Raw genomic sequence first — 230,686 nt, forward strand, 5'->3', positions numbered from 1 at the left:
ACCGAAGAAGTGGCCTCTTTTAGGAAAACCCTAAAGATGCCAAGATTTGCCATGCTCGCCGATGGTGACAATGAGTTATTGGTGAATTTTGATAATCTGACCTCTGTTAGGATGTTCTTGGATACCGTAGAGAAAAGAACGGATTTTAAGCTCACGGAGTTTTTGTTTGCTGAAGAGGGAATCGTAAAGCATAAAAAAGAGTACTACACCAATCAGGTAATTGTATCATTCTTTAATGAGGAAAAACTAGGTTATGACATCAACAACGATAAAGCAAAAAAAGGTACAGCGGAATTACATATTGGGTGACAGTTGGTTGTACTATAAAATTTATACGGGCCACAAGACATCGGATGTAGTTCTTACTGAAATCATTAAACCTGTAGTTGAAAAGCTAAAGGAGGATGGCATTATCGATAAATGGTTTTTCATAAGATATGCAGATACAAGACACCATCTTAGAGTCCGTTTGCATTTTTCGGATACAGGGAGAGTAGGGGAGGTTATTAACGGACTTTATCCGTCCTTGAAGCAATTTATGGATCAAGACCTTATCTGGAAAATTCAACTGGACACCTATCAAAGGGAGATTGAACGCTATGGTGAACGTACTATGGAATTATCGGAAGTTTTTTTCTATTACGATAGCAAAATGATAGTTGACTTTTTGGATATGATCGAAGGCGAGGAAGGGGAGTTGCTTCGTTGGTTGTTCTCACTTCGTGCCATGGACTCGCACCTCAATGATTTTGGCTATTCGGACGATGACAAGCTGCGGCTCTTGGATAGGTTGAAAACCGGATTTGGAAATGAATTCGGAATGTCGCGACCACTAAAAAAACAGCTCGATTCAAAGTATCGGGAAGAACGAAAAAAAATTGAGGAATTCATGATTTTTGATGTGGCCGACAAACCGGATTATGCCCCAATTTTAGATGTTATCGACATCAAGGAAAAAGAGGTTGGGCCCATTGCCTCACAAATTCTAAATTACCTCAAACAGGGAACTATGGAAATACGGCTTGATGATTTAATGGCCAGCTATCTTCATATGCACATGAATCGTTTGTTTAAGTCCAAAAATCGTTTGCACGAGATGGTCTGTTACGACTTTTTACATCGCTATTACAAGTCTATGATTGCCCGTAAAAAATATCAAAAAAGTTGATTTGTCGTATATCGAAAACTTTTCTTTTTTGATAAAAAATACATTTCGAGGCAATTGAATCTTTGACAGTAATTCTTTTGCTCTAGGTATTTATTGTTCAAGACCCATACATCTTTTTTAATTGGTTTACGGCGGATTCTGCCAATTTCTCTCCGGCACCTATTTCGTAGATTGTAGTGCCAGGAGTGGTCTCATAGCCTGTTATCATGGGCAAAAATCCTTCAGGGCCTTGGCTAAAGGAAATTTCGGTAGGGAAATATCTGTAGTTCCCATTGGCCAAATTGACAACTATGGTGTTTTCATAAGGAGAATTTTTTTTGATGTAAATGCCAAACTCATTGAACATTTCGCCAGGTAACCCAACTATGGCTATATCACTTATTTGCATGGTCATAACCTCAAGTTTGTCAATCTCGTTTTGGACTTCGTACATTTCCATCCACCATTTGGCATATAGTTCATTAGGAATTCCATCCGGTTGTAATTCGGGCATGCCTTCTTTTTCTACCCGTTTCATTATCTTTTTTGCCCATTCATACTGCTCATCGGTAATGGTCATTTTTTTTATGGGAACCTGTTTTCTTGAGACTTTGATGTTACCGTTCCCCGAAACCGGTTTTGAATTTCTCATGGCTTCCATAGCGGCCACACCCAAGAGATACCCAATACGTTGACACTCCTGGTAGGTATCCAAAAACCCGACCTTATGATCTACTTGCGTAACATTACCATTTGGAGCATTCAAAAAAAGTACACCAAAGTCCTTGCCCATTATTTTTTGTATGGATTCTGTAAGATATCCGGGATAATCGGCGGAGTAGCTCCAATTGTTTCCGGTAAGTGTGGTAGGATGGCACCCAAAGTTGACAATACTATTTACGACCTTTCCTTCTTGTTCTATACTTATGGTAATGACTTCAGGGTCTTTTCCCCCCAAAGCTTTTTCAATATAGCCAGGTTCGAATTTCTCCCAAACCATATGGGTAGTGCCGTCTACCGCTTTTAATCTTCTGTTGTGGGAAATGCGTTCTTCTTTGGAGCGGCCTATTGAAAGTCCGGCGGGTGCCAAATTTTTGTTGGCCCTATGGATTGCATTCGCTGCTCTTTGAAGATATTCCTTGGCCTCGGGTGCATCCAGTTCCGATTCCGGCCCACTATGGGTATGCGTGGCATGGATCAAAATATTTTCAGCCTTAATATCGGAATCTGACGCTATATGGTCCCGCATCATGTCCACGGACTCCTTGGTAATATAACAAATGTCAACGGAGAGGATGGCAATTTTTTCCCCATTATTTCCTTTTGCGACCATGGCCTTGCCATAGAGTGAATCGTGAATGCCGCGTGAGGCATAATCATTGCCCCGATAGTTGCCCACCAGATTTAGGCCCACAGGGGGTGTATAGTTCACCTCTGCATAGCCAATTTGTAAACCGGAATGTTGAGAATCTTTAGTGTTAGTCATAGTTTCACAGGATAAAAGTAAAAATGTGCCCATAAGAAAGGCCATTGTGGCTTTCCGGAGTAATCCCGGACTGAATGTTCGTATTTTCATTTTAAGACAGTATTTAGTATTCGCAGCCAATTTTTATACATGATATTCTCAATATCTGTTGGGGTATATCCTCTTTTTAAAAGAATATCCTCAAATTTGGGAAGATCTGCTATGGAATTCATATCATAAGGAGTTTGTTCCAGTCCGAATAGACCATCAAGATCGGTTCCAAATCCAATATGTTCGCTATCTCCCGCTAGTTGGCATATATGGTCAAAGTGATCCACCAAACATTCCATGTTGATACCCAGTTGTTTGGGGTCATCCACGTTCATCCTGAAATTAGGATGTAGCATCCAAGTGTCCAAAGAACCTCCTATGATGCCATCCCTTTCGAGAACACATTTGATCTGGTCATTCGTGAACTGGCGCTCTCCGGGCACCAATACTCTACAATTTTGATGACTGGCAATGACCTGACCCTGAAAAATATCCAGGGTTTCATAAAAGCCCTGATCGGTCTGATGGGTGAGATCTAGCATTAGGTTAAGCGTGTTCATTTCTTTTAACAACTCTTTCCCAAGGGAGGTAAGCCCACTACCATCCGAATGCGTACCAGCGGCATATCTCCCCGGTCCAAAATGTGAGATGCCTATGGAGCGCAATCCCTGTTCATAATACCGATATAGATAATCAAGATTTACCATGGAATCCGCGCCTTCCAACGCCAAAATATAGCCAATCGGTTTTTTTATGATATCATGGTCTTCACTCTTCCAAACCTGCAAATGTTGCTTTAAGTCTTTTTGATTTCTGATTTGGGTCATTTCTCCCAATTCCTCCATCTCCCTATACCAGGCCAATTGGCATTGGGCATGGGCATAGGCCTGCTGAGGGGAGTGCCATCCGGGCAACGCCAAGGTATCCAAGGGGTCACCAACTTCTGAAAAACGGGAAATCATTGTAGTGATAACTATGCCGATGTTGCCCTGGCGAAGCTCGGGCAGGGCTACGGTACCTTTTCCCCGATCTTGAAAATCCGTCCACCCAAGATCCTTCTCCTTTTTTCGAATGGCCTCAACGTTTTGTGTAAGGTCCCGGTTCATGGACATGGCATTAGTGGCTAAATCCAAATGACCGTCTATGATAAAGGGGAATTTGGATTTGGAGCTCATTTCTTTGTTTTAAGGGATGAAATATCCTTTGTTTTATCCGCATACTTTAAGGAAAGTCGGTTAACATCGAATTTAAATTTTTCAAAAACTAACTCCCATTCCTTAGCTTCCCCTGAGCTATATTCATAAAACCCTTTTCCGTTAAAAATTCCATTACCGCCTTCTTTAGCTATATCATCTATTAACTTAGGCACTGTGGTTTGATTGCTCAGTTCCGGAAAAAGATCTTTAATTACGGCATGGTAGGCTTGCAGCCCTGTCAAATCCATATAACGAAAAAGCCCACAGAAGGTCATCCAATGACCGCCATCGTTCTTACAGGCACGGTCTACATCTTCTATAGTAGCATACCCATTTTCAACCAAATGGAACGCTTCGCGGTACATGGCGTACATGATACGGTTGGTAATAAATCCCCGAATGTCCTTACGTACCAAAGTAGGTTCCTTGCCCCATTTTTTAGCAATAACATACAATTGCCGGCCTATTTCCAAAGGACTTTTTTCGCCGCAAATAATTTCCAAAAATTGAGAAATATAAGCAGGCTCGGCCCAATGCATTCCAAAAAAGCGTTCCGGGACTTTTAAATAGTTTTGTAACAAACTGATCGGTATAGCCGAGGTGTTGGTGGCAATGATGGCTTCATCCGAAACATTGGATTCTATTTTCCCATACACGTCCTGTTTCACTTTTACGTCTTCCAGTACACATTCCATTACCAACCAACAGGATTTAAGATCGGCATAATTGGAGGTGAACTGTAAATTTTGGAACAGGTCTTTGGGCGGAGTCGAGCTAAGTCCTTCTCTATAACATTCTTCCAAGGCATGTAGTATACGATCTGGCGCAGTTTGATTTGTTTCGGAAAGTACCGGTGCCAGTGCAATAACCTTTTGACCATTTATTAGTAATGCGGTTGCTATACTGGTTCCCATTAGACCAAGGCCCACAACACCTACTTCAGAATTGGTATTTAACTCCATACTATTCTTAAATTTAACGAAAGGCGCCAACTTTTCCGACATGTCCGAATACTTTCGCTGAGTTATTTGAGTTCCATTAAAACTTCTTTTGCCACTTTTATGGCATGTTTAATATGTTCCTGTTTATGTACGGCCGATATATACCACAATCCTCTTCCTATGACCCGAAGACCCTTTTGCTGTAGGCCATGTATAAACATTTTGGACTTTGGCTGCTCGTATGCCCCAAGTTCCCTAAACTCTCTAATTTTATCCTCATTTGTAAAACCAGTATGGAACATAGGGCCCAACCCTTGGACCAATAAATTTTGTCCGGTTTCTTCAGCGGCATTCCTAAGCCCTTCCATCAACTGAAGACCAAGATCATACATACGTTTATGGGTGCCTTCTTCTTCTAAAACCTCTATTGTCCCCAATGCTGCGGCAATAAGCGGGCAAGCCGAGTTCATAGTGCCTGCGTGGATTACTTTTCCCTCCGCGACCAAGTGCATCCATTCTTTTTTGCCCACAATGGCTGAGATAGGATAACCACTGGCCAGGGCTTTGGCAAAAATGGAAAGGTCCGGGGTTACGCCAAAGTATTTTTGGGCACCGCCCAAACCTGTACGGAAACCTGTAATCACCTCATCAAAAATCAAGGCCGAACCGTAGTGGTCACAAAGCTCCCGAAGACCCTCTAAAAATCCTTCTTGCGGGAGTATACAGCCACTATTGCACATAATAGGTTCCGTGATTATGGCGGCAATAGAATCATGATGTATTTCTAGCGTCTTTTTTACCAATTCCAGGTCATTCCAAGGTAACAAAATAAATTCATCGGAGGCCCTTGCCGCCATACCCGAAGTCCAAGGCAATGGCGTAGGGTTTTCCCTGGAACCCATTTTTTTCTCATCCAGCGTAAGTCCCCACGAAACATTATCCAACCACCCGTGGTAATGCCCTTCAAAACGGATGAATTTGTTGCGTCCGGTCTTTGCACGGGCCACACGGAAAGCGGTTTGTATCGCTGTGGAACCATCGAGGCAAAAACGCATCATTTCGGCTGATGGAATATGTGCATTCAATTTTTCGGCCAACTCAATTTCCAACAAGTGCTGACCTGCATAAAGTTGCCCTTTTTCACTATACTCCCTAACGCGCTTAGCTATATGCGGATGGGAATGTCCCAAGATCATTGGGCCTTGGCTTAGGGTAAAATCAAGATACTTGTTTCCGTCCACGTCATATAGGTACACACCTTCTGCACGATCATAAAATAAAGCATGGGGATGGTTGAATTTCCGAAATTCCGAAGAAACACCACCTGCCAAAACCTTTTTAGATCGCTCCAGCAGTCTGGCGGACTTATCATGGTTTAATTTGATATCCGATGCTCTCATCCCTAAACTGTGATTTTCCTATTTCGCGCGGGTACCGTCCAGGTCTCAACAAGATTGCCTTCCCGTATTACTTCCATTGTTTCATACAAGTTGACGGTAGGACATATGTGATAGGGAATAGCAAAAAAAGGCTGGCCGACCCTATATTCCGATGTGTCCGGGACTTCCACCACCAAATGTTCCTCATACTGACCAACGATTTTCTGATTTTCCAAATCAAGGATTTCTACCCTAGGCTGCGGAGGATCTGCGGCAACGGCCTTACTACCTAGATCAAAACACAATAAGTTTTTATCTACTATCGATACAACTCGTGTTAATAGAACTGCAGCCGGAACAAATGGTAACTCCGGATAATTATATCGATAGCCGGCATCCCAAAAGAAAATGGTGCCTGGGCTACATTCTATTGCATCCTTTTTGGCATAATATGCAAATGAAGGGGAACCACCCATCACCACTTTGATTTTTCTTTCTAGATAGTTCTCCACCTCCTGCCTTAAGAGTTTCATTTGCTCAAATATTCGGTTCGATTCAGTTTCCCGGAGTTTTTGATCGGGCGAATGCACATGTCCGTCATAACCATGCAGTCCTACGATATTGAGTCCTTTCAAATTGGAACACGCCCTGACCAAATCCAAAGTTTGTTCAGGTTTTATTCCCGTACGGTCCATTCCTAAATTGATATCCACGTAAACATCCATAGGGCGTTCCTTGAATAGTTCTGACAAAAGTTTAGCAGAATTTGTATTATCGATGAGGGATGAAAAAACAGTCTTTGGATACATTTTTCGAAGTTCACCAAACCGCAAGGCTTTTACCTCGGAAAGCTGATAGCAAAGTAACACATCATGCACCCCCGACATGGCCAATAGTTCCGACTCTGAAATGGTACTGCTTTTAAAGCAAGCGATATCATGCTGCAGTGCCATTTTTATTACCTCAGAGCATTTTACCGTTTTTACATGGGGTCTTAAGATAGTGTTTTGGCCCTTTACGAGTTTGCAGGCACTCAGAATGTTTTGATGTACCAAATCAGGAAAGACCAAAAGAGCTGGGGAATCTACGGAGTGAACCGCCTGGGTATAATATGCATCACTACTAATCATTTTTAACCGTTCGGCAATTTGAAAACAATATCGATCTCAACCTTAATATTCTCTCCCAAAACGGATTGTACAGTAGTCCGGGCCGGTTTTATTCCCGTGAAATAAGTGGCATACACCGCATTGAATTTATCAAAATCGTTAATATCCTTTAAATGTACGGTACTCTTTAGAGCATCGTCCATTGTTCCACCGGCTGTTTCTACAATGGTTTTGATGTTATCCAAGGTTCGTTTGGTCTCCTCCTCAATACTTCCCAGTACAAACTTGGAAGTAGCAAAATCTACCGAGGCCTGGCCACTTAAAAATAACATCCCATTATAGACTACGCCATCCGAGTACGCTCCTGTTACAAAATTGGGATTTCTTTGGGGATGTGTGATTTTTATCTTGTCCATAGTTCTCTCATTTGTGATATTTTTTAAAATTTTCCGAAAAAGCCAAACAAAATTCAATAATCAAGGTTATTTTGTAAGATTTTATTTCAAATGTATCCGTAAGCCTTCAAATTTAATAATAGCAAAAACCGATAATCTAATACAAATAATTATATTTAGCTACTTGAACAAGGGCTTTTACGCTGAAATTGTGAAGAAGAGTATCGATCTAAATAGGGGTTAAGAATGGAAACAACCGAAATCAGACTGTTCAAAGAATCCAATCAATCTTTTATTTACCATATAGAAGAAAAGGCATTTAGCATCTATCACCATCATCCTGAGTACGAACTTGTCTATATTAAGAGGGGTAGCGGTGTGCGTATCGTTGGAGATAATATTAGTGAATTCAAGAAGGGAGATCTGGTCTTTTTGGGCTCTTATCTACCCCACGTTTGGCGATGTGATACGGCCTACAACAAAGCTGATGGAACATTTACCGGAAAAGGGTACGTAATTCAGTTTTTAGAAGAATTCATAGGAAAACATTTCTTTGATTTGCCGGAAAATAGAGGGCTTAAAGCATTCTTTTCACATGCTTCCAGGGGATGTAGATTCTTTGGAAAGACCAAAAAAAGACTTACTGACATTATTTTGGGGATGCAACACATGAATCCTACACAACGCTTTTATTCCTTGTTCACCATATTTGAGATACTGGCAACAACCGAGGAGTATGAATTTATTTGTAGTCCTGTATTTAGGGAAACAGATCATATGTCCGAAAGCGGACCTATGCGGGACGTTGTGGAGTTTATTTTGAAAAACTTTAAGAAAGATATCAAATTGCGTGACGTATTGGAAATCGCCAATATGTCCAATACTCAATTTTTTCTGGCTTTTAAAAAAATGTATCGTATGCCATTTAAGAGCTACCTATTGAAGTTACGTATTGGATATGCTTGTCGTCTATTAGCGGAACCCAACAATAATATTTCACAAGTAGCTTATGAGTCTGGTTTTGAAAACTTATCGAACTTTAATAGGCATTTTAAGGCCATAAAAGGTTGCACACCAACAGTCTATCGAAAGAAACTGGAGAAACCGATTGCATCCAGACTTTAGTTCCGTAACACGGATTACACAAGCAGAATTAAAATTTAATCAGGGCTTTGGAAATTTACGTATCCGCGAATATCTTTTGTACGTATCAAAAATCTCTTTTTCCGGACCCACCATTCTCGGATCTCTAGAGTTCAAAAGTTCCCCTTGTAGAGCTGCCCAAAGCTGTTCCCTTGTTTTCTTAAAATTTGGATTCTCGTATAGATTAGTCAAACACGAGGGATCGTTCGTTACATCATAGAGTTCAAACTCAGGTCTTTTGCCATGTGCTAATCGAAAATAGTGAGTTATACTATCATTTTTATAATTTTCAATCAGGTATGTTTTGGAAGGACAGTCATCAATGTCCGTAAAGGCGGCATCTGGAATATATTTTCCGCGAGAATCCATACCATATCTGGGAAGTAGTTGAGTGGTATCTTTCGGATGATATTTTTGAGGAGCCCCTGCCGGCCATCGCTCAGGTTTTAGATTCCAAACAAAAACAAAGTCCTTGGAAAATATAGCTCGTTGAGGATATCCCCAATTAGCATATCTAGAAGAAGAATGCCGTTCCCTTCCTACATAACTATATCTTCTATTACGCTCTGTGGGTTCATGTCTTTTTGATTCTAGAATTTCCAAAAAACTTTTCCCGGTCATTGCTAACATTTTCTTAGGTCGGACTTGCACGGCCTCTAAGATAGTAGGTGCAAAATCCTTAAATCCGATCAAGTCATGCACAGTTTCACCTGTTTTAAAATTTTTGGGATAACGTATAGCCAGCGGTACGTGTGCCCCATACTCATAACTATTCGCCTTGGCTCTAGGGAATGCCATTCCATTGTCTGAGGTAACGATGATTATTGTATTGTCCAGCTCTCCCGTAGCTTCCAAATAATTCAGCATTTTTACGAATTGTTTGTCGAACCACTCTATTTCCACAGCATAGTCCAATAGATCACTTCGTATCTCTTGGGTATCGGGCAAAAAGTCGGGCACTTCTACATCTGATAAGTTTTTGCCCATTTTTTTCCAAGAACCCTTTTCGAATACACGATGTGGTTCGTATCCGCCGAACCAAAAGAAAAAAGGCTTATCCTTTTTCACATCATTCATGAAGTATCTGAAATTTGCGAAATAATCTAGTTTAGAGATGCCGGTGGTCGGCGGAAGCTCTGATTCATGTCCGAATTGTATTTTGGAATGAGTGATTCCTGCCGCGTTGTTTTTTCTCCATAACGAATCCTTCTCGTTTCTTGCATACTGAAATGGTCCCACTCCTTTGCCGGTCCTACCTATTTGATAGCCGGAAGCTTTCAGTTCATCAATAAAGGGGACATGTTTTTTTAGCCATGAGGAAGCATGCTGCCCGGACTGTTCATTTTGCCAATGGTGTCTGCCGGTAATCAATGCGCTACGGGAAGGTGCACAGCCCGGGGATCCGGCATAACAATTTGTAAAATATATACCTTCCTTGGCAATACGGTCAAAGCCGGGAGTCTTTACAAATGCGCTTCCAGCGAAACTCGTGTGGAAGTAAGATTGATCATCGCTGATTGCGAATAAAATGTTCGGCGGTTTTGTTGGCGTGTCCGTACTGGTATCGCTATCCAAACAACCGTATTGAAGAGTTATTAAAAACAGCAAGTGGAGATATATACGCCGTGAAGCTTTGCTATTTACGCAATTATAAACCATCTTCTAATTTTATTGATCTTAAAAACTCAATTCCCAAGCATCAACTTCTATCCTAGGACGGCATATTAATATGTTTTGGCACTGTCCTAAACTTCAAAAATCAATTTCCTTTAAATGGAAAATCGGGATTGTCGGTTCTTGAGGTTTCCATTAAAGTTTGGATCTGGGCCACAATTTCAGGATTTTCAGAGGCCACATTATTCAATTCTTTTATATCCTTTGATAGGTCATACAGTTCTATTGGGGCTTCGGGGTCATCGTATACATTTAACCGAATTCCTTTCCAATCATCAAATCTTATAGCCTGTTTTCCATTTTGTTCATGGAATTCCCAATAGAGATGGTTGTGTTTCTGTTGCTCATTTATACCTTTTAAAGTAGGAACCATAGAAATGCCATCAATGTCTTTTGGAATCTCCGCACCCGCTAGTTCTGCCAATGTGGGTAAAATATCCCAAAAGGCCGATAAATGATCGGTCTTTCGGTCTGGCTCAATAGTGCCAGGCCAATGGGCTATCATGGGCACCCGGATACCGCCTTCATATAAATCCCTTTTCCGTCCTCGGACGATCCCTGAGCTATTGAAAAAATCCGGATCGGCACCACCTTCCATATGTGGCCCATTATCACTTGTAAAGATGACCAACGTGTTTTCAGAAATCCCAAGTTGTTCCAAGAGATGCACTATTTCACCTACTTGCGTATCTAGGCGAGAGACCATAGCCGCAAATGTGGCTCTTGGTTTTTCCTGGGACGCATAACCTTTGGGATGGTAATCCTCCGAACCATAATCATTTCCTTTCCACCTTGAGCCAGAGTTGTTCTCCGTTCCCCATGGGGCTTCTTCAAAAACATTTTCAAATGTGTTCCAAATGGAATCTTTGGGCACAATTAATTCTGCATGTGGAATTACCGAGGGTATATACAAAAAGAAAGGGCGCTCGGCATTACTTTTTATGAAGTCCAATGCTTTCTTATGGATCAAATCTGGGGCGTATACCACCGTATTCTTAGTGTCATTACCTTCAAGAACTACTTTTTGTTCATTGTCCCACAAGTGGGTAGGATAATAACGATGGGCCTGCCCTTGACAATTGTAACCGTAAAACTGATCAAAACCCTGTTTATTGGGATCTCCTTCAGTACCGATAAAACCTAGCCCCCATTTTCCAAAAGCACCGGTAGAATATCCGGCTTTTTTTAGTACTTCGGCCACGGTGAAGGCCTCGGCTCTTATGGGGAACTGACCTTCTTCCGTATTGCTCTTATTGCCTCGTATGGGTGTATGGCCCGTATGCATGCCCGTCATCAATGCAGACCTAGAAGGTGCACAGACCGTACTTCCGGAATAATGTTGTGTGAACAATAAACCTTGTTCCGCAAGTTTATCGATATTCGGGGTGCGGAATTTTTCCTGGCCGTATATGCTTAGATCACCATACCCCAAATCATCGGCCAAAATATAGACGATATTCGGTTTTGAGGTTTCTCGAGGTTTCGCTTCAGGGCTATTATGCTGTTTACATCCTAAAAAAAGAAGTGTATATATTAGAACCCATTTTAAATTACATTTCTCCATAATCCGTTGGATTCTAATCCAGTTTTTCTTTTTCGAAATCGGTGTCACTAACCCAACCCGTGTTCATTTTCTCATCATTCATAAATCTCTCGTAGAAATTACTTTCCTTACCTATATAGGGATAACTTTCAAAAACTTCACCATTTCCCAAAACACGTGGATCTTGTTGGGCTTCCAACGTTGTGGTTAAAAGTTTTGAAAGCTCTGTTTTTATGGATTTCATTTCATCCATATCAGCTAAATTATCCATACATAAAGGGTCTTTCCCTATTTGGTAAAGTTCCTCTTCAGGCCGTTTTCCAAAGTTCATTTGCCAGTATTCGGCGTTTTCTCCATTCCGCCTTAGATCGAGAATTACCGTTTTTGTAGGAGACCCATCCGTATTGAGATATCCTGTCTCCGGATTTCCTGCAGGCCATCGTGTCGGCTCAAAATTTTTGACATATAAATACTCGTTCTTTACGATTCCACGAATAGGATAACCTTGGTCCTTAGGTCTGCCCACATCATGGCGTTCCTTCCCAAAAACAACAAAATCCCTATCCGTAATACTTTTTGAATCGCTAAAAACATCGGTCAGGCTTTTTCCTGGGGTAGGGGCCATTTGAGTCTTCTCCCATGTCAAACCGGCGATGTCAATAAAGGTAGGCGCGAAATCAATGAAACTAACGTACTCTTGAACTATCCTGCCTGGATTTTTGATTCCTTTGGGCCACATAATAGCCAATGGCAAATGGTTGGAAAGCTCATATTCCTGACCTTTTATGCGAGGAAAGGGCATTCCGTTGTCCGCAGTGACCACAATAATCGTATTCTCCAATTGGCCATTAGCCTCCAAAATGGCAATTATTTTTTCCAGATGAAAATCGAAATATTCCACTTCATACGCATAATCCAGCATGTCGGTTCTAACCGTTTCGTTATCCGGCCAAAAACCGGGTACTTCCGTGATATCCGATAATTCCTTTTCCCCTTTTTCAATACCTGTCCCATATTCGTAGGCACGGTGGGGTTCATAACCCCCGTACCAAAAACACCATGGGGCATTGGTAGAGGCACTGTCCAAAAAGATCTTAAAATTTGCACTATAATCGTTTCCGGAAATTTTGGTTGTCGGTGGGTCGATTGTTTTGTCTTTATATGCCTTTCCCGTAAGCTCACGGGGTATTCCATTGGCGGATACCGCCTTACCCGGGCCCCAGCCTTTACCCGTAAACCCAGTGGTATATCCATTTTCTCCCAGAGCTTCCATATAACTTTTAAATTTCAATGGGAAGTTGTTCCAATGATTGGCCGCTTCCTCCAACTGCCAGGAATTACGACCGGTAAGAATCGCGGAACGTGAAGGGGCACATTTGGCGTTCGGTGTATAGGCGTTCATAAAGAGCAGGCCCTCTTTGGCTACCCTATCGAATGCTGGGGTCTTTATCCAACTTGTCCCGTAAGCACCCATATGGGGAAAGGAGGCATCATCGGCGATACAGAACAAAATATTAGGTCGCTGGTCAACTTCGATTTTTTTTTCGGAACAGGAAAATAGACTCAACAGAACAAAAATCGAAATCGTGGTCCTTTTCATTTTTTTAGGCTTCTTTGTTGATTACGGTAACTTTGTGGACGGACCTTTCAAAATCCTATCAAACGCTTCAAAAATTATGGCGATTGAAATAACCAAAGCCGATCCGATGAAGTTCAACCATAGGTAACCTAGTTTTTCCTCTCCGGACGGGTGGATATGTATTAGGTTATAATATAGGATAAAAATGATCAACTGTGTCAATAGGGCCGCAAAAAAGACGGCATTTCCCTTGACAAATTTTAAGAAAAAAGCCAATAAAAATATACCCAGTACATTACCATAAAAGATAGAACCGATAATATTGACCAATTGGATCAAGTTATCGAAAAGGTTGGCAATACTTGCGATGGCAATCGCTACAATTCCCCAAAGAAGTGTAAACAGTTTTGAAACGGTAACGTAATGCTTCTGGCTGAAATCACCATTTTTGTTCCGCTTGTATAGATCTAAAGCGGTAATGGTTCCCAAAGCATTGAGCTCCGAGGCGGTTGAGGACATTGCCGCGGAAAGAATGACGGCCAAGAGAAGACCGATTAAACCTGTGGGCAGATTGTTCAAAATAAAGTGAATAAAAACATAGTCCTTATCATTGGTCTCTACATCCTTGTTGGCCTGTTGTATCAGAGCCCGTGCCGTGGCTCTATTGGTACTGTCTTTTTTATTTATGTTCATGATCTGGCGTTCGGCTTCCTCTACCGCCGTATATTCCTTTATCTCCAACGCCACTGAGAATTTATTTTGGGCCATTCTTTTTTCATCCTCCAGTTTCTTCTGTCCCTCCTGAAGCAATTTATAATCTTCGGCATATTCCGATTCCATGACCGCTTGCGTGGCAGAGGGATTAAAGTTTAAGGGCGAAGGGTTATATTGATAAAAAACAAATACCATAACACCTACAAGAAGAATGAAGAATTGCATTGGAATCTTAAAAATACCATTAAAGACAAGCCCTAACTGACTTTCACGTAAAGATTTACCAGATAGATAGCGCTGAACTTGACTTTGATCTGTGCCAAAATAGGCCAATGCTAAAAACAGTCCACCGGTTATGCCACTCCAAAAAGTATATCTGCTTTTTGGATCAAGGCTAAAATCCAAAATTTCCAGTTTATTACTAGCACCAGCCACTTTCATGGCTTTATTAAAGGAAATATCGGCTGGGAGATATCCAAGAATGAAGAAGAAAGTAATGAACATGCCCAACATGATTACGAACATTTGCTGTTTTTGGGTGACACTAACAGCCTTTGTACCACCGGAAACGGTGTAAATGATAACCAATATGCCAATAATGATGTTGAGCGTACGCAAGTCCCATCCTAGAACGGCGGACAAAATTATGGATGGTGCAAAAATAGTAATGCCGGCGGCCAGACCTCGTTGCACTAAAAAAAGTACGGCCGCCAATGTTCTGGTCTTAAGGTCAAAACGATTTTCCAAAAACTCGTAAGCAGTATAAACCTTTAGTTTATGATAAATAGGCACAAAGACCAAACAAATAATGACCATCGCTATGGGCAGCCCGAAGTAAAATTGCACAAAACCCATCCCATCATGGAACGCTTGTCCAGGAGTGGACAAAAAAGTTATGGCACTTGCCTGAGTGGCCATTACAGAAAGACCTATAGTCCACCATTTGGCTTCATTGCCACCACGAATATAATCGTTTACATTGGCACTACCTCTGGTTTTCCATACCCCATAGGCGACAATGAACAATAAAGTTCCTGACAATATAATCCAATCTAAGGCTCCCATTTAGATAAAGGCTGTCATTATGTAGTAAAAGAAAAGAACATATACCAGATTCAGGATCAAGACCAGGGAGTATTCTTTTTTCCAAACTAATTTTTCCAGCATGGTCTATCCTTTTACTTGGGTATCCGTATCAATCTTTTCTTTTCCTAACGAAAGCATGTTCGAGAATAATTTATAGGCTCCGGGAACTCCTGCCGGTAACTCCCTGAAAAAGCTTAAACCGGTATAAATGTAGTGACCCTTGCCGTATGGAGCTACAATAAGGCTACCGTTAGTCTTTGGTTCACCCTGGTCGTTCATGGATAGGATCGGAGTAAACTCTCCAGACCATTTATTGGGAAAGTAAAGCCCACGTTCTTGCACCCATCCTTTAAAATCATCATTGGTAATGGTGTTGGGAAAATTTACCAAAGGATGGTTCTTTGCCAAAATCTCTACATTTGAATTTTCGTCGGTAACCCTATCACGGGATAATGTAATAGGGTAGGGGGCAATATTAGGGAATTGAGAGTCCCATCTACCTGAAGTATTATATTGAACAATAAGGTTTCCACCATTTTTAGCATAATCCAACAAGTATCGTTGTTTAAACTTTAATTCGTCCACAACATTATAAGCCCTGATCCCAACTACTAAAGCATCGAATTTTTTTAAGTTCTCAGGGGTAATATCCTTTGGATCTACAAGATGAACCGTATACCCGATCTGCTCCAGACTTTCCGGAACCTTGTCCCCAGCTCCCATGATGTAACCGATATTTTCCCCGGTTTTTTGAATGTTTAACCGAACTACTTTGGCTTCTGATGGCAGCAGTACGGATTGAGTAGGAATATGGTCATAGGAAATGGTAACCAATTCTTTGGAAATTTCACTTCCATCGATTTTGACCAAAGGTGTGATGTAACTTTCATCCTCATAAGAGGGCGGTATCATTGAAAAGACCAGCGTTTGTTCGTCACCTTTCTTTGCGATTTTGAAAGACTTGATTTCTTGTTCTACCGTCCATCCTTTGGAAAAGCAAAGCTGAACCTCTCCCTCAACATTATCGGCATGCGCCTTTATGGTAATTGGAATTTTCTTAGGTTCGGCATTGGCAAAGATCAAGACCTTATCATCTAAACGTGCCGTAGCTTTGGGCAAAATTTCAAAGGGGCGATAGAGTTCCCCTTTATCCCTTTCCGAATAGCGATGTACCACAGGCTTTTGAAAGGATATTGAATTTCCATTGAAATCGAGTATGAATTGGGCTTCAAAAGGCTTTGGGGTTTCTGGCTTTCCGATCCATTCTTGTTTTTCCACGGAATACATACCTAAGCTACCTTTTTTATTTAACCAGTAGGGACTTGTGTATGCTGTATTTTTAGGAACTTCAAGATCAAGCGTAAAATTAAATTTTTGATTTTCCTTTAGGACGATATCTTTTTTGTCCGCCATTTTACCGGATAACGAGACCGATTTGAGCACTACATCCACCTTACTTCGATTAATGGCCTCTATATCTATTTCAACCGACTCTCCGGGATTTGTATAAGATTCAGTGGCCGAAGCCTCAAGATAAAGTCCCGTTACGTCCAGAATAAGCTTCTTGATCTCTTTGGACTTAATTTCCCGCCAGTGATCGTCCTTAAGCTCTTGGATCAATTCATAAGCCTGTAAAAGCCCATCAATATGTTCCGCTGGGTCCATAAAATTAAAGGTCTTTTCTACTTGGGTTAGGATGGCACCAATAGCCGCTCCACCTTCTAGACGTGACCAACTTGTGTCTACTCCTTCAAAAATATTGGTCTTATCCTTGGGTAGCGTTCCCTTTATGAGTTCAAGGTATTCGTTTTCTGATCCTCGGACGGACAATGTTCCAAATCCTTGGGATCTATGTTGACTTCTAGATCGGGACGCTATTTCATTGTTAGAAACGCCCAAAACGGGATAATAGGTACCAATGTCCGCGGTCAGCATCTTGGATTTATCCGCTTTTTCAAAATTCTCCCTACTGCCATAAAACCACCAAAATGTATTGAAGAATAACCTTTTGGGTTGCCAGGTCTCCGTATAGGTAAGCTGTTCAGGATATTCTTTAGGGTCTCCCGTTAAATCAAATGCCTCTACACTTAATTGGGCAGATGAGGTATGGTGGCCGTGCGTGGTTCCCGGAGTTCTATGGTCAAAGCGATTGACAATAACATCGGGTTTAAAATTCCGAATGGCCCAGACCACATCCGCCAGGACCTCGTTTTCGTCCCATATTTTCAGCGTTTCCTTGGGATGCTTGGAATACCCAAAATCATTGGCACGCGAAAAGATTTGCTCCCCTCCATCAATTCGCCGGGCTGCCAAGAGTTCTTGTGTACGAAGCACGCCCAAAAGCTCCCTAAGCTCTGCGCCTATCATATTTTGTCCGCCGTCTCCCCGGGTAAGGGATAGATAAGCGGTTCTGGCCTTTTTCTCATTAGCAAAGTAAGATATAAGCCTTGTGTTTTCGTCATCAGGATGCGCCGCTACATATAGGACAGATCCCAAAAAATTTAATTTTTGAAGCGATTGAAAAATTTCGGAGGAGGAAGTATTTTTAGCGGTTTGGACATGGCCTTTAAAAGGACTTAGCAGAAGTACAGCAAAGAATACCAAAATATGGCGCATATCGAAGGGTTTTGTCGGCGACCAAATATAGAAAGATTAAAATGGGATGGAATTACATTTAGAACTTCTTTAACAAACTAACAAATTTCCTATTCCCCCTTAATTTCCTTAGTGGCATCGATAAGTGCTACTGCTTTTTGAAGGAGAAGATTGTTGGGATAGGTTATGAGTTCACCACTGTCTTTTCTTAAAAACATGTGGTAGGCTCTTATATCTTCAATAAGATATGTCTCATAATTTGCCTCTTTATCAGCTATATCCTTGTCCATTATTTTTATTCGGTCACCGATTTTATAGGGAAATGAAAAAAACAAAATGACCCCGGCGGTAATGTTACTTATGATTGACCATTGCGCAAAAAGGGCCACCCCTATTACGGCAAAAACCGAAGAAAATATAAGCCCGAGATCTTTTACGTTTACACCCCATATTAAGGTTAATGCTACCACACCAATAATAGTAATGGCAATGGATACGTATTTGATTATAAGCAAAGTACGAGCCCTGTTGAGATCACTGATCTTACCGACTTTTCGTATGGTCTTCTCAAAGATAAACCTCAGTACCAATAAGATAACCAAGGTGGCCACGGTTGCTACTAATTCCGTCTTGTAGTCTAAAAAGATATTTTCCATGGAGATTACAATCCTAGACTATCGCGCAAAGACACATGCTCATTTCCATTTCTTTGCCAGTAGGGCGATTTTATGGATTTGATTTTCGTGGCTCTAGAGGTCATGGTTTTAGCCCTTTCGCCATAACCGCTGATGAAGGTCTCCGTCCAACCCTCAATGGTATGCGGAAAGGCCGTTGAAAATTTGATTTTAAGTGTTCTTTGTAATTCTGGATAAACAATGAGGTATTCACTTTCTGCACCATTGTCGGTCAAACTAGCTTTGGCATTATAGGATTTTAGTTCTTTATGAGAGAGTCTAACATATTCCATGGAAGGTATAATTTTAAGATTCCCGATAGGTAAATCTTTTGGATCGATTCGAATTTTGTTCCATAATTCATTTTCCAAAGTTACCTTGTCCAAAGTCAAGTTTTGGTCGGCCTCAGATTCAAAATAGGAATGGGACATAACTTCAAATTGATCTCTATTGTTCAATTGGGCATAGACTTGTCCACACCATTCCTGTGCAGAAAATGTAATCTTTACCGAATGTCCGTTATCATGAACGGGATAAAAACTGCTGCTCATTATGGAATACGGATATACGCCGGTAAGGTATTTTTTTGTGCTATTTAGTTTTAACACAGGAATGTTATCCGATTTATGGGCATCTGCCTTTACCTGTTTATCAGCTGAAAAAGGCTCGGTGACAAAAACTAAGACGGCATGCCCGTCTCGCATTTGTCCATATCTAGGTTGCTCCAAAGCATATGAAGTTATCTCGGCTTGGCCAGCGTACCAATACTCCTTAAATTCTTTGGAAAGTTTCTTTTTGGGCTTTTCAATAGTAGTTTTCGTACCTTCATTCAGGGCAATGTCCTTATTTTCCTTAATTTCTTTTTCCTTGCATGACTCCATGGAGGTCATTACAATTGCAAATAACACCACGGCCAATTCAAACTTGATCCATTTTTTCATTATGCCAGTTTTTTCAAAATTACCTAAAAAGCATCAACCCACCATATCAGTTAACGTTTTGTAGACCATATGAGTGGGCAGGCCTACTACATTCGTATAAGACCCTTTAATTTTTTTGATAGCTATTAAACCTATCCAATCCTGTATGCCATAACCTCCAGCTTTATCAAAAGGTTTATAGGTATTCACATAAAACTGGATTTCCTCATCGGTGAGTTTTTTGAATTTAACTCTGGTAGTCTCCGTAACTATCTTTTGTTTGGAGGTGGTTGTAAAACATACCGAAGTAATCACCTCGTGCCAATCACCCGAGAGTGTTTTCAGCATCGCAAACGCATCAGTAGTATTAATCGGTTTGGCCAAGGATTTTTCATTATGCCAGACCACTGTATCCGAGGTTATTAATATTTCGTTTGGCTTCAGTTCACCAGTAAAGGCGGCCGCTTTTAATTGCGCCAAATAGTCGGAAATTTCTGGACCTTTTAGCTCTTGGGGGTATTTTTCTTCTATCGGCCTTAAACGAATCTCAAAATCCAGCCCTAGTTCTCTAAAAAACTGTTGTCGCCGTGGTGATCCCGAAGCCAAGATTAATGAATACCCTTTCAATTTTTCCTGTAACATCGGGTCTTAGACCTTTTGGGTTTCAACGGCACTATACCAATGTCCTTTCACTTTTAACACCTGTTCTACAACGTCCCTTACACAACCATTACCCCCATTTTTGTGTGAAACATATTTGCAAATGGCCTTCACCTCTTGTACAGCATTTTGTGGGCATGTGGGAAGGGCCACCTTTTGTAGGGGAGGGATATCCGGCAGGTCATCTCCCATATACAGTACATTATTCGGGCTTATGCCTTGTCCTCTTAAATACTCTTCCAAGGGTGCGGTTTTGTAATGGGCTCCCATGTAAATGTGGTTTACTCCCAATCCTTTTAATCGTTCCCTAACCCCTTCATTGCTACCCGCTGTAATGATGCATACATTATAGCCTTTATTGATGGCCGTCTTAAGGGCATACCCATCCCTAACATTCATTTGCCTCAGCATTTCGCCTGAAGTGGTAACTAAAAGTGTACCGTCCGTAAATACTCCGTCAACATCAAAGACAAACGTGGTAATATCCTTTAAAATTTCCTTATAGTTCTTTTCCATAGGTTTCTTGTATAGACCGACTCAATAATCGGTAAATCTCTTTGTGGTTTTCTTCTTTTAGTAAATCGATATGTTTTTGCATCGTACCCTTATCCGTTCTCCGTGCCGGTCCGGTCTGGGATTCATAAGGTGAAAGTGTTTCAATTTTTTGTACGGTATTGAAAATCAAGGGTTTCAAGATATCAAAAGAAAGTCCGCTCGTATTGCAAATTTCATGGGCAACATGGAACATATGATTGGAAAAATTATTTGCAAAAACGGCAGCTAAATGCAGCTTTTTGCGTTGTTCCGAATTAATAAAATGAACCCTATTGGAAATGAGTGAGGCCAATGTATACAATAGTCGCCCATCTGCTTCAACTTTGGTTTCCAGACAAATAGGGACTTCCTTAAAATCTATAGGTTGCCCTTTGGTAAAGGTTTGTAATGGATAAAAAACCCCCGTTCTTAAGTTTGACGATAATTCGTTCAATGGAGTGCCCCCCGAGGTATGGACCACCAATCCCTTTTTGCCCTTTAGAAACTGGGATACGCTGGAAATGGCATCATCGCTTACCGCTATTATGTAAATATCCGAATCCGCAATTGATTTGAAATCTGAGGAGGTTTTGGTTTTGTTCCTGTAGTAGGCAAGTGCATCCAGATTACGTCCTATTACTTGGTTCACTTTGATTTCTTTGTATTTTGAGAAAGTATCCCATAGATGTTTGGCGACGTTTCCTGTACCTAATATGGAGATTGAAATCATACGCAAATTTAGAGATATTATTACATCTTTAATTCATCTATCTTTAACAGTTTTGTTTAAGCTTTTAATTTGGTATTACCTGTTTAAAATCATAAAAAGACTGTATTTTTGCCTTCTTTAAATGTAAATTCTTCGGCCAAATGACAAAATTGCTAAAGGAAATTTTCTTTTCTACACGTCTAATGGCCGTTCTTTTCCTAGTTTTCGCAACGGCCATGGCCTTCGGTACGTTTATTGAAACTTGGTATAGCACGGAGACCGCTAGAATATGGATTTACAACGCATGGTGGTTTGAGGTCATTATGGCCTTCTTTGTTATTAATTTCATCGGTAATATATTCAAATACAATTTATTACAGTGGAAAAAGTGGCCGGTTCTCGTGCTTCATCTTTCATGGATACTTATAATAATTGGGGCATTTATTACGCGTTATATCAGTTATGAAGGTATGATGCCTATTCGGGAAGGGAGCACTGAAAAGGTTTTTTATTCGGACAAGACCTACCTTAAGGCTTATGTGGATGGGCAAATTGATGGGGAGCCCAAACGAAAGATTCTTGAGGACGATTTGATCGTTACCGCGGAAGCCCTTAAATCCAACCTTCCCTGGGAGATGGACTTTAATGGACAGCCCTTTACTATTTCATATGTGGATTTCATTGATGGGGCCAAAGAAGGGTTGGTAGAGGATGAAAATGGCAAGGAATATCTAAAGATTGTTGAAGCTGGAGATGGGCAGCGGCATGAACACTATTTGGAGAGTGGTAAGGTGTCCAGCGTTCATGGTGTACTTTTCGCTTTGAATAAGGACACCAGCGGAGCCATAAATATTTTCGTTACGGACAGTACCTATCAAATACGCTCCCCATTCGAAGGCAACTTTCTCCGAATGGCAGATCAGTTGCAAGGAACTCTGGTTAAGGATAGTTTGCAGGACTTCCAATTGCGCTCCCTTTACAATACCGCTGGAATGCAATTTGTAATTCCGGAACCTGTAGTAAAAGGTTCTTATGGCGTAGTTAAGGTTCCCGAATCCCAAATTACGGAAGCTACTTTGGATGCTCTAGTGGTTGAGGTTTCCGTAGGGGGAGAGACTGTCCAAAAAAAATTGTTGGGAGGAAAGGGTACTTCGAATCTTACGGAGAAATTTAATGTAGGTGGACTCGATTTTATGCTAGGTTATGGCTCCAAGGTACATGAACTTCCGTTTAGTATACAATTGAACGATTTTATCGCCGAGAAATACCCAGGTACAGAAAAAGGATATGCTTCCTTTATGAGCAAGATTACCGTTAAGGATGAACGTCCTTTCGACTATGATATTTTTATGAATCATGTATTGGACCATAAGGGATATCGATTTTTTCAGTCTAGTTTCCATCCGGATGAAAAAGGTACCGTACTATCCGTAAATCATGACCAATGGGGCACCTGGATTACCTATATAGGCTACTTTTTACTGTATTTTGGTTTATTGGCTATTATGTTTTTTGGAAAGACCCGTTTTAAGGATTTGGCCAAATCCCTGGAAAAAATCAGGGTAAAGAAGGCGGCAATGACCATTCTCGTCTTGTTGGGATTTGCAGTGCCTGTCTTAGGGCAGGAACATTCGGATAATGATGGGCATAACCATAACATTGGACCTGACCAAAAACAGATAGATTCTGTTCTAGAGGCGACTACCGTATCCAAGGAGCATGCCGAAAAATTTGGAAAATTGATCATCCAGGACGAGGGAGGAAGGATGAAACCCATCAATACCTTCTCCTCGGAACTGCTGCGAAAATTAAGCCTAATGGATACCTACAAGGATATGAATGCCGATCAGGTGTTCCTTTCCATGATGTTAAATCCAGTGGCTTGGTACAATACGGAATTCATTGCCTTGGACAAAAAATCTAAAAATGATAGTATACGTAAGGTTATAGGAGTGCCCGCAGGCCAGGAATATGTAAGTGCCACTGACTTTTTTGATGAAAAGGGACGTTACAAACTGGAACCATTTCTTATGCAGGCCACAGCTACCAATATTCCCGATAAATTTGAACAGGATTTTAAGGACGCACATATTCGTGTGAGTTTACTAAATCAGGCCTTAAGCGGACAGATTATCAAGATTTTTCCTTTATTGAACGATGAGAACAATAAGTGGATTTCTACAGTGGAATATCGAACAGGGCAATATCAGGTGGCTGATTCCTTATATGCAAATTTTATCCAGAATGCCCTTCCGTATTATTTGGGGACGCTACAAAAGGCAAAGCAAACTGGCGACTATACGGAAGCCGACAAGCTCTTATCGGCCTTTAAACAGAACCAAAAAAACCACGGTAGCGAGGTATTGCCCCCGGACAAAAAAATCAGTACTGAAATCATCTACAACAAGCTGGACATTTTTAACAGATTATGGTGGCTATATTTGACGGTAGGCCTTCTATTATTTTTTGTATTGATTTTTAGGATTTTTAAGGATCGGGAGATATGGAAAATAGGAACCTACTTTTTTATGGGCTCAATTATTCTTCTGTTTCTTTGGCACACAGCTGGATTGATTTTGCGCTGGTACGTTTCTGGCCATGCCCCATGGAGTGATGCTTATGAAAGTATTCTTTATGTGGCTTGGGCTACCGTTGCCATAGGATTGGCGTTCGGTAGAAAAAGTGATATGACCATAGCTGCCTCAACCTTTGTAGGAGGCATGTTGTTGATGATAGCCAATTGGAATTGGGTAGATCCGTCCATTGCCAATTTGGTGCCAGTGTTGGACAGTTATTGGCTAATGATTCATGTAGCTGTTATTGTTGGAAGCTATGGCCCATTGTTCATAGGTGCCATTTTGGGCTTGGTGAGCTTGTTTTTGATTATACTCACCACGAAGGAGAATAAGAAACGGATGGAAATCAACTTAAAGGAATTGACCATTATAAACGAGTTGGCCCTAACAGTTGGTTTGGTTATGCTTACCATTGGAAACTTTCTTGGAGGTCAATGGGCCAATGAGAGCTGGGGCCGTTATTGGGGCTGGGATCCTAAGGAGACCTGGGCACTTATATCCATTATGATCTATGCCTTTGTCATCCATACCCGTTTGGTACCTGGGCTCCGCAACAGGTGGTTGTTCAACTTTCTTAGCTTAATTGCCATTGGAAGCATAATGATGACCTATTTGGGCGTCAATTATTATCTGGTCGGTCTCCATAGCTATGGTCAAAGTGGGGCTGCTGCTATTACCCCGGACTATGTTTGGCACATGGTATTAGGTGCCTTGATTTTAGGGGGTATCAGCTACTGGCGATATAGGTTGAATTATAGCAAGTAATGAATATTTGGCTCCGAGCCCTTAATGTAACATTAGCTTCTGTAGTTTGTTTATTATATAATGTATTGAAAATCAAATAATTAAAAACTTTTCCTTTTTTTAATAGGCCAAATAAGAAAAATTACGATATTTGCACCATTATGAAGTTATAGAAATTATGTACACCATAGATGTCATAGGGTTTAAACCAAAAAAGTAATCGATTTTCCAATCGGTCTACTTGACATCTTTCTCTTCGTTCAACATAATTTCTTAACATAATGACACATAATAATACACTTACTTTTAAAAAGCTTTTTCAATATTTCATTACCGCTGTAACCGGTAAGGAGACCGAATTTACAACCGGAAGTATTCGCAAGGCCATATTTATGCTTTCCATCCCCATGATTTTGGAGATGATGATGGAGTCTATTTTTGCTATCGTGGACATCGCCTATGTTTCGCAGGTTAGTGTAAACGCAGTGGCAACGATAGGTCTAACTGAATCCGTCATTACCTTAGTTTATGCTGTGGCCATTGGCCTGAGTATGGCGGCAACCGCGGTAGTGGCCCGTAGGATAGGCGAAAAAGATATACAAGGTGCTAGGGAATCCGCAGTACAGGCCATCTTACTGGGGGTCTTGGTTGCCGTACTGGTTGGAATAATAGGATTTTTGTATGCAAGGGAAATCTTGGCACTTATGGGTGCGGAGCAAGATTTAATTGACGAAGGATACGGATACACCAAATGGCTTATAGGGGGCAATATTACCATCTTGTTACTCTTCCTGATCAATGCCATTTTCAGGGGTGCAGGAGACGCCTCTATCGCTATGTGGACATTGGTTTTATCCAATGGGCTGAATATCATTCTAGACCCCATATTCATCTTTGGATGGGGACCTATTCCAGAATTTGGGGTAATGGGAGCTGCCATTGCTACCAATATTGGCAGGGGAACCGCCGTATTGTTCCAATTGGGGATTCTATTTTTTGGCTGGGGGCGCATAAAACTTGCGGCCAAGGATGTTGTACTGAATCTCAAAGTCATGTTTAACCTGGTAAAGGTTTCTTTGGGAGGTATTGCACAATTCCTGATCGGAACCTCAAGTTGGGTGTTCCTTATGCGGATTATTTCTGAATTTGGAAGTGAAGTCTTGGCAGGTTACACCATAGCAATTCGCGTAATGCTCTTTACGCTGATGCCCTCATGGGGCATGAGCAATGCGGCGGCAACCTTGGTAGGTCAGAACCTTGGGGCAAAACAACCCGATCGTGCGGAAACCTCTGTTTGGAAGACCGGGAAGTACAATGCCTATTTTATGGCACTGGTTTCCATAATCTATTTGTTTTTCGCGAAGACTATTGTGGGGTGGTTTAATGACAATCCCGTCGTGATTGAAAATGGAGGGCTCTGCCTACAGATTATTGCGGCCGGATATATTTTCTATGCATATGGTATGGTAATTACCCAGGCATTTAATGGTGCCGGGGATACGGGAACGCCTACCAAGATAAATTTGGTGTCTTTTTGGTTGTTTCAACTACCTATTGCCTATTTAGGCGCCATAACCTTTAATTTGGGCGCAATGGGTGTTTTTATTGCCATTACGACTGCTGAGGTTTTGCTTGCTATTATCGCAATTATTTGGTTTAAAAAAGGGAATTGGAAGCGAGTTGAGGTCTAAAGTAATATGTATTCAATGAATCAGAGTGTAAATGTGTCAATGTGAAAATGAATCGATGAAGAAATTTGAACCCAACTTTGGAATTTGGTACTCGGAATTTGTGATTTGAAAATAGGTTAATTTGAAAATGCCTGAAGTTCGATGCCCAATGACCAAAGTACCGGCGGGGTTGAGTTTGTATTTGATTTTTGAATTTGAACTTGAATCGATTTCATTACCTTTGACAACTTCCAATTTAATCAGGAATGGATACTAAGGAAAAGGGACTCAATACTATTTGTACCCATGTGGGTGAGGTGAAGGATAATGAATACAAAGGAGCTACTTCTCCCTTGTATATGAGTACATCCTATGCCTTTGAGGATGTGGATGTAAAACGGTATCCAAGGTATTTCAATACGCCCAATCAGGAAGCTCTATGTAAAAAAATAGCTGCTTTGGAACATGCCGAAGCAGCTTTGATTTTTGGAAGTGGAATGGCCGCAATAAGTACGGCCTTGTTAACTTTTTTAAAGGCGGGTGATCATATTGTGCTCCAACAAATTCTATATGGGGGTACATATCATCTGATAACTGAGGAATTCAATAAGTGGGGTATTGAATATTCATTTACCCAAGGATGGCGGCCTGAAGATTTTGAAGATCTTATCAAAGAAAATACAAAAGTGATTTATATTGAAACTCCGTCCAATCCACTTTTGACGATCACTAGTTTATACGGGATTGCCGAAATTGCAAAAAAACATGGCCTCATTTCGATGATAGACAATACCTTTGCAAGTCCGGTAAATCAGAACCCCATAGATTTCGGAATCGACGTGGTCATCCATAGCGCTACCAAATATATGGGCGGACATTCCGATATTTGTGCAGGGGCAGTCGCATCTACAGATGAAAATATTGCTCGTATCTTTAGTTTGGCCAAAAATTTAGGTGGAAGTTTAAGTGACTATACCGTTTGGTTGTTGGAACGAAGTATGAAGACCATGGGCATTCGCGTAAAGGCACAGAACGAAAATGCGCAACGCATGGCCGAGTATCTGGATTCGCATAATGATATCCGGAAAGTCTATTATCCAGGACTCCCCGATCATCCTGATTATGATATTGCAAAATTACAGATGAAAGGTTTTGGAGGAATGCTCTCTTTTGAATTAAAGGAAAATTTGGATGCCCTACAATTTCAAAAGGCATTGGAATTGATCAAATCCTCAATGAGTTTGGCCGGAGTGGAAAGTACGGTTTTGTCACCAGCGCGCACATCGCATGCCCTTTTAGGGGCGGAAGAGCGAAAAAGGCAAGGAATTTCCGATGCACTCATACGCTTTTCGGTAGGGATAGAGGAGCCGGAAGATCTAATGGCCGATATAGAGCAGGCTTTGAAAAGGACAAAAAATGCTGGTTAGATGCTGAAACGGTAATTAAAATCGCAACGGACCAAATTTAACTAAACCACAAAAATGAAATTAGATATACTGGTATTCGGAGCTCATCCGGATGATGCAGAATTGGGAGCCGGAGCTACAATGGCAAAAGAGATTGCCAATGGCAAGAAAGTAGGTATTATAGATCTTACTAGAGGCGAACTGGGAACTCGGGGATCTGCCGAAATACGGGATAGGGAAGCCGCCAAGGCAGCAGAGATACTGGGGATAGAAGTACGGGAAAACCTGGAATTTGCTGATGGGTTCTTTGTAAATGATAAAACACATCAATTGGCCATTATCCGTATGGTTCGGAAATATAGACCGGAAATTGTGTTGTGCAATGCGGTTGATGACCGTCACATAGATCATGCAAAAGGAAGCAAATTGGTCAGTGATGCTTGTTTCCTAAGCGGCCTGATAAAAATTGACACCAAATTGGATGGGGACGATAGTTGGCAAGACCCTTGGCGTCCTAAGCAGATCTATCATTTCATTCAATGGAAAAATCTCAAACCCGATTTTGCCGTGGATGTTTCCGGGTTCATTGAAAAGAAGAATGAGGCAATTTTGGCCTATAGTTCCCAATTTCATGACCCAAACAGCGAAGAGCCGGAAACACCGATAAGCAGCAAGAATTTTCTGGATAGCGTTAATTACCGGGCCAGGGACTTGGGAAGGTTGGTAGGAGTTGAACATGCTGAGGGATTCACCGTTGAACGTCCTATAGCGGTCAAAAATCTGGACTCCCTGATCTAAACCGCTTTTTGGTATTCCTTACTGGCCTTGGGTACGGTAAAAAAGAAAGTTGACCCTTTCCGAAGGTAACTTTCTACCCAGATAGTTCCACCATTCTTTTCTACCATTTCTTTACACAAGGAAAGCCCAAGACCTGTCCCTTTTTCATTATCGGTGCCATAGGTAGTTATATTGGAATTGTCGTCAAAAATTTTTTCTTGGGTCTCCCGATCCATCCCGATTCCTGTATCACGTACCGAGATTTCCCAATGTTTGTTTTTTTCCACAGCCTTTAAAGTTATCATTCCGTCTTTTGGGGTAAACTTGAGTGCATTACTTATGAGGTTCCTGACCACAATATCTATCTGGTTTGCATCAGACCAAGCCATGGTGTTCGGCGTGAGTTGACTCGTTATTTTAATGGACTTGTTCGTAGCAATTTCGGAAAGGAGATTTATGTTTTCCTCAACAATGTTTTCCAAGGGGATTATCCTAGGTTTGGTAGTAGCACCGTTCATTTGGGATTGTCCCCATGAGAGAAGGTTGTTTAAGGTGAATGCTATATGATCTATATCCGTACGTAACTTAGGGATAAAGTTTAAAAATTCGGTTTGGTCTATTTCCTTTTCCTTAAAAAGTTTTAACAACCCCTGAAAAGCTCCTATGGGTCCTCTTAGATCATGGGCGATAATGGAGAAAAGCTTATCCTTGGTTTCATTGATTTCCCGCAGCTCCAAATCGTTTTGTTCCAGTTCCTCCGCTTTTATTTGTAGTTTCTTATTGAGTTTTTTCTGGATTTTTTCACCCCTATGCACGAGAAAGGTAACTACCACAAAAACCAAAAGAATAGCAAGTGCCGCATTTACATAGTTCTGTTGGGTAGCCAGCGCCATTTCATTTTCCCGGACCAAGACCATTTTTTGTTTTTCATGCTCAACCTTGGTCTTTAGCATAGTAAGACTTTTCTTGTTTTCATTACGGGAAAGCGTATCGGAAAGACTTTGGTAGACTTCATGGTATTTTAAGGCGGCGGCAAAATCCTGCTTGTTCTTATTGATTTTGTAAAGAGTTCTGGCACATTTTTGGGTACCTTCCTTAAAATTTATTTTTGTAGATATGCTATAGGCCCTAAGCGCATAATGTTGGGAGATACTGTCATTCCTAAGTCCTAAATGTGCTTCGGCCATTCCGTTGAGCAAATCGATTTCTCCTCGATCATCATCCAACTTTTTATGAAGCATTTCAGCTTGGTTGTACCAGTATAAAGCCCATTTATACTTTTTCTGCTTTAGGTAAGTCTTTCCTTTTATTTCATAGGCAAAAGCAAGCCAATCCCTAATTTCATGATTTTCAAATACGGTAATACTGCTATTAATGTTAAACATGGCATAATCCAGTTTTCCCATATCGGCGTACACCGAAGCCATATTGCTCATCGTTTCCGCGGAAGTTACTTCATTGCCAATTCCCTGGTTTATTTTTTTAACGATTTCGTAAAAATCCAAGGCCTGTTTGTAATCCTTTTGAGTGGCGTATAAATTGGCTATATTTTCATTTAAAATGGATAGCATAAGCTGATCATCCACACGTTTTGCGATCTCTATACTTTCGAGGTAGCCGCTAAGGGCTTTTGCATAATCTCCGAGATAACCGAATTCACCTGCTAAATTATTTTGTAACCGGAGTATAAGGTTAGGATTGTTTAGTTCCTTGGCCAATACCAATGCCTTTGTGTAGTAGGATATGCCCTCCGTATGATTTCCTCTATCGGAGTAATATTCTGCTATCCCCAACAGGGACATGCTTTTTCCTTTTTTGTATTTCGCAGACTCGCTATGCGCAAGAGCTTCTTTGGAGAGTATTAAAAGGCTGTCCAAATTATAAAATCGCAATTCTGACCCTAGGTTATTGAGCAAATTGATATAGGTGGTATCCTGGGGATTAAAATTGGACTGGGCCCTAATAGTTTTAATCTGATCTTCCAGATTATGACGTTTTGTAGATTGGGCAAAAGGAAAATGTATAGAAAGAATCCCGAAAATGCACAAAAGGATATTGTTTCTCCAATAGTTTGGAAAAGATTTAACGTAGGCATTTATTAGGGACATACTGTGGTGTCTTATAAATGCTTAAAATTAATTTCTCAATCGTAGTTGGTCTAATTAATGTTGTGAAACGGCATTTTTTGTGTGTTTTATCGGCATAGAAGCGTATTTCATCGATGTTTTTGATATAACAAGTGATTAAAAAAGCTGTTTGGTTTTTTAAATTAGCACTGTTAGATTTTGAAAGATCGATTAAAAAAAATTACCTTTGCCACCGCTTATAAATGGTGGTTGTAGCTCAGCTGGTTAGAGCGCTGGATTGTGGTTCCAGAGGTCGCCGGTTCGAACCCGGTCTTCCACCCAATTTTTGGTGAAGAAGTCCTGTCCTTACAGATAGGACTTTTTTATTTGCTCACCTTGTCCACAACTACTTTCTGATCCCTGTTGGCCACCTCCCAAGCGGTGTGGAAAATCAATTTGGTCCTGTTCATTAACAGGTCATAGTTGATTTTGTCCGGAGTGTCGCCGGGCCTATGGTAGTCGTTATGCGTACCATTGAAGTAAAAGATTATCGGAATATTGTTTTTGGCGAAATTGTAGTGGTCGCTTCTGTAATAAAAACGATTGGGGTCGTTCTCGTCATTATAGGTGTAATCCAACTCTAAATTGGTGTACTTTTTATTTACTTCTTCGGAAAGCTGATGAAGATCGGTACTTAGTTTATCTGAGCCTATGAGATAAACATAGTTTCTATCCCCTTCCCGTTTGGGATCTATCCTACCTATCATATCTATGTTCAGATTGGCCACGGTCTGGTTTAAGGGAAAAATAGGTTCAAAATCCGTGTAGTATAATGAGCCAAGTAGTCCTTTTTCCTCGCCAGTAACATGAAGGAAAACAATGGAACGTTTAGGGCCCTTGCCTGCGTCCGAAGCTTTCTTAAAAGCTTCGGCAATTTCCAACATAGCCACCGTACCGGAACCATCATCGTCCGCACCGTTGTTGACATCCCCATCCGGAGTAACCCCTATATGATCTAAATGGGACGAAATGATGATATATTCATCCGGTTTTTCGGAACCCTTAAGAATGGCAACCACATTTTCCGAATTCACCATTTCATTTTGGCCACTAACCTTAAACTCCAATTGTATGGGGATTGTTCTTGAAGTCGATTCACTTTCAATTTCTGGAAACACGGCCTTGGCGAAATCAGTGTCAATGAAAAACTTGTTAAATTTTTGATTTGCTTTAGAGCTTAGACCCATTTTTTCATTGTTGTTATTCTTCATATACCGGAACTGGCTTTTAAATCGGCTGTAGTTCGCCGCATCATAATAGAGTATTCCTTTGGCACCTTTTTCCGAGGCCAGTTTCATGCGTTTGCCCAAAGATTCCGAAAGATTGCTCCAAATTGACTTTTCCTGGGTACCGGAAATTTTATAGGTACCATCCATTTTCTTTGGTTCGCCAGATTTAACCAATACCATTTTTCCGGTTACATCCAATCCTTCATAATCGGAATATCCGTCTTCTTCAATTCCATATCCTGCATAGACGATCTCGGTACAAGAACCGTCGGCGGCATTAAAGGTAAGAATGTGTTCGCCTATGGGATATTCCAAGGTATTAAGAATAACACTTCCGGTAGGTAATTGGGTTACTTCCAAAGGTACATCCTGAAAATAAATACCGTTATCCTTAGCTGCAGGTATACCTAATTTTGTGTACTCTGCTTTTAAATATTCCACTGCTTTTTTTTGACCGGGCTTTCCGGTTTCCCTTCCCTCAAATTCATCCGAAGCGTAAGTATAGAGATGCTCCTTTAACTCAGTTTCCGTTATGGTCTCCGCAAAGGAAACCGAACCGGTTTCTTGTACTGAATCCTGCGTGGTTTCTACTACCGGTTTTTGGGAAGAGTTGCAGGCCATGGCCAAACCCACAATTGCAAAAACTATATTTTTCATCATATCGTGGTGTTATATTAAAAATTCATCAAAAATAGTGAAAAGATAATGAATAGAAGTTTGGCCGAACAACCCCTGCAAAAGCAAGGAACGAGTATAATCCATTAAAAAATAGCGGGTTTTCTATCCTTATTAAAATTGAATGAATAACCAAAAAAGAGCAAGCTTTAAGCTCGTTTTTGAAATTTTAGATCGAAAGACTCACCTTTTAAAAACCGGTATGCCGAACAACAAAAACAAAGTGGGCTCTACATCGCTATTGGCCCTTTTTCTTAATATGGCAAATGCCTTGGTCATATGATATTCTATGGTCTTTTTGGAAACATTGAGATATTCGGCAATTTCAATATTGCTAAGACCGTCCCGTTTGCTCATCAAAAAAATTTCCTTGCATTTAGGAGGTAAGTTTTGAATTTCTCGTTGGACCCTAAAAAGCAGCTTTTCAAAAAATGCATCGTCCCGTGATACAAATCTATCCAACTCCTCAATGTATTTTTTTTCCAGGGCCGTAACGGATTTTCGTTTTCTATATTGATCAATGAACTCATTGTGTGCCGATTTGTATAGAAAACTTTTAATAGTGTATTCGGTATTCAGATTTCTACGTCTTTCCCAAGTCCGTATAAATACATTTTGTACAATATCCTCGGCTTGATCCTTATCGTTCACCAAACTATGAACATACACACATAATCTATGATGGTACTTATCCACCAAAAAGGAATATGCCTTTTCGTTTCCATCCTTCAAACATTGTATCAAGCTTGCGTTATTGTTAAAATCAACCATCATCAATGAGAAATTGCCAATTTTTTTGGGTTATTTCGCTACAATGTATAAAAATTTTATGAAAAATTTAGGGTTTTAAAAAATCAGTTCGTAAATGAAGTATATGTCATGAGCAAATCTGAGATAAAGAACATTATCACAAACTACTTCACCCAATCTATCACTTCGGAGGACCTGGATTCCTTGACTTCGTGGTTGGAAAAAAAAGGGAATTCAAAGACCTTTAGATCTTTTGTTGAAATCAATTATACTATAAACTACGCCATGGGGCAATATAACTCTGATAGGACAAAAAAACGTCTGCTTGAAAAAATTAAAAAGGATAAAAGCACCTATCAAAAGCTCAGACTTAGAAAATTCTTCAAGTACGCTGCTGTTGCCTTGATTTTTTTGGGAATAGGAATGGTTTATAAACAGATTTCCACTCCCGATAAAATTGTAGATCCAGAAATAGATCCAGCCGATAAGATTACCTTACAGTTATCCGATGGAAGTACAAAAGTCCTTTCGGGAGAAGGGACTACTTCCGTATTGGATAAGGAAGGGTATCGTGTTGGCCTGCAAAATGGAAATCAACTGATCTATCACAAGTCCTCAGCGGGGAAAAAGTTTGTGTACAATACGCTTAAAGTACCCTATGGCAAAAGGTTTATGTTAATACTGTCAGATGGCACCAAGGTACATCTTAATGCGGGCACCACCTTGAGATATCCTGTTGAATTTATAAGGGGCAAAAACAGACAGGTGTTTTTACAGGGCGAAGCATATTTTGATGTTGCAAAGGATGAACGACATCCTTTTGTTATAAATGCAAACGAACTCAACATTCAGGTTTTGGGAACCCAATTTAATCTTTCGGCATATCCTGAAGATGCGAAGGTAAAAACTGTATTGGTCGAAGGTTCGGTCGGTTTTTTTGAAGAGGGACAGGATTTCGATTCGAAGGCCCAAGCAAGGTTACAACCTGGTTTCATGGCCACGTGGCAAAAGGAGGACAAATCCATGGCTTACAGCGAGGTCGACACTGATATCTATACAGGTTGGATGGATGGTAAAATTATCTTCAATCATATTCCTTTCAAGGATATCCTAAAAAAATTGGAACGCAACTATGACGTTAGGATAACAAACAACAATAAGACTCTGGACGACGTGCGTTTTACCGCCAGTTTTGATACGGAAACCATGGAACAGATACTCAACGCCTTTAAAAAGAGCCATCCCTTGCATTTTGAAATAAGGGAAGACAATCAGATTATTATAGAACAACCTTAAAAAATAGAATGCTTATGAAGTAAAACTCTTGACAACTGACTCAAAAAAAGAAAATCGGAAAATGCTGGCACATTTCCCGATTGGATTTAGAGTGATCTAAAACTTACGTTAACCATCTAAATTACAGCAAAGATATGAAAATCCCGATGAAGAGAATAGGGAGGCTAACTCCCTATCCATTGAAGCTCCATCTTAAAATGAAACTTGCCCTATACCTTTTTGTCATTTCCTTTTTTCAGGCCCAGGGCGGTATGTATGATGCCTTGGAAACTAAAATCACCTTGCAACTTCAAAATGTGAGTGTTGAAAAGGTATTGAAGGAAATAGAATCACTTACAGAATTCAAGGTATTGTACAGTGATGACCAGGTTGATTATGAAAGAAAGGTCTCCGTCCACTATGTTGAAGAACCTGTGACCTATGTTTTAAGTGATTTGTTTGAGGGAACCTTTACAAAGTTCGAGGTTTTTGAGACCCAGATCATATTGACCAAAAAGGAATTACTGGACCATATGGATACAAGTATTCCAATTCCTGCTCTGCAACAATCGGTTACAGGGACGGTAACGGATACAAATGGCTCACCGATTCCTGGAATCTCAGTGGTTGAAAAGAATACGACCAACGGGGTGGCCACAGATTTTGACGGAAATTATACCATTGAACTTTCCGGGGACAACGTGGTTTTGGTTTTTAGCGGTTTGGGCTACGGAACAAAGGAAATTCCCGTAGGCGGGTCCAGTACCATTGATGTTTCCCTCTCGGAGGATTCTGAAGAATTGGATGAAGTGGTAGTAACCGCCCTTGGTATCCGAAAAGATGCCCGAAAATTGGGCTATGCGGTTTCAAAGGTAGACGGCGAAGAATTGAATGTAAATAGGACCACCAATTTTATGAGCACCTTGCAGGGTAAGGTAGCTGGGGTCAATGTTTCCTCTCTAGGTACGGGCCCGGGTGGATCCACCAAGGTAAGATTGCGGGGCCAGTCATCCATTGGAGGAACAAATACACCTTTATTGGTAGTCAACGGCGTACCTGTTGATAACACTTCTTTTGGAACAAATCCAAGAAGTACAGGAGGCGAAAATAGTGCTACCAGTGGTGGAGGCATTACCTCTGACGGTGGAGACGGTTTTTCTAGTATCAACCCGGATGATATTGAAAGTATGACCGTCTTAAAAGGTGCCGCCGCCGCTGCGCTTTATGGGTCACGGGCCAAGGATGGCGTAATCATGATAACCACCAAGACTAGAGGCGAAGGCCAAGGTATTGGAGTAACCTATAATCTCAACATTGTAAATCAAACCCCGCTGGATTTTACGGATTACCAATATGAATACGGCCAAGGGGAAAACGGGGTACGGCCTACCAGTGCAAATCCCACTTCTGGACAATGGTCTTTTGGAGAGCGATTTCAACCTGGAATGACACAGATTTTATTCGATGGTATAGAAGTGCCATACGTCCCTCAATTTGATAGGGTAAAAAAATTCTACCGCGATGGTTTGGATGTTACCCATTCCATAGCAATGTCCGGGGGAAACGAAAAAGGTGGTTTTAACCTCTCGCTATCCAATTTGGCTAGCCAAGGTATAACCCCTAATAACGAATTTGAACGAAGAACTGTGAACTTAGGGCTAAGCTATGATTTGTCCGATGAATTGAACGTCACCGCTACCGTCAATTATTCCAATGAACAAAATACCAATCCTCCCAACGTAGCCCAACAGGACAATACCATTCCGGTGGCCTTGTATAACATGGCCAACTCCATGCCATTGGATTTGTTGGACGCAAACAAATTTAATGCAGAAGGAAATGAATTTGTCTATTCCCGTTTCCGGAATAGGACCAATCCCTATTTTACACTCTCCGAGCAGTTTAATAATATTGAGCGAGATCGTATTTTCGGTAATATTGCTTTGCGCTATAAAATACTGCCATGGCTTTCTTTGCAGGGAAGGGTCGGCCAGGATTACTGGTCACGGGATCAGGATTATAACAACTATCCTACGGGACAGGCCTCCAGACAACCTGCTCCGGAAGGTTTTGTAAACGGTCAGTATACCCAGGAATCGAGAAGATTTAGGGAAACCAATATTGACTTTCTCTTGACGGCGACAAGGCAATTTGGTGATTTTGGGGTAGATGTTAACGTGGGAGGTAACCTCATGGAACAAAAATCCCAAATCAATAGAGTAGTCGGCACAGATTTTGTTATTCGTGATTTATATACGGTACAAAATGCCCGTATAAAAGATCCCACATATGATCTTTTTACCAGAGGGGTCAATTCGTTATATGGTGCGGCAGAACTTTCCTACAAGGATACCTATTATTTGAATGCTACATTGCGCAATGACTGGTTTTCTACCTTATCCCCCGATAATAGAAGCATTTTGTATCCCTCCGTTACAGGGAGTTATATTTTCTCCAATAATTTAAATGTGGACTGGCTGACTTTTGGGAAAATACGTGCAGCCTATGCCGAAGTGGGCAGCGATACGGATGTACAACCTTTTTCCGATCAATTGTTCTATAATATCAATGCCAATTTGTTTCCCACTCCCAATGGCAACCTCAGTCCGGTTGCAGGGGCCGACGGAAATATATTGCCCAACCCGGATCTTAGGCCAATGCGTGTCAAAGAGACGGAGATTGGTCTAGATCTTAGATTTTTGGATAATAGACTACGTTTGGATTTGGCCGTTTACCGGAAGACGACCTTTGACCAAATCGTAACAGCCCAAATTTCGAATGCGTCAGGATTCGTAAATCAACTTATAAATAGTGGAGAGAGCAGAAATGACGGTGTGGAGGCCTTGTTAAATGTGGTACCTATTCAAACCGAGGATTTCCAATGGGATGCCACCTTTAATATAGCCTACAATAAAACCAAAGTAATTAGCCTTCTCACTGACGAACCTGGAGAACGAATATTGGTCGGTAGGCATGTATTCAATGGCTTTCTATACCAAGTTGTGGGAGAGGAAATTGGACAATTGGCCGGTTTTGGTTTTCAAAGAGATGATCAAGGCAGACAAGTATTTGCAGACGATGGCAGACCCTTAAGAACTGATGATATTGTATTCTTTGGAAGTGCCATTCCAAACTATATCGGCGGTATCACCAATAGTTTCAGGTACAAAGATTTTGATTTCTCCTTTCTTATAGATTTCAGATTGGGTAACGATATGATTTCTGGGACCAACTTTAACGCCACGCGACATGGCCTGCACAAGATGACCTTACCAGGTAGGGAGACCGGGGTTGTTGGGGATGGCGTAAACCAAGCGGGAGAGGTGAATACTGTCGCCACGGAATCACAACGCTATTGGGAAGTAGTACGTTCGCAACAGCTCATAGAACCGATAGTGTACAACGCGGGCTATTGGAAACTGCGGCAGATAACACTCGGTTATGATTTTAGAAAGCTTATTCCGGAAAAATTCTTTCTTAAAAGTGCCAAGCTCAGTCTTGTAGCCAATAATGTGCTCATACTAAAGAAGTGGGTACCCAACATTGATCCTGATTCGTTTGGATTTACTTCAGATAATGTATCCGGACTGGAATCAACAGGAGTACCTACCACCCGGGCTATAGGTTTTAACTTGAACTGTAAATTTTAAAGAAAATGACAATGGACAATTTATATAAATATACACTTGTTTTAATCCTGCTCTGTTCTACCCTGTCCTGTGAGGAGGATTTGGACGAACTGAACACCAATGTCGTAGACCCCACCAGCGTAGATGAGGTTTTCCTATTGAACAACGCCATCATAGGAACTTCATTTTCCAATGGACAATTGATTTACGATATGGCCATAGTACAACAAATGGTTTCACCAAATTCCGGGGTACTCACAGGAGGCAATTACAATCAGGATAATAGAAATTCCACGCAGCAGCACTGGAACGATTATTATACAACGGTAATTAAACATACCGGAGATATCCTTGCCCAGTTGGCGGACCAACCGGATAAAAGCAATTTGTTGCACATGACAACCTTGATTCAAGCTCATGCCTTTGCACTTCTTACCGATACGTATGGGGATGTCCCCTACTTTGAGGCCGGCGTTGGGATTTCCGAACAAATCGTATTTCCTAGGTATGACGCACAAGAAAGCATTTACCAGGATTTGATCAATGTGGTTAGTGCTTCCGCTGCGGCCTTAAACCCTGCTGGAGATACCTACCCCGGGGAGGTTTTATTTGGAGGGGACATTTCTCAGTGGAAAAAAATGGGGTACTCCCTTTTGTTAAGACTGGGAATGCGACTTACGGAAGTAGATGCTGCTTTAGCACAACAAACCGTTACAGCTGCCGTGGCAGGCGGGCTTATGGAATCCAATGATGACAATTACGTCATTCGGCACGATTTCAACTATGTTAATTCAGCGGGCAATACGCTTAATGGAAGTGAGGCCAATAATTATTATTTGGTAAAATCCTTTGTGGACTACTTGTCCGGCACATCAGATCCAAGACTTGGTGCTATTGCGGTAAGATATGTTGGTGCCGGTTCTGGACCGGAACAGGTTGCGGATATAGCCTCTACAAATCCAAGTGATCAAATAGGCATGCCCATGGGTTTTGATAATGGCTCCATTGTCGCGCAGGCTGAGGCCGATGGTTTGGCAAGTTTTTATGACTACAGCCAGGCCGATCGTACTCGAATCGCAAAAATAAACGGCCCCATGTTTATTATCACCTATGGACAAACACAACTATTACTGGCGGAGGCAGCTATCCGAGGTTGGGTCAGTGGTGCTGCGGCTGATTATTATGAGGCCGGTGTAAGGGCCCATATGGATCAAATGGCCCTTCATGATGCCAGTATGGAAATTCCCTCGGTAGATGTGGATGCTTATTTGGTTGCAAATCCATTTGATGCAGGTAACGCTTTGGAGCAAATTAATACACAATACTGGGTGGCATCCTTCTTAAACGGACCGGAGGCTTTTGCCAACTTCCGAAGATCTGGTTTTCCTGTGTTAGCACCAAACCCTTTCCCAGCACAGGACATTTCAGGAGACTTTATAAACAGGCATACCTACCCTAATGATGAAATAGCCGTTAACGGGGATAACTTGGCAGAGGCCGTTGCCCGTATGGGACCGGATAATCTGGACACCAAGGTTTGGTGGGATCAATAAAAACTAGAATCATAAATTAAAATAATAGTTGTTAGAGTTAGTTTGGTGATGGTTGACTCCTCCGAGCCAATAGTTTGGGGGAGTTCAACTTTTTTTCATTCTATATCATAATTTTAGCTTATTTTCGAAAAGTACCGTACTAACTTTCCAATTCATAATACGTAAAGAAATCATGACACATAAAAATTTTGCTTTTACCATTCTATTTTTCTGTTCTTTTTTGTTAGCATATCCTCAAGGTGTGGCCTCTACCTCGGAATATATTAAAGAATTGACTTCCAGTTGGACTGGACCTCGCTTTGATGACGGAAGACCCAAGGTTTCGGATGCACTTTTAAAAAGGTTAAAAGGAATTCAGATGGAAGAGGCCTGGGGCTATTTGAGAGGTCACGGCTTTCATAACCAGTACGAGGGCAATTGGCAGATTATTCATCCGGATAGTGTAATGACTGGCCGCGTGGTTACGGCACAATACATGCCGTTACGGCCAGATTTTAAGCAATTGATAAAAATTAAGGGGGCAAAGGAAAACCGCGACACGATAGGTGGGAGCAATTCATGGCCCATTGAAATTTTGCAGCCCGGCGATGTTTATGTGGCCGATGGTTATGGACGCGTAATAGACGGTACTCTAATAGGCTCAAATCTGGGGAATGCCATTTATGCCAATTCCCAGAACGGGGTAATCTTTGATGGTGGAGTGAGAGATTTAAAAGGCTTACGGGATATTAAGGGATTTAATGGTTGGATCCGTGGTGATGACCCTTCTTTTCTCAAAGAGCAAATGCTCACATCCATCAATGCACCTATACGGATAGGTAGGGCTATTGTATTACCGGGAGATGTCGTTCTCGCCAATAGATACGGCACAATTTTTATTCCCTCCCATTTAGTATCGAAATTGGTATTGGCCTCTGAAGTGGTTGGCTTACGTGATCAATTTGGTTTTCAGCGTCTAAGGGAAAAAACATACACCCCTGGTCAAATAGACACAAAATGGACCGATGCGATCAAAGCGGATTTTAGAAGTTGGCTAAACCAGTACCCGGACAGTAAATTACCCATGACACGGCAAGAATTGAATGAATATATGAAAACCCAGTAATACCTTTTTATACGAACAATTGTAACATTTGTTTTGGTATGGACTTGTTCAAAAAGGCTCACTTTTAAAACTTCCGGTAAGTTCATGAAGACAGCGATCATTTTCCTTGGTATTGCCCTTATATTCTTTAGGATAGAAACTGGTTTTGGACAAGAGGAAGTTGTTTTACCAGACCATAAACCACTTCTTGGTGAGATACACTATGGCAACAGAGTCGGGGGCATTCAGGCACAAGAGGGTAGATCGGTACAGATAATTGCCTTTGAACCTGATGATGTGCTAAAAAGTATCCAGGTGTATATAAGCAAAAATCCGCCCACTCCCGGTTTTGAGACCATTAGCGGTTTTCAATTTGAGGTAGAAAAGGCAGGAGAGATCAGAACGTTCTCTTTTGGAAGCGTAAAAGGTATAGCGCAGAAAAAGTATCTTGTTCCGGATGACCGGAAACTGGTTGGTATTAGTGGAGCTTCTGGATGGCTTATTGACAGTATGGCATTTGTTTTTGATGATGGGAGCACTACCCCAAAATATGGCGGTATTAGAGGAGATCTAAATTTTAGGCTGGTTCTTAATACAAAGCCTACAGGGGAGTATCTAGGACGTTTAATGGGGTTCTGGGGCTCTTCCATCCGCGGCCATTTGGAGACGATAGGGCTGGTTTTTTGGCCCATGGAATAGGGCTTTAAAGGTCAGTGAATATTAATTTGTAGATATTAGAACATATGATTTTATTTTTTGATGAAATGAGAGCACGTATATTTTGTTTGTCCTTTATTTTGGCACTCGCAGCTATTAGTTGTTCGGCTCAGAAAGACGCAATTAATAAGGATGAGGTCGCGATGGCAGTGGAAAGCTTAAATGAGGCCTTGGTAAATCCTGAAAGTGAAAAATTGAAAAACATTACTTCAGAGAATCTTACCTATGGGCATTCCAGTGGAACTTTAGAAAATCAAGGCGAGTTCATAGATGCGCTTATAAACGGGCCTTTTGATTTTTTATCCATAGATACATCCCAAGATCAAATTACGATTTATGGCAATACTGCCATAGCACGTCACATCATGACCGCCAAGGGAGCCAACAATGGGCAACCGGTGGATGTCCATATTGGAATTATGTTAGTTTTTCAAAAAAGGAAGGGGCAATTGCTTCTTTTGGCAAGACAAGCTTATAAGTTATAAACTTCCCCTGGCGTTTTAAATTTCAATACAAGAAAGAGAATTGTTAGTTTTAGCTATTTGTTCCGTTTTATAGATCATATCTTGTGTTGAGTTTTTTTGCAAATCGTAATTTTGATTTCTTGTTTAAATAGCTCAATTTTACGAGCGGCTAAAATCTATTGAATACATGAAGAAAGTAGTGACATTTGGCGAGATTATGCTTCGCCTTTCTCCACCTGGATTTTTAAGATTTTCACAGACCACAAGCTTTGATGTCGTTTATGGTGGAGGAGAATCCAACGTAGCAGTTTCCCTGGCCAATTATGGCGTACCTGTAGATTTTGTGACCCGCTTGCCAAAGAACGATATTGGCGAGTGTGCGCTAATGGAAATGAGGAAAAGAGGTGTTGGTACGGATAAAATCGTTTTCGGAGGTGACCGTTTGGGTATCTATTTCTTGGAAACCGGAGCGGTAAGCCGTGGTAGTAAGGTAGTTTATGATCGGGCACATTCCGCAATGGCGGAGATAAAGAAAGGCATGATAGATTGGGATGTCGCTTTCGAAGAAGTAGAATGGTTTCACTGGACGGGTATAACCCCGGCAATATCCCAAGGTGCTGCCGATGTTTGCCTAGAAGCCGTAAAGGCTGCAAAGAAACATGGCGTTACGGTATCCACGGATTTAAACTATCGTGCAAAGTTATGGAAATATGGTGTTGAACCCGAGGGTGTTATGACCGAACTAACTTCCTATTGCGATATTATTTTGGGCAATGAAGAAGATGCCGAAAAGCATTTTGGCATCAAGCCGGAAGGATTGGATATCACTACTCAGGGAGAACATGTTAAGGCAGAGGCATTTCTATCGGTTTGCCAGCAGATGATGAAAAAATTTCCCAATGCCAAAAAAGTAATAACCACCTTAAGGGGCTCCATTTCCGCCTCCCACAATACTTGGGCAGGAGTTTTATATGATGGAGAGACCATGTATAAATCACCGGAGTATCAAATTACCCATATTGTGGATAGAGTTGGAGGAGGTGACTCCTTCATGGGCGGCTTAATATATGGTTTGTTGCAATATCCTGATGACGACCAAAATGCATTAAATTTTGCCGTAGCAGCGTCCTGTTTAAAGCATACCATCAAAGGCGATGCTAATCTGGTTACCATAGATGAGGTGCAAAAACTAATGGGAGGCGACGCCTCGGGTAGGGTAGCTAGGTGATTATTGCGTATGGGGGTATTTTAAATTTTTGGATATAATGGTTTAGACCTAATCAACAACCGAGAAATATGGCGCAACATACAAGAATAGAAGTGGCTGGTGTAATGAAGGAAACCGGAATGGTTCCCTTGTTTTACCATCCTGATGTCGAATTGGGGAAAAAGGTGCTCAAGGCCTGTTACGATGGTGGTGCACGCTTGTTGGAGTTTACGGCAAGAGGTGATTTCGCTTTCGAAGTTTTTTTGGAACTAAACAAATATGCCGTGAAGGAACTACCGGGAATGATTATGGGTGTGGGTTCCATTACCGATGCAGCGGCGGCATCCCTATTTATGCAGATGGGGGCCAATTTCATCGTCACACCTTCATTGCGGGAAGATATCGCCTTGGTCTGCAACCGACGCAAAGTATTATGGTCTCCAGGTTGTGGTTCGCTTACGGAAATAAACAAAGCCGAAGAAATGGGCTGCGAGATCATCAAGCTTTTTCCGGGTTCCACCTACGGTCCGGGCTTTGTTAAGGCTATTAAGGGTCCTCAACCGTGGACCAGTATTATGCCTACGGGCGGGGTGAGTACGGAAGAATCAAATCTCAAGGCTTGGTTCGATGCGGGAGTGACCTGTGTAGGAATGGGTTCCAAACTCATTAGCAAAGAAATATTGGTGAACCAGAATTTTGAGGAACTACAGAATAGTGTTCGCGAAACGTTGGATTTGATTAAAAAGTTGAGAAGTTAATAGCATATGAAAACCTTTATTACCGATGATTTTTTGCTGAACAATGATTTTGCGAAGATTTTATATCACGACCATGCCAAAAAATTACCCATTCTAGATTACCACAATCACTTACCGCCCAATGAAATAGCCCAAAATCGGGTTTTTGAAAATATAAGTCAAGTTTGGCTTGCCGGAGACCACTATAAGTGGCGAGCTATGCGGACACTCGGAATCGACGAAAAATATATAACCGGTAATGCTTCGGACAGGGATAAATTCTTAAAGTGGGGGGAGACTACGCCCTACACGGTCCGAAATCCGTTGTATCACTGGACGCATTTGGAGCTGCAACGATATTTTGGAATAACGGAATTATTGACTGCAGAAAGTGCCGCATCCATATACGACCGGACGACTGCAATGTTGCAAGAGCCTTCGCATTATACTATTCCGCTGTTGGAGCAACAAAATGTGGAAGTAGTCTGTACAACGGACGAACCCATAGACTCCCTAGAACATCATCAAAGTATTTTAGAAAAAAAAGCAACAAGCATTAAGGTATTTCCCGCTTTTCGTCCGGATAATGCTTTTACCATAGAAGGTGGATCTGCTTTTTTTGCCTATTTGGAAAAGTTGGAGAATACCACAGGAAAACCGATCAATTCCTATTCTGATTTGTTGGATGCGTTACAGGATCGCATCGATTACTTCCACGAAAATGGATGTCGCCTGTCCGACCATGGACTGGAACAAATGTATTATTATGAGGAAGGCGTGCACGATTGCGAAAAACTATTTTCCAAAGCGAAGGAAGGCAAGACGCTTTTGACGGATGAAATACACTATTTTAAAAGCCGTACCCTGTTGTTTCTTTGTCGCTGCTATCATAAAAAAGGCTGGACCCAGCAGTTTCATTTAGGGGCCATTCGCGATAACAACCAACGTCTGTTGGCCCAATTGGGACCGAATTCGGGTTTTGATTCCATTGGGGATTTCTCCCAGGCCAGAACCCTTAGGGAGTTTTTGAACAATTTGGACAGTACGGACGAACTGGCCAAGACCGTGGCCTATAATCTAAATCCCGCGGATAATGAAGTATTGGCTACCATGGTGGGCAATTTTAACGATGGGTCTATGAAAGGGAAAATGCAATTTGGTTCAGGTTGGTGGTTTTTAGATCAAAAAGATGGTATGGAAAAGCAAATGAACGCACTTTCCAATATGGGTCTTTTAAGCTGCTTTGTAGGCATGCTGACGGATTCCAGAAGTTTTCTGTCCTTTCCAAGACATGAATATTTTAGACGAATTTTATGTAACCTCATCGGTCAGGACGTTACCAATGGAGAACTGCCCGCCGATGAAAAATGGTTAGGAAAAATAGTGACCGATATTTGCTATCAAAATGCGAAGGACTACTTTAATTTTGCGGATTAAGTTAATCCATCAGTTCTGGAATTGATTTTTTGATTCCCATTTCAAGGCCTCGAAGCTCGGCCAATCCCCTTAAGCGCCCTATGGCCGAATATCCTGGATTGGTTTTCTTATGTAAATCGTCCAGCATTTGATGGCCGTGATCGGGCCGCATGGGTATTTGATCGTCGGTCCTTCCAATCGATTTTCTTCTTTTTTCCTCGGTAAGTACACTTTTTACCATGCCATACATATCCACATTTCCCTCCAAATGGTTGGCTTCAAAGAAATTACCATTTTCATCTCGTTGGGTACTTCGTAAATGCAAAAAATGGACACGGTCTGCAAAACGTCCCATCATATGTACCAAATTGTTATCCGCCCTAGCTCCTAGGGAACCCGTGCAAAATGTAATTCCGTTGTGCACCGATGGCACGTTTTCAAAAATATGGGCGTAATCAGCTTCAGTCCCCATGATCCTAGGCAATCCTAAAATGGAAAACGGTGGGTCGTCCGGGTGGATGCACATTAATATCCCATGTTCCTCGGCAACCGGCACCACTTCCTGTAAAAAATACACTAAATGATTTCGCATTTCGGTCTCACCAATATCTTGGTAGGTATCCAAAATATCCTGAAACTTCTTCAAATCATATCCTTTTTCAGGGACAGGATAACCTTCCGAAGATCCCGGAAGTCCTGCTATAATGGTCTTTACCAGTTCCCAGATATCCGTTTCGGACATTTGTTCAAAATAGGCTTTGGCATTTCGTATTTGGACATCGGAATAGGTTTTTTCCGCATCGGGTCGTTTCAGAATAAATAGATCAAAAGCAGCAAGGGCATCATGCTCAAAGGCCAGCGCTTTGGAATCATCCGAAACTAAGTAGTCCAAGCTTGTTCGTGTCCAGTCCAGCACGGGCATAAAATTGTAGCAGACCACCTTAATTTGGTTTTGGGCCAAATTGACCAAGCTTTTTTTATAGTTTTCAATATGTAGTTTATAATTGCCTGTTTGGGTTTTGATACTTTCATGAATAGGCAGGGATTCTACTACCGACCATACCATACCAGACTTTTCGATTTCTTTTTTTCTACTCCCGATTTCCTCTACCGGCCATATCTCCCCATTGGGAATGTGATGCAATGCGGTAACTATGCCCTGTACCCCGGCTTGTTTTATATCCTGAAGGCTAACTGGGTCGCTAGGCCCGTACCATCGCCATGTTTGTAACATATGTATTCTATCGTAAGTTATTTTTAACCCTAAATTTTTGAGACTTTAACCTCAAACCTCAAACCTCAAACCTCAAACCTCAAACCTCAAACCTCAAACCTCAAACCTTTTTATACCCCACTAAAAGTGCTGAAACCACCATCTATGGGTAAAACCACTCCTGTGATAAACCGTGCCGCATCGCTACATAAAAAGTGCACGGCACCATTCAATTCTTCCGCTTCCCCAAAGCGTCCCATAGGGGTATTCTTGATAATGGCATTACCACGCTCCGTATAGGAACCGTCGGGATTGGTCAATAATGATTTGTTCTGATTTCCAATGAAAAATCCAGGTGCGATAGCATTGACGCGAATTTTGTCCCCAAATTTTGTAGCCATTTCAACCGCCAACCATCGTGTGAAATTTTCCATGGCGGCCTTGGAAGCTGAATATCCAGCTACCCGAGTTATGACCCTGTCCACGGCCATTGAGGAATAGTTAATGATTACCCCTTCCTGTTGTTCCGCCATTACTTTTCCGAAGGTCAGGGAGGGAAGCACCGTTCCATTGAGGTTTAGATCGGTTACTTTTTTAAAATCATCCATGGACATGTCAAAAATCGTCTTGTCCGGAGCAATGGTCGCTCCCGGAAGGTTGCCCCCTGCAATATTCAAGAGGATGTCGATTCTTCCAAAGTCCTTTAATATTTCTTTCTTAACGGATTGGAGGGATTTTTCGGAAAGTACATCTGCCTCATAACTTTGGGCAACCCCGCCATTAGTGCGAATTTCTTTTACCAGACTCCATAAAGCCTCATTTTTTCTAGTCAATAAGGCCAGTTTTACATCCGCTCTGGCAAGGCTGGTCGCAATACTTCCGGCCAAGGCGCCGCTGGCCCCGGTGATAACGGCCACCTTTTTTGCAATGTTGAACATCATGTTCCAATAGATTAAGCGCCCAAGATAAAACAATATGGTTTAAAAACTAAACAAAGACGTTGTTTGATATGGAAGTATCCAAAAAACGATTAAATTTAGAGGGAATACAACTAATCAATTTACATGCAAATTTACAGAACTAAGGAAGGGGCCACAATCAAAATTGAAGATTCATTTTATTTCAAGAAAATTGAAAACTGGGACACCTTTATAAACCGGAAAAACCTTCACAAGGTTTTGTTGGATGAAATCGAGGATTTTTCGTTAACTGATGAAGATGTTTTAAAGAACGCCATCACTCCAATAGGGACCCAAGAAATATGGGCATCGGGAGTTACCTATATGCGCAGTAAGGAAGCGCGTATGGAGGAATCCAAAAAGGCGGGTGGCGGAACTTTCTATGATCGTGTATATGATGCCGAACGACCGGAACTTTTTTTTAAGGCCACTCCCCAACGAACCGTTGGAGATGGAGGTACGGTACGCATTAGAAAGGATTCAGGTTGGGACGTACCGGAGCCGGAGCTTACCCTTTTCATCTCCTCGGAAGGAACAATCGAAGGATATACCATAGGCAACGATATGAGCTCTCGGAGCATTGAAGGCGAAAACCCATTATATCTTCCGCAGGCTAAAACTTATGAAGGTTGTGCCGGTATGGGGCCTTGCCTTTATGTTCCGAATAAACCGATAGATCCAAAGTCAAAAATAAGACTTGAGATTTTGCGAAAGAATTCAATGGCATTCTCTTCAGAAATTACGATTGATCAAATGAAACGAAAGCATTTGGAACTGGTCGATTTTTTGTTTCGGGAGTGCGATTTTCCCAAGGGTTGTTTTTTAATGACCGGTACGGGGATTATTCCACCGGATGAATTCACCTTATTGGTCGGCGATGAGATTCGAATCAGCATTGATCATATCGGAACCTTGGTCAACTTTGTAGGCCAATGACCCTTTAGAAACTCCTAAGTTATTCATTAATGTCTTGACCTATGGGATTAGGATGGAGATATTACCTAAATACTAATATTTATTATTTCATGAAACATTTCGGCGTTACGGCAAAGTTTTTGTTTTTTTCTTTTTTATTAATTGGGGCAGGATGTAAGGAAAATACATCGGTGTCCGGACCCTTGACCCAAAGGCCCAATGTAATACTCATTGTAACAGACGATCAAGGGTATGGTGATCTAGGGTATCATGGCAATCCCTACACAAAAACACCACATTTAGATCAATTTGCTTCCAAATCCTTGGAACTGACCAATTTTCATGTAGGTACCACATGTGCCCCGACCAGAGCTGGAATTATGACAGGTCGTAACGCGAATCGCAACAATGCCTGGCATACTATTGCCGGGTGTTCTATTTTATTGGAAACCGAAGAGACGATCGCCGAAGTTTTTACGGAAAACGGATATGACACCGCTATGTTCGGAAAATGGCATTTAGGGGATAACTATCCCTTTCGCCCACATGACAAGGGGTTCGGGCATGCCATTTATCATGGAGGCGGGGGAGTGGGGCAAACACCGGACTATTGGAAAAATGATTATTTTGACGATACCTATTTCCAAAATGGGGTGCCTCAAAAGTTTGAAGGGTATTGTACGGATGTATGGTTCAACAAGGCAATGGACTTTTTACAAGTGCGCGATGTCGAAAATCCCTTCTTTCTATATTTGGCCCCGAATGCGGCACACGGCCCTTTCAATGTCCCAGAAAAATATGCCAAGATGTATGAGAAGGCCGATTTGACCGAAAAGCAAAAACGCTTTTACGGGATGGTGTCCAATATCGATGAGAACTTTGGAAGATTGGTCGCCTATCTAAAAGAAAAGAAACTTTTCGACAATACTATCTTGATTTTTACCACGGACAACGGGACCGCCTTGGGCATATCCCGAACGGCCGATGACAAAATGTTGGGCTACAATTCTGGTCTCAGGGGAATTAAGGGTAGCCATTATGATGGGGGACATAAAGTACCTTTTTTTCTGAGCTGGCCCGATGGGAATATCCTAAAGGAAGCGAGTTCCAATGAATTGATATCCCATGTGGACTTGCTACCAACATTGACCGATTTGACAGACATCCCCTATACACCTAAAAATCCATTGGACGGTACCAGCATGGCAAAAATTATGACCGGTGAGGAACAAACCAAGGATCGGATGCTGGTAGTGGATACCCAACGTAACCAAAGGCCCCTAAAAGGTAGGAATCCTTGTGTTATGTCTACCAAATGGCGTTTGGTCAATGGCGTAGAACTTTATAATGCGGTGGATGATCCTGGTCAGCAAACCGATGTTGCCGAACAATACCCTGAAGTAGTATCCAAAATGCAGGCATTTTATGATGAATGGTGGTCAAGCGTGGAACCGGATATAAAATATGCCGAAATTCCCTTGGGGACTTCAGAAGCAAATCCGGTGCTGATTACCATACACGATATGCATACCGTTGATGGACTCCCATGGAACCAGGTTCAAATTCGTAAGGGCGAACTTTCCCCTAACGGATTCTACAACATAAAAGTGGTGGAAGACGGAGATTACCAGTTTCAATTGTATCGTTATCCATCCGAATCAGATCTGTCATTAAATGCAGCTGCGGAAGAAATTCCCGGGACGCCCTTTAGGGATGGATTACCAGAGGGGAAAAAAATATATCCGTCGAAAGCTGTAGTAGAGTTAGGGGACATGGTTCTACAAGCGGATGTGGATGATAATAAACCATTTGCAATTGTAAAGGGAAAATTGAAAAAGGGAAGTTATAAATTGAAAAGTAATTTTACCAATGCCCAAGGTAGTGTCATTCCGTCCTACTATACACAAATTGAAAAACTGTAATGTCCATGAAAAAACTGCTGATCTTAATTCTATGTATCCCGATTTTTTCCTGTAAAACCGAAAAAAAGGAAGAGCCGGCCAAACCTAATATTGTTTTCATCTTTGCCGATGATATGACATATTCCGCTATACATGCTTTGGGTAACGACGAGGTGGAAACACCGAACTTGGACCGTTTGGTAAAGAATGGCACCAGTTTTACCCATGCCTTTAACATGGGAGGATGGAACGGTGCCATTTGCGTGGCATCCCGATCCATGATTATTTCCGGCCGAAGTATTTGGGATGCACAAAAAATGGCGACAAATTGGTCCCAAGGCAGGGAAATGGAAAAGACTTGGGGACGTTTGATGGAAAAATCCGATTACGAAACTTATATGACGGGAAAATGGCATGTAAAAGCTCCGGCCGATAGTGTTTTTCATAATGTAGTACACGTTCGACCTGGGATGCCCCGTGATTCTTGGAGTCATCAGGGGACTATTCCTATCATAAATGAAATGCTCAGCAATGGAGCTTCTGAATCTGAAATTCGGTCAATAGGCTATAACAGACCTATGGACGAGAACGATACGTTATGGTCTCCCACCGATAAAAAATATGGTGGCTTTTGGCAAGGCGGAGAACATTGGAGCGAAGTTCTCAAAGATGATGCTCTGGACTTTTTGAATAGGGCTGGGAAGAATGAAAAGCCTTTTTTTATGTATCTCGCCTTTAATGCCCCTCACGACCCCAGACAGGCTCCCCAGGAATATTTGGACAAATATCCCTTGGAGAATATCAGCGTACCCAAAAGCTTTTTGCCCGAGTATCCCTTCAAGGATGGCATAGGCAATGGCCCTGATCTTCGGGACGAGGCCTTGGCACCTTTTCCCAGAACGGAATATGCCATAAAAAAGCACATCCAGGAGTATTATGCCCTTATAACCCATTTGGATGATCAAATAGGACAGATTTTGCAAGGTTTGGAGGCCACGGGAAAAGGAGATAATACCTACGTTATATTTACGGCCGATCATGGTTTATCCGTGGGCCGGCATGGTCTTTTGGGCAAACAATCCCAATTTGATCATAGCGTTCGGGCTCCTTTTATGATTATGGGACCCGATATTCCTAAAAATAAAAAAGTTGAAGCCGATATCTATCTGCAAGATGCCATGGCCACAAGTCTAGATTTGGCAGGGATCGAAAAACCGCCATACGTTTTCTTCAATAGTGTCTTGCCTCTGCTCCACGAAAAGAAAGGAAGCCAGTATCCATCCATCTATGGCAGCTATGTAGATACCCAAAGGATGATTCGGAAAGAGGGTTTCAAATTGATGGTATATCCGAAGCTGAACAAAGTTTTGCTTTTCGATTTACAGAACGATCCCGAGGAGATGAACGACATATCAGGGAACGAGGAACATAAAGAAAAAGTGAATGAATTGTTTCAAGAATTGTTGAAATTACAGAAGGAGATGAAGGATACTTTGGATCTATCCCATATTCAGGCATAAACCCATTTAATCTATGGGTTCAAAAGCAAATTCTTTTACGGTTTTTGTAGTATGATTTTTTACAAATACGTACCTTTAGTCTAAACAAACAACCTATACTAATACCCATGGAAAAATCGAATTCTTCCTCCAAAAAAAGTCAAAAATCCGACCATCAAATCTCCCGTAGAAAATTTATCTCAAGAACCGCTCTTGCCGCAGGAGCAGTTAGTATTATTCCACGTCACGTTCTAGGAAGAGGATTCATTGCACCAAGTGATAAAATAAACTTGGGATTCATAGGTTTGGGAAAACAGACTATGGGTCTTGCGCGCGTTTTTTTAGAAAAGACTAAAGATGCCCAAATAGTCGCCGGTTCTGATGTATGGACCACTAAAAACGATTGGTTCAAGGGTTATGTGGAACAAATGTATGCTGAGAAAAGACAACAGACAGGCTATAAAGGAGTCAGAACTACTGGGTATTATAAGGAAATTCTGGACAGGAAAGATGTAGATGCGGTTATCATTGCCACTCCGGATCATTGGCATGCCATTCAAGCGATTGACGCAATGAATGCGGGCAAGGATATTTTCTGTGAAAAACCAATGACCCAACGCATCAAGGAAGGAATTGATATGGTGGAAACGGCCCGTAGCACAGAAAGAATTGTACAGGTAGGTAGCATGCAACGTTCTTGGGAAAAATTCAGAAGGGCCTGTGAACTCGTCAGAAATGGTTACGTAGGGGAAATCTCAAAAGTCTTGGTGAATGTGGGCGACCCGGCCATTCCCTTTAATATGAAAACTGAACCTACACCTAAGGAGGTAGATTGGAACGCATGGTGCGGTCCCGCACCATTATTGCCCTATAATCATAGATTATCCCCACCAACCAGTGATCCTTTCTTCCCGGATTGGCGTAAATTCGAGGAAACGGGTGGCGGTATTTTGACCGATTGGGGTGCTCATATGTTTGATATTGCCCAATGGGGCTTGGGTATGGACCATACCGGTCCGGTACGCTATATTCCTCCAAAGGACCGATCTGCCGTTCGAGGAATGCGTATGTTCTATGAAAATGGGGTTGAAATGGTTCATGAGGATTTTGAAAAAGGATGGGGCGTTCGCTTTATAGGAAGTGAAGGAAACTTGGATGTGAGTAGAAGCTATTTGGAGACCAATCGCAAGAAGATTCTTACTGCGGAACTCAAAGATTCCGATACCCGACTCTATAATTCCAACGAGAATCACTATCAAGATTGGCTGGATGCCATTAAAAATCGCACTCAACCTATCTGTGACGTTGAGACCGGTCATCGTTCGGCGACCATAGGTAATATTTGCAATATTGCATATGATTTGGGGCGCACCTTGGAGTGGGATCCTGTAGAGCAACATTTTAAAGGTGATGCGGAAGCAAACGCCTTGATGAATCGTGTAAGCAGGGAGTTTTAATCTGCGATAAGGACTAGATCAAAGAACGTTCGCGACGGAATTCCGCAGGTGTTTTTCCAGTGGTTTTTTTAAAGATTCGCGTAAAATAGGGCGTATTGCCCCAACCTGTCTTTTCGGCGATTTCCTTGATGGAGTTTTTTGTCGTCAATAACAAGGTCTCGGCACGTTCAACCCTTTTGGTTTGTAGATATCGGCTCGGACGTATCCCATACCGTTGTTGAAATACCCTTGAAAAGTGGTCTGGACTCAAGTGGCAAAAAGTGGCCAGGTCTGCAACTCTGAGATCTTCATGTAGATGTTCCCCGATATAACTCAGAACATCGTTTAAATTGTTTTTTGCCGCGATTCTAGTACTGGTAGCATTGCGGATAAACCGCGAGAATAAAAGTAACAATAGGGCCTGTGTCTCGAGAAATGCGGGAGTAGATAGATTTTCATTCATTTTCTCAAAACGGGATAATGATTCCCGGTTGTCATAGACCTTGGGATTATCATCCTTCAATGAACGGTCCGGGTTAAGTTCCAACAGCCTTTTGAAATAATGGATGTCCATCTCGGTAGCCTTCGATTCGTAGATGAAATGTTTTAAGTTGTAAACGGATAGGCCATTGCCTACCTCTTCCAAAAAACTAATATAGTATTGTTCGTGATACGTATTGCAATGATAACGACTGTATGTAAAGCTGGGCACTAAATATAGGTAACCCGCCTTAAAATCGAATTCTTTATAACTGTGATAAATCTTTGCGGTACCCTTGGTTATTAAATATAGGCGCGAAAATGGACTGATGACATTGTCATAGTCCCAAGAGGAATCCAGTCGGGCATAACCGATATTGAGCAATGTCAACTTTAAGGATTGCAAGGTTTTCTGCATTTTTTGAACCATACAAATTATCGGATTTGATACATTACCAAGTTACTGTTTTTTAATGGTCCTTTGCTATAAAAGCCCGTTAAATATGTTAAAGAAGGAGATCGCACCGTAGGTCATGACAATTTCGTATAATACAAAAAGTCGGAAAAGTACAACCCATAGCCTGATTTGTACAAGAATAGATGGTCGTGAAGCACTAATTTTGATGTCGGTAAAACAAACGGATGGAATGGTAAGGATGCGGTATGCGATTTCGCTTTTGGGATGTACAATTCTCTTCTCCTGTGGCGGCCCCGCTTTGCCGGAATCAGTGCGACAGGAATATGAAAGGCTTCCCAGGGAAGTTGACTTTAACCAACATGTAAAACCAATCCTTTCGGACAAGTGTTTTATCTGTCATGGTCCGGATAAAGCAAAAGCCAAGGCCGGACTACAATTGCATCTTCCTGAATTAGCCCATGCCGAATCGACGAATACCCCTGGGATCTTTTCCATTAAACCTGGAAATCCAAGGAAAAGCGAGGTAGTAACCCGTATTCTTTCGAAGGACCCGGAACTGGTCATGCCACAACCGGAATCACACCTTACCTTGACTGATTATGAAAAGGCAATGTTGATTCGATGGATAGAAGAAGGTGCCGAATACAAGGATCATTGGGCCTTTATTCCTCCAGAAAAACCCGAAGTTCCGATTCTTCAAGAAGAAGAACATATTGAAAATCCCATTGACAATTTTGTACAATATAAATTGCAACAGGAAGGATTGCAACCTGCAAAGAAAGCGGACAAGGAAACCCTGTTGCGTAGGGTTACCTTTGACCTAACGGGATTACCGCCTTCTTTGGAACAAATGAATTCCTTTTTAGAGGATAGATCCCCCAAGGCCTATGAAAAGGTTATAGACCGGTTGTTGAATTCTCCCCATTATGGGGAACAGATGGCCTTGGATTGGATGGATCTGGCCCGGTATGCGGATACACATGGGTATACCGTGGATCGCTATCGCGATGTATCCGTTTGGCGGGATTGGGTAATCGAAGCCTTTTCGAAAAATATGCCCTATGACCAATTTCTGGAATGGCAATTGGGCGGAGATATGTTGCCCAATGCGACCAGGGAGCAGATTTTGGCCACTACATTTAACCGGTTGCATCCCCAAAATATGGAGGGCGGCATAGTCGATGAGGAGTTCCGTTCGGAGTATGTTTCGGATAGGGCCAACGTCTTGGGCGAAGGTCTTATGGGGCTTACTATGGCTTGTGCCAAGTGTCATGATCACAAGTATGATCCCATTACCCAAAAAGACTATTTTGAGATGTACAGTTTTTTCAACAATGTCAATGAGTCAGGTCAAATTTCTTGGGATTTGTCCATGCCCGTACCTACCTTGATGCTTCCAACCCAGGAGCAAGAGGAGTTTTTAGCCTATGTGGAAGACCTCATTAATGGGAAGAAGGAAGGCATTGAACACACCATAGCAAGTGAAAGTAGTACCTCGGAAAAGTGGATAAGATCCGAAGGCTACAAAAAAATCAATGTCCAAGGAACTCCAGATAATCTTAAGGCCAAAATTGACTTTTCCCAAGGGCAATTGCATAATAGGTTAAACCCGTCCCAGAAAGGAACCATGAAGCGGCAATACGCCCCAAAACAAGTGGCGCACATTGTTGAGGGTAAGTCAGGTAAAGGCTTGAAATTGGATGGGGATGCTTGGTTGGATTTAGGTAAAATCGGAATCTTTCAGCGATATCAACCTTTTAGCATCGGTATTGCCATCAATATTCCGGAGGAATTGGAAAATGGGGTTATCTTCCATAAGAATCACGGTACGCGATTGTATAATTACCGCGGGTATCATTTGGCCTTAAAAGAGAACAAATTGGAGGCAATGTTGGCTCACGTATGGCCAGATAATGCTATAGTAGAATTGAGTCTTGATGATATCCCGAAAAATACATGGGTACAATTAACCATGACCTATGATGGTTCCAGTACATCGGACGGACTTAAAATTTTTATGGATGGTCAGGAGCTTAGGACCGAAGTGGAGGTAGATAATTTATACAAGGATATCATCTTTGATACCCCTGATGATTTCACCAACGGGAAACCTGTCGAACCCGGCTTGCAGATTGGTGCCCGTTGGAGAGGAAAGGGAATAGGTGGGGGCATAGTCGATGATATTTTGGTGTTCGATAAGGAACTGACCTATGTTGAGGTATTGCAAATTTCCAATAGGGATGCACTGACGGGATTGCTTTCAAAATCATCCGATCAACTCTCCCAGAACGAAAAAATCCATTTGACCTGGTATCATCTTGCCAAGTATTCAAAGGCGTATCGAAACGCGTTGAAAGCCCTGGAAAAGACCCAAAAAATATACGTGGACAGCGTAGAACGCGTACAGGAAATTATGGTGATGAAGGAGATGGACCAACCCCGGGAAACCTTCGTTCTGGAACGTGGGCAGTATGATGCATATGGGGAACAGGTCTACCCCGGTGCACCTGAAAAGATATTTCCCTACCCGGATAGCCTTCCCAAAAACCGATTGGGACTGGCCAAATGGGTAACCCATGAAAAGAATCCCCTTACCGCCCGTGTTGCGGTAAACCGATATTGGCAAAATCTATTTGGTACGGGAATCGTAAAGACGGCCGAGGATTTTGGAAATCAAGGAGAATTGCCCAGTCATCCTGAATTGTTGGACTGGTTGGCCATACAATTTATGCAATCCGGTTGGGATGTAAAAGCCCTGCATAAATTGATGGTTATGTCCCATACCTATCAACAGTCCTCTTTGGCTGGCGAAGAATTGATGGATATGGATGGAGATAATCGTTTGTTGGCCAGGGGACCATCAAAACGGTTGACGGGTGAAATGTTGCGAAACAATGCCTTGGCCGCTTCCGGATTACTCAATAGAAAAATAGGTGGTAAAAGTGTTAAGCCCTATCAACCTGAGGGACTTTGGAAGATAAATGGGGCAAGTTATACCGAGGACAAAGGAGAGAAACTGTACCGAAAAAGCATGTACACGATTTGGAAGCGTTCAGTACCCCATCCAACATTGGCCACTTTTGATGCACCCGAACGTTCCATATGTACTGTTCGTAGACAAGAAACCAATACGCCATTACAGGCGCTGGTACTCCTCAATGACCCCACTTATGTGGAAGCCTCTCGGGTGCTAGGGAAAAATATAACGGAACACCAGACAGTCCAGGAGGGAATAGCTATTGTTTTTAGACAACTGACCGGAAGAAAAATACGGTCGGATGAATTGAAGTTATTGATGGACCTGCAAAAGGATGAACTTGAAAATTTCAAACATAATCCACCCAAAAAAGAGGGGTGGTTGAATACCGGGGAGTTTCGTATCAATTCCACGGATGATGCTGCCCTGATAGCGGCCAACGCCGTAGTGGCCAGTACGATTATGAACCTGGATGCTACCATTACAAAAAGATAAAAACAGACCAAAGTTATGTGTCACCATCACGACATTTTAAAATCCAACAATAAAGATCTGCAACAGGTAGAGCGGCAATGGGATAGAAGGAATTTTTTGACCAAGACCTCGCTGGGTCTGGGAGCCTTGGCCTTGGGTTCCCTTTTAAATACTGAAAAAACCTTTGGTGCAACAGAAGGAACCGGCCAGAAAGGTACCTTGGCATTTGATAGGAACGGTTTGGGGCTTCCTCATTATTTGCCCAAAGCCAAACGCATTGTTTACCTTTTTCAAAGTGGCGGACCTTCGCAACTGGATATGTTCGATTACAAACCCAAATTAAGGGATATGTTTGGGAAGGACTTGCCGGATTCCGTACGACAGGGACAACGTCTTACGGCGATGAGTGCCGAACAGACTACTTTTCCGATCGCACCATCGATCATGGATTTTAAACAGTATGGTGAATCACGGGCTTGGGTGAGTGAATTGATGCCATATACCGCTGAAGTAGTCGATGACCTATGTTTTATAAAGTCCATGCAAACGGATGCCATTAATCATGATCCTGCCATCACCTTTCTCCAAACGGGAAATCAGTTGCCTGGTAGGCCATCTATAGGGGCATGGTTGAGTTATGGGCTTGGATCGGACAATGATAATCTACCCACTTTTATTACTTTGATAACCAAAGGTATGGGGGGCCAACCTTTGTATTCACGTCTATGGGGCAATGGTTTTTTGCCTACGGAACATCAGGGAGTGCAATTTCGATCCGGTAAGGATCCAGTTTTGTACTTAAGTGACCCGAAAAACTATGATGGGAATGACCGGAGAAAAATGTTGGATTATTTGGGCAAACTCAACCAACTGCAACATGATGCCTACGGAGATCCCGAAATAATGGCCCGAATGACGCAATATGAAATGGCCTTTCGCATGCAAACATCAGTACCGGAGGTGACCGACATTTCCGATGAGCCGGATTATATCTTTGATATGTACGGGAAAGACAGTAGAGATCCAGGTACCTATGCGGCCAATTGTCTTATGGCACGAAAGTTATTGGAAAAAGATGTGAAGTTTGTGCAGTTATATCACCAAGGATGGGATCAGCATATAGGTTGCCCAGGAGGTGTCCGAAGCCAATGCAAGCTTACCGATCAGGCCAATGCCGCTTTGATAAAGGATTTGAAGCAACGGGGAATGTTAGAAGATACCCTGGTAATCTGGGGCGGGGAGTTTGGACGTACCGTATATTCCCAAGGACAGCTAACCGCGGAAGACTATGGGCGTGACCATCATCCAAAAGCATTTACCATGTGGATGGCAGGTGCTGGGGTAAAACCCGGATTCACCTATGGAGAAACGGACGATTTTAGTTACAACGTAGTGAAAGACCCGGTACATGTGCATGATTTTCATGCCACATTGCTGCACCTTTTTGGAATAGACCACGAAAGATTGACCTTTAAGCACCAGGGCAGGCGTTACCGCCTCACCGATGTACATGGCCATGTAGTAAAGGATCTATTGGCCTAAAGAAGAATAGAATCAAAGACCCCTACTTTTAATCACGGTCACGATGTGCGCATAGATGAGGACAAAAATGTATATGTATGCCAGTGGAACGCACACCATACACCTCCAATAAAATTGGAGCGGGTCTAATTTTTGATCATTTGTCATAGATTATTGTTCACTACTTTCGTGAAACTCTTTCGTATTCCCTATTTTTAAAGGGTAAAATATAGCCTAATGTCACTTTTTTTTAGAAGTCGGTCTTTCCCTATTTACATTCTTTTTTCAATCTTGATTTTGGCATGTAATACCGAAGAAACACCAGAAACTCAAAAGCAGCCCAATATAATTTTCATTATGTCAGATGACCATACCACACAAGCATTGGGGGTCTATGGTAGCCGATTGGCCAGTTTGGATCCTACGCCTAATCTGGACAGGATTGCGAAAGAAGGGATGATTTTTGATAACTGTTTTGTGAACAATTCCATTTGTGTACCCAGTAGAGCGGCTATTATTACAGGGCAAAGGGCACAGACCAATGGTGTAATCGACCTCGAAGGACATATAGATCCGAAAAGACAATATCTGCCCAAAGAGATGAAAGAATTGGGATATCATACAGCAATAGTAGGTAAATGGCATTTGAAAAAGGAACCTGAAGCCTTTGATTTTTATCAGGTATTGCCTTCGCAAGGAAAGTATTTCAACCCCGAATTTCGTGTCCGAGGCGATAAGCCTTGGCCGGAAAATATAGTCCAGACCAAAGGACATTCCTCGGATAAGATCATGGATATTACTTTGGATTATTTAAAGAACCTACGGGATCCCGACAAGCCGTTTTTTCTGATGCACCATTTTAAGGCACCTCATGACGATTTTGAATACGCCCCCAGATACGAGGATTATTTAACGGATACTTCTATTCCCGAACCTGAAAGCCTGTATGACAATGAAAATAACGGTTCCATAGCTACCAGGGGAGTGAGGGATTCCTTGACCCGCATCATAGGCTCTTCAGTTTCGCAAAGGAACCTGATTCGCAATCAGGCCATGAATATTTACTGGAACGATAGCACGATCTATACAAAATACAGGGATGCCAAGGATATTGAGCCCCATGAGTTCGTAAAGTGGGAGATGGATACAGCGGAAAAGGAATATACCGGTAAAGTATATCAGGATTACCTAAAGAAATACTTACGCTGTGTCAAAGGTGTTGATGACAACATAAAACGGCTAATGGATTATTTAAGGGAAGAAGATTTGCTGGAAAACACAATTATCGTCTATACCGGGGATCAAGGTTTTATGTTAGGTGAGCATGATTATATTGATAAACGATGGATGTATGAGGAATCCATGCGCATGCCCTTTTTTGTTCGTTATCCAAAATCCATTAAAAGTGGAACAAGAACCGATGCCATTATCAACAATACGGATTTTGCACCGACCCTCATAGAGTTGGCCGGTGGTGCAAAGCCCGACTATATGCAGGGGAAGAGTTTTAAATCCATTTTGGAAACAGGGGAGGAGCCGGAAGATTGGCAAAAGGCCACCTATTATCGGTATTGGATGCACTTGGCCCACAAACATCAGAATCCGGCCCATTTTGGTATACGTACGAAGAATTACAAATTGATTTTCTTTTATGGGAAGTATTGGGTGGACACGGACGACCCCGATGCCACTTGGAACAAAAAGAGTTGGGGAAACGATTTCGCAAACCACACACCTGTAGCTTGGGAGTTTTATGACCTAAAAAAGGATCCCAAAGAGATGAACAATGCATATAGCGATTCCGAATATGCCGAAGTCATTGCAGACCTTAAACTACAATTGACAAAAATACGGGAGGACTTAAACGAAACTGATAAGAACTATCCCCACATTCAAAAGGTAATCGATGCGCATTGGGAAGATTGAACACTTTAGAAGCCCTTTGGGCCTTATTTTTAGCATTGTCTTTTTCAATGCCATTGGGATATTGACTACATTCAGTCAAGAAAAGCCAAATTTTGTTTTTATACTAACTGATGACCAATCCTATGGCTATATGGGCTGTACGGGTAATCCAATTGTAAAAACATCCAATTTGGATACCCTCGCCCAAGAGGGAGTCCTATTTACCAATGCCCACATTACAAGTGCAATCTGTACGCCAAGCCGCGCCAGTATTTTAACGAGTCAATTTGAGCGAAAACACGGCATCAATTTCAATTCCGGTACCAGTATGGCTGAAGAAGCCTGGGAGCAAACCTATCCCATGGTTATGCGTAGGAATGGCTATTATACCGGTTGGATCGGAAAAAACCATGTACCCGTTGGAGAGGGTGGTTATGATAGTGGTATTATGGAAAGTAGTTTTGACTACTGGTATGCCGGGCATGGTCATTTAGGTTTCTATCCAAAGGAACGTCATAAGATTTTTGATGGGGCCAAGTCGGAAACACAAGTAGAGGTTGTTGGCGAAGGAGTTTATGATTTTTTGTCCAACGAAGAAAAACTTGAAGGTGCGTTGAGGTTTGTTGAAAAAAGACCGGCTAACCAACCTTTTATGCTATCGGTCTGTTTTAACCTTCCTCACAGCGCAGGTACTTCAACTATGGAAATGAGGGGGACAGACGATACCATGTACAAATCCTTATATCGCGATATAGAGATGCCACTACCGAATCATTATTTGGCCAAAAAAGATATAAAAATTCCAAAACTTCCTCCTTCCATTCACAGGGCCGAGGATCGGCAAACTTCATATGCATTTGTAAACACCCCTGCAGAGACCAAAGAGCGATACGTACGACAACTACAAGCCATGAAGGGAATCGACCGTCTTGTAGGACGGTTACGTAAAACGCTAATGGAGCAGAACTTGGACAAGAATACGATTATTGTGTTTACCTCGGATCATGGTCTTTTTATGGGACAATTCGGCTTGGGGGGTAAGGCCTTGTGTTATGAAGTGACCACGCATGTTCCCTTGATTATTTATGATCCGACCTCAAAAAAATCGGCAAGGGGGAAAAAATCGGACGCCTTGGTGCAGAGCATCGATATTGCACCGACACTACTTTCCATGGCCGGTATTTCCGTTCCATCTAGCTATCAAGGAAGAGATTTGACCAATATTTTATCGGAAAAGGAAGCTTCCGTTCGGAACTATCTGTATACAGAGAACCTTTGGTCCACGCACTTTGGCAATCCCAGATGTGAGTCTGTACAAAATAGGGAATGGAAATATATCCGTTATTATAAAAATGAGAACCTCTCCGCTTTAAAAAAAATAGAGATAGCCCAAAAAATGGGTATCCCGCCAACCAATATGCTTTATAAGGTACATGACTCGGATATAGCCGTTTATCGCAATTATGTGGAGGGACCATTGCAAGGGGAAGCTGCTGTATACGAAGAGCTATTCAACTTAAACACAGATCCCGATGAGACCATCAATTTGGTCAATGACACTTCGTATTCAGCAAAACTTGTTGAAATGCGCACTGTATGGAAAAGGGAAATTCAATATGCCAGGGGCGAAGGTTTCCCTAAGGTAGTACGATATACTGCTGATAGCGAAGCGGAAAGAGGTTTTGGCATTGAACCAAAGTGATTTACAGGCTATTTATATTAACCTGGGTTTGCTTAGCCTTCTTTTTGATGATAGATCTTATAGGTCCTATGGCCATAGACGGCTACAACTAAAAGGCATAGCAACGAAAGCACAAAAGAAAAACGCATTTCGGTTACCCCGAGAAAAGTAACATCTTCATAACCAAATCCTCCGAAGTCAAGCATATATCCTTGTAAATAGGGCAACAAGGCTCCACCAACAATGGCCATAACCAAAAATGCCGCTCCAAACTTGGCATCCTCACCTTGACCCTCAAGGGCAATCCCATAGATTGTAGGAAACATGATGGACATAAACAAGGAGGTGGCTACCAAGGAATAAATACCCAACATACCGGGCAGAAAAATGGCCCCGACCAAAGTGAGCATTCCACCTATACCGAACAACATCAACAATTTGCCGGAATCTATTTTACTCATTAAAGCCGTACCGATAGTCCTACCCGTCAGGAAAACCACATATCCGGCCAATCCGTACCAAACTGCGGATTTCGCATCTATACCTAGGGTTTCCGCATACTGGTAAACGAAGGTCCAGCACATGATCTGCGCACCTACGTAAAAAGCTTGGGCAATGACGCCAAAGGCAAATTTAGGTTGCTTCCATAATCGCCTTACGGAATCCATAAAGTTAACCTTGGTTTCCTGATGTTTGTTCTGCGGCATTTTAATCACACTGATCAGGACAAAGAAGAGAGCGACCACAATACCCAAAACAACATAGGGATTTCGAATAATTTCAAGGTCGGAGGTTCTAATGACTGCTTTGGCACTCTCCGACAAGGTGTCAAAAATCGGAGTTCCGTCGGCATTGGTATCATCGGACTGCAGGGCACCTAATACAAAATTTTGTGCGATTAGCAAACCTGTAATCGACCCCACAGGATTGAACATCTGAGCAAAGTTTAAACGTTGGGTCGCCGTTTCCTCGGCACCCATGGAAAGGATGTAAGGGTTTGATGTCGTTTCCAAAAATGCCAGCCCAAAAGTCAAGATATATAGGGCCGCTAGAAAGAAGCCATAGCTTTCCTTTGCCGCAGCGGGATAAAACAAAAGGGCACCAACGGCATATAGGACCAAGCCCAATAAAACTCCTTTTTTATAGGAAAAACGATTTACAAATAAGGCTGCGGGAATGGCCATGGTGAAATAACCACCATAAAATGCCAACTGTACCAAAGATGCCTGCGTATTACTCAGTTCCAATACCTTTTGAAATCCCCGGACCATAGGATTGGTCATGTCATTGGCCAAACCCCATAAGGCGAACAGGGAGGTAATTAAAATAAAGGGAACGAGTACCGATTTTGATACTACAGGTATTTTATGGGTCGTATTCATAAGGGGTAGTTTAGTGGTTTTTATATGATAATGTTCATTTGGCTTAAGGCCTTGTTCCTCTATTGTTCAGTCAACAATGCCCGATCCAAATGTACATATCCGCCATCTACGGTAATAAACTGTCCTGTGGTATGCGACGATTTTTTAGAGATGGTAAATAAACAGAGGTCCGCAATTTCCTGTGGGGTGGTCATCCGATTTCCCAAAGGAATTTTTTTAATTATGGATTTTAGTTTCTCTTCACCACTGTCCAACGTTTTTATCCAGGAATCATAGGACGGGGTCCAGCTTTCCGCAATGATTATGGCATTGGAGCGGATGCCTTCCTTGATCAAATCAACGGCCCACTCCCGGGTCAAACCCAAAACACCGCCTTTTGCCGCTGCATAGCCCGAAGTATTTCCTTGTCCGGTCAATGCTACCTTGGATCCGATATTTAAAATATTCCCTTTTGCCTTTTTGATATAGGGCAGGCAATATTTTGTCATGGTAAAGAAACTGACTAGGTTTAATTTCAAGGAATACATAAAGTCTTCAATAGAGGCATCCAAACCTGCCCCATCATTAACGCCGACATTATTAATCAAAGCATCGATTTGTCCATATTTATCTCCTATTGTCTTTGCTGCGCTTTCTACTTGAGCCGGATCGGATAAATCGGTTTTAACAAAAATGGAATCGATACCTCTTTCCTGCAAAGCCGACTCATAACCATAACCACGGTCGTTACGACAAACTATAACAGGTATAGCGCCTTCATTGGCCAAGGCCTGGACTATGGTTTCTCCTATACTACCTTTTAAACCGGCGGCACCGGTAACTACTACGACCTTGTTTGTTAAGCCTAAATCCATTGATTCTTACTTTAAATTATAAAACTGTATTGCGTTCAAACCCATTATGGCCTCCTGTTCGGTGGGGCTGAGTTTAGAAATAAAATCGGTCACTAATTTTTTTACCTGCCCATAAGTACCCGCAACCAAGCAGACCGGCCAATCCGAACCATACATAAGTTTTGAGGGCCCAAAGGCCTCTAGTACCAGATCCATATAAGGCGTTATCTGCTGCGGGGTCCATGATGTATAACCGGATTCTGTAACCATTCCCGATAGTTTACAATGGACATTTTCATATTTTGCCATCTCTGTCATAAGAACTGACCAACCTTCATAAAAGCCATCTTTAATATAGGGCTTGGCGATATGGTCTATTACGAACTTTTGATGTGGGAACCGTTTTACAAATTCCAAGGCGGCACCAAGCTGGTGCGGGAAAATAAGGATGTCATATACGTAATCGTATTTTTCCAAAAATGAAATACCTCGCAAAAAATCGGCCCTCAACAAAAAATTATGGTCCGGCTCTCCCTGGACGATATGCCGGAAGCCCTTGACCTTTTCATGTTCCTTATATTCTTCCAGGGTTTTGTCCACATCATCGGAACGTAGGTCCACCCATCCAACGATTCCTTTAATAAACGAATGCTCCTTGGCCAATCCCAAGAGGAAATTTGTCTCTTCCAAAGTTTGATCCGCTTGTACGGCCACACAGCCGTCCACGTCATTTTCGTCATATGTTTTTTTTAAATTGGAAGGCATGAAATCCCTTCGTATGGCGGACATATTTTCATCTATCCAAGAATGCTTTACGGGTTCGTACTTCCAAAAATGTTGATGGGAGTCAATAGTCATTTTATTGGGATATGGTTACTTTGATTACGGTTGCTAATTCGTCCAATGGTTCCGCAGGTGTTTTGAGCGTCAGCCCTTTTTCCTCGTCATAATTCCAAACGATTTTCTCATCACTCCCCAGAACGGAGACATTTTCTATAGTGGGTACATCCAAAATACGCTCTTTGGCAAAGGATGCCAGGATAAGTTCCTTAGCTGGCTCAATAGAGCCCAGGACAATGCCATATATGGTGTAATCCTTTGTCGTATAACGAATGTCCTTATTGGAATAGGTAAGCTTCATGAAGGCCTGATGGTTCTCAAAATGGCCTTCCGGCTCTTTGGTCGGTCCTTCTCCAAAAGTATACCATGCTTCGGTGTCGTAAATGGCCTCTCCATATCTTTTGAGCCAATCACCCATTTGTAATAAGCCATCTTTTTGATTATCGGGAATGGTACCATCCGATTTTGGGGAAACGTTCAAAAGCAGCACACCATTTTTACTTACAATATCAATAAGCATATGCAGTACATCCTTGGCCGGTTTTACGCCTAAATTTTCGGTATAGCACCAACTACCATTACTGATCGTGGCATCTGTCATCCATGTTTTTGTGCCTACTTCGTTTTTTCTGGCCTGTTCCAAATCTTCTACGCTCATACTCAAAGGGAGGTCGTGCTGCTTTCGAACAATGACCACCTCCTGGTCTTTCTCTTTGGCTTCATTTAAGTAATAGGCCGCAAAATCCTTTCGATATTCCTCTGGAATATTTCCCAAAACATAGTCGAACCACACAATGTCGGGATGATAGTTGTCCACGACCTCCTTAAGCTTGCCCAGCCAGACTTCCTTATACCATTTTTCATGTTCCATGTTTCCATACATCAATTGTAGGTCAGGATCATTGGAACTTGGTGGCATTCCTTCAAAATAGGGATAATGGCTCAACGGTTCCTCTTTTCCTAATTCACTGCTGCGCTGTAGGTTTTTGGCATGGTGAAAAGCGGTTATAAATTTCATATCCTTGCCTTTGATCGCTTTTTCCAACTCGCCGGTAATATCGCGTTTTGGTCCGGTGTCCATTACATCCCAAGGTGTGATTTTACTGTCCCACATGGCATATCCGTCGTGATGCTCAGCAACAGGTCCCGCGAATTTGGCACCGGCATCCTTAAAGAGTTGGGCCCAAGAATCGGCATCGAATTTTTCGGCCTTGAACATCGGTGCAAAATCATGATATCCGAATTCTGAAGGCTCACCGTATTTTTCTACATGATGTTTGTAGACTTCATTGTCCTTAAAGTGCATCCAGCGTGGGTACCATTCATTTTTGAATGCCGGGACCGAATAAAGGCCCCAATGGAAATAGATGCCCAATTTGGCATTTTTAAACCATTCGGGCGATTCGTTATGTTTCCCAAGGGAAGCCCAATCTTCAGCGTATTGCTCTTTTTCAACAGTCAAGGTATCTTTTAGAGCTGTAGAATCCGCCTCTTTTTTTTCAGCACAACCCAATACCCCGATTGCAACGAGAAAGGTGAAAATTTTGAATTTTGAACTTTTCATTTATTTGAATTTATTGTCTTTTGTAGTCTCAAGGTTATTTCATGACTACGATTTAAGGTGCGATGTCAACGCCGTTACCATTCCATGGGCAACGATATCTTGAACATTGTTTTCCACAGCTTCCAATAACCCTGTAAATTCAGTAAGATCTTTTCCCCAAAAGGAAGTATTCATCAAGGTGTTTTTGGTAATTGAGGAGATGTCTCCCGAAGCCCACTGGGATTTAAAAAAGTCCAGGACTTCTTTATCATCCTTTAGGGGAATGAATGCTTCATTTCTTTCCCCTTTGTAAAAGGTGATTAACGCTGCCAGTGAAAACAATAATTTTTTGGGAAGCTCATTTCGTCGCTTGATATATTCCAAAATGGATGGTAATACCCTGGTCTTGAATTTGGAAACCGAATTCAAAGAAATACTTAGCAAGGCATGCTCCAAATAGGGATTTCTAAACCTATCTAGGACATCATTGGCAAACTGGTCCAATTCTTCCTTGGGCAAATCCAAAGTGGGGCAAATTTCATTGAAAATGGCATCCTTTAGAAAGGCACCTACCGTAGGATCCTCTAAGGACTCCCGTACTTTGTCTATTCCATATAAATAGCCCACGGGCACCAATGAGGTGTGGGCACCGTTTAATATGCGTACCTTTCGGGTACGATAGGGTTCCATATTGTCCGTAAAAACAACGTTCAATCCGCATTCTTTGGCCGGAAATTCTTGTTGTATGGATGCCGGCCCTTCTATGACCCATAGGTGAAACTGTTCACCTTCCACGATTAGATTATCTTTGTACCTCAGTTCTTGGGTCAAAGTTTCTATTTTGTCCCTTGGGTAGCCAGGAACAATGCGGTCTACCAAGGTATTGCAAAAGATATTGGCTTCTTCTATCCAATCAATGAATCCGTTGCCTAAATCCCAATCGTTGGAGTGCTGCAAAACAATTCTTTTCAAATTATCTCCATTCCTATCAATTAGCTCACAGGGAATTAGGATAAGACCTTTATCCGGATTTCCTTCAAAGGTTTGAAACCTTCGGTATAAAAGAGCAGTCAGTTTACCGGGGAAACTCTTTTGTGGAGAATCCTCCAATCTATCTGTTTTGGAATATGCTATTCCCGCTTCGGTGGTGTTGGAAATGATAAATCGCAAATTGGGATTATCCGCGTTGGCTAGGTAATCGCTATAATTTTCATAAGGATTTATCCCTCTTTGGATACAATCTATTACCTGATGTTCACTAATCGCCTCTCCATCTTTAATACCGTTTAAATAAAGGGTGTACAGCCCGTCCTGATCGTTGAGCATTTGGACCATACCTTGTTCTATAGGCTGTACTACTACGACTCCGGAGTCAAAATCCGCTTTTCGGTTCATTTCATGGATCATCCAGTTGGCAAATGCCCTAAGAAAGTTGCCTTCTCCAAATTGTAATATTCTTTCCGTATAGGAGCTTCCGGAAAATGTGCTTCTGTTCAATGAGTTCATTTACCTGCGTATTATAGGGAAATCCCCCTTTTCCATGGGATGAAATCTTCTTGGCCTAATCGAACCGCCGCCGGAACAACCTCTCCACTGGCAACCTCGATAATATATTCCAGGAGTTCCTCGCCTATACTTTCAATGGTGGCTTCACCCGTGATGATGCTTCCCGTGTTAAAATCTATGATATCTTTCATACGTTCGCTCAGGGTATTGTTACTGGATATTTTGATTACCGGGGCCACAGGGTTTCCGGTGGGTGTCCCTAATCCTGTGGTAAAGCAGATAACATTGCAACCGGAACCTGCCAGACCTGTGGTACTTTCAACATCGTTCCCCGGAGTACACAATAGGTTAAGCCCTTTTTTTGTTACTTTTTCGGTATAGTCCAAAACATCCATTACCGGTGAAGTTCCTCCCTTTTTTGCAGCTCCAGCGGATTTCATGGCATCGGTTATCAATCCGTCCTTGATGTTTCCTGGTGAGGGATTGTTCTTAAAACCGGATCCCAAGGCAACCGCCTTGGCCGAATAAGAATCCATTAAGTCCGCAAACTTTTTGGCACTTTCCGGTGTTTCGCATCGGTTGATAAGTTCTTGTTCCACCCCATTGAGTTCTGGAAATTCGGACAAGACCGTGGTACCGTTCAGGGCGACCAACAAATCCGAGGCATATCCTAGGGCAGGGTTAGCCGATATTCCTGAAAAACCATCCGAACCGCCACATTCCAATCCTAGGACCAAGTGATGCAAAGGAGCGGGCTCACGTTCCGTGTTATTGGCTTCTATCAAACCCAAAAAAGTCTTTTTAACCGCTTCTTCGATAAAATGACGTTCGCTCTCGCTTTTTTGCTGCTCCAGGATATACAAAGGCTTTGAAAAGTTGGGGCTGTTTTTTTCTATAGCTTCCTCCAACAACTTTACTTCTGCGTTCTGGCAACCCAAGCTTAGGACCGTCGCACCTGCCACATTGGGATTTGTAATATATCCTGCCAATAGATTACAAAGGGTGTCGGAGTCCAAACGGAATCCACCGCATCCGCCTTCGTGGGTCAAAAACTTAACCCCGTCTACATTCGGAAAAGTACGCGTACGCTTTACCTCCTCAGGAGTTTTCATGATTTCCGTGGCCAGGAGATCATCTGTAGAGGCGCCTTTTTTATATTGATTTATTAGCGTTTCTGTATCCACTATGAAATCGGTCGTAGTATGATAACCAAGCGATTTGGAAAGAGAGGATTTTAACACCTCCACATTTCGGTTCTCACAAAAGACCATTGGGATAACCAGCCAATAATTGGCAGTGCCTACACTTCCATCGGCTCTATGGTAACCGTTAAATGTTCGGTCTTTCCACTTGGAGACATCTGGTGTGTTCCAACTCACCTTTTCCTTGCCCACTGCATATTCCGAAGAAGCGTGCACCACGTTTTCAGTGGTGATGGTCTCTCCTTGGGCAATGGGTTTTATGGCCTTGGCGACCAAAGTACCATACATAAAGATTTCATCACCCACTTGAAGGTCTTGGGTCGCAAACTTATGTTTTGCCTTGGTCTCACCTATCAGGTGAAACGGACTACCGTTGTGTTCAATTGCGGTACCTTTTGGTAAATCTGCCAAAGCCGCTAATATGTTGTCGTTGGGGTGTATTTGTATAAAGGTGTTTGACATAAACTCTAATTCAATAATCTGTTAGTTGTTACGATTGAAAATCGACTGTGGCCTTGATTACACCATTTTTAGGGTCAAGCCAGGTATCAAAATGGGCTATCATATCGCTATAGTCTACGTTATGGGTGATAAAGGAATCAATGGGGAATTCATCTTTTTCCAAAATGGAAATTACATATTCAAAATCTTCCAAAGTGGCATTTCTACTACATAATATCGTAGTTTCTTTAGCATGTATGGCCGGATGGGTAAAAGTCAGCTCTCCTTTGGAAAGCCCTACCAAAACATATTTCCCTCCATGGGCCATGTAATCCGTGCCGGATTCAAGGGCTCCCTTGTGGCCTGTTGCGTCAAAAACAACGGTAGCCATATCCCCATTTGTGATTTCAGAAACTTTTTGGACTGCATAGGGTCCGCCTGATAATGTATGATCAATTCCTATTTTCTCTTTGGCATAATCCAGTCGTTGTTGATTCATATCAATAGCGATTACACGAGCCCCCGCAATTTGGGCCAGTTTCATAATGCCTATGCCTATAGGCCCGCAACCTACAACGACAATGGTTTCGCCATGCTGTAATTGTGCCCTTCTAATGGCATGTGCACTTATCGCCAGCGGTTCCACCACGGCCATTTGGTTGTCGCTTAAATTTTGTGCGGGTATCAAAAGGTCTATCGGAACGGAAATGCGTTCCTGCATGCCACCATCCGTATGTATGCCAAGAACCTTAATGTTAGTACAACAATTGGGCTTTCCATTTCTACAGGCTATACATTTTTTACAGCTCACATACGGCATGATTACCACATTATCACCCGGTTTTATGCCCTGTGGATTTTCACCGATCTCGATAACCTGCGTTGCCAATTCATGACCTAAAATTCGAGGATACGTAAAAAATGCTTGATTGCCCATGTAGGCATGTAGATCAGTACCGCAGATACCCACTTTCTTGACTTTAAGAAGCGCCTCGCCAGCCTGCTTTTTGGGTTCGTCCTTTTTCTTCAGGACAAACTCACCCGGCTTTTCACACACAATATAATCCATTCTTGGGTCTAAAATTCAACATCGAAAAGAGCGCACCGAATGGTGCGCGCTCCGAAATTAAAAAAAACTAACTCAATTAACTACTTTATCCGCTTATATCCTAATTTCCAAAACATAGGTGAAGTTTTCGGTTTTCTATCCCATATTGGAAACCAAAAGTCCGTCCTTGGTTTGATTAAACTCCAACTTGGAGCTGCCTCCCAAAAGGTATACACTTTTAATATCCATCTCCTTGGTATATCCACTATCCGTACCGAAAGTTTTTATATTTATTTTTCTTTCCACGGACCAATACACATAAAGGCGTAGTCTACCTTCCTTTCGTGTAATGCGGATGTTACATGGTGTGCTATGGCCTTCCTTTTAAGATATAGATGAATCTCGGTGAATCCATAGCCCAAGTTTTTAGTTGGGCTAAAAAATGGCTATTTGTGCATATTTATAGCTGATGTATAACAGGTGTACTGGTTCTGGGCCTATTACCGGGTTGAGCCTGGGGAAAAGTTTTTCTGATACACCAAGGGTGAAGACCCCATTATTTTTTTGAATTGTCTATAAAAGAAAGGTAGACTTTCATAACCACATGCAAAACCGATTTGCGAAATGGAATGGTCCGTATCCAGCAACATGCGTGCCGCCATGTTAATACGGTACTCGTTGAGGAATGTAAAAAAGGGGCGCCCCATCATTTTACTGAAAAAACGGGAAAAGGATTGTTCGGACATATTTACCAGCCCTGCCAATTCCTTGAGATAGATTTTCCGATTGAAATGGGTGCTGACAAAATCATGGACTTTCGCCATACGACTACCGTACTCTGTGGGAATATCATCGGTAAAACTGGCCTCGGAAAGTGTTTCATATTTGCATTTTGATAGTGCTGCCAACAAAGTTAACAAGCGGATGTACAGCTCTTGCCCCTTTAACTGGGGCAGCTCCTGGAATGGAGCGATTAGCGGGGCGATTTCTTTTTTATCAAAGATGATTCCTTTGGAAGCTGTTCTTAACATTTTAAAAATCGGGTCCAATTCGGGTATTCTTGCAAAAATGCCTTTGTCCCATTGTGCCACTACCGATTTGGACTGTCCATTTTGTTGAACCTGATTTTTCCAACAATGCGGTAAATTGGAACGGATCAATACCAATTCACCGGGCTCGTAGGGGCCTACATAGTCACCAATAAATTTGGTCCCCACACTTTCTTCAATATAGGTAAGCTCATGTTGTGGATGAAAATGCCAGGGCGTCTCAAAATTTTTCTTTGCAAAGCAGAATCCCGTAATGGTCCTTTGTTGGTCTAGATGGATAGGTTCTAAAATGGGTTTCATTACTGGATTTTGAAATGATAAATGGATAACTTGATGCCCTTGGGTACTTAGCCGTATTAGTTCGCTAAAAACACTAATCTAATCCAATACTACTTTATTTTATCGCCAAAAAATAAAAAAATAAATAATATAAACAGAATAGTTTATTTATTGGTTAAAAAAAGAGAAGCATGGAGAGCTTTTTCTAGCTTTTTTTGCTTCAGAAGGACATTAAGGAATTTTTGGACGTAGGGCCCAATCGGTGAAATACTATTTTGTATGTTTAGAATAAAGTAATTTGAACTATATACAAAGCGGTTAATTTCATTAAATTTTCAAATAGCGACAAATGCCCATTTTTTCGAAAAGTGCAATTGCCACGGGAGATGGTAATTTTATGATAGATCATGTTACCCTGGCCAGTCCCAAGCCGGACGAAGTCCTGGTTAAGATAAAGGCGGCAGGCCTTTGCCATACAGACTATGATTCCCTAAATTGGGGAAAGCCCATAGTAATGGGTCACGAAGGCTCAGGGATTGTTGCGGAAATTGGTGCCCAGGTGGAACATGTGACGGTAGGTGATTCCGTGATTTTAAATTGGGCAACACCCTGTAGAAAGTGCTTTCAATGTAAGGAAGGGAATGAACATATATGTGAGAAGAACTCCCCTGTGGTGGCCGGGGCCAATGGATATACCGAAGGCCACGCCCAATTGGAGGGTACCATCTGGAAGAATACCCCCATAGAACGTTCCTTCAACCTCGGAACCTTATCCGAATATGCTCTGGTAAAGGCTTCCGCCGTGGTAAAAAACACTTCAAAGGAACTTTCCTTTCCTGCCGCCAGTATTATCAGTTGCGGGGTAATGACGGGATACGGTTCGGTTGTGAATTCGGCAAAAGTAAAGGAAAATAGTTCTGTTGTAGTCTTGGGCACGGGAGGGGTAGGACTTAATGTCATCCAAGGTGCAAAAATTAATAAGGCCTCCAAAATTATAGCCATTGACGTCAATGAGCAACGATTGCTAATGGCCCAGACCTTTGGAGCCACCCATTTGCTAAAGGCGGATAAAAGCGATAAGGGATTACTGGAAGCCGCTGAAAAGGTAAAACAAATGACCGATGGGCGAGGTGCCGACTATGCCTTTGAATGTACTGCCATACCTGAACTTGGTGCTGCTCCCTTGGCCATGATCCGAAATGCGGGTACCGCCGTTCAAGTAAGTGGAATAGAACAAGAAATTGTATTTGATATGAATCTATTCGAATGGGACAAAGTGTACATTAATCCTTTATACGGGGGATGTAATCCCGAACGTGATTTTCCAAGGATCATTTCCCACTACGAATCGGGAATCCTTAAGTTGGATGAAATAATCACCCAAACCTATCCCTTGGAAGACCTACAACAGGCTTTTGATGATATGTTGGCCGGAAAGAATGCCAAAGGTGTAATCCTTTTTAACTAGAAAAGAAAATAAATGTTCAGAACTACCGAATTATCCGATCCGCGTTTTGAGACTGGGAACCTAAGGTATATAACCGTTAAAACACCAAATTTAAAGGGCCGTGGGGATATTTGCGTATTCGTACCCCCATTGGATACTCTAGCCAATCTTCCCTTGGTCATACTCCTACACGGAGTTTATGGCGGTTCCTGGGTGTGGACGCAAAAAGCAGGCGTGCATCTGTCCGCTTGGCAAATGATGGAAGGTGGTGAAATTCCACCTATGGTCATAGCAATGCCCTCGGATGGATTATGGGGTGATGGTTCCGGTTACGTGCCTCATAATGGACATAACTTTGAAAAATGGATTATAGAAGATGTGCCTATGGCCGTAATGGCAAATATAACTTCGGTCGACAAAAAATCTCCTTTGTTTATTTCCGGATTATCCATGGGTGGTTTTGGTGCATTACGTCTTGGCGTGAAGTACCGGGAAAGGTTCAAGGCTATTTCGGCGCATTCTTCCATTACAGATCTTGACCAGATGGCACTGTTTGTTGAAGAGCCTTTGGAAGGATATCTGCAAGAGGATGAAAGGGAAAACTCGGTTTGGTCCTTAATTCAGGACAATCCGAATAGTTTACCAAAATTGAGGTTCGATTGTGGTACCGAAGATTTGCTTTTGGAATACAATCGAAAATTACATCAGCAATTACAGGATAAGCGGATAAGTCATGTTTACGAAGAATTTCCAGGGGGGCATCAGTGGGAATATTGGAGCGAACATGTTAAGGACACCCTTCGTTTTTTTGGAGGTACAATTGATCAATATATTATTTAAATAAATCAAAATCAAATAGTTAACATCATAAAATTAAAAATTATGGAATCGGTGAAGGATTTGGCAGAAGAGCATAGATTAATATCGGATCTTTTTAAGCTGCCGCAAACATTGGAAGAATGGGACCAATATAGATTAAGTGAGGAACAGGTTTCGCACTTTCATGAGTATGGATATTTGGCGAATATCAAAATGTTGGATGATCATCAAGTAGAAGTCTTGCGCCAGGAATTGGCAGAAGTAGTTGACCCCAACCATCCAGCCAATCATTTGTTTTACGAGTTTCAAAGCAATGAATCGGAAGACCCAAATTCAGTTCTGTTCCACTCCTTGGGTCATTGGCGTATTACTCCGGGATTTCACGATATCCTATGGAACCCCGCTTTTATTATGGCAGCCTATCAACTATTGGAAAACAAGCCCGTTCGCTTCTGGCATGATCAACTGTTCTGTAAGCCGGCAAAACATGGTGGAGTAGTGGCATGGCATCAAGATTATTCCTATTGGACGCGAACAGTGGCCATGCAACATTTAACCTGTTGGACAGGGCTGGATGATGCTTCCGTAGAAAATGGATGTCTGCACTATATTCCTAAAAGTCATAAATGGGGATTATTGGATGCCCCGGCCTTGGCGGGAGATATGGATGGACTGATGGAATACTTAAGTGAGGAGCAAAAAGAACAGTTTAAAAATCCCGTGGCCATTGAACTCAAAAAGGGTTATGCCACTTTTCATCATCCTTTGATGGTACACGGCTCCTACGAGAACAAGTCGGACATAAGCCGCAGAGCCTTTGTTTTGAACGTCTTTGCAGATGGTACAATCAGTAATACCAATGATGAACTTCTAGCAGGGGTGCCCCAAATACCAAAAGGACGTAAAATGGAAGGTAAATTTTTTCCTCTACTATTTGACGGAGATACCAAGTAGTGAAATTATTGCTATAGGTCTTTTGGAGCCGTATGGTCATTTTGTACTCTGAAAGCCATTTTGGCAACAGCAACAAATAAGATTTGTTCCATATTTAAAAAGGAATCTGTGATGCGCGATGGACTAATACCGTATATTGCAAAACATGGATTCAGTTTCCCATTTTATTAGTTGCGATTGGGGTACGACCAATTTCAGGTTGCGATTGGTTGAAGCCGCTACACTCCAAATAATCGGTGAGCATAAGACCAACTATGGGGTAAAAGAATGTCATGCGGCATTCATGGCGCAAACCTCGTTGGGGCGGCAGGAGTTTTACCTGAACTATTTGGAAGGGGAAATCGAAAAACTTCCTAAAGACTTTGGAAATTTACCGATAGTCACCTCCGGAATGGCCTCCTCCAATCTAGGCTTAAAAGAACTGCCTTACGCTGCACTTCCTTTTGGAAACAAAGGTGCCCGTCTTATTTGCGAGAAAATGCTCTTGAAAGATGGTCAAACCCTATTGTTGGTTTCCGGAGTACGGAGCAAGACGGGCATGATGCGCGGGGAAGAGGTACAGGCTATGGGCTTGGAAGACCATTTGAGTCCTTATAAAGAGGGAACACTGCTATTGCCCGGTACACACAGTAAACATATTTCGTATCGGAACGGAAACTTTTATGCCTTAAAGAACTTTATGACAGGAGAGCTTTTTGAGGTTTTGATGAACAAAAGCATTTTGACAAATTCCATAGAATTTGAAATGTTGGATTCCGACGGAAAAAATGCTTTTCTTGAAGGGTTCAATTGGGGCTTTAAAAATGGCTTGACCCCTAATTTATTGACCATACGTACCATGCATGTTGTTGAGGACATGGGTACAAAAGGTAATTATTTTAGACTGAGCGGACTCCTTATCGGAGATGAACTATCCTATTTAGGAGATGTCGGGAAATATGTTTTTTTAGCAGCCTCTAAGCACATTTTCGAATTATACAAAATGGGCCTTGAAACTTTTGTACCCTCTGATAAATTGATACTTTTGGAAGACACGATACTTGAACGAGCCTTATTGATCGGCCAAAGAAAAATGCTTCTGCTGCATGCAAAATAGCACACTTTTTTCGTGGGATGAATTTCAAAAAGTTCCAATTGTTGGGATTATAAGGGGTTGGGATATGGAGACCATTCTTTATGTGGCCAAAGTATATAAAGAGGCGGGACTTACTACGCTAGAGGTTACTATGAACACGCCTAGTGCCACAAAGATTATTTCAACGTTAGGAAAAGAATTTCCAAAACTTAATATTGGCGCAGGTACCGTTTGTTCCCGAAATGACTTGGAGACTGCATTGGAAGCTGGGTCGCAATTCATTGTTACCCCTGTTCTGGATGAAGAAGTGATAAAAGAATGTGTAGATAAAAATATTCCTATTTTCCCCGGAGCCTTTACCCCTACGGAGATATATAAGGCCTGGAATCTCGGGGCGTCGGCAGTAAAAATATTCCCCGCCACGCAACTTGGCCCACAATATATAAAGGATATTCTAGCTCCTTTGAATGAAATTAAGTTGATGCCCACGGGTGGGGTTTCCAAGGACAATATCCAGTCCTTTTTTCAAGTAGGGGCCTATGGTGTAGGTATGGGCAGTTCACTTTTCCCCAGGGAATTGATAAAAAATAGGGATTATGAAGGTCTAAAGGATCACTTTAACTTCCTTAAGTGTCAACTGGAGGACTTTTTCCATTGAGCTATTTCGTCCTATGCTTTTAAGTTCTTTGGGTTTTTAAAGGGTTTGTTCCTATTTTACCTAGTTCAATAGGACAATTTCAAGAGTGAGATTGCGTACATTTAGGAGGTCTATTTTGAATAAAGCCTCAATTTCAGGTAAGTGTAGAACTTTTTAATTCAGTATATCATGCATCCATTTAGATTCAGAAAACTATTTCTATTAGGTTTCGTGCTCCATTTTTGCATCGTATATGGTCAGGAGATACTGATAGAGGCCGAAAGTTTTGATGACCCGGGCGGATGGGTCATAGACCCCCAATTTGAGCAACAAATGGGCTCCCCATTTTTATTGGCCCATGGTATGGGCCGACCTGTAAAGAATGCGAAGACCAAGATAACTTTGGATACCGGAGGGGGCTATCATATCTGGGTCCGTACGAAGAACTGGGTGCCAGGTAACTGGGAGGCTCCGGGGAGATTTCAATTGAAAGTTGATGGCACGTTTATCGGAAAGACCTTAGGACTTCGTTCTGGTTGGGGTTGGGAATACGTGGATAGTGTTTCGGTCACTTCTAGGGAAATTGATTTGGAATTGGTGGATTTGACCGGTTTTAACGGACGGGTGGATGCCATTTATTTTTCTACGGTAAAGAAGGAACCCCCGGCCTCTTTGAAGAAATTGGCCGAGTGGAGAAAATCGATTAAAGCCGAACCCAATGCACCCCCTAGGACGGAGTCCTATGATCTTGTGGTGGTGGGAGGAGGAATTGCAGGTTGCGCCGCTTCCATAGCCGCTGCGGAACAGGGCTTGCGCGTTGCTTTGATCCATGATCGCCCATTCCTGGGCGGCAATGCTAGTGAGGAAATTCGGGTACATACATTGGGTATCTATGGGAATTTTGAACGGATTTTAAAAAAGCTGGATACGGAGCATTATCCCAATGGAAGTGTCGATGCCAAATTGGACCAGAAAAAGCGGGATGACAATGTAAAAAGTTATGAAAACATTGCATTGTTTCTCAATCATAGGGCCTATGAGGCCAAAGCCGAGGGTGATACCATTCAATATGTTGATGCCCGACATACATCCACAGGGGAACGTATCCGGTTTGTTGCCCCGCGATTTGTAGACTCCACTGGGGATGGCTGGATTGGCTATTGGGCAGGAGCCGAATTCTCGTATGGTCGAGAAAGTGTAGATACCTATGGGGAAGATTGGGCGGAACACGGTGAACTTTGGAGCCCAAAAGAACCGGACAATGCCGTTATGGGTTCATCGGTACTATGGGGTTCCAAAAAAACAGATCGGGAACATGTGTTCCCGGAAGTGCCATGGGCAATGCCGGTGGCCAAGCGGTATGCCAAGGTGGCAGGAGAGTGGCAATGGGAGTTCAGTAGACCGGATTTACACCAAATCCATGATGCCGAAGAGATACGAGATCACATGCTTCGCGCAATTTATGGTTCGTTTTATAATGCCAAACAGGATACGGCCAATGCCAATCGCAAGTTGGAATGGGTATCCTATTTGGTTGGGAAGAGAGAATCAAGACGACTGGTGGGAGACCATATTTTCACATTCAAGGATGCCAAGGAAGGTCGGAAATTTCCGGACGGGGTGGTCATAGAGACTAGGGATGTTGATATCCATTATCAAACGGTGCTGGAGGATGAGGAAAATCCTGATTTTATCTCCGAGGCCTTATTTTACAAAACTCCGGAATATTATATTCCCTACAGAAGTCTATATTCCCGGAACATTGCCAATCTCTTCATGGCAGGGAGAAATTTTAGTTGTTCGCATGCAGGACTGGGAGGTCCTCGGGTAATGCGTACTACCGGGCAAATGGGAGCCGCCGTGGGATTGGCGGCAGCCTTGTGTAAGAAATACAATGTGGGTCCCAGGGAAATCTATTCAGGTTATCTGAACGAATATTTGGCCCTAATAGAAGAACAGAAATTTGAAAAAATCCCAGAAACGAAGAGATGAAATTTTTTTTGACCTTCCTATTTGTTTTCACACTCTTTCTATCAAATGGGGGAAGTGAATTTCAAAAATCATTCCCAACTGAAACGTACAACGAGGTTTTGGATAGAGCTCCCGAATATTATCTGTTGGAATGGAAATCTGGCACAAGATTATTAAAAAAAAAAGCGGATTTGTTCATTGAGGTAGATTCCTTCGATGCACAGGAAGTTGCGGCCATGATTAACGAGAAAGAAGATCCTGTGCTCTACGCTTCGGATATCGCCACGCCGGTTTGTGCCGATGGGGAATGTAAATTGATGCATATTCGCCTATATTGGACCTTATTGGGTGAATATGCCGGTTTTGATACATATCCGGAACTTCCGCTGACCAAGCACGACCATGACGAATTCCAAAAGGCGGATTATGAGAAACTCCATAAACTATTGACCGATGACAAATCAGTATTAAAAAGGAGAAAGCTGGATCAGCTGGTAGAAAAGCCTATCATGCGGAATGTAAACGGGGTGGATGCACTTTCCGGTGCCACGGTGGCCGAAGTAAAGGAATCCGTGGTTTCCGGTGCACTCTATTCCTGTTATGTGGCCTGGCATTTGGCCCATGGGAATATTCGGGACAAAATAAGGGCATATACCCTTTCGATTTTGAATACTGATATGTTGATGGGCATGCTCTATAGCCAAAATACCAGTTATCAACTCTTTGCCTTGAAAGGAATGGATCCAAGCCAATTCATTGAACATCATTCGCAACTAGTGCAAATTTTTAAAACAGCGGTTCCACTTGTACGAAGTATTATTGCCAAAGAGCTGCCGGATAAATATCGGAACTCGCCAGACTTGCAAAAACCATTTTGGGAGGTGTTTTCGGAGATAGATATTGGTAGTCGCAGTTTGCTATTGCGACATTTGGAAAGTGCTCCGCCATTTGTGCCGGATATTGTTTCTACCAAACTTGGGGCATTAACAAAGAATCAAATGACAGTATTTCTGGAATTTCTTTCACCGAAAAAGCATACTCCGGAATTGCTCAAGAACTTACGCTCTTTTGCCGATTCGGAAAGTGAAGCGTATTCCTATTTGGTTAAAAATTATCTGGAGGAACAGGAACAATAGTATGAAAACCCAAAGCAATAAAATCATAAATATGGCTTATAAAAGACAAAAAAACCTCATTTCTATTTCTTTATTGATATGGGTTGGTATACTAGCTTGTAAGCAAGAAGAAAAAACGGAAAAAATAACAGAGAACGAAATTTTAAGACCGAATATTATTATCATATACGCGGATGATTTGGGTTATGGGGAAATGGGTGCTTATGGTGCAACCGAGTTAAAAACACCCAATTTGGATAAGTTGGCCAACGGTGGTATCCGATTTACCCATGGATATGCTTCTTCCGCGACTTGTACCCCTAGTAGGTATGCTTTGTTGACGGGGATTTACCCTTGGCGTAACAAAAGGGCAAAGATTCTTCCCGGAACTGCTCCGTTGATAATTGATACTACCCAAGCTACTATTCCAAGGATGTTGAAAAAACAGGGTTACCAAACGGGTATTGTCGGAAAATGGCATTTGGGACTGGGAAATGGAAATGTAGATTGGAATAAACGGATCGCCCCAGGTCCAAATGAAGTTGGTTTTGATTATAGCAATATCTTGGCGGCTACCCAGGACAGGGTACCCACGGTCTACATTGAAAATGGACACGTAGTAAATCTGGACCCCAATGACCCTATAGAAGTCGATTATGCCAAAAATTTCCCGGGGGAACCTACGGGACTAGAAAACCCTGAAATGCTAAAAATGAAATGGCACCATGGACATAACAACAGTATTGTGAACGGAATTCCCCGTATTGGTTTTATGAAAGGTGGGGAAACAGCCAAATGGATAGACGAGGATATGGCCGACTATTTTTTAGCAGAGGCCCAAAACTACGTTGAGCAAAACAAAAACACCCCTTTTTTCTTGTACTACGCCTTACAGCAACCACATGTACCGCGCACGCCGCATCCGAGATTTGTAGGCAAATCCGGAATGGGTCCAAGGGGAGATGTTATCGTTGAAGCGGATTGGGCAATCGGTGAGTTCATAAAAACATTGGAGACCGAAGGATTATTGGAAAATACCCTGATTATATTCTCCAGTGATAATGGTCCGGTGGTCAATGATGGATATTATGACGATTCAGTCGAAAAATTAGGAAGTCACAAACCGGCAGGTGACTTAAGAGGAGGGAAGTATAGTTTGTTCGAAGCGGGAACCCGTGTCCCATTCCTTACCTATTGGAAAGGGAAAATTAATCCTGGAGTTTCGGATGCCATGGTATCCCAACTGGATTTATTTTCGTCCTTGGCCGCTTTGGTAGGCAGCGATGAAAGCACCGAAGACAGTAAGAATTTATCGGATGTTTTATTGGGTAAAACCCAAACCGGTCGGGATGAACTCGTAATAGAAGCTACTTCCAGAACCGCTTTTCGTAAAGGCGATTGGGCAATGATTCCGCCCTATGAGGGGCCGGCAATCAATGCAAATGTAAATATTGAATTGGCCAATGCGGATGACTATCAACTTTACCATCTCAAGGAAGATATTGGACAGCAAAATAACCTGGCGAAAAAGGAGCCCGAAAAATTGCAGGAGATGATTACTGCTTTCGAAGCTGTTCGGGGTATGGGAGATACGGAAATCCAGCAACTGGAATTAAAGTAGGGATATCAAAATCCGGACTCATGATAACGTGTTTGATAAACAAGACTAGGACCTTTTAAATTTGTTTTACAAAACAATTTGAGACATAGTATTTTGTAGAGTATTTCATAAAAAGTATCGTAAATTTTGAATTTTAAAAAAATAAAATGAACAGACTATCATTACCCATTTTCGTTGTTTTGTTTATGTCTTTGTCATGGCTACATGCCCAGATAATTAAAGGAGAACTTAAAAAATGGCATAAGGTAACACTGGTCTTTGAAGGACCACAAACTTCCGAAAGCGCAGAGGAAAATCCCTTTTTGAGCTATCGTTTGAATGTTACGTTTACACATTCCGCGTCCCAGGAAAAGCTCGTAGTCCCTGGGTACTTTGCTTCTGACGGGAATGCCGCCGATACCGGTGCCGAAGCCGGAAACATTTGGAAAGTCCACTTTGCGCCTGATAAAGAAGGGGAGTGGACATACGAGGTGGATTTTAAAAAAGGAAAATGGGCCGCAGTACGTACATCGAAAAAGATCAAGAGTGCTGAATATATGGATGGCAAAACGGGGAGTATTAGTATACGTGAAACGGACAAGACCGGAATGGATTTTAGGGGAAAGGGAAGGTTGCAATACATCGGTGAACGCTATCTAAGGTTTCAAAATGGGGAGTATTTCTTAAAATGTGGGTCTGATGCTCCTGAAAACCTATTGGCCTATGATCAGTTTGATGGCACTTTTAAAAATGATGGTCATAAGGACGAATTGGTCAAGAAATGGGAGGCACATAAGCAAGACTGGAAAGAAGGAGACCCTACATGGAAAAATGGGAAAGGAAAAGAAGTCATAGGCGCAATTAATTATTTGGCCTCAAAGGGAATGAACGCTTTCTCATTTTTGACTATGAATATTGGGGGTGACGATCAAAACGTTTTCCCCTATGTAGACTATGACACTTGGGATCGGTTTGACACTTCAAAATTGGATCAATGGGAGATCCTTTTTGAACACGCCGACAAATTAGGTATGTTTTTACATTTTAAAACCTTGGAGTTTGAAAACCAAGGTTTGTTGGACAATGGTGGTACGGGACTGTACACCAAATTGTATTATCGTGAGCTCATTGCACGTTTTGGACATCATTTGGCCATGAATTGGAACTTGGCCGAGGAAACCGGGGATTGGACCGAGACCCCGCCAACTTTTCCCTTGGATGCAGTCGAAAGAATTCGATTGGCCGAATACGTGTCCTCCATGGATCCCTACAAACACCATTTGGTAATTCACAATGGGGCCTGGTATGATGAGATTTATGGGCCTAACACAAAGTTTACCGGGGCTTCCTTGCAGACCAATAAAGCTGATTTTAGCAATGTGCATAAATCTGTTTTAAGGATTCTGAACGAATCCGGGAAAGCAGGTAAAATTTGGGCCGTAGCCTGTGATGAACCCGGGGATCACAAGCATTCCTTGATTCCCGATACAGAAGATCCTGAACATGATAATGCCCGAAAAAATGGTCTTTGGGGCGCCATGATGGCCGGTGCATGGGGCACGGAATGGTATTTTGGTTATGAGCATCCACATTCAGACCTTACCTGTGAAGATTATCGTTCCCGAGATCTGTTCTGGGATCAGGGCAAAATATGTCTTGGTTTTTTCAAGGATAACAATATCCCTTTTTGGAACATGAAATCCAATGATTCCCTTATCTCCTCGGAAGGAGATTACGTTTTGTCACAAACTGGGGAAAACTATGTGGTGTATTTAAAAAATGGAGGTGAGTCCATTTTGGATTTAGGAGCTTCCAATGGCGATTACGAGGTTTCTTGGTACAATCCTCGTCTGGGTGGAACCTTACAGAAGGGAAAGGTGAAATTCATATCCGGTTCTGGAAAGCAATCACTTGGTAAACCTCCTGTAAAAAGGGAGCAAGACAAGGATTGGGTAGTTTGGGTTAAAAGAAAAGACACTTCTTTTACAAATGGGCAGTAGACATTGGTTCGTCCTCCAAAGGGTAATCCGAATCATAAACATGCGCCTCCTCCATATATGCTTTCAGTTTTTTGGCAACGGCTGGATGTTTTTTAATAAGGTTATTTTCCTCTCCCAAGTCCGTGGATAGGTCATAGAGTTCCCATGAGTCGGACTTGTAGATATAGATTAACTTCCATTTTCCGCTGCGTATGGCCTGAGCATCATGGTTACCTTCTGCAAATTCCCAGTATAGATAATTGTGTTTTTTTTGCGTATCGGATCGTCCTAAAAGAGTGGGGAGAAAGGAGATACCATCCGTTTTAATGTCTAAGGAATACCCAATTAGATCTGCATAGGTGGGTAACATATCCCAAAAAGCGCTCGGAAGGTCGGATACAGTATTCGGAGCTATTTTTCCAGGCCATTGGGCAATAAGTGGAACGCGGATACCTCCTTCGTACAGATCTCGTTTGGTGCCCTTTAGCGCGCCGTTGCTATCAAAAAACTCAGGATTTACACCCCCTTCCTTGTGGGGCCCGTTGTCACTGGTAAAAATGACCAAGGTATTTTTATCCAATTTTAAATCCTTTAATTTATCCAATATTCTACCCACATCGGCGTCCAGGAGACTTATCATGGCTGCTTTGGCTTTTTCGGCCTCTGGCCAGTCCCTTTCCTTGTAAATACCTAAATCCGGTACTTCCATACCATGATCGGCCGTTAATTCTCCTTCATTATTGGCGTGGGGAATGGTCAAGGGGAGATATAGAAAAAAAGGTCTTTGTCTTGGGGTAGCCAAAAACTGTAACGCCTCTTTGATGATAAGGGAATGCGAATATGCATTCTTTTCGGTCGCAGCACTGCCTATTCCCTTGGCATAGCCTTCCTGAGCGAAGATTACCTGGTTATTCAAAGGTATTTTTTTTCCGTCCTTTATCAGATGATCGGGATAATAATTGTGTGCATGTATCTGATTTAGATAACCAAAATAGGTATCGAATCCTTGTGCGGAAGGTTCTCCGGTGGAGCCTACTTCGCCTAGGCCCCATTTTCCCATTAGGGCCGTGGAATACCCTGATTTTTGGAACATTTCCGCCAAGGTAAAATCATTGAAAGTCAATATGTTATTATTGTTCCCCCGTACCGGTGCATTACCTTGATGCAGACCGGTCATCAGTGAAGCCCTTGATGGAGCACAAACCGTATTGCCCGCATAGTGGTCGGTAAATCGGATACCGTTCTGTGCCATTTGATCTAACCGGGGTGTCCTGATTTTTTCCTGTCCATAACTTCCCAAATCCCCATAGCCCAAATCGTCGGCTAGGATATAAATGATATTAGGGGTATCGATAGCCTTGGAAACTTCGGAGCTCTCCTTTTTAATCTTACCGCAGGCGCCTACTATCAATAGGATTAAACCAAATAGAACGCTTTTTTTCATCATATAAACATACATTAAATCAGCAGTAATTTATTCAATAAATTCAACTAGACAAAACGATGAGATCCGGTCATCAAATAGAATACAATACTAAAACCGACGAATACTTTCACACGTGGGCCAAAGGTATTTACCAATAGTTTCAATAACTTGGGCTATACGGATTCCTGGGCCATTTTAGAAATTGCCCTAGCTCTCTTTACTTCAATTTTCTTCAACATCCAATCAGGATAATCGGTCGGGTCTTCCGCCTCATAAATCCTTAGGAGCTGATCGTCTTGTGGCTTTTTTAGTTCATCTGCCTCACATCCCAAAATAATGGCAGCGGTATCTACTCCGGAATGGGATGCACCTGCTACACCATGGGACAGGATGCTTGCCCCGCATAAATACAAGTTTTCAATTTCACTTTTTGCCTTAAAAGCAAAAGGGCCAATGTGCCTCAGACTTTTTTCGGTTCCGTAGACATTGCCACGTGTAGTATTAATGTAATATTCGTTGGTGATTGGCGTTCCCAACTCCATTTGTACTATATGATCCTGCACTCCAGGGATGGCACGTGAAAGGCCGTTAAGCATCTTTTGGGAAAGTATTTCCTTGAACTTGATATAACCCTCGGATCTAGGTTCAGTCTCTTCCTTGTATTTTTCAAAAGTGCTATAGTCGATTAACGTTATGGCCTCAATAGTATGGTGTTTACCGTCATAACTTGCGGGATCTTTTAAGGAGGTGCAACTAATGAACATGGCTTCAAAGGCCTCTCCATTGGAAAGATCAGGGGTCATAAGGTCATCATAAAGATCGTCCGTATCCTTGTTGGGCATTAACCAAATATTGCCCGAGTCCAGACCCGCCTTTCGTAAATCCATATCCACGGTCAAAAAAAGCATTAAAGACGTGCAGGAGTATTTGGTTTTGGACAGTTTTTTTTGAAGTTTGGAACTTAGATTTTCCTTGCCGACCAGATTCAGGTAGGTAATTCCAGGGTCTGCATTGGAAACTATGGTATTGGCGTATAGGAGTTGACCGTTTTCCAATGCTACCCCAACTGCACGCTTTTTCTTTTCGCCCTGGGTCAAAATCCGATTTACGGCTGTGCTTGTCAGTAGGTGCCCCCCGTGTTTTTTCAACGCATTTGTCATGGCCTTGATCAAGGCACCGCCACCTCCCATGGGATAATAGGCCCCATTAAAGTAGTGGCTCATCAATGCACAATGCAGGGGGAAGGCCGCTTTTTTAGGTTGAAGGCCATGGTCCCCACATTGGATGTTCAAGATGTTTTTGAGTAACGGATTTTTGATATGCCAATTGATGACTTTTCTAAGACTAAAAAGTCCATATTTGCCCATATGCCTAGTTTTGTAGGGAATGGTCAACTTCTGCCAAAAGCCTTTGAAATAGGGTAGGGAATAGATTTGTACACTTACATTGCGCACTAGGTTTAGATAGGTGTGAATGGATTTTCTTTCTTCCGGAAAACGTTCCGAAAGGCGATCGATCAATTGTTCGAGATTTGAGGGATAGTCAAAACGTTCTTCCCCGATCCAGGCGTGCTCGTAGGCATCGGGATTCATCCTAAAGAACACTAGGTCATTGGCTATGCCCAGACCTCTATATAAATCATTGGTGGCCTCACCCTCTGCCAAAAGCCCTACATAATGTACTCCCGGAGTAAACCGATGGCCATCCAAATAAAAACTGTGGCACCATCCACCGGGAACATCGTGCTGCTCTAGTACCAATACCTTTTGTCCGGCTCTGGCCAAACAAATGGCCGTTGCGAGTCCACCGGCCCCAGAACCAATGATAATCGTATCCCACTTGTTATCTTCGGGCGAGTTAAGGTTCTTAACGGATACTGATTTATCGTTTTCAGCAGTTTCTCCCATTGGTTTTGTCTTGTTGGGCCTTGGCCCTTCTTTGCCAGATTCTCAATTGCGCATGGCCGCCTCAGGAAACATATCCTTCCAAATGATGGTTTTATGGGTCTCTGCGGAACGCTTTGCAGCTTCCAGTATTTGCATTACCCGTTCATTGTTTTCCAATGATGAGACATCGTATGTCGGTAGTTGATGGTTCTCCTGAACTACTTTTTGAAACAAAGCAAAAGGGTCATGGAAGCCTTGTGTAAGGGGTTCCGCTTCCAAAGTGCTGGACTCTTGTTTTCTCCCTGTCATGATTTCCATGTCACTTGAATTTTTGCAAATCACGTAGCCTGTAGTTCCATATATTTCCATATCCTTTACATGATGTGGCCAATTCCAAGAAGCTTGAATAATAACTTGATTTTCGGGATAGTCCAAAATTATTGTGGCATCATCATCCACTTTTGGATACAAATTAGGTTTCAATTGTTGGGTGATGCAAGTAACGGATTCCGGCTCTTGTCCTTTCATGAACCAAGTCGCCAGATTGGCGCCATAGCAACCAAAATCGGTAAGGGCACCTCCACCATTCAAAACGGGATCAGTAAGCCATTCCAAAAACTCTGGATTGCATCCTATTTCAATGGGACCAAAATGGCCTGTATGGAAAACCATCCGACGGATATTCCCAATTTTTCCTTCAGTATGGACAAGGTCATAGGCTTTATAATTACTGCCATACCAAGAAGTTTCATAATTGGTAAGTAAGTGGATTTTGTATTTTTTGGCCAAGGCAATCATTTCCTGGGCGTGCTCCCAACTAACAGCCAAGGGTTTTTCTACCATAACGTGTATGCCCAATGGAGCACAATACTTAACGGTCTCCAAATGGTCATAAATGGAATTGAATGCAGTTACCACTTCGGGCTGTACGGTTTTCACCATCTCATCCAAAGAATCAAAGACAATATCCATGGAATATCCATGCTGGTCGGCATATCTTTGGGCGAGCTCCCTATTAGGTTCCACAATTCCCACAATTTCGATATCGCCCAATTTTTCCCTTCCCAGAATCCAGTGTACATGGGTATGGACCAGTCCCACCACGCCAATTCGTAACGGTTTTTGGGCTTTCCCGATTTCTTTTAATTCCATATTGTTATCATGAGCCGATATCAAGGAGGTAATAGAAAATAACAGTATCAGACCCATCCACTTTTGCGATATGCTACTCATTCTCCTGAATTTAATGCTTGCGAAATAGCGGTTTCGACTAGGGGTTCCATTACCTTGTAGCCCTCTTCAGTAGGGTGTACGCCGTCATGCGCATATTTTTCAGGTAGCCCGTTACGCTCATCCGCCATAGCGGAAAAATAATCCAGATAAATGATATTGTTCAATTCCGCATAGGTCTTGATCATTTGGTTGAGTGCAACAATTTTCTTGGCCGGCTCCATTCCCGGTTTCCATGGATAATCATAGGCAGGTAGAGTGGAGGAGAGTACTACCTTAATACCATTGGCCTTTGCAAGCTCGGCCATAGAAATGATATTGTCGGAAATCATATCCAACGTAGATGGTCCCGTATTCCCTGCAATATCATTTGTCCCAGCCAAGATTACTACTACCTTGGGCTTTAATTCGATAACATCCTGCCGAAAACGTAACAGCATCTGTGGTGTGGTCTGACCGCTAATCCCCCTGTTGATATATGGTTTTCCTTCAAAAAAATCTGGGCGCGTCTTGAGCCATCCAATAGTTATGGAGTTGCCCATAAAAACTACCCGGTCCTCTTCTTCTGTAGGAGCAGCCAATTTTTCGTTTGCTTCATTAAAATGATTCAAATCTGGCCAATCTTGGGCGTTTACCGATGTCATAATTCCGAACAGAACCATCATTATAATCGTGTTTTTCATAGTTCCCAATTATTTATTTTAAGCCTTTGCGTTGATGTGCGATATCCGCAGCGATAATATTTCCTTTGGTCTTTCCAAATTCCGTTCGAATATAATTTAAAATATCCCGTATTTCGTTATCCTCTAAATTTTTATAGGCCGGCATTTCTCCCTGATAGGAAACACCATTCACTTGTATAGGTTGATTAAGACCTCCCAAAGTAACATCTATGAGTCTGGCCACGTTGCCGGATACCCACTCACTATTCACCAAAGGTGGAATCTGCCCAACATTTCCTTTACCATTTGGGGCATGACAGGCAGCACAATGCGTACCATAGAGTTTGGCGCCGTTGTCCAAATCTTCATTGGACGTACTAGATCTGTAAATTTCCGGGCTCAAACTAATGGCGATAAGTTCTTCTTTCAATACAACCGATTTTTCTAGAGTTGCCAACTGCCGTTGTATACCTTCATCGGCTATTTGTATCTTGACAATGCGATCACCATTGGCTTTGGGCAAAGAATCATATAACCAAGGCTGATGCCCCTGATGCCAATCCATGTTACTCGTGGCCAGATAAATCTCACCCTGACTACCAACCGCAACATCGCGCAATCTTCCCAAGAATTTTTGAAAAAAGAGATGCTCTTCATTGATTTTGTCACCTGAGCCATTTAGGGACAAAACCCGAAATGAACGGCCTTTTAGGGTGGTCAACAGCAAACTGTTTTGCCATTCAGGAATTTGATTGCTACCATAATATTCTAGTCCGGAAGTGGCAATGGTCGGTGTCCATGCCATTAGAGGCTCTTGGGTAACCGAGTCCTTGCTATACACCTTTTCGTTTTCCAAATCGATAAAACCATGGATGTCCGGCCAACCATAATTTGAACCTTTGTGTATAAGGTTAACCTCATCATCATTGTTCGGCCCATGTTCGGAAGCATATAGCTTGCCATTGCCGATGGTTATGCCCTGGATATTTCTATGGCCGGTACTCCAGGTAGGATTGTCGGGGTATGGATTGTCATCTGGAATACTTCCGTCAAGATTGAGACGCAAAACCTTTCCGTTTAAGGTTTCAATATGTTGAACGGTTCGGGTGTCCCCAGCATCTCCGGTTCCTATCCAAAGCTTGTCCTCGAAAATGAGCATACGGCTACCGTTGTGATACGTGTTTCCGGGGATATCCTTTAAAAGAACTTTTGGTTTTACCAGACTATCCCCTTCCAAGGAGAACCGCACAATTTTGGAGGAAATAAGATCCAGAAAATTATTGTCCTTATCTGCCACGGTATAGTGGATATAAAGAAACGGATCCGTTTCAAAATGCGGGTGTAGAGCCATACTGAACAATCCTGATGATTTTCTGTAAAATACATCATCCAAAACCGCTAAATTTTGAATTTGGCCGGTGGCGACATCAACTCTATTTATGGTGCCTTTTTGTTCGGTAAAATATAACCATCCATCCGGACCAGGCATCAAATCCCAGGGCACTTCGAGGTTTTTGGCCACTTCCGTTATCAGTAATATAGACGAATCCAATTGCACTTGGGCCAAATAATTTTTCCCATCCCAATTGGGTCTAGGGGGTGTTGAGCAGGCAACGATCAACAACATGCAACAGGTTACTCCCACAAATATTAAGCCTCTTCCCATAGTTGTTCTGCTTTTTTCAAATCTTTTTTCAGGGCGGTATATACAACTTCTGGAGAGACTGAAATCTCCGATTTTCCATGTGAGGCACCACCCAATGGATATTCTGCATGCAGAATAACGGGAACGTTGATCTTATATGCTTTTAAAAGGCTGAAATACTTTTTGAAATCTACCATTCCTTCACCTAAGGGAACATTTATGACCTTCCAGCGACCCCCGACATTTTCCCATTTATAATCTTTTAAAGCGATGGATTTAATGTGATCCTTGATAAGCCTTAAACCATTTTCCCATGAAAGACCGCCCTCCACCATCGCATGCCGTATGTCATATTGTGCTCCAAAGTATTCTTTGTCCGCTTGTTCCAGCAAGGCCTTGACTTCCCAAATGGAAGCTCCCACCCAGGTTCCCGAGTGATTCTGATAACAACCTTTTAAACTCAAAGATCGATTCAACTTACTAAGGGATTTGATGGTCTGTGTATGTTCCTTAAGGGTATCTGGCATAGGTTGGTTTTCATCATACCGGAACCAATTACAACGATAATGGGTAATGCCCTGCTGTGAAGCAACCTCCAAGACTTTGGCATCCACGGGATCATCGGCATTGTCAACCGCGGTCGTCATCAAATGGCATTGCGAACCTCCTTTTTTTATTTCTTCTATTGCCTTGGGTAAATCTTCGACCACATTTTCTGGAAGAACATGCCCTCCTGGTCTAACGGTAAGATCTAGTCCTGCAAAGCCCATTTCCGAAGCTTTTTCGCCAGCCGTGCGATAGTCTAAAAACTGAAGGTGTTTTGAAAATAGATATACCGGAAACGTATCGTCCAAATTATCCGGTATTTGCGATAGAGTTTGGAGGGGGTGTAAGAAAGGTAGGGCTCCCAAGGCCTGTGTAGTCGTTTTAATGAATTTTCTTCTTGTCGTATTCTCCAATGTTTACTTTTTATAGTATTCGCTTTGTTTCAATTGTTGCTCCTCGGCCTGCATTAAAGGTAATGCTTTTATCAATCTATCCATTTTTGGTCTTAGCGCAATCATATAGGCTAATAATGAAAGATCTATTACAAGGTATAATACATTTCCATTGGTATAGTAAATGACCAAAGCAAAGAGGGCCGGACCTTCCAAAAGTGCATACTGCAGAAGTAAAGCAATTTGGTAACGGGTTAATTTGGTGGTCAGAGTATCTTTTGGATGAATACTTTGAAGTTGTTTTTGGAACAAAAACTTGCTCAAAAAATAACCTAGAACAGCAATTGTAGGTACAATGTAAACGTATGGGTCTTTGGAATCCGCCCCTACGGTAAAGGAAGGGTTTTGAAAGTAGACAAACAGGGTGAAGGCTAGGAGCCCCATGGTTAGAGAACTATGAATAAGCGTAAGGGTACGCATATAGGATTTGATCTGCATAAAACGTTTTGATAACTGGCCTTCTTGCCGCTTCATATCTTGATATGCACTAAAATAGTTGTTTTAATCGAAAAGCAATTTCTTTAAGTGCCATTTATAAATTTTACACGAGATAGAATTATTTGGATGGTTTATTTATATTTTTAAGGCACAAGCAATTGAAACTCAAAAGACATGAATAGAAGAACTTTCAACACCAAATTATCCCAGGGCATAGTCGGAACGGCCCTGCTTAGTGGAATTCCTTTGGCATGTGCCATGGGTGGAGCACAGAATAAAAAGAAATTGGGTATCGCCCTTGTAGGGCTGGGTAGCTATAGTACCTACCAATTGGCCCCTGGGCTTCAGGATGCCGAACATTGTTATTTGGCGGGTATTGTTACAGGCACTCCTGAAAAGGAAAAAGTTTGGATGGAAAAATATGGGATACCTAAGGAAAACGTCTACAACTATGAGAACTTTGATTCAATTGCAAAAAATGATTCCATAGATATTGTATATGTGGTACTACCCAATAGTATGCATGCGGACTTTAGTATTCGAGCGGCCAGGGCAGGCAAACATGTTATTTGTGAAAAGCCCATGGCCATGAATGTGGAGGAATGCGATGCCATTATTGATGCCTGTAAGAAGTCTGGAGTTAAATTAAGTGTTGGGTATCGTATGCAATCGGATCCGTATACCAATGAGATTAAAAGACTGGTTAGCGAAAAACCATTTGGGAAGGTGATGTACGTATCTTCCGATGCCGGATATATTTCCAGGGGCAATCCAGAGCAATGGCGTTTAAATCGATCGCTATCTGGTGGAGGAGCATTAATGAATATGGGGGTCTATTCCATACAGAGCAATATATATGGTGTTGGCCATAACCCCATTTCGATTTCTGCCCAAGAATTCAGCACTCGTCCAGAATATTTTAAGGATACCGATGAATCGATTACCGCCCAAATGGAATTTCCGGATGGGACTGTCGGCCACATGTTTACATCGCACAATGCCAGTGCCAACCGTCTTTTTGTTTCCTTTGAAAAAGGATGGGTGGAACTTAATCCCTGTCATAGTTATGGACCAATATCAGGAAGGACATCGGAAGGAAATGAAATCAAGTATCCGCACCAAAGTCAACAAAAAGTACAAATGGATGATTTTGCCAAACACATTCTAATGGGCATCCCAAATGTAGCCCCAGGGGAAATGGGCAAACGGGATATGGTCATTGTAGAGGCCATTTACAAATCCATTGCAGGAGGAGGAAAGCGCATACCTTTGGATTTAGGTGATATGGGAATAGTGAAAAGGAATACTTAACCAAGCAAAGAACCACATACTTAAAATACTTGAGCTGATTTTCCATTCTTAGGAAATGAAGTACTCCGCTGTCGCAATAAATGCAGAGCGGTACACCTCTTCTTTTATTTCAATTCCCCAAGATTTCCTACATGTACAACGTCTCTTCCAGGTTTCCTAACCAGTGGGATACGCTTAATCATTCTTGGTAAAGAAATCTTTAATTAGACTTATCCTAAATAGTAACACTAAGTTAACCACTTTAACACAAGGTTAAAGTTATGCTAAAACAATGACCAATCTCAGTTAACATGTTTTGCGAACTCGACCGATACCTTTGAGACAGAATAATAACACTAAAAAACTTTAAAACAACATGAGAACACTTAAAAATTTATTGCTATGTACGGGAATCATTGCTTTGTCGTCTTGCGACAGATTGGATGATTTCATTGGAGATGGTGGTGGTGGCGATGACGAGCCTATGGGAACAATATTTGAAAACAAATCAAGTTTGGAACCCCTTGTCGCCTTAAAACCCCAATTCAATTTTGTCGATGCCTATTCTTTAATCAGTTCAACCGATATACTGGATGATGGTTTTCAATTTGTGGGAGCTGCGGATGGTGCCGGTTTTGTAGCAGATCCAAATAGTGATGGTTACCTGTATTTGGTAAATGCGGAGGATGATTATGCCGTTGCCAGAATTGAATTGGACAAATACTTGACACCAACAGGTGGGCAGTGGATGTTGAATTCCGGTGTTGCAGATTTTGCACGTCAGTGTTCGGGAACTATGTGGGAGGCCGATATTCACGGTGGAAGCATGGATTTATATCTTTCTGCATCTGAAAGCTTCAATTACGATGTTAAGGGTATAGATCCCTATCAAGCCGTGCCTACGCCAACGGCGGATTTTGGATTGGATGCTTTGGGCGAGTTTGCTTGGGAGAACGCCGTTCCATTACCTCAGGGAGCTTACATAGGCAAGACCGTTATTATAGGTGGAGATGATGACTCCAGTGGTTCGGAAGGACAAGTAACGTTATATTATTCCGAAAATGGCGATGCGGATTTAACAGGGGGAAAAGTATATGTACTTCGTTTGAAGCAAGTAGATTCCGGGGAGGTAGATGCTGATGGTAATCCTGTTGCTATGGATGTGGAACCCGGTGTAATTTATAATGAAGGCAACTTGGCATTTGGCGAAACCTATGATGTTGAGTTTGTAGAAATTGAAGATGGAGAAGCCTTAACAAAGGATGAAATGGAAGATGCTTGTGTAGCCGTACAAGCTACCGCCTTTATGCGTGTTGAGGATGTGGATTACCAAAAAGGCGATTCCGCTGCTAACAGGAACATATTCTTCGCTGTTACAGGAAGAGGCCCAGGAAGAGGTACCTATAACGATTGGGGTACGGTTTACAAGTTAGAATTGGATGTGGATTCACCGATGAGTGGTAAGTTGACCCAGATAATTTCCGGGAATACGGATACCAATAATATGGATGGCAACTTGGCTACTTTACAGAGTCCGGACAACATTACCGTAACCGAAAACTTTGTATATGTTCAAGAAGATCCAAACTCTTTCTCCAGAGGTCACTCGGCGTATATTTATCAGTCCGATTTAAGTGGTAACAATATCAAGGAAGTGTTGGAATTTGTAGTGCGTCAGGATTTGGATCCTACTGGAAGTACAGGCTTTAGTGGTGAATACGGTGCATTGGAGGACATTTCGGATAAAGTTGGGGAACCCAATACATTTTTACTGAATCTACAGCCTCATTACTGGCAAAGTGATGATTTCAAAAATGTAGATGGACACAATTTTGAAACACGTCCCGAATTTGAACCAGGTGGTTTCGCAAGGGAGGATAATCAAGGTGGGCAAATCGTTATTTTGCGAGGGTTACCTAGATAAGTGTAAACGATCAGAAATGAAGACCTCCATTGTACAATGGAGGTCTTTTCGTTATTCAAAAAATTGCTGAAATGGATAGATTAGTGCTTTCAATTTTTGTACTGGTGGTTTTCTTTGGGTGCAAACAAAACCCAAAATCAACAGTAGCTTACTTAGCTGAAGACGGGATTGACTGGAAACCCGTTCAAGATTATTATTTGGGTCACATTGTTACGGCACATTCCCTGCTGGACACGTTAGACAGTCTTCCCATGACCGGGGATAGAACACAGGAAGTCTTTACTGAAATCAGGAGAGAATTCAAACAGGCAGAACCCTATGCCTCCTATTTGAATCCCGAAGTTGGCCATAGGGCCAATGGACCGGCTTTGCCCATTGTGACCGATGACACACAACGCGTGCTACTACCGATAGGATTGCAGAAATTGGAGGAGAGTATATACGATGGTGAGGAGACCGAAGAACGTTATAGGGAGGAAATTTCAATTATGAAGGGGCTTTTGAAAAATCTTATGAATGGCGTAAAGAATCGAGATGTGACGCCACAACGTTTTTTTATTGCCACCCACCAACAATTGATGCGGATCATTAGTTTAAGTATTTCGGGATTTGATACTCCCGTAAGCTTATTGGGGCTTCAGGAAACGGTAGTTTCCTTGGAAAGTCTAAAGGAGACTTATGAGTTAAGTGTTCAACAACTCATTTTGAAAAACGACCCAAAATTGAATGCTAACTTCCTAGAAAACATAAAAAAAGCACAAGACTTCATAAGCGGAAACCTGGATTTCAATTCCTTTGATCGTTTCACTTTTATACGGGATTACATGAATCCTATTACTCGAAACTGGGTGGGGATCAGGGAAACCGCGGATATTTGGGAACCTGTGAACAACAAACCCTTTAACTTTGACGCTCCCACTTTTTTTGAGGACAATTCTTTTAACATCGCGTTTTTTACTCCTCCTATCAATAGAAACCCAACAGATAAAAGAATTGCGCTAGGCAAAAAGTTGTTTTTTGACCCCAACCTCTCCGAAAATGGTAAAATGGCCTGTGTTAGCTGTCATAACCCTGGTAAAGCCTGGGCAGATGGTTTGGTGGTAAATTATGATAAGGATGGAAATCCATTAGAACGAAATACACCGACATTAATTAATTCCGCCTTCCAAAAGAGCTTCTTTTGGGACGGGCGTTCTCCAAACCTTTTGGACCAGATTACATCGGTATTCACAAACGATAAAGAGTTTGACAGCTCCGTACATCAATTTTCTACTGAAATTTTGACGGACACCACCTATATATCTCTTTTTAAGCAAGCATATGGCGGTATTTCTGGGAGGAATACCGAAATTATTCGTGCTATTTCGTCCTATATTTCAACATTAAATGGTTTCAATTCCAAGTTTGATAGAAACATTAGGGGAGAGGAAGACACCTTTACAGAAGAGGAAAAGCTTGGGTTTAATCTTTATATGGGCAAGGCACTTTGTGCTACTTGCCACTTTATCCCTTTGACCAATGGCACCGTACCACCCTTTTTCAACGATCATGAAAAAGAGGTGATCGGGGTACCTGAAACGGCTGCGAACCAAAAATTGGATGATGATTTGGGATTTTATTGGCGGCATGAACAAAAGCTGGAAGTGCATCGCGGAATGTTTAAGACACCCACAGTCCGTAATGCCGAACTTACCGCCCCTTATATGCATAATGGAGTATACCGAACCTTGGAAGAAGTTATGGATTTTTATAACAAAGGTGGGGGAGGGGGAATGGGCTTCGATCTGGAATATCAGACGCTGCCGTTTGACGAGTTGAATCTGACGGTAAAGGAGCAAAAAGCAATCATTGCATTTATGAAGACATTGAGCGACACCAATATGCCTTATGACGAAGTCTATACCGAATCTGAAAACACCCTGTAACCTATTTTGAAAAACGCACCAAAACTTAAAGAATACCTAACACATCGTTAAAGCTTGATTGACATTAAAGGGTGAGTAAACCCTTAATTTCAAGGAAAATTTAAGAATACCGAAAAATGAAAAGAATCAATACAATTTCTAATCTCTGGCGCTTTGCAATTCCTCTGTTTGTATCCCTCCTGGTTTTTGCATGCAGCAAAAATGATGATGACCCAGTTGACTCGGATGGTAATGGGGATGCAATGAACGATGGGGATAATCAGGAAGAGACCTTGCCCAATCTTGTAGAGCTCGCTCAATCCGTGGATGTTTTGGAATATTTAGTGGAGGCTTTGGGGCAAGCTGATGCAGGTTTGGTAGAAGCACTTTCGGAAGAGGGCACAAACACAGTTTTTGCGCCGACCAATGATGCTTTTAAGGCACTGTTGGGCCAGTTGGAAGGATTTGAAAAATTGGAGGATTTTGATGAAGCTGCCGAAAAGGAACTGTTGGCCGAAATCTTAAAATACCATGTAGTCGGGGGTACTTCGGCATTTTCGGACGCTCTTTCGGACGGTACGGTCTTGGAAACCCTGCAAACAGAGGAACTAACTATCAAAGTTGATGCCACTGTACTTGTTCAGGACAAGACCGATGAGGATGCAGAAGTAGTAGGGGCCGATAATGAGGCTTCCAACGGTGTGGTGCATATTGTTGATAAAGTGCTTTTGCCACAAACTGTCCTAGATCAATTATATCCCAAACCTTCCCTAGTGGAATTGGTCAGCGAAACGGATGAGCTATCGTTGCTTCAAGATGCCGTTGTAAAAGCCAATTTGGTTGATGCCCTTAATGCAGAAGGGCCATTTACGGTATTTGCACCATCCAACACTGCAATAGAGGAGTTATTTGATCTCTTGGGCGACGATTACAACAGCTTTGATGATTTTGACAATATTATTGAACTTCAAATACTTGAGCAAATCCTACTATACCATGTAGTAATGGGGAATGTAGCTTCAAGCGAATTAGCTCCTGGAATGGTACCTACGTTGCTTACAGATAATAGTATTGAGGTAATTGCATCCGGCGATACTTTTGTAATCGGGGATGCCTCGGAGACTAACGCCAATATACTAGATGCGGATAAGGAGGCGTCCAATGGCACCGTCCATATTATAGACAAGATTCTCATTCCCCAAGAGGTCTATGATCTATTGGGCCTTTCGGGAGATCCGAGTGCCAAGACCATTGGCGAGTTGGTAGAGGAAACCGAAGGTTTTTCCTTTCTAAAAGAAGCTTTGGAGCTTACAGGGCTTTTGGATACTTTGGGAGAGGATGGGCCGTTCACGGTTTTTGCTCCTTCCGATGAAGCACTTTTTGGATTATTGGCCCTTTTAGGGGAGGGTTTGGGCAGTATAGAGGATTTTGATTCCGAATTTGAAATAAATCTGTTGCGCGATGTGCTATTGTATCATGTACTTCCCGGAATTGTCACTTCAGCCGATTTGGGGATCAGTACCACGGATACCTTGTCCGAAGGAAATTCCCTAGAAATCGTTTCTACTGATGAGGGATTCGGATTGGTCGATGCCACGGGTTTTCCAGCTAATTTTTTGACGACCGATATTCCGGCACAAAATGGTGTTATACATACCATAGACCGGGTTTTGGTACCACAGTCCGTTGTTGAAACAATTGCCACCGAGGCTACCAAGGCGGTAATGGCCTTTGTTGATTCACTGGATCTAGATCAAGACGATTTGGATTATGCCCAATGTTTATTGGTGCGTTATCACGAACTTTTCCAGGACGTTTTGCATGAGGAATTCACATTTTTCCTCCCTACCAATCAGGCCTTTTTGGATCTTTTTGCTTCCTTGGACGGATATGATTCCCTAGCGGATTTTGACACCCCTGAGGATATAGAGATTTTAGCCACCATTTTGTCCTATCATTTTATAGAAAACACAAAATTGACCTCGGGACAATTAAGTGATGGTCAGACGGCTACTACCTTACAAGGCGAGGAATTGATGGTCGGCATAAACGGTGGTGTATCCATTTTGGACAAGACCGGTGAGCCCGCCAACGTGACCTCTCCGGATGCGGAAGTATTGAATGGCGTTATCCACATCATAGATAAGGTATTATTGCCCCAAGAAATTTTGGAAGCCCTTTCGTCCTAAAACTTTTCAAAAACCCCTAGTCCAAACAGCGCGAAATCGTATTTCACAGGGTCTAGGGGGTCTAACCTACGTAGGGTTTTGTCCAATTCGGTTACGGCCTTGGCATCGTTTTGTTTTCGTTTCAATAGCTTTAACCTTCTGGCCACGTTACCGGAATGCACATCCAAAGGACAGGACAACTGTGATGGCTTTAAGGTCTTCCATAAACCAAAATCAACTCCTGTACTATTGTTTCTTACCATCCATCTTAGGAACATATTGATGCGTTTTGCCGCCGAACCTTTTTCCGGATTACTAATGTGTTTTGTGGTTCGGTTTAGATGGGGCAGCTCAAAAAAAACCTGTTTCAAAGCTGTGATGGCGGGTTGCAGTGAATCTGGTTCGGCATTTTTGACGAATACCCTTTCCAGCCCATCATGTTGCTTATAGATGTTTTGTAGGCTCTTTATGAAATAGATAAAATCGATTCCGTTAAAGGTCCTATGGACAAAACCGGATAGCTTTTCCAAATCACTTTCTTGGTGGTTCTTCACAAAGTCGGCCGGGGCATTGTCAAGAAGCTCCATCATCGTGGTTGCATTGTTGATAATACTTTTACGATTTCCCCAGGCTATTGTCGCCGTTAGGAACCCACAGATTTCAATATCCTCCTTCCGCGAGAACCTATGGGGGATTTGAAGGGGATCCGTTTCCAAAAATCGAGGGTGGTTATAGTAATCCACCTTGGCATCCAAAAACTCCTTTAATTCGGTTTTGTTCATTCTATTGGGATGTCTAGCGTTTTAAAAAGTAGTACTGGCATCACTAAGATCAGGTTATAGCAGGCATGCAATACTATCGCCCAAACAAGGCCAAATCGTATTCGAATATATCCCAAAATAGCACCTACCACCAATTGTGGTGCAACAAGAATAGGCGAAAGTAAAAGGTTGGTAAAGCGCATTTCAAAATTGGTAATATGATAAAACCCAAAAGTTAGGGTAAAGACATAGAAAATATAAGGAAACTGTCTTTTTTGCTTAAAAAAGCTCAAAGGTGCCCTGAAAACAAATTCTTCTAAAATTGGGGCCGCGATTACGGCTCCCAGCAGTACCAGAAAAAGAGAATGGCGTTCAAAGAAATCATCGACCGCATGTTTTCCAAAATCCAGATTAAAAATAACCTGAATTCCACCAATTAACCAACCCAGGATAAAACTCAAAGCCAAGGAAATCCATAACAACCTAAAAAAAACACCAACTCGATACTTAAAATCCCTGTTTTCATCGATTCGGTATGTGGGATACTTTAAAAAGATGAGAAGTTCACGGAGCATAGAAAATCAGTTGGGCCGAGCTTTTGGGTAATTGGCACGTATTTAGCTATTGTGAAGGCATAGCTTTTTGGGAATTGGTAATACGTCCATCCACCATAGTAAGCTTGCGATCGGCCATATCAGCAAGTTCCTTGTTATGGGTAACGATTACGAAGGTCTGGCCAAATTTATCCCGCAACTCAAAAAACAATTGATGCAGGTTGTCCGCGCTTTCGGAATCCAAATTTCCACTGGGTTCATCCGCAAAAATAATAGAGGGATCGTTGACAAGCGCTCGGGCTACGGCAACCCGCTGCTGCTCGCCTCCCGAAAGCTCATTAGGCTTATGGTGGTATCTATCGGAAAGCCCTAGGAAATCCAAAAGTTCCTTGGCCTTTTTCTCTGCTATCTTTTTAGGCGTGTCTTTGATAAATGCAGGGATACAGACGTTTTCGAGTGCAGTGAACTCCGGAAGGAGTTGGTGAAACTGAAAAATAAAACCAATATGTTCGTTCCTGAACTTGGCGAGTTCCTTGTCCGAAAGGCTTTTGGTATCCACGCCGTTGATCAAAAGTTCGCCATCCTTCTTGTTGGATTGCTCGTCTAAAGTCCCCAATATTTGCAATAAGGTAGTTTTACCGGCACCGGAGGCGCCCACTATGGAAACAATTTCACCTTTATCTATGCTAATATCAACTCCTTTTAAAACTTGGAGTTCCCCATACGACTTTTGAATTTGGACGGCTTTGATCATGGATAACATCTTAACACTGCTCGAAAGTAAACATTAACCCCAACAATGCAAAAGCAGGAGAAACTTAATAAAGAAGCTTTCGAACGAAGAAGAGAATAGTAGTTGGCAGAACTTTTTATTTTTAGTACGCTAATAATGCGTTAATTTGCGGTTTTAGAAGTTTAAAAAATAGTTTTGTTCACACTTTTAAAATAACATTGAACAAAAATAAACATAGGTATGGAGCCTTATCAAAATTTAGAGGAATACAACTTGGAAATCACAAATGATGTTAAGGAACGCTTTTCCAAGATTATTTCGGAAATCGGCGAGGATGTTGATCGGGAAGGTCTGGTAAAAACTCCGGAAAGGGCGGCCAAGGCCATGTTGTTCCTCACCCAGGGTTATAAACAGGATGCGGCTGCTATCCTTAAGAGTGCCATGTTCAAGGAGTCTTACAACGAAATGGTCATTGTAAAGGACATTGAAATCTATTCCTTGTGTGAGCATCACATGCTTCCCTTTTTTGGGAAGGCCCATATTGCCTATATCCCGAACGGGCATATTGTTGGATTGAGCAAACTACCTAGGATCGTGGATGTTTTTGCGCGTAGGCTGCAGGTCCAGGAGCGTCTCACCGAACAGGTTTTGGATTGTATAAATGATACCTTAAAACCTCAAGGAGTGGCCGTTGTAATTGAGGCAGCACACATGTGCATGATGATGCGGGGGGTCCAAAAACAAAACTCGGTTACCACTACTTCCGGATTTCGGGGATCTTTTAAGAACGAGGAAACCCGGAACGAGTTTTTAAAACTGATCAGTTCCAGTCTTTCCTGAAGGATGACCTTACCTTAAAGCAAAATGTTTTGGGAACTTCATTTTTCCTTGGCATCTTTATTGCTTTAGAGTAAGTAATGTTTACTTTTAAATCATGTCAAAAATCAAGGATAAAAAATACAAAACACTTCTCTTAGGATTACTGTTCGATGGTATAGGAATGCTTTCTTTTGCGATACCCTTAATTGGTGACTTCTCGGATATTATTTGGGCTCCGATTTCGGCCTGGCTTATGACCCGAATGTATAAAGGGAAAATTGGTCAGGCGGCTGCAGTTTTCAACTTTATCGAAGAAATAATTCCAGGAATGGATATTATTCCCTCATTTACCATCATGTGGTTTTACACTTATGTTTTTAAAGGAAAGGGGAAACGAAAGGTAATCGAAACCAAATAAGGGAAACAACGCACCACTAATCCCATACCGAATACCAATAGGCTTTTTTCATCGCATATTAACACTATGATGTAATCCAGGTTACTTTTCCCAAAAGTAAAAATCCTAACTTTAGACATTCCGAAATAAATGAATCCATGAATAGGAGAAAGTTTGTTAAAAAGACCACTTTGGCCGCAATGACTGGAATTGTAGGTAGTGATATTGTTTTCGGTTCGGTTGCGCCAGAAGGGTATCTACCACTTTTGTTTCAAGATCCGGATCCTTTTAAGCTATTCGATAAGGACAGTGAAATGGTCGTTTTGAACGACAGGCCTTGGAATATGGAAGCCCGGGCCCATTTACTGGATGATAAGATAACACCTTCCAAATACATGTTTATTCGCAACAATGGACTGATTCCGGAGGACATTGATTTAGAAAATTGGGTTTTGAAGATAGATGGAGAATCGGTCAAACAAATCAAAAGTTACTCCTTACAGGATTTGAAATCCAAATTCAAACACTATACCTATCAATTAACTTTGGAATGTGGAGGAAATGGGCGAAGTGAATTCAATCCTCCGGCAAAAGGGAATCAATGGACCATTGGTGCTGTTTCCTGTGCTGAATGGACGGGGGTAAGGCTTAAGGACGTGCTGGAAGATGTAGGTATTAAGGATGACGCGGTGTATTTGGGATATCATGCGGCCGATCTTCATTTAAGTAGAAATCCAGAAAAAGAACCTATTTCAAGAGGTGTGCCTATTCTCAAAGCAATGCAGGATGAGACCCTATTGGCCTTTGCCATGAACGGAAAGGATACTCCTTTAGTCCATGGCTACCCTTTGCGCCTTGTGGCGGGAGGTTGGCCGGCTTCCGCCTCAGGTAAATGGATAAACCGTTTAAGCATTAGAAATATAGTACACGACGGGCCCAAAATGGGCGGTAGCTCTTACCGAGTACCCTGCAGCCCGGTGGCACCTGGCACAAAAGTAGCCGATGAGGATATGTGTATCATTGAGTCCATGCCGGTAAAATCATTGATTACCTACCCAAAATCCGGAGCAATGATTTCCGAAGGAAAAAAATTGAATATCCGAGGCCATGCTTGGGCGGGGGAATTAGAGGTAGAAAAAATGGAATATTCCATTGATTTTGGATCTACATGGAAAACCTGTAATTTGGAAAGGCCGGTCAACCGGTTGGCATGGCAGCATTTCTCCACAAAAATCGATTTTCCAAAAAAAGGTTACTATGAGATATGGGCCCGGGCAACGGATTCCAAAGGTACTTCCCAGCCTATGCTGCTACCAGGGTGGAACCCAAAGGGTTATCTGAACAACGCTTGTCATAGGATTGCCATAAAAGTAGTTTGATGGGAAATGTACACAAAACATATAGAAAGCGTGCCCGAAGACTCTATCGTATACTAATTGTGATAAGCGTGTTGGTTCTTATTACTGCTATTGCCGCATTCTATCTTTACGGGGATGGGAATGCATCAAAAGGCAACCCTGAATATTCAGATCCCACCGATGCCAGAGAAGTGGGCCAATTGGAAAAAAGTATCGATTCGGTTTCAGGATTTATTAAAGCACCGGGTTTACGGGAGACCATTATAAATTGCACCCCTTGTCATTCGGCCCAATTGGTTACCCAAAATCGCATGACCAAAGAAGGGTGGCTCTCCACCATCCGTTGGATGCAAAAAACACAAAACTTGTGGGATTTGGGTGAGAATGAACCCATTATTTTAGAATATCTAGCTGCTAATTATGCTCCGGTGGAAAAAGGTAGGAGGGAAAATTTGGAGGTTGAGGAGTGGTACGTATTGGAAGAATAGCGAATAAAGAGACTAATTGAACCGTTGGATACGTGAATAATAATATGGAAAAGTATGTGGACGCTTTTTTGCATTCTTTTTTGGGTACCTTGGAATGGACCTGGAAATCCATAATCTTAGAAGTTCCTTGGTATACCAATTTCTTTTGGGGTATAATCGGTATATCCCTTTTGGTATGGCTACTTGAGATTCTATTTCCCTGGCGTAAAGAGCAATCCATTTTCAGAAAGGATTTTTGGCTGGATGCTTTTTATATCTTTTTCAACTTTTTTATTTTTTCTATTGCCATAAGTGGGTTTTATAAAGTATTGGAATTGATTTTTATAGACTTAGGAATTTCAATTAAAGATTTAACTGTATTTCATTTAAACACCTTGCCCTTATGGGCCCAATTGTTGATCTTTTTTGTGGTATTGGATTTTGTGCAGTGGTTTACCCATATCCTTTTGCATAAGTTTAGCTTCTTATGGCGGTTCCATAAAATACACCATAGCGTTAAGGAAATGGGTTTCGCCGCACATATGCGGTATCATTGGATGGAGAACATTCTATACAAGCCGTTAAAAACTTTTGGGATTATGCTTTTGGGCGGTTTTGAGCCGGAACAAGCATATATCGTCCATTTCGCTGCCATAAGTATTGGCCATTTGAACCATGCAAACTTAAAATTGACCTGGGGCCCCTTGAAGTATGTCTTAAACAATCCGGTTATGCATTTGTATCATCATGCCTATACCTTGCCTGAGGGTAAATACGGGGTGAATTTTGGGATTAGTCTGAGTATCTGGGATTACCTGTTTAAAAGCAACTATATTCCCGAAGATAGTGGATCGATACCCTTAGGCTTTAAGGGCGATGAAAATATCCCCAAGGGATTCTTAGGTCAGTTCCTGTATGGATTCCTTAAGCGCAAAAACCTTGAGAAGGAATAATCAATCCCAAGGTTTGCGCTATAAAAAAATCCAACTTCTATTCTATGACTACAGTAAATGTCTCTGTTATATCCGTTTCCCCAGCTGCATCTGCCAAAGTTCCATCGTTTGGTTTTTTGGGCTCGTGGCGCAGTGTAACGGCCAAGGTTCCAGTACTGGCATCTGTGGTTGTAAGCTCAAATAGTATTCCCACGGGATTTGTTGTTGTGAAATTCTCACCAGTTTCAGCGGATACATAATCAGATTCATCATCTGCATAGTCAACTGTGGCATTTAAGCCACCGCCCACAATAAAGAAATACTGGTGCTCGTTGGCCTCTCCCTCAATTTCTTCATTTACATTTTCAACAGGGGTTTCGGTCTCGTTCAATAGCACTATACTACCCACATAAGAAGTGTTGGCGGCGAGGTTTCCGGATACGCTGACCTCTGGTGGGTTGGGCCCATCGGCATCGATGTCCCGGGTTTGCAAGGCAACCGTAGTACCGCCACCTTCTGGGACCAAGGTAATGGTCATGGTGGTTATTACTTCTTGTTCGTTTATTTGTTCCGGGGCATCATCGTCATCGGAACAGGAAACCAGAAGCACAAAGATTAAAGTAAATAATGATATATAATTTGATATTTTCACGATCGTAGTATGTTTAGTATTAATAATTAAGTTTTAATTGTAAAATGAAATTTCGGCCCAAATCGTCTGCGAAAAAACGCTGACGATTTAAGTAATCCCTATAATTGGTATTCAATACATTGTTTACCGTAAGCCTAGTGGTAAGCTTGGTAGAACTTCCCAGGGGAAACTCCAATTTTGAATCGAAGACCAATACATGGTAAGCTTCCGGAGGGGTGTTGATTTCCAGTACCACATCCTGCTGTTGTTCTGGTGAAAAAACCGTGACATTCGGTGGAAACTCATTTTGTCTAAAGACATAATTACTTTCCAGGGAAGCCTCAAAATTTCGCCATTCCGGTCGGGCGAATTTTAGCTTGTTCCTAAAATTAGCAGCCGGAATATTGATTAGGGCCAGATTGTTTTCAATGTCATTACCCTTGACCAAGGAAAATTGATGTTCCGTTCTCCAATGATCCGTCCAATCCACATAAGCATTGGCATCGATACCCAATAATCGGGCATCGGTCTGGCGATAACCCCAAACCGGAAATGCACCTCGGATCGTGAATTCTACCCCGGTGGGTTCCAGTAGAATAAAATCCTTTATGAAATTGGCGTAGGGTTCCAAGGTAAAGCCCCAGCGGTCAAAATCCCGCTCCATGGATGCCGAAACCTTGTGTGATGTTTCGCTGTCAATTCTCAAATCGCCCAACTCAATTCTAGCTGCTGAATGATGAAGGCCATCGCTGAACAATTCCGATGGATTGGGTGCCCGTTGAGAAAGGGCATAGTTGAACCGAAAGATATTTTGATTTTCATCAAAATAGCGTAGACCCGCTGTAGCCGAGAAGTTATGGTAATCAAACACCGGATTGGTAAGTATTTGGTTTCCGGCATTTTCAACAATAAAATCCTGGAATTCCTGATCATATCCCCGTTCCGCCCAACGCGAGTTCAGATAGAATTTTTGAGCATCTATCCGAGTAAAGTCATAGCGGAAACCTGCGTCGATCAACAACTTGTCCGATAGCTGATATTCCCCGATAAGAAAACCACCCAAATCGTACTTTTCATAATCGGGTATCAAACGCCTGACCCCTGTATCCGGATTGGCAAAATTATCCTGATACCTACCCAAAACCCCAAAGTGCAATTGGGACTTCTGTTTTGCGTCCCATTTAAAATCCACCCCCAAGGTGTGGGTGGTCAATTCCAAATCAATAGAGGCCCTATCGTCCGAATCACCGCGGCGTATGTCATATTCGAACCTTCGGTTCACTTGGACATCATATTGAAAGTTTAATTTTCCCAATCCCTCAAAACGTTTGTAGAACTTTAATTTTCCTAAATGGTGGAAGACCTCTTGCCTCGGATTTTGAAGGTCGTAGGTAAAAGGTCTTATTACTTCGGGCTGGCCGCTATTGATACCGCGTATTAAATCGTCTACGTTCCCAATATGGGATGCACGCAGAATAGCAATTTCTGCGTTGTAATAAGAATAATTGGCGTCCCAACCCCAGGTGAACAATCGCTTTCCAAACCGAAGGGAGGCACCTACTTCCCGTATTCCAGTGTTGGACAAGACATAGTCTGGAGCTTCCTGGTCACCCAGACGCTTGTACGAACCCTGTCCCTTTAGAAACCAACCTTTATCAAAAACCTTGGTAAGTTCAGAAGTGATGTTACCACCCCTACCGTTGGACATTCCATTCAACAGTGTTTTCCCAAAAAGCGTATCCTTTGCCGGAATCCGAGCCTGTTCCATAAGAATAACCCCACCAATGGCATCGCCCCCATATTGCAGGGCGGCCGCACCCTTTATGACCGAAATAGAACCGGTAGAATTAATATCCACGTTCGGGGCGTGCTCATCGCCCCATTCCATGTCCTGCATGCGGACCTCGTTGTTCAAAATCAGCACGCGACTTCCATTAAGGCCATGTATGGCCGGCTTCACAATAGTGGCTCCGGTGTTCAAGGAGGAGACCCCGCTTAGCTCCCTAAGCGCATCCCCTAAACTTCCACTGCTAAACTGTTCCAAGGTCTGCTGCCTCAATACCACCTCCTGCGCGGAATTTGTTTTGAGAACTACGGCATCGCCCACCACCTTTACCTCGTCCAACTCTTCAAGATGATGTTCCAATTTAATGTCCAATTCGGTTTGGGTCTCAGCGATTTCCACTTTTATAAATTGGGTAATACAAGCCTCGTGGGATACTTCCAGCTCCAGAGACCCCATACAAATGGAATTCAACTCGAACTTTCCTTCGTCATTGGTATATACTATGTTAGTATCACCAGAAATTTGGACGGCCGCCCCTTCCAAGGGCATACCATCATGAAAATCAATTACCGTACCCGATAGCGTATTGGAGCAATCCTGTGCAATAACATTAGAGAAAGATACTACCAAGAGCAGTACCGCAAACAAACGTTTCATGAGTTATTCATATAGTTAGAAAATAGCTTCGACCAAAATAGAAAAGGACGGGAAGCTTTAGGGAGCCCAAACTATACTTGGAGGTGGCCTGCAATAATTCTTGGCTACAAAACTCTTGGAAATGGTTGAAATATAAGAGTTGTAATTAAGCTTCGTTTGAAAAAAGACCAAATTGGAAACATAAAGGACGCAGGGTAAAGGGGCGATATGCTCCACATTTTGATTCTCGATCGCCAATTCGCAATACTTGCAGTTCTCAATGTGATCACAACCATCGTCCGTGTGTGAATAGGCGTGGAAGGCGGATACCTTGATGAACAACAAAGTTGTGAAGAAGATGAATAAACCGATGTTACGATTCCCTGTCATAGCTTGCAAAACTAATCAAATTAAGCACTATAGCACAGTTATGCAAAATCTAATTATTTAAAAAGAAAACCAAGTCCAAGGCGCACTAACATTTTCTTTTCAAAATTCCAGAAGAATTTAAACTGTCCGAACAGCCATCCGAAAACTACCAACAAAACTTGATAAACAGGAAAAATCAGTAGAATGCGCAGCGTCCAATATATCCAAGGATTTGTTGTTTCTTGTTGAAAGCCAATAAAGCTCGTAAGAGGGTCTGCAAGTTTGGCGGCTGCAGAGCCTGTAATAGCAAATACAATAAAAATTATCAGCAATTGGAAATTGGAATCAATACCCCAGCGCTTTTTTAATTTCTCCATTTATCTCGGATATGAGGACAAATATAATCCTTAAATCCGAGGCAGCCAAGGTCCCAAACGCTGGTTGTATTTGCGTTGAAAATAGATGAAATAATTGTATAATTTAAAATTCACATCGTATCCATAATCTATGTTTGGGTCATAGTTTATCTGCAGTTCATACAAGTTGGGATTGAAACGCAAGGGTTCCAATACCCTTTGATTCCAGTTCATCACCATTATTTGATTACGGTTTTCCAAATAGGGCTGGGAGTAAAACCCCTTTGGCCTTGCAATACTATTAAGCCAAAAATTAAATCCAGGTTCTATGATAATGATTTCGTACTCCGTGGCATCGCTTTTTATTGTTATAGTATCACCCACCGTTTCGTTAAAAGCAATCTTTTCCTTATCCGTAATCTCAAGGACCTCCTTGGAGCTTTTACAACTATTAAAAGCCAAGCCAAAAAGAAATAGCAGTATTCCAATTTGGAAAATTATTTTTTTCATAGTAGAGCCTTCTCTTTCCAAATCAAAAAGATACAAAAAAGTCGCTCGTATGGAGGAGCGACTTTTGTTAAATAAGGTTAAGGTGATTGGAACTATTTTTTAAAGAGGCCTCCCAGTAACCCTCCAAGTCCACCACTTTTTTTATTGCTTCCCATAACCATACCGGCCACATCATCCAATACACTGCCATCACCATCGGCATCAATTAAGCTCATGATCAAACTTTGGTTTTGCTGCGGTTGACCTCCCAACATACTTCCCAATAAACTATTTATTCCATTGGCATCGTTCACATTACCATTGTTCCTTTCCCTACCTAAGTAGCCCATAACGATGGGAGCTGCAATTTTAAGGATATTGGCTATGGTACCTGCATCCAAACCGGATTTTTGGCTTAAGGCATTTTCTACCTGTGGTTGTTTGTTTCCGAGTACGTGGCCCAAAATCCCGGCACCGTCATCCATTACGGATTGGTCTACGCCTCCTCCAAAAAGACCTCCCAAATCATCCAGGATACTACCATTATGCTTATTGGACAGTGCATTCATTAGGCCTTCCGCTCCCTGAGGGGAAGACGCGTTTTTCTTCATCGCTCCCAATAGAAGGGGCATCGCCATGCTTAGTACATCGGCGGTCTTACTTTCTGCTTGTCCGGTTTGCCCGGCCACGCCATTAATTAATTGTTTGCCCATTGGGCTGTTTAGTAAATCTAATAATCCAGACATGTTATAGTTAATTTTAAAATGGAGGGGTAATGTACAAAAACTGTACTAATCTAACAGTCCTTCTGGAAAATAAACCTACTTCAACAACGAAATTATCTGTGAGGCCAATTCGGTTCCGATCCGGTCTTGGGCTTCTCCTGTTGCTGCTCCAATATGTGGGGTCAACGAAATTTTTGGGTGCATTAAAATCTTAATTTCCGGATTGGGCTCGGATTCGAAAACATCCAATCCGGCAAAGGAAATTTTCTCTTTTCCCAGAGCATCTACCAAGGCTACTTCATCCACCACACCACCGCGTGCCGCATTCACAATGCCAACGCCATCTTTCATGATGGCGATTTCCTTTTGGCCAATGACATACTCTTTTTGTGCCGGGACATGAAGGGTAATAAAATCCGAAGATTGCAATACTTCTTCCTTGGATAAGGAAGTGAAATCAAAAGAAACGGACTGATCATCGAAAAAAGAAACCTCCAGCGAAGCCTTTTCCAAAAAGGGGTCAAAATAAATGACTTTCATACCAACGCCCAATGCGATTTTTGCCGTGGCCCGACCAATTCGTCCAAAACCGATTACCCCTAAGGTCTTCCCCCTAAGTTCCGTTCCTCCAGCATAAGATTTTTTAAGCTGTTTAAATTTACTGTCCCCATCCAAGGGCATCTGCCTATTGGCATCATACAAGTAACGCACCCCTCCGAATAAATGGGCGAACACCAGTTCAGCCACGGATTCCGAAGAAGCTGCAGGGGTATTGATCACATGCAATCCCTTTTCCTTGGCATAGGCAACATCAATATTGTCCATACCTACACCACCACGACCGATTAGCTTTAGACTCGGGCAGGCGTCAATGAGGTTCTTTCGTACTTTGGTGGCACTTCGCACCAAAAGCCCAATGATTTCATTTTCATTGATATAGGGAATCAATTGTTCCTGGGCCACAGTAGTGGTCAATACCTCAAAGCCCTCGCTTTCCAAAGCTTGGATTCCTGATTGTGCTATTCCGTCGTTTGCTAATATTTTCATTTTGGTTGTCAGTTGTCAGTTGTCAGTTGTCGGTTGTCGGTGTATTGATTCAATTGTTCCTTGATTTTACGGTCAACGAACAACTAAAAACGCTCAACAATTATCCTTTTCGTTCCATTTCACTCATTACGTCTACAAGTATACCCACGCTTTCCAAGGACATAGCATTGTACATTGAGGCTCGGTAACCACCTACGGACCGGTGCCCGTTAAGCCCATTGATGCCCGCTTCCTTCCACATAGTATCAAAAGTTTCCTTTAACTTTTCATCGGCCAGGTTAAATGTTGCGTTCATATGGGAACGGTCCTCCATCTTGGCAAAGCCTTCAAAAACGGGGTTCAGGTCAATTTCCGAGTATAGCAATTGTGCCTTCTTTTCATTAATTTCCGCTATGGCTGGAATTCCCCCAAGATTTTTAAGCCATTCCAAGGTAAGCATACAGGTATATACAGCAAATACCGCAGGTGTATTGAACATACTATCCTTGGAAATATGAACCTTATAATCCAACATGGATGGAATTTTACGGGAGACCTTGCCCAAAACATCTTCTTTAACAACGACCAAGGTAGTACCTGCGGCTCCCATATTCTTTTGGGCGCCTGCATAGATTAAATCAAATTGTGAAAAATCCAATTGCCTGGAAAAAATGTCCGAACTCATATCACAGACCAACGGAACGGTAGTTTTCGGGAATTTTTTTACCTGAGTCCCGAAAATGGTATTATTGGAAGTTAGGTGCAGATAATCCAAATCATCAGGAACGGTATACCCCTTGGGAATGTAATTGAAATTTTCATCCTTTGAGGAACCCACTTCAACCACCTCACCAAAAATTTTAGCCTCCTTAACGGCCTTTTCACTCCATGCGCCAGTGTTTAAGTACCCCGCTTTCTTATCCAATAGATTATAGGCCACCATTAAAAACTCCAAACTGGCACCTCCTTGTAAAAACAAGGCTTGGTATCCTTTGCCCTCTAAGCCCAAAAGCTCTAGAGCCAAAGTTCTTGCCTTTTCCATGATTTCCACAAATTCCTTGCTTCGGTGGGATATTTCAATAAGTGATAATCCGGAACCATTATAGTCCATGACGGCTTCCGAAGCCTTTAAAAATACCTCTTGTGGAAGAATACAGGGTCCTGCGCTAAAATTATGTTTTTTCATGTGATGTTCAGTTTATGGGTTCCGAAAATCATTCGGTATTTCAATAGGTTTCTTAAATTGAGCCGTTAAAGGTCATAAAATTATAGGGAATCTTCCTCATGGAAAACAAATAATTCTGTTATGTTTTTAACAGGAAGTCAACAGTATCCACGCCGTCCGCATAATCCATTAAACTTGGGGTTTGTGTCTTCCCGAAAGGAACCTCATTTTTTATACTACCATGGGATACTACACATTGTATTTTTTGTTTGTCCCGTTCCAGCTTTGCTTTAATATCCTTCAAGGATTCATACCGTTCGTAAAACAGGGAAGCGATTGGCGACGCATAACTTTCATCCTCCTTTAGCATAAGAAATCCGTTGTCCAAGATCTTGAATTCGCTCATCAGATATACGGCCTTGTTATAATCATAGTTATTGGCATATTTTTGATGGTTTATAATGTCTTTATAAGGGTAAATTGCTGTAAAGAATACGTCAAAATCATAATCCATTGGAACAAAGATTTTGGATACACTTCGACACCCCAACCCGTAGTATCTAAAAATATCATCGCCAAAAGCTTTTAGCTGGTCTGGAGATTCGTTTCCTGTAAGTACGGCGACGGAATTTCTATTTTTTCGGATCAAGTTGGGCTTTTGGGCAAAATAGTATTCAAAATACCGGGCCGTATTATCGCTTCCCGTAGCAATTATGGCATCGAATCCCTCCAGTTTTTTCTCGGTGAAACAGATGGTATGTTTTAGTGTCGGCTCCATTTCGATAAGAAATTCGGCCAAAAATGGAAGCAGGATATTGTCGTTGGAAGAAAGCTTTGCCTGTACGGAATTCCCGGTCAACAGTACCGCCAAAAAATCATGGAAGCCTACTAGGGGAATGTTTCCGGCCATGATGAGGGCTACGTTCTTTTTTTTGTTTTCTTCCAGATCGTAGTAGGATAACCAATGTAGTAAACGGTCTTCTGTTAATAACTTACTCCAACTCTTAAGGGCAAATAACACATTCGCTTCTGTAAACCAACCGTTGGACTCACCGGCCAAACGAACCTTTTGTTCCAATTTATGAAACCATGGCTTGTTTGGATGCCCGTCATGAGCGGTTTTGTTGGAGTATTCGCAAAATTCCCCCATGAATTTTCCAAGTTTAACAAAAGCTTCTATTCTACGTTTGAGGTCTATCATTATATTTGTCTAGTAATTCTGTAGGGTTTACCTTTGCTTTTAAGGAATTGCAAAAATACACATACAAAACTAAAATTGCAGCTGATCGGATTTTGATGTAAAACGGATTCAGTATAAAAAAGAGAATTATGGCTATTATAATAACCGATGAATGTATAAACTGTGGGGCTTGTGAGCCCGAATGCCCAAATACCGCAATCTATGAAGGAGCGGATGAATGGCGCTACAGTGATGGGACTTCCCTAAAAGGTGATGTAGTATTACCGGATGGAAAAGCGGTTAATGCGGATGACGTACAGGAACCGATAAGCGACGAAATCTACTACATATCCCCAGATAAATGTACCGAATGTATGGGCTTTCATGAGGAGCCCCAATGCGCCGCGGTCTGTCCTGTAGACTGTTGTGTTCCGGATGAGGATAGGGTAGAGTCCGAAGAAACGTTGCTTACCAAACAACAATTTATGCATCCAGAGGATTAGGTGGATCTTTCAACTTATTAGGAAAAAAATTAAAACCCGATAGTGAATATCGGGTTTTTTGTTTCCTCTTTTTGGGTCTTAAAACCACTTTGAAAGCCTATCTTTGCACGCGAATTGGAAAATGGAAACCTTTTCCAAAACTGTAAACCTAACATTTTCCTCAAATGAAAGCAGGTATTGTTGGCTTACCCAATGTAGGCAAGTCCACCCTTTTTAACTGTCTGTCCAATGCCAAGGCACAAAGTGCCAATTTTCCATTTTGTACTATTGAGCCCAATATTGGGGTCGTAAACGTTCCCGATCCCAGATTGGAAAAACTGGAAGCGTTGGTAAGTCCGGAACGTGTAGTACCCGCCACGGTGGAAATTGTGGATATCGCCGGACTGGTAAAAGGAGCCAGTAAAGGAGAAGGTTTGGGCAACCAATTTCTGGGAAATATTAGGGAGACAGATGCCATCCTCCATGTTTTACGCTGTTTTGACAATGACAATGTGGTCCATGTTGACGGTTCCGTAGATCCCATTCGTGATAAGGAGACCATTGATATGGAATTACAGCTAAAGGACCTTGAAACCGTAGAGAAAAAGTTGGACAAGGTAAAACGTGCGGCAAAAACTGGTAATAAGGAGGCCCAGAAGGAAGAGGCTGTGCTACTGAAATTAAAGGAAGGTCTGGAGGCCGGCACCTCCGTACGCGCGATTGCCGTTGAAAAGGATGCCCGAAAGGAATATGTGAATCCCCTACAGTTCATAACGGACAAACCGGTAATGTACGTTTGCAATGTGGACGAAGAATCTGCCGTAAACGGGAATTCCTATGTGGAAAAAGTACGAAATGCCGTAGCCCAAGAAGAGGCGGCCATTCTGGTTTTGGCCGTAGGAACGGAAGCGGATATCACAGAGTTGGTGACTTATGAGGAACGGCAAATGTTCCTTGAAGATATGGGGCTAGATGAACCGGGTTCAGCTAAACTGATACGGGGTGCCTACAAATTATTGAACTTGGAAACCTACTTCACTGCCGGTGAAAAGGAAGTTCGTGCTTGGACCATTCCCATTGGGGCTACCGCTCCACAGGCTGCCGGAGTAATCCATACCGATTTTGAAAAGGGCTTTATCCGGGCCGAGGTCATCTCCTATGCGGACTATGTAAGTTATGGGAGTGAGCAAAAGGTTAAGGAAGCCGGTAAAATGCGGGTAGAAGGAAAGGACTATATTGTACAGGACGGGGATGTAATGCACTTCCGCTTCAACGTTTAAAAAGTTCTTCTGAAACCGAAGATTTCTTCAAAGAACGTCAGCTGGCCATCGTAATCCCGCAAAAAAGGATTCGGGCCCATAAACAATCCGCTTTACTTTTAGCGAATGTTTAAAAAGTATTCCGCTTCGGGTATTGGAATCCTACTGGCTATTTTTGGGGTAGTGCTCTTTTCCACAAAAGCAGTTATGGTAAAGCTGGCCTATGACTATGAAGTGGACCATGTTACCCTGCTTTTGTTCCGAATGGGTTTTGCCCTTCCTTTTTATATTTTCATTGCACTATGGAAGAAACCCTTGCACCCTAAGGAAATCCGAACCAAAGATTACGTTTGGATCGTATTTTTGGGATTTGTAGGATACTACCTGGCCAGCTTGTTCGATTTTATGGGGCTGCAGTACATAAAGGCCGGATTGGAACGGCTTATCCTTTTCATTTATCCCACTATAGTAGTATTGCTGTCCTGGCTTTTCTTTAGAAAAAGAATCACCAAGTCCCAGATATGGGCCATATTGCTTACCTATCTTGGAGTAGTCGTTACGTTTTGGAGTGAAATCCGGATTGAAGGTGACGCTGTTTTGTGGGGCGGATTTTTGATTTTACTTAGTGCAATTACCTATGCTTCTTATTTGGTAGGCAGCGGTTGGCTTATTCCAAAATTTGGCGTGCTCCAGTTTACATCCTATGCCATGATCGTATCTACGCTATGTGTAGGTTTACATTATGGTATTTCGGGAGATTTTGCACTTACCCATTATCCTTGGGAAGTATACGCATTGGGACTGGCCATGGCACTTTTTGCAACCTTGATTCCCTCCTTTTTGGTTTCCGCCGCCATTGAAAGGCTTGGAGCATCCACTTTTTCCATTTTTGGAAGTTTAGGACCAATTTCCACTATCGTCTTGGCCTATTTCCTGCTGGATGAGCGGATAACAGGTCTTCAGATGTTTGGAATGTTGATTGTAATAGCTGGTGTAAGCCTAGTTTCCACAAAGGGCAAGACCAGGGGTTAAAGTGTAAAGAATGGCTTGGTGTACACTCCTTATTTTAAAGGTGGCTTTAATACTCCAACGTGAATCCGGTGGCCTCGGCTATCAACAAATTCCGTACTTTCGTTGTTAATTACTTTCCTGGGCACCCATTTTGATTTTTGCCTCGAAATTTTATATTAGCAAGGATAAACCCACTTTAAATGGCTCAAACGCAATATACCGAAGATAATATTCGCTCGCTGGATTGGAAGGAACACATCCGTATGCGTCCCGGAATGTATATCGGTAAGTTGGGCGACGGCTCCTCAGCAGACGATGGGATCTATATTCTCCTTAAGGAGGTATTGGATAATTGCATCGATGAATTTGTTATGGGTGCGGGTAAGACCATCGATATTTCAATTCAGGGAGAACGGGTCATTGTTCGGGACTACGGTCGGGGCATTCCCTTGGGCAAGGTAGTGGACGTTGTGTCCAAAATGAACACCGGTGGCAAATACGATACACGGGCCTTTAAGAAGTCCGTTGGACTGAATGGAGTGGGTACCAAAGCGGTGAATGCCCTTTCTACCTTTTTTAAGGTGGAATCCACTAGGGATGGCAAATCCAAATCCGCGGAATTTGAGATAGGGGAACTCAAGAATGAAGAATTGTTGGAAGAGACGGCAAGAAGGCGCGGTACCAAGGTTACCTTTATCCCGGATGAATCTATCTTTAAAAAATACAAATACCGTAATGAGTATGTAGAACGCATGGTCAAAAACTATGTGTATCTCAATCCGGGCCTCACCATTGTATTCAACGGCGAAAAATTCCATTCCGAAAACGGATTAAAGGATTTATTGGAGGATAACAACAATGTGGAGGACATGTTGTATCCCATCATACATTTAAAAGGTAACGATATAGAGATCGCCATTACCCATAGCAAGACGCAGTACAGTGAGGAATATCATTCCTTTGTTAACGGACAGCATACCACGCAGGGAGGTACACATCAGTCCGCGTTTCGCGAGGCTGTTGTAAAGACCATTCGAGATTTCTATGGAAAGAACTATGATTCCTCGGATATTCGAAAATCAATCATCTCCGCAATTTCCATTAAGGTTATGGAACCGGTTTTCGAAAGTCAGACCAAGACCAAGTTGGGCTCTACCGATATGGGTGGAGGTCTCCCTACGGTACGTACGTATGTCAATGATTTTGTGGGAAGACAACTGGACAATTATTTGCATAAAAACCCGGATACGGCAGAGAAGCTGCAGCGTAAGATCATGCAGGCCGAAAAAGAACGGAAGGAACTTTCAGGTATTCGAAAATTGGCTCGGGAACGGGCAAAAAAAGCCAGTTTGCACAACAAAAAGCTGAGGGATTGTCGTGTACATCTAGATAATATGAAGAACGATAGGAGGCTGGACAGCACGTTGTTCATTACCGAAGGTGATTCCGCTTCCGGATCAATAACCAAGTCTAGGGATGTGAATACGCAGGCCGTGTTCAGTCTTCGTGGAAAGCCTTTGAATTCCTATGGCATGTCCAAAAAAATCGTTTATGAGAACGAGGAATTCAATCTTCTGCAGGCGGCATTGAACATAGAGGATTCCATGGAGGAACTTCGCTACAACAACATTGTAATCGCAACGGATGCGGATGTGGATGGAATGCATATCCGGTTGCTATTGATAACCTTTTTTCTCCAGTTTTTTCCGGAACTGATCAAGGAAGGGCACTTGTACATCCTGCAGACGCCTTTGTTCCGTGTTAGGAACAAGAAGGAAACCATTTACTGTTACAGCGATGAGGAGAAGAAGGAGGCTATGGCCAAGCTAACCGGAAAGCCCGAAATTACAAGATTCAAGGGTTTGGGGGAAATATCCCCTGACGAATTCAAGCATTTTATTGGCGATGACATCCGATTGGAACCCGTAATGTTGGATAAAGCGATGTCCATTGAACAGTTATTGAATTTTTATATGGGCAAGAATACCCCCGATCGTCAAAAATTCATAATTAACAATCTTAAAGTAGAAGTAGATCTAGTTGAAGATAACCAATTGTAAAACAAAATTATACGTATCTGTTCTGAATGGAAGAGAATGAAGAAGTGAACGAGAGTCCTGAACAAAACCCGGACAGTTCCCAAGATGCCCTCACCCGGGTTACGGGCATGTACAAGGATTGGTTTTTGGACTATGCTTCCTATGTTATTTTAGAACGGGCCGTACCTGCTATAGAGGACGGGTTTAAACCTGTGCAGCGCCGTATCATGCACGCATTGAAGGAACTGGATGACGGCCGCTACAATAAAGTGGCCAATGTTGTTGGCCATACCATGCAATACCACCCCCATGGAGATGCCAGTATTGCCGATGCCATGGTTCAAATAGGTCAAAAAGACTTGTTGATAGATACCCAGGGGAACTGGGGAAACATACTTACCGGGGATAGTGCTGCTGCCTCCAGATATATTGAGGCCCGGCTTTCCAAATTTGCCTTGGACGTTGTCTTTAGCCCTAAGATTACGGAATGGCAGCTTTCCTATGATGGTAGAAAAAAAGAACCGGTAAACCTGCCGGTAAAATTTCCGTTATTGTTGGCCCAAGGTGCAGAAGGTATCGCCGTAGGTCTTTCCACAAAGATACTTCCCCATAATTTCAACGAGCTAATAGATGCGTCCATAAAGCATCTGAAAGGACAACGTTTTAAGCTGTTCCCAGATTTTCCGACTGCCGGCATTATTGATGTAAGTAATTACAATGATGGCTTGAGGGGAGGCAAGATACGTGTCCGGGCCAAGATTTCCCAAAGGGATAAAAATACCTTGGTCATCAATGAGATTCCCTTTGGAACCAATACGTCCTCTTTGATCGATTCTATTCTTAAGGCCAATGACAAGGGAAAAATAAAAATCAAAAAAATAGAGGACAATACAGCGGCCGAGGTAGAAATTTTGGTTCATCTACCCAGTGGCATCTCTCCGGACAGGACCATTGATGCCCTATATGCGTTTACATCTTGTGAATCATCCATTTCTCCTTTGGCCTGTATCATCGAAGACAACAAACCTTTGTTCATTGGGGTCACGGAGATGTTAAGGCGTTCTACCGATGCCACTGTAGAATTATTGAGACAAGAGTTGGAAATCCAACTTTCCGAACTTCAGGAACAATGGCATTTTGCTTCATTGGAACGTATCTTCATTGAAAACCGAATCTATAGGGACATTGAGGAAGAAGAGACCTGGGAAGGGGTAATAACCGCAATAGACAAAGGATTGAAACCCCATACCCAACATCTAAAAAGAGCGGTAACCGAAGAGGATATTGTACGTTTGACGGAGATTCGTATAAAACGTATTTCCAAATTCGATTTGGACAAGGCGCAACAGCATTTGGAAAGTTTGGAAGAAAGAATTGCCCAAACCCAACACCATCTGGATAATTTGGTCGATTTTGCCATTGATTATTTCAAAGACTTGAAATCAAAATATGGAAAGGGACGTGAGCGCAAATCTGAAATTCGAATTTTTGATGATATTGAGGCGACCAAAGTAGTCATACGCAATACCAAACTCTATGTAAACCGGGAGGAAGGTTTCGTTGGTACATCGTTACGACGTGATGAATATGTAACGGATTGCAGTGATATTGATGACATTATCGTTTTTACAAAAGATGGAAAAATGATGGTGACCCGGGTAGATACCAAAACCTTTGTAGGCAAGAATATTATCCATGTCGCCGTATTCAAGAAAAAGGACAAGCGTACTATTTATAATATGATTTATAAAGATGGTAGGGGAGGTGCCACATACATAAAGCGTTTTGCAGTTACCAGTATTACTAGGGATAAGGCCTATGAGCTAACCAGTGGTAAGGCAGGTACCGATGTATCGTATTTTTCAGCTAATCCCAATGGCGAGGCCGAAGTGGTTACCGTAAACCTAAGGCAAGTAGGAAGTATCAAAAAATTGAAATGGGATATGGATTTTGCCGATGTATTGATCAAAGGAAGGGCCTCCAAAGGAAACATTGTTACCAAGTATTCGGTAAAACGTATAGAACTTAAGGAAAAAGGATTATCAACTTTAAAGCCCCGTAAGCTTTGGTTCGATGAAACCGTTCAGCGTTTGAACATGGATGAACGCGGAGAATTTCTGGGAGAATTTACAGGGGAAGACCGCCTACTTATCATCAATCAAAATGGTCTGGTAAAGACGGTTATCCCAGAGCTTACGCTCCGTTTTGATGATGATATGATCGTGTTGGAAAAATGGGATCCCAACAAACCACTCTCCGCAATTCATTGGGAGGGCGAGAAGGAGCTATTCTATGTAAAGCGATTTTTGATTGAAAACCCGGACAAGGAAGAAACTATTATAACAGACCATTCCAAGTCCTACTTGGAAAAAATGTTTACGGATTATCGTCCAAGGGCAGAAATAGTTTTCTCCAAAAAGAGAGGGCAGGACCGAAAGAACAATCTGGAAATCAATTTGGAAGAATTCATATCAGTGAAAGGGATTACCGCAATGGGCAATCAATTGACCAAGGAGAAAGTACTTGAAATCAATGCTTTGGATCCATTGCCCTATGAACCTCCCGAACCTAAGGATACCATGGATATTGAGGTGGTGGACGAGGAAAATGTAGCTTCCGAAACAAAAGGGGGCAAATCCGAGTCTAGCGGTGAGGACGAAGGAAAAAATGATAATGAGCAAACTACGCTTTTCTAATTGAAGTAGTGGAAAAACTTCAAGAAGATACCATAATTCCACCCATAATATTAAGTTAACACAAAAATAAGATTGGGATAACTACGGATATATGTTTAAGGAAAGTAGGAAATTATCGCCTAGAACCCTATAAAAGACGAACATTTTGCTTTTTTGAAACTAATAGCCTTATATTTAGCCCAAACTGATTGTTAGATGGATTTTACCAACCCCTTGGTATATGGTGTACCTTGTTTTATAGCTTTTATCTTATTGGAGTTAACCTATAGCAAAACCCACGGGGATGATGACCTTTACAATTGGAAAGATTTGTTCGCAAGCGGTTTTATGGGTGTTGGATCGGCAATCTTGGGTCCTTTGTTCAAGGTGATATTCGCTATTGTATTGTTTGAATATACCTATGAACTTTTTAATCCGGAAATAAATGGAGTTCGTACCAATATCATGGGGTATGCTTCCTTTGGTTATGCTTGGTATGTTTGGTTACTCTGTCAATTGGCGGATGATTTCACGTATTATTGGTTTCATAGGGCCAACCACGAAGTTAGGGTGCTTTGGGCCGCCCATATCGTGCATCACTCTTCAGATAATTTTAATCTGGGAACGGCGGTTAGAAATGGTTGGTTCACAATAGTTTATAAACCTTTGTTCTATATGTGGATGCCGGCTATTGGGTTCCCTCCGGAAATGGTAATGGTATGTTTGGGGATAGAGGCCCTATGGCAATTTCAGCTACATTCCGTATATGTTCCAAAAATGGGTTGGATAGAGAAGATTTTCAATACACATACCATGCATCAGGTACACCACGCACAGAATGTTGAATATTTGGATAAGAATCATGGTGGATTCCTTAATATATTTGACAAGCTATTTGGAACCTGGAAAGAACTGGATGATGATATCGATGTAAAATATGGGGTAATCCATTCACCTGAATCCTACAATCCAATGGTCATCCTTACCCATGAGTATAAAGATATCTGGAATGACCTTAAAAAATCAAAAAAGCTTTCCCATAAGTTAATGTATATTTTTGGACCTCCGGGCTGGAGCCATGATGGGAGTACCTTAACGGTGAAACAACAACAACGTCTTTTTGAGGAACAGAAAAAGATAAATCCCAAATTGGCCTATAGCCGGCCTAATTAGTCCGATACTCTGGAAGTTGAATCATTCGCTTCTGCTTTCCAAAGCGTCTTCTTTTTTTCGCAATTTCATATTCAAAAATTCTATCAGCAATGAAAAAGCGATAGCAAAGTATAGGTAGCCTTTTGGAATGGCGCCGATTTCCTGATCAAAAATTTTGGTATGGCTTAGATGTGCCGCTTCCGCAATTAACATAAAACCGATAAGAATCAAAAAAGAGAGTGCCAATAGCTGCATGGAAGGATGCTTGTTGATAAAGACCCGTATGGGATTGGCAAACACCATCATTATTATGATAGAAATGACAACGGCAATGATCATGACTATTAAGGCATCCATGGGACTATCGCCTATTCCATTGGTCATACCAACTGCCGTAAGAATAGAATCTATGGAAAATATAAAATCAATGAGCACTATTTGAACTATCGCGTTTGAAAAGCTTGTAATTTTCTTTGCATCCAATTCATCCTTATCGTGGGAGGGCAGCTCAACTTTTTCATGAATTTCCGAGGTGCTTTTGTAAAGGAGGAACAGTCCCCCAAAAAATAAAATTAAAGCTTGGCCACTTATCCCAGTAGTGAGCCAAGGGGAGTCAATATAGTAGAAAGGGTTTTTTAAGCCTATCAAAAAAGAGACGGCGAACAGTAGGATTATGCGCTGCACCATGGCCAAAAGCAATCCTATATTGGTGGCCCTCTTCCGTTGGTTTTGGGGCAATTTATTGGCTACTATGGAAATGAAAACTATATTATCTATTCCAAGTACGATTTCCAAAAAGGTCAAGGTCAACAAAGCGACCCACGCATCGGGGCTTGCAAAAAATTCAAACATATTCAGTTGGTTTTTATAGCGGTTCCTCTAGATTTTTGGCTTTGGCCAACTATATTGTACTCAAACGTATAGGAACTATCGGTAGTTGACAATATCTTCATGTGCACGGACTTCTCCTCAGATTTGTTCTTGGGGTTTATTTTCTTTACGATGTATTCACAATCGTTTATCCAACGAACGGACGAGGTATCCGCCTTTCCCTCAAAATAATCAATTTCAATAGTATCATTACGGTGAAAAGTGGTCATAACTTCCTCTCCATCAATTTGAGTTGTAAAGGAGAAGCTCCCTTGCTTAAATCGGGCGCAATCCCTTTGTGGCCCATAGCAGGATGCGATTATAAAAATTACATATAAGGTAGGGATTAGTTTTTTGAACATGACACAAAATAAACAAATTAATGGCTAGTCACCACCATAGATCTTGAAACTTCCGTCGGAATGAAGAATAATAATTTTGTCGACCGATTTATGTCGCTCACCTATATTTGGACTTTGAGCTTTTTTAAGAAGCGATGGGGTAGGGGTCATAGGCAGATCTGTGTCCGATGTTTTGGGAAATGTCCCCTTCCCTTTTAAAAACCAATATAAATCTACTTCGGGGAAGGTGTCATTGACCTTAAGTATAAAATCCAAACTTGGCTTGTTGCGACCCGTGAGCAAATGTGAAATACTAGATCGCTGCACACCAATCCTGTCCGCAAATGCGGAAGCGGAAAGATCATAGTAACGCAACAACTTCCGCAATCGTTTTGTAAAATCTTCCTGATTTACCATTGTAACTAATCTTCTCTCAATGTAACGCTTACTATAACTTAATGGAAGTAGAATCAACCACTTGCGTTTAAAAAACTAATTATTTGTATTTAAATAAAATAGCTTAAAATACTGATATACAAATGCTTAGTTAAATTTCATAATTAACGCCCCAAAGTTGTATACAAATGTACAAATAGATATATACAAAATGTATACATAAGTAACTTATATAGATACAATTGTAATTGCTAATGCTATTACTTTTGTATCATAGCTGTATGCCCAATGCCCTTTCAAGATTTAGATTACTCGAACATTAAGGAAAAAAGTATCCTCGGTCGCTATGTGTCCCACCGTCAACTGGCAAAGTATGTGAATACATTACGCGAACCATTTTCAGTTGAGACCATCGGATTGTCCGTTGAAAACCGTTCCATTGAAAGTATTACCGTGGGCTCGGGAAAGCAACGAATATTAATGTGGTCCCAAATGCACGGTAACGAGTCTACGACAACCAAGGCGGTTTTGGATCTTATGAATTTTTTGAACTCCGAAATGGGAGATTCCTTAGCTATTCTTCAAAAATGTACTCTACGTATAATACCCATGTTAAATCCTGATGGTGCTGAGGTCTATACCCGAGTCAATGCCAATAAAGTTGACCTTAATAGGGATGCCAAAAAGCTTACCCAACCTGAGAGCAAATTATTGCGAACGGCTTATGAGGGTTTTCAACCCCATTTTTGCCTGAATCTACACGATCAGCGTACAATTTTTAATGTAGGCCATACCCCAAAACCCGCTACGGCCTCTTTTCTGGCACCGGCCGGCGACGAGCAAAGAACTATAACCGAATCCCGAAGAAAAAGTATGAAGCTCATTGGGGCTATTGATCACGGATTAAATTCCTGTATTCCGGGACAGATAGGAAGGTATGACGATACCTACAACGCCAAATGCGTTGGAGATACCTTTCAAGCGCTGGGTACCCCTACAGTGTTATTCGAAGCAGGACATTTTGTCGATGACTATGAGCGCGAACAGACCAGAAAGTATATTTTTTATGCCCTGATTTTGGCCTTGAGGAATATCTCCGAGGATGGGTACGAGTGCTTTACTGAAACGGATTATTTTAATATACCAGAAAACAACAAACTGTTTTTTGACATATTGATTCGGAACGCTAGCGCAATAAACACCTCGTTTAATGGAAAAGATAGCCTTGGAATTTTGTATACAGAGGTGTTGAAAGATGAAAAAATACACTTTGTTCCGAAAATTGAAATGGTTGGCGAGTTGGAAGGTTATTTTGGGCACCAATCCTACAACTGTTTAAATGGCAATGATTTAAAACTTTTAAAACAACAGCCTTTTTGGGAAGACATTGCAGACTAGTTTTGTATTAATTTGTCAAAAAATATACATTTATTACGTTTTCGTTAAAAAAACGCAAGTTTTACTGCGTTTAATTTCTTAATTTTTTATTTTAGCCGTAAAATTTATAGAGATGGGTAAAGTAAAATTGGATGAAATAGATCACCAGATTTTGGATATGTTGATTGACAACACCAGAACACCATTTACAGATATCGCCAAAAAACTTTTGATTTCCGCCGGAACGGTCCATGTTAGGGTCAAAAAAATGGAAGAGGCTGGTATTATTAAAGGGTCTTCGCTTACTCTGGACTATGTACAATTGGGTTACGCCTTCATCGCTTATGTAGGAATATTTCTGGAAAAAACGCATCAGACCAAATTTGTAATCGAACGTTTGGAACAAATACCCAATGTTACTATTGCCCATATCACAACGGGTAAGTTCAACATTTTTTGCAAAATCCGGGCAAAGGATACTACGCATGCCAAGAACATTATATTTAGAATAGATGATATTGATGGCATAAGTAGAACCGAGACCATGATTTCCTTAGAGGAAAGCTTCAATGACAAAAAACGGTTAATGCATACTATATTTAACGAACTCTAAGGCATAAAGAGTTTTCTACTTTAATCAGTTTTCCTGCACTTTTAACAAATAAGTCCAGAATACATGAAAACATCAGAAATACAATTGCCGGACGGTAATGTATTCTATAAAACCTATATAGATGTACTAGGTGAGGTGGAACTAACGGATTTTCTGCAAAAACAGTTAGAGAACTTTCCCCAATTCATCAATAGTATTCCAGATAGCAAATGGCAGTATGCCTATGAAGAACAAAAATGGACCGTTGCCGAAGTTCTATTGCATGTAATAGATGCCGAACGTGTTTTTCAATATAGGGCCTTGCGCTTTGCACGCGGGGACAGGACGGCATTGCCAGGTTTTGATCAGGATGAATACGTTGAATTATCGGGAGCGAATAGAAGATCTAAGGAAAGTCTTATCGAAGAGTATCGAGCTGTAAGACGTGCATCAATAGCTCTTTTTACTAGTTTGGACAGGCAAAGGCTTACGGCTAGCGGTACTGCAAGCGACATGTCCTGGAGCGTTGCAGCTTTGGGATTTGTAATATGCGGACATCAAAAACACCACCGCAACATCCTAAGGGAACGTTACTTATAGGAATCAATCAAAATCTCCGTCGTCGTCCGGTTCACTGTCAGAGTTCATTTCCGTCTCCATTTCTTGAGCGTCGACTTCCTCTAAAACGGGCTCCGATTTTGAATCCAATTCCTTTTCTATAGTATCTTCAAAGTTGGAAATAAAATTGGAAAGTGATTTGCTGATTTTTACCAAATACAGAATGTCCTGGGTTCTTAGCTCAACAGCCTCTACAATTTCCCCATGGGCATTTTTAAAGGTAATGATATCATCGTCCCCATAACCATCCGGATAGGTTTCAATGAGCAACGCGGCCAAAGCGTGATCCAATTTTTTGTAATCAACCAATTTTCGTATCATAACTAGGTCAGATTAAATTTGGGTATTAAACTGAGCCTAAACTATATATTTTTTTTATTGGAAAATGCAAAGAGTTGTCAAACCCTATTTTTAGTATATGTATGACTTATTCTTTGAAGTATGAGAAAGCGGAATGGAAAAGGTCGTCCGGAATTTTAACATCTACCACCGGTTCACCAATATGCTGTAACAGCACAAAATTAATAGTCCCATAAGCGTTTTTCTTATCAAATTTTAACAAGGTCAAGATACTTTCTATATCCGTCTTCTGAAATTCCGGTTTAGGGTACTTGGAAAGAAAAACGGTCTTTATATCCTCCAGTTGATTTTTAGGGAGTCCGGTAATTTTAAATGAAAGATAGGCTTCCAGTATCATTCCAATGGCAATGGACTCACCATGTAAAAGGGTTTCATGTGCTTCACTTTCCAGAAAATACGATTCAATAGCATGACCAAGAGTATGGCCAAAATTCAATATTTTTCGTATGTTCTGCTCAGTGGGATCTTGGAGGACCACATTGTTTTTGATGATTACCGAAGTATGGATCAACGTATCCATTGCTTTAAAATCAGAAACGGATTTTAAGATATCCCAATATGAAGCATCCTGAATGAGTCCATGCTTTAGCATTTCGGCAAAGCCACTTTGCAATTGCCTTTCTTCCAAGGTTTTTAAAAAATCGGATAGTATTAAAACCTTTCTGGGCTGATTGATTACCCCAATCTGGTTTTTAAGGGATCCCAAATCCACGCCTGTCTTTCCACCAACGGAAGCATCTACCATAGATAGCAATGTAGTGGGTACATTTATAAAATCAATACCTCTTTTAAAAGTAGAAGCTACAAATCCACCCAAATCACAAAGTACGCCGCCACCTAAATTTATGAGCAAGCTTTTTCTGTCTCCATCGAGTTCGGACAATGCGTTCCAGACCTTCACACAGGTCTCGATGTTCTTATTTTCTTCCCCTGACTCTATTTCCAAGACCTCAAACGAAAATTCTGTTCGAAGCCCATTACGAAATGGAGTTAGACAATGCTTTCGCGTATTCTCGTCTACAAGGATAAAAATTTTGGAATACTTCTCGCCGGATAAGTGTTTATCAAGCGCATCATAGGCCTTCTGGTTAAAGTGCACGGAATATGAAGAGGTAATAATGGATTCCATCAAAAATTCAATAGTAGTTTTCGTGTGAACGAAAATTTTTTATGCTTTAAGGGATACAAAATAAAGGTTATTTTTTATCAATGGAATACAATTTCTGTCTTTATATTTGATTCCGTTTGAAATCTATGAAAATGGATCGAATTTTTGAGAATACTGCAACGGCCTTTGCCCTCAAGACAGACTCGGAACTGGAGCGGGCCTATTTCCTTTTTAAGCTGATCGCCAATGAACCACTGGTAAAAATGGGGACAGCGGTCACCAACTTTGCGATAAAGGCCCACTTGCCTGTGGAAGGATTGATTCGTGCCACGGTCTTTGACCATTTTTGTGGAGGCGTCAGTGAAGAGGATTGTATGCCCATAGTGGATAAAATGTGGGAAAAGGGCGTCTGTTCCGTTTTGGATTACTCCGTTGAAGGCAAAGATGAGGAAGACCCCCTAGATAATGCTTTGGCGAAGGTTTTGAAAGTCTTGGATTTTGTAAAGGAAAAGGACGCTATTCCTTTTGCTGTTTTTAAACCAACAGGGTTTGGACGTTTTGCACTTTTTCAAAAGATGAGTGAGGGAAAACCCCTTACCAAAACTGAAAAAGCAGAATGGGAGAGGGTAGTAGGTAGGTATGAGACCGTTTGCAAAAAAGCCCATGACCTTGAAGTTTCCCTTTTAATAGATGCCGAGGAAAGTTGGATGCAAGATGCGGCGGATAGTCTCGCCGAAGACATGATGCAAAAATTCAACAAGGAAAAACCTTTTATTTTCAATACGTTACAGATGTATCGCTGGGACCGGATGGACTATCTAAAAAGACTTCAAAAAAGGGCTGAAAAAGATAACTTCAAGATTGGTATAAAGGTAGTACGCGGGGCTTATATGGAAAAAGAGCATGAACGTGCCGAAAATCTGGGGTACCCCAGTCCCATTTGTGCTTCAAAAAAAGAAACCGATTTAAATTTTGATACTGCGGTCAATTATATGATGGAACATTTAGATACTATTTCCATATTTGCCGGCACCCATAATGAAGAAAGTAATTATAAACTATTGGAATTGATACAAAAGAAGGAGATCTCTAATTCCGATACCCGAATTTGGTTCGGGCAGTTGTTCGGGATGAGTGACCATATTACTTTTAATTTAGGCAATAACGATTATAATGTGGCCAAGTATTTGCCATTTGGCCCTGTAAGGGATGTAATGCCCTATTTAATACGTAGGGCGGAAGAAAATACCTCGGTAATAGGACAGACCAATAGGGAATTGGCATTGTTGAAGAAAGAACGGAAGCGTAGAAAGATCTAAAGGGTGTCTTAAAACAAGACGTTTTCCAGAATAGCTTTGTTGGTGCAGTTACGTACCTGCAGTACGGCAATTTTTCCTTTTGCCATTCCTTCAATAAAGTAAACCTTACAAGGCTTGGATTTTGTATCGCTTTTTGCAAAATCAACATCCCCCTCATTCAAAAAATAAGCAATGTCCGTGGAATCCAATGCTTGGGAAATCAGCAGTTCATTTATCGCATCGGAATAGGAAATAGATTTAGATCTAATATCCTTTAAGGTCCTGCAATTTGGGAAGTAACAAAACTCGGCTCCCGTGCCATCGGTCTTTTTCTTTAGGAAAAAGGTCAAAAAAACCAATCCCACGGATAGACCCAACAAATAGTATCCCAAACGCTTTAAAAAGGGCATATTAAAAAATAAGAAAATTGATATCGCTATATTGAAGATCAAACCATTCCCCAACGGATTTATTGGTTAGTATCCCATGATACAGATAGAGGCCGTTGCGCAACCCCTTATCAAATCTTAGTGAATTCTCCAATCCGCCATCTTCACCTAGTTTTAAAAGATAGGGCGTAAAAATATTACTGATAGAAATGGAGGCTGTTTTTGGATAACGGGAAGGTATATTGGGAACACCGTAATGTATAACACCATACTTTTCAATGGTCGGTTTGTTATGAGTGGTAATTTCACTGGTTTCAAAACATCCACCCATATCAATACTAACATCAATAATTACTGCACCCTTCTTCATATGTTCAACCATGGTATTGGTTACGACTACTGGGGAGCGATCTTTTCCCCGTGTGGCGCCTATGGCAACATCACATCGTTTTAGGGCTTTCAACAAATTTTTGGGCTGAATGGTAGAGGTGTAAACCGTTTGTTTTAGGTTGGTTTGTATGTTGCGCAATTTGGTAATGGAATTATCAAATACTTTTACGTTGGCCCCTAAGCCCAAGGCTGATCGTGAGGCAAATTCACCGACCGTTCCGGCACCTATTATGACAACTTCTACCGGGGGCACCCCGCTAATGTTCCCGAACATGAGGCCATTTCCCTTATTGGTGGCCGCCATAATTTCCGAAGCGATCAGCACCGACGAAATCCCTGCAATTTCACTGAGCGAACGTACGGCCGGATGTTTCCCGTCCTCGTCCCGTATATATTCAAAGGCAATGGCGGTAATCCGCTTTTTTGCCATTTCCTCAAAATAGCTCTTGGATTGCGTTTTGATCTGTAGTGCCGAAATTACGGTGGACTGCGGGTTTAGTAAAGCAATTTCCGAAAGGCTGGGAGGTTCTACCTTTAAGAGTAGGGGACAGGAGAATATTTTTTTGGTATCCCGGGTAATTTCCGCTCCGGCATTGGTATAATCCACGTCGGAAAAATGGGCTCCCTCTCCGGCACCGGATTCTATAAGAACACGATGGCCATGCGCAGTAATGGCATTTACCGCATCCGGGGTTAGGCAAATCCTTTTTTCTTGATATTGGTTCTCCTTGGGTATCCCTATAAACAACTCGCCTTTTTGCTTTAGGACCTCTAATTTTTCTTCCTGGGGAAGCAATTGCTGTTTACTAAAGGGAGAGGTTGGTTGATTCATATAATGACTTCCACCCAAGTCTTTTTGGATTGAAATTGAAGGTAAAATTACAATAATTTACTGAAATTCAGATAAACCCTGTTAGGTGCGGAACGCACTATAATTTTAAGTGAAGCCAATTTTTAAGGTTGTCCTGTAATTGCCTGAAGTGCGATTCCAAGTTTCGTGTAGATAGTACGCGGTCTATTTGTTCTGAAAAAGTTTCATTTTCCAACTCCACTAGGTCTTCTTTTTCGGAAACCTCAGAATTTCTTTCCAGGACCTCTGGTTCTTTCTCCGGAACCACACCTTTTTCGCGATAGGTCTGCAATTCCGCTTCCATAGCTTCCAGGTCTATCCCGTGAACATATTTGTCATACAACTTAATTCTAATGAAATAGACAAATGGTACAACTACCATACAAACAGGTAAGAGCCACCAAATGTTTTCAGTGTCAACATAGTCGTCACCGGAGAAAAAAGCTTCGAACAACTGAAATGCAAACATTGCAATGGGTATAAGAAGGATATGATACCACCAATCCCTTGATGTAAAAAACCATATTAACAAAAGTATGAAAGGAATAATTTTAACACTGAGAAACCATACATATGTTGAAACATCAGCAAAGCCATGGCTATCTATTGTGATTCCCAAAAAAGAAATGGTAGCCTCTGGATCCACAGGTAAATAGTCATACACTTTGTATAGGAATGGCGTAATGGCTATAAAAAAAACTGCCAAAGAATCAAGTATCATTTTTTTCTTGATTCTACTCTTTTTTATTTTGTCCGTCATTGAAAATAGATACTAAACTATAGTTTGCAAACGACGAAAACCTAAAAAAAGTATATGAAAAAAGGGCAATTTGAAATTGCCCTCTAATTCTTTCTGTGAGAAAATGTTCTACCTTTTGCCAGGTTTAGATTTTACTTTGTCCTTATGAATCCCTTGCTCTTGTGTTTGATCTCCATCCGCATTACTATATGCTTCTGCAGAAAAAGCCAACAAAGCCACAACAGCCAATAAGCCAAATACAATTCTTTTCATTTTCATGGTCCCGAGGTTTTTAGTTAGAAATTGGACAAATGCTCTAATGCAAATGTAGGAAAAATAGGGGTAACAAATCGGCGTAAAATGTTAAAATTGAGTATTTCACCGATAAAATCATCTATTTTATCGAAAATTATGCATTTCATCGAAAAAATGCAATAAAACTTTAGTTTAAGCGATAAGCTCAAGATTTCGTTAACATATCCGCATATTTTAAAGCTTGCCTAGTACCCGAAAACATCTGTCATAAGTGTTAAAAAAAAAGTTTTCGAGTGTGCTGATCAATAACTTCAATAGTAATTTTTGATACATTCTCCGGGAGAAAGGAATTAATTTTTTCCGGCCATTCCATAAAAATCCATACATCCTGGCTCAAATAGTCCTCCAAGCCCAAATCCAAAGCTTCGGTTTCTTCCTCCAACCGGTAAAAATCAAAATGATACCCCAAAACCTCCCCGGTTTTCAAATAATATTCGTTTACGATACCAAAAGTAGGACTAAAGGCGGATCCCTCACCACCTAATTCTTTGACCAAAGCTTTGATTAGGGTTGTTTTCCCCGCTCCCATTTCCCCATAAAAACAAAGTATTTTGGATTGGACTTTATGAAGAATTTGTTGTGCTATCTGGTCAATTTGATTTTGTGAATAGATTATCTTCTGCATTTTTAAGATAAAACACGGACAATTCCGAAGTAATTCGTAGTTTAGGCAATTGGATAAAGATACAAAAGATGGGGTCGTTTTGGCAACGAAAGTACATATTGGAAGTCTTACTGGCAATGTTAATAGTTTTGGTTCCCTTTTCAATATACATACATCTTTACTTTGATGATAATGCTCAATCTATTCATTTTTTTGGTTTTGAATATCATCATGATCTAGCAAATAATGCAATATTTCTTTGGTCCTTACTTACTAGACTTATCCCATTTTTGTTATGTGTTGTATGGTTTTTGACCAATCCCTATTGGTGGCGCTATTTCATTTTTGCACCACTAATTTATTGGACAGATTCTCTGGCTACAGAGGTTTTTATTTTCAATGAAGTAATAGAAAACAATCTAGTGTTTTTTTCAATTCTTATTAATATGGCCATTATTGGTCTGTTGGTATTTTTTCGGCAAAAATCTACTAGAAATAGTAATACTATTTCAAAGATATTCGGGTCAAAGCAAAATGGGTTTACCCAAAAGTATTCTAGACTTCACAAGGCTATTGATAAAGAGGCCCGGTCATTAACAAAGGCCAAGCGGGTTTTACCAAAAAATGAGTACCTCAGGAAATTAATGGTCATAAGAACCTTTATAAAGAATTCCCTGGATCATCCAACCTCACAAAGTAGTGGTCCAAGGCCAAAAGGCAAATGGGATTTTCTAATCGCGTCATTGTTGGTTTTCACTCCTTTTCTGATTCAATCCTATAAATTTATTCCAGAAAACGTTGAGGAATATAAGGTTTTATGGTTTACACTAGATAACCAGGGTTTTGTAGATGTAAACACATTTTATTGGTTTGTATGCCTTAAGTTGGGTTCATTACTTCCAATGGTCATATGGTTCTTTACTTCCAAAAACTGGTGGCGTTACGCAATTCTTTCCCCAATAGTTTTAATGTTCTATCAGTTGTTGGAGGGTATTGCGCCTCAAAAAATTACAGATGAAATTTCCTTTTTTCAGGCATTACCTTTAATAATTGGGGTTGTTTGCTTTCTCACGTGGATAGCCCATATGGTAAGACGGAAGACAAAAATTTTGGAACTGTATGATACCATTACCCACGAAATAGAGGACATGCTATCCAAAATAGGATCTCATAACGAAATGTTTTCGGAAAAAGAAGCGGAGTTCAAAGACCTAAAAGAAAATACAGAGGGAATACAAGAAAAGCAACGTATTGATTTGCTTATGGATCTGCGTGAAGAATTGTTGAAGGAATATGCATTGAAAAACAGGATGTAATTAATCCTTATCGCCCATCTTTTTTTGGGTCTGCTCAATTTCTTCCGTAATCTCTTTTAGAAGTCGCTTTAGCTCTTCTTCCTGGCGCAATCTGATCTTATGTTCGATGAGTTGTTCGATTTCCTGTTGTTTCTCCAGGGACAAATTGTCCATATTGGCCATAAGCTCTTCCCTATCCTTGAGCATTTTGCCTTCCCCGGTAATAAGCCATACCACATTGAGTTGCGGGTATACCTTAAGAATATTTTCAATCACATCACTGCCAATGGAGGCATGATTCTTTTTCATTCGAAGCGTATAGCCATTGCTAGCCCCGATGGAGATATCAAATTTCCGGGCACTCAGGCCTGCATATTTGATGAATTGCATTAAACGATCTATAGTCTTAAGCATAAGTGAGAAGGTGTTCTATATCTGTTTGTACAAATATAGGATATTCTTACAGCCTTCAAAATAGGTTTTTTTCTGCAAAAATAAAAATATTTACAATAAAATAGATTTTAAGTTCTATTTCATAGAAAAAAACCTATATTCTAAATATGATAAAAAAAATTAGGAAGTCAATCTTTCCCAAAGAATTCTTGAAAAGAAGAGAAAGGGATAGTGTGCCCAGCAAACCGCTACTGGTAAATTATCTTTTACAGGAAATCGGATTTAATGGAAAAAGTAACATTATGATTCGGAACTAGCCTTGAATATACTTAGGCCATTAATTGTAGAAGGTACGGCAATATTCCACCGAAACCCTAAACAATGGGTCTTGTAGATCCAATCCGCCCTAAATTTATCTCGGTTCTAAAACCACAAAAGGGATAATCATTTCTTCCAAGGAAACCCCGCCATGTTGGTAGGTGTTGCGATAATAACTTACATAATGGTTATAGTTATTGGGATACGCAAAGAACAGATCATTTTTGGCAAAGATGAAGGAGCTGCTCATATTAATACTGGGCAGATGTATTTTTGCCGGACTCTGAGACTCCAATACGTCCTTCCCGTCATAGGTAAGGCTACGCCCGGTCTTATACCTTAAATTGAGACTCGTTTCTTTGTCCCCGATAACCTTTGAAGGATGCTTTACGTTAATAGTACCATGATCCGTGGTAATGATCAATTTCAACCCCATGGCCTGCGCCTGCTGTATAATATCCAACAAAGGAGAATTCTTGAACCAACTTTGCGTCAAGGATCGGTAAGCCTTATCATTAGAGGCCAATTCCTTAATAACTTCCATTTCCGTTTTGGAATGTGAGAGCATGTCCACAAAATTGTAGACGATTACCGTAAGATCATTATCTTTTTGCGACCTAAAATTTTGAGAGAGTTGTTTGCCTTGCTTCAAGCTACTAATTTTATGGTACTCCCATTTTAGATTAAGTCCAAGTCGCTTGATCTGTTCATCCAAAAACTTGTCCTCAAAAAGATTTTTTCCACCTGCATCAGTATCGTTTTTCCACCAGTTAGGATATTTCCGCTCCATATCCAATGGGGTGAGGCCGGAAAAGATGGCGTTTCTCGCATATTGGGTGGCTGTGGGCAAAATGCTGAAATATGCAGATTCCGTGGACTTTTTATAGAAGGACGCCACAGAATCCTCGAAAGCATACCACTGATCATACCTAAGGTTGTCTATTACGATCAATAGGGTGGGGGATTCCTTGATTCTCGGTTGAACCCATTCTTTGAATAGGGTGTGGGACATTACTGGCCCATTGGAGGAGGCAAACCAATCCAAATAATGCTTATCCACAAATTTTCCGAATTGATTGTTGGCCTCCACTTTTTGCGATTCCAAAATCTCGAACATACCACTGTCCTCAATTTCCTCTAACTGAAGCTCCCAATAGATGAGTCTTTTGTAAAGATCTATCCATTCTTCCCAAGAATTTACCATGGACAGATCCATTGATATTTTCCGAAACTCTTGTTGATAGTTGGCCGTGGTTTTCTCGGATACCAAACGGGAATGGTCCAAGTTCTTCTTTAGTGATAATAAAATTTGGTTGGGGTTTACCGGTTTAATAAGGTAGTCCGCAATTTTGGAACCTATAGCTTCTTCCATAATGGATTCTTCCTCACTTTTGGTAATCATGACCACGGGTAGGGAAGATACCATCGATTTAATTTCATTCAATGTATCCAATCCCGAAATCCCGGGCATGTTTTCATCCAGAAACACGATATCCACTCGGGAACGGGTTAGTTCTTCCAGGGCTTCCTGCCCACTTTTACAAGTGATTACGCTATAATTTTTGTTTTCCAAGAAAAGGATATGGGGCTTCAACAAATCAATTTCGTCATCGACCCATAAGATGGTTATCTTACTCATTCCTGCTATTCGGTTTTGTATTTCGCTTGGCCGATTTTGGAAGTAGTATTCCGTGCATCGACCTATATTTTGAATTAGGTTTCAGCACAATTGTATAACTTTGGATTCTTATCAAATTATACACCTATTTTGCCTAAATCAAACAAGCTTAAAATCTTCAATGATCCAATTTACGGATTTATTAGAATCCCTAATACGCTTATTTTTGATCTTATAGCCGACCCTTATTTTCAGAGATTGCGTAGAATCTCACAAATGGGCCTTTCTTATTTGGTATATCCCGGGGCACATCACACCCGATTTCATCATGCCCTGGGGAGTATGCATCTGACACAGCAGGCCATTCAAGTACTTCGCTTTAAGGGAGTTGAGATTACAAAGGAAGAGGAAACTGGATTATTATGTGCCATTTTGTTACATGATATAGGTCACGGTCCCTTTTCACATGCTATGGAGCATAGCATTGTAAATGGAATTGGACATGAACATATTTCGCTTTTATTCATGGAGGAACTCAATCAAAGGTTTAACGGAAGTTTAACGATTGCCTTGGAAATATTTAGAGGAAAACACCCGAAAAAATTTTTGAACCAATTGGTTTCCAGTCAATTGGATATGGATAGAATGGATTATTTAAAGCGTGACAGTTTTTACACCGGAGTAGCCGAGGGTAATATTAACGCGGAACGTTTGATTACCATGCTAACCGTGGCCGGAAATGATTTGGTGGTAGAGGAGAAGGGAGTTTACTCCGTGGAGAAGTTTTTAATGGCCCGTCGTTTTATGTATTGGCAGGTATACCTGCATAAGACAGGTTTGGTAGCAGAACAATTATTGATACGAATCCTTAAAAGAGCCAAGGAACTTTTACGGGAAAATAAGAATTTGCAATGTAGTCCAACACTACTTTTCTTCTTGAAAAATAAAATCACTAAAAACAATTTTGACCCAAATGTTTTGGAAACCTTTTCAAGCTTGGATGATGTAGATATTCTAGCGGCCATAAAGCAATGGCAGGGAAATGAAGATTTTGTGCTTTCCGGATTATGTCGGATGTTGATCAATAGAAGGTTGTTTACCATTAAGTTGAAGAACAAACCCATAGATTCAAAAAAATTGACCAAGCACTTTAAGCGCTTCAAGGAAGCGTATAAACTTTCCGATACCGAGACCGCATATTTTGTTTTTTCCGGAGAAATTGAAAATAGGGCCTATGACGCCCAACAACAGAATATCAACATTTTAAGAAAGAACGGAAAATTACAGGATGTGGCAAGGGCATCCGATCACCTTAACCTTAGGACCCTTTCAAAAACGGTGACCAAGTATTATATCTGTTACCCCAAATATTCTGTTTAACAATTTTTCTTACTTTTGTGCTCATGGTATTTACAGCAGGTCAGATTGCCGGTATTTTGGAGGGTGAAGTAGAGGGAAATCCAGAGATAGCAGTCCATAAACTAGCTAAGATTGAAGAGGGAGAAAAAGGTTCCCTGACCTTTTTGGCCAACCCAAAATACACCTCCTTTATATATACCACAAAAGCATCCATTACCATAGTAAACAAGGATTTTACTCCTGAACAAAATGTAGAGACTACCCTAATAAAAGTGGAGGACGCCTACGAGTCTTTCTCCAAACTTTTGGAATATTACAATCAGGTAAAGAGCAACAAGACCGGAATTGAAGACCCGGTATACCAATCTGATACGGCCACCTATGGAGTAAATTTTTATTTAGGGGCCTTTTCATATCTGGGCAATAATGTAAAAATCGGCAATAACGTAAAAATCTACCCTAACGTCTACATTGGGGACAATGTTACCATTGCGGATAATGTAATCATATTTGCCGGTGCAAAGATTTATTCAGAATCAAGAATTGGAAATAATTGTGTTGTGCATAGTGGTGTTATTATTGGTGCCGATGGTTTTGGGTTCACTCCTGATAAAAATGGGGAATTCAAAAAAGTTCCCCAAACGGGAAACGTCATTTTGGAAGACAATGTAGATGTAGGAGCAGGAACCACTATTGACCGTGCCACTCTGGGATCTACCATTCTGCGACGTGGCGTAAAATTGGATAATCAGATACAAATTGCGCATAACGTAGAAATTGGGGAGCATACCGTTATTGCCGCACAGACCGGTATTGCAGGTTCGGCCAAAATTGGCAAGCGCTGTATGATCGGCGGACAGGTCGGCATTGTAGGGCATATCACCATTGGGGATAATGTAAAAATACAAGCGCAGTCCGGGATAGGGAGAAACGTAAAGGACAACGAAGTATTACAAGGTTCCCCCGCCTTAAATTATGGGGATTACAACAAATCCTACGTACACTTTAAAAATTTGCCTAGAATAGTAAATAGAATCGACCAATTGGAAAAAAGAGATTGACGGTGATCAAAACAGACCAAAAACAGCGGACCATTAAAAAGGAGGTAACCCTTACAGGCGTGGGGCTACATACCGGTGAGAATGTTACACTTAAGTTCTTGCCTGCCGCGGAAAATCATGGATATGCATTTAAACGCGTTGACCTTGAAGGCGAACCAATTATAGAGGCTGATGCAAATTATGTCGTAAATACCCAAAGGGGTACCAATCTAGAAAAACGAGGGGTCAAGATTCAGACCTCGGAACATGTCCTTGCGGCACTTGTGGGGATGGAGATCGATAATGTTTTGATCGAACTGGATTCTCCCGAACCTCCCATAATGGACGGCTCTTCAAAATTCTTTGTGGAAGCTTTGGAAAAGGCCGGAATTGTGGAACAGGAAGCTGACCGTGAAGAATATATAGTAAAGGATGTTATTTCCTATAAGGATGAGGCCACAGGAAGCGAAATTACCGTAATTCCTGCCGAGAGCTACAAAGTTACCGCCATGGTAGATTTTGGGACTAAAGTTTTAGGCACACAAAATGCCACCTTGGAGGATATCTCCGATTTCAAGACCGAGGTAGCGGATGCAAGAACCTTTAGTTTTCTTCATGAATTGGAGATGCTTTTGGAAAATGGTCTTATTAAGGGTGGCGATCTTAACAATGCCATTGTTTATGTGGACAAGGAAATTTCCGAAGAGACTATGAAACGCTTGGAAAAAGCCTTTAATAAGGAAAAGCTGTCCGTAAAGCCAAACGGTATTTTAGATAATCTTACGTTGCATCAGCCCAATGAGGCGGCACGGCATAAATTATTGGACGTAGTCGGTGATTTGGCATTGACAGGTACAAGAATACGTGGAAAAGTAATTGCCAACAAACCTGGGCATTATGTTAACACACAATTTGCCAAGAAACTGGCGAAACTTATAAAACTTGAAAAACGGAATAATGTTCCTCAATATGATTTGAATAAGCCTCCCTTAATGGACATTCATCAAATCATGGCCATGCTTCCCCATAGGCCACCATTTCTTTTGATAGATAGGATTTTGGAGCTATCGGACAAGCATGTTGTGGGCATGAAAAATGTGACCATGAACGAACCATTTTTTGTTGGGCATTTTCCTGGGGCACCGGTTATGCCAGGAGTCTTACAAGTAGAAGCCATGGCCCAAACCGGTGGAATTCTAGTACTCAGCACCGTTCCGGATCCTGAGAACTATCTGACCCTTTTTATGAAGATAGACAAGGTAAAGTTCAAACAACAGGTCGTTCCCGGAGATACCTTGATTTTTAAATGTGACCTCATTTCCCCCATACGTCGGGGAATCTGTCATATGCAAGCTTATGCCTACGCAAATAACAAACTGGTTTCCGAAGCTGAGATGATGGCTCAAATTGTTAAAAGAAAGGAAGAATGAACCAACCGCTGGCATATATTCATCCTGGCGCAAAGATTGCCAAGAACGTAGTTGTAGAGCCCTTTGCCACTATTCATAATAATGTCACTATTGGAGATGGGACCTGGATCGGGTCCAATGTAACCATTATGGAAGGTGCCAGGATAGGAAAGAATTGCAATATATTTCCAGGAGCGGTAATATCCGCTCCTCCCCAAGATTTGAAGTACGAGGGAGAAGAGACTACGGTGGTCGTAGGGAACAATACCACAATTAGGGAATGTGCTACCATCCATAAGGGGACCTCGGATAGGAACAAAACGGTCATTGGCAAAAACTGTCTTATAATGGCCTACTGCCATGTGGCCCATGATTGTTTGATAGGAAATAACTGTATTTTTTCCAATAATTCAACATTGGCCGGACATGTTACCATAGGCGATAATGTAACCTTGGCGGGTTTGGTAGCCGTAAATCAGTTTGTTGCCATTGGAAATCACGCTTTTGTAACAGGAGGCTCTCTGGTCCGTAAAGATGTACCACCCTATGTTAAGGCCGCAAGGGAACCGCTTTCCTATGTAGGTATAAATTCCATAGGTTTGAGACGTAGGGGATATCAAGCTGAAAAAATAAAGGAAATACAGAATATATATCGTATTCTTTATCAAAAGAATTACAATAACTCGCAGGCCGTTCAGATCATCGAAGCAGAAATGGAGGCAACCCCGGAAAGGGATGAAATACTTCAGTTTATCCGAGACTCTCAACGTGGCATCATGAAAGGCTACTTCAGCACAAATTAAATTACTATGGCATCAACGTCCGATATAAGAAAAGGATTATGTATCCGATACAATAACGATATTTACAAGATAATCGAATTTTTGCACGTAAAACCCGGTAAAGGACCTGCATTCGTTAGAACCAAACTAAAAAGCGTAACCACGGGAAAGGTAGTGGACAACACTTTTTCCGCAGGCCATAAAATAGAGGATGTACGTGTGGAAACACGGTCTTATCAGTATTTGTATTCGGAAGGGGAAACCTACCATTTTATGAATACAGATGATTACAATCAAATTACACTTCAGGAAAGCACCTTGGATGCTCCCGGACTGCTTAAAGAAGGGGAAGTGGTAACCATATTGTTCAATACCGAGGATAGCATGCCCTTGTCAGTAGATATGCCGGCCAGTGTTATCTTGGAGGTTACCCATGCAGAACCTGGGGTTAAGGGCAATACGGCTACCAATGCAACGAAACCTGCCACTGTGGAAACCGGAGCTCGAGTAAACGTTCCACTTTTTATCAACGAAGGGGATAAAATAAAGATTGATACTGAGAAAGGAAATTATATGGAGCGGGTAAAAGAATAGGATTTTCTCGGATGTTACCATAAGATTTAAAAATTAAACTTGAACATTTTTAGTTGAAATTCCCCACGACATATTCGCTCAAGCAGATTGCCGCCATTATTGGAAGCGCATATGTAGGGCCCGAAGATTTTCCGGTATTGGGCATGAATGAAATTCATGTTGTACAACCCGGTGACCTAGTTTTTGTAGACCATCCCAAGTACTATGATAAAGCCTTAAATTGTAAGGCTACCATCATACTGATCAACAAGGAAGTAGAATGCCCGGAAGGTAAGGCGCTTTTAATTTCAGATGATCCATTTCGAGATTTCAACGTACTTACTCAATTTTTTACAGCGTTTGAAAAATCTCTGAGCTCCATTTCACCGACCTCAAAGATTGGGGAGGACACCATTGTACAGCCCAACGTGTTCATTGGTAATAACGTTAAGATCGGTAAGGGATGTATTATCCATTCCAATGTTTCCATATATGACAATTGTGTTATTGGAGATAATGTTATAATACATGCAGGAGCGGTTTTAGGTTCGGATGCATTTTATTATAAGAAAAGACCTGAGCGTTTGGACAAGTTAATATCTTGCGGTAGGGTTGTTCTGGAAGATGACGTGGAAATTGGGGCACTTTGTTCCATTGACAAAGGGGTTACGGGAGATACAACGATAAGGAAAGGCACAAAGCTAGACAATCAAGTGCAGGTAGGCCACGATACGGTTATTGGTGAACGGTGTCAAATAGCTTCCCAAACCGGGATAGCGGGGTGCGTAATTATCGAAGATGAAGTTACCCTTTGGGGGCAGGTAGGTATAAGTAGTGCAGTTACCATTGGTAAAAAAGCCGTAATCATGGCGCAATCGGGAGTTAGTAAATCGCTACCCGGAGGGAAGAGCTACTTTGGTACTCCTGTTGATGAGTCCAGGGAAAAATTGAAGCAATTGGTCCACTTGAAACAAATCCCGGAAATTCTCAAGAAATTAGACGAATAATAAACCATTTAACCCTGCAAGTTTAGCTACAAACTTATATTTTTGTGCAGCCTAAATTAAATAAGACAATATGAGTGTTCTAGTCAACAAAGATTCCAAGATTATAGTTCAAGGCTTCACAGGAAGTGAAGGTACTTTCCATGCCGAACAAATGATAGCATATGGTACCAATGTAGTTGGAGGTGTAACTCCAGGCAAAGGTGGACAGGAGCATTTGGGGAAACCCGTTTTTAATACGGTAGAAGAGGCCGTTGAAAAAGTAGGTGCTGACACGACCATAATTTTTGTTCCGCCTGCTTTTGCAGCTGATGCCATAATGGAGGCAGCCAACGCTGGAATAAAAGTAATCATTACGATTACCGAAGGAATTCCTGTTGCGGATATGGTCAAGGCCAATAACTACTTAAAGAACAAGGATTGTCGATTGATAGGCCCCAATTGCCCTGGAGTGATAACTCCTGAAGAAGCCAAAGTGGGAATAATGCCTGGTTTTGTTTTTAAGAAAGGAAAAGTGGGAATTGTATCAAAATCAGGAACTCTTACTTATGAAGCTGCCGATCAAGTGGTTCGTCAAGGATTGGGGATTACCACGGCAATAGGAATAGGAGGCGACCCCATAATAGGCACAACTACAAAGGAAGCCGTAGAACTCTTAATAAATGACCCGGAAACAGAATGTGTGGTCATGATAGGTGAAATTGGGGGACAGTTGGAAGCTGACGCCGCCAAATGGTATCAGGAAAGTGGAAGCAAAAAACCTATCATCGGGTTTATTGCCGGTGAGACCGCTCCAGCGGGAAGGACCATGGGACATGCGGGTGCTATCGTAGGAGGAAGTGATGATACCGCCCAAGCAAAAAAACGTATTATGAAGGAGTGTGGTATCCATGTGGTCGATTCCCCAGCGGAAATAGGAAAAAAAGTAAAGCAAGTAATGGCTTAACCGCCTTTCCTAAAAAACCTATAAATCGGTGTTAAGATAAGTCCCGTCATTATGGTATGAGCGGGATTTTTTTCACCTTTATGTGAAACATGCCTTATATTTGAAGAACATCGCAACAAATAAGAGATCGGATGAAACTTTTAGAAGGAAAAAATGTAATTATTACAGGTGCAAGTAGGGGTATTGGCACGGGTATCGCAAGAGTGTTTGCGGATCATGGGGCCAATGTAGCATTTACCTTTAGTTCTAGTGAGGCGCCTGCCTTGGAGTTGGAAAAGGAATTAGCGGAAAAGGGAGTAAAAGCCAAGGCATATAAAAGCAATGCGGCCAGTTTTACGGAGTCCGAAGCTTTGGTTGCCCAAGTTTTGGAGGATTTTGGAGGAATAGATGTTTTAATAAACAATGCGGGAATTACTAAAGATAATCTCCTGATGCGTATGGGAGAGGCGGATTTTGATGACGTGATCCAAATCAACTTGAAGTCGGTTTTTAATATGACAAAAGCAGTGCAACGAACTCTTTTGAAACAGCGAAAGGGATCCATAATAAATATGAGTAGCGTAGTGGGCGTAAAGGGAAATGCCGGTCAGGCCAATTATGCGGCCTCAAAAGCAGGGATAATCGGCTTTACCAAATCCATTGCCCTGGAACTAGGTTCAAGAAATATTCGTTGCAATGCCATTGCTCCGGGGTTTATAGAAACGGAGATGACAGAAAAACTGGACGAAAAAGTAGTGCAAGGTTGGAGAGAGGGTATTCCATTAAAAAGAGGAGGGACTCCGGAAGATATTGCCAATGCTTGTCTTTTCCTGGCTTCGGATATGTCTTCTTACATCACCGGACATGTCCTTAACGTAAATGGCGGAATGATGACCTAAAGTGTAAAGGACCTTGCTTTTTACATTTCGCCCTTAATGCTTATCCTCAATTTTATGGATGCTCAAACAGTACTCTTACTAATAGCTGCCGCTATATTGGCATTGGGCGTAGTACTCTTTCAGTATCGCTATACATTTAGGGGAAGTAATGGCCTGGATCTTCTACTATCCTCACTAAGATTCATTGCTTTGTTTGGCCTCTTAATACTACTCATAAACCCAAAGTTTACCAAGGCGGAATATAGTATTGAAAAGACGGACCTCGTCCTATTGACCGACAATTCGATGTCCATCCAGGCTTCGGCCGATACTTTGGCATCCGTAGTGAAAACCATTACCCAAAATGAAGGGATTTTGAAAAGGTTTCAGGTAAAACCCTATAATTTTGGAAATTCATTGACAAGTTCGGATTCACTGACCTTTACCGAAACACAAACAGATATTGGTAAGGCCATTTCATCTTTAAAGGATATTTACAATGGTGCTGACCGAAATATGGCCATACTTTTGGCCACTGATGGTAACCAGACGAAAGGAGAGGATTATAGTTTTGTCCTCAAAAATGAAAAAGTACCCATTTACCCTATTGTTATTGGGGATACCACACGATATGAGGATTTAAGGATCGAACAAGTAAATGCAAATACCTTCGCTTTTTTTAAGAACAAATTTCCAATAGAGCTTTACTTGACGTATGAAGGTCACAAAAGTGTAGAATCAACTTTAAAAGTTACCGTAAATGGGAAAACAGTCCATAAGGAAAATGTCGCATTCAATCCATTGGACAACACAAAGACCATAACCGTTTTGCTTACCGCCGAGACCGTGGGGGCCAAAACAATAGAGATTGGAATAAATCCCCTGGAAAACGAAAAGAATAAAGTTAATAACATAAAGAGCCTCGGAATAGAGGTTATAGACGAAAAAACGAATGTAACCATTATTACTGCCAAGGCCCATCCGGATATGGGTACCTTAAAGAAAGCCATTGAAAGTAACGAGCAACGTTCCGTTTCCATTAAAAAACCTCAAGTAGCGATTAATGAATTGGAGAATACCGATGTATTTATCCTATATGAGCCCGACCGTTCCTTCCTTCCCATATACAGATATATACAACAACGAAAAGCAAATTATTTTACTGTTTGTGGCGCAAATACAGATTGGAACTTCCTAAACGAAATACAGAATAACTATTCAAAAGATGCCTATGGTGAAGTGGAGGAGATACTTCCAATTTTAAATAAGGGTTTTGGTCTTTTTGATATCTCAGGATTTGTAATAGACAATCTTCCTCCTTTGGAGGGCGAATTGGGAGAAATACTGATCAGTACTCCCCATGAAATTATATTGGGACAGAGCATTAAAGGAGTTGAGTTGAGTGAACCCTTATTGGCTGTAATATTTAAGGATCAAACAAAAGAAGTGGTCCTCTTTGGGGAGAATCTCTGGAAGTGGCGTATGCAGAGTTATCGGGACAATAAGGATTTCACAAACTTCGATGGAATCATTGGTAAAATCATCTTATATCTTTCATCGAATACTTCCAAAAATAGATTGAATGTCGATTATGAATTAATATACCAAGGGAGCGATGGTGCCAGTATATCGGCCAGGTATTTTGATGAGGGCTTTGAATTGGATCGGAATGCCAATTTAATCCTAAAAATTCAAGGGAAGGAAAACAACATCGTCAAGGAAATTCCAATGTTGCTAAAGGATAGTTTTTATCAGGCAGATTTAGGCGACCTTCCTTCCGGAGATTATACATTTACCGTATTGGTAACCGATGAGAACCTTTCTTCCTCGGGAACCTTTACCATTTTGGATTTCAATGTTGAACAGCAATTTCTTTCCAGTGACCATAAGAAATTGAATCGGTTGGCCATGGATAGCAAGGGTAGGCTGTTTTTTCCCTCCAATTCGGACTCTTTGGTTCAAGAACTTGTGGAAGATCCCCGTTTTTCCCCGGTTCAAAAGAGCAAGGAAAATGTTGTATCTTTAATCGATTTTAGGATACTCCTAATGATAATAGCTACTGCACTTTCTGTGGAATGGTTTATCAGAAAATATAACGGACTAATTTAACACAAATAACTATGGATAGATTACCAAAAATAGCGGTACCAGTAATTTTTGGGTTCATCGTACTCTTTTTACTATTTTCCAATGCTTTCGTTAATATTGGGGCTGGTGAGGCAGGGGTACTATGGAAACGGTTTGCGGGCGGTGTTGTTACGGACGAACCCCCGTTGGGTGAAGGATTTCACATTGTAGCACCTTGGAATAAGGTATATATTTATGAAGTAAGGAGGCAGGAAATTTTCGAAAAAATGAAAGTTCTTTCCTCGAACGGATTGGATATTCAACTGGATGCTTCCGCATGGTATATGCCAAAAGCGGAAGAATTAGGAAAGCTCCATCAAAAGATAGGGGATAGTTATTTGGATCGTATTCTTTTGCCCACTATCCGATCGGCCGCCAGGTCTGTAGTGGGAAGGTATACCCCGGAGCAATTGTACTCTAGTAAACGAGATGCCATTCAACAGGAGATTTTTGAGGAAACCAAGAAAATAGTTGACAATCAATATATCATCTTGGATGAAATTTTAGTAAGGGACGTAACACTTCCGCCAACGATCAAGGAAGCAATTGAGCGAAAGCTAAAGCAGGAACAAGAGTCTTTGGAATATGAGTTTCGGTTGGAAAAAGCCGAAAAGGAGGCACAGCGTCAACGCATAGAAGCACAAGGTAAGGCAGATGCCAACAGAATATTGAGTGCTTCCCTAACAGATAAAATACTTCAGGACAAGGGCATTGAGGCAACTTTGCAACTGTCCCAATCTCCAAATGCTAAAGTGGTAGTGGTCGGTTCTAGTGGCGATGGCCTTCCCTTAATATTGGGCAATAATTAATGTGTTGTATTGCGAATGAACCCGTAAATCGGATTTCCTTAAGAGCAGATCGGATATTGGTTTATCCTACGATTATGCGATTTAAATTTTTGTCGAATCAAAATAAGTTTTATTTTTACGCCTTGAAATGAGAAATACTGCTACACATCACCATTTTTATACTTGCTCTCAAGCGAGGTAGAAATGTATTGTAGTTATGTTACACAATATTTGAAACCCGTTTGAGAAATCAAGCGGGTTTTTTGATTAAATCAGTTATAGTTTTCATTTAAAGGAAACAACAATCCATTATACAAATGACAAATATTCGAATAGCCATACAAAAAAGCGGTCGTCTTAACGAGGATTCGCTAAAAATATTAAAGGACTGTGGTATTTCCATTAACAATGGAAAGGATCAACTAAAAGCATCGGCACGTAATTTTCCATTGGAGGTCTTTTATCTAAGAAATGGCGACATCCCCCAGTATCTAAGGGATGGTGTAGTGGATACCGCCATTATTGGCGAAAATGTGCTGGTGGAAAAAGGAAAGGATATCAGAAGGGCGGAAAAGCTTGGTTTTTCCAAGTGTAGGGTATCCTTGGCCGTTCCCAAAACTATGAAATACCATACGGTTAAGGATTTTGAAGGGAAACGTATAGCAACATCCTATCCTAATACGGTCAATGATTATTTAGAGAAAAAAGGAGTAAAAGCTGATTTACATATTATTAATGGTTCGGTCGAAATAGCTCCCAATATAGGTTTGGCCGACGGTATTTGCGATATTGTTTCCAGTGGTAGCACCCTTTTTAAAAATAATTTGGAAGAGGTAGAAGTAATTCTTAAGAGCGAAGCGGTTTTGGCCGTGTCACCCAAAATTTCAGAGGAACGTCGGGAGATTTTAAAGAAATTACAATTTAGGATTCAATCCGTTCTACAGGCCCGACAGTCCAAATACATATTATTGAACGCCCCTAACGATAAGTTGGATGCCATTATAGAACTACTACCTGGGATGAGAAGCCCCACGGTACTTCCTTTGGCGGAAGAAGGTTGGAGTTCTGTTCATACGGTACTTAATCAAGACACATTTTGGGAAGTAATCGATGAGTTGAAAGAAGCAGGTGCGGAAGGTATTTTGGTATGCCCTATAGAAAAAATGGTGCTTTAATGCAACAAACATGAATTTTTAGATAGCTTAATTACAGTTAGTTAAAAATTTTAGACAATGAAAAAGATATACAATCCAAAGCGCGAGAATTGGGAGGCCATTTTAAAAAGGCCTACCCAGACCATATCCGATATTGAAGATGTGGTGAGCGATATTTTTCAAATAGTTGAACAAGAGGGTGATGCGGCAATAAAACGCTACACCCGGAAATTCGACGGTGTCTCTTTGAATGGTATGAAGGTATCTTCCCAAGAAATAGAAGATGCCCAAAATTTGATTACAAAAGAACTAAAGGACGCTATTCAGCTTGCCAAAAACAATATTGAAAAGTTTCATAAAGCACAGAAAACAGACCGGGTCGCTGTAGAAACTATGCACGGAGTACAGTGTTGGCAAGAAAAACGCCCTATTCAAAAAGTAGGGTTGTATATCCCTGGAGGGACGGCACCATTGTTTTCTACCATATTGATGTTGGCAGTACCCGCGTCCATAGCCGGCTGTAATGAAATTGTACTCTGCTCTCCGCCCGATCAAGAAGGAAAAATACATCCTGCTATCTTGTATACGGCAAGTTTATGTGGTGTGAGGCAAATCTTTAAGGTAGGGGGCATCCAGGCCATTGCTGGAATGACTTTTGGCACCGAGACTATACCAAAAGTATACAAGGTATTTGGACCAGGTAACCAATATGTCACCGTGGCCAAACAAATAGCCACCAAATATGGCATTGCCATAGATATGCCTGCTGGCCCGAGCGAATTGTTGGTGGCCGCGGACGATACCGCTAATGCAGCTTTTGTGGCTTCGGATCTTTTAAGTCAGGCAGAACACGGGGTTGATAGTCAGGTGATTTTGGTTTCCACTTCAAAGGCGATGATCGATAAGGTGGAGAAGGAAATAGAAAAACAGTTGGAAGATCTACCAAGAAAGGAAATTGCAAGTAAGGCCATTGAAAATAGCAAATTAATAGGTTTGGAGAATGATGAGGCCGCCATAGAACTTATTAATGAATATGGTCCTGAACACTATATTATTTGTGTTGCGAATGAAGATTTCTATGTAAAGAATACGATGAATGCCGGATCGGTTTTTATTGGCAACTATACGCCTGAAAGTGCTGGAGACTATGCTTCGGGAACCAATCATACCTTACCTACCAATGGTTATGCCAAACAGTATAGTGGGGTAAATTTGGACAGTTTTATGAAGAGTATGACCTTTCAGAAAATAACCAAGGAAGGCATTAAAAATATTGGTAATGCGGTTGAGCTTATGTCGGAAGCCGAAGGCTTGGAAGCCCATAAAAAGGCAATGACATTGCGTTTAAGAAGTATAGACTAAAATGAGTCCGACTTTGAATAAGGAATAAAGTTAAAACTCCTATGTTTTATGTAGCCATAGGTTTGAACGAGAAATGAAGTTGCCAGAGGTTATTGGGCTGTTGAGTTATTAGGTTATGTGGGCAGAGCACAACAAATAACCTAACAACCAAGTAACTTAGTAACTTTTGAAATTCGAGATGTTCGTAGTAACTAAGAGTTTTGAACTAAAAGTACATCGCCTGCAAGAGGCAGGATTTCAACTAATGATAGTTACCCATGAAAAGGGAATTCAATATAAACGAATTGGTTCGGGAAAGTGTTAAGGAATTAAAACCGTATTCCTCGGCCCGGGACGAATATGTATCCGATGGCTCGGAAATGGTCTTTTTGGATGCCAACGAAAATCCTTTTAATAACGGGGTCAATCGGTATCCCGACCCACAACAAAGGAACCTAAAGGCAATTCTGGCCGAACAGCGGGGAGTGGCCTTGGAAAATTTGCTTTTGGGCAATGGTAGCGATGAGATTTTGGACTTGATTTTTAGGGCCTTTTGTGAGCCTAAAATTGATAACATCATTACCTCGCCTCCTACCTATGGCATGTATAAAGTATTGGCCGGTGTAAACGATGTAAAGAACAAAGAGGTCCTATTAACCTCGGATTTTGAACCCAATGTTGAAGGCATTTTGAAGGCCGTAGATCAAAATACGAAGTTATTGTTTCTTTGTTCTCCCAATAATCCTACTGGGAATTGCTTCTCGGAGAAGCGAATAAAACACCTTTTGGATAGTTTCAATGGTCTTGTGGTCATAGATGAAGCCTATATTGATTTTTCGGAGACAGAAAGCTGGCTGTCACAATTGCATAATTACCCCAATCTTATTGTAACACAAACCCTCTCCAAGGCCTATGGTCTGGCAGGAATCCGTTTGGGTATTTGTTGTGCGTCCTCTGGGATTATATCTGTTTTGAACAAGATAAAACCACCGTACAATGTAAATGAACTGACCCAACAAAGAGCTTTACGCCATGTGTTGAATACGAAAATGGTACATGAGGAAGTACGGACTATATTAAAAGAAAGGAACGAACTAACCAAGGAATTACTTCAATTCAACTTTGTTCTTAAGATCTATCCCACGGACGCCAATTTTGTTTTGGTAAAGGTGGACGATGCCGATAAAAGATACCAGCAGCTACTGGATAAAGGAATCGTAGTAAGAAACCGAAGTACCCAACCGCTTTGTGAAGACACCTTACGATTGACCGTTGGGACACAAGAAGAAAATAAGAAATTGATAACGGCCTTAAGAAGTCTAAATTAAATATTGAATAAAAGTGGACAATATAAATAATCCTTCTCCCGAAGATAAGACGCGTAAAGTACTTTTTATTGATCGTGACGGCACCATGATCAAGGAACCGGAAGATGAACAAATTGATAGCTTTGACAAATTGGAATTCTATCCAAAAGCCTTTAGCTACTTAAGAAAGATCGCCAAGGAATTGGATTATGAGTTGGTAATGATTACCAATCAAGATGGGTTGGGTACGGACATCTTTCCCGAAGACACCTTTTGGCCGGTGCATGATTTTGTGTTAAAATCCTTTGAAAGCGAAGGGGTGGTATTTAATGAAGTTTTTATTGATAAAACGTTCCCGGAGGACAACGCGGAAACACGAAAACCAAAAACAGGATTGTTGACCAAGTATTTTACGGACCAATACGATTTGGAAAATTCTTTTGTGATAGGAGATAGGCTTACGGATGTGGAATTAGCCAAAAATTTGGGTTCCCGAGGTATTTTCATTAACAATAATACACAGTTAGGAACTTCGGAGGTCAGTACGGATGCCAAGGAGCTGGAAAAGTATATCGCCCTGGAGACTAATGATTGGGAAGAGATTTATGGATTTCTGAAGCTAAGGGATAGAACGGCCGAAATCCACAGGAAAACCAATGAAACGGATATCCGTATTATCCTTAACCTTGATGGTACGGGACATGGAAAAATCTCAACGGGACTGGCATTCTTTGATCATATGCTGGATCAGTTGGCACGGCATGGACAAATGGATTTGGATATTGAGGTAAATGGGGATTTGGAAGTAGACGAGCATCATACCATAGAGGATACCGGCATTGCTTTGGGTGAGGTTTTTTATGAGGCTTTAGGGGATAAGCTGGGTATTGAGAGATATGGTTTTTGTCTGCCCATGGATGATTGCCTGGCCCAAGTGGCCATAGATTTCGGAGGTCGCAATTGGTTGGTTTGGGAAGCGAATTTCCAAAGGGAAAAAGTTGGGGACATGCCTACAGAAATGTTCCACCATTTTTTCAAATCCTTTACGGATGGCGCCAAGGCCAATGTAAATATAAAAGCAGAAGGTACTAACGAACACCATAAGATAGAGGCTATTTTTAAGGCGTTTGCCAAATCGATAAAAATGGCCATTAAAAGGGATGCGGAAAAAATGGTCCTTCCCTCTACGAAAGGAATGCTATGAAGATTATAATTATTGATTACGGTGCAGGAAATATTCAAAGTATCCGTTTCGCCATTCAAAGATTGGGATACGAGGCTAGTCTTAGCAATGATCCAGAAGACATCAAAACTGCGGATAAGGTGATATTTCCAGGTGTAGGCGAAGCCAGTAGTGCCATGAAAAAATTGAGAGCCAGCGGATTGGACCATTTAATACCAAACCTAAAACAACCTGTACTGGGCATTTGCCTGGGTATGCAACTTATGTGCAATTCATCGGAGGAAGGCAATACTAAAGGACTTGGAATATTTGATGTGGATGTAGTCAGGTTTTCCAATAGTGTTAAAGTACCTCAAATTGGATGGAATGAAATATCCGATTTAAAATCGGATTTATTTAAGGGTATTGGGGAGAAGGAATATATTTATTTGGTTCATAGTTACTATGCCCCAGTTTGTAAAGATACTATTGCAGTTTCGGAATATGAGTTGAATTATAGTGCCGCTTTGGGTAGAGCTAATTTTTATGGCACGCAATTCCATCCCGAAAAAAGTAGTGATGGTGGGGAAAGGATACTACAAAATTTTCTTAAAATGTAATGGGGGAGGACTTTTACATAGCAACGGAAAGGGGAAAAATGGATATTCCTTTTATTCATAACTATTTATCCGAGACTTCCTATTGGGCAAAAGGCAGAACCGTGGAATCGGTATTAAAATCAATGGAAAACTCCTTATGCTTTGGGGTTTTCAACAAGAAGGATCAACAAGTGGCCTTTGCACGTTTGGTGACGGACTATGTGGTTTTTGCTTGGTTAATGGATGTTTTTGTCAATCCAGACTACGAGGGGCAAGGGATAGGTAAAATGTTGGTTAGGCATATTGTTCAACTTCCAGAGTTACGGAATGTTAACGGAATCGGGCTGCGCACTAACGATGCCCATGGATTTTATGAAAAATTTGGTTTTGAAAAGATATCGGAACCACAAACATGGATGCTAAGAAAAAATAAATGAGAATTATTCCGGCCATAGATATTATCGAGGGGAAATGTGTTCGACTATCAAAAGGCGATTACAACACCAAAAAGATTTACAATGAAAATCCTCTTGAGGTTGCCAAGGAATTTGAAGCCCATGGCATTCAATATTTACATCTGGTAGACTTGGATGGGGCAAAATCCAAACATATTGTCAATCATAAGGTTTTATATCAAATCGCATCCCGAACGAATTTGAAAATTGATTTTGGGGGAGGGTTGAAAACAGATGAGGATTTAAAGATAGCCTTTGAAAATGGGGCCAAGCAGGTTACAGGAGGTAGTATTGCCGTAAAGGATCAATCGACCTTTTTGGGATGGTTGGAAAAGTACGGGGCGGAAAAGATCATTTTGGGTGCGGATGCCCAAAACGAAAAAATAGCGGTTTCCGGCTGGCAAGAGGAATCGGACATGGACTTGGTTCCTTTTATTAAATCCTATCAACAAAAGGGGATTACATATGTGATATGCACGGATATTGGCAAAGACGGTATGTTGGAAGGGCCTTCATTTAATTTGTACAAAAAGATTCTTTCGCATACCAAACGAACAGAGACGAGGATTACCATGAGTGGGGTAGAGGATTTGGAAATGCCTGGGATACATCTAATCGCCTCTGGAGGTGTTTCCCAGTTTGAGGAATTACCGAAACTTAAGGAAATAGGTTGTGAAGGCGTTATAATAGGTAAGGCCATTTATGAAAATAGAATTAGTCTTAAACAGTTGGAATCTTTTAACATACAGGTATGAAAGATATGGTATCTCAATTAGCGGAAGAGTTTTTGGCCCAATCCATATATAGAATGGATGAAAGTACTAGAATGATTCAAATTTGTATGGAACAGTTATCTGAAGAAGAAATTTGGACCAGGCATAATGAGTCATCCAATAGTATTGGTAATCAGATTTTGCATTTATGTGGAAATATAACCCAGTATGCCATATCGGCCTTGGGCCAAGAAACGGATTCTAGGGAGCGTGACAAAGAATTTGCAGCGCGCTCTGGCTATTCCAAATCCCAATTGCTACGAATGCTTGGAGATACTTTGGAAAAGGCAAAAAGAACCATAGACAAATCCGATGTAGAAAATCTGATGCGAAAGCGTGACGTTCAGGGTTTTTATTTTTCGGGAATGGGGATTATTATCCATGTGGTTGAGCATTATTCGTATCACGTGGGTCAAATTGCACAGTGGACCAAAATTTTGAAAAATAAAGATTTGGGCTTTTATGACGGAATAGACCTGAATACAAAGAACAAAGAATAATCTAGAGAAGTTAGAGATAAGAATTACGAAGTACAAAGTGCGAAATTGAAGATGGTCAGTCTAAACTATAGAACACAAAGGAAGCAAGACTTAAAGTCTTTGTATTTTATCCCTTTGACCTCATACTTAATCATATGTTGACAAAAAGAATCATCCCGTGTTTGGATATAAAGAATGGCCGTACGGTAAAGGGCATAAATTTTTTAGATCTACGTGATGCGGGAGATCCCGTGGAACTTGCCAAATTCTATGCCGAGGAAGGTGCAGATGAACTGGTGTTTTTGGATATTTCCGCTACGGAGGAAAAACGCAAGACCTTAGCGGAACTAGTTTATCACGTAGCTGAAAAAGTAAATATCCCTTTTACTGTTGGTGGAGGCATTTCATCTGTGGAAGATGTGGATGTCCTCTTACACAATGGAGCAGATAAAGTGTCGATCAATTCATCGGCGGTAAAAAATCCGCAATTGATCAATGACCTGGTGGCAAAATTTGGATCACAATGTATTGTTGTGGCCATTGATGCCAAACAGATTAATGGGGAATGGAAAGTACATCTGGTCGGCGGAAAGGTACCCACGGAAATTGAATTATTTGCATGGGCCAAGGAAGTAGAGGAGCGGGGCGCAGGGGAAATCTTATTTACTTCCATGGATCATGACGGTACTAAAAATGGATTTGCGAACAAGGCCTTGGCCAGAATGTCCAAAGAAAGAAACATCCCTGTTATTGCCTCCGGAGGCGCAGGAAAGATGCAACATTTTACGGATACCTTTGTAGACGGCAGGGCAGATGCCGCTTTGGCTGCCAGTGTCTTTCACTTTAAGGAAATGAAGATAAAGGATTTAAAAAAAGAGCTTAAGCGCTGTGGTATCCCAGTTAGGCTTTAAGGATAAAGATTAAGAAAGGAATACATGGAAGTAGATTTTAACAAAAATGGAGATGGATTAGTACCTGTGATCATTCAAGATGCCGTTACCAAAAACATCCTGATGTTGGGTTACATGAACCAAGAGTCACTGGATAGGACCCTGGAAACCAAAAAGGTGACTTTTTTTAGCAGGTCTAAACAACGACTATGGACTAAAGGTGAGGAAAGTGGCAATTTCTTGCATTTGGAGGATATCAAAAACGATTGTGACCAGGATACGCTGCTTATTCTGGCAAATCCTGTTGGACCAACCTGTCATACCGGAAGTGATACCTGCTGGGGTGAGAAGAATGTATCCAGTTTTGGGTTTCTTTCAAAATTGGAGCAGGTAATAGAACAGCGAAGGACTTCCGCTATAGGTGAAACGTCCTATGTAGCCTCGTTGTTTGAAAAGGGTATCAACAAGATTGCGCAGAAGGTAGGGGAAGAGGCGATAGAAACCGTTATTGAGGCCAAGGACAATAATGACGAACTCTTTTTAAACGAAAGTGCGGATCTATTATTCCATTATCTGATTTTACTTCAAGCCAAGGGTTTTACCTTAAAGGATATAGAAAAGGTATTAAAAGAAAGACATTAATTAAAAGTTTAAAACAGAATAAATATGGGCATCTTTTGATGCCCATATTCAACAACAACAACCAAAACGTCTAAAATCAGTCGGTTTTAACTATTTCCGATGCACCGGATAACCTTCTAAGATTTACGGTCGCATCCCCCCTGTATCTTAACGTACTTGCACCGGAAGCCTCAATATCAATGGATTCCGTCACCGTTAAATAGGCATCACTGGCACCGCTTAGATCTATATCCAATTCTTCCACCGTCAAATCATAATCCTTAAGATCACTACTGCCCGAAAGACGGGCCCTTAGCGATTCGGTATTTCCAAATAGATCAATGTTGGAAGCCCCTGATGCCTCTATATCCAAATCGGTAAGATCCATTTCACCAGAGAACGATGATGCCCCAGAGAGCTCTAGATCTACTTTACGCGTAATCAGCGGATTTTCCAGAGTAATATTGGAAGCTCCTGAAATGTCAAAATCGGAAATCTCCCTTGTGGTAATAAACACGTTCAAAGTTACATTTCCTCTTAGATTGGTATGTTTTTTTAGCCTTACCCTTAAAGTGTTCCCTTCCTTTTGCACAACAATACGGTCATGAATGTTCTCATTGGCCTCGACCTCTACGCTTTCCTCCACATCGGAGAAGGTTACATAAACATTAAAAGCATTGGATACTCTTAGACCAGAATAGTCCGAAAAACCATAACCGATCGTTGAAATTCCATCGGAGGCACGAATAGTCTCGTAATCACAAGAAACCATTTGAAGGCTCAAAGCGATCAGAACCGCAAATACTAGTACTCTGTTCATTTTTATAAATTTTCTGATTGATTTTCAAGGTTGTTTTTTAACTCCATGACCGGCATCCATTGAAAATTTACTGGAAACCATTGATCCTTGGTTTTTAATGTAATGGATGATGATGTTGTATTCCCCTTCTTTAGATATACTTGGTTATTTTCCGAAAAAACATGTTGGGTTTCAATTACCTCATGACATACCGGACAAAGACCGTTAAACATATTATTTTTCATACTAAATTTTCTTTTTATAGCGATTTCGGCCCATATTAAAAACACCTACTTTAACTCCTATTCCCGCTGAAAAACCGTTGATTCGGGATACCGGACTAAAATCAAGGTCTATTTTATTGGAAAAACGATATTTAACACCAGCTTCGAGTTGTAGATATCGAGAGACATTGAACAACATGCTTACCCCGGGTTCCAGTACAAAAATGGCATCTACATCATCCTCAGTGAGCTCATAATCTTCGTCATCGAAATTATCATCAACATATCCAACGGCACCTGCGCCTATCAATAAGGGAAAAGATAGGTTTACCACAGACTTGCTAAAAAATATAGGTTCCAAGTGCAAGCCGCCATAGGCCCCGATCAAGTCCTGGTCCCTAGCCAGGTCACTATTAAAAACATCCTGCACGGAATAGAAAAAAGTTCCCGAGAACCCTACCTCAAATTGTTGATTGGCCACATAGGCCACTTTGAGACCGCCCTGATAGGTCGGCTCACCATCAATTTCACCAAACTGGGCGTTCAGTCCCAAGTATACGCCGTGGACCACATTTTTTCGATCGTTGAATTCAAGGTAATCCTCGTCTTCCTGGACGCCTTCCTGAGCATAGGTAAGCCCTGTGAAAAGTAGAATAATAAGTAAGAAAAATGATTTTTGATGTATCATGCTTTATTGTTTTTTGATTGTCTTATTCAAAAGACAACGTAGTTGGGAAAAGGTTGCATATTTTCTATACTTTTTTTGTGAAAATTTTTGCAGATCGACTATACAGTCTTTTCAAGGTTAGTTCCAAACATATAGAAAATGTTACAGGGTTAGAATTCCTTTAAAAGTATAACTCCCTTTATGCCCGTAATGGAAATCTCGCCTGATAAACCCTTGCCGTAGGTAGCCGTTATTTCGCGAATCCTTTGTCCCTTGTTCAACATTTTGGTCTCTACGTTCTTAAAGGACTTGGGCAGTCGTAACAGACCTTCTTCCAAAGTAGCGTCGAACTTAAATGAGAAATCGGAAATGGTGAGGCTTACTTCTGATGATTCCTGATCTATTACGATTACGGCATCCGGATTCTGCACCTTGGAAACCCTGAAATCAGCAATTTTCATGGTAAGATTGATCTGTTCATCCACATTATTGAGTTGCATATTGGTAAATCTTAAATCTCCGTGTACGGCACCTACTTCTTCTATTGTTATTTCATCCTTACTGGAGTAAATCTCCAAGGAGGACACACGGTCTATTTCTATGTCGGTACCACTACTATTGATCCGTAAGTCTCTGGATTCCTCTACATCCAAACTTCCATTTTTTATGCGGATATTCCCATAGTTAACGGTTTTGGTTCGCAATTTTCCGTATTTTAAAACGACATCCGCATTGTTAATGTCCTTATTGATCCAAACATCACCATGTTCTACATTTGCCTTCAACTTCCCGGACCAATCACCGATGATTATATCACCAAATTTGTTGGTAATATCCAGTTCCGCATTTGAGGGCAGTTGGATCGTGTAGTCTATTTGAACATTACTTCTATCAAAATCAAAAGGGTTTGCCTTATTGAAATACTTGGCAAAAAAGCCTGTACTTTTTTCCGCAATTTCCGAGGTGACGGTAATAAAATTTTCAATTTCCCTTGTGTTGAGCGAAATACGGTCCAGAAGGTTTTTTGCGTTTTCCTTTTTTCGGTGTGTAACCGTGATGTCAACGGTAATCGAAACATTGTCCCTGTCCCATCCGGTAACGGTTACATCGCCATATTTGTTCTCCAAATATAACTCTCCGGAATTGGTCATCTCGTAGGATTCACTAAGCTGCTTCGATACTTTTTCTTGGGCCAATGCATGATGACCGCATATCATCAAGAGCATTAAAACAACCCGTATTTTATAAAATGTATCCATCATAATCTTCGTTTGTTATTTTGGAATCATTGATTTGATGCAATAGATTCTCAATAAGTTCAATTCTCTTTTTGTAGTTGGCAATAATAGCTTCCAGAACAAGCTCATTGTCCAGATTTTTTTCCATTTCCAATTTTAGAAGTTCATATTCCTTGTCCAACTCATCCATAAACAATAGAAACTCCTCTTTATCCGCATCGGATAGTTTGGGATGGTCTTTTACAAGCTGTACCTGATATGAGACCAAACTCTTGTAATGCATATCAATATCCAATAGTTCTTGGGAAACAATAGTATTTTGTGTGTTGTCACCTTTATTTATTAGGGAAACACCAATGATAGCGGCAATCCCAATTACCAAAACAAAACTGGCCGCGACGCGTAGTATCGGAGATCGCCATAAAGGCACAACTTTTGGCTTTGGCTCCTCCAACTCCGAGGCAATATTGGCCCAGAGTTTTGCCTTATCCGCTTTATGTTCATCGAACAACGCCTTATTTTCCCGAATGTGCTTTTCAAAATTGTCCATTATAAGGTGTTTATGATTTCAACTAATTTTTTCTTTGCCCTATGGTATTGTGATTTTGAAGTAGATGTTGAAATGTCCAATATTTCTCCTATCTCCAAATGATCGTAACCTTCAATCAGGTAAAGACTTATGATTTGTTTATATCCGGCCGGAAGCTTTTCCAAGCCCATTTTTACTTTTTTAATATCGATTGCTTCGACGTTTTCTTCTACATCTTCCTTTAAATAAAACTCATGGTCCTCAAGAGGGGTAATGGGAATTTTTTTTAGTTTTAGATGGTTTATACTTTTGTTTACCACGATTCTTTTTAACCAAGACCCGAACGTACTTTCGTATTTGAAGCTTCCAAGATTTTTAAAAGCATCTACAAAACTTTCCTGTACAATATCCTCGGCATCCTCTTTTATTCCCAACATACGCATGCCAATATTATACATGGCATCCACATAGAGCTCGTATAATCGGTACTGCGAGTTTCTATCACCAGACTTGCTACGTTCAACAAGCTCCTTATGTGTAAAGCGAATATGGGTTTCCAATTAAATTGAAATGGTTGTTTTACTCCTTAAAATTAGGCCTACTACATTGCTAAAGACAAATGGGAATCTCAAGGGTTGCATCGATTAGAATAATTTTACCAAATGTAAAGCATTTCCACAATGCGACTTAGCTTCTAAGTTAGATCAGTCGTTAATGACTGTAAAGACCCAAACTCATGTTGATGTCTCGCTCATTTTTACTGTCATCTTCTATCCTGCCCAAGGAAGTTTCTCCTTGAATGGAGATTTTATCCCAATTTAAAAATCGATACTTGATTGCATAGCATTCAATGTAAATAATTGAAAATCATAACTATATAAAATAATTAGACATAGACGACCACCTTAAAAATTTGTTAAATATTTCCAAGAATGCTAAACTTTCAAACCTATATGCAACCCTTTATTTTTTAAACTGTCAATAGAGCGTATAAAATTCAAAACCCAAAAAACAGTTGAATATGCTCATCAATTCAAAATCAAGAAATCACCCCAAAAAAAGTATCAAAATTGTCCTCACCTTCCTGGGCGTACTTATGGTCAATGCCTTTGTTTTGGGTCAGGACAGCTATACCATTAATGGGAAAATCACCGATAAGGATAACGGGGAAACCTTATTCGGCGCCTCCGTATTTTTAAAGAACACCAACATAGGGGTGGTCACCAATGAATATGGTTTTTACTCTATTACGGCCCCAAAAGGGAATTATGTTTTAGTTATATCCTACATGGGGTATTTGGACATTAATCAAGAAATACAATTGGACAAAGACCAAAAATTGGATTTCGAAGTTGAGGAATATACGACCCGCTTGGACGAGATTGTGGTCACCGCGGAGGAATCGGAACGTATAAGCCTCAAAAAACCTGAAATGAGCATTGCCAAACTGAATATTAAAACTGTGAAGCAAATGCCTGTGGTATTGGGGGAAGTGGATATCATAAAATCAATTCAATTGCTGCCTGGCGTCACTAATAATGGGGAAGGGTCCAGCGGATTTAATGTACGGGGTGGAGCCGTCGACCAAAATCTAGTGTTGTTGGATGAAGCTATTATTTATAATACCTCCCACTTATTGGGCTTCTTTTCGGTCTTCAATGCAGATGCCATAAAGGACATGAAGCTATATAAGGGAGGGATTCCTGCGCGTTTTGGGGGAAGGGCCTCCTCCGTCCTGGATATTCGACAGAAGGACGGGAACAGCAAAAACTTTTTCCTTACCGGAGGGATAGGGGCAATTTCAAGCAGACTTGCGGCGGAAGGCCCTATGTTCAAGGATAAAGGTTCCTTTCTGGTTGCCGGTAGAGGTTCTTATGCACATCTTTTATTAAAGGCGGCCGGTGAGAAGAACAGCGCCTATTTTTATGATTTGAACCTTAAGACCAACTATAACCTGAACGAGAACAATAGACTCTTTCTTTCCGGGTATTTTGGGAGGGATGCTTTCGATTTTGGAGATAGCTTTGATAGTAGCTATGGAAATTTATCCGGAAACCTGCGTTGGAACCATATTTTTAACGACCGTCTCTTTTCCAACCTTTCCCTTATCTATAGCAAATACGATTATGATCTTGGGATAAAAATTGAGGAATTTGAATGGATTTCCTCCATTAATAACTACAACCTAAAGTATGACCTCGCTTATTACGTAAACGACAGGTTTAAATTGGACTTTGGGGCAAGCGGCATATATTACGATTTTGACCCTGGTCAGGTACGGCCCACTTCGGAGACATCGGCCATAAACCCCTTATCATTAGATCGGAAGAAAGCCCTTGAAAGTGCTGCATACATCGATGCCGAACACAAGCTTACGGATAAGTTGACCGCACAATACGGATTGCGCTATAGTATCTTCAATCGTTTGGGCGGGCAGGCTATGGTAGATTATGCCAACGATCAGCCTGTAGTGTATAACAGCACCTTGGGCATTTACCAGCGTGGCACCGAAATCGGTGAAACGGACTTTGAAAAAGGCGAGACCATAAAAAGTTATGGCAATTTGGAGCCCCGAGTATCCCTCGCATACCAATTAAACGATGTTTCCTCCGTAAAAGCCGGATATTCCAGGGTTGCCCAATACATCCATTTGCTATCCAATACTACTTCCGTAACCCCATTGGACGTTTGGACACCTAGTGGACAATTCATTGAACCTCAATTGTCCGATCAATATGCTTTGGGATACTTTAGAAATTTCATGGACAAGACCTATTCTTTGGAAGTGGAGGCTTATTACAAAACAATTTCCAATCGGATCGATTATATAGATGGGTCAGATCTTATAGGGAACAATACCATAGAGACCGAAATCCTCAATGGGGAATCCCGTGCCTATGGTCTGGAATTTTTAGTGCGAAAGACCGAAGGTAGGTTAACCGGATGGCTTGCCTATACCTTATCAAAATCGGAACAAAGAACCCCGGGAGGTAATGCGGGAGGCCCAGGAATAAATGATGGTAAATGGTACAATACCCCTTTTGACCGTACGCATGACCTTTCCCTTACCGGTGCTTATCAGTTAAATGATAAATGGAGTTTTGGTACCAATCTGGTCTTCCAGACGGGGAGACCCGTAACCTATCCCAATGGTCAGTATGAGTATGAGGGTCTGTCCATTGCCAGTTATTCGGATAGGAATTCGGATAGATTGCCCGCATATCATAGACTGGATGTTTCTGCTACCTATGTTCCCAACAGAAAACCTAATAAACGATGGAAAGGGGAATGGGTATTTAGTATCTATAACTTATACAATCGTAAAAATGCCGCTTCAATTTCTTTTGGGCAGAATATAGAGACCGGGGCCAACCAAGCCACCCGAGTAGCAATTTTTGGAATGGTACCCTCCGTAACCTATAACTTTAAATTTTAATTAAAATGAAGACTCTTTTTAAAACCGCAATATTGTTTTTGACCCTAACCATTATGTCCTGTGAAGATGTAATCGATGTGGACGTACAAACCGCTCCTTCCAGATTAACCGTTGAGGCCTCTTTGGACTGGGAAAAGGGAACTGCTGGAAACGAGCAGACCATTAAGTTGAGCATGTCCACTCCTTTTTTTGATACCACTACAAACACTGCCGTAACAGGGGCTTCGGTAAAAGTCACCAATGATTCCAATGGAACCGAGTTTGTATTCACGGATCAAGGCAATGGAGAGTACAGTACAAGTTCCTTTGTTCCCATAGTTAATCAATCCTACACTCTGGAAATACAACATGATGGGGAAACCTATAACGCCACCGAGACCATGATGTCCGTAACGGACATCACCGAAATCAACCAATCCCGCGAGGATGGTTTTGACGATGAGGCATTGGAGGTTAATATATTCTTTACGGATCCTGAGGAAGAGGACAACTATTATCTCTTTAGGTTTCAGGAACAAGGGGATTTGCTACCGGATTTTGAGGATTTGGATGATGAGTTTGTGAATGGAAACGAAATCCCTTGGTATTATGAAAAAGACGATGACGACGACACTGAGGAATTTGTTCCTGGTGATATAATCGATATTGCCCTGTACGGAATTTCAGAGGATTACTATAACTATATCCGCATTCTGATCGAACAGTCGGGAGGTGTTGATCTTTTTGGTACAATTCCGGTAGCCCTCAAAGGAAACTGTATAAACCTTACCAATTCGGATAATTACGCCCATGGCTATTTTCGGTTAACGCAAGTGGTAAGGGCCAGTTATGAATTTGAATAACTGAAAACATTTGTTGCTGATTTGGGTTTTCCAAAGGCCGTCTAAAGAAATCATCTTCTTAGAAGTGATAGGTCAAATTTAGGCGGCTTTTTACCACCATACCACAAAGAACTTGTCAAGTTGGCCGTCTGGTTTTTTCATCCAGACCATGGGAGCATTTTCCTTGAGCATTCTAAGGTTAATTTCCATTAGGATTTCCAGATGGGATAACCACGGCACATTGTTATGTGGAGCGACGACCCATTCCGCTTTAAAAGGTATGTAATAGGTATTGGAACGGAATTCTTTTGCATTGAAATCGTCAAATTTAAGCCAATACCCCAAAACGCAATTAACGTTCAACGGTCTAATATGCACCCTTTTACTTTTAAATGGAACAAACAATTGAGCCTTAAAACAGGCTTGATGTTCAATCGTATGCGGGTTGATCCCCTTACTGGACAAAGCCATTATTCCTTCTGGGGAATGCAATAAAGGAAACTGTTCTTCCTTTATTTTTTCCATTTTGGTAAAGAACATATCCCTTTTATTGGGACCCATTAAACGATGTATAGGTTCTGATATTTCTGGGTCTATAATGTAGAATTTATAAGTGAGCTCTACATGGATCAATTTTTCGGTTTGCGCCTCCTTCAGGATAAAATCAATTTCACCAATAGTTCGGTTGCCTTCTTTAATCGGTAAACTGTGCAGTACAATTTCATAGATATCACAATACGCAATGAGTTGCTTAAAAACATACTCCATCTGATGGCCCAATCGAATGTTTTGAGGAATCGGCTGGGCTAGAAAGTGATCTAAACTGATTTCAGGAAAATTAAATTCCCGCAAACCAAATTGTTCACTTGTCCAAAGAGGTGGGGTATTTAGAAAACCATGTAACTGTTTTTGAATCATTCTAACCGGGAAGAACTGCCAATATTACACATTTGTAGGGATTATTTATTTGTGTTTGAACGTAAAATCCGTGTTTGGACCTTATAAAGTTAAGTTTTCTTTAAAACCGAAATTGATTCTTCCAAATGTGTTAATTTTATCTAATGGCTATGATGACAAGAAAAGGTTTTCGCTTCGTTCCTTATGAAGCCGCGGAACAAACTCCCTTTGAAAAACTCTTTGACATTTTTCAGGAACTTATTACGCATACCTCCGGAGATTTTGACGAGGCCATCGATTGGTTACGCGAATTGGATAAGGAATATGAACTTACCGATGAGAACTACACCATTGAAGATTTCATTGAAGACCTAAAGGCAAAGGGATATATTCGGGAAGAGTTTGAAGATGGCGACGGGCAGCCTAATGAAGGTGGAGATGGGGAAGAAGGCGAGGGTGGAAACGGTTCAATTTCCATCACTGCAAAAATGGAACGGATAATTCGCCAACGGGCCTTAGATCAGATCTTTGGCAAACTTAAAAGAAGAGGTACCGGTAATCATAAAACAGGTTCTTCCGGTAGAGGAGATGAGCATACCGGCGATTTTAGGGAATATCGTTATGGTGATGCCTTGGAACATATCTCTATGACCGAGAGCTTAAAAAACGCCCAGATAAATCATGGTGTCGGAAACTTTTCATTAAGCGAAGAAGACTTGGTAGTGGAGGATACCCACTACAAGGCCCAAATGAGTACGGTCTTGATGATCGATATTAGCCATAGTATGATCTTGTATGGCGAGGATCGAATCACGCCGGCGAAAAAGGTGGCCATGGCCCTGGCCGAACTGATAACCACTAGGTATCCAAAGGACACCTTGGACATTTTGGTCTTCGGCAACGATGCTTGGCCCATACCCATAAAAGATTTACCATACCTAAAGGTTGGCCCTTACCATACAAATACCGTTGCCGGTTTGCAGCTGGCCATGGATATGCTCCGTAGAAAGCGGAATACCAATAAACAGATTTTTATGATTACCGATGGCAAGCCTAGTTGTTTACGGTTGCCAGATGGAACGTATTACAAGAACAGTGTCGGTTTGGACGATTACATTGTTGAAAAATGCTACAACATGGCCCGGCAGGCCAGAAAACTACATATTCCCATAACCACATTTATGATTGCCCAAGACCCCTATCTCATGCGATTTATCCGTCATTTTACGGAAGCCAACAAGGGCAAGGCCTTTTTCACGGGATTAAAAGGATTGGGCGAAATGATTTTTGAGGATTATGAAACGAATCGGCGTAAACGATTAAAAGGATAAAAGCGGAAAAATCTATGGATTTGAATTATAAAAAACTTACGACACTCGGAGAGCTAAAAAAAGCAGGGTATCAAGGTAAAAGTATCAAAGACGAACTACGCGACAATTTGCGTGAAAAGATCAAAAAAGGGGAGGAGACCTTTACCGGGGTATGGGGCTATGAAAATTCCGTGATACCGGAATTGGAAAGGGCCATACTATCCCGACATAACATCAACTTGCTGGGATTACGGGGACAGGCCAAAACAAGGTTGGCCAGGCTTATGGTAAATCTTTTGGATGAATGGACCCCTATAGTGGAAGGTTCGGAAATCAATGATGATCCATTTAACCCAATATCGCGGTTTGCAAGACAACGGATTGAGGAACATGGCGATGCAACCCCTATTTCATGGTTGCATAGACAGGAGCGTTTTTATGAAAAATTGGCTACCCCGGATGTTACCGTGGCCGATTTGATTGGGGACGTAGATCCCATTAAGGCAGCCAATCTTAAGCTTTCCTATGCAGATGATCGCGTAATCCATTTTGGGATGATACCCCGTGCCAACCGGTCTATTTTTGTGATTAACGAACTGCCCGATCTGCAGGCCAGAATTCAGGTATCCTTGTTCAATATTCTTCAGGAAGGCGACATACAAATACGCGGATTTAAGCTACGCCTACCACTGGATATTCAGTTTGTTTTTACGGCAAATCCGGAGGACTACACCAATAGAGGTAGTATTGTTACCCCTTTAAAAGATCGGATCGGTTCCCAAATTTTAACGCATTATCCGGAAGATATAGAAACGGCACGGAAAATTACCGAACAAGAGTCCAATCTGGATGCCCGACAAACAAATCTGGTTTATGTTCCGGAAGTGGCCAAGGACTTATTGGAGCAAATCAGTTTTGAGGCCCGCAACAGTGAGTACGTGGATTTTAAAAGTGGGGTAAGTGCCAGAACCAGTATTACCGCTTTCGAAAACCTATTGAGTACGGCAGAACGCAGGGCATTGCTATCCGGTTCGGATAATACCAGTATAAGGCTGAGTGATTTCTTGGGAGTTATTCCCTCCATTACCGGAAAAATAGAATTGGTATACGAAGGTGAACAGGAAGGGGCGGACGCCGTTGCGGAAATACTTATTGATGATGCGGTGAAATCGGTATTCCCTAAATTCTTTCCAAAGATCAATAAATTGGAGCGAAAGGACGAAGAAACACCTTATGATGCCCTGGCACACTGGTTTTTTGAGGGCGAAGGTTTTGAGCTGTTGGACGATTTTACGGACGAAGAATACAAAAGGGCCCTGGACGGTATTCCCGAGCTAAACCAATTAATAAAGGAGTATCAACCGGATTTCCCTAAGGAAGATGTTTACTTTCTAAAAGAATTGTTGCTGTGGGGACTAGTGGCCCACAAAAAATTAAGCAAACACCGATTTACGGAAGGTTATCAATTTAGGGACCTGTACGGAAGTTTTATTAGTGGTCTGTAAATGTCCCTTCCTTTTACCATATCAGTTTTAATACTGGTTACGGTCTTTTAAAAAAAGAAAACGCCCTGATGGACAAAAATCCAATCAGGGCACCTCTTTTCATAGCAACAATTTCCCCGTCAAATTTGATAAGCCGGTAAATTAAAAATAAAGGAACTACCTTCCCTTGGTTTGCTCAATACGGTAATAGTAGTATCGTGCAAGTCCATAATTTTCTTTACAATGGCAAGCCCTAATCCATAACCTTGCTTTTTGGCATCTTTACCCACCACCTGTTTATATCGATCAAAAATAAAAGGCTGCTCGTTCATAGGTATCCCGTTTCCTGTATCCGTGATATTGATTTCAACGTTTTTGTCTTTTCGTTTTATGGAAAGGGTTACCTTACCATTGGGCTGGGTGTATTTTAAGGCATTCTCAATAAGATTTTGTAATGCCCTTTCAACCAAGCTCACATCGGCAAAGACCATACTATTCTCTTCCGGGTTCTCCAAATGAAGGTCTATTTTCTTTTGATCGGCCAGTACCTTGAATTTGGCAATAAGATCATGGGAAAGTTCGGTAATCGAAAAAGGTTCTTTTATAGGGGTTACTTGTTCCGCCTCTAGTTTTGAATACTCGAAAAGCTGATCAATGAGCTTGGAGAGCTTGTTTACATTACCATGGGTAATTTTAAGGTACTCCTGTTTGTCATTTTCAGAAAGGGAATCCCTTTTCATTTGAAGCGTCTCTATGTATCCCTTTAGAACGGCCAATGGGGTTCTTAAATCATGGGATACGTTGGCAATAAGTTCCCTGCGTAACAAATCCACGGATTTCATCTTGTCCATATTGCCGACGATAGTATCCGCCATAGTATTGAAGGATTTGGCAAAAACTTCGATATCCGATTTCTCAGGGTTTTCAATTCGCGCCTTAAGGTCACCCTCTTGGAACCTCCGGATAGTACCCGTTATAAGGCGTAGATTTTTGGTAAGGAACCAAATGCTTAACAATCCGAGTAGCGCCGTAAAAAAAGTAGTCAATAAAACGGCCCGTATTCCCAATTTTGCGAAATACTGCCCCAAAAGATTACTGCTTACCAATTGAAACTCCTTGCCTTCAAGAACAATATAGATGTATCCCTCACGACCATCAATATTAAATTGTGCCGCAGAGAATATCTTCTGTTCCCCGGGATTTCTAGGATCATCTCCCAACACAAAACTGTTTCCATCATTCTGTATAAAAGATTTTATAGGAGAAAGGGAAACACTTTGTTGTGGTGCATTATCTCCATGGTCAAGGACAACAGAATATAAAATCTCACCGTTTTTATTCAATAGATATACCTCTATTCCGCGATTTACGGCCATCATATCGTGCATCAAATCACCAAAAAGTGCTTTGTTGACTGTGCCGTCCTCAAGAAATGGTGAGGCATTTTGAAACTTTTCCTCTATTACATGATTGGCCAGTTCGGCATTAAGGTTCTGTGTAGTTTCCTGGTAGTATTTATTGGCAAAATACCCCGTAATAACGATGTAGGATATACCCATTAGGAGTATAAGAAAGACAAATACCAGCCAGAGTTTTTTTACCAATCGTGGTGTAAGGGTCTTTTGGGAATTGCTCATACGGCTATGTCTTCATTAAACTTGTAACCTACGCCCCAAGTAGTTAGAATATAATTGGGTTGGGCCATATCCGATTCAATTTTGGCACGTAAACGATTTATATGGGAATTTACCGTATGCTCATAGCCCTCAAAATTGTAGCCCCATATCATGTTCAATAATTCGGTGCGGGTATAATTGCGTCCTGGGTTGGAGGCCATTAAGGTAAGCAGCTCAAATTCTTTAGGGGACAATTCTACTTTTTTGTCCTTCAGCAGTACTTTTCGCTTATCAATGTCTATAAAAAGGCCTTCCGCAGAAATAGTGGAGGTATCTTTTTTATCCCCATGCACCATATCCGTTCTTCGCAGCACTGCTTTTATCCTGGCCAAAAGCTCTCGTATGCTAAAGGGCTTGGTAATATAGTCATCCGCTCCTATTTCAAGCCCAAGTACTCTGTCAATTTCCTCGGATTTGGCGGTCAACATAATTATGGGCGTACTTTTCTCCGCCCGTAATCTTTTACAAATTTCCGTACCGTTCATGGAAGGTAGGGTCAAGTCCAATAAAATTAGGTCATAATCGTTTTCCAATGCCATTTTATAACCTAATTTGCCATCGGTAGCCCTTGAAGTAGCGTAGTTAAGATCGGTGAGATGTATTTCAAGTAGCTTTACTATCTCAAGATCATCTTCAATAATCAGCAGTTGTTTCATAGTTAGTTGGATACGAAAGAAATTAAAAAATATCACATAAGTATCACGGGTAATTCAAAAATACCCTTCAAATTTTATTGATCCAATAATAGATACCCACGGATATCGCGAAAAAATTATTTTTCATATAGCCGTAATTTTTCCTTAAGCCTTACATTTCTAGGCAAAGGTTTTTGTTTTGGCGTATAAATGCATTTTTCAAAAACCGACCTGAAACAAAAAAACTCCAATATTTAAGGACCTTCCAAGGATTTGGAGAAAATACAAATCTTATTCCCAAGAATCGATTTGTCGGTTTATATCGTCAAATCGATAATCACCAATTAGGATTTTTCTATAATGAAATGCCAATAAGGTAAATCCCAACAACAAAAAATGTAAAAATAGGATCAAAGCCCCGATTGGAAGGAATGTTTTTGGAATGATATGGTTTTCATACATGGTATAGCTCATCAAAATATAAATGGATTCGATGAACTTGAACACATAAAGCAGAAAGATGATGTAAAGGGCGTATTCCAAATTTCGCATCTGGGGATCGGTAACTTCATCCTGGGTAATCTTAAACCAGAGTACATATAAAAATGTAAAATGGGCTACCGTAAGCAATGGAAAAATATAATTGTCCGGCTTAAGGAAATAGAATTTATTGGTATAAAGCCCATAAAAGTTAAGGACAATCAATGCTCCAAGCACGAACATGGAAACATATACACATCGCTTCCATGGCATCCATCGCAAAATCGAATTCATGTCAAAATATTTTTAGGTTTCGGGGAACCCAAAGGTTCAAGATCTAAAACGGGACTGTATTACGGTTTATTTCAAATTTTCGATGAAGAGCAATTAATGTTGCCAAATGCTAAAAAAGTGTGGTGTCCTTTCCCTCATCGGAAAAATTTGGGATAAATTAACCTGTGTCAAATCCATTTCAAGAAACATGAAGTGAATTTTGCCGACTTTTTCCCGTTTTCCTTCAAGCTTATAACTATACCTTTTTCATTTGAAACATAAAATTCGGCAAAAAAGTTTTAAGTCCGCTATCCAAGCCAAAGTTTCCTTGCGGAAATCCGTGCAAAAATTACTAATCCTACGCCAATCAGAAGAATAAGTATGGGCATACTGATTTCCCCGGGTCCATACACCTCTAGATTATTGCTTATAAAAAAGGAATGGATCATTTGTACCAGTATCCCGATTAGGGAGATGACAAGCACAGGTCTTGCCCATTTTTTCCGGAGCAGTAGGGCTATACAGCCCAACAGACCGCCCCAAACCGCTAGGGCAAATGCTGCCGTGGCCCAGGCCGGGCGTGTTTCCAAAAGCAATCTCTCCGGTTCCGACAGGGCGGCTAGGGCTTCTTCAGTCATAAATGCCTGTTGTAGATAGGCCAATACGCCCATAAGGTTCCAAAGCAATGCTACGATACTGACTATCCAAAACCATACGGGTGGTTTTTCAATCGATTTTGCGGTCATAATTCAAAAGGTTGATGGTTAAATACCTTACAAAATACAAAAAAGCAGTAGTTTGTGGAGGATATTCGATTACCTATATCAGTTGATTATGAAAGAGAACTACAGTTATATCCTAAGAGTGCAATATTTAGGCTTTAGGTACAGCGGCTGGCAAAAACAACCCAATCAAAAAACCGTGGAAGGTATGCTTGCCAAAACACTGAAGTTTATAATCTCTGATGTGCAGTTCAAAATTTTGGGAGCGGGTAGGACGGATGCCAAGGTATCCGCATTGGCCGCAGCGTTTACTTTAACCCTTAGGGAATCCCCATTGAAGGATATGAATGGTTTTGTGGCGCTCTTCAATGAGAATCTGCCACCGGACATCAGGATAGTATCGATGCAGAAAGTAAAATCGGACTTCAACGTAATCCAAGATGCTAAAATCAAGGAATATGTGTATTTGTTTTCTTTTGGACAAAAGAACCATCCTTTTTGTGCCCCTTTTATGGCTAATTTTTTGGAGGATTTGGATGTTAAGTTGATGAAGCGGGCGGCCAAGCTATTTGTAGGTACCCACGATTTTTCATCATATACATCCCGTCTGCAACAAAATACAAAAACCGTCCGTACCATTGCGTCTTGTGAACTAAAAACAAACACCCTGCTCAAGGCCAATTTCTTTCCGAAACACAGTTACGCATTACATGTTAATGGAGCGGGCTTTATGCGATACCAAATCCGAATGATGATGGGCGCATTGGTGCAATTGGGCAAGGGGGAGATCGGCATGGAAAAAATAAGTGCTTCCCTGATATCAGGTTCGGAGACACGATTCACCTATGTAGCTCCAGGATCCGGTCTTCTATTGAATGGATTGGAATTTATAAAAGACATGCCCTAGATCTCCTTTAGTGAGACATTCAAAAATGCACCGAGGAGGCTACCCATAAAACCCTATAAACAGACCTGTTCAATATTGAAATAGAAATTTAGGGAAACGGCCGTAGCACACGTTTTTAAAGGGTTTGGAAAATGGGTTTATATCATTTTTTGTACATTGTTGAAAAACGCATTGCATGCCATCCTGGTTCTATATTGTATTTTTAGTCCTTGGTATATACTTGATCATTAGCGTACTGCTCTATTTCCTGCAGGATTATTTAATGTTCAAGCCGGAAAAGCTTCCTAAGGATTTTCAGTTCTATTATGAAAATCAGGAGACTGAGGAATACAATATTGAGACCAGGGACGGGGCTATTATCAACGGGCTCCGGTTTAAGGCCAAAAACCCCAAGGGATTGGTATTTTACTTAAAAGGCAATTCAAAAAGTATTCGGGGTTGGGGTAAATTTGCCGTTGATTTTACCCGCCATGGATATGATGTACTCATGGTGGATTATCGCGGATTTGGCAAAAGTACGGGCAGGCGCACCCAAAAGGCCATAAAAAGGGACTTGCAGGTTATCTATAATAAGGTCAAGGAAAACGTTAACGAAAAATACATTATTCTCTATGGGCGCTCTTTAGGCTCAGGTTTTGCTACCAAATTGGCTTCCATGAACAATCCAAGAATGCTCATTTTGGATGCGCCATACTACAGTCTAAGCAAAGTGGCCAAACGCTATCTTCCCTTTATGCCGTTGTCCTTGCTGATCAAATTTCCCATGCCTACCCATAAATGGTTGAAGTATGTTAAATGCCCCATCCATATTATTCATGGTACGGATGATAAGCTGATACCCTATAAAACCAGTGTTAAACTTTCCAAAATACAACCAAAATTAACCACATTGCATACAATTATAGGAGGCGGCCATAAAAACTTGAATACCTTTGAATCGTATCATAAGATATTAACGGATATCATTACTACAAGACCGAAGGAAGTTAATTTAGAGGGCTCCAGCATAAATGTGAGACATTCAACTAAAAAGATCAATGCGCAGACTTAAGAAGGTTGGTATAGCCCTTGGCGTCCTCTATTTGGGACTTGTATTTTTGGCCTATTTTTTTCAAGAACGCTTGATTTTTTTCCCCGCAAAGATGCCTGTGGATCATACCTACGATTTTTGTCAACCCTTCGAGGAGTTTTTTTTGAACACGGAGGACGGTGCAAGATTAAATGCAGTGCATATCAAAAACGATAGTGAAAATGGGGTGGTCCTTTATTTTCATGGCAACTCCGGAAATGTATCGCATTTGTACCATGTCGCCAATCGAATTTCCAATAAAGGGTATGATGCCATTTTTGTAGACTACAGAACGTATGGTAAGAGTACCGGAGCCTTAAGCGAAGAAGCCCTAAACAAGGATGCCCAACTGTTTTACGATTACGCTCTAGGGCAGTATAAGGAAAATGAGATTATCGTGTACGGACGGTCCTTTGGTACCGGTATTGCCTCCCGATTGGCGGCAAAGAACGCGCCCTGCCGTTTAGTTTTGGAATCTCCTTTTTATAGTGCCGTGGACTTGGGAAAACATCGCTTTCCTTTTTTGCCCGTATCCCTACTTTCCAGATACCGGTTCCCGTCCCACGAATACCTAAAGGAGGTCAATTGTCCGATCTATATTTTTCACGGCACCGAAGACTCGGTAATACCCTATGATGCGGCAAAAAGATTGTACGAATCCATTCCCGGTAAAGCAAAAGAAATGTTCACCATTGAAGGGGGAGGGCATAATTACTTGCAAGCTTCCACCGTATTCCGTAAGGGGATCGAGGAAGCCTTGCGCTAACCTATTCAAACAAATCCGAAGAGAGATAGCGATCACCCCGATCACAGACAATGGAAACCAGAGTACCGCTTTCCAAGGTTTCCGCCAAACGTAAAGCTACTGTGGCCGCACCGCCACTGCTCATCCCTGAAAAAATACCTTCTTCCTTGGCCAGGCGTTTGGCCATTTCCTTGGCTTCATCCTGACTCACCTCCATAATCCGATCCACTTTGGAGGCATCAAAAATCTTGGGGAGGTATTCCTTGGGCCATTTCCGAATACCGGGAATACTGGAATTATCCGTAGGTTGCACCCCAACAATTTGTATAGCCTTGTTCTGCTCCTTTAAATAGGTAGAAGTTCCCATAATGGTGCCTGTAGTTCCCATGGCCGATACAAAATGGGTAATTTGGCCCTCGGTATCCCGCCAAATCTCCGGTCCGGTCGTTTTCAGATGCGCCTTCCAATTATCGTCATTGGCAAATTGGTTGACCATGGTAAAACCTTCAGTTGCAACCTTGGCTTCGGCATAGTCTCGGGCACCTTCGATCCCCCTTTCAGAGGACGTTAAAGTAACTTTGGCCCCATAGGCCCGCATGGTCTGTACTCTCTCCTTGGTAGCGTTTTCCGGCATTACAAGTTCAATATCCAATCCATAGACTCCTGCGATCATGGCCAGTGCAATCCCCGTGTTGCCGCTGGTCGCTTCGATCAATTTGGACTCCTTTGAGATATCGCCCCGCTCCAGACCACTTTTTAGCATATTGTATGCCGCACGGTCCTTGACACTTCCGCCCGGATTATGCCCCTCCAGTTTAAAGTAAAGTTTCACATTAGGATTTTGGTTCAGCACCCGGGATTCCACAAGGGGGGTATTCCCGATCAAATCCAGGATATTCTTAGACATTGGAAGAGGTTTTGATCTTAATTTCAGGGGTGTGAAAAACGGTGGAATGGGGAGGAATGGAATCGGTCAACCAGGCGTTACCACCAATAACGCTATGTGCCCCAATAACGGTCTCCCCACCTAAAATGGTGGCATTGGCATAAATGGTAACATTGTTTTCAATGGTGGGGTGACGTTTCGTTTTTTGCAAATCCTTGGCAACATACAAGGCGCCAAGAGTCACCCCTTGGTAGATTTTAACGTTGTCCTTGATCAGGGCCGTTTCGCCTATGACCACCCCCGTAGCGTGGTCTATAAAGAAAGACTTGCCAATTTGTGCCCCGGGATTGATATCCACCCCCGTCTGTCTATGCGCATATTCCGTCATCAATCTAGGAACCAAAGGAAAACCTGCCTTATAGAGTTCATGTGCCAAGCGATAGATGGCAATGGCATAAAACCCTGGGTAGGCCATATATACTTCCTCAATGGATAATGACGCTGGATCGCAGTTAACAATGGCCTCGGCATCAAGATTCAGACTTTCCAATATTTCGGGCAGTTGAACCACATAGTTGTCCCAAAGCATTTTACAAGGTTCGTCCACTTCCCAACAGGCGAGATTTACCAAGGCGTCAAACTCCTTTTCCAGATATTCCAGATTCTCCGCCACCGGGGTATCGCTGTCAAAAAGGGTGTAAAAAAGGCGATTGGTAAAGCCCTCTACCTTTTCCTTCAATACAAACCTAAGATTGGGTTGTTTTTTATGAAGATTTATTTTTTCAATGATTGATTGATGGTCCATGGGAAAATTCTTATACGCTCAAAATTAACCAATATTTCAAAAGCGGTAACCCCTAAATGGTTAACTTTAGCTTAAAATAACAACTGCTAGGTCGTATGTTACAGCCATCAATTTCCAAGAAGTCCTTGGGTTTTTTAAAAAAACTGGAAAAAAATAACAATCGGGAATGGTTTAATGAACACAAACCGGAGTTTAAGCAGCATGAGGCCGATGCGAAGACTTTTTTTTCGGGAGTCATGGAAAATCTTAAGTTGCATGACGATATAGACAGGATGAAAGTGTTCCGAATTTATCGGGATGTCCGTTTTTCCAAGGACAAGAGTCCGTACAAGTCCCACTTTGCCTGTTCCTTTTCCCGTGCCGGTGCACGTTTACGTGGGGGGTATTATGTACAACTAAAACCGGGTGGGAGTTTTTTGGCCACCGGTTTTTGGGATCCCAACAAGGAAGATCTGTTCAGGATACGTAAGGAATTTGAACTCGATGCTTCGGAATTCAGAAACATCATCAACGATGAGAATTTTAAGCAAGTCTGGGGAGATTTGGTTGGGGATGGCGTAAAAACCGCACCCAAAGGTTTCGATAAGGAACACCCGGATATTGACCTGATAAAAAAGAAGCAGTTTATATTTGTCCGGAATTTTTCGGACGATGAAGTAACATCGGATGGTTTTTCAAAGACCGTTGATGATTCGTTCCAGGCCATACGACCTTATTTTGATTTGATGAGCGATATCTTGACCACCAATCTCAACGGTGAATCGCTTTTAGACTAGGACAGGCTCCTCAAAAAATTGTATTTGATCCTTTAACCGATCAATGACCATGCCCATCATGCGCTTGTTCAATGCCGAGGAGTTTTGGATGTAGTTTTGGTATTCCTCTATAGTAAATTGACCGATGATCATCCCTTTTAGGGAATTCCTGAATTTAATGTCCTTTTGAATGGCATTTTCGATGTATTCCAAACGTTTGTCCGGCGTTAAATCGTAGAAACCATTTTTATGTTTCCTAATATAATTCCCAAAAGCCGCCAGCAGCAAAGGGTTCTGAAACTTGATAATGGGCCGTAAGGTTTCGTTCTGGAAACGCGCTTCATCGGTCATTTCAAGGGTGGTTTTAGCTTTTGGAATGTCAAGACGGATTTTTAAAAGAGAATGGGACCTATCGCTCATGTCGAGAAGTTTCTATAAAGTTAGCGGTTATTGCGTATCCCAATTTTGGAAAATGGTGAAGTTTTCAACGGGTTTATGAACAGATGGAAAGGGTTTTAAGTGTTAAGTGTTAAGTGTTGAATTTTGAGTTTTGGAATTTGGGTTTTGCGTTCAGCGAATAGCGTTTAGCGTTTCAAGTTTCTAGTTTCAGATTTTGCCTTTTGAATTTTGAGTTCTCCTTTTTGAAGTAATTTTTAATTAGTTCCATTAGATTTATGAAATCATAGTCGATAGACGTAATGTAACTAGTTCTGAAAAAAAGGGGCCAAAACAGTCCTTAAGATTTATTGGCATTTACACAAAATTACGTTTGGATTGAACCAATTTGTAAAAATATTTTATTTTACGCTTATCTATAAAATGCACATAACATTTTGAGTAATTTCATTAATCTTAAACTACTGAACGAAATGCTCAAAAATTTACTGCTCTTATTTTTTATTTTTTTTTATTTTAATATTCACTGTCAAATTGATACTATTAATTTGGTTTCATGGAATATTCGAGATTTTGGGAAAACAAAAAATAGTGCTGAACTTGAAAAGATTGCCGAAATAGTACGAGATACTGATATACTGGCGATTCAAGAAGTCGTAGCTGGTTATGGTGGTGCTCAAGCGGTAGCTAAACTATCGGATATTCTTAACAGAAAGGGAGCCCAATGGGATTATGTAATCAGCAACCCTACCAATAGTCCTAAATATGCCACCGAACGTTACGCTTTCATTTGGAAGACAAAGAATATCAAAATAAAGAATAGAGGTTGGCTACTTGATGAATTGAATCCGACCATAGACAGAGAACCCTTTTTGCTGAATTTCTATTTGAACAAGCAAAAATTCACTGTAATTAATTTTCACTCTAGACCATACAATAAAAATCCTGAAAGTGAAATAAAAGCTTTGAGTTTTTTTGTCGTGGATTCACTAAAAACCCCTTTAATAATTGCCGGTGATTTTAACGTGGATGAAAAAGAACCCGTTTTTGGCCTTTTGAAAAGCAAAGGATATAAAGCAACTATTACCAATCAAAAAACAACATTGAAAAAGACTTGTAAGCGGGGAGACTACTTAAATTACACTATAGATAATATTTTTTATTCAAGCGATATTAAAAGGGTTGATGGAGGAGTGATAGATTTTGTTCAATTTTGTGATAACCTTGAGCTGGCTAGAAAATTATCAGACCATTTGCCTGTCTTCTTTGAATTCATTTTGGAATAAGTTTCGTCTCTTTTATGTTATCAATTAACTCTAAAAGAGTTGCAATTGAAAAATCTTATTGAATTTTCTTTATTTCGAGAATCGTATTCTCAATTAAAGTTGGAATATTGCCACTACGAATAGCCTCATAATTGACTTCTAACCCATTATAAACATCAACAGCGGTGCAGAAAGCAGGATTTACATAATACTCATCTGAGAAGTTTTGTTTTAAATATCTATATGCTATATCGGCAAACATTCCCAGTTCACTTTTTTTATATCCGTTAAGTTTTGAAATAAACCAAATAGCGCCAATTTCATTACTTCCATTTTCAGAGAATGAGAAAACATGATTTGGTTTTGCTTCAACAGGAAAACCTTTAATATCCAGAATGGACTTATTCTTCGGTTGTACATGAAAAACTAAATTGGTTGCGGGTTTCAAATTTTGAAGATTAAAATCCTTAAAATTGTTTAAAATGTCAATATTTCTCTGAAATTGATTCTTTATTCTTTTGATTTCGGAGTGTTTAATTTTCTCTGCTAATTGTTGGATTTTTTCATCAAGTAAAGAGGTATTTCCATTTCTGAAAGCATTGCTAATTGCACTTAAACAGCTAATCCAATAATCTCCCCCACCAGAGTTATCCTCTGCACCTTTTTCCTTCTTAAGGTTATTGACAAAAGTCTTTTTTGTTCTCTCCGTTTTCCGGCGAAAATCAATTAAATTCTTAACCGTTACTTTTTTCATGCCTATTAGTTTTTGCTGTATTGCCCCTAAAATTTGAGAGGGGAAAAGCCCTACATTTTATAGATTAAATTTTTAAAACACTTCTAAACTTCTTCATTTGTCCAGCGGTTAGTACTTAAATAAAAGTAGCTGTCACTACATATACAGATACCATTGATATAAAAAATATAATGCTTAATAGGCATCCACCTTTTTTAGATTTAGAAAATGTCTTCCGATAAGTCAAACCAGGGATACCTGTTCTTAAAGAGTAACCTTTAGAACTTAAACTTCCTCTTTTGTTTCTATAACTCGGGGTAATACCTGATTTACTCACATTTATTCCCAGCCCCTTCCCTAACTTGATACGCTTGTTAAATCTAAATGCCATGTTACTCGCTCAAAATAAATTCTCTTATTATCTTCTCCATATTGGAAGGTAAATCTGCTTGTTTGATTTCAAAATTTTTGACTCCCATTTCTTCAAGCCACTTATTCCAGTAAGCTCTAATAACATCTTCTTCATGAGGGTTTTTATCGCTCGGATTTATCCCTAGAACCAAAACTTCCAAATTTGACAGCTCCTCATTTGCTTTAAGAAATCCAAAATCTTGTTGGTAAAATTTTTCTTTCCAACCAGTATTGTTAAATCCAAAATGCTCTATATCCTGAGGTGTTAAATATGTGGTTCTATTACCTTCTTTGATTCTTGTATTCTTATGAAATATGTAGCCATCAGTTAGAACTACCAAAATATTCCGAGACCCACCTTCAATACAATAGTCACTTACTTTGTTCTTGAAAAACCTCCAAGTGTCCGAACCAACATAATGATCATCCTTTATTGCAGCTTCATAAATCAGCTTGGAAATACTGTCATATTTTTTACAAGTACTCAAGATTTTCTCCTTCGTAACATTGTCTTTATTAAAAGATATTTTTAAGATGCTTAGTTTCTTGTTGAGAGTATTATCAGAAGGTTCAGGATCTATAAAAACTTGGATTTGATCATTTATCCTTATCATTTTCTTGTTCATCACATGAGCTTCAAAACTTTTTGCAATTGATTTTAAATACCCTACATCTCTCAAATAGAATTCCATTGCGGGAGATGGATATTTTTGGGGATTTATGCGATCCGACAGGTCTAAAAGCACACTAATATTCAAGTTTTCTCGATTGGGCGATAACTTTGTGATTTCATGGTCATGAATGGATTTCTCCGAATTGGAATCTTCTTTACATGAGCTATGGAAAGCTGATGTCAGAATAGACAACAGTATGGCACAGAAATACTTTTTCATTAGACTAGTTTATCAGTTTATACAATCGTCCTTCGTAGCTTTCATCTGCAATATCATGCTCTTCTAAGTGCCTTTTTTCTTCTGTAGCACATTGCGATAATAGCTGATCACGCCTTTTCAGGGAATCAAAATTATCAGCGATAGCCAAAAACCAACCTTTGACATATTCAGCATGGTAGGTGAGGTAATGCTTGTTGGAAAAAACAAAACCGTCAATAGTTCTTTGTAGATCATTTATCTTTCCTTCAATCCCGGAAATTTCTTCTTTGATAGGATTCATTTTTTCTACCTGATTGGCTATCTCTTGTTCGCAATTAAGAATATCTTCTCTTTTGGATTTGATAAATGTTTTGATTTTATCAAAATTGTCATACTCCTTCATAATGAAATCAAACACCAATCCCCAGATAATGTAGACTACAAAGCCGGCAAATATTATTCCCCAAAACTCTGCTTTGGTGAAAGCAATTTGAACATTGAAATCAGGTGAGTTTAATGTTTTCTCAATATCATATATCTTTTTCTCTATTTGGTACGCGAGGATCGCATCAAAAATGAAAGTGACAATAAAAAGCGTTCCTATCTTGATATAGGAAATCCAGTTTTTATGTTTTTGGAACATATGGATAAGATATCCTAGCCCCATAAAAGCGAAGGGTATGGTAGAAACAAAAATACCTTCAAGCCACCCATCTTCAATGGCCTTGGTCAAGGCATTGGCATCAAAAATTGCATTGGTCAACTGATCGGTATCAAATACTTTGAAAAAAGCGGAATACGATGCCGATATGTAGAAAACCAGTAGATAGAATGTAATCGGAATCAATACAATTAAACCTAAGTAAAATTGAGCTTTGGGTTTTTTATCTGCATCCTCAACATACTTTTCAGGATTTTGTTTTACATCGGCTATTTCATTTCTATAATTCGAGATTTTCTGTTCCAAAGCTGAAATAGATTCTTCTACTATAGCCTTGACGGTTTTCCTCTTTTTTAATTCAATCTCATACTTACTTTTTTCCTGTACATAGGGTTCTTTCAATTCTTTCTGCAATTTCTCATTTTCCCTACATTTTCCTTTATAATCCATATATACATCTTGCAAGCAGGCTTTGAAAATCATATGATTTCCTTCTGCTTGTTTTGAAGAACCATAACCGCTTTCAAAAAATGTGAGTTTTATTTTTTCTTCTTCTTGCTCTTTTTCCTCTACTTCTTGAGGGGCTGTTTTCTTAATCGAAAATATTTTTTTTAGGGAATTCATATTATTCTTCCATTTTGGATATCAATTCTTTTAGCGGAATATTGGACTTTGCGTTTTCTAATAGAAATTCACAGATATCATTAACATTCTCTTCTTCGAAATCAAATTTTAGGCAGTACTTTCTTAAAGTATTTACCTCATCATCTGTTGCGAGGCCATCGGCCCAAATCATTAAGGCCAAATCATATAGGTATTCAATTTTTCCCTCTAGCGATGTTGGGATTTTGGAATCTTGTGAAGGATGCAATAAAATATCGTTTAATTGATCTTTACTTATTCCTCTTTCCTCAGCGAATTTGTAGAGCATCTGTAATTCCAGAACATCAAAATTGTCATCAGTAAAAGCTATCTGATAAAGTCTCAAAAAATGACTTCTCAATTCAGTGGAAATATTCATCATCACAACATGTTAGTTATTATTGTTTTCGCAGGCTATTCCATCATTGTCTCTATCTAAATTGGAATAGCAACTTCTATTACTTTCAAAAGCGGACTGGGCTGCAGTTTGAGATGAAAAATCGGAGCAATTGCTATCGCAATCTGAATCGTTTTCACATGATATGGCTATTAAGATTATTAGCATAAGCATAGCGAAGCCAAAGCAACCCTTTTTCGTTTTCCTTCCTTTGGATTTTTTAAGTGATTTGGTCACAAAATGGCCTTGAACGTATGTGCCATCTTTCTTGTAATATCCTCTGCGATATTTCATTTAATATTTTATTTAGGAGGTTTTCTTTTATGCGGTTTTACAGGTACGTTTTTAGGGCCTGTTTTAGGACCATTAGGATTTTTTCTTGGCACTGGAGAAGGTTTTGATCTTCTGTGTGGTTTTACTGGAACTGTTTTCTTTGCCATTTCGAAATGCATTAATTGGTCAAATCTTCTACCTGCGCAACGGGCGCATCTCTTTTTACCGCTTCGATTCCGTTTTTGCAAGATTGTTTTGCATTGTACATCTCGCTTGTAGCGATGATTTCACCATTGCCTTTGGAGCGAAGGTTAAAATAGAATTTGCCGTTGCTACTCTTTTTGATTTCAAATTTTGGAAATGCCATGATTTTTTTGGTTTTTATTTTGTTTCCCCAAACCTAAAGGCATTCAAAAAGAATTCCTTACAGATATCTGTAAAGCAAAGAAGTAATGTCAAAAAGTTTTTTAAATGTGTAGTATTGTTGTTGAAATGAGAACTAATCTTCCCATCCGCAAAGCGTTCTGCCCATATTTTTCGCCTCTTTCAAAGTGACCTCATAGATTTTGGTAGAGCAACGGGAAAGCCCCCGGCAATGCTTGTTATAATGATATCGCTTACTTCCCTTGCCCTTGCAGACATAGACTTTGTTTTTCTCAATAGTTGAAAAATTTAAACCAACAAAAAGTATGCAGAGATATATGGTAAATGATTTCATAACAAGCAGTAATAATTCAAATTAATAGTCGTCTATTCCAATATTTTGTTTTCATTTTTTAGTCTAAGGCTTTAATTGGGTTGGGAGTACCACGATGAGTCGTTTAATAGTGTTAGACAAAGAGCTGCTATTTCGGAAATTTCAGATTGGTCTACTACATCATGATCTTTCACTGCTCCATCGATGCAGATTTTCAAGTCGGTCGCACCACTCTTCACTTCACTTCACTTAGTGATAAATCCTTATTTGTCAAATAGACGAAGTCAGCACAAGTTGCCAGTTTATTTCTTTCTGTAGCTGATTTCCAATCGATTATTTTGGCTTTATGTAGAGTCCCTCCTTTAAACCATTCGTTGGATTCTACAATTGGACCTGATAAATTACTATTATTAGAACAACCACATTTCCAAATGAATAAAACAACCGCAATAACAATGATGACTTTTTTCATGACTTATTGCTTATTTGCTTATCTGAGTTTTCGATTAGTTTTTGTAGCAGATTATTTGTTTCATTCATAATGCTTAAACGCTCATCAATTTTATAATACCATGGACAACCCAACGAAAGACGAAAAACAATACTGAAAGCAAGCATAGCAATAAAATGAATATTAGGGCTGGTAAGCTAGATTCATTCATCATTAAATCAATGGTAAATAATATTAGCATCTAATTTTTACACCCATTTCTATCACAGGTTATCCTCTCATTGGAGCCTACCCAGTGACTTGCGGAAGTATCTAAACCGCATCCGGTCTCTCCTCCTTTATATCCTTTGTGTACTTCTCCTGTTTCTGTGTTTTTTACAGCCATAATTTCTTTACTTTAAGTTTTACCAAACAAACCTAAACCCATTAAACAACAATCCCTTACAGGTTTCTGTAAGGGACTTAAATTTGTTTTTAATAATAGGGGTTCAGGAAAAATTAGATATCAAATTTTACCTTTCTTTGCGAGTTTAAATAGTAGACTTGTGGTATTCTTGGCTTCATATTCATCATATAGCCTGCTTATTCTTTTGTCGATGGTGCTTTCACTATTGGGAGTTCTATTTTCTTTTTTAAACTTATCAGAAACTTCTTTCTTGGTAAGGCCGTTAGCGAGTTCTTTTAATATAGCCCGGTCAAAAGCATCCAGTTCAACAGCATTGTTCGTAGCAGTCAAATTTAGTTGTGGCGATACATAGGTTCTGTTATGAAACACTTCATTAATGGCATTGACCAACTCAACCATTCCGTTACGGCCCTTGCACACATACCCGTTAATTTTATGTTCTTTAAAAAGGGCATTAATATGTATGGGATTGTTTTCCATAGAGAGGACAATAATTTTTAAACCAGGCTGTTGCGCTCTTGCGGCTTTAATGAGTTCCTTACCAGAAGTGAGCTTTCGGTTTACATGGTCTTTTTCGAAAAACAAATCGGTGACCATTAACTCATACGGCTCATTGTTTTTTAGGGCCACTTTTAAGCGGGTAAATGCCTTATCGCAATAGAACTCATTTTGCAATTCCTCAATGGCTAATTTTTCATGCAAGGTTTCAGCGATACCTTGGTTTTCTCCCTGAAAATCTTCGGCTAATACTACTTTTTTGAACATAGTACATTATATTACTTAGGGATTCGAATTTCAGCCCGAAAGCCTTTTCCTTCTTCTGAATCAAAAGTAATGCTTCCACCTATGGCTTGAATACGCTTTTCTGTATTTCGAAGTCCATTTTTTCGCAACAATGATTCTTTTGATGCTCCGACCCCATCATCTTCATAGTAAATAGAGAGTTCTTTCTTTTGGTCTCTGAATAAAATCACGGTTTGGTCGGCTTTACTGTGCCGCGCCATATTAATAACTAGTTCATGTAGCACCTTAAAAAGTATCGTTTTAGTTTGATGGCCTACCAAGGACCAATCCAGTTCTTTGCCACCATCAAAAGTAATTTCAACTTCAGCTGGTTTAGCATATTCCAGAGTTGCTTTCAGGCTATTCCAGAAATCGGGACCAGTATCTACAGCATTGATTTCACGCGAGAAACCTCTAATCTGATTATAGACTGATTCCAATTTATCTAAAATGACCGATTTGTCCGTATTCCTTTGCAACATTAGCATGGCCTGATTGATTTTACCACCATAATCATCATGCAATTTTCGGGAAAGTTGTGCCTCGGTTTCATGAATAGCCTCCAACTTTTCGACTTTACTTTCTTGTGCTAACCGTTTGGTGCGCTGTCTAAAACCGTATAGTGAAAGTCCTAAAACGCAAGTAATGAAAAGGAGACCTCCCAAGTATATAATCTTCTGATTCCGTTGTCGACTGGCTTCCAGTTCTTTTTCCGCATTCTCTTTTTCCAAACGTAGAATCGATTCCTGCTTGAGTTTGTCATCATATTTATACTTGGCAAATTGTGTTTTTACCTTAAGTTCTTGGGTATATATACTATCCTGTAGAAATACATAACGGTCACGTATGGTAGCATTCTTGGGTTCCAAGTTCATTAAAAAGCCAAGGGCATCTTTTTCGGCTCTCGGTATTTTGAGGGTCTTTGAAAGTTGAATAACTGTATCAAAATAAGATTTAGCCTTTGCGAGGGCTTGTCCGGAATAAAACTCTCCCAAGTGAGTGTAGCTGGCGATTTGACCGCGTTTATCGTTATTCTGTTTTCGTAGATTCAAAGGATGTAAAAAAGATGCTGCATCCAACTTTTTGCCGGATAGCCATTCGGCATAGGCCAAATTGTCCAAGACACGGGCGTATTCCTTTTTATCTATGACCAACAAGGAATCCTTTTGAATACTATTCAGCAATGAAATAGCATCACTATAATTTTCTTTGTCTATATAAGTTGTCGCCAAATTATTTTTATAAAGAAGTTTGTCCTTTTCAGAATCTGTGGCCTCTATTGACTTAAAATAATACTCAATGGCATCCGCATAATTCAAGAGCTTTCTATGATTTGTTGCCAAGGCGTTATAACAGTATATTACATATCTCTTTTCTTGGTCATAATTCAAATATTTTAAGGCCTCTACCAAAGTTTCTTTACTTCCAAAAAAGTCGTTTTGATCTTTTTGAATTGTCCCAATATTCAAAAGATTTCTTCCTATCTCACTACTGTCCCTTACTCGTTCAAAATGCTCTTTTGAGAGCGTGTAATTTTCAACTGCCCTGCCATAGTTATCGGCTACTTCGTCAAAATAATACCCCATTAAATAGTATTGTTTGCCCAACATAAAAGCATTCTTTTCCCCTGAAGTGCCACTTACAAATCGGTTATGATATACAAGTAAGCTGTCATATTCTCCAGCAGAAAAGTGAAGCAAGTTTTTTTGATAAAGGACCTTGGGATAGATAGGATCTTTTTCATTGTTATTTAGCAAGCAGTAAGATTTACTTATCGCTTGATATCGAGATGATAAAGAATGACTATCATCCCTAGAAAGGTTGTAGTAAAGTAAAACACTGTCTTGAAAAACCTCATTTTCTGAGGTGGATCCATCATTCCCTAGTTTGCATGTGTTCAATAAACAAACAAAAAATAAAAGCAGAAACCTTTTCAAAGCAAGAAGTCTTAGGTTTTAAACTAAAAAGAGCTATGCGGTAAAGCATAGCTCAAAGTAGTAAAAATTATTCTGATTGCTCCTTATTACTTTTTTGGAGGTGGAGGTGGAGGATTACTATCATCTCCTTCAGTAGCCTGGGTATTGTAAAGGCTATCTGTTTCAGCAATAGAATCACTTGTACATGAAAATAAAAACGTATTAAAAACCAGTGCCATCATGGCTATAAAGATTCGCTTCATAATATTTGTTATTAAAAATTTGACATAGGAGTGGCCGCCTGGGATTCTCCCAGATTCATTTGTACCAATCCCGTTTGAGTTTGGAGTACTCCTTGTTTTGTGGAAAGTGAAATCAACAAGCGGTAGTTTTCGACTACTTTCCGATTGGCCAAAACCGACCGCTTTACAGATTTGCGTACAAATGATTTTTCTAGAAAAGCTATGTTAGCAATGCATAGCGGCAATCATTCTTGAGGACAAAGTAAATTGAAGCTTTTGAATGAGTTGCAGACAGGAAATGGACTTGTTTTAGACATTTTTTCGACACTAATAAATCAATGATTTCCAAAGTATTGTGTCTAAAATTTGTCTAATGAAAATTTGTATTTTTAGGATAATGGATGAAAAAAGAATTGAAGAAATTGTTCGGAAGGTGTTTCAGAAGGCTAAGGAAGAGCATGCTTCTCACTCTAGATTCGCACTATCTAATCATATAAGTGGCCAAAGTGATTTGAGCTCAAAAACTTTGGAAAGAGCTTATGACAGGTATATTGATAAAAAGGAAAAACATGGCCCACCAAATGCCGAGAGTATAGACTTGCTTTGCAGGTATTTGATGTATGAAGATTACAGAGACTATGTAGAAAAAAATCCAATAAAAGGTACAGGTAGGGAATGGGAATTAATCGTTATAATGGGTATTGCCTTCGGTACTATTTTAACGACAATTTTGACTTTAAGAAATCAAGTATTTCCTAGCTATGATGATTCTTCCTCAAATATTGAGGATAAAGATGGTTTTATAAAAAAGAATATCGATGAACAATTAATTGATACAAACTGCATGACATGGTCCGATTCCTTATACGTAAGGATTTCCTGTGACACTGGGCCGTTCTCCAAGTATGGAACTGATGTAAAGCCCCTAAACCAAATGGAGTTGAAAAATATGCGAAAAGTGGAGGTTGATGCGGCCTACCCATTTTTTTCTGAAGATGGTAAACCGTTAATTTGGTATTACCGAAATAAGGACAATGAGCATGAGTTTTTTACAGCTCCCGGTCTACATCCTGTAAATGGAGAGACATTACGAAAAATCACGCCGTATATTATTCAAACCTATGTGCCGGTACATTCCAAAAAGGAGAACTCTTTTATAAAGCAGTAAAACAATTATTGTTTTGAAATTCCACTCCTTACAAGTCGAACCTTTGCAAAGAGTTCAACTTCATTTGGAAAGCCTATCGATTAAGTCACTCACTTTTTTGGCCAAAGGACTGGCACCACGATCATAATTGGATAGGACCACCACAATATAGCCCTGATCTAGAAATATATCCAGATTGGAATTAAGCCCTGGAAATCCGCCGCTATGTCCCACCACTTGGCCACTCGGGGATTGCCGGATCGCAAAACCATAGCCATATCCAGCATGGGAATAATCCGTCCAAAGTAGGTCCAGGGATCCTTTTGAGACCAGCTTTTCGTTCACCAAAGCCATCGCAAATTTATGGAGATCCCCTACCGTTGAAAAACCTCCCCCGGCCGGCCCTCCTTTTATGACATGCTTATATAGGTTGTTGGTCCATCCATAGGTATTGTCCGATCGTTCATAGCCCATGGCCAGATTTTCTACGGGCTGGTCCATTTCATAAGCATCGGTATGCAACATCTGTGCGGGTTGAAATAGGTTATGCTTCACATACTCAAAATAATCCTGTTGCGTTACTTGTTGGATGATCACGCCCAACAATAACATGCCCGTATTACTATAACTATAGTCTTCTCCGGGTTCAAATGCTAAGGATTCCCTTTGTACAAGGGGCTTAAAATCATCAATACTCCGATATAAGGCCCTGGACGAATTCCAAAAGGTTTCATTAAAGTAACTCCCCAAACCACTGGTATGGGATAACAGCTGATGTATAGTAACTTTGGAAGTTATGCTTGATGGCAGCCAGGTTTCGTCTATATACTTGTTTATCGGATCTTTTAAGTTGATAAGACCTTTTTCCACCAACTGTAAAATGGCAACGGAGGTAAACATTTTGTTCATGGAACCCAAATTAAATTTGGTGTCCAGATTGTTTTTGATATGAAAACGCTTCGAAGCTTCCCCCAGGGCATCCTCATACAAGATATCCTTTCCTTGGGCCACCAATATAGCCCCTGAAAAAAGGTCGAGTTGGGACATTCTTTCCACGGCTTTTTTGGTTTCTGCTACAAGCTCATCGGGTGTAATTTTAGATTGGGGACTGCAAAGCATAGGAAAACATAGGCATAAGAGATACATGGACGAATAAAATTTCATAAGCGTTGTTTCTTAAGGTGTATCGTAAGTCAAAATGACCAACCGATTATATTCAAACTAAAGACGGTACAAAAGAAGAGAAGTTACAAAGGTTTAAGGGATTAAGTTGAACTATTAGGATGGCATACGCCTTTTTGATGCCGGTCAAGGCGAAATTTTCCAGCATAGCCTTCACTATGGCGTAAAATTTAAGGGATAAGGTTGCGATACAACTGCAACGGGCATTCCTAAATAAAGTTGAAAATAATGTAACTTACAGGTCGGTTTAGGATTCAAAAAGATCCTTGATTAATTCAAAGCACAACTAACACCAATATCAATATGCGTATCGTAAAGCCGTTTACCTTGCCTGTCTCCGTATGCTGTATTTTGTCCCTTCTAGTTTTAGGCTGCACTGAAAAAAAGAACGCCATAGCAGTAGAAAAATCAGTGAATCTGGTAAATCCTAAAGATTGGCCCAACATCAAACCGCTACCCTTAGATCCTGCAATAGAAGCCCAAATAGATGCCCTTTTGCCAAAACTGACGCTGGAACAAAAAGTAGGTCAGGTTATCCAGGCAGACAATGGATCGGTCACACCAGAGGAAGTAAAGCAATACCGCTTGGGCGCTGTGCTGAGTGGTGGGAATTCAGCGCCTGGACCCTTACCTTATGCGGATACCAAAACTTGGTTGGAAATGGCGGATAAATACTACAACGCGTCCATTGATGACGAAGGTGTAGAGGTTGCCATTCCCTGTATATGGGGCATAGATGCGGTACATGGTCATGCCAACCTTACCGGGGCTATTGTCTTTCCGCATAATATTGGACTCGGTGCAATGCACAATCCGGATCTGATCGAGCAAATTGCAACGGTGACCGCCCATGAACTCACGGTATCCGGTCATGATTGGACCTTTGCCCCAACTTTGGCGGTACCACAGGACGTACGTTGGGGGAGAAGTTATGAAGGATTTTCCGAGGACCCGGAGATAGTTCGGTCATATGCAGATCGCATTGTCTATGGGCTACAGGGCCGTTTTGGCGAAGAGGGTTTTATGGGCCCCGGTCGTGTTATATCCAGCGCCAAGCACTTTCTCGCCGACGGGGCCACGGAAAAAGGTGTCGATCAGGGTGATGCCCTCATTAGTGAGGAAGAATTACGTAAGATACACGCGGCAGGGTATTACAGTGCCATTCCCGCAGGCGTACAGACTGTGATGGCTTCTTTCTCCAGCTGGCAAGGCAGAAAACTCCATGGCGACAAGGATTTGTTGACCGATGTCTTAAAGGGGCAACTCGGTTTCAACGGCTTCGTGGTGGGCGACTGGAACGGTCATGGCCAGGTTGCCGGCTGTACCAATACCGATTGTCCACAGTCGCTGAATGCAGGTCTAGATATGTTTATGGCCCCCGACAGTTGGAAGGGTTTATATGAAAGCACCTTACAGCATGTAAAGGACGGGACTGTTCCCATGGAACGGTTGGATGATGCCGTGCGCCGTATCCTACGCGTAAAAATGGCATCCGGTATATTTACCAAAGGTGCGCCGAGCACACGGAAAAATGCGGGAGATGAAAGTCTTTTGGGGCTACCGGAAAACAGGGCCGTTGCGCGCCAAGCGGTTCGGGAGTCAATGGTTTTGCTTAAAAACAACGGTGGCTTGTTACCCTTGGATGCTACAAAGACGATTCTGGTAGTCGGTGATGGAGCGGAAAGTATATCCAAGGCTTGCGGGGGTTGGACGCGCTCCTGGCAAGGGGTAGGGCATACCAACGATGAGTTCCCTAATAGCGAATCGATACTGGAGGGTATCCGGGAAGCGGTCCATAAAGCAGGTGGTAAAGTCGTTTATTCTGCTAATGGAGATACCCGTGTAGCTGCTGATGTGGTGGTCGCCATTTATGGAGAGGATCCGTACGCTGAGTTCCAGGGAGATCGTGAAAATCTTGACTTTGTTCCAACTGGTTTTGATGTAAATGCGTTGGCGAAATTTAAAAGTCAGGGCATTCCTATCGTGTCCGTCTTTCTATCGGGCCGGCCGTTATGGAGCAATCCTGAAATCAACTTGTCGGACGCATTTGTAGCCGCATGGTTGCCGGGTACCGAAGGAGGAGGTATCTCGGACCTGTTATTTCAAAGGGATCCGTCCTTTGATTTTACAGGTCGTCTCTCTTTCTCATGGCCTGCCAGTGCCGTCGTATCAAAAGATGCGGAACCCTTGTTTAAGTTAGGGTATGGTCTTAGCTACAAGAACTCTACAACAGTGGATCAGCTTTCGGAAAACTCAGGCTTGGAAAATAGCGGTATAGCATCTACGGGGGAGTTTTTTAGTAAGGGAGCTGCTGTTGCACCTTGGGGACTATGGCTGCGTTCGGGTGATTTGAATAAACAAATTGCCAGCTTTCCAACCTCGGTTGGAGGGTTGATCATTAGTAAGACCGACCATGAGGCACAAGAAGATGCCTTGAGGATAAAATGGACCAGATCGGACCATGATCAAATGCGGATCAGTACGGCTTCTCCAAGTGATATGTCCCGTCAGGCGAATGGTGCCATGGAGCTTACGTTCTCCGCAAAATCATTTAAAGCGAGCGAGGCAGTGGTCCAAATAGGGATGTGCGGTGAAAATGCCTCTTGCGACCAATTCCTGGATATCAACATTGCAGCGGATGACTGGCGCGAATATCGAATAAGCCTAAGTTGCTTTGCCGATCTTGGGGTGGACATGACCAAGGTTAGCTCCGCACTGGTGATTACAGCCGGGGAAGGTGTGGATATTGGATTGAGCCATATTCGCCTGGAATCGGATATCGATGCCAAACCTGGTTGTGATGGTAAATAGCGAGATCGTGTAGTCTTCGACAGGCGAGACATTTACTCAGCCGTTCCCGAAGTTTAAGAAAACCGTTAGTGTATCTGCCGACCAGCTCTATTTTTGCTAAGACCCGTTAGAATAAAAACTAGAACACTTAGGGCTAAAAGTATGGATGCAGTCGCGATGTAGAATATAACTGGATTCATAGGTTACTTGTCTTTAGTTAAAGGGCCCTTCTTAGGGCGGGGGCGTTATTTTTTATTTTCATGTGAATCTAGTAACTGATCATGGATTTTAGGTATGTAATTGTATAAAGTGCAGTTCTTTTTGTATGAAATGCAAGAAAGTCAATGTTTTCTTGGATACACCAATTCATCTAACATTGAGGTATTCCAAGAAAGCAAAGTTCAAATAAACAATGGTTGTGTAAGGGTATCGGTGTACTAAGGATTAAGCTATACGTTTTAATAGAGGATTGCTACGGTACGTTTAAGATTGATTTTGCCAGGGATGATGTAACAAAGACGGGAAATGCGTACTCATCTATAGAATCAATCAAAAACAAGAAAATGAAACGTTACATACCGAGTTTGTTGCTTATCCCACTATTTACCGCCATTTCGGCCTATGCACAGAATCTACCCAGTTTACTGACCGAAAAAAACATTAACGCTACTTTTTCAATCTTGGCATATGATGAAAGTGCCAAGGAATGGGGAGTTGCAGTTGCCACCAACAATATTTGTGTGGGTAATTCTACGGTTTATATTACGCCTGGGCTCGGGGCCTTTTCCGTAATCGCGGAAACCGAACCAAGATATGCACTTGAAGGATTTAAAAAACTAAAAGAAGGAAAATCGATCGAACAGTGCATTACCGAGGTAAAATACAGTGATAAAGAAGCTAATTACCGTCAAGTTTCCGGGATAGATGCAGGTGGAAGCGTTTTCGCCTTTACTGGGAAATCCTTAAAATATTGGAACGGGCATGCATCACATTTTTTAGGAAAGAACTATGTAGTGATGGGCAATCAACTTGCGGATGAAGTAGTATCAAGTATGTCAAAGACCTTTGAGAACTCTGAGGGAACCCTTGCCGAACGACTTTTGAGAAGCCTCGTGGCGGGGCAAAGTGCCGGTGGTCAGATTTCAGGAAAACAATCCGCGGCACTTGTGGTAAAGGGCACTGAAAACGAATGGTACAATCAGATCGACCTGCGTGTGGACAATTCTAAAAACCCGATCGGAGAACTTCAAACCTTAATGGACTACCATTATGGTAGAATACGATTAAACCAAGCTTTATACGCACAAAAGGAAGGCAACTATAAAAGGGCGAACCAAAAGTTGGCAGAAGCGGAATCCATGTTGGAAGGTTGGAACGGGATGTACGCTAGAATTGCCGTTGCGAACATTGTCCTTGGAAATAAAAATGCCGCGGTAAAGTGGATAAAGAAAGGACTTGCGGAAAATCCCAATTGGGTCGTAAATGTCCCGGCGTTCTATGTTTTAAGGGATCATGCTGGAATGGAGGGCATTGTACAATCGGAGTCGTTTACAACCAAAGATTGGGAAAATGCTTTGGGGATGCTAAGCAATCTTGGAAGAGAAAGGGAGGTCATAGCATTGGCGCTTGAACTCATTGACAAAAAAGTGGATTCCTCATATTTGAATTTTTTGGTAGGAAGGAGCTATTTTTATGAAAAGGAGCAGGGTAAAGCGATTACATATTTGGAACGGGCCATTGAAATGGATGACGAAAATATAGAGGCCCAAGATTTGCTGGATAAACTAAAATCTTAATGGATTGGAATCCTAAGTGTGCAAATAGTGGACGTATACAGTTCAGATAAAAGATGAAAAATAGCGTATTTGCCTTATTGTATGTTTTGGTGATACTAGGATGTAATTCTCAGCCTAAGGAGAATAATATCCAAACCAATAATTTAGAATCACTTGTTGCCAAATTTGAAGATCAACTCAAAAATGAACTGGAAAATGGAAGAAGTGTATCCGGAGCTATTATCGTGGACAACAAAATTATTTGGTCCAAGGCCTTTGGTATTTCTGATGTAGATAGAGGAATTCAGGCCGATACTACCACAATTTATCGTACAGGTTCCATTTCAAAATCATTTACCGCATTTTTAATGATGGAGCTGGTGCATGAAGGGGTGATTGCGCTAAGTGACCCTATAGAGCTTTATCTTCCTGAAATTAAAAACCTGGATGGCTATTCCGATTCAACCAGAATCACTTTTCGAAATTTGGCGGCCCATACCTCTGGCCTTATCAGAGAGCCAAATCTAAAAGATGCCGCAACCGGACCCATATCCGGGTGGGAAGCCAAAGTATTGGAGTCCATTCTGAACACAAGTTTCCAGTATGGTCTAGAAGAAAGGTTTAGTTATTCAAACATTGGTTATGGTATTTTGGGCTTGGCCTTATCCAGGGCTGCTGACAAACCCTTTATGGAATTGGTCAAGGAGAAAATATTTGAACCCTTGCAAATGGACAATAGTTATTTTGTTGTGCCAGAAGATAAAATTTTCAGCCTCTCGAAAGGTTTGGAAATAGGCCCCCATGGCAAAATAAATCGGGAAAAGCCGGAAAGAGAGCATATGGGGCGTGGATATAAAGTTCCCAATGGCGGCATATATTCAACTCCGAATGATTTGGCCAAATTCATCCTCTGTAATATGGGCTTTTCAGTAAAGTTGTTATCGAAAGATAACATGGCCCGTATGCAGACAATCCAAACCCCAAAGGGTAATTGGCGATCATACGGTTTAGGATTTGGAATACAGCAAGATTCCCTATTAACGGCAATCGGTCATTCGGGAGGAGTGGCAGGATACCGGGCCAACTTGGTTTTTGACAAAGACCGTGGTAATGGAGTAGTTCTTATGAAAAACTATTCAGCTGGTGACCCTAATATCAACAAGCTGTCCTATGATTTATTAAGGGAACTAGCGATACTTGATAAATAAAATCGCCTAGATAGCCATTTATAAATCTCCCATATTCAAGGTTATTCATCCAATTAGACTTATTTACTATGGGAAATTCATAATTTTAAATAGACCAAGGACTGTCTGTTTTATCGAGGCGGATTTCTGTACAATGTAAAATCAGTAAGACACGTATGAAAACATCCATAAATCCATTCAACGGCCAAAAATTATATGAGTTTGAAGAATTGAATGCCGTACAATTGGAAGAAAGAATAGTACAGGCACAGAATGCCTTTAAGACATGGAAAACAACATCCTTTACGGAACGTAGCAAATTGGTACGGGCCGTGGGCAGGGATTTAATGGAAAACACTGGAGAATATGCCGAAATCATTACCTTGGAAATGGGAAAACCCATTGTACAATCCCTAGCCGAAATTGAAAAATGTGCCTGGGTATGCGAATACTACGCCACTCATGCCGAGGATCAATTAAAGGATGAGATCATTACAACCGATGCAGCGAAAAGCTATGTCCGTTACGAACCTTTAGGCCCGGTTTTGGCCATTATGCCCTGGAACTTTCCGTTTTGGCAAGTATTTCGTTTCGCCGTACCCAATTTAATGGCCGGTAATGTTGGGGTTTTAAAGCATGCCTCCAATGTGATGAAATCTGCGGAAACAATCCAACAAATTTTTGAAAAAGCAGGATTTCCAAAAGGGTGTTTTCAAAATCTGATCATACATAATGATAAAGTAAAGTCGGTTATTGAAAATGATTTTATAAAAGCGGTAACACTCACCGGGAGTACGCCGGTCGGGGCATCTGTAGCAGCCATTGCCGGATACGCTATAAAGAAGACCGTCTTGGAACTTGGAGGCAATAATGCGCTTGTTGTTTTTGATGATGCCCAACTGGAACGGACAGTGGATAGCTGCCTGCAAGCTCGATTTCAAAATACAGGCCAAAGTTGCATTGCCGGGAAACGCCTCTTGGTACAAAGCGGTATCGCTACGCGGTTTATTCATGATTTTAGAAATAGGGTAGCCAATCTTAAGAGTGGAGACCCAATGGCCAAGGACACTTTCATTGGGGTTTTAGCCCGGGAAGATTTGGCCTTGGAACTTGAAAAACAAGTGAGGAAATCCATTAAAATGGGGGCAAAGATAATTTTAGGGGGAAAACGTAAAGGAACCTATTTTGAACCTACAATTTTGGTGGACGCCACAAAGGACATGCCTATTTTTAAGGAAGAGACCTTTGGTCCGGTCCTTGGAATAACTATTTTTGATTCCGAGGAGGAGGCCATGGATTTGGTCAACGATTCGGATTTTGGTTTGGGCGTATCTTTGTTTACCTCAAACCGGGAAAGGATGGAAAGGTTGATTCCCCAGTGCAATGAGGGGGCTGTTTTTGTAAACGAATTGGTAAAAAGTGATCCCCGATTGCCCTTTGGCGGGATAAAAACTTCTGGGTACGGCAGGGAACTATCGGCACATGGTATTAGGGAGTTCATGAATAGGAAAACAGTTTATATAAAAAGCTGATCTTTAGATTTAGAATTTAGTCCTTTAAAATACAATAGGGTACACTATGAAATTTGGAAAAGTAGAACAACCGGAGCTTATAGATTTTAGTATTCCAAAAGACCATCCGGACACGGAGGTTCTATTGGCAAAATATAAGGAGGAAGACGAACCCTTAAAGGTTAATGTAGGCTGCGCCAAATGGAACCGGCAGGATCTGAAGAATTTCTATCCCAGAGGCACAAAGGATGAATTGGCCTATTATTCCACCCAATTTAACTGTATAGAGCTTAATGCTACCTTTTACCGCATCTTTCCAGCGAAGACCTATGAAGGCTGGTATGAAAAGACTCCGGAGAATTTTAAGTTCTTTCCCAAAATCGTACAAAATGTAAGCCATTTAAGGAGGCTTAATGAGCAAGCGTACCCTATTTTGGAGGAGTACCTGAATGTAACGGCCAACCTCAAGGAGAAATTAGGAACTATGTTCCTGCAAATGCACAATAATTTTAGTCCAAAAGATTGGGATAGGGTAGTGCGGTTTGTGGAAAATTGGCCTAAGGAGTTTTCCTTGGCCATGGAATTTCGGCATACGGACTGGTTCAATGACGAAAAAGTGGCACAGGAATTATATCATTTATTGGAAGAGAATGACATTGCCAATATTTTGGTCGATACTGCCGGGAGAAGAGACATTATGCATATGAGACTTACCAATAATGAGGCTTTTATACGGTATGTGGGGGCCAATCATAAAAGTGATTATTCCAGATTGGATGATTGGGTGGAGAAGTTGTATGATTGGAAACAAAAGGGTCTAAAAAACATCCACTTTTTTGTACATCAAAATTTGGAATTGGAGTCCCCTTTGCTTTCGGTCTATTTCATTCAAAAGCTAAATGAAAGGTTGACTTTGGATCTAAAGATTCCTGAGACACTTGTAAAACCGAACACCCTTTTTTAATAGGTTGCCCCAACTTCTACAAAAGTGTTCTTTGAATGCCATTTTGGGGTTTCTGGGGAAGCCATACAACAGGTAGAGCCCAAATAGAACAAGGCGATTTCTTCCATTTTCTGTATGGATTGACCCACTTTTACATTTTTAGCCAATTCTATGGTGCGTACGGCAGGTCCACCGACGATGGACAAGTACCAGGTGCGACCTTTGTTATCTTTAATATCCACATTGTAACGTTCGTTCCGAAAAGCCGGTAAGGAAGGATTTTGTTTATAGATCCACGGTCGAAGGACGATCAAATCACCGGGAATATGCTGTATTCTGGATATAGTACCATTTATTGGGGCATGAATCCGATGATAGTTTTTGTTATGTAGGAAGACATTGGTAAATGTATATTCTTTAGGAATTGTGCTATCCGGTGTTCCAAAAATTGTGGTTATGGTTCGGTCGTCACTTTTTACTCTTGACGTTTCTATATCGGATATCTTCCCTTTATCACACAAAAGTCCCTCGCAGGGCCATACAAAAGGAACATTATTCTTAGGCAGTTCCTTAAACTCTCGGATGAAAAAGTCCTGAAAGCTTTCAAAGTCGCTTTTTCCAAAGGGAGGTTTAAATTTATCCAGATAGTTTTTGTCCGAATAATTGAGTCGAATATAGGTTTTGATAAATCTCTTTGAAAAAGGTTTATCGTATACCGAAGCATACTTGGAGGATACTTTGCGCTGTATAGGGCTAGGGATATTGCCCCAAACGTTCACTGAAAGAAAAGTATATAATTTGGCCCGCCATTCGGGAACCTTGAATACCGTAAAATGTGGATCGGAGTAGTAATTGTTCTCAAGATATGTGCTGACTTCCATTTGCTGCTTTACTTCGCCCTTCTATTATCACGTAAAACATTGACTATTTTCCATTGGTCATTAACCTTGGCCAAGTGCAAGTAATCATAAAGCTCACAGGAATCGGTACCGACTTTTATACTGGCCATGTTTCCGTTAATATCCAATATTTCTACGTTTAGCTTTAAGGGTTCGTCGGATGCTTTGAGCCATTTTTTAACTGGTGGTTTTGTTAGGGAAACCAATTCCAAATGCTTCATTTCTTTTGTAAGATGTAAGCCATCCTTAATTTCATTTTGTCCTCTGGTAATTCCCCGGTGAATTGCCCTTTCCATTTGCGCGTGATTACCTATGTAGCGACTTTCCATATAGTCCGTGACCACTTGTTCAATGGCACGTTCTTCCGAAACATTCGCGAATCCCATAAATGAAAAGAAGGAGAGGAGAAGGAGGAGCAGGAACTTTACAATTGTTGTCATTTGAAGGCGGATTAGGTTTGGATTAAATGTATTTCATTACGGTCCAAACCAAAAACCAATTAAGAAAAGTTTATTCTAAGCTTAACAAATTTTATAAGTTAACTCCAACTTCTGTTAAAATTTGAGCTGCTTTCATGAAAAAAGATCTTGCCCTAGTGATCCTTTTAATGCGATATGTACATTTTACGATGATGCTTACTATCAAAAAATCCATAAAACCAGCCCTAGATTTGCAAATCAAAAAAACAAAGGGATGATACCCATTTTAAGGATTTAGCTTCAATTTCTTCCTTAATTTTACAACTTGTAAAATGGCTTAATTATGAGATTCCACACCAGAAAATGGGTAAAACCTGAGGATTTAAATGCCAATCAAACCTTGTTCGGTGGCCGTGTACTCGCCTGGATAGATGAGGAGGCCGCCCTATACAGCATTATTCAGCTAGAGAATAAGCGGGTCGTGACCAAGTATATTTCCGAAATCAATTTTATGAGCACTGCGGAACAGGGGGATATTGTTGAAATAGGAATAGAAGTCATAAAATTTGGGCATTCTTCCTTAACACTTAATTGTGAGGTCCGTAACAAAATGACAAGGGAGACCATTGTTACCGTTGATAATATCATCATGGTGAATTTGGACGAAAATGGAAAACCGGTTCCCCACGGGAAAACCAAAATAGAATTTGTAAAAGATAGATTGGAAGAGAAAGATTAGCCTTCCGACAATTTTTTGGCAGTTTTCTGAACTTCATCCAAAACCCGAAGTAGAATACCGCCCCACAATTGGGCAATTTCATCTTCGGTTTCGCATCATTTCGGGTTAGGGACGGTCTGATCTTTTTAGGGACACTTTTCTCGTATAATCCATATAGAATAACATCTTCGTCATGGCATTTGCCTTCGCGCCGGGATGACCGTCGGGATACCGGTTTAATCCATTCCTTCAAACTTTCTATTGCTTTTTCTTCCCCCCTTTGCAGGTGAATAAAGTGACGAGGCTGAAAAGACAAATAGCATTATTTATGTAACAAAAATTTTAGACCTACAAATAAAGCTATTTGACAACATAATAGGAGGCCTAGGTAACATTTAATTGTATACGATATCTTAATTGGTGAGTTTTAACCTAATTAAAATCAGAGTGTTAATAACAATTGGGAAGATATAATCAAAATCAAGGACAACTCTTGATCGTTTTCCCCGATAACCAAATCAAAACCATTGAATCCTAGAAACCTACTTTCTTCCTTAGAGAACATGGAATCCATGCTCAATAATTTTTCGTTTGAAGAGTTGAGCAGCTCGGAAGCCACTCATCTTAAAAAGTCTTTCAAAGCCTTTAAGGAAGATCTGGAAAAAAAAGTGTTCGGAGAACCGGGTACTGTGGCGGTAGAGGTTAAAAAGGAACCAAAGGACGGGGATTTGAAAAGAAATTTGAGCACGTCCCCAAATATGCTTATTGCCAAGGTAAGCCATGAAATACGGACTCCATTGAATGGAATAGTTGGGTTTACCGACCTTTTGAAGGAAGATGGGCTTACTAACAGCCAATTGGAAAAGGTAAATGCCATACAATCCGCATCCTATTCGCTGTTGGAGATTATAAATGAACTTCTGGAGTACTCCAAGCTGTCCGCTGGCCTTGAAGATTTTGATACCATAGGCTTTAACTTCCATAATGTAATCAAGGATGTGACTTATTTGTGTAAAACCCTTATCACGGATAAAAAGGTAACCTTAGAGACGGATATTGATTCAAGTATACCAAGAATCTTAGTTGGTGACCCCTCCAAACTTTCCCAAATTCTTCTAAATCTTTTAGGTAATGCCATAAAATTTGTGGAGGAGGGCAGCATTCGATTGACCATCGCAAAGAAACAAAAAATAAAGAATCAACTACTTCTCGAATTTTCCATTGCGGATACGGGCATTGGTATTCCTGAAAGTAAGTTGGCCAACATTTTTGATGCCTTTAAGCAAGTTGACGATAGTACGTTTTTTAAATATGGTGGTTCAGGACTAGGTTTGAGCATAGTGAAACAACTTATTGAAAATCTGGGCGGTAAAATTTCAGTTTCCAGCACACTGGGTATCGGTACAACCTTCAAATTTGATGTTCCCTATACATTGGGGGATAATGAAATGCTTGAACAAAAGCAGAAACCTGCAACTAAAAAAGACAAAGTACAGCAATCCATTAAGGGAATGCGGATTCTCGTTTTTGAGGATAATTTGCTCAATCAAAGATTAATAGAGGAGCGTTTAAAATCATGGGGATGTATAACGGTTATTACCGAAAATGCCGAATACGGCCTTGACGTTCTTGAAAAAACAAGAGTGGATGCCGTTTTGATGGACTTGCGGATGCCCAAAATGAACGGATTTGAAGTTACCCAGCAAATTCGCCAAAACAAAAATGCCGCCATACGGGAAATCCCCGTTATAGCCCTTACCGCTGATTTTTCTTTGGGAGACAAGGATAAATGTAGAAAATACGGTATCAAGGATTGTATCCTGAAGCCCTATGATCCTGATGAACTTATGCTAACTCTACTTAAAAACAAAAAAGACGGAAAAATGACGCTTGCAAAAGAAACCGAAAAAAAATTGGACAATACTCAAAATATAAAGAAGAGTTCCAAAAGAATAGACCTTACCCCAATCCTTAAAGATTGTATGAACGATGTAAACCTTTTACAGGAGTTGATCGAGCTGTACAAGTACAACGCTTTGGAATTCATAGGTTCCGCAAAAACCCATATTAGGTATGGCGATTTTGAAGAGTTGGGGCTTGCCGCCCACAAGATAAAGGCCGGACTTGTTATGATGCAGTCCCATGAACTACACGCAATAGTCGTACAGATTCAGGAGGCCTGTAAGACAGAAGGGGATATAAAACAGCTGAAATCTCTCTATAACTGTTTTTTGGATGAATATCCAAAAGTGGAATTGACCATTGACCAGGCCTTTGCGGAAATAAAACGAACCCGGAAATGATCATAGGAAAAAAATTGTTATTGGCGGAAGATGATAATCTCTTGGCTTCTTTACTTAGGTTTCGTTTGGAAAAGGGTGGGTACCAGGTAACTTTAAGTAAAGACGGGAAAGAAGTAAAGGAATATCTGGCCGAAGAAGTACCCGATATAATTGTAAGTGACATTATGATGCCTTACTTCTCGGGAATAGAACTTATAGACTTTGTGCGTAACGAATTAGGTTCCAAAACCCCGATTATTATTATTTCCTCAGCTGGAAATGAGGAAAATGTATTGACCGCATTTGAATTGGGAGCAAATGATTTTATTTCCAAACCCGTAAGCCCTTCGGAATTGATAGTGCGGGTCAAAAGAGAGTTGAATAATGCAAAAATTTGATTAGCAAGGAGTTAACATATCAAAATGTATTCTTGATAAGCGCGCCAAAGATCCATACGGATCTTTTGTGGGATTTAACCTTTTTATTTGTTGGGTTGGCCATGCTCTATTTCACGGGCATATTCTTTTTACGGAACAGTATTTCAAATAAGGGGGCTAAGATAAGACAGCGCAAAAAAGAACTCTCTCCTATGGTAAATGAATTTTTATTCCATGAAGAAGATTCAGATACCAAGGAGAAGACAAATTATTTGAACCTTAGAATTGAAATAAGGGAATTGCTCAGGGTAGATTTGAACAGGGTCGTCCTATCGGAAATACTATTGGATTTGAGTAGGGATGTTTCCGGGGATACCAAAAAAAGACTGTTCAAACTATACCAAGACCTAGACCTGGATAAAGACGCTTTTTACAAACTGAAAAGTTGGCGGTGGGAGATTGTTTCAAAAGGCATCTTGGAACTTACCCAAATGCAGGTCACGGAATCCTATAGCTTCATTACCAAGTTCATCAATGATAAAAGAAGCACCATTCGCAAACAGGCAGAGATAGCCACAGTAACCTTAAAACATGAAGGAATCAATTATTTTTTGGATACTACAAAATATAGAATATCCGAATGGCAACAGTTAAAATTGTTGAATGTCATTCGTAATTTGGAGGATTATTGCCCACCCCGTTTTAAGGCATGGCTTACTTCCAAAAATAAGGATGTGGTCCTCTTTGCAATGCGCCTGATCAAATTTTACAATCAGAACGATGCCAGTGCCTCACTAATAGAATTACTAAAACATCGTAATAACCAAATAAAACAGGAAGCGATCCAGTGCATCAAGGAGTTTCATATAGTGGAGGCGCTGGACACCCTTAAGTTGGTTTTCCAAAAAGGGAATGTGGATGTTAAGATTTCGATCTTGGACGCCATAGCTGTTTTAGGAAGTACCGAAGAAATAGAGTTCCTAAAACATGTTGAAGCAGAATATGCCGATTTTGCCATTAAGAGCAAGGCCATAAGTGTCATAAATAGGATTGTGCCCGAAAGTATTATGCCCACCGAAAACATTGATAATGGGTTACAGCACGATTGGCATAAAAAAACTGTTTCCAGTGATATAGATGACAAAAAAGAGACGGATATAAACAAAGTTGAGGAATTTCCGGAAGGGGAAAAGAACAGTTCAACCGAATCTCCGGATAAAGAAACCGCCCCAATCTCCTTGAACAAAGAACTAAAAGAAGAAACCACGGAACTCCATTCGGACGACCGGATAATCAAAAAAAGCGAAACTATCATGGATGATATTCGTATTCCGGAAGAGGAGGAGTTATTGGTCAATTTGGATTTCCTACCCATTGTGGTTGCTCAAAAAATGGGAAAAAGGGATATATCCTTGGGGCAGGAAAACTTCAGATACCGCTATATGGGTAACGAAAAAATTGAAATGGAATACATTTTACAAATAGCGGTAAATTTTGAAGAAATAAGGGCCAATGGAACCAATACCAACCAAAATGATTCGAAAATGACAGAGCTTGATATTTGGGAAGATTTGGATATATCCGAATTGCATTTTTTACCTATCGTCACAAATAATGAAGATAATCGGGACAAGGCTCAAAAAAGCATTGATTCTGATCTGAAGTCAGATATTAGAGAATGCGTTGTCCGCTACGAACAGGTTTTGCCTCCACAAAAAATCAAGCAAAAAACAAAGGAGGAAATTCAGCTGGGCATCAAGGATAAAGAAACTCCTTCACAAATAAACAAAGGACAAGATTCCAAAAGGCCAAATTCAATAAGCGAAATAAATGGGGAATACATCAGAAGTTTGAAAGTGGAACACGACATCTTGGATGTGGTATCGCGGGATAATATGAAGCATGAGCTCCAGCAGGAGTATTTTGAGTGGCCATTGGATGAACTGGATAACTCAAATGCAGATCAAACCGATGATCCGGAAAATGAATCCTTTATGGAATTGGAAGACTTCCTAAAGCACCTTCCCAAACCCAAATACTACAACAATGAAATTCTAGCTGTACTTCAATTGTTTGATTTAATCGAAGCATTGGGGGACCAACGTGAAATACCTTTATTACATGACATCATGGAACAATCAAAAATGGACTTTATCAAAGAACGCGCCAAGGAACTGATCAATAGATTTTCCCGTAAGGATGACTTATATGAAGTGGCTTGGGAATTGGATGCATTCCAAGACAACATTGTGGAATACAACATTTTTGAGGAATTATTTACGACCTGTGATACGGATTCCAAAATCATACTAATGAAGGAGATGTTGGTCGTTGGAGATCAAAAAGAAGTTAGGTTCCTTAAAAAACTGCTTCGCGAAGAACCTGAACAGAAAATACGGAATATGGCAATAAAAGTATTGAAGCAGTTAGAAGAACGTTTAGTAAAGGAAGAAAAGGATTTCTTGGAACAAGCTAAAAATGAAATGGAAACCAAGACGGATACCCTACCTCTGGAGCAAGCCTTTTTAAATGAAGCTCGGCAACGGGATTATGATAATTCTGAACTACCCTGAAAAATTATTGAAAAGTATTGAATAAGCTGCATGGATAGTGGACTACTACATATAATCCTAGAATATATAAATATTGTTTTTCTAACGTTTACAGTGGTATTGTTCTCCATGTTCACTGCAATGGGATACTTATCTACACGAAGTTCCATTCACTATAGAAATAAAAATAGTTTTGGTGACATTTCAAAGATTATGGCATCTCCTTTGGCCCCAAGTATAACCATCATTGCACCGGCATACAATGAGGGCATGACCATCGTTGAAAATATCCGTTCCCTGTTATCCTTGCGCTATGTAAATTATGAGGTGATGGTGGTCAATGATGGTAGCAAGGATGATACCTTGGAGAAAATGATAAAGGCCTACGACCTTGAAAAGATAGAACAGGACATAGATCCCAATTGGCGTTCCAAACCCATCCGTGGCATATACAAATCCAAACACCGTTCTTTTTCCAAACTCACGGTCATAGATAAGGAAAATGGTGGCAAGTCCGATGCTTTAAATACGGGTATGGCACTTTCAAACAATAAGTATGTAGGTTGCATAGATGTGGATTGCCTATTATTACCAGATGCACTTTTACATGTTGTAAAATCCTTCTACCAACGCTCCCAGAAACGTGTAATAGCCGTTGGCGGAGTCATCCGTATTGCGAATTCCTGCATAATCCAAGGCGGTCAATTGGAGGAAATTCGGCTGCCAAAAAACTGGCTGGCCAAATTCCAATTGTTGGAGTATACCCGTTCTTTTATTTTAGGACGCATGGCATGGGGACGTATAGATAGTCTACTTATTATTTCAGGAGCTTTTGGGTTTTTTGATCGGGAAATTGCCTTGGCCGTTGGAGGATATGATACCAATACCGTTGGTGAGGATATGGAAATAGTATTTAAAATGCGACGCTATATGCATGAGCGTAAGCAACCCTACACCGTGGAATATATACCCGACCCTTTATGTTGGACCGAGGTACCGGAGGATACCAAAATATTGATCAACCAAAGGGACCGATGGGCCAGGGGCAACCTGGAAACCTTGTATAAACACAAGGACATGTTCTTCAACCCGAAGTTTGGGCGGCTGGGGATGTTGAGCTATCCGTATTGGTTCTTTTATGAATGGCTCGCTCCAATTTTGGAATTTTTTGGTTTTTTCTCTATCATTTTGTTCTACTATTTGGGCATTCTCAACTGGGAGTTTTTCCTGGCCATAACGGCTACGGTGTACATGTTTTCTATCATGTTTTCCTTTTACGCCATTCTATGGGATGTGTACTCCTATAATGAATACAAAAAGACAAAGGATATTCTAACGTTGATGTTTTGTGCCTTAATAGAGCCCTTTGTTTTTCACCCCATAGTGGTCTGGTCCGCCATACGGGGCAACTATAAGAAATTGTTTAAGATAAAATCGGGCTGGGGTTCCCAGGTCAGAAAAGGATTCGCAAAAGCCTCTTAAGATGCAGGACGGTTCAAACATATCCTCCATTTCCGAAAAAGGGAAGACACTAAAGGATTTTATCCCTTTGGTCTTCGCATTTTTTGGTTGTTTGGTAGTTTGGGCCCTGTACCAAAACATACGACTATACTTTTCCGGGGCGTTGGATGGTTTCCTCAATAAGAGCTTTTTTTTACTTGTGATGCATCATATCGGCTTTTCCGCAGTCTTGGCCTTATGTTCCGCATTCCTGTTCAATTTTTTGGAGCAAAAGAAATTCGGCCTGGGACTTAAAACCACTAGAATTATTTTTCTGGCCTTTCTGATACTTGAGGGATTTCTTATCGAATACTATGTTCAGAACTATGAAATTCTGGGGTTTGGAATTCTCTCTACCTTACAATCGAATAGCTCCGGCTTTTCACTTTTTCCCATGCTGCTGACACTTCCTTTGGTAGCGGCCTTGTTTTACCATTTGTGCAAGCGTTTCGTATCCGTGTATAGACTCATTAGCAGAATGTACCCTTTTACCATTATTCTTTTTAGCATTTTTTTGGCTACACTCAATTCGGATAAAAAACCGATAAATGAAAATAAGGCTCAACACTTGATCGTTAGTTGGGCCAAAAACACCTTCGATTTCAACACCTATGAAGGCACAAAGGATTATCCTCTTTTAGCATCCTATGTTCAAAAAGATGATTTGGCACCCTATTTCAATTTAAAAAAGGAGAAACCTCATATCGTATTTCTAATTGTAGAAGGCCTGGGGTCGGATTTTATTGGCCAAAATCCCCGATACCCCGGATTTACCCCATTTCTGGATTCATTGCAAAACCAGGCTTTGGTCTGGGATAATTTCATAAGTAATACCGGAGAAAGTGCCGCGGCCCTTCCGTCCATAATCGGTTCTTTACCATTTGGAGATACCGGGTTTACCAATGAAGACGGTTTTATCCATAGGCATACCCTCTTTGGGATTCTTAAGGACAATGGATATAACACTTCTTTCAATTATGGCGGGAATAGTGCCTTGAACCGTTTTGATCGTTTTTTGGACGAAGAACGCGTAGATCGAATATTGGACAAGAATAATTTTGGGGATGCATATCAACTTCAGGACGAAGATGCTGCAGGGATTTCTTTGGGGTATCCGGATAAAGATCTTTTTAAGCGAGGCGTATCCTTGCAAGAATCCTTTAGCGGCCCAAGGATGGATGTGTTTCTCACGTTAAGTACCAAATCTCCATACCTTGTTCCAAATCGGGAGCATTATGGGAATAAGGTCGACCATATAATAAAAGAGTTATCCCTGGGAAACCGAGAACGCAAATTGGTCAGAAACCACAACGAAATTTTTGCCAGTCTCATATATACGGATGAGGCAATAAAGACTTTTATCAAGGGCTACAAGCAAAATCCCCAGTATGCAAATACCATTTTTATCATCACGGGAACCCACAACCTTACCGACTTACCTCAAAAGGATGAGTTAAGCAGATACAAAGTGCCTTTAATGATTTACAGTCCTTTGATCAACTCCCCAAAAAGGATCAAATCTTTGGCTTCCCATGTGGACATAATGCCTTCCCTGGTTTCCCTTTTGGATAATGAATACGGGCTTAGGGTGCCGCAACAAGTCGGATGGTTGGGAGAAGGCCTCTTAAGCCCGGAGACTTTTGACGTACTAAAACAGATTCCTCTCTTGAGAAGTAAAAACAATGTCCAAGATTTTATTACGGGACCCTATTACTTGACTGATAATTCCATGTATGAAATGGACGAAAATTTGAACCTAAACGAGTTGGATAACGATGAAGTGGAAGAACAGATTAGAAACAACTTTATATACTTTAAATCGGTAAATACGTATGTAACGAGCGCTAACAAGATCATACCGGGAGAAGCGGCCATTTTCGCATCCATAAAGGCAGATTTCAGCAAACAGGATATGGTCTGGATACAGAGCGTTTTTAACGGTAATGATTTTGATAGGGCCTACGAAACGGCACGCAATTTAGCCCATGGCCAAGAATGGAAGCGGGCGCTGTTGTTATGCAGCTATATCTTAAATGAAATACCACGTCATGCGGATACGGAAATTTTAATGGGTAGAATTTATGCTTGGCAAAAGGAGTACACCCGATCCATAGCAGTTTTGGAAGAAGCTATACGCAAATACCCAACGTATGCGGATGGGTATGCTGCACTATTGGACACTTTTTTTTGGTCGGACCAGCATGATAGGGCATTGGATTTGTCCAAAAGGATAAAACAAAATGGTATTACTTCCAAGGAAGTTGAGAACAAAATCCTACGCGCCAAGAAAAAGTTGAAACCCGAAAAAGAGACCAAGGATTTTAACCTTATTCAAAACACTATGGCAGAAACAACATTTACGGAAAATTGAAGAATCTCAAAGACATATCTTTTATTCTCATTTGCCTATATAACTTGGCATGTTGGGGCCAGGACTTGGCCTACAACGGTAATCCGGACACCTCCTTTTTTGCGGCAAGGGATTTGGCTTTTGAGGGCAACAGACCGGTGGCCCGCGACACTTTGAAAAGTATTCTTACCAAGTATCCAGACTATGTAGACGTTAGAAACCTCTTGGCTAAAACATATAGCTGGGACAAAAAATATGATGAGGCCCGGAAGGAGTTCAACAAGATTACCTCGGTAGAGCCTAAAAATAAGGAAGTATGGGTGGCGGCCATAAAAAATGAACTTTATGCCGAGGAACACTACATTGCCCTTGGTTTGGCCAACAAAGCCTTGAATCATCTTCCCACGGATTCTGACTTGCAATCACTACGTGAGCAGGCCTTAAAAGGTCTGTCCGAATTGGAATCAAAAGAAACGGAAACCTTGGCGGAAGCTTCGGAAGAAACAACCTTGAACAATAGCATCGGGATTTCCAACGCATTCGAGATTTTCGATATTGCCTATGAACCTATGATGTATACCAGTTTGGAATACCAAAGAGAAACAAAAGCGGGAAAAATAATTCCACGTTTAAACTATGGTAACCGTTTTGAAATCCAGGGACTTCAATACGAGTTGGACTTTTATCCCAAGTTCTCAAAAAAGTTTTACGGCTACCTGAATTACGGAATTTCAAAATCTGCTATTTTCCCCAATCATAGGGTAGGGGCGGAAGTGTTTGCCAACTGGCCAAAAAACATGGAGATTTCCATGGGAATGCGATATTTGGATTTTGATACCCTAAAGGCCAATATCATTACCGCTAGTGTGGCCATTTACCATGGTGATTATTATTTTTCGATCCGACCTTACTTTTTACCTAATATAAATAATAGCGTTGGTTTTTCCGGGAACCTTCTGGCCCGGAGATATTTAAAGGACGGATCAAATTATCTAGGAATCAATATCGGAATGGGCTACTCCCCGGAATTAAGACAATTACTGGACGGGGAAGAACTCTTGGCGGAAACGGTACTGTACATAGAATCGCAGCAGGCCATATTGGAGTATCAGTTTTCCGGAAAGAAGAACCCTAACCTGTACCGGGCCAATCTTGGTTTGGGACGCCAAGAATTGATTTTTGAATCCGGGCGATTTTTTTGGGTGGTATCCGCTGGAATTACCTATCAGGTTAAGTTTTAGAATGAATAACATCGGTGAAATACCAATTAATTCGATGAAATACAAAGCTTGAATTGCCCTAAAAACCAGAAGTCAGCAGCTTTAACAAGTTTTACAACTAAAATTATCGAATACACCACAATTAATTGATTTTAGCCTACGTTAATAGTAAGTTTATATCATATTATAAAGACAAACCCAAATCAATACCGATAGTTTTCGGCAATAACTTAACCTTAGACATCATGCTTTACGACACCTACGGGGAGGAATACCTAACCTTCTTACAAGAGTTAAATGAAATTTTAAGTTTAAATGAGTTGACCGAACTAGACTATATGTAGTAGAACGGTATAGTTCGTTTTAAAACCAAATCTTATGGCAAATCAAAATCCAGACAACGCAGCATATTTGAATTTCATTGAAGATTTAAATGAAATTCTGGTAGATTTTAATATCAACAAACTAAGTTATTCTTAAGTGTTTAGTGTATTAGTTGTAGAAAACCCCATAGGTTAAAACCTATGGGGTTTGTTCTTTTATAGCTATTTGACGTTAGCCCAAATAGGCTTTCAAAAGCTTACTTCTAGAATTATGACGAAGTTTGCGAATGGCCTTTTCCCTTATCTGCCGGACTCTTTCCCTAGTGAGGTCAAAAGTCTGTCCTATTTCTGCCAGGGTCATGGACTGCTGGTCTCCGATACCATAATACAGCTTTACCACATCCGCCTCCCTAGGTGATAAGGTGTCCAAGGCTCTATTGATTTCCGTATTCAAGGACTGTTGCATCAAAATTTTATCTGGCCGTGGAGATTCGCCAGAACGTAATACATCGTACAAATTGGAATCCTCTCCCTCCCGTAATGGGGCATCCATGGAGACATGCCTACCCGAATTTTTCATGGATTGTTTTACCTCGGTAACCGTCATTTCCAATTCCTTGGCTATTTCCTCGGCAGAGGGTGGCCGTTCATGGGCCTGTTCCAGATAAGAAAATGTTTTTTTGATTTTATTGATGGAACCTATTTTATTCAGTGGAAGCCTAACGACCCGGGATTGCTCGGCCAAGGCCTGCAAAATAGACTGTCTGATCCACCAAACCGCATAAGAAATGAACTTGAAACCACGGGTTTCATCAAATCGCTTGGCCGCTTTTACAAGGCCTAGATTGCCTTCGTTTATGAGGTCGGGCAACTTCAACCCCTGATTTTGATATTGTTTGGCAACGGAAACCACAAATCGTAAATTGGCATTGGTTAATTTTTCCAATGCTGCTTGGTCCCCGGCCCGGATACGCTGTGCTAATTCTACTTCTTCATTTGCATTGATCAGATCAATTTTACTGATATCCTGCAGGTATTTGTCCAATGATTTTGATTCTCTATTGGTAACCTGCTTGATAATCTTTAACTGCCTCATATATATATTTTGGATTTTGATGTTCTACAAGTTCTCATTATACATTTTTATTGCGTCTTTTCCAAAGACATAAGAGAATTCTTATACAGAATTTATGACAAGTTTATGATTTGTTTTGGGAATCTTAGCTAAATCTATCCAGTTCTTCTATTTTTGGGCTTAAATCCCGATTTTATGGGCAAAAGAGCCCTTGTAAAATACCTGTCCGATCTTCCAAAAAAGGAACTTGAAGAACAGCTGCTGGACCTTTATATGCGTTTTCCAGTGGTTAAGGAATACTACGATTTTGTATTCAATCCCAAAGAGGAAAAGCTCATACAGCAGGCCAAGACCAAAATCTCCAACGAATATTTCCCGGTAAAACGAAAACGACCTAAGGCTCGCAGATCCGTGGCCCAAAAGTCTATCAAGCATTTTATAAAACTAGGAGTGGAGCCTTATCTTGTTGCTGATGTAATGCTCTATAATTTGGAGGTGGCCCAAACTTTTGAATCGGAAAAAAATGTTCCGGATGCTTTTTACAAAAGTATGTTGAACTCCTTCAAGGAAGTGACTCATTTTTTGGTGCTAAATGGAGCGGTAGAGGATTTTAAAGAAAGAATACTAAAAATTTACCAAAACGTTCAGGACAACCGTTGGCCCTATGCCGAGGATTTTTCACGAGCATTGGATATATTGGAAAACTAATGGCAATCGTAATTATAAGACAGGACGGGAAAATCCCAGAATGGAAGGAAGCATTATCCGCTGCTTCTCCAAGTACACCGATTTACAGTTATTTGGAAGAACATCCCAAGGAAGCCATTGAAATGGCCTTGGTCTGGAAACATCCGCCAGGGGCATTGCGGCCATATAAAAATTTAAAATGCATTTCCGGATCCGGCGCAGGAGTTGATTTCATCTTTAACGATAAGGAAGCGCCATTACATTTGCCCATAACCCGGGTTGTAGATCAAGTACTTGCCAAGGATATGTCCGAACACGTAATTGGCGTTATTTTGGCTTATTTAAAAAACCTATATACCTACAAGGTGGATCAGGCCAATAGGGTATGGAAACCTTTGCAGTACAAGCGTATGGGAGACTATAGAATTGGTATCCTTGGAATGGGAGCTTTAGGTGTTGTCCTCGCAAAAGATTTGCTTCACTTTGGCTTTCCGGTTCAAGGTTGGTCCAATTCCAAAAAGAACATCGAAGCAGTTAGGTCTTTTGTTGGGCAAGATGAACTATCGGATTTTTTGGATACCACACAAGTTCTGGTATGCCTTCTACCATTGACCGAGAATACCACCGGGATTTTAAACAAAACCCTTTTCCAACAACTGCCCAAAGGTGCATTCGTAATTAATGTGGCAAGAGGAGGACATTTGGTGGATGAAGATTTGTTGGAAATGTTGGATAACGGGCATCTGTCCGGAGCCGGATTGGACGTGTATCAAGAAGAACCTTTGCCTGTTTCCCATCCTTTTTGGGCACATCCCAAAATACATATGACCCCGCACTATGCCAGTGTTTCCGATACCCGATCCGTAGTGCCTCAAATTTTGGAAAACTACAGAAGGCTTCAAGCAGGGGAGCCCCTCTTGAACTTGGTCTCCAAGGAACGTGGGTACTAATTTTTTGATTTCACGGAATAAATTTCTTCTAAGGACAAAATTCTATTAATTTTGTAAAATTGGGCCGATGGCAATCGACCCAGTCTGAATAAGTAATCAAGATCCCTAAGATTTTACCCCATTGGAAAACCAAACTACGGAGAAAACACTTTATGATTACCAAAGAGAAGACCTGAATACAATTTTCAAGTATTTAGGCGAAATGCCAGAAGGCTCCAATTTGCTATACCAACTACCCACGGGAGGCGGTAAAACCGTTGTTTTCTCGGAAATTGCCAAAAGGTATATCAGCCAGTCCCGAAAAAAAGTAGTGGTGCTTACCCACCGAATAGAACTGAGCATTCAAACCTCAAAAATGCTGACCGGATTTGGGGTTAAAAATAAGATTATCAATAGTGAGGTAAAGGAATTTAGCGATCAGGATGAGTACATGTGCTTTGTTGCCATGGTGGAAACGCTTAATAATAGATTGCAGGAAGAAAAGGTAGAGATTAAGAATATCGGCTTGGTCATTATTGACGAAGCCCACTATAATTCCTTTCGCAAGTTGTTCAAATATTTTGAACACTCCACTATCTTGGGAGTTACGGCCACGCCCTTGAGCTCCAACATAAAACTTCCCATGAAGGATCACTATCAAAAATTGATCGTAGGGGAGTCCATTACATCCTTGATTCAAAAGAAGTTCCTGGCCAAGGCTAATCTGTATCATTACGATGTAGGCCTACAAAGTCTTAAACTGGGCATTAGTGGTGACTATACCGTAAAATCCTCGGATGAACTCTACGGTAATCAAAGTATGTTGGGAAAGTTGCTGACAGCTTATCAGGAAATTGCTTTGGGTACCAAGACCTTGATTTTTAACAATGGTATCAATACTTCCCGGTATGTATATGAAACGTTTAAGAAGGCGGGATATGACGTTCGCCATTTGGATAATAAAAATAGTGCCTCGGAAAGGCGTGAAATATTAGATTGGTTTTCCAATACCTCGGATGCCATATTGACCTCCGTAAGTATCTTGACTACCGGTTTTGATGAACCTACTGTAGATACCATTATTCTAAACCGAGCAACGCGATCCCTGACCCTATACTTTCAGATGATTGGCCGGGGCTCCCGAGTCTTGCCCAATAAAAATGAGTTTACCGTAGTGGATCTGGGAAACAATATAGCTCGTTTTGGCCCATGGGATGCACCTATTGATTGGCAGGAGATTTTCCATTTCCCGGATTTTTACCTGGAGAATATAAAGAATGATGAGGAAATAGAGCGGGAATTTGTCTATGAAATGCCTCCGGAACTACGGGCCAAGTTTGCTAAATCGGATGAAATAGAGTTTGATATAAAGGAAGAGTATAAAAAAGTATTTGCCCAGGGCCTCAAATCCAAGACCGTTCTAGAACGCAGTATAGAACAGCACGCACAAATCTGTGTAGAAAATGCCGAGGATGTCTTTGATGCCCGTATTTTGGCCAAAGAACTCAAGGAAGAGATTGCGTATCGCGTTCGCCAGTATTCCTACTGCATCATGAACAATACCAAGAACTACAAGGAATGGTTGGAAGAGGATTATGAGAGAAAGCTCCGTTCCAGTATCTCCAGGAGATTTGCGGCCAAAATGTAATTCTTGAAAATACGAAATTGAAAATGGCATGTACTTGAGCTTGAACTTGAGTTTGATACTTAAACTTTGCCTTTGAAAAAACTTCTCATAATAGGTTTCACATGGCCAGAGCCGGCCACTACCGCTGCAGGGAATCGTATGCTACGGCTTATCCGTTTTTTTCTGGCGCAGGGGTATCATGTTTCATTCGGAAGCACCGCCAAGGAAACGGAATATTCCATGGATTTGGAATCTTTAGGTATTAATAAGGTCCCGTTGTTATTGAACGATTCCGGTTTTGATGTTTTTGCAAAAGAATTGGCCCCTAACATGGTTCTCTTTGATCGTTTCTTGACAGAGGAACAGTTTGGATGGCGCGTAGCGGAATTTGCACCAAATGCCCTTCGCATTTTGGATACGGAAGATCTTCACTCTCTTCGGCATGTACGGGAGAAATGTCAAAAAACTGCAAAGGAATTCACACTTTCCTTATGGAAGCAGGAAAACATTACCAAAAGGGAAGTGGCCAGTATCTATCGTTGCGACCTGTCCTTGATCATCTCCCATTATGAAATGAGATTATTGGAAGAGGTTCTAAATATCGATTCGACTTTGTTGTGTTATTTGCCCTTTATGTTGGAATCTAAAGATGTCCCAGAAGTAAGGGAATGGCCAAAGTTTGACGATAGAAACGATATTATCTGTATCGGAAATGGGAAACATGCGCCAAACGTAGATGCCCTTCAGTGGTTAATCGATTGCATATGGCCTATAATCCGAAAGGAACTTCCAAAAGTACACCTTAAAATCTATGGAGCCTACCTTCCACAAAAGCTGAAGCAATTGCACAATCCCGAAAAAGGGCTTTGGGTAGAAGGTTGGGTAGAGGATATAGATACCATAGTTCAGAAAGCAAGGCTGGTTATCGCACCGTTACGCTTTGGTGCGGGGGCTAAGGGAAAACTGATTACCGCCATGCAAAATGGAACTCCCAGTATAACCACTTCCATTGGGGCAGAAGGTATGCAAGGAGAGAATACATGGCCCGGTAAAATAGCAGATGATGTTAATAATCTGGCCCAGGCCGCCATTGCACTTTATCAAAGTAAGACCGAGTGGAAATTGGCCCAACAAAAAGCAATAGAATTAATCAATACGTTCTATAGTGCAAAAAGGCATTCCCAATATTTAAGTATGCGTTTAGAGGAAGTCCAAAAAAATCTGGAAAAGCATCGCGACAAAAATTTTGTGGGCAGTATGTTAATGCAGCATACGCTTAGTAGTACGAAATATCTTGGAAAATGGATAGAAGCAAAGAATAAGAAAGCCTAGCCCAAAGTGACTTCAGCTTTTCGAAGTTCGGCCACAGATTCTACGCCCAACTGTACCATATTGTTCTTTAGGTCATCTATTAAAATATGAGCTATATGGTCTCCTCCAAATTTCCCTAAGGCAGCCACGCCCCAAATGAAAGGCCTTCCGGCCAATACAAAATCAGCTCCAAGATAAAGGGCACGCATGGCATCCAGACCGGTACGGATACCACTATCAAACAGTATAGGTGCCCTGCCCTTTACTTCCTTTACAATATGGGGTAGGGCATCCAAGGCCGTAACAGCCCCGTTGAATTGCCGACCCCCGTGGTTGGATACATAGATACCATCCAAACCGATTTCCACAGCCTTCGCCGCATCCTCGGGGTGGAGAATTCCCTTTAAGACCACGGGGCCTTGCCATAAAGTCTTCAATTCCTGGCAATAGTCCCAGTCCAAGGTTCCGCCCAATCGGTTGCCTACAAAACCACTCACAAACTTCATATCATTATTGTTCGTGTAATGTTCCACGGTCCGTAATCGGGGCAAGCCATGTAATAGGGTATGATACGTCCAGCTAGGGTGGGTCAAACCCTGCCATAACATTTTAGGTGTAATCTTGGGTGGCATGGAAAGTCCGGCCCGTTTACTACGTTCGCGCCTACTTGCCATGGGCACATCTGCCGTAACGACCAAAGTGTGAAAACCGGCATCTTGGGCCCGTTCCAAAAGTGAATGCAGCAAAGGTTTGTCCTTGGGCGGATACAATTGAAACCAGCCCATATCCCCTATGAAATTCCCAACGGTCTCCGGGGTTTCGGTAGCCACGGTGCTTAAACAAAAAGGAATCTGGAGACGTTTCGCAGTGGCGGCCAAAAAACGTTCTGCCTTGGGCCACATCAACCCTGTTAGTCCAACTGGGGCCATGCCGATGGGAGCAGCATAGGTCTTGCCAAATAGCTTGGTTTCCATGTTCACTTTCAAGGGCCCCTTGCAGAACCGTGGGATAAAGTTAATCCTTTGAAAAGCAGTGAGATTCCGACGTAGCAAAGCCTCATCGCCTGTGCCCCCATCCAAATAGGCCAAAGCTACTTGGGGCATTCTTTTTTTGGCCTTTTCGGCCAACTCCATTACAGCAGGGTAACGGTTGGAAAATTGTTCCCGTTTCTTTTCGTAACTCATGGAATGAAAATACGGGAATTTGGTCAAAACCTAGTTTCAAAGAGGGCAAAAAATTAGAAGGCTATTGTTTTCATTGGTCCAGATTTGTTATTTCTTCCTCTATCTTTTGCTTTACCTCCTGGGCCTGTATTTTAATATCTTGCCATCGTGATATTTGCTCCTGATTGCTACCAAACTTTAAAAGTACCATTTTCCAGAAATCCCTATTGGTTTTGAGGGCTTCCAAATCGGTACTTTGTAAGTCGGAAATGTTATGGACATTAAGCCCCAAGGATGAAAAACCCTCACGATTCATAAAAAGAGTCTCTATAAAAAGAGGGGTGATGGATTCATCTGTTATTTGTCGGGTAGTGCCGTCAGTATCGCTTTCCCTGGCGTTGCGGTAATAGTCGAAAATGTTTTGCCGTAAGGTTTCATTTTGTACATAGCTCATTTTACCCGAGGAGACGGCTTCATCAAAAATACCGCTATTACTTTTAAAGTATTGGTCAATAACAAACTCGAAAGATTGTTGGATAAAGCTAGACTTATCGATGCTATCCGTTTGGTGCAATAATTGTAAAAGACTATCTAACCTGCTTAGACGTTCCTGGGATAGTTGGGTATTATTATCGATTTGCAGGATGTCCAATCCTATTTCGTCGGAAAGGTTTGCCAAAAGTGCTATTTCTTTTTCACGTTCTTTTTTATATTCACTGTAGTTGTTTAATTGCAAGGCGATCAATATACCAATGACTACCAATACAATTTCACCAATGGCGTAAAGCAGGTATTGACTGAGTTTGTTTTCAGTAAGTAGTTGTTTTCTGATGTGCCTAAAGAACTTGAACATATCTGATTTATTTACAACTCCAACGCTACGGGCTGGCCCCTTCACTAAAAATGTCTACCCGCCGTTTAACTTCGTTCAATTTCGGGCAAGCCGGACATTTTCTAAACGTTCGGTCCTGAAAGAATTTTAGCATCACGGGCTGTTTATCACAAAGACCAACATCTAATATAAAGTTTGTTTTTATACTTCCCTAAACCGATAGTTTTTAATTGTTCAGACCGATAACTAAATTTAATGAAATTAGGGGTGTCATTTGCAGTAGCTAGATAAAGCATGCAAATTATCCCGCACCTTACTATTCCAAAAAGTCAAGAAAAAGAATCCAGATATTTCTTTGGCAAATGGAGACCCACCAGGCTCATACTATGCATAAATTCCCGTATTTTGTGGTAATAAAAAGTTATAACGATGAAAATACCCCAATGGAAAACGGTCAAGGCATTTGAGGATATCACCTATAAAAAATCGGATGGCGTGGCACGCATCGCCTTCAATCGTCCCAATGTCCGTAATGCGTTTCGGCCTAAGACCACAAGTGAGCTCTATGAAGCCTTTTATGATGCCCAGGAAGATACTTCCATCGGCGTTGTACTGCTTTCCGCGGAAGGCCCCTCTACCAAGGATGGAGTCTATTCCTTTTGTAGTGGGGGAGACCAAAAGGCAAGGGGTCATAAAGGCTATGTGGGCGAGGACGGGATGCATCGCCTAAATATCTTGGAGGTACAGCGATTGATCCGCTTTATGCCAAAAGTGGTGATTGCCGTTGTACCGGGTTGGGCCGTTGGTGGTGGCCATAGCCTTCATGTGGTATGTGACCTTACTCTAGCCAGTAAGGAACATGCCCTTTTCAAACAAACGGATGCGGATGTCACTAGTTTTGATGGAGGTTACGGGTCGGCGTACCTGGCCAAAATGGTTGGACAAAAGAAGGCTAGGGAGATATTCTTTTTGGGCCGCAGCTATACGGCACAGGCAGCCTATGAAATGGGGATGGTAAATGCCGTAGTACCTCATGAGGAATTGGAGGATACGGCCTATGAATGGGCTCAGGAAATCTTGGAAAAATCGCCTACCTCCATAAAAATGTTGAAATTCGCCATGAACCTTACGGATGATGGTATGGTAGGACAGCAGGTTTTTGCCGGTGAGGCAACAAGATTGGCATATATGACGGACGAAGCTAAAGAGGGTAGGGATGCCTTTTTGGAAAAGCGAAAACCCAGCTTTGGTAAGAACAATTGGATTCCCTAGAAGTTTCAGGTTTAAGGTTTCAAGTTCAAGGTTCTGAGAATGGATTGATGTTCATTGCTTTGGAAAAGGGGTAAACTAAAAAGAGCCCCGTCTTTACGATCAAGGCTCTTTTACGAGAACACTATATGAAAATGAAAAAATTAACTCCTTGTTTTTAATTACAGTGTAAACATACGACCAACATCCATCCACGGGAAATTATTGTTGTGTGCTAGCGGAGATTTGTGGTGTAGGTAGTACTTTTTGATATATAGCCCATAAAAACATACTTGTATCTAAATAGCAATATGAACAAAAAAGATATATCTAACTTCATTTCCGGGTTTTATAGGGAATTCCCTCGGGTTGCAAAGCATGAAACCCCTTGGAATATAATTGCACAACTAGAAAATATAATACTGGATGGACTTGCCGAACTTTCCGAAACTGAATATGATATCGAAAATGGAGTGGCCATTCATAAATCCGCGCATATTGAAAATGGTGTAACCTTTAAGAAACCTGCTATTATCGGTAAGGATTGTCTGGTAAAGGCAGGTGCCTATTTTAGAAGCGGAGTATATTTGTGCAGTGATGTGGGTATTGGGGCGAATTGTGAAATTAAACAGAGTATTATTTTTCCCAAATCGCGAATAGCCCATTTAAACTATGTTGGGAATTCCATTATCGGAAACGATGTTAATCTGGAGGCAGGTTCTGTTTTGGCCAATCATTTTAATGAGTATAAAAATAGGACCGTACCGGTTGTTTTGGACAATACCCTTGTGGATACCGGGGTGACCAAATTTGGTTCGTTGATCGGGGACCGCTGTAGGGTAGGGGCCAATGCCGTATTAAACCCGGGAACTATTTTGAGCAAAGGCTCAATAGTAGGAAGGTTGGAACATGTGGATCAATTAAAGGAGTCTCCCTAAGGGATTGCCCGGAGGATATCCTTTAAAAATCCATTAAAATCAAAGTCCGGGGCTTCGGCCAGCCCCGTTCGTACAATGACCAGATCTTTGGAGGGAATGATGAAGACGCGCTGTCCTTGGTAACCATTTGCGGAATACAGATCTCTGGGGACATCAGGATATTTACCATGGGCATTCAGCCAAAAATGTCCACCGTACGTGCCGTCGGATAGATTTGTAGGTTCGGTAACGTAATTCACCCAAGTTTCATTAAACAATTGTTCCCCGTTCCAGTTACCCTTGTTCAGGTAGAGCAATCCAAATTTGGCCCAATCTCGGGTATTGGCCCAGGCATAAGAGGATCCGACAAAGTTTCCCATCATATCGGTTTCGATCAACATGGAATGCATTCCAATCCTATCGATGAGAGCGGAATAGGGAAAGTTTATATAATCTTGATGGGTATCGAATTGATTTCTAAGGATTCCGGAAAGTAGATTGGAAGTTCCCGAGGAATAGTTCCAGATTTCAGTAGGTTTCGCCAAGGCTTTCTTTTCGGCCTGTATCTGGGTCATATCCGAAGCCAGAAAGAGCATTTTGGTGACGTCCGAGATTCCCGAATAGTCTTCGTCCCATTCCAGTCCGCTTTGCATTCGCAACAAATGGTTGAGGGTAATATCATTACGTTCATCATTTTTCCATGAATCTACCATCCCGGTCATACCCAAATCAATTTTATCTTCAAATTCAAGGATACCGAACAAAGTGGCCAAAACGCTTTTGGTCATGGACCATCCCAAAATAGGTGTGTCCTTTGTGAATCCGTCAATATACCGTTCGGCAACAATATGGTTTTTGTACACCACAAGTACGGAGCGTGTCCTTTGTATATCGGGATCGGCAAATGCGTTATATACGGCATGTTCCAAGACTTGGTAATCTACTTCCTGAAATATGGTATCTTTTGCGGCACCATCTCCAAAAGGGAAAGGGATATTATTTTTAATGAAGGAGCGTTGTGGTTCCGGTAAATCAAAATCGTCATCGTACTCAGCATTCACCAATGTACATCCCAAACCGGATCGGCATATGGTTTTTCTTGGCATAAGACCGAAAACCGTGGCCGTGGCCGAATTGTTATTCACGTCAACATCCGCAAGTTTTATTAGGGGTACATTGTTGTCTTGAAGAATTACGGAAGCCTCACTCCGTTTGGCAATGGATAGGGTAGAGGCCATGTTCTTAGAGGCGTAGCCCGAAATGATATTTAGCTTGGGGTAGTTGAGCCATACTACCATGACGAGAATGACAAGCACTAATAATAATGAGCGTTTAATCCATTTCATTTCTTACACTATTTAATGAATCGAATATAGCGATTAGTTCTATCATATTTTATAAATTGTGAAGAGGAAATTTGATTACAATTATGAAGGTTCTGGTTTGTCTAAATATCCCCGATGCGGGTGTACACATAATGAAAGAAGCTGGTTTGGAGGTAGTAAAATGGACAAGGGATCTTCCCATGGCTCCTGAAATATTGAATGCGGAAGCCAAAAAATATGATGCGCTTTTGACCACGAGCAATTACAAAATTGATTCCGACTTTTTGAGGGACAATAAGCATCTAAAAATAATCTCCCAATATGCCGTAGGATATGACAATATTGATCTGGAGATGGCGGCCCACTTGGGTATTCCTATCGCCAACTCACCCAATGCCATGACAGATGCTACCGCGGATATCGCATTTGGGCTACTATTGGCGGTTTCCAGAAAAATGTTCTTTATGCACAAAACTATTGCCAGAGGTGAATGGCAGCATTTTAGACCTCAGGCCAATTTGGGAATAGAACTTAAAAACAAGACTTTGGGCGTATTCGGTTTGGGAACTATCGGATTGGAATTTGCGAAGCGCTGCCAAGGTGCTTATCAAATGAAGATTCTGTATTGCAACCGGGGCAAAAATAGACAAGCAGAAAAAGAATTGAATGCCAAAAAAGTAAGCTTTGAGGAATTGCTTATGGAAAGTGATGTGGTCTCGGCACATTGTGCCCTTACCAAGGAAACCAGAAACACCTTCAATAGAAAAGCATTTGAGCGCATGAAAACCACTGCCATATTTCTGAATACGGCACGTGGCGCCGTTCATAATGAAACTGATTTGATACAGGCCCTGAAGAATGCAGAAATCTGGGGAGCCGGCTTGGATGTTACCGATCCAGAGCCCATGGATCCGGATAATCCTTTGTTGGATATGGAAAATGTAGCGGTTCTCCCTCATATAGGATCCGCCACGGTTACGGCCAGAAATCGAATGTCGGTTTATGCCGCTGAAAATATTGTCGCCTGCTATACCGGAGAAAAGATTCCATATCGGGTTGCCTAAACACAGTTATAATTATGTCGAATATTGGGTTGATTATTGCAGAACGAAGTCGTGATATCGGGGATTTTCTGGTAGGTCGATTGATTCCCTTCCGTAAAAAGCGGATGATAGGACCTTTCATTTTTATAGACCATATGGGGCCTACCCAACTAGGGCCGCAGAATTATATGGATGTAGATCAACATCCGCATATTGGGCTTGCGACTTTGACTTATTTATTGGAAGGTGAGGTTATGCACGAGGATAGTTTGGGTACCCAACAGCGTATTAAACCGGGATCTGTAAATTGGATGGTAGCCGGTAAGGGGGTATCCCATTCGGAAAGGACCCCAGCCGATATGCGAAATGGGGTGACCTTTACGGCCCACGGGTATCAAATTTGGGTGGCCCTGCCCAAGGAATTGGAAGAAACTGATCCGGAATTTCATCATATCGGTATTGATGAAATCCCAAAATGGGAAGAGGGTAGTGCATCCTTTAAATTGGTGGCAGGCGAAGGGTATGGTCAAAAATCCCCTGTTCCGGTCCATTCCCCACTTTTTATGATTGAAGTTACCAATACGGACGCGTTTTTTTTAGACATCAAGGATAAGGTAAGGGGCGAAGTAGGTATCTGTATTGTTGATGGAAGTATAGAAGCCTGTGGTGAAACTATTGATAAAGGCAATATTTTGGTCTCTAAAGTAGAGGATACCTGTAAAATAAACCTTAGGCCCAATACCCATCTATTGTTATTCGGTGGTGAACCTTTTCCGGAAGAACGCCATATTTACTGGAACTTTGTTTCTTCAAGTAAAGAAAGAATTGAAAAGGCAAAAACCGATTGGGTTCAAAAAACCTTTCCTATGATGCAAGATGACATGACTTATGTTCCCCTACCGGGATTATAGTTTTTCCCACATCTTATCCGGCCCCAAGCGAAAACTGCCCAGATGATTAAAACTACATTCATCTGGGGATATTAGGGACAAAAATGTACTTTCATCCTTTGATTTATAGAGATAATAGGTTTCTCCGGTTACCGGTTCAAAACTGAATTTTGCGTTGTATACCAAGTTATTGTATTCATATTGCTCCATCAGTTTTTGATAGGCCTCTTTAATGGAATCGTACCTCGATTTAAATTGATGATTGGCCGTAACAATATTGGTGTTTTTCCAAGTGGTGACGTCTGGAGGTGTAATTCTGGGAGCACCTACCCCGCTGGCATAGGGTAATAGCTTGGAATGATACTCTTGGGTTTCATCATCAAAAACGACAGCGTCCGGTTTTTTCTTTTTTTTCATAGCTATCAAAATTACGAAAAGCAGAAAATAATTTTGGCATAAGTTTCGGTATGGCTATATTTCATTCAAATTCTTGAAAAGGTATAATACATTGAGGAGATGAACAATCCAACTCAAATTAGCTGGTTTTGGATCTTCACCATAACTTTGAATTCCTGCAATGGGCCGGTGGAAGAGGAAAAGTACGAATGGATACCTTTGGAAGTTACGGCAACGGCATATAATTCCCTTCCCGCCCAAACATTGGGCGACCCGACCATTACGGCATGGGGAGATACCTTGGTGCCCGGAATAAAGGCCATTGCCGTATCAAGGGATTTATTGGATATGGGTTTAAAATACAATACGCTTGTCCAAATTCAAGGTTTTTCGGATACATTTTACGTTAAAGACAAAATGCATAGGAGATGGAAAAAACGTATTGATATTTATATGGGAAAGGATTTTAAAAAGGCCAAAGAATGGGGCAGGAAAAAACTGCAGATCGCCTACGCTGTGCAAAAGGAAGATAGCCTAAAAACAGATTAAATTTATTGGAAATGAAACCAATTTCAATCATACTTATTTTAATTTTTCTAGTTTCCTGTTCGGTTTCAAGGGAAATTTTGGATAAGCCCATTGTCTTTAATGATGAACGCAAAACATTGACTTTGGAATACCTATCCTCTCGCTATGGTTTGGAACAGCAAGAACCCACAATAAATCCAAAAATGATCGTATTGCATTGGACGGTCATCCCTACTTTTGAAAAATCCTTTGAAGCATTCAACAACGCTACACTTCCCGATTGGCGGCCAGATATCACCAGTGTCAGCGGACTTAACGTATCCTCTCAGTTTATGGTAGATAGGGATGGAACCATATATCGCTTAATGCCCGAAACCACTATGGCCAGACATGTTATAGGGCTAAATCATTGCGCCATTGGTGTGGAAAATATAGGGGGATCGGAAGATTTACCCTTGACCAAGGCCCAGTTAAAATCCAATATATGGCTAGTTAGATATTTGAAAGGGAAATACGATATCGATTATGTGATTGGGCATTACGAATACAGGCTTTTTGAGGGACATCCCCTTTGGTTGGAGAAAGATGATGGATACCGTACCCAAAAGACCGATCCTGGTGAAGATTTTATGGAAAAAGTCCGAAATGGAATCAAAGACCTTAATTTCAAACCCATCCCTACAAAACCCAATATCGATGCAAATTAAATCGTTTTTACTTTTTTTTGTCTTTTTTATCACACTTTCCTTATGCGCCCAGGAAAAGGAAATCACTTCCAAACTCTATGAGACCTATGAGACTTACAAAGAGCCAAGCTTGGACAAAAGGAGGGTAAAGTACCGCGAAATCCAGCCTTTTATTGTGGAGTATCGAAAGAACCCAAAATTTACGGTCAAGACCGTTGGGAAATCCATAGAGGGCCGGGATCTTAATCTGATCAGCATAGGTAGGGGAGAAGTGAGTGTCTTTCTTTGGTCCCAAATGCATGGAAACGAACCTACCGCCACTCTGGCCATTTTCGATATTCTTAATTTTTTGGATAGCAATGATTTTCAAGCCAAAAAAAAAGAGATTTTGGATAATCTTACGCTTCATTTTTTACCCATGTTAAATCCTGATGGGGCGGAAGTCTACCAACGGAGAAATCGTTTGGGCATAGACATTAATCGGGATGCCTTGCGCTTACAATCACCTGAGGGGCGAACACTGAAAAGAGTCAGGGACAGCTTGGAGGCCGATTTCGGTTTTAACCTCCATGATCAAAGTACCTATTACAATGCGGAGCGTACCGAAAAACCAGCAACCATTTCCTATCTGGCCCCTGCCTATAATTATGAAAAGGAGATCAATGAGGTAAGAAGCAATGCCATGAAGGTTATTGCCTTTATGAACGGTATCATTCAAAAGTATGCTCCGGGACAAGTAGGTAAGTACAACGATGCTTTTGAACCAAGGGCCTTTGGGGATAACATACAAAAATGGGGCACCAGTGCCATTTTAATAGAATCCGGTGGATATCCCAATGATATCGAAAAACAGGAAATACGAAAATTGAACTACGTTTCCATTCTTTCCGCAATTTATACCATTGCCAAAGGTAGCTATGTAGATATTGCGCTGGAGGATTATGAAAAAATACCTGAAAACGACCGTAAGCTGTTTGACCTAAAAATAGAGAATGCCACCTACCCATTATTGGGGGATGACTATATCCTGGACATTGGTATCAATCAGTTGGAAGTCGACAAGGAAGGGAACACTGATTTCTGGTATAGCAGTCGAATCCTTGATTTGGGAGATTTATCCACCTACTATGGCTATGAAACTTTAAACGCTTCAGGTTACACGCTGAAAACTGGAAAGGTTTACCCGGAAGTTTTTGGGAACTTACAACAACTGAAAAGTTTAAATACCGTTGAAGTCTTAAAAAATGGGTATACCTATGTTCGGGTGAAAAATATTTCCTTGGAGCAATTGGAATCCCCATATCCCATTCATATTGTAGGTGAAAACTATGTAGTGCCCGAACTTAATTTGGAAGTGGGCATCAATCCGACCTTTATTTTGGAAAAGGACGGAAAGATTGTTTATACGGTCGTGAACGGATTTCTAATTGAACTGGACAAAATTGAACAATCAATGCATTCTTATTTTGACGGCAAGAATGCGATGATCTATAGATAACCTTCTTTTTTAGTACCCAAACTGAATATTGATATAGGGTCCATACTTGAGTAAGAGTACCATCATAACAAATAGGGTAGTTACAATAGAGGAAAATAATAATAGCACTAAGCTTTTATACCATTTGGACAATGGTCCTATGGCACTGTTTTGAATAATTTCGTTGATTACATCCATGACTTTCATTCTTTATGCCTAGCTGTCTCCAGGCTGGATTAAACATCTTCATAGTTTTTAGGATGTAGGTGGTCTATATAAAATTTGAGTCGTTAGTTGTATAAGTAACAATATTCGGGCCAAAAACCCTAAAACGTTTGTTCAGTTCTCGATAAACCGCATAAAAAAAGGGAGAACCGTTTGATTCTCCCTAGTATATAATTCGCTATTGATTATCATTCACACCCTCCGGTAAATCCTTTGGCATTAAACTTGGTCTGTACCGCACCTTGCCTGCTGCCATCCTTTACCTGTATGGCCAAGTTACTCTCACCACTACCATCCCGTTTTGGGGTGCAATATTCAAAAAGGTAAAAGCTATTGGCGCGCTGTGACACCCTAAAGGAGATATCATTAAAGGTAGTTTCCAATTCTTCCTTGTTCCCGGCAAAAACACTAAAAGTCTTTCCAATATCGGTCAATACCTGAGTGTCGATTTCACCTCCAAGTCCAATGGTGAAAAACGAGATATTAGAATCGGCTTCGTCGACTTTTTTTAAGGCGGCCTCTTCCGTAAAACGGGAGGCTTGATCTGTACCATCGGTAAAAATAACGACGGAGGCGGCACCAATTTTTCCATCAGAAGTACTTTCGTTCAAAAGTCCGGTAGCGATATCGGTCGATTTTATAACAGCACCATAGAGATCAGTAGAAGGATCGTTGCTAATATCCTCCGTAATTCCCTCTATGGCTACTGTCAGCTCTTGCTTGGAAGAAGTAGGAGCGTTCAATAGATGAAGTTCGTTTTCACCATCAAACCAATATATGGCCATCTTAAAGGAATCCTCGGGAGTTGCTGGCATCACATTATCGATAAAGCTAATACTGGCTGATTTCAGTTCCTCCAAACTGCTACTGAGCACGCTATTGCTCAAATCCAGTACAAGAAGGGTATTATTGCTAAAAATCTGGGAGTTGGGAGATATTCGGGCCTGGGATTCGGAAGTGGAGATAGTATTAAAACAATCGTCGTTCCGCCCCTGCTCATAAATGGTGAATTGGTCTGCAGTAAGTCCGGGTACCGGATTATTATCGGTGTCGGATACTCTAAAAAAAATGGAAACTTTTCCAGGAAGTGTCGTAAACTGTTCTTGAATGGACAATACCAAATCGTTTTCACCAAGGTCCAGACATTCGTCCACAGGTTTTCCCTTTCCAAGCCCATCACCAAGGTTAAGGTCAAGATTTACATCATCATCGGCATTTCCACAGGAGAATAAAAAAAGAGCAATGGAAAAAAGGGTTGGGAGTCTGAAGTCTAATTTCATTTTCATATATATTGGGTTCAACACACAGAACGGGGGAAATGGATGAAAAGTATAACATCTTAAAAAAAATATGTTAAACATTGTTAAAGATGGGAGCTTGGAATTTTGTAGCTTTCGTGATTGTTTTTTGTTTTTACAAACTCACGATTTATGCACTTGCGCATTATTATTTTTTTCGCATGGGCTTTCCAAGGATTTTCGCTTTTGGGACAGGAGAAAACCGTTGCGGAAAGACTGGGATACCCGCCAGACACCAAATTATTGATTATCCATGCGGACGATCTAGGGGTGGCCCATTCAGAAAATAGGGCCAGTATATATGCCTTGGAAAAGAGTCCGGTAAACTCGGCCAGCATTATGGTTCCCTGCCCGTGGTTTCCCGAAATTGTTGTATATGCGCAAGAAAATCCTAAAATAGATTTAGGCCTACACTTAACGTTGACCAGTGAATGGAAGTATTATAAATGGGGCCCCGTAACCTCAAAAGATTCCGTTTCCAGCTTAATAGATAAAGATGGCTATTTTTATCCTTTGGTACCTGATTTTGTTGCCCATGCCAAACCGGAGGAGGTTGCACTGGAATTACGAAATCAGATAAAAAGAGCCTATACATCTGGTATTGACCTAACGCATTTGGATGCCCACATGGGCGCCGCTGCAAGTACTCCCGAGCACATTGCAACGTATATACAGTTAGGAAAGGAGTTTCGCCTTCCCGTATTATTGGATTCCAGGATACATGAAGTGGATGATGTCAAAATAAAGTCACTTATAGATGAAAGTACCGTGGTTATGGACTATATCCATAGTATTTTACCAACGGATTTTGAAAAAGGTAGTACCCAATATTACACTCAACTATTGAAAACCCTTAAACCTGGAATCACTTGCCTATTGATTCATTTGGCCTATGATGACGACGAGATGCAAGGTATTGCTGTGGATCATCCGGAGTGGGGTGCCGCTTGGAGACAGGCAGATCTTGATTTCTTTACTAGCAAGGAATGTGTCCGACTCTTAAAAGAAAATGATATTGTGCTGGTGACATGGCGGGAAATCAGGGATAAAATTACTAGGGCAAAATAACTACCGGACCAAATCAATGATACATAAGTTCCTTAGCTGTTTTGCAATACTTTGTATTGCATTTACTTCAAACGCACAAAAAAAGAATGCGTCATATCGATATTACATCAAAGAAACGACGCTACCCATAACTATTGATGGTATCGGTGATGATGCCGCTTGGGAAACTGCTGATGTAGCCAAGGATTTCTTCATGGTGTTGCCCATGGATACGGACAAGGCCAATGAAAAATCTGAAATCCGTATGACCTATGACGATAGGAACATTTACTTATTGGCCACTTTTTACAATAGCACCAAAGGAACCAATTTTGTGGAATCCTTACGTCGCGACTTTTCCTTTGGCAAGAACGATAATTTTTTACTTTTTATAGACCCTTTCAATAATCAAACGACCGGATTTTCATTCGGTTCCAATGCGGCGGGTGCGCAATGGGATGGTACCATGTTCGCTGGAGGAAGTGTAGATTTAAATTGGGACACCAAATGGGTGTCCGAAGTTACTAGGGACGAAGAAAAATGGGTTTTTGAAATGGCTTTGCCCTTTAAGTCCATTCGCTATAAGGATGGGGTGACCGAATGGGGTATCAATTTTAGTCGATTGGATTTGAAGTCCAGTGAAAAATCAAGTTGGACACCCATCCCCAGACAGTTTCCGACAGCTTCATTGGCTTATACAGGAACCTTGGTATGGGACAAACCACCACCGGCTCCTAGAACGAATTTTTCCATAATTCCCTATGTATTGGGGACAGTGGAACGCGACCTTGAAGCTGATGGCAACACTGAAACTGATGCCAAAATCGGTGGGGATGTCAAATTTAGTCTAACATCCTCCCTAAATCTAGATCTTACCGTAAATCCAGATTTTTCACAGGTTGAAGTGGATAGACAGGTTACCAATTTAGATCGTTTTGAGTTGTTCTTCCCGGAACGCCGTCAATTCTTTTTGGAGAACAGTGACTTGTTTGCGGATTTTGGTTACCCCACCATTAGACCTTTTTTTTCCAGACGTATCGGGTTGGGGGTGCCCATACGGGCAGGCGCACGGGTAAGTGGCAACCTAGACAATAATTGGCGACTTGGAATTATGGATATGCAGACGGCGAGTGTTGATGCCACGGGCCTCCCAAGTCAGAACTTTGGTCTGGTAACCTTGCAGCGAAAGGTTTTTAGCAGGTCCAGTATCGGGCTAATGTTTGTAAACAAACAGTCTTTCAATTACCTTAATAATTCCGATTCCTTAAGAACACAGTTCCCCAAATTCAATAGAAACTTGGGGGTAGAGTACAATTTGGCCTCTTCCAACAACTTGTGGAACGGCAAGGCCTTTTTTCTACAATCTTTTGCCCCTTCACAAGTGGGTAACGGGGTTACCCAAGCTGCCCATTTGGAGTATAAAAGCCGAAAATGGAACTGGCGTATTCAGGAAGAATGGGTAGGCGAGGAATATACGGCCGAAGTAGGTTTTGTACCTAGGACAGGATATGTAAAGTTCAATTCATATTTGGGCTATCTTTTCTTT

203 protein-coding genes and 1 tRNA gene (2 of these 204 only partly in view) are annotated in these 230,686 nt (G+C 41.2%); 109 read left to right on the forward strand and 95 right to left on the reverse strand.

Features of this window, described 5'->3' with window-relative positions; genetic code table 11:
- Positions 1 to 309, forward strand: partial view of a lantibiotic dehydratase family protein gene (locus ACP2AF_RS14290; protein ID WP_425236828.1) — the 3' portion only. It extends 1,977 nt beyond the left edge of the window; the window shows 309 of its 2,286 coding nt (coding positions 1,978–2,286); its start codon lies beyond the left edge, outside the window; its stop codon occupies positions 307 to 309.
- Complete coding sequence (locus ACP2AF_RS14295) at positions 254 to 1,168, forward strand: thiopeptide-type bacteriocin biosynthesis protein (RefSeq protein WP_425236829.1); 915 nt, start codon at positions 254 to 256, stop codon at positions 1,166 to 1,168. The genes ACP2AF_RS14290 and ACP2AF_RS14295 overlap by 56 nt, the downstream gene beginning before the upstream one ends.
- A gap of 97 nt (positions 1,169 to 1,265) precedes the next feature.
- Here the strand turns inward: ACP2AF_RS14295 and ACP2AF_RS14300 are convergent, their stop codons facing one another.
- From ACP2AF_RS14300 to ACP2AF_RS14325, 6 genes are read right to left on the reverse strand one after another with little or no spacing between them, the layout of a single operon-like run.
- Positions 1,266 to 2,723, reverse strand: a complete 1,458-nt coding sequence (locus ACP2AF_RS14300; protein WP_425236830.1) for a neutral/alkaline non-lysosomal ceramidase N-terminal domain-containing protein — start codon at positions 2,721 to 2,723, stop codon at positions 1,266 to 1,268.
- The gene (locus ACP2AF_RS14305; protein ID WP_425236831.1) at positions 2,720 to 3,838 is read right to left on the reverse strand and encodes a dipeptidase; all 1,119 of its coding nucleotides are present in this window, start codon (positions 3,836 to 3,838) and stop codon (positions 2,720 to 2,722) included. Before ACP2AF_RS14305 ends, ACP2AF_RS14300 begins: the two co-directional genes overlap by 4 nt.
- On the reverse strand, positions 3,835 to 4,863 hold the full coding sequence (locus ACP2AF_RS14310; RefSeq protein WP_425236832.1) for a 3-hydroxyacyl-CoA dehydrogenase family protein: 1,029 nt from the start codon (positions 4,861 to 4,863) through the stop codon (positions 3,835 to 3,837). Before ACP2AF_RS14310 ends, ACP2AF_RS14305 begins: the two co-directional genes overlap by 4 nt.
- A gap of 20 nt (positions 4,864 to 4,883) precedes the next feature.
- The gene (locus tag ACP2AF_RS14315; protein ID WP_425236833.1) at positions 4,884 to 6,200 is read right to left on the reverse strand and encodes an aspartate aminotransferase family protein; all 1,317 of its coding nucleotides are present in this window, start codon (positions 6,198 to 6,200) and stop codon (positions 4,884 to 4,886) included.
- A gap of 2 nt (positions 6,201 to 6,202) precedes the next feature.
- Positions 6,203 to 7,309, reverse strand: coding sequence for an alanine racemase (locus tag ACP2AF_RS14320; RefSeq protein WP_425236834.1), 1,107 nt, complete (start codon positions 7,307 to 7,309; stop codon positions 6,203 to 6,205).
- A gap of 2 nt (positions 7,310 to 7,311) precedes the next feature.
- The gene (locus tag ACP2AF_RS14325) at positions 7,312 to 7,704 is read right to left on the reverse strand and encodes a RidA family protein (RefSeq protein WP_425236835.1); all 393 of its coding nucleotides are present in this window, start codon (positions 7,702 to 7,704) and stop codon (positions 7,312 to 7,314) included.
- A gap of 225 nt (positions 7,705 to 7,929) precedes the next feature.
- Between ACP2AF_RS14325 and ACP2AF_RS14330 the strand changes: the two genes are divergently transcribed.
- The gene (locus ACP2AF_RS14330; RefSeq protein WP_425236836.1) at positions 7,930 to 8,808 is read left to right on the forward strand and encodes an AraC family transcriptional regulator; all 879 of its coding nucleotides are present in this window, start codon (positions 7,930 to 7,932) and stop codon (positions 8,806 to 8,808) included.
- 39 nt (positions 8,809 to 8,847) lie between these two features.
- On the opposite strand, the gene ACP2AF_RS14335 is transcribed toward ACP2AF_RS14330, so the two are convergent.
- The 10 genes from ACP2AF_RS14335 to ACP2AF_RS14380 form a co-directional block, all read right to left on the reverse strand.
- Positions 8,848 to 10,401, reverse strand: a complete 1,554-nt coding sequence (locus tag ACP2AF_RS14335) for a sulfatase family protein (protein WP_425236837.1) — start codon at positions 10,399 to 10,401, stop codon at positions 8,848 to 8,850.
- A gap of 184 nt (positions 10,402 to 10,585) precedes the next feature.
- Positions 10,586 to 12,064 carry an arylsulfatase gene (locus ACP2AF_RS14340; protein WP_425236838.1) on the reverse strand — a complete coding sequence of 493 codons (1,479 nt, stop codon included), beginning with the start codon at positions 12,062 to 12,064 and terminating at the stop codon, positions 10,586 to 10,588.
- 13 nt (positions 12,065 to 12,077) lie between these two features.
- Complete coding sequence (locus tag ACP2AF_RS14345; RefSeq protein ID WP_425236839.1) at positions 12,078 to 13,643, reverse strand: sulfatase family protein; 1,566 nt, start codon at positions 13,641 to 13,643, stop codon at positions 12,078 to 12,080.
- Positions 13,644 to 13,664: 21 nt separating this feature from the next.
- The gene (locus tag ACP2AF_RS14350; protein WP_425236840.1) at positions 13,665 to 15,401 is read right to left on the reverse strand and encodes a sodium:solute symporter; all 1,737 of its coding nucleotides are present in this window, start codon (positions 15,399 to 15,401) and stop codon (positions 13,665 to 13,667) included.
- A 105-nt stretch (positions 15,402 to 15,506) separates the two neighbouring features.
- Positions 15,507 to 18,038: a PIG-L family deacetylase gene (locus ACP2AF_RS14355; protein WP_425236841.1), complete on the reverse strand. Its 2,532-nt coding sequence runs from the start codon at positions 18,036 to 18,038 to the stop codon at positions 15,507 to 15,509.
- An 89-nt stretch (positions 18,039 to 18,127) separates the two neighbouring features.
- Positions 18,128 to 18,673 (reverse strand): mechanosensitive ion channel domain-containing protein, encoded by a 546-nt coding sequence (locus ACP2AF_RS14360; protein ID WP_425236842.1) that lies wholly within the window; start codon positions 18,671 to 18,673, stop codon positions 18,128 to 18,130.
- A 5-nt stretch (positions 18,674 to 18,678) separates the two neighbouring features.
- Positions 18,679 to 19,632 carry a septum formation inhibitor Maf gene (locus ACP2AF_RS14365; RefSeq protein WP_425236843.1) on the reverse strand — a complete coding sequence of 318 codons (954 nt, stop codon included), beginning with the start codon at positions 19,630 to 19,632 and terminating at the stop codon, positions 18,679 to 18,681.
- 33 nt (positions 19,633 to 19,665) lie between these two features.
- Positions 19,666 to 20,253, reverse strand: coding sequence for a Maf-like protein (locus ACP2AF_RS14370; RefSeq protein WP_425236844.1), 588 nt, complete (start codon positions 20,251 to 20,253; stop codon positions 19,666 to 19,668).
- 6 nt (positions 20,254 to 20,259) lie between these two features.
- Positions 20,260 to 20,787 (reverse strand): KdsC family phosphatase, encoded by a 528-nt coding sequence (locus tag ACP2AF_RS14375; protein ID WP_425236845.1) that lies wholly within the window; start codon positions 20,785 to 20,787, stop codon positions 20,260 to 20,262.
- Positions 20,771 to 21,535, reverse strand: coding sequence for a Rossmann-like and DUF2520 domain-containing protein (locus tag ACP2AF_RS14380; RefSeq protein WP_425236846.1), 765 nt, complete (start codon positions 21,533 to 21,535; stop codon positions 20,771 to 20,773). Before ACP2AF_RS14380 ends, ACP2AF_RS14375 begins: the two co-directional genes overlap by 17 nt.
- A 140-nt stretch (positions 21,536 to 21,675) precedes the next feature.
- On the opposite strand from ACP2AF_RS14380, the gene ccsA reads away from it, so the two are divergent.
- The 4 genes from ccsA to bshB1 all read left to right on the forward strand — a co-directional run bounded on the left by ccsA (position 21,676) and on the right by bshB1 (position 28,708).
- Positions 21,676 to 24,855, forward strand: coding sequence for a cytochrome c biogenesis protein CcsA (ccsA, locus tag ACP2AF_RS14385; RefSeq protein ID WP_425236847.1), 3,180 nt, complete (start codon positions 21,676 to 21,678; stop codon positions 24,853 to 24,855).
- 260 nt (positions 24,856 to 25,115) lie between these two features.
- Positions 25,116 to 26,525, forward strand: a complete 1,410-nt coding sequence (locus ACP2AF_RS14390) for an MATE family efflux transporter (protein WP_425236848.1) — start codon at positions 25,116 to 25,118, stop codon at positions 26,523 to 26,525.
- A gap of 245 nt (positions 26,526 to 26,770) precedes the next feature.
- On the forward strand, positions 26,771 to 27,931 hold the full coding sequence (locus ACP2AF_RS14395) for a trans-sulfuration enzyme family protein (RefSeq protein WP_425236849.1): 1,161 nt from the start codon (positions 26,771 to 26,773) through the stop codon (positions 27,929 to 27,931).
- A gap of 54 nt (positions 27,932 to 27,985) precedes the next feature.
- Entirely contained in the window at positions 27,986 to 28,708 is a 723-nt protein-coding gene (bshB1, locus tag ACP2AF_RS14400; RefSeq protein WP_425236850.1) for a bacillithiol biosynthesis deacetylase BshB1, read from the forward strand.
- On the opposite strand, the gene ACP2AF_RS14405 is transcribed toward bshB1, so the two are convergent.
- A complete protein-coding gene (locus ACP2AF_RS14405; RefSeq protein WP_425236851.1) occupies positions 28,705 to 30,795 on the reverse strand; it encodes a tetratricopeptide repeat-containing sensor histidine kinase in 2,091 nt (696 codons plus the stop codon). The two genes, bshB1 and ACP2AF_RS14405, sit on opposite strands and share 4 nt — an antisense overlap.
- A gap of 223 nt (positions 30,796 to 31,018) precedes the next feature.
- Between ACP2AF_RS14405 and ACP2AF_RS14410 the strand changes: the two genes are divergently transcribed.
- Positions 31,019 to 31,094, forward strand: a tRNA-His gene (locus tag ACP2AF_RS14410).
- A 42-nt stretch (positions 31,095 to 31,136) separates the two neighbouring features.
- Here ACP2AF_RS14410 and ACP2AF_RS14415 read toward each other — a convergent pair.
- Both ACP2AF_RS14415 and ACP2AF_RS14420 read right to left on the reverse strand, forming a co-directional pair.
- Complete coding sequence (locus ACP2AF_RS14415; protein ID WP_425238034.1) at positions 31,137 to 32,699, reverse strand: M28 family metallopeptidase; 1,563 nt, start codon at positions 32,697 to 32,699, stop codon at positions 31,137 to 31,139.
- A gap of 201 nt (positions 32,700 to 32,900) precedes the next feature.
- A complete protein-coding gene (locus tag ACP2AF_RS14420) occupies positions 32,901 to 33,491 on the reverse strand; it encodes an RNA polymerase sigma factor (RefSeq protein ID WP_425236852.1) in 591 nt (196 codons plus the stop codon).
- Positions 33,492 to 33,596: 105 nt separating this feature from the next.
- Here ACP2AF_RS14420 and ACP2AF_RS14425 point away from each other — a divergent pair, with 105 nt between their 5' ends.
- The 9 genes from ACP2AF_RS14425 to uxaC all read left to right on the forward strand — a co-directional run bounded on the left by ACP2AF_RS14425 (position 33,597) and on the right by uxaC (position 45,570).
- Positions 33,597 to 34,763: a FecR family protein gene (locus ACP2AF_RS14425; RefSeq protein ID WP_425236853.1), complete on the forward strand. Its 1,167-nt coding sequence runs from the start codon at positions 33,597 to 33,599 to the stop codon at positions 34,761 to 34,763.
- Between the two features lie 134 nt (positions 34,764 to 34,897).
- Positions 34,898 to 38,392 (forward strand): SusC/RagA family TonB-linked outer membrane protein, encoded by a 3,495-nt coding sequence (locus tag ACP2AF_RS14430; RefSeq protein ID WP_425236854.1) that lies wholly within the window; start codon positions 34,898 to 34,900, stop codon positions 38,390 to 38,392.
- Between the two features lie 11 nt (positions 38,393 to 38,403).
- On the forward strand, positions 38,404 to 39,924 hold the full coding sequence (locus tag ACP2AF_RS14435) for a SusD/RagB family nutrient-binding outer membrane lipoprotein (RefSeq protein ID WP_425236855.1): 1,521 nt from the start codon (positions 38,404 to 38,406) through the stop codon (positions 39,922 to 39,924).
- 172 nt (positions 39,925 to 40,096) lie between these two features.
- Complete coding sequence (locus ACP2AF_RS14440) at positions 40,097 to 41,029, forward strand: RraA family protein (protein WP_425236856.1); 933 nt, start codon at positions 40,097 to 40,099, stop codon at positions 41,027 to 41,029.
- Positions 41,030 to 41,113: 84 nt separating this feature from the next.
- The gene (locus ACP2AF_RS14445) at positions 41,114 to 41,707 is read left to right on the forward strand and encodes a jacalin-like lectin (RefSeq protein WP_425236857.1); all 594 of its coding nucleotides are present in this window, start codon (positions 41,114 to 41,116) and stop codon (positions 41,705 to 41,707) included.
- Positions 41,708 to 41,772: 65 nt separating this feature from the next.
- Entirely contained in the window at positions 41,773 to 42,210 is a 438-nt protein-coding gene (locus ACP2AF_RS14450) for a nuclear transport factor 2 family protein (RefSeq protein ID WP_425236858.1), read from the forward strand.
- 166 nt (positions 42,211 to 42,376) lie between these two features.
- Positions 42,377 to 43,417: a PfkB family carbohydrate kinase gene (locus tag ACP2AF_RS14455; RefSeq protein ID WP_425236859.1), complete on the forward strand. Its 1,041-nt coding sequence runs from the start codon at positions 42,377 to 42,379 to the stop codon at positions 43,415 to 43,417.
- 68 nt (positions 43,418 to 43,485) lie between these two features.
- Positions 43,486 to 44,154 (forward strand): bifunctional 4-hydroxy-2-oxoglutarate aldolase/2-dehydro-3-deoxy-phosphogluconate aldolase, encoded by a 669-nt coding sequence (locus tag ACP2AF_RS14460; protein WP_425236860.1) that lies wholly within the window; start codon positions 43,486 to 43,488, stop codon positions 44,152 to 44,154.
- A 6-nt stretch (positions 44,155 to 44,160) separates the two neighbouring features.
- Entirely contained in the window at positions 44,161 to 45,570 is a 1,410-nt protein-coding gene (gene uxaC / locus ACP2AF_RS14465) for a glucuronate isomerase (RefSeq protein ID WP_425236861.1), read from the forward strand.
- A 1-nt stretch (position 45,571) separates the two neighbouring features.
- Here uxaC and uxuA read toward each other — a convergent pair whose 3' ends face one another.
- Together uxuA and ACP2AF_RS14475 are read right to left on the reverse strand one after the other, a co-directional pair.
- Positions 45,572 to 46,783 (reverse strand): mannonate dehydratase, encoded by a 1,212-nt coding sequence (gene uxuA / locus ACP2AF_RS14470; RefSeq protein ID WP_425236862.1) that lies wholly within the window; start codon positions 46,781 to 46,783, stop codon positions 45,572 to 45,574.
- A 110-nt stretch (positions 46,784 to 46,893) separates the two neighbouring features.
- Complete coding sequence (locus ACP2AF_RS14475; protein ID WP_425236863.1) at positions 46,894 to 47,703, reverse strand: SDR family oxidoreductase; 810 nt, start codon at positions 47,701 to 47,703, stop codon at positions 46,894 to 46,896.
- 123 nt (positions 47,704 to 47,826) lie between these two features.
- On the opposite strand from ACP2AF_RS14475, the gene ACP2AF_RS14480 reads away from it, so the two are divergent.
- The 4 genes from ACP2AF_RS14480 to ACP2AF_RS14495 all read left to right on the forward strand — a co-directional run bounded on the left by ACP2AF_RS14480 (position 47,827) and on the right by ACP2AF_RS14495 (position 53,493).
- Entirely contained in the window at positions 47,827 to 48,657 is an 831-nt protein-coding gene (locus ACP2AF_RS14480; RefSeq protein WP_425236864.1) for a fumarylacetoacetate hydrolase family protein, read from the forward strand.
- 89 nt (positions 48,658 to 48,746) lie between these two features.
- Positions 48,747 to 50,558: an arylsulfatase gene (locus tag ACP2AF_RS14485; protein ID WP_425236865.1), complete on the forward strand. Its 1,812-nt coding sequence runs from the start codon at positions 48,747 to 48,749 to the stop codon at positions 50,556 to 50,558.
- Positions 50,559 to 50,563: 5 nt separating this feature from the next.
- Entirely contained in the window at positions 50,564 to 52,057 is a 1,494-nt protein-coding gene (locus tag ACP2AF_RS14490) for a sulfatase-like hydrolase/transferase (RefSeq protein ID WP_425236866.1), read from the forward strand.
- 107 nt (positions 52,058 to 52,164) lie between these two features.
- The gene (locus ACP2AF_RS14495) at positions 52,165 to 53,493 is read left to right on the forward strand and encodes a Gfo/Idh/MocA family protein (protein ID WP_425236867.1); all 1,329 of its coding nucleotides are present in this window, start codon (positions 52,165 to 52,167) and stop codon (positions 53,491 to 53,493) included.
- Between the two features lie 13 nt (positions 53,494 to 53,506).
- Here the strand turns inward: ACP2AF_RS14495 and ACP2AF_RS14500 are convergent, their stop codons facing one another.
- The gene (locus tag ACP2AF_RS14500; protein WP_425236868.1) at positions 53,507 to 54,370 is read right to left on the reverse strand and encodes an AraC family transcriptional regulator; all 864 of its coding nucleotides are present in this window, start codon (positions 54,368 to 54,370) and stop codon (positions 53,507 to 53,509) included.
- A 205-nt stretch (positions 54,371 to 54,575) separates the two neighbouring features.
- Between ACP2AF_RS14500 and ACP2AF_RS14505 the strand changes: the two genes are divergently transcribed.
- The 4 genes from ACP2AF_RS14505 to ACP2AF_RS14520 all read left to right on the forward strand — a co-directional run bounded on the left by ACP2AF_RS14505 (position 54,576) and on the right by ACP2AF_RS14520 (position 62,949).
- Positions 54,576 to 57,842, forward strand: a complete 3,267-nt coding sequence (locus tag ACP2AF_RS14505; protein ID WP_425236869.1) for a DUF1553 domain-containing protein — start codon at positions 54,576 to 54,578, stop codon at positions 57,840 to 57,842.
- A 15-nt stretch (positions 57,843 to 57,857) separates the two neighbouring features.
- Entirely contained in the window at positions 57,858 to 59,363 is a 1,506-nt protein-coding gene (locus tag ACP2AF_RS14510) for a DUF1501 domain-containing protein (protein ID WP_425236870.1), read from the forward strand.
- 336 nt (positions 59,364 to 59,699) lie between these two features.
- Complete coding sequence (locus ACP2AF_RS14515) at positions 59,700 to 61,268, forward strand: sulfatase family protein (RefSeq protein ID WP_425236871.1); 1,569 nt, start codon at positions 59,700 to 59,702, stop codon at positions 61,266 to 61,268.
- A complete protein-coding gene (locus ACP2AF_RS14520) occupies positions 61,249 to 62,949 on the forward strand; it encodes a sulfatase-like hydrolase/transferase (RefSeq protein WP_425236872.1) in 1,701 nt (566 codons plus the stop codon). Before ACP2AF_RS14515 ends, ACP2AF_RS14520 begins: the two co-directional genes overlap by 20 nt.
- Positions 62,950 to 62,981: 32 nt before the next feature.
- Here ACP2AF_RS14520 and fucP read toward each other — a convergent pair whose 3' ends face one another.
- The 9 genes from fucP to ACP2AF_RS14565 all read right to left on the reverse strand — a co-directional run bounded on the left by fucP (position 62,982) and on the right by ACP2AF_RS14565 (position 73,072).
- Positions 62,982 to 64,310: an L-fucose:H+ symporter permease gene (fucP, locus tag ACP2AF_RS14525; protein ID WP_425236873.1), complete on the reverse strand. Its 1,329-nt coding sequence runs from the start codon at positions 64,308 to 64,310 to the stop codon at positions 62,982 to 62,984.
- A 59-nt stretch (positions 64,311 to 64,369) separates the two neighbouring features.
- Complete coding sequence (locus ACP2AF_RS14530) at positions 64,370 to 65,164, reverse strand: SDR family oxidoreductase (RefSeq protein WP_425236874.1); 795 nt, start codon at positions 65,162 to 65,164, stop codon at positions 64,370 to 64,372.
- 6 nt (positions 65,165 to 65,170) lie between these two features.
- On the reverse strand, positions 65,171 to 66,001 hold the full coding sequence (locus ACP2AF_RS14535; RefSeq protein ID WP_425236875.1) for an amidohydrolase family protein: 831 nt from the start codon (positions 65,999 to 66,001) through the stop codon (positions 65,171 to 65,173).
- A gap of 1 nt (position 66,002) precedes the next feature.
- The gene (locus ACP2AF_RS14540; RefSeq protein ID WP_425236876.1) at positions 66,003 to 67,547 is read right to left on the reverse strand and encodes an alpha-L-fucosidase; all 1,545 of its coding nucleotides are present in this window, start codon (positions 67,545 to 67,547) and stop codon (positions 66,003 to 66,005) included.
- Between the two features lie 45 nt (positions 67,548 to 67,592).
- Entirely contained in the window at positions 67,593 to 69,032 is a 1,440-nt protein-coding gene (locus ACP2AF_RS14545) for a tagaturonate reductase (RefSeq protein WP_425236877.1), read from the reverse strand.
- Positions 69,033 to 69,043: 11 nt separating this feature from the next.
- Positions 69,044 to 70,696, reverse strand: a complete 1,653-nt coding sequence (locus ACP2AF_RS14550; RefSeq protein ID WP_425236878.1) for a UxaA family hydrolase — start codon at positions 70,694 to 70,696, stop codon at positions 69,044 to 69,046.
- Between the two features lie 28 nt (positions 70,697 to 70,724).
- Entirely contained in the window at positions 70,725 to 71,744 is a 1,020-nt protein-coding gene (locus tag ACP2AF_RS14555) for a zinc-binding alcohol dehydrogenase family protein (RefSeq protein WP_425236879.1), read from the reverse strand.
- A 135-nt stretch (positions 71,745 to 71,879) separates the two neighbouring features.
- Complete coding sequence (locus tag ACP2AF_RS14560; RefSeq protein WP_425236880.1) at positions 71,880 to 72,029, reverse strand: hypothetical protein; 150 nt, start codon at positions 72,027 to 72,029, stop codon at positions 71,880 to 71,882.
- 194 nt (positions 72,030 to 72,223) lie between these two features.
- Positions 72,224 to 73,072, reverse strand: coding sequence for an AraC family transcriptional regulator (locus tag ACP2AF_RS14565; RefSeq protein ID WP_425236881.1), 849 nt, complete (start codon positions 73,070 to 73,072; stop codon positions 72,224 to 72,226).
- A 328-nt stretch (positions 73,073 to 73,400) separates the two neighbouring features.
- Between ACP2AF_RS14565 and ACP2AF_RS14570 the strand changes: the two genes are divergently transcribed.
- The 9 genes from ACP2AF_RS14570 (at position 73,401) to ACP2AF_RS14610 (ending at position 84,669) form a co-directional block, all read left to right on the forward strand.
- A complete protein-coding gene (locus ACP2AF_RS14570; protein WP_425236882.1) occupies positions 73,401 to 74,519 on the forward strand; it encodes an alcohol dehydrogenase catalytic domain-containing protein in 1,119 nt (372 codons plus the stop codon).
- Between the two features lie 12 nt (positions 74,520 to 74,531).
- A complete protein-coding gene (locus ACP2AF_RS14575; protein WP_425236883.1) occupies positions 74,532 to 75,338 on the forward strand; it encodes an alpha/beta hydrolase in 807 nt (268 codons plus the stop codon).
- 42 nt (positions 75,339 to 75,380) lie between these two features.
- The gene (locus ACP2AF_RS14580; protein WP_425236884.1) at positions 75,381 to 76,271 is read left to right on the forward strand and encodes a phytanoyl-CoA dioxygenase family protein; all 891 of its coding nucleotides are present in this window, start codon (positions 75,381 to 75,383) and stop codon (positions 76,269 to 76,271) included.
- A 145-nt stretch (positions 76,272 to 76,416) separates the two neighbouring features.
- Positions 76,417 to 77,367: a 2-dehydro-3-deoxygalactonokinase gene (locus tag ACP2AF_RS14585; RefSeq protein WP_425236885.1), complete on the forward strand. Its 951-nt coding sequence runs from the start codon at positions 76,417 to 76,419 to the stop codon at positions 77,365 to 77,367.
- On the forward strand, positions 77,357 to 78,004 hold the full coding sequence (locus tag ACP2AF_RS14590; protein ID WP_425236886.1) for a bifunctional 4-hydroxy-2-oxoglutarate aldolase/2-dehydro-3-deoxy-phosphogluconate aldolase: 648 nt from the start codon (positions 77,357 to 77,359) through the stop codon (positions 78,002 to 78,004). Before ACP2AF_RS14585 ends, ACP2AF_RS14590 begins: the two co-directional genes overlap by 11 nt.
- Before the next feature lie 168 nt (positions 78,005 to 78,172).
- The gene (locus tag ACP2AF_RS14595; RefSeq protein WP_425236887.1) at positions 78,173 to 79,975 is read left to right on the forward strand and encodes an FAD-dependent oxidoreductase; all 1,803 of its coding nucleotides are present in this window, start codon (positions 78,173 to 78,175) and stop codon (positions 79,973 to 79,975) included.
- Positions 79,972 to 81,090 (forward strand): hypothetical protein, encoded by a 1,119-nt coding sequence (locus ACP2AF_RS14600; RefSeq protein WP_425236888.1) that lies wholly within the window; start codon positions 79,972 to 79,974, stop codon positions 81,088 to 81,090. Before ACP2AF_RS14595 ends, ACP2AF_RS14600 begins: the two co-directional genes overlap by 4 nt.
- A gap of 31 nt (positions 81,091 to 81,121) precedes the next feature.
- Positions 81,122 to 82,690, forward strand: a complete 1,569-nt coding sequence (locus ACP2AF_RS14605; RefSeq protein WP_425236889.1) for a sulfatase family protein — start codon at positions 81,122 to 81,124, stop codon at positions 82,688 to 82,690.
- Between the two features lie 146 nt (positions 82,691 to 82,836).
- Positions 82,837 to 84,669, forward strand: a complete 1,833-nt coding sequence (locus ACP2AF_RS14610) for a DUF5060 domain-containing protein (RefSeq protein ID WP_425236890.1) — start codon at positions 82,837 to 82,839, stop codon at positions 84,667 to 84,669.
- On the opposite strand, the gene ACP2AF_RS14615 is transcribed toward ACP2AF_RS14610, so the two are convergent.
- From ACP2AF_RS14615 to ACP2AF_RS14645, 7 genes are all read right to left on the reverse strand, one after another.
- Positions 84,653 to 86,095 (reverse strand): arylsulfatase, encoded by a 1,443-nt coding sequence (locus ACP2AF_RS14615; RefSeq protein WP_425236891.1) that lies wholly within the window; start codon positions 86,093 to 86,095, stop codon positions 84,653 to 84,655. The two genes, ACP2AF_RS14610 and ACP2AF_RS14615, sit on opposite strands and share 17 nt — an antisense overlap.
- Positions 86,096 to 86,247: 152 nt before the next feature.
- Positions 86,248 to 87,981, reverse strand: a complete 1,734-nt coding sequence (locus ACP2AF_RS14620; protein ID WP_425236892.1) for a phytoene desaturase family protein — start codon at positions 87,979 to 87,981, stop codon at positions 86,248 to 86,250.
- A 42-nt stretch (positions 87,982 to 88,023) separates the two neighbouring features.
- The gene (locus tag ACP2AF_RS14625; RefSeq protein WP_425236893.1) at positions 88,024 to 89,193 is read right to left on the reverse strand and encodes a Gfo/Idh/MocA family protein; all 1,170 of its coding nucleotides are present in this window, start codon (positions 89,191 to 89,193) and stop codon (positions 88,024 to 88,026) included.
- Positions 89,190 to 89,873 (reverse strand): SGNH/GDSL hydrolase family protein, encoded by a 684-nt coding sequence (locus ACP2AF_RS14630; RefSeq protein ID WP_425236894.1) that lies wholly within the window; start codon positions 89,871 to 89,873, stop codon positions 89,190 to 89,192. The genes ACP2AF_RS14625 and ACP2AF_RS14630 overlap by 4 nt, the downstream gene beginning before the upstream one ends.
- 13 nt (positions 89,874 to 89,886) lie before the next feature.
- Positions 89,887 to 91,518, reverse strand: coding sequence for a PQQ-dependent sugar dehydrogenase (locus ACP2AF_RS14635; protein WP_425236895.1), 1,632 nt, complete (start codon positions 91,516 to 91,518; stop codon positions 89,887 to 89,889).
- A complete protein-coding gene (locus tag ACP2AF_RS14640) occupies positions 91,503 to 92,456 on the reverse strand; it encodes a sugar phosphate isomerase/epimerase family protein (protein WP_425236896.1) in 954 nt (317 codons plus the stop codon). The genes ACP2AF_RS14635 and ACP2AF_RS14640 overlap by 16 nt, the downstream gene beginning before the upstream one ends.
- A gap of 3 nt (positions 92,457 to 92,459) precedes the next feature.
- Positions 92,460 to 92,969, reverse strand: a complete 510-nt coding sequence (locus ACP2AF_RS14645; protein ID WP_425236897.1) for a hypothetical protein — start codon at positions 92,967 to 92,969, stop codon at positions 92,460 to 92,462.
- Positions 92,970 to 93,107: 138 nt separating this feature from the next.
- Here ACP2AF_RS14645 and ACP2AF_RS14650 point away from each other — a divergent pair, with 138 nt between their 5' ends.
- The 4 genes from ACP2AF_RS14650 to ACP2AF_RS14665 all read left to right on the forward strand — a co-directional run bounded on the left by ACP2AF_RS14650 (position 93,108) and on the right by ACP2AF_RS14665 (position 100,240).
- Positions 93,108 to 94,244, forward strand: a complete 1,137-nt coding sequence (locus ACP2AF_RS14650; RefSeq protein WP_425236898.1) for a Gfo/Idh/MocA family protein — start codon at positions 93,108 to 93,110, stop codon at positions 94,242 to 94,244.
- A 355-nt stretch (positions 94,245 to 94,599) separates the two neighbouring features.
- Positions 94,600 to 96,147, forward strand: coding sequence for a hypothetical protein (locus tag ACP2AF_RS14655; protein WP_425236899.1), 1,548 nt, complete (start codon positions 94,600 to 94,602; stop codon positions 96,145 to 96,147).
- Positions 96,148 to 96,218: 71 nt separating this feature from the next.
- Complete coding sequence (locus tag ACP2AF_RS14660; protein ID WP_425236900.1) at positions 96,219 to 98,072, forward strand: cytochrome-c peroxidase; 1,854 nt, start codon at positions 96,219 to 96,221, stop codon at positions 98,070 to 98,072.
- A 116-nt stretch (positions 98,073 to 98,188) separates the two neighbouring features.
- Positions 98,189 to 100,240 (forward strand): fasciclin domain-containing protein, encoded by a 2,052-nt coding sequence (locus ACP2AF_RS14665; RefSeq protein WP_425236901.1) that lies wholly within the window; start codon positions 98,189 to 98,191, stop codon positions 100,238 to 100,240.
- On the opposite strand, the gene ACP2AF_RS14670 is transcribed toward ACP2AF_RS14665, so the two are convergent.
- The 3 genes from ACP2AF_RS14670 to ACP2AF_RS14680 are packed head-to-tail and all read right to left on the reverse strand — an operon-like array spanning position 100,237 to position 102,288.
- Positions 100,237 to 101,001, reverse strand: coding sequence for a TIGR02757 family protein (locus ACP2AF_RS14670; RefSeq protein ID WP_425236902.1), 765 nt, complete (start codon positions 100,999 to 101,001; stop codon positions 100,237 to 100,239). The genes ACP2AF_RS14665 and ACP2AF_RS14670 overlap by 4 nt on opposite strands.
- Positions 100,998 to 101,555: a CPBP family intramembrane glutamic endopeptidase gene (locus ACP2AF_RS14675; protein WP_425236903.1), complete on the reverse strand. Its 558-nt coding sequence runs from the start codon at positions 101,553 to 101,555 to the stop codon at positions 100,998 to 101,000. Before ACP2AF_RS14675 ends, ACP2AF_RS14670 begins: the two co-directional genes overlap by 4 nt.
- A gap of 46 nt (positions 101,556 to 101,601) precedes the next feature.
- Positions 101,602 to 102,288, reverse strand: a complete 687-nt coding sequence (locus tag ACP2AF_RS14680) for an ABC transporter ATP-binding protein (protein WP_425236904.1) — start codon at positions 102,286 to 102,288, stop codon at positions 101,602 to 101,604.
- A gap of 219 nt (positions 102,289 to 102,507) precedes the next feature.
- Here ACP2AF_RS14680 and folE point away from each other — a divergent pair, with 219 nt between their 5' ends.
- The 5 genes from folE to ACP2AF_RS14705 all read left to right on the forward strand — a co-directional run bounded on the left by folE (position 102,508) and on the right by ACP2AF_RS14705 (position 106,261).
- Positions 102,508 to 103,107 (forward strand): GTP cyclohydrolase I FolE, encoded by a 600-nt coding sequence (gene folE / locus ACP2AF_RS14685; RefSeq protein ID WP_425236905.1) that lies wholly within the window; start codon positions 102,508 to 102,510, stop codon positions 103,105 to 103,107.
- Between the two features lie 94 nt (positions 103,108 to 103,201).
- Positions 103,202 to 103,504 carry a hypothetical protein gene (locus tag ACP2AF_RS14690; protein WP_425236906.1) on the forward strand — a complete coding sequence of 101 codons (303 nt, stop codon included), beginning with the start codon at positions 103,202 to 103,204 and terminating at the stop codon, positions 103,502 to 103,504.
- Positions 103,505 to 103,641: 137 nt separating this feature from the next.
- Positions 103,642 to 104,862, forward strand: a complete 1,221-nt coding sequence (locus ACP2AF_RS14695; RefSeq protein WP_425236907.1) for a sulfite oxidase — start codon at positions 103,642 to 103,644, stop codon at positions 104,860 to 104,862.
- Entirely contained in the window at positions 104,862 to 105,329 is a 468-nt protein-coding gene (locus ACP2AF_RS14700; protein ID WP_425236908.1) for a monoheme cytochrome C, read from the forward strand. Before ACP2AF_RS14695 ends, ACP2AF_RS14700 begins: the two co-directional genes overlap by 1 nt.
- A gap of 44 nt (positions 105,330 to 105,373) precedes the next feature.
- The gene (locus tag ACP2AF_RS14705; RefSeq protein WP_425238035.1) at positions 105,374 to 106,261 is read left to right on the forward strand and encodes a sterol desaturase family protein; all 888 of its coding nucleotides are present in this window, start codon (positions 105,374 to 105,376) and stop codon (positions 106,259 to 106,261) included.
- A 37-nt stretch (positions 106,262 to 106,298) separates the two neighbouring features.
- Here the strand turns inward: ACP2AF_RS14705 and ACP2AF_RS14710 are convergent, their stop codons facing one another.
- From ACP2AF_RS14710 to ACP2AF_RS14745, 8 genes are all read right to left on the reverse strand, one after another.
- Positions 106,299 to 106,892 carry a type 1 periplasmic binding fold superfamily protein gene (locus tag ACP2AF_RS14710; RefSeq protein WP_425236909.1) on the reverse strand — a complete coding sequence of 198 codons (594 nt, stop codon included), beginning with the start codon at positions 106,890 to 106,892 and terminating at the stop codon, positions 106,299 to 106,301.
- Between the two features lie 19 nt (positions 106,893 to 106,911).
- Positions 106,912 to 109,314 (reverse strand): TonB-dependent receptor, encoded by a 2,403-nt coding sequence (locus ACP2AF_RS14715; RefSeq protein WP_425236910.1) that lies wholly within the window; start codon positions 109,312 to 109,314, stop codon positions 106,912 to 106,914.
- Positions 109,315 to 109,736: 422 nt separating this feature from the next.
- The gene (locus ACP2AF_RS14720) at positions 109,737 to 110,039 is read right to left on the reverse strand and encodes a DUF6787 family protein (RefSeq protein WP_120711118.1); all 303 of its coding nucleotides are present in this window, start codon (positions 110,037 to 110,039) and stop codon (positions 109,737 to 109,739) included.
- Between the two features lie 30 nt (positions 110,040 to 110,069).
- The gene (locus tag ACP2AF_RS14725) at positions 110,070 to 110,528 is read right to left on the reverse strand and encodes a DUF6146 family protein (protein ID WP_425236911.1); all 459 of its coding nucleotides are present in this window, start codon (positions 110,526 to 110,528) and stop codon (positions 110,070 to 110,072) included.
- A 92-nt stretch (positions 110,529 to 110,620) separates the two neighbouring features.
- Positions 110,621 to 111,253 carry a DUF937 domain-containing protein gene (locus ACP2AF_RS14730; RefSeq protein WP_425236912.1) on the reverse strand — a complete coding sequence of 211 codons (633 nt, stop codon included), beginning with the start codon at positions 111,251 to 111,253 and terminating at the stop codon, positions 110,621 to 110,623.
- 75 nt (positions 111,254 to 111,328) lie between these two features.
- Positions 111,329 to 112,279, reverse strand: a complete 951-nt coding sequence (locus tag ACP2AF_RS14735; protein ID WP_425236913.1) for a D-2-hydroxyacid dehydrogenase — start codon at positions 112,277 to 112,279, stop codon at positions 111,329 to 111,331.
- Positions 112,280 to 112,379: 100 nt separating this feature from the next.
- Entirely contained in the window at positions 112,380 to 113,444 is a 1,065-nt protein-coding gene (gene serC, locus ACP2AF_RS14740) for a 3-phosphoserine/phosphohydroxythreonine transaminase (RefSeq protein WP_425236914.1), read from the reverse strand.
- A gap of 118 nt (positions 113,445 to 113,562) precedes the next feature.
- The gene (locus tag ACP2AF_RS14745) at positions 113,563 to 114,624 is read right to left on the reverse strand and encodes an acyl-CoA reductase (RefSeq protein WP_425236915.1); all 1,062 of its coding nucleotides are present in this window, start codon (positions 114,622 to 114,624) and stop codon (positions 113,563 to 113,565) included.
- A 128-nt stretch (positions 114,625 to 114,752) separates the two neighbouring features.
- Here ACP2AF_RS14745 and ACP2AF_RS14750 point away from each other — a divergent pair, with 128 nt between their 5' ends.
- The 6 genes from ACP2AF_RS14750 to ACP2AF_RS14775 all read left to right on the forward strand — a co-directional run bounded on the left by ACP2AF_RS14750 (position 114,753) and on the right by ACP2AF_RS14775 (position 123,242).
- Positions 114,753 to 115,106: a 4Fe-4S dicluster domain-containing protein gene (locus ACP2AF_RS14750; RefSeq protein ID WP_120711124.1), complete on the forward strand. Its 354-nt coding sequence runs from the start codon at positions 114,753 to 114,755 to the stop codon at positions 115,104 to 115,106.
- A gap of 164 nt (positions 115,107 to 115,270) precedes the next feature.
- Positions 115,271 to 116,365 (forward strand): redox-regulated ATPase YchF, encoded by a 1,095-nt coding sequence (gene ychF, locus ACP2AF_RS14755; RefSeq protein ID WP_425236916.1) that lies wholly within the window; start codon positions 115,271 to 115,273, stop codon positions 116,363 to 116,365.
- 105 nt (positions 116,366 to 116,470) lie between these two features.
- A complete protein-coding gene (locus ACP2AF_RS14760) occupies positions 116,471 to 117,376 on the forward strand; it encodes a DMT family transporter (protein WP_425236917.1) in 906 nt (301 codons plus the stop codon).
- A 179-nt stretch (positions 117,377 to 117,555) separates the two neighbouring features.
- A complete protein-coding gene (locus tag ACP2AF_RS14765; RefSeq protein WP_425236918.1) occupies positions 117,556 to 119,415 on the forward strand; it encodes a DNA topoisomerase IV subunit B in 1,860 nt (619 codons plus the stop codon).
- A 26-nt stretch (positions 119,416 to 119,441) separates the two neighbouring features.
- Positions 119,442 to 122,090 carry a DNA gyrase/topoisomerase IV subunit A gene (locus ACP2AF_RS14770; RefSeq protein WP_425236919.1) on the forward strand — a complete coding sequence of 883 codons (2,649 nt, stop codon included), beginning with the start codon at positions 119,442 to 119,444 and terminating at the stop codon, positions 122,088 to 122,090.
- 195 nt (positions 122,091 to 122,285) lie between these two features.
- On the forward strand, positions 122,286 to 123,242 hold the full coding sequence (locus ACP2AF_RS14775) for a sterol desaturase family protein (protein ID WP_425236920.1): 957 nt from the start codon (positions 122,286 to 122,288) through the stop codon (positions 123,240 to 123,242).
- Positions 123,243 to 123,263: 21 nt separating this feature from the next.
- On the opposite strand, the gene ACP2AF_RS14780 is transcribed toward ACP2AF_RS14775, so the two are convergent.
- Genes ACP2AF_RS14780 through ACP2AF_RS14790 form a run of 3 tightly spaced genes read right to left on the reverse strand, consistent with a single transcriptional unit; the run spans position 123,264 to position 124,849 of the window.
- The gene (locus tag ACP2AF_RS14780) at positions 123,264 to 124,073 is read right to left on the reverse strand and encodes a TerC family protein (protein WP_425236921.1); all 810 of its coding nucleotides are present in this window, start codon (positions 124,071 to 124,073) and stop codon (positions 123,264 to 123,266) included.
- 2 nt (positions 124,074 to 124,075) lie between these two features.
- Entirely contained in the window at positions 124,076 to 124,453 is a 378-nt protein-coding gene (locus tag ACP2AF_RS14785) for a DNA topoisomerase IV (protein ID WP_425236922.1), read from the reverse strand.
- A 24-nt stretch (positions 124,454 to 124,477) separates the two neighbouring features.
- Entirely contained in the window at positions 124,478 to 124,849 is a 372-nt protein-coding gene (locus ACP2AF_RS14790; RefSeq protein ID WP_425238036.1) for a helix-turn-helix domain-containing protein, read from the reverse strand.
- A 267-nt stretch (positions 124,850 to 125,116) separates the two neighbouring features.
- Between ACP2AF_RS14790 and ACP2AF_RS14795 the strand changes: the two genes are divergently transcribed.
- From ACP2AF_RS14795 to ACP2AF_RS14805, 3 genes are all read left to right on the forward strand, one after another.
- A complete protein-coding gene (locus tag ACP2AF_RS14795) occupies positions 125,117 to 126,226 on the forward strand; it encodes a M14 family metallopeptidase (RefSeq protein ID WP_425236923.1) in 1,110 nt (369 codons plus the stop codon).
- A 112-nt stretch (positions 126,227 to 126,338) separates the two neighbouring features.
- Positions 126,339 to 126,818 carry an Lrp/AsnC family transcriptional regulator gene (locus ACP2AF_RS14800; protein WP_120711134.1) on the forward strand — a complete coding sequence of 160 codons (480 nt, stop codon included), beginning with the start codon at positions 126,339 to 126,341 and terminating at the stop codon, positions 126,816 to 126,818.
- Between the two features lie 63 nt (positions 126,819 to 126,881).
- The gene (locus tag ACP2AF_RS14805) at positions 126,882 to 127,397 is read left to right on the forward strand and encodes a DinB family protein (protein ID WP_425236924.1); all 516 of its coding nucleotides are present in this window, start codon (positions 126,882 to 126,884) and stop codon (positions 127,395 to 127,397) included.
- Positions 127,398 to 127,400: 3 nt separating this feature from the next.
- Here the strand turns inward: ACP2AF_RS14805 and ACP2AF_RS14810 are convergent, their stop codons facing one another.
- Positions 127,401 to 127,736, reverse strand: coding sequence for a hypothetical protein (locus ACP2AF_RS14810; RefSeq protein WP_425236925.1), 336 nt, complete (start codon positions 127,734 to 127,736; stop codon positions 127,401 to 127,403).
- Between the two features lie 106 nt (positions 127,737 to 127,842).
- Positions 127,843 to 128,904, reverse strand: a complete 1,062-nt coding sequence (gene aroB, locus ACP2AF_RS14815) for a 3-dehydroquinate synthase (RefSeq protein WP_425238037.1) — start codon at positions 128,902 to 128,904, stop codon at positions 127,843 to 127,845.
- Positions 128,905 to 129,035: 131 nt separating this feature from the next.
- Here aroB and ACP2AF_RS14820 point away from each other — a divergent pair, with 131 nt between their 5' ends.
- On the forward strand, positions 129,036 to 130,202 hold the full coding sequence (locus ACP2AF_RS14820; protein ID WP_425236926.1) for a proline dehydrogenase family protein: 1,167 nt from the start codon (positions 129,036 to 129,038) through the stop codon (positions 130,200 to 130,202).
- A gap of 8 nt (positions 130,203 to 130,210) precedes the next feature.
- Here ACP2AF_RS14820 and ACP2AF_RS14825 read toward each other — a convergent pair whose 3' ends face one another.
- The 5 genes from ACP2AF_RS14825 to tsaE all read right to left on the reverse strand — a co-directional run bounded on the left by ACP2AF_RS14825 (position 130,211) and on the right by tsaE (position 133,489).
- Positions 130,211 to 130,591: a DUF4258 domain-containing protein gene (locus tag ACP2AF_RS14825; RefSeq protein WP_425236927.1), complete on the reverse strand. Its 381-nt coding sequence runs from the start codon at positions 130,589 to 130,591 to the stop codon at positions 130,211 to 130,213.
- Between the two features lies 1 nt (position 130,592).
- A complete protein-coding gene (locus ACP2AF_RS14830; RefSeq protein ID WP_425236928.1) occupies positions 130,593 to 131,792 on the reverse strand; it encodes an alanine dehydrogenase in 1,200 nt (399 codons plus the stop codon).
- 97 nt (positions 131,793 to 131,889) lie between these two features.
- Positions 131,890 to 132,531, reverse strand: coding sequence for a hypothetical protein (locus ACP2AF_RS14835; RefSeq protein WP_425236929.1), 642 nt, complete (start codon positions 132,529 to 132,531; stop codon positions 131,890 to 131,892).
- 147 nt (positions 132,532 to 132,678) lie between these two features.
- The gene (locus ACP2AF_RS14840) at positions 132,679 to 132,828 is read right to left on the reverse strand and encodes a hypothetical protein (protein WP_425236930.1); all 150 of its coding nucleotides are present in this window, start codon (positions 132,826 to 132,828) and stop codon (positions 132,679 to 132,681) included.
- Positions 132,829 to 133,078: 250 nt separating this feature from the next.
- Complete coding sequence (gene tsaE, locus ACP2AF_RS14845) at positions 133,079 to 133,489, reverse strand: tRNA (adenosine(37)-N6)-threonylcarbamoyltransferase complex ATPase subunit type 1 TsaE (RefSeq protein WP_425236931.1); 411 nt, start codon at positions 133,487 to 133,489, stop codon at positions 133,079 to 133,081.
- Between the two features lie 425 nt (positions 133,490 to 133,914).
- On the opposite strand from tsaE, the gene ACP2AF_RS14850 reads away from it, so the two are divergent.
- Positions 133,915 to 134,784, forward strand: a complete 870-nt coding sequence (locus ACP2AF_RS14850) for a hypothetical protein (protein ID WP_425236932.1) — start codon at positions 133,915 to 133,917, stop codon at positions 134,782 to 134,784.
- On the opposite strand, the gene ACP2AF_RS14855 is transcribed toward ACP2AF_RS14850, so the two are convergent.
- Complete coding sequence (locus ACP2AF_RS14855; protein WP_425236933.1) at positions 134,785 to 135,177, reverse strand: hypothetical protein; 393 nt, start codon at positions 135,175 to 135,177, stop codon at positions 134,785 to 134,787. It lies immediately after the preceding gene.
- 391 nt (positions 135,178 to 135,568) lie between these two features.
- On the reverse strand, positions 135,569 to 137,113 hold the full coding sequence (locus tag ACP2AF_RS14860; protein WP_425236934.1) for a PglZ domain-containing protein: 1,545 nt from the start codon (positions 137,111 to 137,113) through the stop codon (positions 135,569 to 135,571).
- Positions 137,114 to 137,242: 129 nt separating this feature from the next.
- Between ACP2AF_RS14860 and ACP2AF_RS14865 the strand changes: the two genes are divergently transcribed.
- The 20 genes from ACP2AF_RS14865 (at position 137,243) to hisIE (ending at position 156,779) form a co-directional block, all read left to right on the forward strand.
- Entirely contained in the window at positions 137,243 to 138,472 is a 1,230-nt protein-coding gene (locus ACP2AF_RS14865; RefSeq protein ID WP_425236935.1) for an HD domain-containing protein, read from the forward strand.
- Between the two features lie 23 nt (positions 138,473 to 138,495).
- The gene (gene lpxD, locus ACP2AF_RS14870; RefSeq protein ID WP_425236936.1) at positions 138,496 to 139,512 is read left to right on the forward strand and encodes a UDP-3-O-(3-hydroxymyristoyl)glucosamine N-acyltransferase; all 1,017 of its coding nucleotides are present in this window, start codon (positions 138,496 to 138,498) and stop codon (positions 139,510 to 139,512) included.
- Entirely contained in the window at positions 139,509 to 140,921 is a 1,413-nt protein-coding gene (locus tag ACP2AF_RS14875) for a bifunctional UDP-3-O-[3-hydroxymyristoyl] N-acetylglucosamine deacetylase/3-hydroxyacyl-ACP dehydratase (protein WP_425236937.1), read from the forward strand. The genes lpxD and ACP2AF_RS14875 overlap by 4 nt, the downstream gene beginning before the upstream one ends.
- The gene (gene lpxA / locus ACP2AF_RS14880; protein ID WP_120711147.1) at positions 140,918 to 141,703 is read left to right on the forward strand and encodes an acyl-ACP--UDP-N-acetylglucosamine O-acyltransferase; all 786 of its coding nucleotides are present in this window, start codon (positions 140,918 to 140,920) and stop codon (positions 141,701 to 141,703) included. The genes ACP2AF_RS14875 and lpxA overlap by 4 nt, the downstream gene beginning before the upstream one ends.
- Positions 141,704 to 141,709: 6 nt before the next feature.
- Positions 141,710 to 142,276, forward strand: coding sequence for an elongation factor P (efp, locus tag ACP2AF_RS14885; RefSeq protein WP_120711148.1), 567 nt, complete (start codon positions 141,710 to 141,712; stop codon positions 142,274 to 142,276).
- A 53-nt stretch (positions 142,277 to 142,329) separates the two neighbouring features.
- A complete protein-coding gene (locus ACP2AF_RS14890; protein ID WP_425236938.1) occupies positions 142,330 to 143,262 on the forward strand; it encodes a UDP-3-O-(3-hydroxymyristoyl)glucosamine N-acyltransferase in 933 nt (310 codons plus the stop codon).
- Positions 143,263 to 143,332: 70 nt separating this feature from the next.
- Complete coding sequence (gene sucD, locus ACP2AF_RS14895) at positions 143,333 to 144,205, forward strand: succinate--CoA ligase subunit alpha (RefSeq protein WP_425236939.1); 873 nt, start codon at positions 143,333 to 143,335, stop codon at positions 144,203 to 144,205.
- A gap of 131 nt (positions 144,206 to 144,336) precedes the next feature.
- On the forward strand, positions 144,337 to 145,083 hold the full coding sequence (fabG, locus tag ACP2AF_RS14900) for a 3-oxoacyl-[acyl-carrier-protein] reductase (protein WP_425236940.1): 747 nt from the start codon (positions 144,337 to 144,339) through the stop codon (positions 145,081 to 145,083).
- Between the two features lie 54 nt (positions 145,084 to 145,137).
- Positions 145,138 to 147,171: a VWA domain-containing protein gene (locus tag ACP2AF_RS14905; protein WP_425236941.1), complete on the forward strand. Its 2,034-nt coding sequence runs from the start codon at positions 145,138 to 145,140 to the stop codon at positions 147,169 to 147,171.
- Positions 147,172 to 147,182: 11 nt separating this feature from the next.
- Positions 147,183 to 147,998 (forward strand): prohibitin family protein, encoded by an 816-nt coding sequence (locus ACP2AF_RS14910; protein ID WP_425236942.1) that lies wholly within the window; start codon positions 147,183 to 147,185, stop codon positions 147,996 to 147,998.
- Positions 147,999 to 148,294: 296 nt separating this feature from the next.
- Positions 148,295 to 149,152 (forward strand): ATP phosphoribosyltransferase, encoded by an 858-nt coding sequence (gene hisG, locus ACP2AF_RS14915; protein ID WP_425236943.1) that lies wholly within the window; start codon positions 148,295 to 148,297, stop codon positions 149,150 to 149,152.
- A gap of 57 nt (positions 149,153 to 149,209) precedes the next feature.
- A complete protein-coding gene (hisD, locus tag ACP2AF_RS14920; protein ID WP_425236944.1) occupies positions 149,210 to 150,493 on the forward strand; it encodes a histidinol dehydrogenase in 1,284 nt (427 codons plus the stop codon).
- 257 nt (positions 150,494 to 150,750) lie between these two features.
- Entirely contained in the window at positions 150,751 to 151,800 is a 1,050-nt protein-coding gene (gene hisC / locus ACP2AF_RS14925) for a histidinol-phosphate transaminase (RefSeq protein WP_425236945.1), read from the forward strand.
- Between the two features lie 13 nt (positions 151,801 to 151,813).
- Positions 151,814 to 152,983 carry a bifunctional histidinol-phosphatase/imidazoleglycerol-phosphate dehydratase HisB gene (hisB, locus tag ACP2AF_RS14930; protein ID WP_425236946.1) on the forward strand — a complete coding sequence of 390 codons (1,170 nt, stop codon included), beginning with the start codon at positions 151,814 to 151,816 and terminating at the stop codon, positions 152,981 to 152,983.
- Positions 152,980 to 153,561, forward strand: a complete 582-nt coding sequence (gene hisH, locus ACP2AF_RS14935; protein WP_425236947.1) for an imidazole glycerol phosphate synthase subunit HisH — start codon at positions 152,980 to 152,982, stop codon at positions 153,559 to 153,561. The genes hisB and hisH overlap by 4 nt, the downstream gene beginning before the upstream one ends.
- A complete protein-coding gene (locus tag ACP2AF_RS14940; RefSeq protein WP_425236948.1) occupies positions 153,561 to 153,977 on the forward strand; it encodes a GNAT family N-acetyltransferase in 417 nt (138 codons plus the stop codon). The genes hisH and ACP2AF_RS14940 overlap by 1 nt, the downstream gene beginning before the upstream one ends.
- Complete coding sequence (locus ACP2AF_RS14945; RefSeq protein ID WP_425236949.1) at positions 153,974 to 154,750, forward strand: HisA/HisF-related TIM barrel protein; 777 nt, start codon at positions 153,974 to 153,976, stop codon at positions 154,748 to 154,750. Before ACP2AF_RS14940 ends, ACP2AF_RS14945 begins: the two co-directional genes overlap by 4 nt.
- Positions 154,747 to 155,268, forward strand: a complete 522-nt coding sequence (locus ACP2AF_RS14950; RefSeq protein WP_425236950.1) for a DinB family protein — start codon at positions 154,747 to 154,749, stop codon at positions 155,266 to 155,268. The genes ACP2AF_RS14945 and ACP2AF_RS14950 overlap by 4 nt, the downstream gene beginning before the upstream one ends.
- A 134-nt stretch (positions 155,269 to 155,402) precedes the next feature.
- Positions 155,403 to 156,158, forward strand: a complete 756-nt coding sequence (hisF, locus tag ACP2AF_RS14955; RefSeq protein WP_425236951.1) for an imidazole glycerol phosphate synthase subunit HisF — start codon at positions 155,403 to 155,405, stop codon at positions 156,156 to 156,158.
- A gap of 24 nt (positions 156,159 to 156,182) precedes the next feature.
- Positions 156,183 to 156,779: a bifunctional phosphoribosyl-AMP cyclohydrolase/phosphoribosyl-ATP diphosphatase HisIE gene (gene hisIE / locus ACP2AF_RS14960; protein ID WP_425236952.1), complete on the forward strand. Its 597-nt coding sequence runs from the start codon at positions 156,183 to 156,185 to the stop codon at positions 156,777 to 156,779.
- Between the two features lie 76 nt (positions 156,780 to 156,855).
- Here the strand turns inward: hisIE and ACP2AF_RS14965 are convergent, their stop codons facing one another.
- The 5 genes from ACP2AF_RS14965 to ACP2AF_RS14985 form a co-directional block, all read right to left on the reverse strand.
- Entirely contained in the window at positions 156,856 to 157,578 is a 723-nt protein-coding gene (locus tag ACP2AF_RS14965; RefSeq protein ID WP_425236953.1) for a head GIN domain-containing protein, read from the reverse strand.
- A gap of 225 nt (positions 157,579 to 157,803) precedes the next feature.
- Positions 157,804 to 158,469, reverse strand: a complete 666-nt coding sequence (locus ACP2AF_RS14970; RefSeq protein ID WP_425236954.1) for a hypothetical protein — start codon at positions 158,467 to 158,469, stop codon at positions 157,804 to 157,806.
- Between the two features lie 149 nt (positions 158,470 to 158,618).
- The gene (locus tag ACP2AF_RS14975) at positions 158,619 to 159,710 is read right to left on the reverse strand and encodes a hypothetical protein (RefSeq protein ID WP_425236955.1); all 1,092 of its coding nucleotides are present in this window, start codon (positions 159,708 to 159,710) and stop codon (positions 158,619 to 158,621) included.
- Positions 159,691 to 160,236, reverse strand: coding sequence for a hypothetical protein (locus ACP2AF_RS14980; protein WP_425236956.1), 546 nt, complete (start codon positions 160,234 to 160,236; stop codon positions 159,691 to 159,693). Before ACP2AF_RS14980 ends, ACP2AF_RS14975 begins: the two co-directional genes overlap by 20 nt.
- Positions 160,236 to 160,775 carry an RNA polymerase sigma factor gene (locus ACP2AF_RS14985; protein ID WP_425236957.1) on the reverse strand — a complete coding sequence of 180 codons (540 nt, stop codon included), beginning with the start codon at positions 160,773 to 160,775 and terminating at the stop codon, positions 160,236 to 160,238. Before ACP2AF_RS14985 ends, ACP2AF_RS14980 begins: the two co-directional genes overlap by 1 nt.
- 461 nt (positions 160,776 to 161,236) lie before the next feature.
- Here ACP2AF_RS14985 and ACP2AF_RS14990 point away from each other — a divergent pair, with 461 nt between their 5' ends.
- Both ACP2AF_RS14990 and ACP2AF_RS14995 read left to right on the forward strand, forming a co-directional pair.
- On the forward strand, positions 161,237 to 163,651 hold the full coding sequence (locus ACP2AF_RS14990; RefSeq protein WP_425236958.1) for a TonB-dependent receptor: 2,415 nt from the start codon (positions 161,237 to 161,239) through the stop codon (positions 163,649 to 163,651).
- Positions 163,652 to 163,656: 5 nt separating this feature from the next.
- Positions 163,657 to 164,493 carry a DUF4249 domain-containing protein gene (locus ACP2AF_RS14995; RefSeq protein WP_425236959.1) on the forward strand — a complete coding sequence of 279 codons (837 nt, stop codon included), beginning with the start codon at positions 163,657 to 163,659 and terminating at the stop codon, positions 164,491 to 164,493.
- A gap of 90 nt (positions 164,494 to 164,583) precedes the next feature.
- Here ACP2AF_RS14995 and ACP2AF_RS15000 read toward each other — a convergent pair whose 3' ends face one another.
- Entirely contained in the window at positions 164,584 to 165,390 is an 807-nt protein-coding gene (locus ACP2AF_RS15000; protein WP_425236960.1) for a DUF1853 family protein, read from the reverse strand.
- Positions 165,391 to 165,533: 143 nt separating this feature from the next.
- Between ACP2AF_RS15000 and ACP2AF_RS15005 the strand changes: the two genes are divergently transcribed.
- The gene (locus ACP2AF_RS15005; RefSeq protein WP_425236961.1) at positions 165,534 to 166,700 is read left to right on the forward strand and encodes a vWA domain-containing protein; all 1,167 of its coding nucleotides are present in this window, start codon (positions 165,534 to 165,536) and stop codon (positions 166,698 to 166,700) included.
- Between the two features lie 14 nt (positions 166,701 to 166,714).
- Entirely contained in the window at positions 166,715 to 168,184 is a 1,470-nt protein-coding gene (locus ACP2AF_RS15010) for a magnesium chelatase (protein WP_425236962.1), read from the forward strand.
- Between the two features lie 119 nt (positions 168,185 to 168,303).
- Here ACP2AF_RS15010 and ACP2AF_RS15015 read toward each other — a convergent pair whose 3' ends face one another.
- The 4 genes from ACP2AF_RS15015 to ACP2AF_RS15030 all read right to left on the reverse strand — a co-directional run bounded on the left by ACP2AF_RS15015 (position 168,304) and on the right by ACP2AF_RS15030 (position 171,973).
- Complete coding sequence (locus tag ACP2AF_RS15015) at positions 168,304 to 169,800, reverse strand: ATP-binding protein (RefSeq protein WP_425236963.1); 1,497 nt, start codon at positions 169,798 to 169,800, stop codon at positions 168,304 to 168,306.
- Positions 169,797 to 170,495, reverse strand: coding sequence for a response regulator transcription factor (locus ACP2AF_RS15020; RefSeq protein ID WP_425236964.1), 699 nt, complete (start codon positions 170,493 to 170,495; stop codon positions 169,797 to 169,799). Before ACP2AF_RS15020 ends, ACP2AF_RS15015 begins: the two co-directional genes overlap by 4 nt.
- Before the next feature lie 270 nt (positions 170,496 to 170,765).
- The gene (locus ACP2AF_RS15025) at positions 170,766 to 171,248 is read right to left on the reverse strand and encodes a hypothetical protein (RefSeq protein WP_425236965.1); all 483 of its coding nucleotides are present in this window, start codon (positions 171,246 to 171,248) and stop codon (positions 170,766 to 170,768) included.
- Between the two features lie 287 nt (positions 171,249 to 171,535).
- Positions 171,536 to 171,973: a hypothetical protein gene (locus ACP2AF_RS15030; RefSeq protein WP_425236966.1), complete on the reverse strand. Its 438-nt coding sequence runs from the start codon at positions 171,971 to 171,973 to the stop codon at positions 171,536 to 171,538.
- 88 nt (positions 171,974 to 172,061) lie between these two features.
- Here ACP2AF_RS15030 and truA point away from each other — a divergent pair, with 88 nt between their 5' ends.
- The 3 genes from truA to ACP2AF_RS15045 all read left to right on the forward strand — a co-directional run bounded on the left by truA (position 172,062) and on the right by ACP2AF_RS15045 (position 174,691).
- The gene (gene truA, locus ACP2AF_RS15035; RefSeq protein WP_425236967.1) at positions 172,062 to 172,856 is read left to right on the forward strand and encodes a tRNA pseudouridine(38-40) synthase TruA; all 795 of its coding nucleotides are present in this window, start codon (positions 172,062 to 172,064) and stop codon (positions 172,854 to 172,856) included.
- A gap of 175 nt (positions 172,857 to 173,031) precedes the next feature.
- A complete protein-coding gene (locus ACP2AF_RS15040) occupies positions 173,032 to 173,907 on the forward strand; it encodes an alpha/beta hydrolase (RefSeq protein ID WP_425236968.1) in 876 nt (291 codons plus the stop codon).
- A complete protein-coding gene (locus tag ACP2AF_RS15045) occupies positions 173,894 to 174,691 on the forward strand; it encodes an alpha/beta hydrolase (protein WP_425236969.1) in 798 nt (265 codons plus the stop codon). The genes ACP2AF_RS15040 and ACP2AF_RS15045 overlap by 14 nt, the downstream gene beginning before the upstream one ends.
- A 1-nt stretch (position 174,692) precedes the next feature.
- Here the strand turns inward: ACP2AF_RS15045 and cysM are convergent, their stop codons facing one another.
- Entirely contained in the window at positions 174,693 to 175,577 is an 885-nt protein-coding gene (cysM, locus tag ACP2AF_RS15050) for a cysteine synthase CysM (RefSeq protein ID WP_425236970.1), read from the reverse strand.
- Positions 175,570 to 176,361, reverse strand: a complete 792-nt coding sequence (gene epsC, locus ACP2AF_RS15055) for a serine O-acetyltransferase EpsC (protein ID WP_425236971.1) — start codon at positions 176,359 to 176,361, stop codon at positions 175,570 to 175,572. The genes cysM and epsC overlap by 8 nt, the downstream gene beginning before the upstream one ends.
- A 95-nt stretch (positions 176,362 to 176,456) precedes the next feature.
- On the opposite strand from epsC, the gene ACP2AF_RS15060 reads away from it, so the two are divergent.
- A complete protein-coding gene (locus ACP2AF_RS15060) occupies positions 176,457 to 177,137 on the forward strand; it encodes a DUF2461 domain-containing protein (protein WP_425236972.1) in 681 nt (226 codons plus the stop codon).
- Here ACP2AF_RS15060 and ACP2AF_RS15065 read toward each other — a convergent pair.
- Entirely contained in the window at positions 177,129 to 177,536 is a 408-nt protein-coding gene (locus ACP2AF_RS15065) for a glyoxalase (RefSeq protein WP_425236973.1), read from the reverse strand. The genes ACP2AF_RS15060 and ACP2AF_RS15065 overlap by 9 nt on opposite strands.
- Before the next feature lie 449 nt (positions 177,537 to 177,985).
- Between ACP2AF_RS15065 and ACP2AF_RS15070 the strand changes: the two genes are divergently transcribed.
- On the forward strand, positions 177,986 to 178,798 hold the full coding sequence (locus ACP2AF_RS15070) for an endonuclease/exonuclease/phosphatase family protein (RefSeq protein ID WP_425236974.1): 813 nt from the start codon (positions 177,986 to 177,988) through the stop codon (positions 178,796 to 178,798).
- Between the two features lie 55 nt (positions 178,799 to 178,853).
- Here the strand turns inward: ACP2AF_RS15070 and ACP2AF_RS15075 are convergent, their stop codons facing one another.
- The 12 genes from ACP2AF_RS15075 to ACP2AF_RS15130 all read right to left on the reverse strand — a co-directional run bounded on the left by ACP2AF_RS15075 (position 178,854) and on the right by ACP2AF_RS15130 (position 187,282).
- A complete protein-coding gene (locus tag ACP2AF_RS15075) occupies positions 178,854 to 179,531 on the reverse strand; it encodes a hypothetical protein (RefSeq protein ID WP_425236975.1) in 678 nt (225 codons plus the stop codon).
- A 115-nt stretch (positions 179,532 to 179,646) separates the two neighbouring features.
- Positions 179,647 to 179,901, reverse strand: a complete 255-nt coding sequence (locus ACP2AF_RS15080; protein WP_425236976.1) for a DUF4236 domain-containing protein — start codon at positions 179,899 to 179,901, stop codon at positions 179,647 to 179,649.
- A gap of 1 nt (position 179,902) precedes the next feature.
- On the reverse strand, positions 179,903 to 180,814 hold the full coding sequence (locus ACP2AF_RS15085; protein WP_425236977.1) for a hypothetical protein: 912 nt from the start codon (positions 180,812 to 180,814) through the stop codon (positions 179,903 to 179,905).
- A gap of 4 nt (positions 180,815 to 180,818) precedes the next feature.
- Positions 180,819 to 182,078 carry an ABC transporter permease gene (locus tag ACP2AF_RS15090; protein WP_425236978.1) on the reverse strand — a complete coding sequence of 420 codons (1,260 nt, stop codon included), beginning with the start codon at positions 182,076 to 182,078 and terminating at the stop codon, positions 180,819 to 180,821.
- Position 182,079: 1 nt separating this feature from the next.
- Positions 182,080 to 182,478: a hypothetical protein gene (locus tag ACP2AF_RS15095; protein ID WP_425236979.1), complete on the reverse strand. Its 399-nt coding sequence runs from the start codon at positions 182,476 to 182,478 to the stop codon at positions 182,080 to 182,082.
- A gap of 9 nt (positions 182,479 to 182,487) precedes the next feature.
- A complete protein-coding gene (locus ACP2AF_RS15100) occupies positions 182,488 to 182,787 on the reverse strand; it encodes an excalibur calcium-binding domain-containing protein (RefSeq protein ID WP_425236980.1) in 300 nt (99 codons plus the stop codon).
- Positions 182,788 to 182,944: 157 nt separating this feature from the next.
- The gene (locus ACP2AF_RS15105) at positions 182,945 to 183,133 is read right to left on the reverse strand and encodes a YegP family protein (protein WP_425236981.1); all 189 of its coding nucleotides are present in this window, start codon (positions 183,131 to 183,133) and stop codon (positions 182,945 to 182,947) included.
- 565 nt (positions 183,134 to 183,698) lie between these two features.
- A complete protein-coding gene (locus ACP2AF_RS15110) occupies positions 183,699 to 183,935 on the reverse strand; it encodes a hypothetical protein (RefSeq protein WP_425236982.1) in 237 nt (78 codons plus the stop codon).
- Between the two features lie 220 nt (positions 183,936 to 184,155).
- Positions 184,156 to 184,299 (reverse strand): hypothetical protein, encoded by a 144-nt coding sequence (locus tag ACP2AF_RS15115; protein ID WP_425236983.1) that lies wholly within the window; start codon positions 184,297 to 184,299, stop codon positions 184,156 to 184,158.
- A 120-nt stretch (positions 184,300 to 184,419) separates the two neighbouring features.
- Complete coding sequence (locus tag ACP2AF_RS15120) at positions 184,420 to 185,085, reverse strand: DNA-binding response regulator (RefSeq protein ID WP_425236984.1); 666 nt, start codon at positions 185,083 to 185,085, stop codon at positions 184,420 to 184,422.
- A gap of 11 nt (positions 185,086 to 185,096) precedes the next feature.
- Complete coding sequence (locus tag ACP2AF_RS15125; RefSeq protein WP_425236985.1) at positions 185,097 to 186,860, reverse strand: ATP-binding protein; 1,764 nt, start codon at positions 186,858 to 186,860, stop codon at positions 185,097 to 185,099.
- A gap of 266 nt (positions 186,861 to 187,126) precedes the next feature.
- Positions 187,127 to 187,282, reverse strand: a complete 156-nt coding sequence (locus ACP2AF_RS15130; protein WP_425236986.1) for a hypothetical protein — start codon at positions 187,280 to 187,282, stop codon at positions 187,127 to 187,129.
- A gap of 352 nt (positions 187,283 to 187,634) precedes the next feature.
- On the opposite strand from ACP2AF_RS15130, the gene ACP2AF_RS15135 reads away from it, so the two are divergent.
- Positions 187,635 to 188,429: a hypothetical protein gene (locus tag ACP2AF_RS15135; protein ID WP_425236987.1), complete on the forward strand. Its 795-nt coding sequence runs from the start codon at positions 187,635 to 187,637 to the stop codon at positions 188,427 to 188,429.
- Between the two features lie 60 nt (positions 188,430 to 188,489).
- On the opposite strand, the gene ACP2AF_RS15140 is transcribed toward ACP2AF_RS15135, so the two are convergent.
- Entirely contained in the window at positions 188,490 to 189,455 is a 966-nt protein-coding gene (locus tag ACP2AF_RS15140; protein WP_425236988.1) for a serine hydrolase domain-containing protein, read from the reverse strand.
- Between the two features lie 438 nt (positions 189,456 to 189,893).
- On the opposite strand from ACP2AF_RS15140, the gene ACP2AF_RS15145 reads away from it, so the two are divergent.
- From ACP2AF_RS15145 to ACP2AF_RS15165, 5 genes are all read left to right on the forward strand, one after another.
- Positions 189,894 to 192,401, forward strand: coding sequence for a glycoside hydrolase family 3 N-terminal domain-containing protein (locus tag ACP2AF_RS15145; protein ID WP_425236989.1), 2,508 nt, complete (start codon positions 189,894 to 189,896; stop codon positions 192,399 to 192,401).
- A 542-nt stretch (positions 192,402 to 192,943) separates the two neighbouring features.
- The gene (locus ACP2AF_RS15150) at positions 192,944 to 194,176 is read left to right on the forward strand and encodes a DUF1028 domain-containing protein (protein WP_425236990.1); all 1,233 of its coding nucleotides are present in this window, start codon (positions 192,944 to 192,946) and stop codon (positions 194,174 to 194,176) included.
- A gap of 53 nt (positions 194,177 to 194,229) precedes the next feature.
- Positions 194,230 to 195,363 (forward strand): serine hydrolase domain-containing protein, encoded by a 1,134-nt coding sequence (locus ACP2AF_RS15155; protein WP_425236991.1) that lies wholly within the window; start codon positions 194,230 to 194,232, stop codon positions 195,361 to 195,363.
- Positions 195,364 to 195,518: 155 nt separating this feature from the next.
- Positions 195,519 to 196,874, forward strand: a complete 1,356-nt coding sequence (locus ACP2AF_RS15160; RefSeq protein ID WP_425236992.1) for an NAD-dependent succinate-semialdehyde dehydrogenase — start codon at positions 195,519 to 195,521, stop codon at positions 196,872 to 196,874.
- A 46-nt stretch (positions 196,875 to 196,920) separates the two neighbouring features.
- Positions 196,921 to 197,817 (forward strand): DUF72 domain-containing protein, encoded by an 897-nt coding sequence (locus tag ACP2AF_RS15165; protein ID WP_425236993.1) that lies wholly within the window; start codon positions 196,921 to 196,923, stop codon positions 197,815 to 197,817.
- Here the strand turns inward: ACP2AF_RS15165 and ACP2AF_RS15170 are convergent.
- The gene (locus ACP2AF_RS15170; RefSeq protein ID WP_425236994.1) at positions 197,814 to 198,677 is read right to left on the reverse strand and encodes a phosphatidylserine decarboxylase; all 864 of its coding nucleotides are present in this window, start codon (positions 198,675 to 198,677) and stop codon (positions 197,814 to 197,816) included. The two genes, ACP2AF_RS15165 and ACP2AF_RS15170, sit on opposite strands and share 4 nt — an antisense overlap.
- Before the next feature lie 8 nt (positions 198,678 to 198,685).
- Positions 198,686 to 199,135 (reverse strand): nuclear transport factor 2 family protein, encoded by a 450-nt coding sequence (locus tag ACP2AF_RS15175; protein ID WP_425236995.1) that lies wholly within the window; start codon positions 199,133 to 199,135, stop codon positions 198,686 to 198,688.
- Positions 199,136 to 199,457: 322 nt separating this feature from the next.
- Between ACP2AF_RS15175 and ACP2AF_RS15180 the strand changes: the two genes are divergently transcribed.
- From ACP2AF_RS15180 to ACP2AF_RS15210, 7 genes are all read left to right on the forward strand, one after another.
- Positions 199,458 to 199,853: an acyl-CoA thioesterase gene (locus ACP2AF_RS15180; protein ID WP_425236996.1), complete on the forward strand. Its 396-nt coding sequence runs from the start codon at positions 199,458 to 199,460 to the stop codon at positions 199,851 to 199,853.
- Between the two features lie 506 nt (positions 199,854 to 200,359).
- A complete protein-coding gene (locus ACP2AF_RS15185) occupies positions 200,360 to 202,135 on the forward strand; it encodes an ATP-binding protein (RefSeq protein WP_425236997.1) in 1,776 nt (591 codons plus the stop codon).
- Entirely contained in the window at positions 202,132 to 202,512 is a 381-nt protein-coding gene (locus tag ACP2AF_RS15190) for a response regulator transcription factor (RefSeq protein ID WP_425236998.1), read from the forward strand. The genes ACP2AF_RS15185 and ACP2AF_RS15190 overlap by 4 nt, the downstream gene beginning before the upstream one ends.
- A gap of 32 nt (positions 202,513 to 202,544) precedes the next feature.
- On the forward strand, positions 202,545 to 205,064 hold the full coding sequence (locus tag ACP2AF_RS15195) for a HEAT repeat domain-containing protein (RefSeq protein WP_425236999.1): 2,520 nt from the start codon (positions 202,545 to 202,547) through the stop codon (positions 205,062 to 205,064).
- 30 nt (positions 205,065 to 205,094) lie between these two features.
- Positions 205,095 to 206,525 (forward strand): glycosyltransferase family 2 protein, encoded by a 1,431-nt coding sequence (locus ACP2AF_RS15200; RefSeq protein WP_425237000.1) that lies wholly within the window; start codon positions 205,095 to 205,097, stop codon positions 206,523 to 206,525.
- A 1-nt stretch (position 206,526) separates the two neighbouring features.
- Positions 206,527 to 208,914 carry a sulfatase-like hydrolase/transferase gene (locus tag ACP2AF_RS15205; RefSeq protein ID WP_425237001.1) on the forward strand — a complete coding sequence of 796 codons (2,388 nt, stop codon included), beginning with the start codon at positions 206,527 to 206,529 and terminating at the stop codon, positions 208,912 to 208,914.
- Complete coding sequence (locus ACP2AF_RS15210; RefSeq protein ID WP_425237002.1) at positions 208,911 to 210,134, forward strand: YaiO family outer membrane beta-barrel protein; 1,224 nt, start codon at positions 208,911 to 208,913, stop codon at positions 210,132 to 210,134. Before ACP2AF_RS15205 ends, ACP2AF_RS15210 begins: the two co-directional genes overlap by 4 nt.
- Before the next feature lie 534 nt (positions 210,135 to 210,668).
- Here ACP2AF_RS15210 and ACP2AF_RS15215 read toward each other — a convergent pair.
- Complete coding sequence (locus ACP2AF_RS15215; RefSeq protein ID WP_120711242.1) at positions 210,669 to 211,532, reverse strand: sigma-70 family RNA polymerase sigma factor; 864 nt, start codon at positions 211,530 to 211,532, stop codon at positions 210,669 to 210,671.
- A gap of 174 nt (positions 211,533 to 211,706) precedes the next feature.
- On the opposite strand from ACP2AF_RS15215, the gene ACP2AF_RS15220 reads away from it, so the two are divergent.
- From ACP2AF_RS15220 to ACP2AF_RS15235, 4 genes are all read left to right on the forward strand, one after another.
- The gene (locus tag ACP2AF_RS15220) at positions 211,707 to 212,219 is read left to right on the forward strand and encodes a DUF6155 family protein (RefSeq protein ID WP_425237003.1); all 513 of its coding nucleotides are present in this window, start codon (positions 211,707 to 211,709) and stop codon (positions 212,217 to 212,219) included.
- Positions 212,219 to 213,148 carry a 2-hydroxyacid dehydrogenase gene (locus tag ACP2AF_RS15225; RefSeq protein WP_425237004.1) on the forward strand — a complete coding sequence of 310 codons (930 nt, stop codon included), beginning with the start codon at positions 212,219 to 212,221 and terminating at the stop codon, positions 213,146 to 213,148. The genes ACP2AF_RS15220 and ACP2AF_RS15225 overlap by 1 nt, the downstream gene beginning before the upstream one ends.
- A 121-nt stretch (positions 213,149 to 213,269) precedes the next feature.
- On the forward strand, positions 213,270 to 214,775 hold the full coding sequence (locus tag ACP2AF_RS15230) for a DEAD/DEAH box helicase (protein WP_425237005.1): 1,506 nt from the start codon (positions 213,270 to 213,272) through the stop codon (positions 214,773 to 214,775).
- A gap of 72 nt (positions 214,776 to 214,847) precedes the next feature.
- Positions 214,848 to 216,086 carry a glycosyltransferase gene (locus ACP2AF_RS15235; RefSeq protein ID WP_425237006.1) on the forward strand — a complete coding sequence of 413 codons (1,239 nt, stop codon included), beginning with the start codon at positions 214,848 to 214,850 and terminating at the stop codon, positions 216,084 to 216,086.
- On the opposite strand, the gene ACP2AF_RS15240 is transcribed toward ACP2AF_RS15235, so the two are convergent.
- Both ACP2AF_RS15240 and ACP2AF_RS15245 read right to left on the reverse strand, forming a co-directional pair.
- Complete coding sequence (locus ACP2AF_RS15240; RefSeq protein WP_425237007.1) at positions 216,083 to 217,249, reverse strand: alpha-hydroxy acid oxidase; 1,167 nt, start codon at positions 217,247 to 217,249, stop codon at positions 216,083 to 216,085. The two genes, ACP2AF_RS15235 and ACP2AF_RS15240, sit on opposite strands and share 4 nt — an antisense overlap.
- 70 nt (positions 217,250 to 217,319) lie before the next feature.
- A complete protein-coding gene (locus tag ACP2AF_RS15245; RefSeq protein WP_425237008.1) occupies positions 217,320 to 218,081 on the reverse strand; it encodes a DUF6090 family protein in 762 nt (253 codons plus the stop codon).
- Positions 218,082 to 218,489: 408 nt separating this feature from the next.
- Between ACP2AF_RS15245 and ACP2AF_RS15250 the strand changes: the two genes are divergently transcribed.
- The gene (locus ACP2AF_RS15250; RefSeq protein WP_425237009.1) at positions 218,490 to 219,332 is read left to right on the forward strand and encodes a 1,4-dihydroxy-2-naphthoyl-CoA synthase; all 843 of its coding nucleotides are present in this window, start codon (positions 218,490 to 218,492) and stop codon (positions 219,330 to 219,332) included.
- 287 nt (positions 219,333 to 219,619) lie between these two features.
- The gene (locus tag ACP2AF_RS15255; protein WP_425237010.1) at positions 219,620 to 220,246 is read left to right on the forward strand and encodes a DapH/DapD/GlmU-related protein; all 627 of its coding nucleotides are present in this window, start codon (positions 219,620 to 219,622) and stop codon (positions 220,244 to 220,246) included.
- Here the strand turns inward: ACP2AF_RS15255 and ACP2AF_RS15260 are convergent.
- A complete protein-coding gene (locus ACP2AF_RS15260) occupies positions 220,243 to 221,571 on the reverse strand; it encodes a serine hydrolase domain-containing protein (protein WP_425237011.1) in 1,329 nt (442 codons plus the stop codon). The genes ACP2AF_RS15255 and ACP2AF_RS15260 overlap by 4 nt on opposite strands.
- 83 nt (positions 221,572 to 221,654) lie before the next feature.
- Here ACP2AF_RS15260 and ACP2AF_RS15265 point away from each other — a divergent pair, with 83 nt between their 5' ends.
- Both ACP2AF_RS15265 and ACP2AF_RS15270 read left to right on the forward strand, forming a co-directional pair.
- The gene (locus ACP2AF_RS15265) at positions 221,655 to 222,614 is read left to right on the forward strand and encodes a 2-hydroxyacid dehydrogenase (protein ID WP_425237012.1); all 960 of its coding nucleotides are present in this window, start codon (positions 221,655 to 221,657) and stop codon (positions 222,612 to 222,614) included.
- 14 nt (positions 222,615 to 222,628) lie between these two features.
- A complete protein-coding gene (locus ACP2AF_RS15270) occupies positions 222,629 to 223,504 on the forward strand; it encodes a pirin family protein (RefSeq protein ID WP_425237013.1) in 876 nt (291 codons plus the stop codon).
- On the opposite strand, the gene ACP2AF_RS15275 is transcribed toward ACP2AF_RS15270, so the two are convergent.
- Positions 223,499 to 223,900, reverse strand: coding sequence for a DUF2452 domain-containing protein (locus tag ACP2AF_RS15275; protein WP_425237014.1), 402 nt, complete (start codon positions 223,898 to 223,900; stop codon positions 223,499 to 223,501). The two genes, ACP2AF_RS15270 and ACP2AF_RS15275, sit on opposite strands and share 6 nt — an antisense overlap.
- Before the next feature lie 99 nt (positions 223,901 to 223,999).
- Between ACP2AF_RS15275 and ACP2AF_RS15280 the strand changes: the two genes are divergently transcribed.
- The 3 genes from ACP2AF_RS15280 to ACP2AF_RS15290 are packed head-to-tail and all read left to right on the forward strand — an operon-like array spanning position 224,000 to position 226,591.
- Positions 224,000 to 224,428 (forward strand): 3D domain-containing protein, encoded by a 429-nt coding sequence (locus ACP2AF_RS15280; protein ID WP_425237015.1) that lies wholly within the window; start codon positions 224,000 to 224,002, stop codon positions 224,426 to 224,428.
- A gap of 11 nt (positions 224,429 to 224,439) precedes the next feature.
- Positions 224,440 to 225,114 (forward strand): peptidoglycan recognition protein family protein, encoded by a 675-nt coding sequence (locus ACP2AF_RS15285; RefSeq protein ID WP_425237016.1) that lies wholly within the window; start codon positions 224,440 to 224,442, stop codon positions 225,112 to 225,114.
- On the forward strand, positions 225,104 to 226,591 hold the full coding sequence (locus tag ACP2AF_RS15290) for a M14 family metallopeptidase (protein ID WP_425237017.1): 1,488 nt from the start codon (positions 225,104 to 225,106) through the stop codon (positions 226,589 to 226,591). The genes ACP2AF_RS15285 and ACP2AF_RS15290 overlap by 11 nt, the downstream gene beginning before the upstream one ends.
- A gap of 392 nt (positions 226,592 to 226,983) precedes the next feature.
- On the opposite strand, the gene ACP2AF_RS15295 is transcribed toward ACP2AF_RS15290, so the two are convergent.
- Positions 226,984 to 228,081, reverse strand: a complete 1,098-nt coding sequence (locus tag ACP2AF_RS15295; RefSeq protein ID WP_425237018.1) for a vWA domain-containing protein — start codon at positions 228,079 to 228,081, stop codon at positions 226,984 to 226,986.
- A gap of 144 nt (positions 228,082 to 228,225) precedes the next feature.
- On the opposite strand from ACP2AF_RS15295, the gene ACP2AF_RS15300 reads away from it, so the two are divergent.
- Together ACP2AF_RS15300 and ACP2AF_RS15305 are read left to right on the forward strand one after the other, a co-directional pair.
- Positions 228,226 to 229,161, forward strand: coding sequence for a polysaccharide deacetylase family protein (locus ACP2AF_RS15300; RefSeq protein ID WP_425237019.1), 936 nt, complete (start codon positions 228,226 to 228,228; stop codon positions 229,159 to 229,161).
- Between the two features lie 16 nt (positions 229,162 to 229,177).
- Positions 229,178 to 230,686, forward strand: the 5' portion of a protein-coding gene (locus tag ACP2AF_RS15305; protein WP_425237020.1) for a DUF5916 domain-containing protein. The gene runs 669 nt beyond the window's last position; the window shows 1,509 of its 2,178 coding nt (coding positions 1–1,509); it begins with the start codon at positions 229,178 to 229,180; the stop codon falls past the right edge of the window.

Source organism: Ulvibacterium sp. (assembly GCF_965248315.1).
Taxonomy (GTDB): Bacteria; Bacteroidota; Bacteroidia; order Flavobacteriales; family Flavobacteriaceae; genus Ulvibacterium.

What these genes read in the sequence shown, in the direction of transcription:
- ACP2AF_RS15130 (WP_425236986.1), bottom strand. Translation starts at nt 187,282, where the DNA reads ATGAAGCGAATCTTTATAGCCATGATGGCACTGGTTTTTAATACGTTT.
- ACP2AF_RS15240 (WP_425237007.1), bottom strand. Translation starts at nt 217,249, where the DNA reads ATGAGTTACGAAAAGAAACGGGAACAATTTTCCAACCGTTACCCTGCT.
- ACP2AF_RS14905 (WP_425236941.1), top strand. Translation starts at nt 145,138, where the DNA reads ATGGATGCTCAAACAGTACTCTTACTAATAGCTGCCGCTATATTGGCA.
- ACP2AF_RS15110 (WP_425236982.1), bottom strand. Translation starts at nt 183,935, where the DNA reads ATGAAAAAAGTCATCATTGTTATTGCGGTTGTTTTATTCATTTGGAAA.
- tsaE (WP_425236931.1), bottom strand. Translation starts at nt 133,489, where the DNA reads ATGCAGAAGATAATCTATTCACAAAATCAAATTGACCAGATAGCACAA.
- ACP2AF_RS15070 (WP_425236974.1), top strand. Translation starts at nt 177,986, where the DNA reads ATGCTCAAAAATTTACTGCTCTTATTTTTTATTTTTTTTTATTTTAAT.
- ACP2AF_RS14545 (WP_425236877.1), bottom strand. Translation starts at nt 69,032, where the DNA reads ATGAACTCATTGAACAGAAGCACATTTTCCGGAAGCTCCTATACGGAA.
- epsC (WP_425236971.1), bottom strand. Translation starts at nt 176,361, where the DNA reads ATGGACCATCAATCAATCATTGAAAAAATAAATCTTCATAAAAAACAA.
- ACP2AF_RS15200 (WP_425237000.1), top strand. Translation starts at nt 205,095, where the DNA reads ATGGATAGTGGACTACTACATATAATCCTAGAATATATAAATATTGTT.
- truA (WP_425236967.1), top strand. Translation starts at nt 172,062, where the DNA reads ATGAAAGAGAACTACAGTTATATCCTAAGAGTGCAATATTTAGGCTTT.
- ACP2AF_RS14805 (WP_425236924.1), top strand. Translation starts at nt 126,882, where the DNA reads ATGAAAACATCAGAAATACAATTGCCGGACGGTAATGTATTCTATAAA.
- ACP2AF_RS14330 (WP_425236836.1), top strand. Translation starts at nt 7,930, where the DNA reads ATGGAAACAACCGAAATCAGACTGTTCAAAGAATCCAATCAATCTTTT.
- ACP2AF_RS14455 (WP_425236859.1), top strand. Translation starts at nt 42,377, where the DNA reads ATGAAGAAAGTAGTGACATTTGGCGAGATTATGCTTCGCCTTTCTCCA.
- ACP2AF_RS15225 (WP_425237004.1), top strand. Translation starts at nt 212,219, where the DNA reads ATGGCAATCGTAATTATAAGACAGGACGGGAAAATCCCAGAATGGAAG.
- ACP2AF_RS14355 (WP_425236841.1), bottom strand. Translation starts at nt 18,038, where the DNA reads ATGCGCCATATTTTGGTATTCTTTGCTGTACTTCTGCTAAGTCCTTTT.
- ACP2AF_RS14765 (WP_425236918.1), top strand. Translation starts at nt 117,556, where the DNA reads ATGGCTCAAACGCAATATACCGAAGATAATATTCGCTCGCTGGATTGG.
- ACP2AF_RS15205 (WP_425237001.1), top strand. Translation starts at nt 206,527, where the DNA reads ATGCAGGACGGTTCAAACATATCCTCCATTTCCGAAAAAGGGAAGACA.
- ACP2AF_RS14990 (WP_425236958.1), top strand. Translation starts at nt 161,237, where the DNA reads ATGCTCATCAATTCAAAATCAAGAAATCACCCCAAAAAAAGTATCAAA.
- ACP2AF_RS15040 (WP_425236968.1), top strand. Translation starts at nt 173,032, where the DNA reads ATGCCATCCTGGTTCTATATTGTATTTTTAGTCCTTGGTATATACTTG.
- ACP2AF_RS15220 (WP_425237003.1), top strand. Translation starts at nt 211,707, where the DNA reads ATGGGCAAAAGAGCCCTTGTAAAATACCTGTCCGATCTTCCAAAAAAG.
- aroB (WP_425238037.1), bottom strand. Translation starts at nt 128,904, where the DNA reads ATGGAATCCATTATTACCTCTTCATATTCCGTGCACTTTAACCAGAAG.
- lpxD (WP_425236936.1), top strand. Translation starts at nt 138,496, where the DNA reads ATGGTATTTACAGCAGGTCAGATTGCCGGTATTTTGGAGGGTGAAGTA.
- ACP2AF_RS14520 (WP_425236872.1), top strand. Translation starts at nt 61,249, where the DNA reads ATGCGCATTGGGAAGATTGAACACTTTAGAAGCCCTTTGGGCCTTATT.
- ACP2AF_RS15085 (WP_425236977.1), bottom strand. Translation starts at nt 180,814, where the DNA reads ATGAAAAAGTATTTCTGTGCCATACTGTTGTCTATTCTGACATCAGCT.
- ACP2AF_RS15060 (WP_425236972.1), top strand. Translation starts at nt 176,457, where the DNA reads ATGTTACAGCCATCAATTTCCAAGAAGTCCTTGGGTTTTTTAAAAAAA.
- ACP2AF_RS14780 (WP_425236921.1), bottom strand. Translation starts at nt 124,073, where the DNA reads ATGTTTGAATTTTTTGCAAGCCCCGATGCGTGGGTCGCTTTGTTGACC.
- ACP2AF_RS14645 (WP_425236897.1), bottom strand. Translation starts at nt 92,969, where the DNA reads ATGAAGCGGCAAGAAGGCCAGTTATCAAAACGTTTTATGCAGATCAAA.
- sucD (WP_425236939.1), top strand. Translation starts at nt 143,333, where the DNA reads ATGAGTGTTCTAGTCAACAAAGATTCCAAGATTATAGTTCAAGGCTTC.
- ACP2AF_RS14305 (WP_425236831.1), bottom strand. Translation starts at nt 3,838, where the DNA reads ATGAGCTCCAAATCCAAATTCCCCTTTATCATAGACGGTCATTTGGAT.
- ACP2AF_RS15180 (WP_425236996.1), top strand. Translation starts at nt 199,458, where the DNA reads ATGAGATTCCACACCAGAAAATGGGTAAAACCTGAGGATTTAAATGCC.
- hisF (WP_425236951.1), top strand. Translation starts at nt 155,403, where the DNA reads ATGTTGACAAAAAGAATCATCCCGTGTTTGGATATAAAGAATGGCCGT.
- fucP (WP_425236873.1), bottom strand. Translation starts at nt 64,310, where the DNA reads ATGAATACGACCCATAAAATACCTGTAGTATCAAAATCGGTACTCGTT.
- lpxA (WP_120711147.1), top strand. Translation starts at nt 140,918, where the DNA reads ATGAACCAACCGCTGGCATATATTCATCCTGGCGCAAAGATTGCCAAG.
- ACP2AF_RS14680 (WP_425236904.1), bottom strand. Translation starts at nt 102,288, where the DNA reads ATGATCAAAGCCGTCCAAATTCAAAAGTCGTATGGGGAACTCCAAGTT.
- ACP2AF_RS15015 (WP_425236963.1), bottom strand. Translation starts at nt 169,800, where the DNA reads ATGAGCAATTCCCAAAAGACCCTTACACCACGATTGGTAAAAAAACTC.
- hisIE (WP_425236952.1), top strand. Translation starts at nt 156,183, where the DNA reads ATGGAAGTAGATTTTAACAAAAATGGAGATGGATTAGTACCTGTGATC.
- ACP2AF_RS14295 (WP_425236829.1), top strand. Translation starts at nt 254, where the DNA reads ATGACATCAACAACGATAAAGCAAAAAAAGGTACAGCGGAATTACATA.
- ACP2AF_RS14630 (WP_425236894.1), bottom strand. Translation starts at nt 89,873, where the DNA reads ATGAAAAACACGATTATAATGATGGTTCTGTTCGGAATTATGACATCG.
- ACP2AF_RS15005 (WP_425236961.1), top strand. Translation starts at nt 165,534, where the DNA reads ATGGCTATGATGACAAGAAAAGGTTTTCGCTTCGTTCCTTATGAAGCC.
- ACP2AF_RS14690 (WP_425236906.1), top strand. Translation starts at nt 103,202, where the DNA reads ATGTCAAAAATCAAGGATAAAAAATACAAAACACTTCTCTTAGGATTA.
- ACP2AF_RS15170 (WP_425236994.1), bottom strand. Translation starts at nt 198,677, where the DNA reads ATGGAAGTCAGCACATATCTTGAGAACAATTACTACTCCGATCCACAT.
- ACP2AF_RS14670 (WP_425236902.1), bottom strand. Translation starts at nt 101,001, where the DNA reads ATGAACAAAACCGAATTAAAGGAGTTTTTGGATGCCAAGGTGGATTAC.
- ACP2AF_RS15155 (WP_425236991.1), top strand. Translation starts at nt 194,230, where the DNA reads ATGAAAAATAGCGTATTTGCCTTATTGTATGTTTTGGTGATACTAGGA.
- ACP2AF_RS15075 (WP_425236975.1), bottom strand. Translation starts at nt 179,531, where the DNA reads ATGAAAAAAGTAACGGTTAAGAATTTAATTGATTTTCGCCGGAAAACG.
- ACP2AF_RS14675 (WP_425236903.1), bottom strand. Translation starts at nt 101,555, where the DNA reads ATGCTCCGTGAACTTCTCATCTTTTTAAAGTATCCCACATACCGAATC.
- ACP2AF_RS15290 (WP_425237017.1), top strand. Translation starts at nt 225,104, where the DNA reads ATGCAAATTAAATCGTTTTTACTTTTTTTTGTCTTTTTTATCACACTT.
- ACP2AF_RS15105 (WP_425236981.1), bottom strand. Translation starts at nt 183,133, where the DNA reads ATGGCATTTCCAAAATTTGAAATCAAAAAGAGTAGCAACGGCAAATTC.
- ACP2AF_RS14745 (WP_425236915.1), bottom strand. Translation starts at nt 114,624, where the DNA reads ATGATAGACCTCAAACGTAGAATAGAAGCTTTTGTTAAACTTGGAAAA.
- ACP2AF_RS14495 (WP_425236867.1), top strand. Translation starts at nt 52,165, where the DNA reads ATGGAAAAATCGAATTCTTCCTCCAAAAAAAGTCAAAAATCCGACCAT.
- ACP2AF_RS14395 (WP_425236849.1), top strand. Translation starts at nt 26,771, where the DNA reads ATGGATACTAAGGAAAAGGGACTCAATACTATTTGTACCCATGTGGGT.
- ACP2AF_RS15270 (WP_425237013.1), top strand. Translation starts at nt 222,629, where the DNA reads ATGTCGAATATTGGGTTGATTATTGCAGAACGAAGTCGTGATATCGGG.
- ACP2AF_RS14570 (WP_425236882.1), top strand. Translation starts at nt 73,401, where the DNA reads ATGCCCATTTTTTCGAAAAGTGCAATTGCCACGGGAGATGGTAATTTT.
- hisD (WP_425236944.1), top strand. Translation starts at nt 149,210, where the DNA reads ATGAAAAAGATATACAATCCAAAGCGCGAGAATTGGGAGGCCATTTTA.
- ACP2AF_RS14590 (WP_425236886.1), top strand. Translation starts at nt 77,357, where the DNA reads ATGCAAAATAGCACACTTTTTTCGTGGGATGAATTTCAAAAAGTTCCA.
- folE (WP_425236905.1), top strand. Translation starts at nt 102,508, where the DNA reads ATGGAGCCTTATCAAAATTTAGAGGAATACAACTTGGAAATCACAAAT.
- uxaC (WP_425236861.1), top strand. Translation starts at nt 44,161, where the DNA reads ATGAAAACCTTTATTACCGATGATTTTTTGCTGAACAATGATTTTGCG.
- ACP2AF_RS14620 (WP_425236892.1), bottom strand. Translation starts at nt 87,981, where the DNA reads ATGGGAGAAACTGCTGAAAACGATAAATCAGTATCCGTTAAGAACCTT.
- ACP2AF_RS14405 (WP_425236851.1), bottom strand. Translation starts at nt 30,795, where the DNA reads ATGTCCCTAATAAATGCCTACGTTAAATCTTTTCCAAACTATTGGAGA.
- ACP2AF_RS14420 (WP_425236852.1), bottom strand. Translation starts at nt 33,491, where the DNA reads ATGATGGTTGATTTTAACAATAACGCAAGCTTGATACAATGTTTGAAG.
- ACP2AF_RS14500 (WP_425236868.1), bottom strand. Translation starts at nt 54,370, where the DNA reads ATGCAGAAAACCTTGCAATCCTTAAAGTTGACATTGCTCAATATCGGT.
- ACP2AF_RS14835 (WP_425236929.1), bottom strand. Translation starts at nt 132,531, where the DNA reads ATGATACTTGATTCTTTGGCAGTTTTTTTTATAGCCATTACGCCATTC.
- ACP2AF_RS15020 (WP_425236964.1), bottom strand. Translation starts at nt 170,495, where the DNA reads ATGAAACAACTGCTGATTATTGAAGATGATCTTGAGATAGTAAAGCTA.
- ACP2AF_RS15160 (WP_425236992.1), top strand. Translation starts at nt 195,519, where the DNA reads ATGAAAACATCCATAAATCCATTCAACGGCCAAAAATTATATGAGTTT.
- fabG (WP_425236940.1), top strand. Translation starts at nt 144,337, where the DNA reads ATGAAACTTTTAGAAGGAAAAAATGTAATTATTACAGGTGCAAGTAGG.
- ACP2AF_RS14375 (WP_425236845.1), bottom strand. Translation starts at nt 20,787, where the DNA reads ATGGAAAAGAACTATAAGGAAATTTTAAAGGATATTACCACGTTTGTC.
- ACP2AF_RS14370 (WP_425236844.1), bottom strand. Translation starts at nt 20,253, where the DNA reads ATGTTACAGGAAAAATTGAAAGGGTATTCATTAATCTTGGCTTCGGGA.
- ACP2AF_RS14535 (WP_425236875.1), bottom strand. Translation starts at nt 66,001, where the DNA reads ATGACTATTGACTCCCATCAACATTTTTGGAAGTACGAACCCGTAAAG.
- ACP2AF_RS14660 (WP_425236900.1), top strand. Translation starts at nt 96,219, where the DNA reads ATGGATAGATTAGTGCTTTCAATTTTTGTACTGGTGGTTTTCTTTGGG.
- ACP2AF_RS15260 (WP_425237011.1), bottom strand. Translation starts at nt 221,571, where the DNA reads ATGAAATGGATTAAACGCTCATTATTATTAGTGCTTGTCATTCTCGTC.
- ACP2AF_RS14980 (WP_425236956.1), bottom strand. Translation starts at nt 160,236, where the DNA reads ATGGACAATTTTGAAAAGCACATTCGGGAAAATAAGGCGTTGTTCGAT.
- ACP2AF_RS15295 (WP_425237018.1), bottom strand. Translation starts at nt 228,081, where the DNA reads ATGAAAATGAAATTAGACTTCAGACTCCCAACCCTTTTTTCCATTGCT.
- ACP2AF_RS15285 (WP_425237016.1), top strand. Translation starts at nt 224,440, where the DNA reads ATGAAACCAATTTCAATCATACTTATTTTAATTTTTCTAGTTTCCTGT.
- ACP2AF_RS14735 (WP_425236913.1), bottom strand. Translation starts at nt 112,279, where the DNA reads ATGAAAATATTAGCAAACGACGGAATAGCACAATCAGGAATCCAAGCT.
- ACP2AF_RS14550 (WP_425236878.1), bottom strand. Translation starts at nt 70,696, where the DNA reads ATGTCAAACACCTTTATACAAATACACCCCAACGACAACATATTAGCG.
- ACP2AF_RS15140 (WP_425236988.1), bottom strand. Translation starts at nt 189,455, where the DNA reads ATGTCCCAACTCGACCTTTTTTCAGGGGCTATATTGGTGGCCCAAGGA.
- ACP2AF_RS14360 (WP_425236842.1), bottom strand. Translation starts at nt 18,673, where the DNA reads ATGGAAAATATCTTTTTAGACTACAAGACGGAATTAGTAGCAACCGTG.
- ACP2AF_RS14415 (WP_425238034.1), bottom strand. Translation starts at nt 32,699, where the DNA reads ATGAAAAATATAGTTTTTGCAATTGTGGGTTTGGCCATGGCCTGCAAC.
- ACP2AF_RS14700 (WP_425236908.1), top strand. Translation starts at nt 104,862, where the DNA reads ATGGGAAATGTACACAAAACATATAGAAAGCGTGCCCGAAGACTCTAT.
- ACP2AF_RS14510 (WP_425236870.1), top strand. Translation starts at nt 57,858, where the DNA reads ATGTGTCACCATCACGACATTTTAAAATCCAACAATAAAGATCTGCAA.
- cysM (WP_425236970.1), bottom strand. Translation starts at nt 175,577, where the DNA reads ATGTCTAAGAATATCCTGGATTTGATCGGGAATACCCCCCTTGTGGAA.
- ACP2AF_RS14715 (WP_425236910.1), bottom strand. Translation starts at nt 109,314, where the DNA reads ATGAAACGTTTGTTTGCGGTACTGCTCTTGGTAGTATCTTTCTCTAAT.
- ACP2AF_RS14490 (WP_425236866.1), top strand. Translation starts at nt 50,564, where the DNA reads ATGAAAAAACTGCTGATCTTAATTCTATGTATCCCGATTTTTTCCTGT.
- ACP2AF_RS14605 (WP_425236889.1), top strand. Translation starts at nt 81,122, where the DNA reads ATGGCTTATAAAAGACAAAAAAACCTCATTTCTATTTCTTTATTGATA.
- ACP2AF_RS15045 (WP_425236969.1), top strand. Translation starts at nt 173,894, where the DNA reads ATGCGCAGACTTAAGAAGGTTGGTATAGCCCTTGGCGTCCTCTATTTG.
- ACP2AF_RS14585 (WP_425236885.1), top strand. Translation starts at nt 76,417, where the DNA reads ATGGATTCAGTTTCCCATTTTATTAGTTGCGATTGGGGTACGACCAAT.
- ACP2AF_RS15265 (WP_425237012.1), top strand. Translation starts at nt 221,655, where the DNA reads ATGAAGGTTCTGGTTTGTCTAAATATCCCCGATGCGGGTGTACACATA.
- hisG (WP_425236943.1), top strand. Translation starts at nt 148,295, where the DNA reads ATGACAAATATTCGAATAGCCATACAAAAAAGCGGTCGTCTTAACGAG.
- ACP2AF_RS14655 (WP_425236899.1), top strand. Translation starts at nt 94,600, where the DNA reads ATGAGAACACTTAAAAATTTATTGCTATGTACGGGAATCATTGCTTTG.
- ACP2AF_RS14600 (WP_425236888.1), top strand. Translation starts at nt 79,972, where the DNA reads ATGAAATTTTTTTTGACCTTCCTATTTGTTTTCACACTCTTTCTATCA.
- ACP2AF_RS14800 (WP_120711134.1), top strand. Translation starts at nt 126,339, where the DNA reads ATGGGTAAAGTAAAATTGGATGAAATAGATCACCAGATTTTGGATATG.
- ACP2AF_RS15115 (WP_425236983.1), bottom strand. Translation starts at nt 184,299, where the DNA reads ATGGCTGTAAAAAACACAGAAACAGGAGAAGTACACAAAGGATATAAA.
- ACP2AF_RS14610 (WP_425236890.1), top strand. Translation starts at nt 82,837, where the DNA reads ATGAACAGACTATCATTACCCATTTTCGTTGTTTTGTTTATGTCTTTG.
- ACP2AF_RS14540 (WP_425236876.1), bottom strand. Translation starts at nt 67,547, where the DNA reads ATGAAAAGTTCAAAATTCAAAATTTTCACCTTTCTCGTTGCAATCGGG.
- ACP2AF_RS14840 (WP_425236930.1), bottom strand. Translation starts at nt 132,828, where the DNA reads ATGAAAATGAAAAGAATTGTATTTGGCTTATTGGCTGTTGTGGCTTTG.
- ACP2AF_RS15245 (WP_425237008.1), bottom strand. Translation starts at nt 218,081, where the DNA reads ATGTTCAAGTTCTTTAGGCACATCAGAAAACAACTACTTACTGAAAAC.
- ACP2AF_RS14635 (WP_425236895.1), bottom strand. Translation starts at nt 91,518, where the DNA reads ATGGGAAGAGGCTTAATATTTGTGGGAGTAACCTGTTGCATGTTGTTG.
- ACP2AF_RS14340 (WP_425236838.1), bottom strand. Translation starts at nt 12,064, where the DNA reads ATGGAGAAATGTAATTTAAAATGGGTTCTAATATATACACTTCTTTTT.
- ACP2AF_RS14505 (WP_425236869.1), top strand. Translation starts at nt 54,576, where the DNA reads ATGTCGGTAAAACAAACGGATGGAATGGTAAGGATGCGGTATGCGATT.
- ACP2AF_RS14345 (WP_425236839.1), bottom strand. Translation starts at nt 13,643, where the DNA reads ATGAAAAGGACCACGATTTCGATTTTTGTTCTGTTGAGTCTATTTTCC.
- ychF (WP_425236916.1), top strand. Translation starts at nt 115,271, where the DNA reads ATGAAAGCAGGTATTGTTGGCTTACCCAATGTAGGCAAGTCCACCCTT.
- ACP2AF_RS14580 (WP_425236884.1), top strand. Translation starts at nt 75,381, where the DNA reads ATGGAATCGGTGAAGGATTTGGCAGAAGAGCATAGATTAATATCGGAT.
- ACP2AF_RS14940 (WP_425236948.1), top strand. Translation starts at nt 153,561, where the DNA reads ATGGGGGAGGACTTTTACATAGCAACGGAAAGGGGAAAAATGGATATT.
- hisC (WP_425236945.1), top strand. Translation starts at nt 150,751, where the DNA reads ATGAAAAGGGAATTCAATATAAACGAATTGGTTCGGGAAAGTGTTAAG.
- ACP2AF_RS15250 (WP_425237009.1), top strand. Translation starts at nt 218,490, where the DNA reads ATGAAAATACCCCAATGGAAAACGGTCAAGGCATTTGAGGATATCACC.
- ACP2AF_RS15300 (WP_425237019.1), top strand. Translation starts at nt 228,226, where the DNA reads ATGCACTTGCGCATTATTATTTTTTTCGCATGGGCTTTCCAAGGATTT.
- ACP2AF_RS14860 (WP_425236934.1), bottom strand. Translation starts at nt 137,113, where the DNA reads ATGAGTAAGATAACCATCTTATGGGTCGATGACGAAATTGATTTGTTG.
- ACP2AF_RS14515 (WP_425236871.1), top strand. Translation starts at nt 59,700, where the DNA reads ATGTCAGATGACCATACCACACAAGCATTGGGGGTCTATGGTAGCCGA.
- ACP2AF_RS14945 (WP_425236949.1), top strand. Translation starts at nt 153,974, where the DNA reads ATGAGAATTATTCCGGCCATAGATATTATCGAGGGGAAATGTGTTCGA.
- ACP2AF_RS14970 (WP_425236954.1), bottom strand. Translation starts at nt 158,469, where the DNA reads ATGATACATCAAAAATCATTTTTCTTACTTATTATTCTACTTTTCACA.
- ACP2AF_RS14475 (WP_425236863.1), bottom strand. Translation starts at nt 47,703, where the DNA reads ATGATGTTCAACATTGCAAAAAAGGTGGCCGTTATCACCGGGGCCAGC.
- ACP2AF_RS14770 (WP_425236919.1), top strand. Translation starts at nt 119,442, where the DNA reads ATGGAAGAGAATGAAGAAGTGAACGAGAGTCCTGAACAAAACCCGGAC.
- ACP2AF_RS15280 (WP_425237015.1), top strand. Translation starts at nt 224,000, where the DNA reads ATGAACAATCCAACTCAAATTAGCTGGTTTTGGATCTTCACCATAACT.
- uxuA (WP_425236862.1), bottom strand. Translation starts at nt 46,783, where the DNA reads ATGTTACAAACATGGCGATGGTACGGGCCTAGCGACCCAGTTAGCCTT.
- ACP2AF_RS15095 (WP_425236979.1), bottom strand. Translation starts at nt 182,478, where the DNA reads ATGATGAATATTTCCACTGAATTGAGAAGTCATTTTTTGAGACTTTAT.
- ACP2AF_RS15255 (WP_425237010.1), top strand. Translation starts at nt 219,620, where the DNA reads ATGAACAAAAAAGATATATCTAACTTCATTTCCGGGTTTTATAGGGAA.
- ACP2AF_RS14810 (WP_425236925.1), bottom strand. Translation starts at nt 127,736, where the DNA reads ATGATACGAAAATTGGTTGATTACAAAAAATTGGATCACGCTTTGGCC.
- ACP2AF_RS15175 (WP_425236995.1), bottom strand. Translation starts at nt 199,135, where the DNA reads ATGACAACAATTGTAAAGTTCCTGCTCCTCCTTCTCCTCTCCTTCTTT.
- ACP2AF_RS15100 (WP_425236980.1), bottom strand. Translation starts at nt 182,787, where the DNA reads ATGAAATATCGCAGAGGATATTACAAGAAAGATGGCACATACGTTCAA.
- ACP2AF_RS14555 (WP_425236879.1), bottom strand. Translation starts at nt 71,744, where the DNA reads ATGGATTATATTGTGTGTGAAAAGCCGGGTGAGTTTGTCCTGAAGAAA.
- ACP2AF_RS14595 (WP_425236887.1), top strand. Translation starts at nt 78,173, where the DNA reads ATGCATCCATTTAGATTCAGAAAACTATTTCTATTAGGTTTCGTGCTC.
- ACP2AF_RS15135 (WP_425236987.1), top strand. Translation starts at nt 187,635, where the DNA reads ATGAAAATTTGTATTTTTAGGATAATGGATGAAAAAAGAATTGAAGAA.
- ACP2AF_RS14530 (WP_425236874.1), bottom strand. Translation starts at nt 65,164, where the DNA reads ATGGATTTAGGCTTAACAAACAAGGTCGTAGTAGTTACCGGTGCCGCC.
- ACP2AF_RS14350 (WP_425236840.1), bottom strand. Translation starts at nt 15,401, where the DNA reads ATGGGAGCCTTAGATTGGATTATATTGTCAGGAACTTTATTGTTCATT.
- ACP2AF_RS14720 (WP_120711118.1), bottom strand. Translation starts at nt 110,039, where the DNA reads ATGGAGAAATTAAAAAAGCGCTGGGGTATTGATTCCAATTTCCAATTG.
- ACP2AF_RS14485 (WP_425236865.1), top strand. Translation starts at nt 48,747, where the DNA reads ATGAAACATTTCGGCGTTACGGCAAAGTTTTTGTTTTTTTCTTTTTTA.
- ACP2AF_RS14725 (WP_425236911.1), bottom strand. Translation starts at nt 110,528, where the DNA reads ATGAAAAAAATAATTTTCCAAATTGGAATACTGCTATTTCTTTTTGGC.
- ACP2AF_RS14425 (WP_425236853.1), top strand. Translation starts at nt 33,597, where the DNA reads ATGAGCAAATCTGAGATAAAGAACATTATCACAAACTACTTCACCCAA.
- ACP2AF_RS15120 (WP_425236984.1), bottom strand. Translation starts at nt 185,085, where the DNA reads ATGTTCAAAAAAGTAGTATTAGCCGAAGATTTTCAGGGAGAAAACCAA.
- hisH (WP_425236947.1), top strand. Translation starts at nt 152,980, where the DNA reads ATGAAGATTATAATTATTGATTACGGTGCAGGAAATATTCAAAGTATC.
- ACP2AF_RS15215 (WP_120711242.1), bottom strand. Translation starts at nt 211,532, where the DNA reads ATGAGGCAGTTAAAGATTATCAAGCAGGTTACCAATAGAGAATCAAAA.
- ccsA (WP_425236847.1), top strand. Translation starts at nt 21,676, where the DNA reads ATGACAAAATTGCTAAAGGAAATTTTCTTTTCTACACGTCTAATGGCC.
- ACP2AF_RS14565 (WP_425236881.1), bottom strand. Translation starts at nt 73,072, where the DNA reads ATGAAACCCATTTTAGAACCTATCCATCTAGACCAACAAAGGACCATT.
- ACP2AF_RS14480 (WP_425236864.1), top strand. Translation starts at nt 47,827, where the DNA reads ATGCAAATTTACAGAACTAAGGAAGGGGCCACAATCAAAATTGAAGAT.
- ACP2AF_RS14320 (WP_425236834.1), bottom strand. Translation starts at nt 7,309, where the DNA reads ATGATTAGTAGTGATGCATATTATACCCAGGCGGTTCACTCCGTAGAT.
- ACP2AF_RS14315 (WP_425236833.1), bottom strand. Translation starts at nt 6,200, where the DNA reads ATGAGAGCATCGGATATCAAATTAAACCATGATAAGTCCGCCAGACTG.
- ACP2AF_RS15145 (WP_425236989.1), top strand. Translation starts at nt 189,894, where the DNA reads ATGCGTATCGTAAAGCCGTTTACCTTGCCTGTCTCCGTATGCTGTATT.
- ACP2AF_RS14730 (WP_425236912.1), bottom strand. Translation starts at nt 111,253, where the DNA reads ATGTCTGGATTATTAGATTTACTAAACAGCCCAATGGGCAAACAATTA.
- ACP2AF_RS15025 (WP_425236965.1), bottom strand. Translation starts at nt 171,248, where the DNA reads ATGAATTCGATTTTGCGATGGATGCCATGGAAGCGATGTGTATATGTT.
- ACP2AF_RS14390 (WP_425236848.1), top strand. Translation starts at nt 25,116, where the DNA reads ATGACACATAATAATACACTTACTTTTAAAAAGCTTTTTCAATATTTC.
- ACP2AF_RS14705 (WP_425238035.1), top strand. Translation starts at nt 105,374, where the DNA reads ATGGAAAAGTATGTGGACGCTTTTTTGCATTCTTTTTTGGGTACCTTG.
- ACP2AF_RS14460 (WP_425236860.1), top strand. Translation starts at nt 43,486, where the DNA reads ATGGCGCAACATACAAGAATAGAAGTGGCTGGTGTAATGAAGGAAACC.
- ACP2AF_RS14310 (WP_425236832.1), bottom strand. Translation starts at nt 4,863, where the DNA reads ATGTCGGAAAAGTTGGCGCCTTTCGTTAAATTTAAGAATAGTATGGAG.
- ACP2AF_RS14795 (WP_425236923.1), top strand. Translation starts at nt 125,117, where the DNA reads ATGCCCTTTCAAGATTTAGATTACTCGAACATTAAGGAAAAAAGTATC.
- ACP2AF_RS15080 (WP_425236976.1), bottom strand. Translation starts at nt 179,901, where the DNA reads ATGGCATTTAGATTTAACAAGCGTATCAAGTTAGGGAAGGGGCTGGGA.
- ACP2AF_RS14445 (WP_425236857.1), top strand. Translation starts at nt 41,114, where the DNA reads ATGAAGACAGCGATCATTTTCCTTGGTATTGCCCTTATATTCTTTAGG.
- ACP2AF_RS14850 (WP_425236932.1), top strand. Translation starts at nt 133,915, where the DNA reads ATGGCCATTATTGGTCTGTTGGTATTTTTTCGGCAAAAATCTACTAGA.
- ACP2AF_RS15030 (WP_425236966.1), bottom strand. Translation starts at nt 171,973, where the DNA reads ATGACCGCAAAATCGATTGAAAAACCACCCGTATGGTTTTGGATAGTC.
- ACP2AF_RS14790 (WP_425238036.1), bottom strand. Translation starts at nt 124,849, where the DNA reads ATGGTAAATCAGGAAGATTTTACAAAACGATTGCGGAAGTTGTTGCGT.
- ACP2AF_RS14300 (WP_425236830.1), bottom strand. Translation starts at nt 2,723, where the DNA reads ATGAAAATACGAACATTCAGTCCGGGATTACTCCGGAAAGCCACAATG.
- ACP2AF_RS14820 (WP_425236926.1), top strand. Translation starts at nt 129,036, where the DNA reads ATGGATCGAATTTTTGAGAATACTGCAACGGCCTTTGCCCTCAAGACA.
- ACP2AF_RS14325 (WP_425236835.1), bottom strand. Translation starts at nt 7,704, where the DNA reads ATGGACAAGATAAAAATCACACATCCCCAAAGAAATCCCAATTTTGTA.
- ACP2AF_RS14950 (WP_425236950.1), top strand. Translation starts at nt 154,747, where the DNA reads ATGAAAGATATGGTATCTCAATTAGCGGAAGAGTTTTTGGCCCAATCC.
- ACP2AF_RS14625 (WP_425236893.1), bottom strand. Translation starts at nt 89,193, where the DNA reads ATGAGTAGCATATCGCAAAAGTGGATGGGTCTGATACTGTTATTTTCT.
- serC (WP_425236914.1), bottom strand. Translation starts at nt 113,444, where the DNA reads ATGAAAAAACATAATTTTAGCGCAGGACCCTGTATTCTTCCACAAGAG.
- ACP2AF_RS14695 (WP_425236907.1), top strand. Translation starts at nt 103,642, where the DNA reads ATGAATAGGAGAAAGTTTGTTAAAAAGACCACTTTGGCCGCAATGACT.
- ACP2AF_RS14995 (WP_425236959.1), top strand. Translation starts at nt 163,657, where the DNA reads ATGAAGACTCTTTTTAAAACCGCAATATTGTTTTTGACCCTAACCATT.
- ACP2AF_RS15000 (WP_425236960.1), bottom strand. Translation starts at nt 165,390, where the DNA reads ATGATTCAAAAACAGTTACATGGTTTTCTAAATACCCCACCTCTTTGG.
- ACP2AF_RS14380 (WP_425236846.1), bottom strand. Translation starts at nt 21,535, where the DNA reads ATGATTTCAATCTCCATATTAGGTACAGGAAACGTCGCCAAACATCTA.
- ACP2AF_RS14440 (WP_425236856.1), top strand. Translation starts at nt 40,097, where the DNA reads ATGACACATAAAAATTTTGCTTTTACCATTCTATTTTTCTGTTCTTTT.
- ACP2AF_RS15275 (WP_425237014.1), bottom strand. Translation starts at nt 223,900, where the DNA reads ATGAAAAAAAAGAAAAAACCGGACGCTGTCGTTTTTGATGATGAAACC.
- ACP2AF_RS15165 (WP_425236993.1), top strand. Translation starts at nt 196,921, where the DNA reads ATGAAATTTGGAAAAGTAGAACAACCGGAGCTTATAGATTTTAGTATT.
- ACP2AF_RS14650 (WP_425236898.1), top strand. Translation starts at nt 93,108, where the DNA reads ATGAATAGAAGAACTTTCAACACCAAATTATCCCAGGGCATAGTCGGA.
- ACP2AF_RS14830 (WP_425236928.1), bottom strand. Translation starts at nt 131,792, where the DNA reads ATGAATCAACCAACCTCTCCCTTTAGTAAACAGCAATTGCTTCCCCAG.
- ACP2AF_RS14450 (WP_425236858.1), top strand. Translation starts at nt 41,773, where the DNA reads ATGAGAGCACGTATATTTTGTTTGTCCTTTATTTTGGCACTCGCAGCT.
- ACP2AF_RS14855 (WP_425236933.1), bottom strand. Translation starts at nt 135,177, where the DNA reads ATGCTTAAGACTATAGATCGTTTAATGCAATTCATCAAATATGCAGGC.
- ACP2AF_RS14760 (WP_425236917.1), top strand. Translation starts at nt 116,471, where the DNA reads ATGTTTAAAAAGTATTCCGCTTCGGGTATTGGAATCCTACTGGCTATT.
- ACP2AF_RS14575 (WP_425236883.1), top strand. Translation starts at nt 74,532, where the DNA reads ATGTTCAGAACTACCGAATTATCCGATCCGCGTTTTGAGACTGGGAAC.
- ACP2AF_RS14435 (WP_425236855.1), top strand. Translation starts at nt 38,404, where the DNA reads ATGGACAATTTATATAAATATACACTTGTTTTAATCCTGCTCTGTTCT.
- ACP2AF_RS15190 (WP_425236998.1), top strand. Translation starts at nt 202,132, where the DNA reads ATGATCATAGGAAAAAAATTGTTATTGGCGGAAGATGATAATCTCTTG.
- ACP2AF_RS15065 (WP_425236973.1), bottom strand. Translation starts at nt 177,536, where the DNA reads ATGAGCGATAGGTCCCATTCTCTTTTAAAAATCCGTCTTGACATTCCA.
- ACP2AF_RS15090 (WP_425236978.1), bottom strand. Translation starts at nt 182,078, where the DNA reads ATGAATTCCCTAAAAAAAATATTTTCGATTAAGAAAACAGCCCCTCAA.
- ACP2AF_RS14785 (WP_425236922.1), bottom strand. Translation starts at nt 124,453, where the DNA reads ATGTTCAAAAAACTAATCCCTACCTTATATGTAATTTTTATAATCGCA.
- ACP2AF_RS14665 (WP_425236901.1), top strand. Translation starts at nt 98,189, where the DNA reads ATGAAAAGAATCAATACAATTTCTAATCTCTGGCGCTTTGCAATTCCT.
- ACP2AF_RS14975 (WP_425236955.1), bottom strand. Translation starts at nt 159,710, where the DNA reads ATGATGGATACATTTTATAAAATACGGGTTGTTTTAATGCTCTTGATG.
- ACP2AF_RS14775 (WP_425236920.1), top strand. Translation starts at nt 122,286, where the DNA reads ATGGATTTTACCAACCCCTTGGTATATGGTGTACCTTGTTTTATAGCT.
- ACP2AF_RS14430 (WP_425236854.1), top strand. Translation starts at nt 34,898, where the DNA reads ATGAAAATCCCGATGAAGAGAATAGGGAGGCTAACTCCCTATCCATTG.
- ACP2AF_RS15010 (WP_425236962.1), top strand. Translation starts at nt 166,715, where the DNA reads ATGGATTTGAATTATAAAAAACTTACGACACTCGGAGAGCTAAAAAAA.
- ACP2AF_RS14750 (WP_120711124.1), top strand. Translation starts at nt 114,753, where the DNA reads ATGGCTATTATAATAACCGATGAATGTATAAACTGTGGGGCTTGTGAG.
- ACP2AF_RS14365 (WP_425236843.1), bottom strand. Translation starts at nt 19,632, where the DNA reads ATGAAAAAATGGATCAAGTTTGAATTGGCCGTGGTGTTATTTGCAATT.
- ACP2AF_RS14825 (WP_425236927.1), bottom strand. Translation starts at nt 130,591, where the DNA reads ATGCCCTTTTTAAAGCGTTTGGGATACTATTTGTTGGGTCTATCCGTG.
- ACP2AF_RS14965 (WP_425236953.1), bottom strand. Translation starts at nt 157,578, where the DNA reads ATGAACAGAGTACTAGTATTTGCGGTTCTGATCGCTTTGAGCCTTCAA.
- efp (WP_120711148.1), top strand. Translation starts at nt 141,710, where the DNA reads ATGGCATCAACGTCCGATATAAGAAAAGGATTATGTATCCGATACAAT.
- bshB1 (WP_425236850.1), top strand. Translation starts at nt 27,986, where the DNA reads ATGAAATTAGATATACTGGTATTCGGAGCTCATCCGGATGATGCAGAA.
- ACP2AF_RS14910 (WP_425236942.1), top strand. Translation starts at nt 147,183, where the DNA reads ATGGATAGATTACCAAAAATAGCGGTACCAGTAATTTTTGGGTTCATC.
- ACP2AF_RS15150 (WP_425236990.1), top strand. Translation starts at nt 192,944, where the DNA reads ATGAAACGTTACATACCGAGTTTGTTGCTTATCCCACTATTTACCGCC.
- ACP2AF_RS14615 (WP_425236891.1), bottom strand. Translation starts at nt 86,095, where the DNA reads ATGATGAAAAAAAGCGTTCTATTTGGTTTAATCCTATTGATAGTAGGC.